This window comes from uncultured Roseibium sp. (assembly GCF_947494555.1).
GTDB lineage: Bacteria > Pseudomonadota > Alphaproteobacteria > Rhizobiales > Stappiaceae > Roseibium.
Genome location: NZ_CANLVF010000001.1, coordinates 403,572 through 632,626 on the forward strand (window position 1 = coordinate 403,572; position 229,055 = coordinate 632,626).

Here is a 229,055-nt window from a genome sequence, read left to right on the forward strand (position 1 = left end):
TCATCCAGGTCTTCAACACGGATATCTTTCGCTCCGTACCAGCGCGCGGCTTTCATGATGTGCTCCTAAGTTGAGTTGGGTGTCGCTCCCAAGCACGGCCAAGTCCGGGAACCTGACCGCGCCTGGGGAGGTGGGGTTGATCAGATATTCCTGGCGCTCATCTCCTGGGCGATGTACTCCGCCTGACGGATCGCCAGCGCGACAATCGTCAAGGTCGGATTGCAGGCTGCCGATGAGGTGAACTGGCTGCCGTCCGAGACGAAAAGGTTCGAGATATCATGCGACTGGCCATAGGCATTGACGACGCCTTTGGACGGATCCGCGTGCATTCGGTTGGTGCCCATGTTGTGCGATGCCGGATAGGCGGGAAGCTCGTAGACATCCGTGGCACCGACCGCTTCATAGATCTGGGCCGAGGTCTCGAACATGTAGTTGGTCATGTTGACGTCGTTGATATGCGGCGTCTTTGCCACGATGGGCACTGGCAGACCATATTGATCGACCTCGCTGTCATGCAGCGTCACGCCGTTTTGCTCTTGCGCGAGATCTTCGCCGAGTACCCAGACACCCGACATGTGGTCGTACTTCTCCAGACCCTGCGCGACGCTCTTGCCCCAGCCTGTGTTGCCAGGCTCCATGAAGGCGGCCATGAAGGGAAGCCCGAGGGACAGGAATTCCAGATAGAATCCGCCTGAAAATCCGCGTGATGGATCGTGATAGACATCGTCGCCGACGATGCCTGCGACCGACGTGCCCCGGAACATATGAACAGGCTCGGGCATCGCGGCGTAAACACCACCAGTGGTATGCACCATGTAGTTCTTGCCGACCTGGCCCGAGGAGTTTGCCAGTCCGTCCGGGAACAATTTGGAGGCGGAGTTCAGCAAGAGCCGGGGACTTTCGATGGAGTTGCCGGCGACGCAGACAATACGCGCTTTTTGAAGTTTCTGGTTGCCATCGGCATCGGCGTAGAGCACGCCAGTCACCTTGCCACTGGCATCATGTTCGATTTTCAGCGCCATAGCGCCTGTGCGAATTTCGCAATACTCGGTGTCTTCGGCTTGCGGCAGCTCAGTGACCATGGTGGACCATTTTGCGCCGACTGCGCAGCCCTGCATGCAAAAGCCGATTTGCTGACAGGCAGGCCGTCCGTCGCGATCGAGCGAGTTGATGGCCATTGGCCCGGAATCGTAATCCGTGCGCCCGGTCCGCCTGCATCCTTCCGCCAAAACCCGAAAGCCATTGTTCCAGGGCAGGTGCGGCATGCCGGTGGTTTTCCCAGTGACCCCCATCTTGAGCTCGGCCTGCTCGTAGTAAGGCGTCAGCTCCTCCAGGGAGATCGGCCAATCCTCGATATTGGCGTCTTCGATATCGCCATAGGTCGAGCGGGTCTTGAACTCGTAGTCTTTGAAACGCAGAGCGACGCCAGCCCAGTGAACCGTTGAGCCTCCATAGCCCTTTACAATCCAGGCCGGCAGGTTTGCGTGGTTGACGGAGCCGTGCCAGCCGCCAGCGGAGTAGCGTTTGTCGAGCCAGGAGAGCTTCTGGAAGGCTCCCCATTCGTCATTGACCATATCACTGGAGTCAAACCGCGGCCCGGCTTCGAGCACCACCGATTTGATGCCCTTCTTGGCGAGTTCATTGGCAACGGTACCGCCCCCTGCGCCAGAGCCAATAATAACAACGACACCTTCATCATTCAGTTCGAATGTAGCCATTTTTTCGTCCCCCTATTTTGCAACCTTGGCCATGCGCTCTTCGAGGCTTGGGCCCTGGGGAACGAAGGTGATGTCGGAAAACCCTCGCTCGATGTAGCCGCCATGCTCCACCGAAGAGCCCTGGTAGCCGAATTTCGGCCAGACATCGGGATTGTTGTAGATGCCGAAATAAGCCGCCCACCGAACACCCTGGAAGAAGCCCTCGTTCTGGAACTTGCGCAGAAGGCCCTCGCGTGCATCAGCATCTTCAATGTCGACATAACTGACGCCAAAGAGCGCTTGGGACTGTTCTTCGATCTGTGCAAGTCCGGCCTTGAGCGCCTTGGCGTTTGCCTCGTCTCCATCCGCCGTCGCAATCACGCCGTCGGCAATGGCCTGGTAGACTTCGATATCCAGAAGATCGGGGTGCGGGTAGATGTCTTGCGTCATGCGCAGCACCATGGCCGATTGATCGGCGTCCAAAGCGGATGCAAACGCCGGTCGCGCCCCGGCCAGCATCGCGCTTGTTGTGACCCCCGCCACGGCCGACGTCATCAGGAACAGACGGCGGCTCACGCCGGCATGGTCCTCTTTCGGTGCCACATACTTGTGGAAGTTGATTGTCATTCTCTCCTCCTAGCTACGATCTTTTGGCTTGGTTTTTTTCAGCGTCGCAGTCCCTCGTGAGGGCAAAAGAACCCCTGCTTCGCAGATGACATCAGCGAAGTGCGTGGCTTACCGGTGCCCGAATGTCAGTCAGTTCCGCTTTTCAACAGCCGTTTTGGCTTATCCGCGAGGTAGGTTCTAGAACCGGTTGAACCCTCCCTTGCGTGTTATGTAGATGGGTGAGATTCCCGCAAGTACCTCCCGGATATACGGGGTTGCGTTGTCGCTTACGGTGCCGGTGCAACTGCTCACCAGTTCGAAGAAACGTCCGGCGTAGTTTTCGGCAAAACCCTTGACATGCAAGTCACCGTTCTCCGCATCTGCATAGACCTCGTGAATGTGCCACTTGCCGGTATCCCCGACCTCTGACCATTCATAGGTCAGGGTGCCTGGTTCCTTCTGGGTTCGCTCCACAAGCTCGCTCATGAGATCTTTGAAGCCGGCAGCTTTGTCAGCCGGCACATCGACTTGAAGATGTATGTGGATTGTTGCTTCAGACATGTTTCCTCCCAAATTAACTTGTCCGCTTGGCTCAGGCGGCAGCGAGTGCAGGCGCCCTTATTCGAAGACGTTTCCAACTGGCGTGATAAAGCTGTCGCGCAATCTCCGCCTTGTCGGGCATCTCTGTTCCTTTCAATGCTCGCAAGGTCACGTGTTTCTTCGGGTCGACAGGTGGCAAACCGAGGTGTCGGTGGAGATCTGCAATCATCTCAGCGTTCGCCTGCACGTTGCCCTCCACAAAAATCAGGGCATGCGCGAGGACCCGGTACCCACCGCCCGGCAGGGGTTTCCAACGTTGCGCCGTACCGGCCAATTTCTTGCCACTGATGCCCAGGTTCCAGCTGCCGTCGCAAAAGCTCGCCGGTATGTCTCTGATTTCGAGATCCAGCTTCAGACCGGCTAGGGCATCGCAAAAGATCGCTGCAAGATCTGCGTAGGTCTCTTCAATCGTTGCTCCACTCTCAACTTTGTAAGCGAGCGCCAGATTGAGCATGCCAGGACCTTGCGGCACAGGACCGCCGCCTGTTGGGCGCATGGTGATCGGCCAGCCTTGAAAGGCGGTAGAGCCCTCAAGTCCGTGTTTGCGGATCAGGGCCGCCGGGTAAACGATACCGCGCGATTGAGGGCTCCAGACCAGAACACCCGGACCGGTCTTGGAAAAAAGCGCAGATTCAAGGGCCAGACCTTCTGCAGCATCCCGTACCAGGCGCAACTCCGCCGTCATGCGCTCATCCCTTCGATTTCTTCGCAAATCGATGTCAGCAATTCTCCGGCAGGAGCGCCGTCTATGGCACGGTGGTCGAAGGTCAGCGACAAACCCACATGCGGGCGCAGTTCTATGCCGCCGTCCGCTGCGCGCACGGCCCGGTCGGTCAACTTGCCTATGCCAAGAATGCAAATCTGCGGAGCATTGATGATCGGGGTGAAGTGCTCCACCCTGGTCAGGCCAAGATTGGACACCGTGAAGGTACCTCCGGTCATTTCGGTGACGGAGAGCTTGTTGGCCTTCGCCCGCGCCGCCAGATCCTGGCGGGCTGCCCTCAGTTCGGCGACGTTCATGTCTCCCGCACCAAAAATCGCCGGAGCGACAAGCAAGTTGCCAGGCAGGGCAATGGCAACCGAAAGATCAATCGCCTCAGACAAGTGAATTTCCTTGCCTTCAACGCGTCCGTTGCCTCCCGGGTTTTTCTTTAACGCCCGGACCACGGCAAGCATCAGCAAGTCCTCGACGGAAGCCTTGGTTCCGGCCTGCGCCAGGCGCGCTTTTTCCGCCATGAGGGCAGTGGCATCCGCGCTACCGTGGTGGGTCAGCTGCGCTGCGGTTGCAAGGCTTTTCACCATTGCATCTGCGATCATGCCACGCACGCCCTTCAGTGGAACGATGCGAACGCCCTCACTCATGAGATCGTACCGATGACACCGCCTTTCGGCACAACGGCGTCTGCCTCCTTCGTGATACTGATCGTACCCGCGGCGGGCGAATGGATCTCGTACTGAACCTTTGCGGTCATGATTTCCGCGATCAGTGCACCTTCTTCAACGGCTGCTCCATCGTTTACGAGCCATGACGTGATGACGGTGTCCTCGTCTTCCTCCCACAAATCGGTCGGGATGATGATATCTGTCATTGTGAATTTCCTGTGTTTGGTGAGGCCACCGGTGGTGGCCCCCTGCATCCTTTTGCGTCAGGCGGCGTTCATGCCGTCAAATGCAGCAACAATCTTGTCGGGATTGGGTAGGCAGTACTGCTCCATGACGCGCGCAAACGGGATCGGCACATCGGGATAGGCAACGCGTTTGGGCGCAGCTTTCAGGACGGATATGTCATGCTCTGTGACGGAGGCAATCACCTCACCGGAAACGCCGTAGGACATGTAATCCTCGTCCACGACGATCAGCCGTCCGGTCTTGGCGACTGACTTGCGGATCGTGTCACGATCGAGCGGCACAAGGCTTACAAGGTCGACGACCTCCGCACTGGTACCTTTTTCTTCCAGTTGCGCGGCTGCCTTGAGCGCGTGATGAACACCCATGCCGACACTGACGATGGTCACATCGCTGCCTTCGCGCGCAACTTTGGCCTTGCCGATCTCCAGCGTGTAGCTTTCTTCAGGGGTATGCACAGTTGCACCCGGCTCGGTCGCGAGCCAGCCCATGCCCTGCAGGCTCTTGTGATACATGTAGACAACAGGGCTATCGTCACGCATGGCGGCCGTCATGAGGCCCTTGGCGTCATAGGCATTTGAAGGACAAACAACCTTCATTCCCGGCAGGTGAGCGAATGTTCCGTAAAGACACTGCGAGTGTTGCCCCGCGTCGGAATAACCGCCCCCGGTAGAGGTCATCAACACCATCGGCACCTTGAAGTTGCCACCCGAGAAATAGATGTTTTTGGCCATCAGGTTGTAAATCGCGTCGAAACAGACGCCGAAGAAATCGACAAACATCAACTCCACAACAGGACGCATTCCGTCCTGGGCCGCACCTACGGCTGCGCCGATAAAGGCCGTTTCGGAGATCGGTGTATCCCGGATGCGTTCAGCTCCGAACTCTTCGAGGAGGCCGCGTGTGTTGCCGTATACGCCGCCAAGCTTGCCAATATCCTCACCCATCACAAAGACCGATGGGTCGACGCGCATTTCCTGGGCAACGGCTTCCGCCATTGCGCGTGCGATCGTCAGTTTTCTTTCGTTTGGTTTGTTCATGATGTCCTCCCTGGCCTTATGCGAAGACCGATGTCAGCGCGTCTTCCGGCGCAGGGTCCGCACTTTCGCGGGCAAATTTGATCGCAGTTTCAACGCGGGCTGCGGCCTCGGCCTCGATGGTATCGAGCTCGGCCACGCTTGCCATTCCGTCCGCCAGCATATTTGCCCGCATCTTCGGGATCGGGTCTTTTTCAAAAAGCGCGTCTTTCTCGCCCTCAGGCCGGTAGCCTTCAGCATCCCCCATAAAGTGCCCGGCAAGGCGATAGGTTTCGACTTCGATGAGTGATGGGCCCTTGCCTTCGCGTGCCCGCGAAATGGCTTCTCCGGCAGCTTCAAAAATGGCGTAGGGGTCATTGTCGGCGATGCGAACACCCGGCATTCCATAGGCGGACGCACGCTCGGCATTGTTGGAAATCGCGGTCGAGTCTTCTTTGGAGACCGAAATGCCCCAGGCATTGTCTTCGATCACACAGACGAAAGGCAGGTTCCAGGTGGCTGCAAGGTTCATCGCCTCGTGCCAGCCGCCCTGGTTGACCGCTCCTTCGCCTACAAAGGCCACCGCAACACCGGGTTTGTTCTGCATCTTGCGGCTAAGCGCGGCGCCGACTGCGGGACCCATGCCCTGTGCAATAATCCCCGAACAGGCAAAGTTTACATCCGCATCGAAAAGATGCATGTGCCCGCCGCGTCCGCCAGACAGACCGGATTTCTTACCGAAGATTTCGGCGGCCATCTTGTCCAGGTCAACACCCTTTGCGATCGCCTGGTGATGGGGGCGGTGCGTGGCCGTGACCACATCGCCGGCATTCAGATGCGCGCAGACGCCAACCGCGACCGGTTCCTGACCGTCGCTCAGGTGCATCTCGCCTGGAATTGGTCCATCCGCCATGCTGAAGACCGGCGTCTTACCCTCGAAATAGATGCCCGCAATGGCCTCTTCGAACTTCCGGCTCGTGACCATGTTGCGATACATCCAATGCTGTTGTTCACGCGTTGGTGCCAATTTCTTGTCCTCCCTTGGGCCGGCTCACATTGGTCCGACACTTCCAAAGGGTGTGGCGGGCCGGCCGTTTTCGGCAAGAACTGAATCAGGGGGACCGAGATGTGCGTCTTGACCTGTCTCTGCGTGAGACCGTTTGGGACAGTTTGAGACAGTTTTGGATTTACCGAGACGGAAATGCGCCTGGAAGTGCACCTCAAATATCAATGGCGTCTTGCGAGAGGTTGGAAATTTTCTGAATAGAAGTCGGGTGAATATGGGAGCAGGAACTGCTGGTCCGGGAGTTTCGTGAATGAGGACTGCCCCCTGAAGCTTGGGAACTTGCAACCGCCAGCGCGCCTGTCATGAAAGTCCAGGAAACAGCTGATCGGCACATGCAGGGCATCGCACGGTTTCGTGTGCGATTTCGCTGATCTTATTATATAGAAAATCTAAATTCTGATTCTGTATTTTGTCCGTTTATTCCAAAATGAAGAGATTGTACCACTCCTGCAAATACAGAACGCAGGAGTAATCCCATGAAATCAATGTCTCTGGGCAACTATGGTGCAGACTCGGTTTTTAAACTGACGGAGATCGAAAAACCTGTAGCGAAACCGGGCCATGTCCTCGTCAGAATTGCCGCCACCAGCGTCAATACTATCGACACCATGATCCGCAACATTGGTACAGATCTTCCCCTTTCGCCAGCTCTGCCGGCCGTCCTGGGCATGGATTTTGCCGGCACAGTTGAAGCTGTGGGCGAGGGCGTCACAGAGTTTGAGGCGGGCGATGAGGTCTATGGATGCGCCGGTGGTCTGATGGAGCTTCAGGGAACTCTTGCGGAATACATCTGTGCCGACGCACGCCTCATTGCACATAAGCCAAAGGCGTTGTCGATGCGTGAGGCGGCGGCGCTGCCTCTTGTCGGGATCACCGCCTATGAGGGTTTGACCCGGGCCAATGTGACAAAGGGCCAGAAGGTTCTGATCCAGGGCGGTGCAGGCGGTGTCGGACATATCGCTGTGCAACTGGCCCATCACCTGGGTGCGGACGTGACCGCCACGGGGACAGGAGCTGCGCAAATGGCGCTGATCTCCGATCTGGGAGCGCATCCGGTTGACTTCATGACCGCGAAAACCGCTGATGTCGTGGCAGACAATACCGGCGGCGCCGGCTTTGATGTGGTCTTTGACACCGTGGGCGGTGCCAATATGGCCAATTCCTTCGAAGCAGCGAAACTCAACGGTCATGTATCGTCAACCGTTGCGCTTCTGGAGATCGACCTGACGCCGGCGCATTTCAAGGGGCTTTCGCTGCATGTGATTTTCATGCTTTTGCCGATGATCCACGATGTGGACCGCGAAGTTCATGGCAACATCCTCAAATCCCTCGCTGAAGTTGTGGATGCCGGCGCGTTGAAACCCGTGCTCGACGAAAAGAGGTTCAGGCTTACCGATGTCAACGAGGCCTATGCACGTCTCGCGAGCGGCCAGGCAATCGGCAAAGTTGTCATCGATCTTTAGGATCCTGACAAGGCATCAGGGCACGTGGCGCGTCTGCTACCTGATTTCCGAAAAATTTGAGAAAATTCAAAAACTTACAGGCATTTCAGGACATCTGCCTGCCAACGACATAACAGGAAGGTGTTTTCGATGGCAAAAATCATCGTCTATTACGCGCATCCTGGCCAGACCTTCAGCCGGGCAAACCGCGCAATGGCCAGGCGGGCCAGTGACATCGAAGGCATCACCTTTGTAGATCTTTACGCGGAATATCCGCGTCATGATATCGATGTGCGCAAGGAACAGGTGCGTCTTTTGGAGCACGATGTGATCGTGTTCCAGTTTCCGCTTTATTGGTATTCCACCCCAAGTCTCTTGAAGGAATGGCAGGATCTCGTGCTGCAGCACGGTTTTGCATATGGACATGGCGGTGACAAGCTTGCGGGCAAGGCCTTGCTTCTTGCTATCACGGCCGGTGGCTCTGATGAGGCCTACACGCAAGAGGGTTATCAGCAGCATACCATGCGCACGTTCCTGACCCCGCTCGAACAGACCGCCGGGCTGTGCCAGATGCGTTTTCTGCCGCCTTACGTGCTGTTCGGTGCGCTGAAGGCGGACGAGGCCACTGAACTGAAACATCACATCGATGGGTATGTCGAGCTCCTGACCCGGATCCGGGATGGCAAATTCGAGCTGAAGGATGCAACCGCTGACGAGCTTACAAGCGCCAGCGACATTCTTAGCCTCAGCAAGGACTGATTCATGACCGATTTTCTGCTTCTGGCCTTTGTTTTTCTGGTCGCCGGTGTGATTGCTGTGCCAATCGCTTCGCGGCTGGGTCTGGGATCCGTTCTCGGCTACCTGATCGCCGGTATTGTCATCAGCCCGCTGTTGGCCACTCTCGGCGTTGACGTGATCTCCATCCAGCACTTCGCTGAATTCGGCGTTGTTATGATGCTGTTTCTGGTGGGCCTGGAGCTGGAGCCCAAAATGCTCTGGAACATGCGTGCGAAGCTGCTTGGCCTTGGCGGCTTGCAGGTTGGGGGCACAACAGTTTTGGTCATGGGGGTGGCCATGATGCTGGGGCAGCCCTGGACCATCTCGCTTGCGATTGGCCTTGTGCTTGCGCTCTCCTCGACGGCAATCGTGCTGCAGACTTTGAACGAAAAGGGTTTGATGCGTTCCAACGGCGGACAATCAAGCTTTTCGGTTCTGCTGTTTCAGGATATCGCGGTGATTCCCATGCTGGCGTTTGTCCCGCTGCTCGCCATGCCTGAGCTGATGGATTTGGCGACCGATACGGGCCACGGAGCTGGCGCGCATGGAGCCGAAGCGCACGGTGGCAGTCACGCGAGCGACCATGGGACAGGGGACCACGGCGCATCCCTAAGTCTGGTGGATGGTTTACCGGGTTGGCAGGCCGCGCTGATAACCATTGGCGCGATCGGAGCCGTAATCCTCGGAGGTGTTTATCTGACGCGTCCGCTATTCCGCTTTATTGCCATGGCGGGTCTGCGGGAATTGTTTGTTGCCGCAGCCCTGATGTTCGTTATCGGCATCGCGCTTCTGATGACACTTGTAGGCCTTTCGCCAGCCCTGGGCACCTTTCTTGCGGGTGTGGTGTTGGCCAACAGCGAATATCGCCATGAACTGGAATCCGATATCGATCCGTTCCGTGGACTGCTTCTCGGCTTGTTCTTCATCACGGTAGGTGCAGCGATCGATTTCGAGCTACTCCTTGGGAATTTAGCCTCGATCCTAGGCATGACTTTTGGGCTCATTGCACTCAAGTCTCTTGTTCTTTTGGCGCTTGCGTGGGTGTTTCAGCTGCAAGGGGCTGACAAATGGCTCTTTGGGCTGGGGCTTGCTCAAGCCGGTGAATTTGGTTTCGTGCTCCTTTCCTTCACGGTTGCCAATGATGTTATCCCTCAGAACCTGGCGGATCAGCTGTTGTTGATTGTGGCCCTGTCCATGCTGCTGACGCCGGGACTGTTCATCCTCTATGAAAAGGTCATCGCACCACGCTTTGTGAAAACGCAGGAACGCGATGCGGACGAGATCGTTGAAGTGGGGGAGGTGATCATTGCAGGTCACGGCCGTTTCGGAGGGATCGTCAACCGGATGCTGCGCGCAACGGGTTACGCCACCACTGTTGTCGACTACAATGCCAGTCATCTGGACATGTTGCGCAGCTTTGGTTTCAAAGTGTTTTTCGGTGATGCAACGCGCCCCGATTTGATCCACGCAGCGGGTATCGAGAAGGCGAAGCTTCTGATCGTTGCCATCGACGGCAAGGAGCAGATCAACGCACTGGTCCATTATGTTCGCGAAAACTACCCCCATGTGCCTGTCATCGCGCGGGCGGTTGATCGGCAGCATGTTTATGATCTTTTTGCCATGGGATGTGTCGAGATCATTCGTGAAACGTTTGATTCCAGTGTGCGTACAGGGCGCTCCGCGTTGGAGCGGCTCGGCATGCACCCCTTCGATGCCGAACTGGCGGCACGGAAGTTTGCAGAAGACGACCGGCATATCCTTAAGGAGATGGCACTAGTTCATGATCCCAAGATCCCGACCAGTCAAAACACTGCTTACATCGAAAAATCCAAAACTCTCATGAAGGAGCGTGAGGAGCAGATTTTCGGGAAACGCGATGTGTTTGATCTCAGTACAGATCGTGGCTGGCACCCGCCGAGCGAAGAGGATCTGGATGCGATACTCGCGGACCACGAGGCGAAGGCACCGTAAGGTGCACTTCGCAAACTGCGCAAAGGTGCATTCCGTGAGTATTCCGGAACAGTCTGCAAATCCGCAGTGGCAGAAATGATCGGCATATTATCAGAAAAACCAGAATTATGAAATCAGTTTTGGATCGTTTAATTCTGATTTCGATAAAATAGATATGTGATCAGGCACAATAACCGCATACTGATAAGGACTATCTGCCATGTCACAGACTTCCCTACACCACGCCCGCACCATTGAGCGGCCTTCGCGCGAGGCGATGTTGCAGCGCGCGCCTTCCGTTCAGCGTTTCTGGACCGAGAACAAAGAACTTTTCGCCGAAGCCTGGTCAGAGTGGGACAGCGGCCGCAGCGGCGGTTCTCCTGCGCTGGACAGCTCGGTCTTCGACCCGCGTCTGCGCGATGCAGTCGAGGCTGCATGGGTCGATCCGACCAAGGAAAGCAATGTCAAAGAGCTTTGGAAAGAAGTTTTCCCCGGCGTCTATCGCACGCAGTTTTTCAACGTGGACCAACTCCACGCTCTGCGTTCTTACATGGATGCAGTGGCGGAGGCCGAAATACCCTTGCGTCCACCCTATGGCATCGTCCTCAATCGTGGTGGAGCGATGCTCGATCCGCGCTCGGAGGGCTATCTTGCCGCACCAACATTCCAAGCGTTCTATCAAGAACTGATGAACCGTTACATGCGTCCCGTATCTCGTCTGTTGTTTCCAGATGTCGCAGGCTTCGACACACAGACATTCGGATTTTCAATCCAATGGCAGGAGAACAAAGACACGTCTTTGCGGCCGCACTCGGATGCTTCGGCGGTAACGTTGAACATCAACCTGAACCTGCCAGGTGAAGACTATTCCGGATCCGCCGTCAGTTTCATTGATCCTGCCACTCGCCGTATTGAAAAACTCACCTTTGAGCCTGGAACAGCGTTGATCCACCACGGCAGCGTGCCCCATGCATCGGAGCCTATTACCAGCGGTGAACGCTTCAACTTTGTTCTTTGGCTTTACGGAGAGCATGGGCAGTTGCCGATCGAAGGTGCACCTGTGCCTAATATTGATCCTGCAGAACGTTGGAGCCTTCCAGAGACCAAAAACGATGGTTTTGCGCCGTTCTAAAGTTTGAAGCTCGGAAAATCGCGAAGCAGCCCAAGTTGCTTCGCGACTTTTCGCCTGAGACTCTCGGTGTTCCCATCTAGACGACCTCAGGACATCACGTCACGCATGGCCTGTAAAACGCTATTTAGGTCAGATACTTCGATCGGCGCTACTGTCAGCGGCTGCCATGGTCACTGGACACTTCGGGTAATTGACTTTCCCAGGGTGGGTTTTTGCCGATCTTGGCGATGAGGAAGTCCATGAACACCCGCACCTTCGGGGAAAGCACGTTGGATTTCGGATAGATCATCCACAATACGTTTTCTTCCGCGGCTTCATAATCGGGCAAAACGCGTTTGAGTAGTCCTGAAGACAGTTCCTCGTGAACGCTCCAGAGCGCGTTCATCGAAATACCAGCTCCTGATATTGTGGCCTGCTTTTGGCTTAGTCCGTCATCCATGATCAGCTGGTTCTTGTTGTCACCATATTCGAACATCGCAATATCGCCCTGAGTGGATTTGAGCGGTCTGGGATCCAGATGCCCGAATGCAATGAGTTTGTGGTGCGCCAGATCAGATGGGGTGACGGGTGTCCCATAGGCCTCAAGATAAGACGGAGACGCACAGAGAATGCGCTTGCCATCCGCCAGCTTGCGCCTTTTGAGGCTCGTTTCAGACAATGGAGCAAAGCGAAGCGCAAGATCGAAGCTGCCTTCGGTAAGATTGAACGGCAGGTCCGAGAGGCGTAAATCAAGCGAAACCTCGGGGTGCTGGTCCAGGAACTCGTGCAAGATGGGGGCGATATACATCTGGGCAAATGTGCTCGGTGCCGTAAAGCGCAGCGTGCCGGTCGCATTCGCCGACCCATGACCCAGGGCCGCCAGGGCCGCTTCTTCCTGGGCAACCATTTCCTTTGCAAATGGAAGGAAATCCGCTCCCTCGACGGACAAAGTTACCTTGCGCGTTGTTCGATGGAGCAGTTCTGAACCCACTCTGTGTTCAAGTTTGGAAAGCTTTGCGCTTGAGACAGCAGGTGCCATTCCCAGCTTTCGACCTGCAGCGCTGATGTTCAGTAATTCGGCTGCGAGGATAAACAATCGCAGCTCATCTGTATCTATGCCCATTATGTTCGATTTCCGAATTCTGAATACTTTAATAGCCACTTTATTTGTTAAATACCAGAAGTCATAACAGAAACATACCCGCGTCACGCTCGACACCGACAGCCCCAAATCGTTTCAACCGTCCCTGCATCCCTGGTGCAGGACAACTAAAGAAGGACTTCCCCATGAAGTACGAGAATTTCCAGACGTTCACAGTTGACGTTCAGGACGCGATAGCGACCGTGACATTTGACTTTGGTACCGTGAATGTGCAGGGGCAGGAGATGCTGTCGGATCTCAACAGCCTTGCCATGCGCCTTGAACGCGACAGGTCGGTTAAGGTTGTGATCTTCCAGTCGGCCAATCCCGAAGTCTGGGTATGTCACTATGACACCGAGCTGTTGAAGGACATGTCGACTGAAGCGGTATCACGCGATGAAGCTCAGCTCTTGGATCTACAAGCCGTGTGTGAGCGCATCAGCAAAGTCCCACAGGCCACGATTGCAAAGATCGAAGGATTTGCGCGAGGCGGCGGCCATGAGCTGGCACTTGCCCTCGACATGCGCTTCGTTGCGCGCGGCAAATACAAGTTCATGCAGATGGAAGTGGGGATGGGCATCCTGCCTTGCGGTGGGGGCGCGTCACGCATGGCCCGCCAGACCGGGTTGGGCAAGGCACTTGAGATCATCCTCAGTGCGCAGGACTATGATGCGGACGATGCGGAACGTTTGGGCACGATCAACAAGGCACTCGATCCCGATGAGATCGGTCCTTATGTAGATGCGTTGGCAAAGCGCATTGCGCAATTCCCGGCGGAGTCGATCAATGCCTGCAAACAGATGGTATATGAATCCATCGACCAGCCGATCCAGGATGCGCTTAAGGCCGAGGCTTATTGGCTCTATCAGGCGACCAGCAAAACACCTGCGGTCAAGCGCTTCGGCATTGCTGATGAACAGGGCCTGGAACATGACATCGAAAACCAGCGCAAGTGGGGTGAACTTGTCATGAAAGTTCAGGAAATCAACTGAGCTGGAACGGAAGCGTCCTGGCCACCACGTTTCGTGGTGGCCAGTGATTGATTGCTGCCTTGGAATTACCTTTGGCGAACAAAACCCAAACCTGATTGAATTGTTTGTGCTTTGAGCCGAACAGGCACAAACAATTGGAGGCCGAGATGTTGGACAGGGTTTTATTCCAGATTTCGTGTGTTGCCGTGGCGGCCTTTTTGAACCCGGTCAGTTTGCACGCCCAGGCTTGCGGAGATCTTCAGACACCCTGCAGCGTCGAAGGGGGAAGCTATCATGTAATCTATCCCGAGGCGTCCGAGCCGCTGGGAATTGTGATGCATTTGCATGGTGGTGGCAGCAATGGCGCGAGCGCACTCAAGTCTGGTCTTGCAGGAGAGGCGCATTCGCGCGGCTATGTCTTCGTTGCTCCAAATGGAGAGCATCCGGAAGCGCGATGGACGAAGGACTGGTCGGTCCGTGCAGACAACATGGAATTTGAGCGCGACGACGCAGAGTTTCTAGATAGGGTCCTGGCCGATGTCCGATCCAACACAGATCTCGCCGAAGTACCGGTTCTGCTGTCGGGTTTTTCCCGTGGGGGATCCATGGTTTGGAACATGGCATGCTGGCAACCAGATTTCGCCGATGCCTATGCACCCTTGGCAGGCGCTTTTTGGGAGCGGCTGCCAACGCGTTGTGCGCAGCCGGTCTATCTCTTTCACACGCATGGCTGGACAGACAGGGTTGTTCCCCTGGAGGGCCGATCATTCTTTGACGACACGGTTGTTCAGGGAGACGTATGGGCATCCCTCAAAGTTCTGCGAGAGACCAACGGTTGCGGCAAACGCCAACCGGAAACCAGTACCTTTGATGGCGAACTCTGGCTGAGACACTGGACCGATTGCGATGCCGGACGCATTGATTTGATGTTGCACAAAGGAGGTCATAGTGCGCCTGAGGGGTGGGGACCACGCATGATGAACTGGTTTGAAGAACTCGAGCTTCGCTGACGCTTCCTGACAAGCTCAGGCCGTTTGACGGAATGTCAAATTGATCCTCGGATCTTTGACGCTTTTCATTGCCGGTACACGATGAAGCCAATGATCCTGGGTTTCACCTTCCATGACCAGAAGATCGCCATGCGAGAGGCGGATCTCCAGAGTTTCCTTGTCGGTCTTGTTCTTGAACACAAACCGCCGCGTCGCACCAAGCGACAAGGATGCGACGGGTGTTTTCTCCCCATCGCTGTGCCAACCCAGGCCTTCCTCGCCTGAATGGTAAAGGTTCAACAGGCAGCTTTGGAATTTGTGGCCGCAGGTCCGTTCCACAAGTTCTTTCAGATCGAGCAATAGGGGCGCCCAGGGCAAAACGCGTCGTTTGCTTGATTGACTGGGTATATCGCCATACCAGGCAATTTTTCGTGCGGTGACAATATGTTTGCCGGCGAAATGATATTCATCGTTGTGCCACTCAATATCAGACATGAGATCGGCCAGAGCCTTGTCAGCACCTTCGCGCGAGAGAATAGCGCCAAAGAAATTTGCGATGCCGTTATGAGGCAGAATATTCCGTGGTCCAAAGTCTTCGTGCGCGAACAGATCCATCGTCTTTCAAGTGTCCCTAAGCAGTGTAGTCACGAGACAGGATAGCGCTGGGCGGATCAAAGGACCGCCGCGCTATCCTGCTGAAGTTTTTTGAACTTCATGCTTTGGTTTGCATGCACCAAGTTCGACTGTGTCTGCGTCGGAGCAAACGGCCCGGTGCGCCTATCTTATTGCTTCAATAGACTTTCGGGCTGTGGCCACCGCCAAAATCGCCTCGGGGTGAGACTGATACGCGGCGTTCAGACCATCGCGAAACGAACCGGACTTCGCGTCCAGCAAACTGCGACACTGGTTGGCGAAAGCTTTCGTTTCTTCTTCTGATATTGGCTGCTCGTCCGTGAGACGCTGGTCAATTTCAACGATTGTCTCCCGCAGTGGTTTCAGCCAGGCGAAAGCGCCATCCTTCGTGACGCGCTCGAACAATTGTAGCGGGCTTCCATTGAAGCCGGTTTGTTCCGTTTGAAACGTCAAGAGATGCTTGTGCACCGCTTGCAGGGCTTTCGACACGTGGTCCAGCCCGGTTGGTTTTGATACCTTGATAGTCATCAATTGAACCTCCGATTAAGGGCTGAGTGTGGTGACAGATCTTTGGGCTGTCTCCACGGTTTCACCTTAGATGGGATCACTGCTGACCGAGTACCATTGCAGGGAGCGCATACCACATATTCGCGCCATATCCCGGCGATGCTCCTGTCTTTGGCAAAAGCCTCTTGTGTTTAAGGAGCTACAAGCCTCGTGACAAAGAGATGGAACCTCAGTTTTTCACTACGAAAAATCAATGCGAAAACACGTGTCTTTGCAGATGAGGAACCAGCTGGGATCGACGATGTGCGCAAGGTCCCGAACGTTCACCTGATTGTGCAGATTGAGGGTCCTGGAGGCGAGGCCACGGGAGAAAAGCAGCCAACGAACCGCATCACTCGACAAGCGTGCTTCACCACGCGATTTTGCTTGGCTAACTTCCTGTTGCTTGCCAGGGCGGGTTGCGGCCGACGTGCTTTAGAAGGAAGTCCATGAAGACTTTCACCTTCGCGGAAAGGACGTTGGTGTGAGGATACATGAGCCATAGGACGGTTTCCTCAGCCATGCGATAGTCCGGCAACACTCTGACGAGGTTGCCTTCGGCGAGGTCGCGGGCCACGCTCCAAAGAGAGTTTGAAGAAATACCGCTTCCAGCCAGAGTGGTGAGTTTCAGAGCCATGCCGTCGTCGACAACGAGGCGGTTGGACGAGCTTTGCGGTTCAAAAATACCTTTTTCACCCGATTGCGACACAAGCTCACGAGGCGATGCGTCCTGGAACCCTATCAGATGATGTTTCTTTAAATCATCAGGTGTTGCTGGTGTGCCAAAGACTTCAAGATAAGCCGGCGATGCACACAGTATCCGTATGTCATCCGCCAGCTTGCGGCCTTTCATGCTGCTGTCACACAAAACCGCATTGCGGAGTGCGAGATCAAAACTGCCCTCGATTAGATTGAGCCGGATATCGGACAATCTCAGATCGAGTTTGACGTTCGGATGAGCTTTGAAAAACTCCGGCAGGATTGGTGCTATGTAGAGCTGGGAGAAAGTGCTGGGCGCCGTAAAGCGAAGCGTCCCTGTTGCTTCAGCATCTCGCTGACCCAGAACGGCGCGAGCTGCATCTTCCTGGGCAATAATCTCGCGCGCATAGGGAAGAAACTCAGATCCCTCGAGCGAGAGAGAAACTTTCCGTGTCGATCGGTGAAGAAGATCTGCTCCGATAGACTGTTCCAACTTGGCAAGTTTCGCACTTGAGACAGCTGGGGCGAACCCAAGATCACGCCCGGCCGCGCTGATATTCAGTTTTTCGGCAGCCAGAATGAAAAGACGCAGGCCGTCTGTTTCCAAACCCATTATATTCAAATCCCGAATTCTGAAATGGGATCTTCGCAATTAATTTTGCAAATGACAATGGTTATGTTCCCTGTAGTGAAAAAGGAAGCAAGGGCGCAGCAAGCAAAGCGAGATGGCGATGACCCAGACAGCCACAGTCAATTACCACGTACATAAACCGGAACAACAAGCCTTTCACCTGGATGCGGAAGGCATCAAGGGAAATCTGATCTCGCCTGAGCTGCGGTCTACGGACATTACTGTCCTGGATGCCCGAGGAGACGGTATTTCGGTGTCATTTGATGTGGATTCGGTGACCTTCGCCAACGCACCGACCAAGGTGAACTTTTCCGCAGAAAGAGCGCACTGGGAAAAAAACTATGACACCGAGCTGACCGAACTTCTCAGAAAGAAACTCGGCGCGAAAGAAGTCATCATATTTGACCACACGATACGAGTTGACGACCCAAATGCCGTCCGTCCCCCGGCACGTAATGTTCACAGCGATTACAGCGAAGTCGGTGCAAAACAGCGTCTGATCGATATCCTGGGTGAAGATCAGGCTGCCCAATGGAGCAAAGGTCACTACGCCTTCATCAATGTCTGGCGCCCGGTCGATAATCCGATCAACAGCGCACCCCTTGGTTTCGTCCGTCCTTCCAGCCTCAATGAGAGCGACTGGGTGTTGCTTGATCTCATCTACCCGGACAGGAAAGGTCAGATACTCGGGCTTGTTGCCAATCCGGATCATGAGTGGGTTTATCAATCCAGGATGACACCGGATGAAGTCGCGATCTTCAACATCTACGACAACGATGGTTTGCCTTCGATTGCCCATAGCGCGCTCGATATGGTTGAAGACGAGAGCATTCACACAATCAGGAAGAGCATCGAAAGCCGAACGCTCATTCGATACTGAGTGCGAGACACGAGACATGCCGGACGGAAATGATCTCTCAGATTTTCCGATTATCAATCGGGGATACAACTCGGTTTTTTTGCTAAACCGGCTGAGTATCGGGCTTGTTATGCCACTCGAAAGCTATTCGATTGGCGCCAAGCCGACCATGGCGAAGCATATTGAGATGGCACAACTGGCGGAGGCCCTCGGGTTCTCCGCGCTTTGGCTGCGAGACGTCCCGTTCGACGTGCCGTCGTTTGGAGATGTGGGGCAGATATTTGATCCGTTTGTCTATCTCGGCACGCTTGCGGCACTTACCAACGATATCGCTCTAGGGACTGCCAGCATCATCTTGCCGCTTCGTCATCCGGCTCATGTTGCGAAAGCAGCAGCAACAGCAGATGTGTTGTCCGATGGTCGTTTGATCCTGGGTGTCGCCTCGGGAGATCGACCAGAGGAGTATCCGGCTCTCAATATGAGCTTTCCTGACCGCGGAGCCCGGTTCCGCGATAGCTTTCACTACATTCGCGCGCTTGAAAATGATCGCCCGCGCCATGAGGGTCACCAGGGTGTCTTGCGCGGAACCATGGACATGTTGCCCAAACCTGTCGGAGGGCGCATTCCCATGCTGATCACGGGCGGCAGCCAGCAATCACCCGACTGGGTTGCCGAGCACGGAGATGGATGGGTGACCTATCCGCGTGACGTCGCCTCTCAACACCGTGTCATCAGCGAGTATCGAAACCGTCTTGCGAAAGGTGAGGCGGAAAACAGACCCGTGATGCAGTCACTCTATGTGGATCTTTTAGACGACCCCGATGCCAAACCGCGTCCCATTCATCTGGGCTTTCAGTCCGGCACAGAATTCCTGAAAAACTACCTGTCTGATCTCCAGGACATAGGCGTCAATCATGTGGCGCTGAACCTTCGTTTGAATGCGCAAGACACAGAAACAACACTCAAACTATTGGCAGATGAGCTTCTGCCCGACTTTGGACACAGAGGAAATCTTCCATGAATAAAACCATCCTCATCACGGGCTCGACGGACGGTATTGGGCTTCTCACAGCCAAAAAACTCGCAGCCATGGGCCACAAGGTTCTCCTGCATGGCCGCAGCAAACAAAAGCTGGAAGCTGCTCTGGCCGACATAGGCGGGGCCACGGAAGCCTTCGTCGCCGACCTGTCCAAAATGGAAGATGTCGAGGCGCTGGCCAAAGCCGTCATTGCGAGCAACGAAACTCTCGATGTGCTGATCAACAACGCGGGTGTCTTCAAGGTTCCCGATGCCGTAACGGAAAACGGGTTCGATCTCAGGATCATCGTCAATACCGTTGCGCCCTATCTCCTGACCAAGTTGCTGTTGCCGATCATTCCCAGCGAAGGACGCGTTGTTAATCTGTCATCCGCTGCACAGGCCTCTGTTGATCCCGATGTTTTTACAGGCAAAGCATTTTTGGGCGATAGCGAAGCCTACGCACAAAGCAAACTGGGCTTGACCATGTGGTCCATGCATCTGGCGGAAACACTCAGCAAGAACGGACCTGCTATTATCGCCGTGAACCCTTCCTCTTTCCTGGCCAGCAAAATGGTGAAGGAGGCCTATGGGGTGAAAGGCAATGATCTGAACGTTGGTGCCGATATTCTGATCAGCGCTGCATTGAGCGAAGAATTCGCTGACGCTTCCGGCCGTTATTTCGACAACGACCAAGGCCGGTTTGCCAATCCGCATCACGATGCATTGGATGCACGCAAGAACGAGCGCGTCGTGGCTTCCATTGAGGCGATGCTAACCAGGTTACTCGCTTAGCCAGGTTCCTACTTTTCGGCGAAGGAATTGTTCTCTTCCGAAAATCAACGGAACGCTAAATTTGCCTGATTGACCATCAGCCGTCGCAACTAATCAGCGATCGCGACGGCTGATCCTTGCAGCGAATTGGGTCGTCGCACGAGCGCAATTTATGCCATTGCAAATTCGTCGAGACTGAAGGCCAGGCTTCCGCTTTCCAAGATGTCGCCTTTGCCGTTTTTGTCTGCGTACACCGTATAGGCGAGGTCATATTCGTCTTTGACCATAATCTCACCTTTCAGGTAGTCGCCGTTCTTGTCGCCGAACAAGGCATAAGGCGTCACATTTTCGATACGACTATGTCCGTTCAGCTCGAGCAGAACGCTCTCAATCTCTTCTTCAAGGGCATCGTTCGCAGCCCTGGCTGAAATTGACAGGCTCCGTCCTTCAATCAGCGCAAAGTCTATCACTTGATTGTCGGTTAGCTGGGCGATCACCTGGTCCGTATCCGTGTCGACCAAGGCGAAGTTCAAAAAGATATCATCCGCCCCGGGCTCTGCCGGTTTGGTTTCGGTTGCCTTTGCTCCGGTGCCAGCGTCATCGGCTTCCGGTTTGCCGCCCGATACGGTGGACGATGTATCGTCGAGCATCGCAGCATCATTTGAGCCGGGCAATTCATCCGCGTTCTCGTGCGACGTCAGCGTATCAACCGCATGAACAATGTTTGGATCCTTGGACGCGCGAAGAGCCGCTATATCCACGTCGTTTCCGGGATCATCACCTTCCAGGGTCAACGTGAATTCGTGTTGGAAGGGTTTGTCCTCGGTTCCGACCTGAAACAGGCCGCCATTGATGACAAGTATCCAGTCAGCGGCAAGTTCCAGATCCTGCTCATCCTCGGCAATCAGCTCGCCACCGTCCACGAGTATGGCTTTTACCTGGGTGCTGCGATCAAGAACGACGCGTTCGCCCTTGCTCACAACGACGATATCGTCAGAGCCAGGTTCACGGCCATTGCTCCAAATACTGCTTTGAGACCAGCGCGCATCGCCTGGCTCATAGTCAACGGTTTGGGCGTTTTTCGGGGTGAAAGCATCCGGATCATGAGTTGCTCTTGCCGCATCCGGCGTCGGTGTCGGCGCTGCTTTCGTCGGGGCAAATTCTGCCAGCTGTGCAGGCGTATACTTGATCGGTTTGTAAGGAACGTCCGGCACCTCAACTATGGGCTGAGGGGCTTTGTTCAGCTCATAGTTGATGACACTTGGTCCGGCGACGTCTTTTGAACTGCCGCCCCCGAAGAGCTTCACGTAGATACTGCCGTCTTCGTAGTAGTAGGCCTTTTGGGGCGCCGCCTTGAGTTGGTCAAATGAGCCTACACGGATCGCTCCATCAACAGAGTGCCTTGAAGTTGCATTGGGCGACTCGATGAAGACATATTCTTCGCTCGTGGCAGCCGACAGGCGGATGCGGTTCTGATTGTCCTCCAGCGGGCGCTCGCCGAAATCATAGACATAAACGTAGTCGTTCCCATCACCAATGATGGCAAGCTGCGTCCGCCCGGCAACGCCAACGTCTCCATCGGTTCTCGAACCGTCGACGGCATCATGGCGGGTCATCCATTTTGGGCCGACATTGCCAGTGCCACCGCTTTCAAAAATTTCCGCTATGCGCGCATCAGTGATAACGAATACGTCAAAGTCCGGATGAACATAGGACCCGGCGCTGCTGTTTGCAGCGTTTGCGGCCTGTGTAAGCCAGGCACCCGGAACACCGGAAAGCGCGCCGTCCTCGTCGTAAATGGCACGTCCGGCCCGGCCGGCATTGCCCCCGGTTGGAAAAGAGAAGCTTTCAGCCGGATCGAAACCTTCTTCAAATGTGATGTCACGGACATAGTTCGCTTGACCAGCGCCGTGTTTGCTGGAAAGCGCGTAATGCTGCGCGTTGTCGAAAAAAGCAAAATGGCTGTCTTCGAAGAAGAACTCGCCGGAGTAAAAGGCAAGTCCTTCAAGCCGGTCGCTTGGCGAAGCATCATCTGCAAAGGAATGGCCCGCTTCTATTTCGGCCTCGGAATTCGGATTACCGGTATTTCTGGACACACCGTAAGACAATGAATTTTGGATCGAGGTGTTGTCATTGAAATTCAGGCCATCGGGTGCTGCGCCGATCACTGAATTGTAGAAATCCGCACCACCGACAGCGGTCTTGAAATTGGCACTCCACTCCCTGTTGCGGAACGTATTGAAATCGTGAATTTCCAGATCGTTTTTCGCCCAGGACTTGCCGCCCTCATCCGGATTGAAGGTCTTGAAAAGTCCGGCTTCATTGGAGTGTGCGACATTGTCATCAAACAAACCGGCTTTTTGACGGGCGGGTGACACATCTCCCTCGAACAGCGGACTGCCTTTTGAAAGACCCGTGAAATCTCTGCCGATTGCGTACCAAAATCCTCCGTTCTCACTGCCACCCGCGATGTTTCCGACAAAATCGTTGTGAGGATTGGTGATCCAATAGGTTGCGGCCTCCAGAATGTCGGACCGCAAGATCGCCTCATCCTCGTCAGCGGCCCTGGTGCCGAACCCGATGTTGCCTTGAAACAGATTGCCGGTTTCCGAGCCGTCCTCAATGAAGAAACTGTGCCCAACCGTGTCGTAGACAACATTGTCCTTCAGAAGAGCCTGGTTGGTCCCGTGGACCGTAATGCCCTTGTTGTTGGTGTTGTGAAACGAGCTGTTTTGGATGTATTGACCGGCCCCGGCGTCTCCGAGCATGTGCCAGTGTGCGGGATAGCGGCCGACAATCCCTTCCTGGCCCATCTTGGTGAATTCCGCACCCGAGACATGCATTTCAGCGCCGTTCATGACCATCGTATGGCCACCAAAACGATCAGCCTCCGCATCGCTGTCACCGGTGATTTTGACGTTCCGCGACAGCAGGGCGACCTGTGCCCGCTCGTCAATTGTCCACGCTTGCCGTTCTGCACCTTCCAGACCATTTTCAACAGTCTGCGTTTCGCCGTAATGCATGTATTTGAGAGGCTTATCGAGCGTAAAGCTAAGTCCGCCGGCTGATACCGCTGAAATTGTAAATGTCTCAGCCTGGTCTGCTTCATAATCTGTTGAGGTGATGGCGATTTTGTCGCCGACTTCCCAGCCGGTTTTCTCGGTTACCGTGATCGAGCCAGACCCCTTTTCCGCCGTACCATTCAGCAAAGTCCAGCTGTCTTTGGCGGCATCCGCTGCGTGAAGCTCAATTCTGCTGTCCGCGCCCATAGCCATCAGGAAAGCATCGTTGTTCTTCACCAGCATGGGATTGCCGCCGCCGTCTCTTTCAGCGTCCGGTTCCAGGATCGACTGTTCATGAATTTGCTTCAGATCGGCCCGCACCCGGGCGATACTTCCTGATGGATCCTCGGCGGATTTGACAACACCAAAATAAAACGACTCTTGTCCGAACTCTTTGTTGTCGGCGTTTGCCTTTAGCGTGAGCCGGTAGATGCCTTCATCCAGCTCGTTATCATCTTCGAAGCGATCAAACGTGATGCTCTTGTTGAAGAGGTAATCTTTCGATTCCGTGACAATTCCATTCTTGTTCACGCGGTCCAACGTATAGATGAAGCGCTCGACCTCATCTTTTTTTTCTCCATCAACGTTGACCCGTAAGCGGAACCCTTTCCAGTCGAAAGACGATGTATCGATGATGGAATAATCCGTTACTGTGTCCAGGGTTTCACCAGTCCTGCTGTCGACCGCTTCCACTTTCATGGCGACGCCATCGCCGTCCGGATCACTTGTCGTCGCCGGAGAATTCTGACCATTCGAGACGACATCCTTGAGAACCGCCTGCATAGCTTTACCCCTTGAATTGGGCTCAAAACCCGGAATTGAATTTTGGAGAGTTCAGAACAGATCCTGGATGCTCGGCGGCAGCGCCGAATGCTCGAAGAGCAGACCCATGTCCAGGAGATCCTGCTTGGTGTTCGCACCATGAAAGTTTGTCAGCACCACTTCGGCAACCCCGTCAATCTTGATCGTAAGATCGATGCCGGAGCGCTCCGCCGTCAGCTTGCTGATGTCTTCGAAGTAGAGTTTTCCGCCGCCTCTGAAGCCTTGTAACTCGTCAAGCTTGCCGTCGGATACAAAGACAAAACGATCCGCTGATGGATCCCAGTCGATGATCGTATCCTTGCCGGCTCCATCGATATTTGTGTCGGCGCCGGAGCCCCCTTGAAGCGTGTCGTTGCCGCTTCCACCCACGAGTACGTCATCACCTCTGCCACCATTCAAGGTGTCGTCGTGACTTCCGCCATCTAGCAGGTCATTGCCATCCTGGCCTTGCAGTTGGTCTTTGTTGGAACCGCCGAAAAGGCGGTCATTCTGTTCGCCGCCGAAGAGTTCGTCGTTGCCCGTGCCGCCGTAGACCTGGTCGCTTCCCTTGCCCCCGTTCAGCCAGTCATCACCCCACGAACCGCGGATCGTATCGTTACCGTCACCGCCCGAAGCCCGGTCAACGCCTCCGCCTCCATAAATCTTGTCATTGCCGCTACCGCCGAGAAGCTCGTTCTTGCCTTTCCCGCCATAGAGGACATCGGCTCCGTCCCCGCCATTGAGCGTATCGTCATCCCATCCGCCGCGCAGGGTGTCGTTGCCGTCCTGGCCGTAAAGCTGGTCGGCTCCTCCGGCGCCATAAATCGTATCGGCGTCATTCCCGCCGTAGAACTGATCGTTACCCTTTCCGCCATAGAGTCTGTCGTCCCCGTCGTCGCCTTGCAGGGTGTCGTTGCCATCCCCGCCACGAAGGATGTCGTCACCCTTACCTCCCTGCAAACGGTCGGCATCGTTCCCGCCGTAGAGCCTGTCCTGCCCATCACCGCCGTTGAGGTAGTTCTCACCGGCATTTCCCCTCAGGAGATCGTCTCCGTCTTTTCCGTAGAGCTGATCATTACCTCCACCTCCGAGGAGCATGTCGTTGTAATCAGTGCCCTGGAACACATCATCCCGGTCACCGCCGAATTGGCGATCGCCTGTGATCTTCAGTCCGTTCAGATCCTGATCGCGCTCAGTGCCCGCGAAAGCTTCACCGTCATTGTTGTCGACGGAATGCACGACACCGGCCGTGCCGGGCTTCAGCAGATTTGCGACATGCACGTCGTTCTTTGGGTCATCGCCCGTCAGAGTCAGTGTGAATTCATGCCTGTGAGGCTTGTCTTCAGTGCCCACCTGAAACAGACCGCCATTGATGACGAGAATCCAATCGGCGGTCAGCGACAGGTCCTTGACGTCTTCGACAAGTAGTTCGCCGCCATCGACGATAATGCCTTTTACCTGCGCGTTCTCATTCAGAACCAGCCGGTCATCCTTGCCGATGACGACGATGTCGTCTGTGTCCGGTTTGCCGCCCTGCCAACTGGCGCTGGTGGACCAGCGGTCATCTGCGCTGGTGATGTCCGACGTGACAGAGGTTGATTTTGGTTTTTCTGGAATTGGGAGGATGTAAGGGTCGAAGTCTGTTGTTTCAGCGTCCTGCGGCGCGTTGTTACCGCTCGCCTTGTAAGCCCCGTAGTTCTTTATATGCACCTGGAATTCGTCGCTGTAATTGTCCTTCACGACCCGCGCATCCTGAACATTCGGCACAGATGCGCCAACATCAGCGACGGCTTTGACGTATAAAACACTGCCCTTTTTGAAATAGGCTGTTCCGTCGGCGGATTTCAGCGCGCCCAGACCACCAACCTGATCCGCTCCCCGGACCGTCAATCCGGCTGGCAGGTCGACAAACTTGTAATAGACCGCGCTGCCCTCTTTCATGTCGCGCAGTTCTACGTCGATCACATTCGGCAAACCGTCAGGATAGCGCACGGTATAGAAGTCGAAACCCGTGCCGGTGGTCTGTCCACGGTCTTCTATGGCGACAAGGTCGAGGTAGACATTGTTGCCACCGGTATCTTCGTTCAGAAGAAGCTTCGCACCGTTGTCTGAGCGTTCGATTTCCAGCTTGACGCGTTTTCCGGCACTCGTATCGAACCGCTGGATGCCAAAATCAACGTTGCCGCTGTTGACCCACAAGTTCTGCCGGCTGTCGAAACGGGCACTTCCCAGTGCGTTGAAACCGGTTGTGCCCTGTTCCGGAATGTCGATCCGGTCACCTGGAAAACGATCGATGATTTTCTGGGTGATCGACGCACCCCAGGTTCCGGCAAGGCTTCCGTCGAGATCAACCACTGCAAAAGTCGCGGCATTTGTGTCTTCCGGCGACCTGTTTCCGGGGCCAAGATACCGGTCCATTCGATTATGCCCTGGCATGTCGTCATCGAAGGTCAGGTCTTTGGTGGAATTGTTTGTCCGTCTGTGGAACCCGCTCCCGGCCAGCAGCGCGCTGTCCTTGTCCTCGGTGAAGCCAGCAAAGTGCACGCTTTCGAGGGCAACCGGCGAATCGTAAAACTGATGCCCGCGCACTCCTTCGCCTGAAGCAGCGCCAAACTGACTTGAGCCCGGATCGTCCGCGTCACCGTCATTCGTAACATTTTTGGAGCGGCCAACGAACAGACTGTCCTTTACCAGGTGCCGGCCCGCCAGGAAGGATCCGGATTTGTTGTCGGCAAACATGGAATTGTCGATGATCACGCCACTCGTAGATCGCGTCCAGATGCCCTGATCGCCCGACTTATAGGTCGTGAAATTCTCGATCAGAAAATCGCCCTTGTAGTGGGAATCGGAGAAAACACCGTTCGCCTCGTTGATCGATTGTGCGTGGGCGAGACCGTTCACGCGGTTGCTATGGGATGCGTTGTCATCAAAGACGCCGTGCATCCTGTGCTTGGGCGCATATCCCTTATAGTCGTCAACGGTTGCGGACGTGCCCATCACCTTGTCCTGATGGGTGAACCAGATCCCGGAATTGTCCGACCCGGCAGCGTGATTGCCCGCCATATGGTTCTGCGGGTTTGTCAGCCAGAATGTGGAAACACCTGTGAAGTCAGACTTGTGCGACGCTTCGGCAGCACTCGCGGTCTGCCGTGTCACAAAGCCCAGATTATCCTTCAGGACATTTCCGAATTCGGACCCATCTTCCAGAAAATAACCATGCCCGATGGTGTCAAAGACGACATTGTCTTCTATCCAGGCGTTCTGGATACCGTGCAGGGTTATGCCCTTGTTGAAGGAGTGGTGAATTGAGCTGTTCTCGACATATTCGCCTTCGACATTGCCGTTCATATGCCAGTGAAGCGGATAGCGCCCCATCTCGCCCTTCTGTCCCATTTGGAAGAATTCAGCGCCTGAGATATGCATCTCCGCACCGTTCATCACCATGGTGTGGCCACCATAACCGTCAGACGGACTGTCCTCGTCGCCCTGAATTTTGACATTCCGGCTCAGAAGGCCAACTTCCGCGCGCGTATCGACTGTCCACGCCCTATATTCGCTGCCCGACTTGCCGTTATCATAGGTCTGCTTTTCACCGAAGTGGGTGTATGTGAGTGGTGTCTCAAGCTCTAGCGTTGTCGTGCCGTTCGCATTGACGGTAACTTTCTTGATGACCGCCTCTTCGGCTTCATGCGCATCCTGGCTCGTTGATGCCAGCGCGATCCTGTCCCCCTCCTGCCATTTGGTCTTGCTGTCAAGCGTGAGAACCGAAGACCCGGCTTCCGCCGTTTTCGCAAGCTGAACCCAACTCTCCTTCTCGGCATCCCGAGCGTGGATTTCTATCCGGCTGCCCTGACCCATGGCCATGAGAAAGGCGTTGTTATCCTTGATTGTCGGCATCATTTTTCTGGAAATCCCCACGGAAGGCGGCACCAAAGAAACTCGGAAACACTCAGCCGATACGCCGCTCTTTGGTGCTTGCGTAAGTCCTTAACCGATCAGAACAAAAGCTCTGACCCAGCCTGCATCTCAGCGATAACGCTCTATAAATGAGGGGATTTTTCGAACTTTTCTTGTTCATATTGTGCAGCCTAAGAAAGCAACTTTAAATAGAAATTGTAGGTATTTCGTACCGAAAATTCTCGTGAATCGTTCCCAGAATATTTGGAAAATGAGTTGTCGTATTTTTTATAAATTAGTCGGCTAAGTTTCTGCGGGCGCACACACAAAACGATTGTTATCGAGATCATCTCCTGTTGGGAGTGGTGCCCATTTCTGACTAGTATCCTGAACCCGGAAAATGGTGTTGTGCGGCTACATGGCCTGAAAATCGGCAAAGGGGTAACCGGCTTTGTTCGTTTCGATTACGCGCACTCAAAACGGACAAGTTTGCCTGGGTATTGTTTCAAAGCCCTGGAGACATTTGCCCTTCTGATCCTTGGTTTGGGTAAATGGTGGCACGTATGTGCAATCGAAATGAGTTCAATCACCGCAAAGCTCGGGGATCTTGTTGAGTTTGGATTCCAGAAAGTCGGTGAATGCGCGCACGCGCGCCGAGGGCAATCTCGAGGGTGGGCGGACAGCAAAGACTTTCCAAAAGGGTGAGACGGAATAGCTGCCGAGCATCGGCCTCAACGCTCCGGAAGACAGCTGGTCAGCAATTTCCCAGGTGCATTTGCGTGCAATACCGAGGCCGGACAATGCGGCTTCGGTAATCGCTTCTGCGCTTGAGCTTGAGAAATTGCCAGTGGTTTTTATGTCGTGAACCGTTCCGTCAGGCGCTGCAAGCGACCAGGTTCGCATGTCTTCCCTTGCAAGACAGTTGTGGATTTTGAGTTCGTCCAACGTAGAAGGAGTGCCATACCTTTCAAGATAGCTCGGTGCTGCAACGAGACGCCTCGGGCTTACGGCCAGCTTGCGCGCCTTGAGTGTGGAGGGAGCTAACGCACCGATGCGGATCGCAATATCAAATCCCTGTTCGACGATGTCTATGACAGAGTCGCTCATGGCGAGCTGTAGCGAAACACCAGGATGCCTGTCGAGGAATTCGGTCACGTGTGGCGCAATGTGTAGGCGCCCAAAAGAAGCGGAACAAGCGATCCGGATTTCTCCCTTGATATCTCGCGGATCAGGCTGAATGTCCGCAAGAGCTTCTTCAACGTCTCCCAAAATGCGCTTTGCATGCGCCAGGAAAATTTCACCATCGGTCGACAGGGACACTGCGCGGGTGGTCCGGTGAAACAGCTGTGTTCCAACCGTTGCCTCAAGGGCTTGCAGACGCTGTGTCGCGGCCGTCGCAGACAGGCCGAATTCTGTCCCTGCCTTGCCGATTGCTCCCAGCGCTGCCACGCGAACGAACAATTCAAGCGATTTGAGATCGATGGACATTATTTGTTTTTTCCAAATAGTAATTTTTATTTTCGGCGGATTATTAATAGATTCTAGAGCTTATTTAAAGGAGGAGACATCAAGACGGCGCCTGCGCCGCACAAATTCGGGATTTTCACGATGCGCCTCTCCATCCTGTCTGTCGCCTTGGCCGTATTCTTTGCGCTTGGCGCGCCTCTGACCGTTGCACAAGACACTCAATCGTCTGGGATGGTCGAGGTGGTGCCACACGAAGCCGTCGCTTTCCAACCCTTGAATCCAGCTCGCGGCGATGCCGGCCCGCAAGCTGGTGTCTTGTGGGGCGACATACGAGAAGACGTTCCAACCGGAGCCATTATCCGGTTCCAGCCAGGCTTCAGTTCTCCGCCTCACATTCACAACATCACCTATAGAGCCGTCGTCATCAGCGGCGCAGTTCACAATGACGATCCCTCTGCAGAACTCATGTGGATGGGCCCGGGGTCGTTCTGGACCCAGCCCGCTGGAGCGACACACATAACCGCCGCGCGCGACGACGCGGGACTTTCCACCGCCTTTCTGGAGATTCAACAAGGGCCTTACCTCGTTCAACCAAAGGATCGAGCGTTTGCCAATGGCGAATTCCCGGTCAACGTTGAGGCAGATAATATTGTCTGGATTGATGCAGCGGATGTGTCTTGGGTCGACGCTCCAGGGGCGTCAGCGGGATCGGATGAACCCAAGATCGCGTTTTTATGGGGAGATCTTTCGGAAGGCGGTAAAAATGGAACTTTCCTAAAGCTGCCGGCTGGGTTCGAAGGAACAGTCACCGGTGAGGATGCTTGGCTTCGCGCCGTCGTTATTGAGGGATCCGCGACACATCAGGCAGCCGCTGCAACCGAGGCCACGCTACTCAATCCGGGCAGTTATTTTGGCTCTCAAGCAGCTGCGGTTCATGGCGTAACGTGCACCGGAAACGACGCTTGCATTTTCTACTTGAGCGTCACGGGCAAGTACTTTGTTTCGCGCTCCTGAAGGAAACTGAGATTATTCCGACACCGCTAAGACAAAGAAGCGTTTCTTTTGCCGACATGCCAGCGGAGGGAGAGGGGAAGAGACGGTTGACGTTTTGACCTCGAGTGCCGTGAAATGAATTGTTTGCAGCTCGACAATTCAGCAGCAAGTCAGCTCACGTGGCTATTTGGGGCAAATTGGTGCGTGGTATTGAGAACATGAAAAATTGTTTTAGCGCCAAATCTACAAGTGACGATCCCAAGGAGACAAACTGATGCCGCGCACGGCTGGTGGGGGAGTCTACAGTCCTACTGGCGAAGTAAACCCCATGTGACTCCGGCGTCATTCCCGCCGTTTGGCGTTTTCGCCGATAGGTCTGGCGTCTCTCATACCGAGCAGCATTCCAGCAATTTTGCGCGTTGGACGGATGTCTTTGGCAGCAGTAGGCAATTGGCTGCACTCGCAAAGAGACACCGCAATCGATCGCGTCTTTCGCTCAGTGCAGAAGCCGAATGACTTGCATTTTGAAACCGGAACGTAGCCTGAGCATATCTCTGGAGAGATCGTAGATTATGGACTCACTGACGCAATTTACGTTCGGCGCGGCAATTTCCGCTGCTTGCCTTGGATCGAAACTTGGACCCAGAAAAGCTGTTTTGATTGGGGGGCTACTGGGAACCTTGCCCGACCTAGATGTCTTGATCCCATTTGAGACGAAGATTGATCAATTCGTCTATCATCGCGGCTGGTCGCATTCGTTCTTCATTCACGCGGTTGCAGCTCCGGTGATTGGTGAATTGATCCTCCGTTTGTTCAAATCTCTCAAGGGCCAACGGACGCTTGTTTGGACGACCGTTTTTCTGTGTCTGACGACCCATGCGATTCTTGATTCAATGAATGCCTATGGTGCCCGGGTATTCTGGCCGTTCTATCCGGATCCGGTCGGGACGGGGTCCATCTTCATAATTGATCCTGTTTTCACCGTGCCATTGCTTGTTGCCGTCGCGTGGGCAATCGCTAGTGCAAAATGGTCAGCTGGCTTGAAAAAGATACTCGTGGCGTCACTCGTATTCAGCACCGGCTATCTGGTCTGGGGCTTGATCGCCCAACAACATATCCACGCGCGGGGAAAGTCCATTTTCGCCAAGCAAGGTATCGACGTAACCAACGTGAAGACGGTGGTCACACCGTTCAACACATTTCTCTGGCGTGTGATTGGGCAGGCGAACGGCGAATACCACAATCTATATGTGTCGCTCTTCGATGATGATGAAAACGCCGTTGTCTATAAGCATGAATTTGATTCTGCTCTTGTTTCGTGTGTTCTCGATGATCCTGAGTATCAGAAGATGGTCTGGTTCAGTGATGGCTTTGTCAGGACCGATCTGATGGACGGCAGAATTGTTGCGTCTGACTATCGCCTGGGCCTGACACCAAGCTACATCTTCCGGTTTGCAATCGCCGAATACGAGGATGGTCAAATCAAGAAGATATCGCCTGAACCCATCTTGCCAAGCATATCGAATGCAGGCACCGAATTTGACTGGTTGGGTAAGCGAATGTCAGGTCAGCGATCTATCAGAGCATCTGAGCAAGATTTTCTGGAAAGCTATGAAATAAAAGATATCGCCGAATGCTAGAAAATCTCTGAGCGACCAAAATTTTGTGCTGATATTGACATGAGCAGAAGCGAGATTAACGTCTGCTTGCCCAGTAATGTGCAACGTCCCATGGCTGGATAAATTGGCATCTTATGTCGGCGGGTCGTAAGGCGTGCGAGAATTCAGATACCCCATTACGGTTGCCCAGACGGTTTCTGCCGTCAAGAAGTGGCCTCTCCAATAGCGAGCCCAGGGCACGCACCATGGCGGCCCCCCGTCATTAAGACGAGATCCGGAATTCCAAGCAGAACGCGCGAACGTCATTTACGAGGTCTGCGAGCTGCCTCCACAGCCCGTCTCAGAGAGAAGTTTTTGCGCCTGGGTTCACCACTTCAAAGAATGGGCAGTTGTCAGCGACTATGATCTGGTTTGCCTCGTGCTCTTTGCGCTTCCAACGATCTTGAGCAAAGATTTTCCGCTCAAACGCTATTCTCGCTTTCTCTTGCTTGGCATGGTTGCCATGGCATTGGACATGTCTTAGGGCTAAGCGTTGAACGGTTTGAAAATTTGGTTTTCTGCGATCCGCATGAGCTGATTTCGAGCTCCATTCCTTCATGCTGGCTCGCTTAAAGGATGAGCTTTTGGACTGCGTTATTTGGACTTTGCACGAATTGGATTGTTTTAGCTAAAATTGGTAGCGGAGGAGGGACTTGAACCCCCGACACGCGGATTATGATTCCGCTGCTCTAACCGGCTGAGCTACTCCGCCATCCAAGCGCCGACAATGAAAGCGCCCGCGCGATGTGGGGGTGCTTATAGTGAGGCGGCGGACAGGCGTCAAGCGCAGATTTTGCCCGCCGCCTGCAATCTCTTTTTCCTGCCGTCAGGCCAAGGAAACCGGCGCATGCGCGTGTGGAAAATCAACCTGCCACGTTCCCGATCTTTCCGTTTTGTCGATCCAGCCGCCGCCCAGCACACGCGCGTTTTCGTCGTCACTGTCGAAGAACACGCAGGCCTGGCCCGGCGCGACGCCGGTTTCACCGCTTGCGAGATCCACGAAGCCTTTGCCGTTCAGCATGCGCAGTGTTGCCGGTGCCGGTGGGCGCGTCGAGCGCACCTTGGCAAATAGCTCGACCTCATCGCCCTCATCGAGGGGATGATCGCCGATCCAGTTCATCTCGCGAAGCAGGATTGTCCTTGTTGCAAGGGCCTCGCGGGGCCCGACAATCACGCGGCGCTCGTCAGCATCAAGGCGCACGACGTAGAGCGGCTCACCTGTCGCAACGCCGATGCCGCGTCGCTGTCCGATCGTGAAATGGATAATGCCCTCATGCTCGCCAAGGACGCGGCCATCCATGTGCACGATCTCGCCGGGCTCGGCGGCGTTCGGGCGCAGTTTGCGGATCACCGCCGCATAATCGCCGTTGGGCACAAAGCAGATGTCCTGGCTGTCCGGCTTGTTTGCAACGGACAGGCCGAATTCGGCTGCGAGTTCACGGACCTGCGCCTTGGGCATTCCGCCAAGGGGAAAGCGAATGAAATCGAGCTGCTCTTGCGTGGTGGCAAAGAGAAAGTAGCTTTGATCCCGATCAAGGTCCGCCGGGCGGAAGAGCGCCCGTTTGTTGCCGTTTGGCGCTGAGCGAACGTAGTGGCCGGTGGCGAGCGCGTCCGCACCAAGATCCCTGGCGGTCTTCAAAAGATCGGTAAACTTGACCGTCTGGTTGCACGAGACACAGGGGATCGGTGTTTCGCCGGCGATGTAGCTGTCGGCAAACCGGTCCATGACCTGTTCCTTGAACCGGCTCTCGTAGTCCAGAACGTAGTGAGGTATGCCGATTTTCTCCGCCGCGCGGCGGGCATCGTGGATGTCGACGCCGGCACAGCAGGATTTCGCCTTGGCAACGGCCGCACCGTGGTCGTAGAGCTGCAGCGTCACGCCGATGACATCATAACCTTCCGCCTTCATCAGGGCCGCGACGACAGAACTGTCGACGCCGCCAGACATGGCAACAACAACGCGCGTGTCCTCCGGGCGACCGGGCAGATCAAGACTGTTTCCCATTCTCAACACTTCCAGAAATCAGTGCAGGGCGGCGCCGGATCTCGTGTTCGATCAACCGGTTGCGCCGTTTTCAGTAAGGCGCGCCAATCCCCTGCCTTTTCAAAGTCGCGGCACTATACAGATATGTCCCCTGGATGCCAATTGCTATCCATGGGTGGCAGGCATGCTTTGCCTGACCGGCAATCCTTGCCGCCCCGTCGCGCTGGCTCAGGAGAAGTCGATTTCAAAAAAATAAATAAAAACAATAATTTATGGTTATTTTCGAAACTGGCCTGATGCTTGCTTTCCTGGTTGCGACGGAATGTGCCTGATCTCCAGGCTATGATCTCGGGGGCGATTTTGCTGCCATTTGGATTTTTGACGGATGTATCGGCCAGTGCTTTGGCTGCGGGGGCTGGCGGTCTTAAGGGCTTTGCGGCACCTGCAAATGGTGGGGAAACGCAGACCGGTTTTGAGGCTGAACTGACGGAGCTCATGGAAGCGTTCCCAAGCACAGAGCTTGCGAGCGTTCAAGGTGCGGAAGATGCTTCGGGCATCTTCGCGATCCCGTCGGACATAATCGCGCCTCTAGCGGGGCCGGTGCCGGTTCTTTCCGGCAATAGCCAAGAACAAGCAAGTGAGCCTGCGGAAGCCGTGGAGCCGCTGCTCGGCGCCCTTGGTGGTGGACAGGATGCGCCTGCGGGCGCGCCGGTGCCGCAGGCGCCGGCGTCCGGTCAGGCAAACGCGCCGGGTGTTCTGCCGAATGCCGGGGCCGCGCCACTGACGAGTACCCCGGCTGCGAGCGCCCCGGTTCCGCGTGCGCCTGAAATGCCCTTGCCGTTTGTTCCTAGCAAAGCCATCTCGGGTGTCGAAGCCGTGCCGGATATTCAGGCCAAAGGGCCGGTGGTGGTGACTTCATCTCAGCCGGTGCCTGCGAAGTCCGGTGGTGAGGAGGTTGCCGTAGCACAGCTCCGGCCAGAACCCGGTGTTGTTCAGGCGGCGGCAGCCGATGCGCACGCATTATCTTCTTCCGGTGCGGCGGCGACACCTGATGTTCCCCAGTTGGTCGAAACGAAAGGGGCAGAAGAACTCGTAACAGCGAAAGCGCCCCTCAGTAATCAGCCCGCCCCGGAAAGCGGCATACGCACGGGACGCAGATGGCAGAATGAATTGCCCGAGGATTTACGGGCCCCGATCAAAAACTTGAGCCGTCAGGTTCCCCCTGCGCAGGATCAGGAAACAACGTCTCTTAAGGCGACACCTGAAGGTGCTGGAGTTACAGCTGCCGGCCCGCTTGATGATGATGCGCCGCTCGCTTTGCGGACAGAGCCACAGCCAAGCGGCACCGGCGTTGATGCCAAGAAACCAATTGCGGCACCCGTTCCTCCCCAAGGTAATGGCAGTGCTGAGCCCGTTGTGCGCAATGCTGTCGCCGGTGTTGAACCCGAAGCCACCGAAGCGGCCGTAAAGACTGTTTCCGCTGCTGTTCTTGCGCGAGCCGCTGCCCAGTCATCTGCCGGCGCGCCATCCGATGGAAGCGTCACGTCGCTGACGCCGGAAACCGTTGTTTCCGCTGAAGGGGATACGTTTGATCCGGAGCCTTTAGTGCAGACCACGAAAGATCAGGCGATCAAGGCTTCCGCGTCCAGCCTAACGGGTGAAAAGGTGTCTGATGGCGCGCAAGCAGCCAAAGCGCCCGACCCAGCGGCCCGCGGCACTGCAGCCGTGCCGGAAATCAGGCCTGCGGCTAGTGTCGAACCCGCCCCCGCCGCGAACGCATTCCTTGCCGCTCAAATCAGTGCCGAAGAGCTTGCCCTGATCCAACAACCCTGGGATGGAAGCGCATCCGGTGAGTTTGCGGCGACCATTCGTGGAGGCGACATCTCGGGGGCGATCAGAACCGAGAGCCTGCAGGTGCCAGGACAGGCCCAGTCCGGACAGGTTTCCATGCAGGTCGCGGCAGAAATTGCTCGAAACCTCAAGAACGGCCAGACCCGTTTCCAGATGCGTTTCGATCCGCCTGAACTCGGGCGTGTCGACGTGAACATGCGTGTTGGTGCCGATGGCGGCGTTCATGCCCACCTGATCGTGGAAAGACCCGAAACACTGGACATGTTCCTGCGAGACCAGCGCGGTCTCGAGCGCGCACTCGAGGCGGCCGGTCTAAGCGCGGATTCGGAGAACCTGCAATTCTCGCTGAAACAGGAGGGCGGTCGTGAGTTCGCCTCCGGTGACGGCCAGTCCGACCAGTCCACCGACGCAGCACAGCCGCAGGACAGTGGCGAGCCGGATGAGAGTGGCACAGATACGGAAAACATCGTTCAGATGACGCTGGCCGGCCGGCCGGGCGGTCTGGATCTGAAGATTTGACAAGCGGGATGGGGACCCATCCGGGGAGTATGACGTGAACACTGTTTCTTCGAGCACGAGCGCGACGGCACAGAGTAGCAGTTCGGCCAGCCAGTCCGGGCTTATTGCCAACTACGAGCTGTTCCTGAGTATATTGACCACGCAGATCCAGAACCAGGATCCGCTCGATCCGATGGATTCTGCCGAGTATACCAATCAGTTGGTTCAATACTCGAACGTCGAGCAATCAATTCAGCAAAACAAGAACCTGGAAGAAATTATTGCTTCGCTCAGCAGCAACATGAGCATGAGCTATGTTGGCTACATCGGCAATGAAGTGACCGCGGACGCATCGACGACAACGCTTTCCGGGAGCCAGGCAAGCTGGAATTACGAGCTGAGCGACAGTGCAACCGGCACCTATGAAATCAGGAACTCCAGCGGCTCGCTTGTTTATACAGGAGAGGCTGACCTGAAAGCGGGCAGCGGAACAATTACCTGGAACGGGCAACTGTCCGCCGGAGGCGAAGCGCCGGACGGTCTTTATACTATTTCTTTCGACGTGAAAGACGCCTCAAGCAACCGCGAAACTGTCCGAACAGAGACGAAAGGCATCGTGGACAGTGTCGATCTGTCGGGCAGCGAGGTCATCTTGAATGTTGGTGGCCAGAAAATTCCGGTATCCAGCGTCACCTCCGTTTCCGCACCTGCCTAAGTCCCGTTGAAAATCGTTGGCGGAACCACGCCTGCGTCAGGCTTTACTGCCAGCGACCGGCCTTTTCCGCGCGGCTTAAGGCTGGTTTTTTAGTGTCACATGCAAATTTTCTTCTGAATCGGCAAACGGTCACGTGCAGCTTTGTCTGCTGCAGCGTCGAATTGCGTTGCAAAATGCGCGACAGGGAAACTATGGTTAACAAGATTATGTATTAATGTTAATACTCTTACGCTTTTTCTTTGTTACTTCCTAAATATCATTCATTAAATTCGGATTTTATAGTTAACAAAAACACAATTTTGCTTTAGTCGTTTGTTAAGCGTCGTCTTGTAGTCTCAGCTCACCTTGGTCATGGTTAGTGTGAGAGTACAATGACCGAACAGATTCGTTCGCGTGTAAAATATGTCATCGGCCCGGATGGTAGTCCGCTTACTATTGCAGACCTGCCACCGACATCCACGAAGCGGTGGGTGATCCGTCGCAAGGCAGAAGTTGTCGCCGCAGTTCGCGGTGGCCTGCTGTCGCTGGAAGAGGCCTGCCAGAGATATACCCTGACAGTAGAGGAGTTCCTCTCCTGGCAGAGTTCTATCGAAAAGCATGGACTTGCCGGCCTCAGGGCGACGCGCATTCAGCAATACAGAGGCTGAGCGTTCAAATTATTAACTTCATGTGCGCAACGCGCTCTACAAGGTCGGCTATGCCGGCCTTTTTATTTTGCGATTTGTCGTTCCAGGTTATCCAAAAATTAATGAACTAGGCAGTTTTTCCCCACTTCAGTTGCGTTTTGCAATCTCAAAAAGCCCGGAAATTCGCCATTCCGTGTAATTCGAAACCGGTGCGTTAACCAGTTGTTAACCGTCCGGGCGGCAAATTTTGCCCATCGAGGGTGTGGCGTGTCAGGCCGACTCCAACAATAACGGCTTAGACATGTTTCAGATGCGGGCGGGCATTCGTGAACGGCATAATTGAATTCATAAAGACTCTTGGTGCGGCACGTATCGCCGCCATGGGCGCGGTCGCGGCGATCCTCGTCGGCGTTTTCGCGTTCATTATTCTGCGCGTCACCGCCCCGCAGCTGACGACGCTCTACAACGAACTCACGCTTGAAGACTCTGCAGCAATCGTCACCCAGCTTGAGAGCCAGGGTGTTCAGTTCCAGCTCTCGCGCCAGGGGGCGACCATTCTCGTGTCCAAAGATCAGGTCGCCCGTCTTCGGATGCAACTCGCCGCTGAAGGACTGCCGACCGGTGGCTCGATAGGCTACGAGATCTTCGACCGCAGCGATACGCTTGGCGCAACCAGTTTTGTTCAGAACATCAACCATCTGCGGGCCATGGAAGGCGAGCTTTCGCGCACAATAGGGTCACTTGATCGCATTCGGGCCGCGCGCGTGCACCTCGTGATCCCTGAACGGCAATTGTTTCAGCGCGACCGGCGCCCGCCCTCCGCGTCGATTGTCCTGAATGTCAGGGGCGCACTTGGTCCCGGTGAAATTCGTGCGGTCCAACACCTTGTGGCAACGGCCGTGGAAGGGCTGGATCCAGATCGCGTCTCAATCGTCGACGAAAGCGGCCGGCTGCTCGCCTCGGGTGCGGGCGCCAGTGATGAGGACATGGTTTCAACGTCGCTCCAGGAGCGGACGGTTGCCATTGAAAGCCGACTGCGCAATCAGATCGAGGAAATTCTCAACTCAGTCGTCGGGCCGGGCCGGGCTCGGGTGCGCGTCAATGCGGAAGTCGATTTCAATCGTTTGACGGAAACGACCGAAACATTCGATCCGGAAGGGCAGGTCGTCCGTTCAACTCAGACAAAGGAAGAGGCGACCTCGTCAGTGAGCCGAAACGGTCAGGTCACAGCCGCAAACGAGCTTCCGAACGCCCAGGCGCAGCAGGATCAGGACGGACGCGACACGGCCTCGCTGACAGAAGAAGTCGTCAATTATGAAATTTCCCGGTCGACGCGTACCGAGGTCGTGGAGGCCGGGCAGGTCCGTCGCCTTTCCGTTGCCGTTCTCGTGGACGGAACCTATGAACCCGACGGAAACGGAAACACCGTCTACGCACCGCGTGCCCAGGAAACGCTCGACCGTATCGCGGTGCTGGTGCGCTCGGCAGTCGGTTTCGACGAGAACCGCGGTGATCTCGTCGAGGTCGTCAATCTGCAGTTCGCGCTTCCGCCCCAGGACGATCTTCTGGCCGAAGGCGATGGTTTGTTCGAGTTCACACGGGACGACATCATCCGCTTCGCAGAACTCGGGGTTCTGTTCCTGATCGCGATCCTGCTTCTGCTCTTCGTGGTACGGCCGCTGCTTCGCCGGATCGTCACGCCGGAGGAAAAACAGCCGCAGGAGCTCATGATCGGCCCGGACGGCACGCTGGTCGTCGAGACGGATGTTCCGCAGGACGAGGATATGGAAGACGAGTTCGTGATCGAATGGCTCGAGCAGGCAAAGCAGGAAGGGGCTATGCAGGCGAGCTCGATCGCGAAAGTGGGCGACATGATCAAGGATCATCCGACCGAAGCCGTCACCATCGTGCGCGGCTGGCTGGATGAGCAGGCGGCCTGATGGTGAGCGATCAACTTCAACAACACCTAACGATCAGCGCGGATGAGGAAGACCGTGAACTGAAAGGTGCCGAGCGGGCGGCGGTTCTGCTGCTTGCTCTGGGGGAATCGCATGGTTCACCAATCTGGGAAAAGCTCGACGAAATCGAGGTTCGTCAGGTCTCGGCCGCGATGGCAAATCTTGGACCGGTGACACCGAACATGCTTGAGAACCTCTTCAAGGATTTTGTTCGCCGGGTCAGCTCAAGAGGCTCGTTGACGGGCAATGTGGATGCAACCGAGCGCCTGCTGGCGAACTTTCTTCCTGGAGACAAGGTGTCGGTCATCATGGAGGAAATCCGGGGACCGGCCGGACGGAACATGTGGGAGAAACTCTCCAATGTTCAGGAGAATGTTCTCGCGAACTATCTGAAGAACGAATACCCGCAGACCGTCGCCGTGGTCCTGTCGAAAATCAATTCCGACCACGCGGCGCGCGTGCTGGGTATCCTGCCGGAGGAACTTGCGCTTGAGGTGGTCAGCCGCATGCTGCGCATGGATGCCGTCCAGAAGGAAGTTCTTGAAAAGGTGGAGCAAACACTCCGGGTTGAATTCATGTCCAACCTGACGAACACGTCGCGCCGGGACAGTCACGAGATGATGGCGGACATCTTCAACAATTTTGACCGGCAGACCGAGGCGAGGTTCCTGGCGGCGCTCGAAGAGGATAACCGCGAGGCGGCCGACCGGATCAAGACATTGATGTTCACCTTCGACGATCTCCTCAAGCTGGATGCGGCCAGCTGTCAGACGCTGCTGCGTCACGTGGAAAAGGACAAGCTGGCCATCGCGCTCAAGGGATCGACGGACACGGCGCGCAGCTTCTTCTTCGGCAATATGTCGTCGCGTGCGGCAAAACTACTGGAAGACGACATGGATGCCCTCGGACCGGTCCGCTTGCGTGACGTTGACGAGGTGCAGACAGGAATGGTGAACAAAGCCAAAGACTTGGCGGCGAAAGGCGAAATCATGATCTCCAAGTCCAAGGGTGACGAGGAAATCATCTACTGATGGTTCAACCGGCAGATACCGACCGCAGAATGGGCAGCATGAACAACCCGTCGAAATTTCTGTTCAATACGGACTTCTCCGCGCCGGAGGAGCCGGAAGAGGTTTTGCCTCCTGAACCGGAAACTCCGATGATCCCGGTTGCCGACCATGAAAAATTGCTGGCGGACGCCAAGGCCAAGGCCTTTGAAGAAGGGCGCAAACAGGCGCAGCAGGATCATCAGACAAAGCAAGAGACACTCTTGACCACGGAAGTCGACCGGCTGGTGGATGTGGTCGGGCAGGTGGTCGAAACGCTGGATGAACAGTTGGCAAAGCAGGAAAACGACGCGGTCAGCCTCGCCTTTCTGGTCGCCAGACGCTTGTGTGCTCACTTGATTGCGCGTCAGCCGCTGGCGGAGACAGTTGCCTTGGTTTCCGAATGCCTTGGGCCACTTAGAAAAGCACCGCACCTGGTGATCAGGATTGCTGAAAAGGACGTCGAGGCGTTGAAGGCAAGAGTAGATCCTATTGTCCTTGAAAAAGGTTTTGATGGCCGGCTCGTCATTCTGGGCGAGCCTGACATCGGGCGGGGAGACTGCCATATCGAGTGGGCAGACGGCGGCATCAAGCGCGACCGCAAGGCCCTTGAAAACGAAATAGACACGAGCATTCGCACGTATCTGCGCGCACGCCGCGAAGAAACGCGCAGCAACGTGTCCGACGCGTCGGCGGAGAAGGAAACTGACGTATGAGTGACGAACAAGACACAAACATTCCTCTCGATGAGCTGGAGGCGCCGCAGCGCAGCCTGGAGGAAGAAGATACACATTCGCCCGATTCCGCGGCGGATCTCGAGGCGGTATTCGATGTACCGGTCAGGATCTCCGCTGTGCTCGGACACTCCAGGATGCACGTTTCGGAACTGTTGAAACTCGCTTCCGGCACGGTTCTGGAACTCGACCGCAAGGTCGGTGAAGCGATTGATATCTACGTGAATGACCGGCTCGTGGCGCGCGGCGAAGTCGTCCTGGTGGAGGACAAGCTGGGTGTGACCATGACTGAAATTATCAAGACGGACCGGTAAGGAAGGGATCAGATGCGCCTTTTAATTGTCGGAACACTTGGCGGTCAGCTCACGACAGCATCGAAGATCGCCATGCAAGGCGGCGCTCAGGTCACTCATGCGGACGATGTCGAAGGGGCGCTGAAAGTCCTGCGGTCCGGTCGCGGTGCCGATCTTCTGATGGTGGAAGTTCACCTGGACATTGCCGGTCTTATCGGCAAGCTCCAGAACGAGCGGGTTCATGTTCCGGTTGTCGCCTGCGGTGTGGAAACCGACGCCCAGGCGGCAGTTTCCGCGATCAGGGCAGGCGCCAAGGAATACATCCCGCTGCCACCCGATCCTGAAATGATCGCGGCGGTGCTTCAGGCCGTTGCCCAGGAACGGGGCGACCTGATCTACCGCGACGAGGCGATGGCCACGGTCGTCAAGCTTGCCGAACAAGTCGCGCCGTCCGAGGCATCGGTCCTGATTACGGGTGAATCCGGAACCGGTAAGGAAGTGATCGCACGGCACGTGCACAAGTGTTCCAACCGCGCATCGAAGCCGTTTATCTCGATCAACTGTGCAGCGATCCCGGAGCATCTCCTTGAATCGGAACTTTTCGGACACGAGAAAGGCGCGTTTACCGGCGCCGTCGCGCGCAGGATCGGCAAGTTCGAGGAGGCAGACGGGGGTACGTTGCTGCTCGACGAGATCTCCGAAATGGATGTCAGGCTGCAGGCCAAGCTATTGCGTGCGATCCAGGAGCGCGTGATCGACAGGGTCGGTGGCACACGCCCTGTCGCCGTGAATATCAGGATCCTGGCGACATCAAATCGCGATCTTGCAGAAAGTGTCCGGCAGGGACAGTTCCGGGAGGACCTTCTGTTCCGCCTGAATGTCGTCAATCTCAAGCTGCCGGCGCTGCGTGAACGTCCTGCAGACATCATGGAACTCGCCCAGTTCTTCATCAAGCACTACTCCGAGGCCAATGGCGTCCCGGAGCGCCCGCTGGCACCGGATGCCCGTCAGGCGCTGATGTCCAATCCCTGGCAGGGCAATGTCCGTGAACTTGAAAACACCATGCACCGGGCGATCCTGCTCGCCTCCGGCCCGGAGATTGGTGTTGAGGCGATCCGGATGCCTGACGGGTCGCCGCTTGCCATTTCCGGCGGACCCGCCGAGCGCGCCGCCCAAACGGCAGAAGCGGTGACGCGCTCATTCGTCGGGCGCACGGTTGCCGATGTTGAGCGGGATCTCATTCTGGACACCCTGGACCATTGCCTTGGGAACAGAACGCATGCGGCAAAAATTCTGGGAATTTCCATCCGCACGCTACGCAACAAGCTGAATCAGTATACCGATGAAGGGATTAGCGTTCCCGGACCGGGAGAAGCCCGCGCTTGAACAAGCGCAAAATCAGTCAGAGCCGGGTGCGAGTTTAAGGCTGTAAAGCGCCCTTTAGGAACCGGAACGAAGAATGTCGGATACGGCAGCAGGCGGAGAGAACGGATCACCGGATCCGGCACCGAAACAACCGGCGCCGGCTGCAGCTGGTGAACAGCCGGGTGTAAGCCTTTCAGGCCTGCCGGGCCTTCAGGAGGTCATCGATACGCTGCGCAAGGGTGATATCGGTCTGGCCACCGGCATACTCGTAATCCTGACGCTGCTCATTCTCCCGATGCCGCCGATGATGCTGGACATGTTTCTGGCTGTGTCGATCATCTTTTCCGTCATGATCCTCATGACGGGCCTGTTCATTCAAAAACCTCTTGAATTCTCGTCCTTTCCGACAGTGCTTCTGATCGCAACGATGTTGCGGCTAGGGCTCAACATCGCATCGACGCGCCTGATCCTGTCCAACGGTCATGAAGGCACTGCAGCGGCTGGAAATGTCATCCAGTCGTTCGGCAATCTTGTCATGGGCGGCAATTTCGTCATCGGGATCATCGTTTTTGCAATCCTGGTGATCGTGAATTTCATCGTGATCACCAAGGGTTCCGGACGTATCGCCGAGGTTGCCGCGCGCTTTACCCTCGATGCGATGCCGGGCAAGCAGATGGCGATTGACGCCGATCTATCAGCCGGGCTTATCGATGAGGCGGAAGCCAAGTCGCGGCGCAAGGCACTCGAGGATGAAAGTTCGTTTTTCGGGGCCATGGACGGTGCTTCGAAGTTCGTGCGCGGCGATGCGATTGCCGGGCTTCTCATCACTTTCATCAATATTCTCGGCGGGATCTTCATTGGCGTCGCCCAGATGGATCTCAGTTTTTCGGAAGCTGCGAACAACTACACGCTCCTGACCATCGGTGACGGGCTGGTGTCCCAGATTCCGGCACTCATTGTCTCGACTGCGGCCGGTCTTCTGGTGTCCAAGGCCGGCGTTCACGGTGCAGCCGACAAGGCACTTGCAAGCCAGTTCACCGGCTATCCGAAAGCACTCGGCATGTCGGCTGCCGTAATGGTTATCCTGGCGCTGTTGCCCGGCATGCCGATGGTGCCGTTTCTCGGACTGGCCGGGATTGCGGGCTATCTCGCCTACAGGGTCAGTGCCGGCAAGAAGCAGGAGGCCGCCAAGGCGGAGCAGAAAAAGGCGGTTGAGGCGGCACCGAAACCGCCACCCGAACCGCCGATCACAGATGCGCTCAAGATGGACGAGTTGCGCATTGAACTCGGGTATGCGCTGCTGCCGTTGATCAACGGCAAGGCCCAGGGCGATGGTGACATTCTGACTGAGCAGATCAAGGCGCTCCGCCGGCAGGTGGCGGGCGACATGGGCGTCATCATGCCGCCAGTGCGCATCCTCGATAATATTCAGCTTGGCGCCAACGACTACGTCATCAAGGTCAAGGAAGTCGAAGCGGGCAGGGGTATTCTCTTTCCGAACCATTTCATGGTGATGGATCCGGCTGGTGGCCAGGTGAAGCTTCCCGGCACCCACACGACGGAACCGACCTTCGGGCTACCGGCCACCTGGGTCGAGGCACAGTACCGCGAGGATGCGTCGCTGCGCGGGTATACGGTGGTCGATCCGGCCACGGTTCTTTCCACGCACCTGACGGAAACGATCAAGACCAACATCTCCGAACTTCTGACCTACGGCGATGTGCAGAAACTGCTCAAGGAACTGCAGGGCGAGCAGGCCAAGCTGGTGGAGGATCTTGTTCCCTCGCAGATCACCGTTTCGGGCCTTCAGCGGGTCCTGCAGGCGCTGCTCGACGAGCGCATATCCATCCGAGATCTCGGCACCATACTGGAAGGCGTTTCGGAGGCGACCGGCATGACCCGGAACACGGACACGATTGCCGAGCATGTGCGCTCACGGCTTGGGCGCCAGATCTGCGCGGCCAACCTTGCGCCCGGTGGGTATCTGCCGCTGATCGCACTGTCGCCGCAATGGGAACAGGCATTCCTTGAATCGATTGTCGGTGAAGGGGATGACCGCCAGCTTGCCATGCAGCCGAGCAAGCTACAGGACTTCGTGGCCAAGGTGCGCGATTCCTTCGAGGCCGCCGCCCAGCAGGGCGAGGTGCCGGTGCTCCTGACCTCTCCGCAGACCCGCCCGTTCGTACGCTCCATAGTCGAGCGTTTCCGTGCGCACACGACCATCATGAGCCAAGCGGAAGTTCATCCGCGTATCAAGCTGAAGACGGTCGGGTCGGTTTGAGAGGGAACGAAGTAAGCTCAGTCTCGAACGTCATAAAAGAATTTCATATATGCGAAGCTCCACGCGGAAAAAACAAACAATAGACTGAAATAGGTAAAATACGGATCTGGTACAAGGATCCAAATAGGCAGGCAGCCAATAACCGAAGCAACAATAAGAAATCCGCCATAGCAGGCTTTCACCAGCTCCGCCTTTTCTTTGTCATCCATGGCGCAGTTCCTTTTTTCAGCAGGCTTTGTTTAAATACTTGTTTCCCCTGCCCACTCTTCAGCCTGCATCAACTCCACCACATTCTGGTGAATGAGTACCCAGTGTGGCATCCCTGTTGGTCCTTCCGTGATCGGCGGTGGATGTGTGATCACGTCCCACTGACTTCTTGGCGACGTACAACGATATCAGCATGAAAACGAAAAGCGGAAAGATGACGGCCCCGGCAAGGTGTTTGTACGGCGCTGGCGACACGTTCGCTAGGACAAGCGCCAAAACCAGCGCGGCGAGCGCGGTCAAAAAAATCTTGAGTGCGTTCATCCGTGGATTTTAGGTGAGATATTTGCTTGTGACAATCTGCATTAGAACTTGCGGCGAAGAGCACGTTAAGCGTTTACCAGTAGGCTCACGTGACGTCTTTTGCGGAAAGTTGCTCGTTCTGGCACGAGGTGATTGGTGTCGCAGCCGCTAAATCAGTCCTTTTGTCTGCTCCATCGTTGAGCTTTTCGGTGCCACGACCATCGTGAGCCAGTCGGAAGTTCATCCGCGTATTAAGCTGAAGACCGTCGGGTCGGTTTGAAGCGCTGTTGTGGATCAAGATTGTTCTTTGGAAACCTAAGCGCACTTAAGGTCGCCAGTTGAGCGCAAACAGCAGTTATTGCGCACTTTTTCGAAAGTTCTTCTCAAGCGTCTTTCGAGGGTTTGTAATTTCCTGGAACATCTCTTCGAGTTTCGCCTTTCCGTGTTCATCGGCACTCAGATAAGCGTAGGTAACGAATGCAGAAGCTAAGATTAGCCATATGCCCACCAAAGCTAACCAATACTTCATGAAGGTCAAAGACCAGCGAAAGTAGTTGACCAGGTATGGTTTAATGCCGCCGTGTTTTCTCGTGCCAAAATAGAATTCTGCAGTTACAACAACAACAAACAGGGACACGATCACATAGAAAAACCAATATTCCATTGCGAATGCGTTCAAATTTCTGACTTAATAATGTCCGTTCTTGTGCGTTATTTTCTGCGCCATGTCTTTCTGTCGGAGGTTGGTGTCCATCTGGCCTTAAGTGCATTGCGGCCGGTCCACTTGCAGGTAGACCACGAAGACGCTCTGACGCAGGCAATGCCCGAGAACTGCCCGTTTTTCTCGACGAGAATTGTATTGCCTGGAATTTTTCGACACGCAAAAGTCTGTTTTGCTGGTCTTGTTGGCCGGAATTCCCGCATGGCCTTTTTCATGTCACGCTCGAATTCTTTGCTCTGCATTCTCTGTTTTGACGACAAGTGTTTGTACTTTTGCTTAAGTTCCTTTCGAAGGTGAGCAATCATTTGATCCGAAGGATCTTGTTTGCTTTTAATATAATTCGTCAGTTTCTTGTATTCTGATGCTGTATCGCACGCGTAATAAGCGCTTTGCGCCGCACTTGTTTGTTCAGTTATCAAGAACACAAGCAAAAAAATACATGTTTTTAGAACACTTCTCATAGGCTAATTTTCCTAACGTAAGTCTTACTGTCCAAATGCTCCGAATTAAACGTTTTAGAGATTTTACTATCTAATTTAACTTTTAGTTGCAATGGTAAGTGTCCTGATGGGCACCATATGAGACCTCAGCGAGCGTATTTCTGTGTGCGGTTGCCACGAATGGCCCTTTGCAGCGGATTACATGAAACACATGGACCTTGGTAGGCTGAGCCCCTTTTTGGTCATCGCGATGAAGATGCCGGTGAGATGCGTTGCCGTTGCATTTCGGGATCTGGCGTAAGACGAGTGGGTCAGCTTCAGGTGAAGCGTAGTGAGGGCCTAATTTATTTTGATCTCAGCCGGGACCTCTTCAGGCAGACCAGAAGGAATCGCTTTCGGCAGGCAGTGCTTCGACCATCCAGATCTGTTGCATCTTTTGGTGTTGTACAGTGACGAGATAGGCGGCGAAATTGTGTAGTTTTCGGCCTTTGCGCGAGGCCCTGACCTCGATCATGAGCATGACCTGTTCCGCGCTTATCTCCGCAATCTGGGTTATCGTGAGCTTGGGCTGCACTTTTGGAATGTCCAGCTGCTTGATGAGGCCCATGTAGGCATCGCGGCCGTTGACCTGCTGCGTACTGCCGTCGCTCTGCGTGACATCTGCCACCAGATCCTCCGCAAGGCATTCCGCCATGGCCGGAAGATCACCGTCATTGAATGCTTCGATGAACGACCTGACGATCTCAATATTTGACTGACTGGCTTTTGTCATCAGAACCTCTCACGGCATGCCGATTACCATACCCGATTTCAGTCTGCTCCCGTGCCGGTTTGGCCTCCCTGCGTACACGGTAGTCTACATGCAAAATCCGTTGAAATAGTAATCAGTCAAAAGGCATCGAGTGATTATTTAGAGTTGATACCTTGAAAATTACGCTAACTTATGATTAACGTAGAGTTGAATTTTGTTATGATTCAATTTCGTTGTATTTTCTTCGCATTTTAGACCGTATCTAGCAAAATTCGATTTTTTATGACTTGTAATCAAGAGGTTACGATATGTTGAGAACTTTCCTTACCGGCTTTTCCTTTGGGGCAATTTTGTTGGTGTCTGTCTCATCGCAAGCCGCATCCGTCATGCCAACCTTTACCGATCAGGGTATTGATACTTCCGGAACAGCGACGTCGACGCGCATGTACCGGGCGGATCTGACGGGTCTGGGTTTGACCGAAATCAGCGCGATAAAGCTTACGGATTCCAACTCGGGTGTCGGAGGCTCCACCGGGATTTATTCCGGATTCGACCTTGATGCCATTTTCCTTGATGTCGACGGCTTGCTGACGACGGATGGCGATCGCTTTTTCGCCGACAGTTTTCAGTTCAGCGCGGGAACGACGCGCCCCGGAGGATTCCAGGGGCCGTCGCCTTCAGGCGGGCCCACAAATGGTTCCATTGATGCGACGACAGTTGATGAAGCCGCAGCAACTTTGAACGACATTGACGGGATCTTCTTCGGGCCAGGCAGTCTTACGCTTGGTGACGGAGGCATCCTGACCGCCATCTTCAGCCCCAAAATTACAGTTGGTTCGTCACTTTATCTGTTCGCCGGCGAGGTGAGTGGCGACCCGGGAGAGACACTGACCGGTTTGGTGGAAATATCCGATACACCGCCAACGGTGGTGCCTTTGCCTGCGGCGTTGCCGCTTCTGGCCGGCGGGCTCGGGCTTCTCGGGCTGGCTGGATTCCGGCGCCGGGCAACGAGCTGACTCCGGTTAAAGCACAGACCAAGGAAAGCGGCTTACGAGCCGCTTTTTTCATTTTCGGTTCCTTATGGGCTACGGGTTCTTCATAGCCTTTCGGAGGGGCAAGGGTTTCCAAAGTTTGGACCGATAGAGTTTACATTTTCAGGCACCCCAACAGATCCTGCTCGAAATAGGGAGATTGATTGCGCCAGAACATGTAGTCGACTTTCAGGAAATGTTTCGCGAATGCATGAAGGACGGGCACAATATTCTTGCGATTGGTCATGACTTCCAGATCATTTGTTTTTCCGATGTAATTCCCGTCCTGAACTGCGATCCCAAGAGGGACCGTGAAGGTGTTTTCATGCATCATCGCAAGAGCATGGTTAAGTTGTCCCTTGCGCTTGTACATGAGGTCCGGCGCGCCGAGACCTACACCAATCTCTTCGCCGTAGCTGTAAAGACCGCGCAAGTGACCCTCGTCTTCCCACGGAAGCCACTCTCCCGGCACGAAATTCGCGTAGAGCATTGCCTTTGAGGACGGGAACGCTGTTTTCAGGGCCCGCATGTTCGCTTTCAGGCCGTCGACATAGAGGTCCGGTGAAAAGGACGCGTCCGAGCGTTCTGTTATGCCAATTGAGGTTTCCTGCAAATTGAGGCCTTCGATTTCTCCATCAAATTCGTCGCCGAGTGCGTTGAGCAAAGCCGCGAAGCGGGCACGAACGGCTGGGTTCCAGCGTTTTGCCACCCAGCCTTCCAGTTCGCCGCTATCGGTATATTGCGGCGATACCCCGCCGTCGAAATGACTGTGCAAGAGGTATTCAGGCACAGGTTTGTAGTCCGGAGAGAAAGACGCGTCCTGAAGCTGGATAAACAACTTCTTGCCGTGCGAGGAGAGATAGACGAGGTCGGCTTCGATTGCCGAGAAATCATAACGCCCTTCGGCAGGTTCCAGTTGACGCCAGGAATACATGATCTGTGCGCCGGCGAGCCGCTCGGTTTCTAACAGTGCATGATTGTGTATCGCGTCGCGATCACGCGCGAAATATACGAAGTGATCAATCGCATCCGTCTCAAGCGGACAGGAGGCATCAAGATACTTCTTGTATTCAGTCAGGTACCGTTCGCTCGGATTGCCGAAGGATTGAGAAGGGGAAAGTGTCAGCAAAATGCTGGCCGCGAACGTGGCCGCGGTAAAACGGGTGAAGGTCATTTGATCTGCCGGTCGGTTGGGTGCACTGCGTCAGTGCGTTGAAGACAGGCTGGAAATTATCGTCTCAAATCAACCATCTCTATTTCGATGTGGTGCAGGTGTTGTGCACGATTGGTGCAGGCGTTTGTCCACTCCAAAGGACTTCAACGGCTTTGCGGAAACTCGATGCGAAATTTCGCGCCACCTTGCGCATTTATCGGGACAAACCGCGCGTCATAGAGCTGCAGAATAGCGTCGACGATCGATAGTCCCAATCCCGTTCCACCCCGATCCCGACGGGAGGTGAAAAAGGGTTCTGTCAAGCGGTCCGTGTCTTTGTCAGCGAAACCTTCGCCGTCATCGCTGACGTGTAAAACTTTTCCATCCCACTCGATCCAGATGTGTTTTGCACCGTGGCAGACGGCGTTTTGCGCCATTTGCACCAGAACAGTCTCGCCATGCCGCGTGGACAATGGCAGCGGTGTGCCGTTTGAACGGGCTATCACCTGAAGGCTTGGTTCAGCTGGCAGCATTTCTTCGAGGAAGGTTGGCCTCCCGGGCCCTTGCTGGCGCAGCCGCGTGACTTCCCGAAGTCGGTTGAGAAGGTGATCCATTCGCCGTCCCTGCATATTCAACGTTGCCAGGAGCTCGCCTTGTGCACGTTCGTCCAGCGTGTCGTCTTGCAACAATTCGGAAGCGGAAATGATGGCAGTGATCGGCGTCTTGAGTTCATGGGTCACGTGCGTTGTGTAAATGTTGATTTCTTTCGACCTTGCAGACAATCGCCGGGCCATGGCGATGACCGCCTCTCCAAGCTGGGCGAGTTCGTGCACGCCGTAGCGTTTGAGGGTCGTCAAGTCTTCAAGGTTGCCGGCAGCGATTGCTCTTGCCTGTTCTCGAAGTCCCTTGATCGGACCGGTGACAAGGCGTGACAACAGGGCACCGAGCGCGAGCGTTCCGCAAATCGTAATCCCCGCCAAAACGAGAATTGTTGTTCGTTCGCCTGACAGGTAAGCCACCAATTCATCAGGTGTCCGTGAAAGATAGACAGCACCAATTACCCGGTTTTCACTGATCACAGGAAAGGCAATGAAAACTCTGAAGCCAGTGCCCCTGCTGAGCGAGAGGTAGGTCGCGGCGTCCTGCGTTTCTTCCCGCCAACGCAGCGCTGCGCCGATGCCGCCGGTCAGTGCCTTTTGTACTTCTGAAACCTCAGCAAAACCTGCGGCTTCAGACGCATGCAGGTCAACACCGGTGTGATCCAGAAAAACAACATTTGAAAGGGTTGTTCGTCCCGACCTAGAAGACACCGTCTCAAGCGTGCGGGCTACTGCCTTGTGACGGTCTCCAAGGCTTGTGCTGACAGCGACAGGTTCCGGACGCGCGGGCAGGATCTGGTCACGTTGAAGGTTCAGAAGCGGCGCGAAGGTTCTTGCTCTGGCGTTCCAGAAGACACGTTTTTGTGGTGGAAGATAGTATCCCGGCATCTTCGCACCGCCACGTGCGCGCGTAGCCGCCTCAAAAGCAGTGGCATAGATGCCCGCATAAATCGATGCCTGCTGAATAAGAGATTGTTCCGTCTCATGAATAAAGCGGTTGACCCCCAATTTCAGAAAGAGCACAGCGGCAAGGGGGAGAATGAGCACTGTGCAACAGACAGCTGTCACCACAAGCGCCAGCGACGGACGCCACCGTGAGAAAAGGCTGTTCACTGGTTGGGTGACCTGAGCAGACAGTCTCCCAATCGCAAGCCGACACCGTGAACTGTCCTGATCACGTCGGTGCAACCGAGCTTGGAAGCTTTTGCCCTTATGTTGCGGACGTGACTGTCGATCGTGCGCCCGGAAAGACTGTTGTTTTGCCCATACACGCCGGCGATCAGGGTGTTCCTGTCCATCAATGTGCCCGGATGGCGCGCCAGCAGCGCCAGCAGCGCGAACTCGGTGGATGTTACCGCGAGTTCGTGCGACCCGAGCATGCACGCGTGCCGCCGTCCGTTTAGTTGAAGATCGCCGTAACGGAGCAACTCTTCGGTTTGCTGACCGCCACGGGAAAGGATCGCCTTGATACGCAGCATCAGCTCGCGCGGAGAAAAAGGCTTGGCGACAAAGTCGTCTCCGCCCAGCTCAAATCCCAGTATTCGATCGACCTCATCATCATGCGCCGTAAGGAACAGGATCGGGACACGCGAGTGGTTGCGGATCTGCTTGCAACAGTCAAAGCCGTTCATGCCCGGCATGCCAACATCCAGAACCACGAGATCGGGTTTGTGCCGGTGCACCAATGTGAGAGCATCAAGACCGTTTGCCGCCTCATTTGTCTGCATGCCGGCTGTCTCAGCCGCAATCCGGACAACACCCCGGATGTGAAAATCATCGTCTACGATCAGGATCCGGGACGTCATGAGAGCACTTTTGAATCGATGGAGAGCGGATTGTACAGAGCTTCATTGAGCTATGATCTTGGCCATAATCGGACGCTCATTGTTCAATTTTTAATTGCGGTTCTTGTTGAGGGCAACTTTATCTCAAGCGCGACAATTCCTGATCGATATTGGGTGTCTTTGAACCGTAGATCATGGAAAACCAAATGCGAGTTCGCCGCTCATCGCACGCGACGCCAACGAGAATTGTTTTGCAGGGTGACGGCTTCTACAAGTCAGACCAGAACGTTGATCCGTGCCGCGACAGCGGTCGCGTTGGCATAAGGTCCGGCCTGGCTCCGATTTTGGAAGATAAATGCGGTGTTTGCCTGTGAGGCCTGGGTGCCGATTGTTGCGAAGTTGTTAGCTATCGCACGCAGTTGCTGCATCCTTTCAGCGGAGGCCTGACGTTTTTGGGCCCATGCCTGATTGTAGTCCGACCAGGTAGACTTGCCCTGGGACCGGTACTTGCTGTGATAGTCTCTTTGGATGTAGTTCCCGACCTTGGGCATCAGCGCATCTTTCCTGGATACAGATGCAGTGTCCCAAGTTGTGGTTAACAGGGTGTTAAAGCGGTGCAATACGCAAAACGCGCCCTTGTGCTTTTCAAGGCAACTGCTAAGCCGGAGCTGAACTGCGAACTATCCCTGGATTTGAGATGACCGACCGCGTGCTTGATCTGAACGGCTATACGGATGTTCCGGATGGGAAAATTGCGTTCGTGGTCACGTTTCTGGAAATGCTGGCGCCGCCGCAATCTCCGCTGGCTCCAGCGCGGGACGATGTTGATCTGCTCAAATGGAACGCGCCGGACCTTGCCGCCTATCGCAGTCTCTTCCGGCAGGTGGGCGAGGACTGGATGTGGTTCGGCCGACTGATCCATGACGATGAAACTCTCAAAGCAATGCTGAACGATCCGGCACGGGAAAACTATCTGCCCATGATGGGCAGGAAACCGATTGGAACGCTTGAGCTCGACTTTACCGACCCGCAGGAGCCCGAGGTCTCTTATTTCGGCCTTGTACCGGATGCCATCGGTGGCGGCCTCGGGCGCTGGCTGATGGCGCAGGCCGTCGAGATGGCCTGGTCCCGCCCGCAAACCAAGCGCCTTTGGCTGCACACCTGCACGGGCGACAGTCCGCAGGCAATCCGGTTCTATATGTCTTGCGGGTTCAAACCCTATAAACGCTCCATCGAAATTGCCGACGATCCGCGCCTTTTGGGCCTTCACACCCACGAAAGCGCACCCCATGTACCGGTGATTGACTAAATTGGTACACAGAGAAATTACGTGATGCTGGATCAACGCGCCTTTGAAAAGCTGGAAAATTATCTAAAACGCGTCCCTGCGGTATTCCCAAACATTCAGAGCGGTTCGAATTCGCACGAGTGGTGGGTCACGTTTGACATTGATATCCATCACGACATTGCATGGCACGTTGTTCAGGAATTTGCCTATGTGGCAAATAATCTCTCTCTTCAAGAGCGTCTGCCGACACGTTTTTACCCGAGTTCGCCACCACCTTACCTGAATGGCGGGCCGGAGGAGTTTCTGTCCTGGTGGATTACTTGCAGCAGTTTGGAGTTTAGACCAGGAACGCTGGCAGACTGGCTCGAGGGCCGTCTCCCCCGTCCGGTTGAAGATATCTCGCAATGGGATCTGCAGGATAGTGACGACTAGAATAGCGGCATGACAGGCGCTCGGTCATTATCTGAGATCATAAACTCCTTCTCACAGGTTTCGTTCATGCCCCAGAAGCAGGAACCTATGTCTTTTCTTCCAGTACACAAGATTCCAGAGAGCCATCCCTGACCTCGTTAGGGATGACCGTCAGCGGATTTGATGTTCGTTTTTTTGCAGATCAAATCCTTAAGGATGCTTCTGATCTGTTGTGGGCGGTTCAACGGTGAAACGGTGACATGTACCTGTCCTGCGCATGAACTTTCGCACCTAATCTCCGATCTAGCCCGGGATCACCAATTGCGAGATCCAGATCGCTTTGTCCAATACTCAGATCCTAAGCACTCATTTTGACCCGTTCCGGGAAGGCTCCCGCGATGGATTGGCGGTTTGGCTCCAGGACGCCGCGTTCGGTGATAAGACCCGTCACGAGGCGCGCCGGGGTCACGTCGAACGCCGGATTGGCGACTGGCGAACCCTCGGCGACGATATTGATCGTGTGAATGTCGCCGCGGTCGGTCCTGCCTGTCATCTGGCTGACTTCCTTGCCGTCCCGCTCTTCGATAGGTACTTCGCGAACACCGTCCGAGAGCGAGAAATCGATGGTCGGTGAGGGCAGGGCGACATAGAAGGGCACGTTGTTGTCTCTCGCCGCGAGAGCTTTCAAATACGTTCCGATCTTGTTGCAGACATCACCGGTTGCCGTCGTCCGGTCGGTGCCTGTGATGACGATATCGACTTCGCCGTGCTGCATCAGGTGCCCGCCTGCATTGTCGACGATCACAGTATGCGGCACACCGTGGTGGCCGAGTTCCCAGGCGGTCAGGAAAGCGCCCTGGTTCCGGGGCCGGGTCTCGTCTACCCACACATGCACCGGAATGCCGCCGTCATGGGACATATAGACGGGCGCGGTCGCCGTTCCCCAGTCCACGGTTGCAAGCCAGCCGGCATTGCAGTGGGTCAGGATATTGACGGGCTCGCCTTTTCGCTTCGTTTCGGAAATGGCGGCGATCAGCTCCATGCCATGCATGCCGATTGCCATGTTGATCCCGATGTCCTCATCGCAGATGTCGTTGGCGAGCGTGAATGCGGCGGTAGCGCGCAGCGCTGGTTCCACCTGGATCAGGACTTTGCGCGCACGGTCGAGCGCCCAGTGAAGATTGACGGCGGTCGGCCGTGTTTCAAGAAGTGCCGAGCAGGCATGGTGTAGCGCTTCGTCCGAAGAATCCGCGCGCATTGCGAGCGCGACCCCATAGGCTGCCGTTGCCCCGATTAGTGGCGCGCCGCGTACTTGCATGACCCGGATTGCGTGCGCGGCATCTTCCATCGTGCGAAGCTTTGCAATCTCGAAGGCATAGGGAAACTTGGTCTGGTCGATGATTTCGACGCTTTCGCCATCCTTTGCGAGCCAGATCGTGCGATATTTTTTGCCATCGACATTCATGAGGTGATCTCCCAGACAGGGCGGACACGGGTGTTCTAACTTTGCATAACCCATGATTTGGGGTGTGGCCAGCGCTGCCTTGCTGGCGTCACGGTTAAAAATCTCTTAATGTTCGTTAACCAAATTCGGATCATTGCCGGTGGAAAGGCGAGGACTAGGGCCGTGTGGCCGTTTCACGCCAGCGGGAGTCAGTTAAGACTTCGTTCACGAACGGCAGAATAAGGAGCCAGACAACACATGTCTGAAATGCAGGATAACGTCGTCCCCCACACGCGCATTCGCTCCCTGCGCGATGCTATCCGCAAGGTGCAGCTTGGTGAAGTCGAACGCTCCGATGTCGTGGTCGAGCTTCAAGATACGGAGCGGGCGCGGCTCGACATGCTGGCGGACGAACTCAAGGATGTCTTCAAGGAAATCCCGGAGGATGACGACCAGTTTTCGTTGCAGATCATTTCCGGCTCGACACCACGTTTGTGGATTGACGCAACCAGCCATGTTGCTGTCGGCGGTGACCGCAAGACCTACCGGTTCTTGAAAGACACCCGCCTTGGGCGGGTTGTCATTCTGGAGACGGCAAACATCGATGACATGGCCGACTGCCTGACCGAGTATATTGCAGAACGGGTGATCGAACGCGAAAAAGCGCTGGAAGGCGACTGGCTCAACAACCGGCTGAAGCAGGTTGCCAATGAATCAAAGGTCGTTCGGGTGCGGGAAAGCAGAACATCCTGGCTGGCGGTTCTGGGTGCATTCGGCATCGGGATTGCGGCCGGTGTCGTCGGTCTCGTCGCGTTTGCCTGGTTCGCCAATCCGCTTTGAAACGATCATTGACTAAGATGTCAGTCGCTTGCCGCTTGTAATCCCGGTTTGGCGGAGACAACACCGGGATACAGCATGTTGCCGGTCTGAAATGTGCGCGCTGATGACCTGGCGGCGTGCCTTTGCAGGCATGACAAGGTTGCTGAGAGAACTCTCAAGATCGCATTGATCTCGATGTGTCAACTCCCATCCGGTATCACGATTTCCCGCTCTCGAAGCAGTACGACAGGCGTGTTCGGGGCCTCAAATCCATGTTCTTCCATTCGGCAAATCCAGCCGGCATTGGTCTTGTCGATTTTGAAGAGATTGTAGCAGGCGGCCGGGCCATGGCCGCCCGGGGCACTTGTTGCTGAGGGAACACCAATCACGTGGACAGGGCCGTTCGGACCTTCGATTTTCTCAAAACTGTCAATATGTGTATGACCATGCAGGATCAGTTCGGCACCTGCGCGCTTGACCACCGCGCGAACGCGTGAGGCGTCCGACAGGCGCTTGTGCCACTTGGTGGCCTGCCTGAACGGTGGGTGATGGAGCATCACGACCCTGAAGAGCCCTTCTTTTCCAAGCTCTTCCAAAACGGTGCGCAGGCGTTTTGCCTGCTCGCTCCCGACCCGGCCGGTGGCAAACCAGGGCGCGGTAGCGCGGCCGGTTGTCACTCCTATAAGCGCGACGTTGTCGCGTTTTCGCACGTAAGGAAAGGTCGCTTCGGATCTTACGTCTTCAGGCGGGGTGGTGCTTGCATCATCGGCGCACATGTAAGGCCACCAGGCCGTGCGCGCGCGCCGGATAGCACCAGGCACATAGGCATCGTGGTTTCCGGGCACAACCGAAACATCACGCGGGTCACCGATTTCCTCAAGCCAGGTACGTGCTCCCGCGATTTCAATCGGAAGCGCAATGTTCACAAGGTCGCCAGTGACGGCGATGTGGTCCGGTGCCTTTTCCTTCATGTCATCGACGAGCTGATCCAGATAGCTCGCGCCCATGATCTTGGACCGGTTCCGGTGCCAGTTGAGGTAGCCGAGAATGCGTTTTGAAACGAGCTGGAGAAGCTTTGGGTCAGGCAGGGGACCGAGATGCGGGTCCGAAAGATGCGCGAGCGTGAACATGAGGGCGCATCTTCAAATCAAAACGCGCCGCGTCAAGAAAATAACGCGGCGCGTCCAAGGCTGTTATGACTTTTGTATCCGTCAGGCTTTCGCTTTGACTGGTCGGGTTTTTGCATCCGCAGCCAGAACGGGTTTACCGGTGCTTGATCCAGCGGTGCGCGTCGTCTCGCGCAGCGTCGCGTTCACAACATTTACGAAACCGATCATGTGCTGCTCCGTATGCGGTTTGCTGAAGCCCGTGTCGACGGTTGTCAGTTTGTCGGGAACGTGGTCAGTGCGGCGACAATGCGCGGGTTGCTGAGATCAACAGCCGGTTTCCACTGGTAGTGGGACGGACGTTTGCGGCCTTTGCCGAAGAGTGCGTTCAACATTGTCGTTATCCTTTTTTGCGGTCGGGCAGCGATTGCTCTGCCTTCGAATTCATCACTGTGCACTTTATATAGGCATCTGCGCCCTGCGTTACGAGCGATATTCCGTCGCATCTGCCCTGCAGAAAATGCATGGGTTAATAAGGTTTTACTTCAGGATTTAGGCGTGCAATCTGCCGGTATGTTGAAACTTCTGTCGTTCCTGCCAACACCGTGGACCAAGCGCATTGTCCAGAGCGCGGTCCTGATCCGGAACCCTTACATTCTGGGCGTCCGAGTCCTTGTCGAGGACGACCAGCGCCGCATCCTGCTTGTGCGACATACCTACCTGGAAGGCTGGTATCTTCCAGGTGGTGCCGTCGATGGCGGTGAAACGCTCGCCGAGGCTGCGGTCCGGGAAGTTCGCGAAGAGGCGGGTGTTGCGGCTGCGGGCGCTCCCGATTTGCTCGGCATGTACCTCAATCGCGAGGCGACGGGCCGCGATCATGTGGGGCTTTTCCACCTGACGGACTGGAACAGGACCGAAGCTTATCTTGAACCCAACTCCGAGATTGCGGAAGCGGGTTTTTTCGCACTGGATGCGCTGCCGGACGGTTTGAGCCCGGCAACGGAACGTCGTCTGACGGAGTTCAGGAACGGGGACTTTCCGTCCGGCGCTTATTGGTGATCTTGCAGTTCCTTCAGGACCTCACGCAGCTGCCGGAAGCCGATCGCGGTTATGAGGCTTCAGGAAATCGAGCTCCGGTCCTACCGGAACGATCCGGGTCGGATTGACGCTTTCATGAGAGCCGTAATAGTGCTGCTTGATTGTCGCCATATCGACAGTCTCCGCGACGCCCGGCACCTGATAGAGCTCCAGAAGGTAGTTCTGCAGGTTCGGGTAGTCGAGGATCCGTCTGATGTTGCACTTGAAGTGACCGACATAGACGGCATCGAACCGCACCAGTGTCGTAAACAGCCGCCAGTCTGCCTCGGTCAGGCGGTCTCCTGTCAGATAACGGTTTGAGGCAAGCAGATCCTCCAGGTAATCAAGCGTTTCAAAAAGGGCTGTGACCGCTTCCTCGTAAGCATCCTGTGACGTTGCAAAGCCGGATTTGTAAACGCCGTTGTTGAGTGTGTGATAGATCCGCTCGTTGACCGCATCGATATCCGCGCGCAGGTTTTCGGGATAGAAATCCAGATTGGAGCCTGTCAGCCCGTCGAATTCGGAGTTGAACATCCTGATGATTTCAGACGACTCGTTGCTGACGATTGTTTCCTGGTGTTTGTCCCACAGGATCGGCACGGTTGCGCGGCCGGTATAGGTCGGATCGGCCTTGGCGTAGATGTTCCAGGCGTATTTTGCTCCCGTCAAAGCTTCTTGTTCTGCGAACTCCCAGCCGTTTTCGAGCATGAGCGGCTGAACTGCTGAAAGACCGATTGCGTCTTCCAGGCCCTTCAGCTTGCGGAAGATCATCGCGCGGTGCGCCCAGGGACAGGCGTAGGAAACAAACAAGTGGTAGCGGCCGGCTTCCGCCTTGAAACCGCCTTTCCCGCTTGGGCCGGCGGATCCGTCCGCGGTGATCCAGTTGCGGAACGCGGCATCCTTGCGGACGAACCGGCCTCCACTGGATTTCGTATCGTACCATTGGTCTTTCCAGACACCGTCTACCAGCAATCCCATAGTGCGCTCCTTGAATTTCCTTTAGCTGAAAGTTGTGCGCCGAAGCTGAAAATCAATCAATTGAATGCTGTGTTCGGGATGGGTGAACAATAGCTTGTGCCGTGAACCTTGCAAAAAGCGCTGGACCGGACGGTTCTTGCGTGCTAACCGCTTTGCCTCACGAATAAACCGCCGGACAGTCTTCAATTTCCGGCGAAACCGAAAGACTGGGATTAATGACCGCAGGTCTGATGCTCCGACGACGAACCGACCGACGAGAAAGCTCTCGTTCGCTCCGTCGCGGCTGACCTGATCCCGGATCAACAAAACCACTTCTCTGGGCTATTGGCAGGCGCGCTTTCCGATAAAGATCGCTTGTTCAGGAACAGCCTCATGAAACAGACCACGTGGGTCATCCGGCTCGAAGACGCCGCAGACAACACCGCCATCGAAGACCTCCAGGCAGAAGCCTTCGGACCGGGACGGTTCGCAAGGACGGCGTTCCGTATCCGCGAGAACGTACCGCACCGGACGGATCTGTCTTTTGTCGGATTGGTGGGGTCGCACATCGCCGGGTCCATCCGGCTTTCCCCGGTCCTGATCGGAGATGCAGAGGGTCTGTTGCTGGGACCACTAACAGTCTCTCCTGATTTCAAGAATCGGGGTCTGGGCAAGGCGCTCATGCGTACGGCAATGGACGCTGCAGCGTTGGCAGGGGACAAGGTTGTTCTTCTCGTTGGCGATGCACCCTATTACGGACCCTTCGGGTTTCAGCAAGTGCCTCTAGGACATATCGCTCTACCCGGGCCGGTCGATCCGGCGCGGTTGCTGGTCGCTCTGATGAACGGGGCGGAGATGCCTGCAGGCGCGGTACGCGGTGGATTGTGAAACCGTTGCGGTTGTTCGTTGCGCCCCTCGCGTACCGAAGTGCAGGTACGAAGACCGAGTTCCCACTCAGGAATGATCGCCTTATGACCTTGAACCGAGAGGCCAGGGCAAGGTTAAAGACAGCTGCCTTCCCGGACGCAGCATAGCGAAGATCCGGGAACCCGCTGCCCTTGCAGCAATAAAGGTCCCGGCTCAAGGCCGGGACGGCAACAGATTTAATCGGGCGCACGGTCTGCGAAAAAGCAGATCGAATAGACCCACAGTTCACGTAAATTCTACGGAACTGGTTACATCTCAAAAAGTTCAGTTCGCTTCGAATTAAGATATGCGCAGTATAGATGCCAGGGCAGGCATTGCTTGAGGCACATTGATTTATGAAGCTCAGATATTTTCTACTGACACTCTTTCTCTTCCTGTCGGTAACCCCGCTGTTGCTGTTTCAGGCCTGGCCGCATTCCGAGGTGCTTGAAGGCGAACTCGACGAAGTCCATGAACGTCATCTCCTGCTTGCAAGAAATCTTGCGGCAGCCCTGGAGCGATATTACCGCGATCTTGTAACGACCTTCGACCTGTTGCTCGACACACCGGAGACCTGGTCCGACGCGAAAACAATGCTGCGCGTACTTGATAATCTCAGTTTCAGGCATGTTTGCATTGCCGATTGGGAAACGGGGCGGGTGACACTCACGCTTGCATCAGCCTCCGCACCCTGTCCCAAAGTCATCCCGCAAGCCGAGTTTGAGCGCCTCAAGTCCTTGGTGACACCGGAAGGGGTTGCCTTTGGCCCGGTCGTGGAAACTCCCGACGGTGAAAACGTGCTTCACATGGTCAAACGGTCGGGTGACTCACTGGCCGTCGGTGCGGTGAAAACCACTTATTTCAGGGAATTGGGCGAGGCTATTTCCTTCGGTGTGCGCGGTCATGCTGCAATCGTCGACAATCACGGGCGGGCGCTCTCGCACCCTTTGGCTGACTGGGTCGCCACGCGCAAGGATATGTCCATGATTTCGGCGGTGCAAAGGATGCTCGCCCGTGAAACCGGTGTCGAGATTTTCTACTCACCGGCGCTCAAGGGCGACATGATTGCCGGCTTCACTTATGTGCATCCAGTCGGCTGGGGCGTCATGATTCCGCAGCCAATCGCCGAGCTGCAGCAAAAGGCCGATGACGCCCGCCGGTCGGCTGTCATCGTCCTCGTGATTGGTGTTGCCTCCGCGCTTGCGCTGGCTTTACTGGTTTCCTTGCGTGTGGTCCGGCCAATCGAGCAAATCACCCGCGCTTCGTCCAGGATTGCCGGAGGTGAAATGAGCCTGCCGGAGGTACAGGGCTCCAGCCGTTTTCTGCCGATCGAATTCAATGAATTGAGCAAGCGCTTCAGAGAAATGGTTCTGCGCCTTCGCGAGAACATGTCTACGATCAATGCGTTGGCGTATCAGGACCTTGTCACCGGACTGGGCAACCGGACCTATCTGCACCAGCAACTGAGCGGGGCCATATCGGAAGGTCAGCGCGGAACGCTGCTGCTCATCGATCTCGACGGTTTCAAGTCCGTCAACGACATGTATGGTCACGACGTCGGCGACAAGGTCCTGGAAGCTGTTGGCGAGCGTCTATGCACCGTTCTGGGTGTCAGAAAACTTGCCGATTATGAAAATGATGAGCTCAAGCAGGGGCCGTCAACAGCCTTTTTGCATCCGCTCGTCACACGCCTTGGTGGCGACGAGTTTGCGATTTGGCTCCCATCCGAAGACCATGCCCAAATATCCGGGCTGGCAGCGGACATCGTGGAGCGGATCAGAGAGCCGATCATTGTTTACGGTACACAGACCGTCATTGGCGCTAGCGTTGGCCTTGCCCAGTATCCCGAACACGGAAGTGACCGTTCTAGCCTCATGAAGGCGGCCGACCTTGCAATGTATGACGCCAAGAAGGCCGGCAAGGACCGGTTTGTTGCCTATTCGCCGGCGCTGATGACTGCGATCCTTGATGAGCGGAAGCTCGGAGGAGAAATCAAGGCAGGACTTCAAAGTGGGCAGTTCATTCCCCATTTCCAACCGCAATTTCGCCTGCCGGACAGAACCGTGACCGGGGTTGAAGCGCTGGTCCGGTGGAACCACCCCGAACGTGGTCTGCTTGCGCCACCGGACTTTCTGGAAACGGTGAAGGAGCTTAATCTGCTTGCCGACATCGACGCTTTGATGCTGGACCGGTCCGTCGCGCAATTGCGCGAGCTTTGTGAAAATGGGGTCAGCGTCCCGGCGCTCGCCGTCAATCTGTCCGAAGAACGGCTGTCGTCGCCTGAATTTCTGGAAAGTCTGCGGACACTCGGCGATCTGCCCTTTGACTTGCGTTTTGAACTTGTGGAGACCATGGCTCTCGACACTGTGGACGAGCAGCTCGCGAACATTCTCGAAGAGGTCAGGCAAGCCGGTTGCAGTCTGGATCTGGACGATTTCGGAGTGGCGAATGCGTCGGTGCTGGGGTTAATGAATATTCAGCCTGCACACATCAAAATCGACCGCAACCTGATCTGCGGTATCCAGGAAGGCAATATCTTCGAGCGGATGGTTGGATCAATCATCGGCATGGGGCACTCTCTCGGCATACCCCTGATTGCCGAAGGCGCGGATCGGCTGGAGCAGGTCGAAAGGCTTGCGGCGCTGAACTGCGATTTTGCCCAGGGTTATGCACTCGCAATGCCGATGGGCATCGAGGAACTTGGCGTATTCCTGAAAAATCAGCCGCAGCCGGACTAGGCGCCGCCACATCACGACAGCATCCGAAATTTTCGGTCTTGCGTGAACTGCGGCATGGTCTCGTTCCAAGGCCGCAGCTCACCGGATGGGCGCGAGTGCGATCGCCGAAACTTGAAACCACTCTAGCGGCCTTCGCGGTACCAGGTCAGCGACAGCATGCCGAGCAGCAGGGCGAGGCCGAGAAGGCCGATCATGAGTGGATAGCGGTCGACACCATTGAGCACGCTTGCTTCGGTTGCCTTGAGGCCGATCCAGCCGTTCCCGGCGTAACTGGCCGATGTGCGCATGGATACCACGCGGGGAACATCCATGTCGCCACCGACATCTCTCAGCCGCTGAGTGCTGCCTCCAGTTGCCTCGCTGATCGGCGACAGCACCTCCGTTGTCGATAGAACATCTGTATATTCCCGCGGATTTTGCGGGCCGACATGGATCAACGCGCTCAAGACGCCGTCGGTTACGGAAAACAGGCCGGTCTGTTCAACAGGCATGTCTCCGCGCCAGAGGCCCGGATCACGTTCCTCCATGGTGACTTGCGTTGCGTCGCCCGCAGGTGCGGTAACGGTGACTTCGCCGACGGAGTCGCCAAGTGTCTGACGTTCAACGACCAGGTCGCCACCGAGTATTGAAACGTTGAGCGCTTCTTCCTCAAGATCGGGCTCCTGCATCAGCCAATGGGCGAGGCGGCGCAGAAGCGGCACATGCGGGCCGCCGCCTTCAAAGCCGCGCGCCCAGAGCCAGACATGGTCGGACAGGAGCATCGCGACACGGCCTTCGCCTTCGCGGTTAAGCACCAGCAGCGGGGAGTCGCTCGGACCGGACATGAGCTGGTGACCGGCATCAAGCTGCGTGTCGACGGCGCGAAACCAGCGGCTCCAGGCCGGAGGGTCCTGCTCGGACCCCGGGAGGCCGCGTGTAACCGGGTGCCGCTCACCAAGGCTGGCAAGGGTTGCGTAAAACGGTTCTTCCAGAATGCCGCCGGTCGGGCTGGCGGGCAGGATGGGTGCGAGTGGTGTCCGGTAAAGGCTGCCTGCCTCGGCATAATCGGGACCGCCCGCAAGGAGCACGGCGCCGCCGTCACGCACGTAACGGGCGATGTTGTCGAAATAGAGCATCGGCAGAACACCGCGGCGCACATAGCGGTCAAAAATGATCAGGTCGAACTCATCGATCTTGACGGAGAACAGCTCACGGGTCGGGAATGCGATCAGTGAAAGCTGGTTGATCGGTGTTCCGTCCTGTTTTTCCGGTGGACGCAGGATCGTGAAATGAACGAGGTCGACGGACGCGTCGGACTTCAACAGGTTGCGCCATGTGCGTTCGCCTGAATGCGGCGAGCCGGAAACCAGAAGCACACGCAGGTTCTCGCGGATACCATCAATGGTGACCACCGCGCGGTTGTTCAGGGTCGTAAGTTCGTCCCGAAGCGGCTCTGCCTCGAATTCGAAAATGTTGTCACCACCATGGGCAATCTCAACAGGGATGTCGATCTTTTCGCCGGTGCGGGCGGTTCGTTCACTGACAACGGAGCCATCGCGCTTTACCGTCAGGCGAACCTGATCTCCGGGGCCGGTGCCCTGGCCCTGGTCGACCACGGTCAGGCTGACTGTCTGCTCCGATCCGACGAGTCCGAACCTGGGCGCCTTTTCGAGCACGATGCGGCGGTCGCGTTCTTCGGGCGTTCCCGTGATCACGCCGTGCACGGGCGCGTCAAACCCGAGCGCACCGGCATTTTCCGGAACGTCATGGATCTGTCCGTCGGTCACGATGATTGCGCCTCCGACCCGTTCCGGCGGAACATCGGCCAGTCCGTTTGTCAGGGCCTGAAACAGTTCGGTCCCGTTGCCTGAGCCCGAATTGCGCGCTTCAAGGACACGCAGGTCAAAGCCCTTGAGTGCTTCCACGCGGCGCCGGATTTCTGCTGCAGCTTCATCGGTGGTTGCCTCGCGTTCGGCGAGCCGCTGGCTCTGACTTTTATCAACGACGAGTGCAACAACGCTGGACAGCGGCTCGCGATCTTCCCGTTCAACGGCCGGATTGGCGAGCGCGAACAGCAAGAGCGCCATAGTCAGCGTCCGCAGGACCCAACCGCGCAAACTGAGATACCCTGAAAAGCCCGCAATCAAAAACACGACAATGCCGCCGGCGATCAGTGCCCAGAGGGGAAGCAGCGGGTCGAAGGAGAGTGACCAGACCATGTGCGCTCCTATTGTCCCAGCCGCTCGAGCAGTGCGGGAATGTGTACCTGATCGGCCTTGTAGTTGCCGGTCAGGCTGTACATGACGATATTGACGCCGGACCTGAATGCGTAGTCCCGCTGTACAGGATTGTTCGGAACTGTCGGATACATGAAATCACCATCTTCGGTGATTGCCCACGCCGACGCGAAATCGTTGCCGGTTATCATGATCGGAGACACACCGTCGCCGGCGCGGACCGGCCGGTCGCCGCGCGCTGCTATTTCCTCAAGACTCTCCACCCAGAGCGGGCTTCCTGCATATCGTCCAGGGAAGGAATCGAGCAGATAGAAAGCCTTTGTCAGAACATGATCCGGGGGCACCGGCTGCAGTGGCGGCACATCCAGATCTTCCAGGATTTCTCGCAGTTTCAGCGTCGCAGGCGTCGATGAAAATCCGGAGGCGGAGGCATTGATGTGGTCACGCGTGTCGAACAGGATCGTGCCGCCGTTGCGCATGAACGTATCGATGCGCGCAATTGTCTGGTCGCCAGGCTTGTCCGCAGCGGGATCTATGGGCCAGTAGAGCAGGGAGTAAAAGGCAAGTTCATCCCCGGCGATGTCGATTGCAACGGGTGCTCCCGGTTCCAGCGCGGTGCGCTCGGCCAGGAAGCGCGTCAGGCCAGAGAGACCTGCAGCGCTTGCGTCGTCAATTTCAGGATTTCCCGTCAACACATAGGCAAGTCTTGTTTCCAGTGTCGATTCAAGAGCCTGTAGTTCATCTGACGTCGATTGCGCGTGGGAACGGTCTGGCGCGATTGTCATTGCGCCTGCAATTGAAATTGCCATCAAGGCAGCAATGCTGGCCGTGCGGCCGCGCAATCCTATCCGGCTTAGGCCGCCCGCAAGCAGGAAGACGGCAATCGCATCGGCAACGAGCAGCAGGAAGGCAACCGTAAAGAAGAATGCTCTGAGGTCGACGGGATCGGATGCCGGGTAGGCCGTCAGGGTCGCGCGAGACCCAAGGGCTGTCAGGTCGAGCGGTAACAATGCGTCGTCAGCATGCATCAAATTCAAAGCCCGGAAACCGTCTTCGGTGCCGTAGAGGCCCGGCGGTGTTCTCCGGCTTGCTTCAGCGTCTCGGAATTCAGCCGCGTTTACAGGCGTAACTTCAACTGGCGGCGCACCGAAGCGCCCGTATCCGTCCAGAAGCCGCAGTGGCGGCAGAACACTCTGGGTCTGGGTGCTGTCCGCTGCGGTCTCAGAAGCAGCCGCGACATTGGAAACGGCGAGAATCCTGCGAAGCATGTTCAAGAACACGCCGGATAGCGGCAAGTTCGACCATGCGCTGTCAGCGGTAACGTGGAACAGAACAAGGCTTCCTGCCCCAAGCGGTGCCGCGGTCACCAGTGGCGTGCCGTCTTCCAGCATGGCCCAGGTCCGCTCAGGAAGATCCGAAGTCGGCTCGGCCAGGACCTGGCGATTTACGGTGACCTCTTCGGGAATCCTGAGGCCGGAAAATGGCGAGTCATCCGGGAAGGCAGCGAGATGCTGAGGCTGTTTCCAGGACAGCGACCCGCCAAGCGAGCGATCTCCCTCTCGCAGACGCACCGGTATCAGCTCATCGCTGCCTCCCGCCGTGCGCGGCCCGGCAAAGCGTACCAGGGTGCCACCGTTTTCGACCCATTCGCGCAGTTCTTCGGCTGTTGTGTCCGGCAACCGGCCGACATCCGCCAGAACAAGAACCGAGATGCCCTGGTCGATCAATGCCGGAACCGCCAGCGCGATATCGCCATCCTTGGGTTGGCGGATATCGGAAAACGGCAAAAGCGCGCGCTCGAGATAGTAGACAGGTGAAAGCAGGGGTTGGTCGAGATCGCCCGATTGGCCACTGATCAAACCGACGATCCTGCGGCGCCAACTGTCGTCCACAAGCTGCACTGCTCCGGCTGCGGCCTCGCCCGATATTTCGACCCGGGCAATGTCGTTGCGCAATTCGCTGGGCAATTCAAAGCGTGCAGTTGTTTCTGACGTGCCCGCGTCGAAACGTGTCTGCACTTCACCCAAAACCAGTCCCTTCAGATCCAGAGCCTGGACGCTGGCCGTGCTCTGCTGCTGATCGGGATGCCTGACGACGGTCAGTGAAAGCGCATCCGTGTCGTTCTTGAGATCCTTAAGACCAAGTGGCGTATCCAGGCCTGCGAGAACAGTGACTGGAACATCACCGGTCATCGAAGACAGATCCGCCAGAAATGCGTCATCGGTATGCGTGCTGTCGGACAGCCAGACGATCGAACCTGGAGGAGCCTCCTGCGCAGCCTTGCGAAGACCGATGCTGAGTTCGCTGCGCCGTGGCGCGTAAGGACGTGGCTCGAGCGCGCGCAGTTTCTCAAGCGCGCCGGATGCGGCCTCGGGAACAAAACTCTGGGAAGGGCCCTCCGCCGTTGCTGCAAACAACACCGGTTGGCCGGATTGTTCGGCCGTGGTCAGCAACTGTTCGGCGGCGCCGACCTGCACGTCCCAGCTTTTCGCCGAAGTCCAGCCATTGTCGACAAGCAGCCAGAGGACACCTTCACCCGTGTCTACTGGTTCCGCCGTGCGCCACACGGGGCCTGCAAGCGCGATGATCAGGATGGCGGCAAGCAGCAGACGCAAGAGCGTCAGCCACCAGGGACTGCGCTGCGGTGTTTCTTCGTGCTGATCGATATCCAAAAGCAGGCGCGTCGGCGGAAACGCGATTTCGCGGGGACGGGGCGGCGTCAGGCGCAGAAGCCACCAGATCACCGGCAGAAGGGCAAGAGCCGCAAGTATCCACGGTGCTGTAAACGTCAGGGGAAGGCCTGCAAACATTTGACTACATGCCTCCCTTGTTCATGACGTCGAGAGCGCCTGAAAGAGCGCTGTGGAGCACCAGAAGCGGTTCGGCCGCCGGCCGGTCGGTATGATGCAGCACATAGGTCCATCCGGCGCGCCGGGCCATGTCCCTTATCTCCGCCCGGTGAGCCTGAAGCTTGTTCTGATAGTCTTCGCGCCAGTTTTCTGCGCGTCCCGCCGTGAGGCGCGTTCCGCGTTCAGGATCAGTGAACTCAATACGTCCGTCGAACGGAAATGTTTCCTCTATCGGATCCAGAACCTGGACCAGGTGACCCTTTGCGCCGGTACTGGCAACGCGTGCGACCCAGGCGGCGATGTCGTCCAGCGGGTCCAGGAAATCGGACACCAGCACGACATCGGCAAAACGTTTGATCGAGATGGTGTCCGGCAGCGCGACCGGTTTCGACAGATGCGTGAGGGCGTCGGCCAGGCGTTCGGCGGCGCGACGATCTGAAAAGGGGCGTGTGAGGCCCGGCAAACCAATGCGTTCACCGGTTTCGGCGAGCATGTCTGCAAGGGCGAGCATCAAGACAATGGATCGGTCCCGTTTGGTGACCCCTGCCAGCCGCGACTGGAATACCATGGAGGATGACAGGTCCGCCCAGAGCCAGACTGTGTGCGCCGCTTCCCATTCCCGCTCGCGCACATAGAGATGGTCGTCGCGGGCGGAGCGCCTCCAGTCGATGCGCTTTGCCGGCTCGCCCATGTTGAACGGCCGGAACTGCCAGAAACTTTCGCCGGGACCCGCCCTGCGGCGTCCGTGCCAGCCGGCGATGATCGAGCTGGCGACATGGCTTGCCTCGACAAGAAGGTCCGGCAGCGCATCGGCAACGGATCTTGCTTCGCCGATAACGTTCGGCCATGTGTCCTGATCTATGCCTGCCTTTGGTGTCCGGGGATCCATATGGTGCGGGGCTCCTGCGAAAGACTTGAACTCAGGCGATTGTCTCTTTGACGCGCTGAATGACGTCTCTCACAGTATGGCCATCCGCTCTTGCTGCAAATGTCAGTGCCATCCGGTGCTGCAGGACGGGTTCTGCCAGAGCGAGTACATCGTCCACGGACGGAGCAAGCCGACCATCGACCAAAGCCCTCGCGCGAACCGTCAGCATCAAGGCCTGGCTGGCACGCGGACCCGGACCCCAGGCGATAAGCTTTGTTACGTCACTGTCCGCCGACGCTTCGTCCGGCCGCGCCGAGCGGACAAGCTTCAATATGGCTTCAACCACGGATTCCCCGACTGGCATGCGGCGGACGAGCTGCTGATATTCCGTCAACTCCTCAGCGTTCATCGCAGTCTGGGCCTCGGCCTGCTCGGCTCCGGTCGTTTCCATGAGAATGCGCCGTTCAGCTTCCAGATCCGGGTAATGAACGTCGATCTGCATCAAAAACCGGTCGAGCTGCGCTTCGGGCAGGGGATAGGTTCCTTCCTGCTCAAGCGGGTTCTGTGTAGCCAGAACATGGAACGGGCGGGGCAGGTTATGAGGGTGGCCGGCGACGGTCACGTGATACTCCTGCATGGCCTGCAAAAGGGCAGACTGCGTACGCGGGCTGGCGCGGTTGATTTCGTCAGCCATCAGCAGCTGTGAAAAGACGGGGCCCGGGATAAAGCGGAACGACCTGCCGCCATCGGTTGCCTGTTCCATCACTTCCGCACCCAGAATGTCGGATGGCATCAAGTCAGGAGTGAACTGAATGCGTCGCGCGTCAAGGCCCAGTACGGTGCCGAGGGTTTCGACAAGCTTGGTCTTTGCAAGCCCGGGAACACCCACCAGAAGGCCATGGCCGCCGGCCAGGATCGTTACAAGCGATTGTTCAACGACCGTTTCCTGGCCGAAAATGATTCTCGCGATATCAACTTTCGCGTCGCTGATCCGCGCCACCGCACGCTCTGCGTTTTCGGCTACGGCCGCGAGATCTTCATCGCTGGGGCTGGAGGGAGAAACAACGCTCATGAATCACCTTTCCCGAATCTTATTCCCGAACCGTGAGGCTGGCCGGGGCATTGTCTTTAGTTGCTGCGACTCATGCAGTCTGACACCATATAATTCTCTAGATAAGGCGCAATTGTGCGCCATACAGTGGAAAGGTCCAAGATTCTTTCCACGTGCAGGGGAAAAGAGGGAACCTGCCGGGAATGTTTTCAGGCTGCATTCGGTGCTGTGAGGCACGTACTTGGCAAAAATCCGGATGTTCGGATTTTTCTGATCAGGATGGTAAATTGGATGTCAGATAACACCGCACCTGCCCCGACCTCCATGCCCGAGGGTTTGAAAGCGCTGATGAGCCGGGCGGATGCAGCGGACAAGTCGCCGCCACCCGTGGAGAAGTGGAATCCGCCGTTTTGCGGGGATCTCGACATTCGTGTCGCCCGTGACGGAACCTGGTTTTACCTGGGGTCACCGATTGGGAGGCAACCCCTTGTCAGGTTGTTTGCGTCCGTTTTGCGCAAGGACGAAGATGGCAAGCACTATCTCGTTACGCCGGTCGAAAAAATCGGAATTACAGTCGATGATGCTCCTTTTCTGGCTGTGGAGATGGTGGCTTCCGGCGAGGGCGAAGATCAGCAGCTAACGCTTCGGACAAATCTCGGTGAGCTTGTGAAAGTGACTGATAAACACCCGCTGCGATTTGAAAAGGAACCGGACAGCGGAGGACTGAAACCCTATGTTCTGGTGAGAGGACGGCTGGAAGCACTGTTTACGCGTGCCTTGATGTATCAGCTTGCGGATCTGATCGTGGACCGGAGCGGATCCGGCGGAACTGAAACCGGCATATGGGGCGGAGGACAGTTTTTTGAGATCGGTCCCGATTTGCTTAAATGAGCGGAGTAACCATTTGAGAGAGCGACGACTAACCCAGACTGAGCAGCAGGCCTGATGAACGCTACACTGACGCAGAACCCGCTTGCCGAGGGAGCGTGGCCGGAGACCATGCGTTCTCTCCTGCGAACGGCGGAACATTCAAACAACCGCGCGGAGACGGGAGACCATATTCTCAATCCCGACCTTCCGCCGTATGCCAGATGGGAAGGTCCTCCCAGAGAGGCGGCGGTGCTCATCGGTATTGTTGAGCGAAGTGATGGGCCAAGTGTCGTCCTGACCCAGCGGACGGGCCATTTGAAGTCCCATGCCGGTCAAGTCGCGTTTCCAGGAGGCAAAATAGATGCGACGGACAATGGTCCTGTCGAAGCAGCGCTCAGGGAGGCGGACGAGGAAATCGGGCTGGCGCCTAAGCAAGTTGAACCGCTTGGGAACCTGGCACCCTATCTGACCGGTTCGGGATATCGCGTCATCCCCGTCGTCGGTGCCATTCGCGACCCCATCGCCTTCCGTCCCAATCCCGATGAAGTCGACGATGTTTTTGAAGTGCCACTCAGTTTCCTCATGAATCCCGCCAACCATCAGAAATTGAGCAGGGAGTGGCAGGGCAAGCGTCGATATTTTTATGCAATGCCATTTGGCGAGCGCTATATCTGGGGTGTTACTGCCGGAATCATCCGATCCTTCTACGAGACGGTCTATCGCTAATGCTGCGTGTCGCACTGACCCATCTGGTCCTCTTTTTATTGCCCTTTTTCTGCTATGCAATCTGGCTTTGGCTCACAAAGCGGAGCAAGCACCCGGATCGCTGGGCAAAAGGGCCGCTTGCGTGGCTAACGGTAACGGGGCTGGCATTCGTGATTGTCGGTTTCCTCGTCATGTCGACGCTTAATCGTGGTCCCGAAGGCTCAAACTATCGGCCCACGCAAATGAAAGACGGCGTCTTCGTTCCAGGCGGATTCGAATAGGTCATGCCTCCGGGACCCGACGATATGCTTCGTGCAGCCGATTGGCTGCGCGCGCCTGGTCTTCAGGCCGTCTTTTCCGCCGTGGAACAGGATGGCGACACGGCGCGGGCCGTCGGTGGCGCCGTTCGAAACACGCTGCTTGGGCAACCCGTCTCGGATGTGGATATTGCAACAACCGCGCGGCCTGAAGAGGTCATGCGGCGCGCGAGCGAGGCAGGGCTGAAGCCGATCGGCACCGGGCTCGACCACGGAACGATCACGATTGTGAGCGACGACATCCCGTACGAAGTGACGACGTTGCGTCAGGATGTGGAGACATTCGGCAGAAAGGCGCGCGTCGTTTTTGGCCGTGACTGGGAGCAGGATGCCAAGCGCCGGGATTTCACAATGAACGCGCTTTACGTTGACCGGCACGGCTCTCTGCATGATCCGTTAGGGGGACTGGAAGATTGCCTTGCCCGGCATGTCAGGTTTATCGGGGATCCGGACAGTCGCATCCGCGAGGACTACCTTAGAATTCTGCGGTTTTTCCGGATTTATGCCGCGTACGGCCGGGGCGATCTTGACCGGGAAGGTCTTGGTGCATGTTTGAGGCAGCGCGACGGCTTGCGCAGGTTGTCGGCCGAGCGGATCGGACATGAAATGCGGCGTTTGCTGCGGGCTCCCCTGGCAGCGCATGCTTTGAAACTGATGAACGATTGCGGTCTTTGGGAAATCGCGACCGGTGGACTGGCACGCGTCGCCGACTACATTGCGCTCCGACAGTTGGACGAGACAGCAGCCGAAACGCGCGATCCGGAACTTGGTCTTGTGGTGATTGCCGGGTTCGTCCGTGAGGATCTGGAGCGGATAAGCGAACGGTTCCGGCTTTCGAATGCCGAACATAAACGCATGCAGACGGCCTGGTCAGCCAAGAAACGTGTCAAGAAAACGGATGACGTCTCGAGTGCACCTTCGCTGGTCTATGATTTCGGCAGACAAGGAGCGATTGACGGTGCGCTGGCGGTCTGGGCGACGCGGATTGCCCGTCAGTCCGTGGACACTTCCCGGCTCGAAAAATTGCTGATCTCTTTGCGCGCGCAGGATGTTCCCGAATTTCCATTGAAGGGCGCCGATCTTATCGCCGCCGGCCACGCGCCCGGACCTGCACTCGGCATGGCATTGAAACGACTTGAAGTCGAATGGAAAGAAAGCGGGTTCGCTTTGTCAAAACAGCAATTGATCGATCGATCAGGCGATGCATCTTAGCGTTTTTTTAAAGGAAATACCGGCAAGATATCTGATGGTTTTCCCTTGCGTAAGCCGGGGATGAAAGTCTCAAAACTGGTTTGGGCGCGTAAACGAGACATTAGATGGAACTGGTACTTATTTCAGACGGACAACTGTCCTTGGACTCACCGGTCCGGAAGCTCCCGTTTTTCTTCCCGGCCCGCCTGATCGAAATGGACAAGGTTTCGCCGGATACTGTCGCCGAAGGCAAAATCGCGGTCATTGAGTTACTGGGTTCATCCGATGCCGGGCTTACGGCCCTCAAGACATCTTGGGACAGCATTGCCGAGATCCCTGTCATCTGCCTTGTCTCCCAGAAAAACCGCCGTGAAGTCATTCAGGCAGCTGCGCTGGGCAAGACGGAAATACTCGAGCGCGATGCGCCGTTTCCGCTGCTTTTGAAACGTGTCAACGCGCATATGGGAGGAGACATCCTCGAAGCGCTTCCAAGAAAAACGCCTGCTTCTACGGCCGCAGCCTACAAAAAGAGCAACACGTTCCTGGAGAGCCTTTGTTTGTCAACGGTTGAAGGTGCGAAGGTTCGCATCAACCTGATGAATGAGAGCGCTGAGGACATGTTGGGTGCCCTGAAACAGGACGGCCTCTCGTGCTGGCTCAACGCCGTTGAAACGCATCACAGCGCCACATATTGCCATTCGCTTCAGGTTGCCGGTCTTGCAGGCATGCTTGCCAAGCACCTGGGTTGGCCCGACGAGGACTGCAAGGAAGTTATCGCAGGTGGCCTTGTGCATGATATCGGCAAAATGCGCATACCGCTCACGATCCTGGACAAGGCGGGGAAACTGACCAGTGAGGAGCGCGCCATGGTCGACAAGCACCCGCAATTCGGGCGCGATATCCTGAAAACGAGACTGGAAGTGGCGCCGAACATCAAACGGATGGCGATCCAGCACCATGAATATGTTGACGGCACCGGGTATCCGAACCGGCTGAAAGGCGACCAGATTATACCCAAAGTTCGTCTCATCACAGTTTGCGACATCTTTGCCGCTCTGACGGAAGAGCGTCCCTACCGGCAGAGCGTTCCCGCACGGACCGCGCTCGACATGATGAGAAACATGGGGCCAAAACTCGATCAGAAGATCGTGTCGAAACTGGACGACATGTTGTTCGGCCGGGCATTCGGCGCGGTCACGCGTGAGGCACCTGCCGCCTGAATACGATTTGCAGCCCGGCTCAGGGCCACTTCACGACCGGTGGCATCGACGACAGGATCGACGCAACGTTGCCGCCTGTCTTGAGGCCGAAAATGGTGCCCCTGTCGTAAAGAAGATTGTATTCAACGTAACGGCCGCGCCGCACAAGCTGTTCCTCTCGCTCGGCTTGCGACCAGCTTCGCTCAAAGTTCCTGCGAACCAGCTCGGGATAGATCCCCAGAAAAGCTTCTCCGACCGACTTGGTGAACGCGAAATCGGCGTCCCAGGAGCCACTGTGAAGGTAGTCGTAGAAAATACCTCCAATGCCGCGCGCCTCGTTCCTGTGCTTTAGGAAGAAATAGTCGTCGCACCAGGCCTTGTAGGCATCGTAGTCGGCGACCTCGTGCTGTTCGCAGGCTTTGCGCATAGCAAGGTGAAAGGCCTGTGTATCCGGATCTTCCTGCGTTCGGCGGGCATCGAGCACCGGCGTCAGATCGGCACCGCCGCCAAACCACTGGCGGGTCGTCACGACCATTCGGGTGTTCATGTGAACCGCCGGCACATGCGGATTATGCAGGTGCGCGATCAGGCTGATGCCCGAGGCCCAAAACCTTGGATCATCGGATGCTCCCGGAATTTGTCCGCGAAACTCGGGCGAAAATTCGCCATGCACGGTGGACACATGAACGCCCACCTTTTCAAAGACGCGTCCATGCATCATGGACATGACGCCGCCGCCACCCTTTGCGCCCGTGCTGTCCGTGCGTTCCCAGGGGGTGCGCTCGAACCGGCCTGCAGGCTGGTCCGACAGTGGTCCCGACAACGAGCCAATCTCGTCTTCCAGGTCTTCGAAGGACTTGCAGATCCGGTCGCGGAGCGCTTCGAACCAGGCAGGCGCAATCCGCTTCTTTTCTTCAATGTCGTCCGGGATGGGACCGCCGCGATTTTGCATGGAAGGTGCATTCATGAGACTGGCTTTCGACGATTTGCCAAGCGGCAGCGTGCAATGGGATTTCAATCTGGGCTTTTAGGGAAAGTACCGGTTTGCCGCAAGACTTCGCCGAGCGCCATGCCCGCGGAGACGGCGACATTGATCGAACGCATGCCCTCCATCATCGGGATGGTCAATCGCGCATCGACAAGATCGTGAATACTTTCCGGAACCCCGGTGCTTTCGCGGCCCATCAGCAAAACATCGTCGGGCCGGTAGTCGAACTCGGTGTATCTGACTTCAGCTTTTGTTGTCAGCAGAATAAGCCTTTTGTTCTGCGTCAGCCGGAACAATTCGAAATCGGCAAAACTTCGATGCCTGCGCATCGATGCGCGTTCCAGATAATCCATGCCCGCACGTTTCAGGGCGCTGTCGGAAATTGGAAATCCCGCCGGTTCGATCAGATGGACCGTGACACCCATGCACGCCGCCAGGCGCAAGATAGTTCCGGTGTTCTGCGGTATGTCGGGTTGGTAGAGAGCTATGTCTGGCATCGCATCAACTGTCTTGGCTTACGGGCGGCGCTGGATAACAGTTTGACCGGCAGTTGTCATGCCTGCGGCCATATTTGATGTGTTTATTTGATAGCCCGGTTTGAAAGGGCAAGCATAGAATAGTGATCAGATTCGCTCCCATCCATCAGGAGATCCCCCGTGTCCGCGCTTTTTCGCCTGTTCGAAAGCTGGATTGATCCGTTTCGAAACCCACCGGATATGGAAATGCCACGCGGCGGTATCCGCTTCCTGCTTTTTTTCATTTCACAGGTCCGCTGGCCCTTTGTGGCGATGCTTGTTCTTGGCTGCCTGTCCGCGTTTGTCGAGGTCACGATTTTCAATTTCCTTGGAAGGATTGTGGATCTGCTTGAAAGCGGAGACCGGGCGACCTTCTTCAGCGATCATGCCTCGACGCTCCTGTCGATGGGACTGGTGGTCCTTGTTTTACGAACCTTAGTCGCTGCGCTGATGGCACTTGTTGAAGAGCAGACGGTCGTTCCCGGATTTTTCAATCTGGTCAGGTGGCAATGCCACCAGCGAATCATGCGTCAGAGCCTGAGTTACTTCCAGGACGACCTAGCGGGCAGGCTTGTGCAGAAGGTCATGCAGGCGGGAATGTCGGCGGGCGATTTCATGATCAACCTGTTACAGGTCGCCTGGTTTATCATCGTCTACGCCGTGACAACGCTGATACTCGTCTCCGAGCTTGACGGCCGTCTCGGAGCGCTCGTTGCGCTATGGCTCGTCTGTTTCGCGGTAACCGCATGGTATTTCGTTCCACGGATCAGGATAGCATCCAAGGAAACCGCACATAGCTATTCCGGCGTGACCGGGCGGTTCGTCGATACATACACCAATATTCAATCCGTGAAATTGTTCGGCTCAACCCGGGAAGAAAACCGGGGCGCCAGACAGTCCCTTGAGGGCTTTATTGCAAAGCTGCAGCGTTTCACGCGGTATCTGACGTCCATCAGAATGATTATGACGTCGATAAATGGCGTGATGATCGTTTCGATTACCGCGATGGCCCTTTTTGTCTGGCAACACGATGGCATGAGTACCGGACATGTTGCATTTGCGCTCAGCCTGATCTTGCGTTTGAATATTCTGCTCAACCGGCTCTTCAATCAGCTCAACGGCCTGTTCCGGCATTTCGGATCGCTGCAGGACAGCATGGAAACAATTGTAAAGCCGGTCGCCCTGACAGATTTTCCGCAGGCAAAGGAGCTCGACGTCAAGCAAGGCGGCATACGGTTTGAAAATATCCGGTTTCACTACGGCAAGGACGGCGGCGTGATCGACCATCTGGATCTTTCCATCAAGCCGGGTGAGCGCGTTGGTCTGGTCGGTCCCTCCGGTGCGGGCAAGACGACGTTGGTCAGCCTGCTGCTCAGGTTCTTTGACCTGGAAGCCGGTCAGATCCTGATTGACGGGCAGGACGTTAAATATGTGGCACAGGAGTCTCTTCGCCGATCAATCGGAATGGTGACACAAGACACCTCCCTCCTGCACCGGTCCATCCGCGAAAACATCCGCTATGGACGCAGCTCGGCCCGGGAGGAAGATCTGATCGAGGCGGCGCGCAAGGCACATGCGCTCGACTTCATCGAACAGCTGGAAGACATGAAGGGCCGGACAGGGTTTGATGCCTTTGTCGGTGAGCGTGGCGTCAAGCTTTCGGGTGGACAGCGTCAGCGGATCGCAATCGCGCGCGTTCTTTTGAAGGACGCGCCCATTCTGGTTCTTGACGAGGCAACCTCTGCGCTGGATTCGGAGGTCGAGGCGGCGATCCAGGACAATCTGCAAAGCCTGATGACTGGAAAAACGGTGATTGCCATCGCACACCGTTTGTCGACGATTGCGGCAATGGACCGATTGATTGTCATGGATGAGGGAAAAATCGTGCAGCAGGGTACGCATGACATTCTTCTCAAAGACAAAAGCGGACTTTACGCGCAGCTGTGGCGTCGGCAATCCGGCGGGTTTCTCAAGGCAGATGCATTGCCGGTCTGAGTGAAAAGATGCATCTGCTTGCGGCGCGATTTTGCTGATCCGAACGCTCAAGGCAAACGTAATGATTGCGTCTAACCGCTGAGGGTCCCATGGTTCAGTACACCACCGCCTACGTCGCGACAGCGCTGGTTTTTCTTGCAGTCGATTATGTCTGGTTGTCACAAGTGGCAACGCGGTTCTATTTCGACAGGATCGGTCACCTGTTGATGGACAAGCCAAACATGGCGGCCGCTGGCGCCTTCTATATAATCTATGTCGTCGGCATCGTCGTCTTTGCGGTCGCGCCGGCATTGAAATCCGAAAGCATGGCGATAGCAATCGTCTACGGAGCCATGTTCGGGTTCTTCACCTATGCAACCTACGACGTAACGAATTACGCAACACTGAGAAACTGGCCTGTCATCGTGACAATCGTTGACGTCGCATGGGGAACCGTCCTGTCTGCATTTTCGGCCGGCATGGGCTATGTTCTTACCCGCCTTGTGACGGCACACTAGTGGGGACGGGCAGACTTTACGGTCTCCTTTGATCCAACAGGCAAGCGGAGCCGATTGCCTGTGGTTTTCGACATCGCCAGCTTGCCAGTACTTTTATTCTTGAGCTTTTTTCTATGAAAACTGTTAGATTTGCGTAATTTTTTCTCGTTTTCGGGCACTTTTAATTGTCAAAAATCTCGATAACTATACGCCTGAGCAGGCGTTTAGTATTTTTTTCAATGTATTTTGGGACCCTAGTCTTGGATGCTTGGAACAATCGACGAAAATGAATGGAAGACTACACGGCTGACCTGTCCGCACTGGACCTGATTTTTATTGTCGGGGTGACAGCGCTGCTTCTGTCTGCCGTGTTTCTTGCCGGCCGCCTGGTAGGCAAACGATCCTCTCGTGATGTGGATTCAGAATTCGGAAACGACGCAGCCGTCCTGAAGACTGTGGTCGAACATGCTCATGAAGGCTTGGTGATGCAGGACATTTACGGCCGGATCGAGTGGTCGAATCCTGCCTATACGCGTATCACCGGGTTTAGCGCAGAAGAAATTCGGGGGCGCCGTCCACAGGAATTCATCCTCCCTCCCAATAATCAGCTGACTGCTGAAGACTTGAACAACTTCAAATTCGACCTGGGGAAATTCTCGTCCGGATTCAAGGAGTTGATCCAGAACCAGCGCAAGAACGGCGAACTTTTCTGGAATCAGCTCACTTTCGCGCAAGTTGAAGGCGATACCGACGACAAGACGCGCATGATCATCCTGTGCCAGGACGTGACCCGCGAGGTCGAGCGATTTGCCGAACTTGAAGAAACGCGAAAGCGGTTGAAGTATCAGGCCGAGCACGACGAACTGACCGGTCTTGCAACCCGGGCGAAGATCACAGCCTTCCTGCAGGAGCGACTATCGACGGGCGGCGGCGATGCGCGCCCGGTTGGCGTCATTCATTTCGATCTGGATCATTTCAAGGATATCAATGACAGCCATGGTCACAGCGCCGGTGACACGGTGCTCCGTCATGTGGCCGGCGTGCTCAAGTCGGTTGTCGCCGACAAAGGAGTTGTTGCCAGGGTCGGCGGCGACGAGTTTCTGGCCGCAATATCCGATCCAACCGGACCCGATCAAATGGAGCAGCTCGGACAACAGATGCTCGATGATCTGACCAGACCGGTCACGATCGAGCGGGAAAGACTGAAAGTCGCCGGGAGTGTCGGTCTGGTTCTTGCCGACACGGGCAAAACCAGCCTTGCTGAACTCATCAACCGGGCTGACATTGCACTTTATGCGGCAAAGAAATCCGGGCGCGGGCGCTATTCCTGGTACACTGACGCACTTGGAGCCGCCCACCGGCACAAGCGCATGAGCATGGCGCAACTGGACCAGGATCTTGAAAGCGGCAACCTGACTTTATTGATGCAGCCGCAATATGATCTCCAGGAAAAACGTGTGATGGGCTATGAAGTGTCCACTCATTGGCTGCACCCGTCCGAAGGCCTTGTCGATCCGGCCAAAATGCTCTCCGAGCAGGAAGACACCAAGCGTATCGCACGCATTGAACAGTTTGGCCTGAAGCAGGGTCTTGCCGAGGTCAGGCGGATGCGCGAAGCGACGGGCAGTTCTTATTCGCTGACGGTCGACCTGACAGGCGCAAGCGTCGGCCCCCCGGATTTCGAAGAGAAACTGTGCCAGTTGTGTGAAGACGCGGACTTTCCGTTGGAAGGCCTGATCGTTCAACTCACGCCGCAGGCGATCCACTTCGACGAACCCGGCTGCCTTCAACATGCGATCGACAAAATCTCAAAACTCGGCTGCCGGATTGCGCTCGACAATGTCGGTAGTGTTCACGGCGGTGTAGCCCAACTCATTCAGGTCAGCGCGCATGTCATGAAAATCAGTCCCTGGCTGGTGCGTGACCTGGAAACGGACGCGAAAAAGCGACACCTGACCCAGGCGGTCATCGAACTTGCCGACAAGTTCGGGTGCCAGGTTATGGCGGTAGGTGTGGCCACCGAAGCTCAGCGCGAGATCCTGCGGGACTATGGGTGCCGATTCATTCAGGGTGACCTGATTGCCGCGCCCATGTCGGCCAGAGAAGCCGAAATTCACTTGCAAGAATTTACGACCGGGAACGTATTGGACTGAATCTGTTGCAGATCCGCCGACCCGATGTGTCCGAATGGCAACAGGTGTCAGTTTCGTCCCATCTATATTCGTGTTGCCTCTTTCCATTTTCACCAAAAACGGTTAGGACATTTTCCGGTCAACTCATGAGTGTTGACACTTTTCCCTGCGACATACAGGTCGCGCAGCCAGGAGGGCATACATGATAGATCTTTGCATGATCCACCCGTGCTTCGCCCACGCCGGTTGCAGCAAGGTCGCCCCACGGCAGCGTTAGGCGCCGTCGCACCTTCTCTTTCTCAATAATTTTGCGGTGAACGGCTCAAGCCGCTGTGCGTGCTGCACGCCTTCGAAGGCGTGTCTGCCATCACCATCAATCCAGATCCCTTTTCGGAGCTGTTCCGATGAATTCGTTTTTTGTGCAGGACCCGTCTGTGCGTGCAGACCGTCCGGATATCGAGATGCCTCCGGCTCGGCAACCGAGACCGGGGCGCAGACTTGCCCGCTATTTGACCGCGACCGCCATGTTTTTCGGAACGACGCTCGCGGTGGCAGTGCTCTTGTTCGTGCCGGTGCTGGCTTTCAACTTAAGCCGCGTCGAAGCTCTTGAAGTCGCCGGAGAATACATGCCGGTGACCGTCTTCATGGACGAGCTGGGTGCGCTGTTCTGGGGCACGGCAATCATCGCCCTTGCATTCACAAGTTTTATGACCGGCCTCCTGTTCATGTCTGCCGGCGCAACCATTCGTCCGCGCTCGACGCCGATCGGCAGGGAGGATGCCCTGATGCATCTGACCGTGCTACGGTTGAGCCGCTCTGAGAGGTAGTCATGTTTGACCGTTTCGAAAAGCTCGTTGATCCATTTGAGAAAACCGAGCTTGACGTTCCACCGAAAGGGTTTTGGGCCTTCTGTTGGTACTATACCAAGCCAGTCTGGCCGATCCTTCTTGCCGTCTCGATTCTCGGCGCTCTGATTGCAGTCCTGGAAGTCTTGATTTTCACGTTCTTGGGCGAGCTGGTCACCTGGCTCAGCACGGAAAACACCGAAACATTCTTCCAGGACAACTGGGGTCAGCTGGTCTGGATGGCAGTTGTCGTTCTTGTCCTGCTGCCGGGCTTTGCAGCTGTCTGGGAAATGGCTTTTCACCAGGGCCTTATGGGGACTTACCCCATGTCGGTGCGGTGGCGGGTTCATCGCTATCTGTTGCGGCAAAGCATCTCGTTTTATCAAAACGACTTTGCCGGCAGGATTGCCAACAAGCTGATGCAGACGGCACTGGCAGTCAGGGAAGTCGTTACCCGGATTGCCGATATCCTCGTCTACGTAATCGTCTATTTCGTTGCGGCTTTGTTTGTGGTGGCCGAGGCAAGTCCATACTTCGCCATTCCCTTTCTCGCGTGGCTCGGGTGCTATCTCGTGACGATGCGGGTATTCATTCCGCGCCTGAAAAACGTCTCCAGAGACCAGGCGGATGCGCGTTCCCTCATGACGGGACACGTCGTGGATGCCTACACGAACATCTCGACCGTGAAACTTTTTTCTCACGCTGAGCGTGAGGAGGAGTATGCCAAGTCATCCATGAAGTCGTTCCTCAAGACGGTGTTTTTGCAGATGAGGCTGGTGACGGGGATGAACATCACCCTGACGACGCTCAACATGTTCCTGCTTTTCGCCGTTGCTGGAATGTCGATCGGTCTTTGGCAGGCGGGCCGCGTCACGACAGGGGAGATCGCGGTCGCGGTGGCTCTTGTCCTGCGGTTTCAGGGTATGTCTCAATGGATCTTGTGGGAAGTGTCCGGACTGTTTGAAAACGTCGGCACGGTCCAGGACGGCATCAACACGATTTCCAGAGAACGGGATGTCGTTGATACGCCGGATGCCAAAGCACTTTCCGTCCCGAAAGGCGAAATCCGGTTCGATGGTATAGGTTTTCACTACGGCAAGAAAACCGGTGTCATCGAAGAGCTGAATCTGACGATTGCTCCTGGCGAGAAGATCGGACTGATCGGCAGATCCGGGGCCGGTAAATCCACGCTCGTCAATCTGCTGCTGCGCTTTTACGATCTGGAGCGCGGCCGCATTATGATAGACGGCCAGGATATCGCAGGTGTTCGACAGGACGACATCCGGGCCAATGTGGGCGTCGTCACCCAGGACACCTCGCTCCTGCACCGTTCGATCTTCGAGAACGTGGCCTATGGCAAGTCGGATGTCGCGCGGACCGATGTCGAAGCGGCGCTGGAAAAAGCGCACGCCATCGAGTTCGTGGCCGGTCTGACCGATCTCAACGGACGCAATGGGCTTGACGCGCATGTCGGCGAACGTGGCGTCAAACTCTCCGGCGGCCAGCGCCAGCGTGTTGCCATTGCGCGCGTGCTGTTGAAGGACGCTCCGATCCTGGTTCTGGATGAAGCGACATCCGCGCTCGATTCAGAAGTGGAACTTGCGATCCAGGAGAGCCTGTTCGAGTTGATGAAGGGCAAGACCGTGATTGCGATCGCGCACCGATTGTCAACGATCGCGGCCATGGACAGGCTTATTGTCATGGACCAGGGACGAATCATCGAACAGGGCTCACATCAGGAGCTTCTGGACAAAAACGGATTGTATGCGCAGCTTTGGCGGCACCAGTCCGGCGGGTTTCTGGCACCCGTCCAGGCGGCATAATTGCCTGCACAAAACAGCAAGAGCGGGATTCCTTTGAAATCCGCTCTTGCGCTCGTTCCCCAAAAAAGGGCAGAAAAGCGGCGTGGTGTTTTTTTTGCCTGCGACATATGCGTTTTGTGGCGTTTGTTGATCTGGACAAGCGTTTCGAAGGGTGCAAAAAGACAAGCCGCTTGGCCGATGCGGAAAACTGCCGCACCCGGCCACCGTTGAGCCCGGCATGGTTCCGGCTATCCTTTCTGGCAAGGGACGGCCCGGACATGATGCGGGCTTTCGGTACAGGTAGAATTTTGAAGGGGACGCGACCTTGGCACACAACACGGATGCGGAAGAACCGAACCGCCGTGACTTTCTCTACATCGCGACCGGTGCAATGGGCGTTGTGGGCGCCGGCGCTTTGGCATGGCCGTTCATTGATCAGATGAACCCGGATGCCTCCGCACTTGCACTGGCGTCTATTGAGGTTGATGTGTCTGCCGTCGAAGAGGGGCAGTCAATCACAGTTAAATGGCGCGGCAAGCCGGTCTTCATCCGCAACCGCACCGAAACGGAAGTCACCGAGGCCACAGACGTGCCGATGTCGGATCTTCCGGACAAACTGGCGCGTAATGCGAACCTGCCAGCGGATGCGGAAGCAACCGACCCGAACCGGGGTGTCAAGGACAAGGAAAACTGGCTCGTCCAAATCGGCATCTGCACGCACCTTGGTTGCGTTCCTATCGGCGATGCAGGCGAATTCGGTGGCTGGTTCTGCCCGTGCCACGGTTCGCACTACGACACGGCCGGCCGCATTCGCAAAGGCCCGGCTCCCGAGAATTTGCTGATTCCGCCGCTCGAGTTCGTCACCGACTCGACGATCAAGATCGGCTAACGGCATAAATTTTTAGGAGACAGCCATGGCTGGACATTCAAACTACGTACCGCAAAGCGCTGCGGCCAAGTGGCTGGAAAGCCGCCTGCCGGTGATATCGCTCATGCGTGGTTCTTTCGTCGACTTCCCGACTCCGAAAAACCTCAACTACTGGTGGACCTTCGGCGGGATTCTGTTTTTCGTGCTGATCGCCCAGATCCTCACGGGCATCGTTCTTGTGATGCATTATACACCCAGCACAGGCGCGGCCTTCGACAGTGTCGAGCACATCATGCGCGACGTGAATTTCGGCTGGATGCTGCGGTACCTGCATTCCAACGGCGCGTCGATGTTCTTTATCGCCGTCTATATTCATATCTTCCGGGGGCTTTATTACGGTTCCTACAAGGCGCCGCGCGAGATCTCGTGGATCCTTGGCGTGATCATCTTCCTGATCATGATGGGCACGGCGTTCATGGGTTACGTCCTGCCTTGGGGTCAGATGTCCTTCTGGGGCGCGACGGTTATCACCAACCTGTTCTCGGCTATCCCGCTTGTCGGTGAAAGCATCGTGACCTGGCTCTGGGGCGGCTTTGCGGTCGACAATCCGACGCTGAACCGGTTCTTCTCGCTGCACTATCTGCTGCCGTTCATGATTTTCGGTGTTGTCATCCTGCACGTGTGGGCCTTCCATACGACAGGCAACAACAACCCGACAGGCGTTCAGCCGAAGACCAAACAGGACACGCTGCCGTTCCATCCGTACTACACGGTCAAGGATCTGTTCGCGATCGTCGTGTTCATGATCTTCTTCGCCTGGTTCGCTTTCTACCTGCCGAACTATCTTGGGCACGCGGACAACTACATCGAAGCGAACCCGCTGGTTACGCCGTCTCACATCGTTCCGGAGTGGTACTTCCTGCCGTTCTACGCGATCTTGCGTGCGGTTCCGGACAAGCTCGGCGGCGTTGTTCTGATGTTCGGTGCCATCGCCGTTCTGTTCATCCTGCCCTGGCTTGACACATCCAAGGTCCGCTCTGGTGCCTACCGTCCGCTGTTCAAGCAGTTCTTCTGGATTTTTGCGGCTGTTTGCGTGGCACTCGGATACCTGGGCGCAATGCCTGCCGAGGGCATCTTCGTGACGCTGTCGCGGATCTTTACCGCCTACTATTTCGCGCATTTCCTGATCATTCTGCCGATGCTCGGTTTCCTTGAAAAACCGAAGCCGCTCCCGGCATCGATCTCGGAAGCTGTGCTGAAGGGTGGATCGGGCCAACCGGCCGGCGCCGCAGCCGCGCCGGAAATGAAATAACGCGAACCGGATCAGGAGTTATTTGAGACAATGAGCACCATGATCAAAATGGTTCGGGCCTTCGCAGCGGTGGCGTCTCTCGCCATCGCGACACCGGCGATCGCTGCTGGCGCCAATGTGGAAATCGATTATCAGAACTGGTCCTTTGCCGGCCCATTCGGTTTCTTTGACAGGGCGCAGTTGCAGCGCGGCTTCAAGGTCTATCGTGAAAACTGTTCCGCCTGCCACGGTTTGCGACTGGTCGCATTCCGCAATCTTGCTGAAAACGGCGGTCCGAGCTTCACGGAAGACCAGGCAAAGGCCGTTGCGGCCGAATACACCGTCATCGACGGTCCGGACGACTTCGGCGAAATGTTCGAGCGCCCGGCGATCCTGGCAGACCGTTTCCCGTCTCCGTTCCCGAACGAGCAGGCGGCCCGTGCGGCCAACAACGGCGCCTATCCGCCGGACTTCTCCCTGCTTGCAAAAGCGCGCGCGGCACAGCGTGGCTTCCCGGGCTTCGTGTTCGATATCTTCACGCAGTACCAGGAGAACGGTCCTGACTACATCTACTCGCTTCTGACGGGTTATGTAGATGCGCCCGAAGGCGTCACGGTGCCGGACGGTCAGTACTATAACCACTCGTTCCTGGCCGGTGAGTTCATCTCGATGGCGCCGCCGCTTTATGACGAGGCGGTAGAGTACACCGACGGAACTCCGATGACGGTCGAGCAATACGCAAAAGACGTTTCAGCGTTCATGATGTGGGCCGCAGAACCCCATCTTGAAGACCGCAAGAAGATCGGCTTCCGCGTGATGATCTTCCTGATCGTGTTCGCAGGATTGCTCTACTTCACCAAGAAGCAGCTGTGGCGCAACGTCGAACACTGACCGGGTCCAATATGGACAGATCTCGAAAGGCGGGCCTTGGGCCCGCCTTTTTTTCTTTTTGATCTGTTCAACATGCATGCCGCTTGTTAATCAGCAGGTCGGACTGTTGCATGACTGGAGACTTGGAAATGGCTGACGCGGTTCTTGGGATAATCGGCGGGTCCGGCATCTACGACCTTCCCGGACTTCAAAATTCCGAATGGATAACCGTCGAAAGCCCGTGGGGCACGCCTTCCGACCAGGTTCGCATTGGTGAAATCGACGGTTTGAAGATCGTGTTTTTGCCCCGGCATGGCAGGGGGCATGTCTATTCGCCAACCACGATAAATTACCGTGCCAATATTGATGTCATGAAACGTTGCGGCGTGACGGATCTCCTTTCGGTTTCCGCATGCGGCTCGCTCAAGGAAGAACATGCGCCGGGGACTTTCGTTCTTGTCGATCAGTTCATCGACCGGACAATCGCGCGTGAAAAGAGCTTCTTCGGGACCGGCTGTGTCGCGCATGTCTCCATGGCAACACCGGTGAGCCCAAAGCTGATCGATGCCGTTGCAGCCGCCGCAGAAGCGGAAAGCCTCGCCTATGCCCGTGGCGGGACATACCTTGCGATGGAAGGACCGCAATTCTCCTCGCTCGCCGAGAGCCATCTCTACCGGTCGTGGGGTTGCGACGTGATCGGGATGACAAACATGCCGGAAGCAAAGCTCGCCCGCGAAGCGGAAATCTGCTACGCAACCGTCGCCATGGTGACTGACTACGACAGCTGGCATCCGGACCACGGGGAAGTCGACATTCAGGCGATCATCAAGGTCCTGCATGACAATGCGGAGAACGCTCAGCGTCTTGTGGCACGCGTTGCGCGCGATTTGCCTCGCGAACATCAGTCTTGCCCGGCAGGGTCGGATACGGCGCTCGAATTCGCCTTTATAACCGCGCCGGAAAAACGGGATCCAGTGCTTGTCGCAAAGCTGGATGCTATCGCCGGTCGCGTTTTGAACAAAGCTGGCTAGCTCTTTCCGGACGGCCACAACATTCATTGAATACTAGCGAATTCGCTTCGATCAAACGCGCAAACTTGGTATAAGCGTCGGTCGGGGCATGTGCCGGAACGATCAGCCGAAGAAAGAGAGCTCGATGACCGAACAGACAATCCAGGATGAATTGATCCACGCGATCCGCACGATCAAGGACTATCCGAAAGAGGGCATTCTGTTTCGCGATATCACGACGCTTCTCGGCAACGCACGCGCCTTCCGGCGCGCCGTGGACGCGCTCGTTCAGCCCTGGGCCGGCTCGAAGGTAGACCAGATCGCGGGCATCGAGGCGCGGGGTTTCATTCTGGGTGGCGCCGTAGCGCATCAGGTTTCCGCTGGGTTTGTTCCGATACGCAAAAAAGGAAAGCTGCCGCACGAGACCGTGCGGATTGCGTATTCGCTCGAGTACGGGCTGGATGAGATGGAAATGCACAAGGATGCGATCCAGCCTGGCGACCGCGTTATTCTCGTTGACGATCTGATTGCGACCGGCGGCACGGCAGAAGCGGCCTGCAAGCTGCTCAGATCGATGGGTGCGAATATTGAGGCAGCCTGTTTCATTGTCGATCTGCCGGATCTGGGTGGACGCAAGAAGCTGGAGGAGCTGAGCGTTCCCGTCCGCACGCTGGTGGAATTCCCCGGGCACTGACAGCCGATGGCAGACGAAGCCGATAGTCCGGTCGACCGGCCCCAGTTCACAGACGACTTTCGGTGCGATTTCGAAACACTCTTGAAATGGCGCAGAGACGTGCGCCGTTTCAAGAGAGATCCGCTGCCTGTGGGCAAGCTCGACAACTTGCTCCGTCTCGCCGATCTTGCGCCATCTGTCGGGAACAGCCAGCCATGGCGCATTGTGGTTGTCGGCAGTGAGGAGAAACGGGACAAAGTAATCGCGTGCTTTGAAACGCAGAACGAGCTTGCGTCCCAAAAGTACGACCGGGACCAGGCGCTTCGGTACAAGCAACTTAAACTTGCCGGGCTCCGGGAAGCGCCTGTTCACTTGGCCGTTTACTGCGACACGGATCCGGTGCAGGGCGCAGGGCTTGGCAGGGCCACGATGCCTGAAACGCTTGCCTACTCGGCCGTCGGCATGATCCACACATTCTGGCTGGCCGCGCGGAGCGAAGGAATCGGCGTTGGTTGGGTATCAATTCTTGAACCTGAGACTGTCTCAACGATCCTTCAGGTTGACGCCAACTGGCAGCTCGTGGCTTATCTATGTGTTGGTTATCCCGAAGAAGAACACGTCGACCCGGAACTTGAACGCGCGCGCTGGCAGGCGCGCAGTCCCTTGAAAAGCCGGATATTCACCCGCTAGGAGCCCCTAAATGCCTGTGATCATTCGACCTACGGAAGAAAGCGACTATGACGCCGTGCGTCAGCTTCTGACGGACCGCTGGACTGCCCCTGAAATCATGCTCGACAATGAAGTGTTCGATGCGCCACGGTTACCGGGCTATGTCGCCTTTGACGGCGACACTCTGGTCGGACTGGTGACGCTGATCAAGCGCGACGGCGAGTGGGAAATCCTGACGCTGGATTCGATCAATCGCTGGGGGGGCGTCGGTAGCCAATTGCTGGACGCGGTCGTGACTGAAGCGCGCTCGCAAAACGTACCCCGTCTTACGGTCAGAACGTCCAACGACAATCTCGATGCGTTCCGGTTCTACCAGCGGCGCGGTTTCCGTTTCGAACGGATCGGGCAGGGTGTGATTGACCAGGAACGTGAACAGAAGCCTGGCATCCCGCTGCGCGGCGACTATGGTATCGAGATCCGTGACGAGGTGCTATTCGCAAGAGCCCTCTAACCAACGCTCGGGACCCGGCCTGAACGACTATCAAAGCCAGGTGCCGAGCTTATGTCCGCTGCGATCCCTTTCTCAGAACACTTCTTGCCGCCGTCGCGACAGGAAGAAACCGTGACCGTCAAGGTTTTCGCACCGAAGGCCCTTCGTTGACGAGAAGCAGGTGAATCCGCCGAATTCGCCCGTAACGCCATATTCGGCCCGGTCGAAGCCACCTTTGTCCCGGCTTGTCCGCTCGCACAGAATTTCGGCAGGGCCTCTGTCGGCCATGTAAAACGTATGTCCCCAGTCCGACGCGCAGGTCGCCGGTTTGGGAAGGGGCGGGGCCCCACCCCGCTCAATAATCGTGCAGGTGAGGTCGGACGACTCGGCGCCTTCCCCAACTACGCATTGAATATTCTCAGACGGTGTCTCAAAGGTCCACACATCGGCATGCGCTGCCGATGCTCCGAACGTGATGGCACAAATGGCGTATCGTATGAACATGGGGAGCACTCAATTCCTTGATCTCAAAATTCGACCTGAACATTCGCCACACGGCACGCGCTCGTCGTCCCAATTGGCGCTGATCCTTTGGGCCACGCAACGGTACATTGAAACTATTGTGTTTTTCTCTCAACGAACACCGTTGCCTTGAAGGAAAACACCAGCGTCCCATCCTGATTGTGCGCCAGCATGTCCGAGTGGATCAGGCCCCATTCGGGGCGGCTGCGGCTCTCCGTTTTGCCGGTGACTATGCGCGTGTAGCGGAGCGTGTCGCCGGGATAGACAGGCCTGATCCACTTCAGATCCTGAAACCCCGGTGAGGGGCCGATCTGTGCAATCGGAGTGTCCGATTTCCGGGCTTCGTCCTGGAGCTCCCGCATCTTTGAAACGAACAGCTTCATGAATATCGATGCGGTGTGCCAACCGGATGCACACAGACGTCCGAAATGGGTTTTTGAAGCCTCTTCTTCGCTCAAATGAAAAGGCTGCGGATCGTACTTCTCGGCAAAGCGGATAATCTCGTCCTTGTCGAAAGTGTAGTTGCCGAGTTCAAGGGTTTCGCCGACAGTGACGTCCTCAAAAAACGAAATCATTCGCCGGCCTCCTGCTTTTCAAACAAGACCGGGTTTTCCCATTCGATAACCTCTGTGTCGTTCTGGTTGACCGCTGTGATCTTTATAAAGACCATCCCAAGAAGCGGCTTGGAACGCAGATCCTTTGTATCCAGGATCTGGGCACTGGCGGACAGGACATCTCCCGGAAATACGGGATGTTTCCACTTCAGCCTGCTGACGCCTGGCGACCCGCGGCCCGAACTCTTGTTGAAGAGGTTCGTGGCCAGAAGGCGCATGACGATGCTGGCTGTATGCCAGCCCGAGGCGGCCAGACCTCCGAGCATTGACGCCTTTCCGCCCTCGTCGCTGACGTGAAAATCCTGCGGGTCGAACTCTGTTGCGAACTCGATGATGTCGTCTCTGGAGACTTCGATCGAGCCAAGGTCAAGTTCCTGCCCTGCCGTGAAGTCTTCGAAATATCGTGGTGTTGTCATGAAAGCGGGCTGTTCGGTTGCCTTTGAAGGTGACACAAGAAGCTTTAGATGAAGTGCTGTTGCCAATGTTTCGTAACACGAACCTGCCGGCGCCCGAAAGACAGATGCCAAGTCGATCCGTCCTGGTCACCTAGTTTGTCTGCTTCAACCGCTGACATAGTTGCGCCAATTGTGCTCCTCACGAAAACCGAGCACTTCACGGATCTTGCGATTTGAAAACAGGGCCTCGTGTGTTCCCAGGCCGCGGCTTAGCGGCACGTCCGGGAAGAAGCGCGCCAGGATTTCCGCGTTCGGCATGTTGACCGAATTGGTATCGTTTCCCGCATTGAAGACCTGGAAACCCAGGCTATCCTTTTCAAGGCACAAATCGACGATCTGTCCGAGATCCCTTGCGTCGATATAGCAGAAAATGTTCCGCCGCCGCTGCGCCGGGTTTTCAAAGAAGTCCGGAAAGCGATCATATTCATGCGGCTCGATGACGTTGCCGATGCGCAGCGCATAGATATCGGCCCCCGAGCGGCGCTGAAAGGACCGCGCGGTCTGTTCGTTGACGACTTTGGAGAGGCCGTAGCTGTCCATCGGATTGACGTCGTAGTCTTCTTCCACCGGAAGGATATCCGGGTCGACGGTTCCGTCGGCAAAACAGACGCCATAGGTCGTTTCGGACGAGGCGATCACGATCTTGCGGATGCCGAGTTTCACGGCCGCTTCGATCACATTGTAGGTCCCGACCGTGTTGACCTCGAATGTCTTGTTGTCCGGGTGAATCAGGATGCGCGGAACGGCCGCAAAATGCACGACGGCATCGAATGCGGGCACTCCGGTGCCGGGTTCCAGCTCGTCGAAATTGGCGTAGCTGGTCATGACGTTGAACATCTCACCCGACTGCGTAATGTCCGCTGTCAGGTTGTCGACACCCGGATGGTCGAGTGGGGTCAGATCGACATTTACCACCCTGTGCCCCTTACCCAGCAAATAGGGCACGACGTGCCGCCCCGCCTTGCCGGAACCGCCGGTGAAGAGAATTCGTTTGGTGCTACTCATTTTTCCGATCCCGGTTGGTTTGGCTGCGGTGCGACCATAGGGGAGGCGTGTCACAAGACAAAGTGCCTGGCGGTCACAAGTCCGCAAGATTTGTCAGATGGGCCGGTGCTAGGTTGACCTCAATCGAGCAAGGACGGTTCCGAATGACAAATCACGAAAAGCGGTCGATCTCCCCGAAAGACGATGGTTATTTGCGGCGTTTCACGCGCGTCATCGAGTACATCTATGCGCATCTCGACGAAGATCCGGATCTGACCGTCCTGGCGGAGGTTGCCGCGCTGTCTCCCTGGCACTGGCATCGCGTTTGGCATTCTGCCTACGGCGAATCGGTCGTTGCGACCGTCAAGCGATTGAGACTGCACAGAGCGTCAGCGGATCTTACCTATTCCCGGATGCCGATTGCCGAGATCGCCGCCAGAGCCGGTTACGGCAGCCAGGAAGCGTTCAGCCGAAGTTTCAAGAAAGTCTATGGGCAATCTCCCTCGAGCTATCGCGAGGGAGGTGTCGAAGGCCGACTCGAGCCCGCCAATGGCGGTGCTCCCATTCCCCGAACCAGAGGATCACTTCTCATGCATAAAGTTGAAATCAAAGCCATTCCGACAGACACGCTCGCGGTCATTTCTCACAAAGGTCCCTATATGGAAATCGGCAAAGCCTTTGAAAAAGCCATCGGCGTGCTGGTCAGTCGAAATCTCATGGGACAGGCCGGCGCGATGAAGGGACTTTACTATTCCGATCCGACGCATGTGCCGGAAGATGAGCTTCTCTCGGCCGCAGGCGTGTCGGTCTCAAAAGGGTTCCCCATCGAGGCCCCTCTTGAAGCGATCGAAACCTATGGCGGCGACTATGCTGTCCTGCACTACAAGGGTCCCTATGCCGATATGAAATTGGCGTATGAGTGGCTCTATGGCGAATGGCTGACCCAGTCGGGTCGGGAGCCGGCAGATGCGCCCTGCATGGAAGTCTATCTCAACAATCCGCGAGACACGGCCCCTGCAGACCTCCTTACCGACATCTGCCTGCCGCTGAAGCCTGCCGCCTGACGGTTCTCGGTTACTGCGTCCACTCAAAGCGGCCAGAAAACCAGGATTGCGGGTATGGAAACTGCCAGGACGAGGATCTCGAGCGGCAGACCAATGCGCCAGTAATCGCCGAACCTGTAGCCTCCGGGCCCCATGATGATGGTGTTGTTCTTGTGTCCGATCGGCGTGAGGAAGGCGCAGGACGCGGCGACGGCCACAGCCATCAAAAACGGGTCCGGATTGACGTTGAGGGTCCCGGCAATCTGGACGGATATGGGAGCCGCGATCAGGCATGTCGCCACATTGTTCAAAAAATCCGAAAGGGTCATTGTCACGATCATCAATACGGTGAGGGTGACCCATGCGGGCGCTCCCGCAGTGACTGCAACAATACCGTCGGCAATCAACTGCGCATTGCCGGCGTTTTCAAAGGCCTGACCGAGCGGGATCAACGAGCCGAGAAGGACAATGACCTTCCACTCGACCGCGTTGTAGACTTCCGAACCGCTGACAAGACCTGTCGCCGCGTAGAGCACCACGCAAGCAGCAAGGGCCACCGGGAGATAGGCGAACCCGGCGACCGCCACCGCAATTGCCAGAATGAAGCCTGCAATCGCGAGCCAGGCCTTGTTGCGCTGGATCATGCCCGTCTGGCGCCCTTCCAAAGGAAGAACTCCCAACCATGTGAACGCGTTCTCCAGCCGTTCGGGTGTTCCGATCAGCAACAGAACATCGCCGGGACGGATGATCTCGTGCCGCACGCGTTTCTGGATGCGCCGGCCTTCGCGCGAGATACCCAGCAACGTGACGCCGTGGCCATAGAGCAGCCTCAGATTGAATGCGTTGGTTCCTGTTATGCGGGCACTGTCCGGTGCGATGGCTTCGGCGAGCGACAATGCGGATCCACCAAGGCCGCCCTTGTGCCTTTCGGATCCTGCAAAGCCGAGTTTGGCGGCGCCCATGAAGCTCTCGATCGCTTTCGGGTCACCCTCAACAACGAGGAAATCACCGCTTTTGATCGGCTCACGCCTCGCAAACCCTTTGATGCGGCGCCCGTTTCTGATCAGGCCGATGATCGTGACATCCTTGTCTTCGGCCACGGGATATAGGTCGCCGACCGAAACCGGGTTTTCCTCCGAGACCTTGCTGACTTTCAGCTCCGCGGAATAGAGGCTGTCGGCAAAGCCTTCGTCCTTCGGTTTTTCGCGAAAATGGGCCGGAAGAAGCCGCCAGCCGAACAGGGCAACAAATGCAATTCCGAATGTTGCCACTGTCAGACCGACCGGCGCAAAATCGAACATGGAAAACGGATTGCCGAGCGCATCGGACCGATACTCGGCAATAACGATGTTTGGAGGTGTTCCGATGAGCGTGATCATGCCGCCGAGGATCGTCGCGAACGAGAGTGGCATCAGCGACAGGCCTGGGGATCTTCCGGCCTTTTTGGCTGCTTCCAGATCAAGAGGCATCAGCAGCGCCAGGGCGGCAACATTGTTGATGATGCCGGACAGACCCGCTCCGACAACCGACATCAGTGTGATGTGCCGGGCCAACCCCCTGGAGGCCGACAGCAGGCGGTTCGCAATCAATTCGACCGCGCCGGAATTCATAAGTCCCTTGGAGACGATGAGGACGAGCGCGATGATGATGACAGCGGAATGGCCGAAGCCTGCAAAAATCTGATTTGAGGGAACAAGTCCCAGCAAGGCTCCGACGATCAATGCCGCGAAAGCAACGAGATCGAACCGGATACGGCCCCAGACAAGAAGCGCGAAGACAATCCCGAAAAGTGCAAACAATGCGATCTGGTCAAAGGTCACGAATAAATTCCCCGGAATACAAATCAGTGCAAATCAGGTGAAGCTGAACATGACGGATCGTTAATCTCAAGGCCACGTAGCGAACATCCGCCGTCACCACATTCTTTTCAGCAGCAAGGCAATGATGCACTTGCATAGAAGGGAGTGAGTTAGATGAAGTTTAAGAACAGCCCGCTTGACACTGTCGATATCATGGCGCGTGCATCGCACGACCAACAGGCACGTCTGAGTTCCCTGTTTGGTTTCGGCAAACAAATCAGCAAGTGGAAGAACCATAAAGGTCCGAACCCGCTGACGATGCTGGGCCTGGACCGCAGCTAAGAAAACCCCTGCTGGCTTGCCAGCGGGGTTTTTTAGTGCGGTCTATTCAAAACAGCACCCGGCCCGCTGGAGAAGTACCTTGTTTGCAACCCCGCCGGTTCCATTGAACAGAGCCGGGCGCATTTTCCAGTCGCCCTTATGGGATTGTGGACGGTTTGTAATCCTCCATACAGACACCGGACACAGGCGCGCACCATATCCTCGTCAGGCACAAGGCTTTGAAGCCTTTGCAACAGAAGAGGAGAAAAATGATGGAATACAACAATCGCTCATACTACGAAATGAGCCGCTTGCTTCGCGAATATGGTGCTCCGGTCACAAACTCGAGCACACGCACGGATCTCAAGAAGAACCGCAAGTGGTTAGACCAGAGAGGTCCCAACCCTTTGATGATGATGGGTCTGGATCGTAGCTAAGAAAAACCCCGTTGGAAGCGCCAACGGGGTTTTCTTTTGTCTTTTGTCCGGATCATGTCCCATCTCGACCGCGTGTGCGGCGTAATTGCGCCCGATGCAATGGACACGGCGGACAGGAAAGACGTCTTCGGCCCCTTGCATTGGAAGAGAAGGAATGGACGTGCGCGTGATTGCGTAAGTCTTTGAGGGTCCGTGCGTTATTGGAGCGCCGCTTGATAGGCTTTTTTCAGGGAAGACAGAAGCCTCGTCCGGTCATACCCGCGATACCAGTCGAAGTCTTCATCGCGGCGTGTCTCTGCGAGATCGGCGTCAACGACCGCGCGAAACTTACCCGAGGCATTCACCACAAACACAAAAGGGATTCCGTCCCCCAGATGATCCAGGGCACCCGAATTTTCCAGTACCCGGTCTCCGTTCGGGGCGAAGAAATAGTCAATATGCAAGACGATGAAATGATCCCGAACGAAGGTGTTCAGCTCAGCGGCTTCGGCGCTCACATCCCGGTTTTCACGCTCGTACAAGGTAGCTTCATAGATCTCGTCCGGCTCACCTGGATCAGCATAGACGTAGTCGAACTTTGTCTTTTCTCCGCCAAGATAGGCGTTCAACACATGACACCAGATGCACCACTCCGCACCGTAAGAGACCAGCACCACTTTGCCCTCTTTCGCGGCTCTCTGCATTGCGATTTCAAAGAGCAAAAGCTGATCGGTGCATTCGTCGTAGATCCTGGCACTCCCGTGACGGCAGTCGGGATCGATTTGCTCGGGAACTTTGGTGAAACCCGCTGCGTGGCCGCAAATCAGTGCGGACAGGTAGATGCAAATTGCCAACAGAACTCTCATCGGGATCAGCCTCTTTCATGCGCAGGCAGACCAAAGGTGCAGATCCGGTCCGCGGACCTGACATGCACCTTCGGGCAAATTGCTTTAAATTCATGAAAGAGGGGGGAAGTCCCGCGTTCTCAGTATCTATGTGTTGAACTTGAAGAGCAGAACGTCGCCGTCCTTGACGATGTATTCCTTGCCTTCGTCGCGTGCCTTGCCAGCCTCCTTGGCCGGGTTTTCGCCACCGAGTGTCACGTAGTCATCATAGGCGATTGTCTGGGCACGGATGAAGCCGCGCTCAAAATCGGTATGAATGACCCCTGCAGCCCCTGGCGCCTTGGTGCCCTCTGTAATGGTCCAGGCGCGGGTTTCCTTCGGACCGGCGGTGAAGTAGGTGATCAGACCAAGGAGGTCGTAGCCGGCGCGGATCATCCGGTCGAGGCCGGGCTCATCCAGGCCGATTGTTTCCAGGAATTCGTCCTGCTCGTCCTTGTCGAGCTGTGAGATTTCCGCCTCGATGGCCGCGGAAATGACGACCGCGACCGCACCTTCTTGCTTGGCTCTTTCAGCAACCTTTTGCGACAGTTCGTTGCCGTCCGCCGCTGAGGCTTCGTCGACGTTGCAGACGTAAAGCACGGGCTTGGAGGTCAGCAGATTCAACCCCTTCAGCATCTTGGCTTCTTCAGCATCGGCTGTCTCAAGCGCACGGGCCGGTTTGCCGTCCTGGAGGAGAACAAGAGCAGCTTCCATGATCGGCAGAACAGCCTTGGCTTCCTTGTCGCCGCCATTTGCCTTCTTTTTCAAGGGGGCGATGCGGCGCTCCAGACTTTCCATGTCCGCAACCATGAGTTCGGTCTCGACCGTTTCGGCATCGGCGAGCGGGTCAATGGCACCGTCGACATGGGTGATGTCGTCGTCTTCGAAGCAGCGCAGCACGTGGGCAATGGCATCGACTTCACGGATGTTGGCCAGGAACTGGTTGCCGAGACCTTCCCCCTTCGACGCTCCGCGAACAAGACCTGCAATGTCGACAAAGGTGATCCGTGTCGGAATGACCTCTTTCGACTGCGCAATTTCACGGATCGCATAGAGGCGCGAATCCGGGACCGCAACTTCACCGGTATTCGGTTCGATTGTGCAAAACGGATAATTGGCGGCCTGGGCCGCTGCGGTTTTGGTAAGCGCATTGAAAAGCGTGGACTTGCCGACATTCGGCAGCCCGACAATGCCGCACTGGAATCCCATGGGAGATCGCTTTCGGTTCGTGTCTGAAACTGTTGCCGCGCTACATGCCCGAGCACGCCCAGCAGGTCAAGGCTTGGCCTGCGCGGGAGCGCAAAACAAGCCTTGCTTCCTATGATCTGTGCCTGGATACCGGTCGGCCTACTGTAGCCCGGCGGGATCGACGATACCGCGTTTGCATCCCATGCCTGTGGTGTCAGCTGAACGCATCAGGTCGCCTAGATCGGAGGTCTGCGAAATCGTACCCTGCAGGCTTATCCAGATTTCGTTGATCAAGGTGCGGCCGGAATCCGATTTGCATTTGATGAGGACTCGTTCCCCGCTACCGTTTCCGAAACTTGTATCGAAGGCGGCCCTGATTTCCGCGCCCGTGATCTCGTTGCCAACGTTGTTGAAGAAGAGGTCGCCGACGGCGGAGTCGTTGACGAGCCCCGTCAGGTAAAGCGTGTCGTCATAGTATTCGTCAGCACCACCTTCACCGAAGTAGCAGGTGCCGTGCTTGATCCATTCATGATGGTGCAGGAAGCTCGCAAATCCCGGCATTGCAGCTTCCAGTGCATCAGCGGTTTCGGTGTCTATTTCCGGTGTGGGCAGACGGTGCCAGTTGTCAGGATTGTCCAGGTTTCTGATCGTGGCGGGAACGCCGCAATAGTCGTTGCCCTTTGGCTGCGGCCAGAGGCCGTGTATCGACAGTTGCCGCGTGGTGTGCGGAAGGTGGCCGTCGTTGAGATCCCGGCACTCCTTTTTGCCCGGACGGGTTTCGCAAAACGCAGGTTGCCAGCTCAGCGTCAGCAGATTGTCGGTCGATTCCGTTCCGGTCTGGTCAATGACGACGTCGTCCGTGTCTTCAATCTTTCCGCTGGTGCGGGTATCGGCTTCAACGACGTGGAGGCCGCAGGAGGTGCTGACCCAACGCGACGGAGTGACAGGTGCGCCGTCGACCTGCACCTGGAAGAAATCTCCACCTTCCTTGTTGATGCCGAGCATCTTGTAAGCCATGTCCGGGTGCGTGACGATGTTGCCCGGATTTGTCTGCTTGTTCTTGCTCTGATACGCCTCGCAAGCCTTTTCGGCTATGAAATACCCTTCAAGCTTGACGAAGGCGGAAGCGGAAGTTGTGAAAGTTATTGAAATTGCTGCAATTATTAGAGATCTAAGCATGGTCCATCTCCCAAATTACAATGAAAAACATTGTACCATTGCGGAGTCGCCATGTCGATTTTGTGACGCGAATCACACTTTTTATTCTCGTTAAAGTAGTAATTCGAGGCTGATTTTTCGAGCGTGGACGGGTCTTATTTTCCACCCAGAAGTTTTTTTAGCATTTCGGCCATCGGTCCGGATTTGGGCAGGTCGACCGGTTTCTTCTGACGCGCCTGGCGGACGTGACTTTGCCCCTTGGGTTTTTGCGTTCCGCTCTTGTCCGTACGGGGCGTGCCGCCTTTTTCAGTCCGCTGCGCTTTTTCAGGAGCCAGCGCAAGCGTCAGTTTGTTCGCGAACTGGCTGTCCTTGCCTTCGGCCAGCAAATCCGCGTGATCCGCGATATTTAGAAGCAGCGGTTCAAGCCAGTCGCGGTCCGACTTCGCAAAGTCGCCGAGCACATGGTTCGAAACAAGTTTCTTGTCGCCTGGATGCCCGATACCAAGACGAAGTCTGCGGTAGTCGGCGCCAATATGGGCCGTAAGCGATCTCAGCCCGTTGTGGCCTCCGTGCCCGCCCCCGTTTTTCATCCTGAATTTGGCGGGCGGCAGGTCGAGTTCATCGTAGAGAACAACGATGTCTTCGGGTTCGACCTTGTAAAACCGGGCTGCTTCCCCGACCGAGCGGCCCGATTCATTCATGTAGGTGGAAGGTTTCAGCAAAAGGACTTTTTCGCTGCCAAGCCTGCCTTCCGATACCTGTCCCTGAAAGCGGGCGCGCCAGGGCTGGAAGCCGGAATGGCGGCGATGAATTTCGTCAACGGCCATGAAACCGATGTTGTGCCGGTGCCCCTCGTATTTGGAGCCGGGATTGCCAAGTCCGACGATCAGTTTCATCTCGCACCTTCAACATCATGGCTGAAACGAAAAGGCAGCCGAAAACGGCTGCCCCGATACAGAAGGCGGTGGCCGCCTTCTGTGAAAATCCGGTCGAAGCGGAAGCTTACTCGCTGGGAGCTTCTTCTTCGGTTGCTTCTTCTTCGGAAGCCTCGCCTTCTTCTTCTTCCTTCATGCCGGCCGGTGCAGCGATCGTCGCGATGGTGAAGTCGCGATCGGTGATCGTCGGCTGGCAGCCTTCCGGAAGAGTCACAGCGGAAATGTGCAGGCTGTCGCCCGGTTCCGCATTCGCCAGGTCAATCTCGAGGGATTCCGGAATCGAGTCGGCCGGAACGGTCATTTCAACAGTGTGGCGAACAATGTTCAAAACGCCACCCTTCTTGAGGCCCGGGCAATCTTCTTCGTTCAGGAACTGAACCTGAATTTCAACGGTAAGGGTCGCACCCTTTGCAACGCGCAGAAAGTCGACATGCAGGACATCGTCACGCACCGGGTGCAGCTGAAAGTCCTTAGCGATAACCTGATGCTTTTCGCCGTCAACGTCGATGATGCCGATCTGTGCGGTGAAGCCACCCTTGTGCAAGGTAAGCGTGGTTTCCTTCACCGGGATGGTGATCGGCATTGCCGGTTTTTTGTCACCGTAGATCACGGCAGGTAGAAGGCCTTCGCGACGCAGTGCCCGTGCGGCCCCCTTGCCCACCCGGTCCCGTGCCGACGCCTTCAGCTCATAGCTGGCAGCCATGGCAAACTCCTTGAGTGTATGGTAACGGACCGGCGAACCACCTTATCATGCTGACTTGAGTTGTCCGGGATCGGTCCAGGTGCGCCTCCTCCAGGGGTGCAGGCGCGAGCGCGCGTATAGCGGAAAAGCTTAGAAGATGCAAGCGCCGCGGCAGATTCTGAAGGGCGTCATCGTTTCCGTCCTGACTATCCCTGCAGTCTCCGGGTGGTGTCTTCAACAAATTTCGGATCTGCCTTTTTGGCAAAGGATGCACGCCAGGGCTCTGCGAGCTGCTCAAGGTCTGAGAGAGCTTTCGCGATCCCGGGATCCAGACGGGGATTGAACCTTGCCAGGATGACGTCGCGCAGGTTCCATTCAGGGCAAGGGCGTTCCACAAGCGACAAGCTGTCTCCTTCCTGCAGAACCCCGGTCTCCAGCACCCGCACGTACCAGCCGGTCTTGCCGGTTTTCTGGAACGATGCTGCCATTGCCGGGTTGCCCGTATGAAGGTTCAGTTTCCAGCAAGGCTGGCGGCCCTGTGAAATCTGAAGACGCACCTGACCGGCTGCCAGAACGTCGCCAATACAAAGGTTTTCTTCAGTGAAGCCGGCGCTCGAGATGTTTTCACCGAAGCCGCCGGATTTGAAGGTTTGAGAGGTTTGCGGAAAAGCCTCGAGCCAGTCTGCGTAATGTTCCAAGGGATAGATGTGCAAGGCTTTGTCAGGACCTCCGTGCGCTTCCAGATCCGCTTGCCGGTCTCCGGCGAGACCCGTGGGCGTCACCTCCCGTGGTCCTTGGCGGCGGCTTTTGCGTATGGCGGAAGACGCTTTTCCTTCCCAGCGATTTTCGGGGCTTCCTTCGTAAAGACCGAGAATTTTGGCAGTTGCTTCCATGGTCGTATGGTTCCTAGGCGGCTTCATGTTCGTGGCAGATTTCTTCAGAGTCGGATTTATTGAGTGGAACTTCGAGAAGGCTGCAATAGCCACCTCCTGCTTGTGGCGCAAAATGCCTGCAGGAGCGACAGATGCCGAAAGATCTGCCGCTTCGTTTCCGGAGAATTGCCAGCACCAGCGTTTTCAGGGATCCGGCGAGGCACTCGACAGTTTCCGAGGGCAGCTCATCAATGACATCGCTCAGGTCTGAAGCAGGCTCATCCAGCAATGCTCTCCCGTCGCCCGTCACGTCATATCGGATACTGCGCTTGTCGGCTTCGGATCTGGTCTCATTGATCAGTTTTTTGCGTGCAAGGGCCTTCAGCGTCTGGGACGCCGTTCCGCGGGTGGTCGCGAGATAGTCGGCAACGTGTGACGGTGAACGCGAGAACCTGTTGGCGCGAGCGAGATAGGCAAGCGCTGCAAATTGTGACGGGTTCAGCGGACCGTTCCAGTCTTCAGCAGCGTTCAGCCTTGAAAGCCGATCGATGAGTTCCCGGATCGCCAGGGCGTGAGTCGTGTCGTTCATGCTCAATATGTAGCGAGTCGAAATTAAACTTGCAATAGTTTCGACTCGCTACTATTAAATCTCCATCGTCAAATCAGGAGTTTTGCAAATGTTGAAATCGATCCTTGGAACTTTGGTGATTGCGAGCGTTCCGGCGCTTGCGCTTGCAGATGGTGAGCATAACCATCAAGCGCTGCATCAGGAGGGGGCGGTTCTGTCGCCTGAGAACACCGCTCTCGACCCGAACTACGATATTCTGGCGGCACATGTTCACCGTGAAGGCCGTGTCGTCACATTCCACATGACGCTCAAGGGTACAGCCGGCGAGACAATCCCGGAGCCCGCCGGAGAGCTCGCGGGGGCACCGGTTCAGGCTTATGTCTGGCCAACCTCACTTCCGCCGGAAAGCGTCGGGTTTGAGGGAGGTGAGGGAATACTCGCCCTTGTCGCAACCAGCCATCCCGACTTCGACGACACACCGCTCTTTGATGAAGATGGCGATGGGGATGTCGCCAATGACGGTGCAAAATGGCATTCGCACTGGGTGGTGCTTGCACCAAGTGACGCGTGTGGCGCCGGGGCGCTTTCCGTTCAGGACATACCGGACGGTGCGACGCCGAAGATGCCTGCGACCTGGCCGGGTTTGCCCCTATATCTCGACAGTCCGGGATTCACTCCCATTCTCGAGGGCCCGGAAATCACCATCAACGTTTCGTTCGCCGACGAAGCGACTGCGGCGGGCCTGTCCTATGACGGTGTCACGTCGGCACTGCGGGTCAACCAGAACGTCCATGCGCCTCTGCTTTGCGTCACGGACGTCTTCGATGTCGCGTCCGGTGATCTGAGCCTGCCGGGAAAACTGAACTGAGCAGCACCCGAGGTGTTGGCGCGTGTGCTCTTGGGATGAGTGCGTGAACCACGGTTGTGCCGGTCCAGTCTGGCACAATCGATTTCGGTCAGGCCTCGTTCGGAGCGTAGCTGCTCGGATCGACTGATTGCGGACGCCCTTCGAGTGCCAGCCGGGTTTGCCGCGCCGGTGTTGTTGCGATCACGCGGCCACTTTTGACAACCTTGAGGCGGGTGGCTTTCAACCGGATTGCCTCGATCGTATCGCGCGCCTGGAGAAGAACGAAATCGGCTTTGCAGCCTTTCTCAAGGCCATAGTCTTCAAGGTTCATTGCCTTGGCGGGATGCGAGGTAACGCACTCGTAGCAGTAGCGGATGTCTTCCCGGCTGGTCATCTGGGCCACATGCAGACCCATCGACGCGACTTCGAGCATGTCGGCAGACCCCATGGAGTACCATGGATCCATGACGCAATCATGCCCGAAGGAGACATTGACTCCATAAGATCGCAATTCCGGCACACGGGTTTGACCGCGCCGTTTGGGATACGTGTCGTGCCGTCCCTGTAGTGTGATGTTGATCAGCGGATTGGCGATCGCGTGCACCTCGGCTTCTGCAATGAGCGGAAGCAGCTTGGAAACGTAGTAGTTGTCCATCGAGTGCATGGAGGTCAGGTGAGACCCAGCGACGCGGCTCTGAAGTCCCAGCCGCTGTGTCTCATATGCGAGCGTTTCGATGTGACGCGACATCGGGTCGTCGGTTTCGTCGCAATGCATGTCGACCATCAGCCCGCGTTCGGCTGCGATTTCACAGAGCCGCTTCACGGACTTTGCACCATCTTCCATGGTGCGTTCGAAATGCGGGATGCCGCCGACGATATCGACCCCCATGTCGAGTGCTTTCAGGAGGTTCTTTTCGGCGTTGGGAGATCGGTAGAGCCCGTCCTGCGGGAAGGCCACCAGCTGCAGGTCAATATAGTCCCTAACCCTGTCCCGCACTTCCAAAAGGCCCTCAACGCCGGTCAGGCGGTCGTCGCAAACATCGACATGTGTGCGGATCGCCAGAAGGCCCTGAGAGACCGCGAGATCGCAATATTTCAATGCCCGCTCGACAACCGCATCAACCGTCAGGATCTCCTTCAATTCCCCCCAAAGGGCAATGCCCTCCAGGAGGGTTCCGCTCTGATTCATGCGTGGCAGACCAAGCGAAAGCGTTGCGTCCATATGGAAGTGGCTGTCGACAAAAGGCGGAGAAACGAGGTTCCCGTCCGCCTCGATCACATCGCCGGCCTGCGCGGAAATACCGGGTTCCACCGTTTCGATCCGGCCATTTCGGCAGGCAATGTCAACACCGGTCCGACCATCGGGCAGGTTTGCGTTTTTGACAATCAGATCAAAGCTCATCGGACTTGACCTCAGCGTTGGCCACGGAAATAGGGAACGAGCAGCGCTCTGGGATAATCAGCGCGGCGCGCTACAACAATCAGTGCGGCGATTGACAGAATGTACGGCATCATCAGGAAGATCTGGCCTGGAATGAAGCTTCCCACTTCGGTCTGAAGGCGCACCTGAAAGGCGTCGAATGCGCCGAAAAGAAGAGCCCCGAGCAAGGCTTTCCCGGGTCGCCAGGAGGCAAAGACCGTCAGCGCGATACAGATCCAGCCGCGGCCATTGACCATGCCGAAGAAAAACGCGTCGAAAGCGGACATGGTCAGAAAGGCGCCGCCAAGCGCCATGATCGAAGAGCCGGCAACGACCGCACCGATGCGTATCGCATATACAGACAGCCCTTGGGATTCCACGGCAGAGGGATTGTCGCCCACGGCCTGAATCGCCAGGCCGAGCGGGGTGCGGTAGAGAAGGTATCCGGTCGCCACAACGAGCAACAGCGCCAGAAATGTCAGCGAAGTCTGCTGGAAAAGGGCAGGGCCGAGGAACGGCAAATCGCTCAATACGGGAATATCCAGCGGTTGGAAGGCCTCGATCCGTGGAGGTGAAGACACGTCAGGCAGCGCAGTCCGGTAGATAAAATAACTGAGCGATGTGGCGAACAGTGTGACACCGATACCGGAGACATGCTGGGACAGACCCAGCGGAACCGTCAGGATTGCATGGATCAGTCCGAAGACCGCGCCGGCAAATGCCGCAACAAGAACGCCGCCCCACAGTCCCGCCCCAAGCCAGACCGCCATCCAGCCGGCCATCGCTCCGGCAGTGAATATGCCTTCAATACCCAGATTGAGGACGCCCGCACGCTCGCATATCAGGGCACCGATCACGCCGAAGATCAAAGGTGTTGCGATACGCAGCGCGGCGGCCCAGAAGTTGGGCGAAATGAGTATCTCGAGAATTTCAATCATCCGGCAGACCCCTTTGCTGCTGGAGCGCTGATAAATCTCACCTTGAACCGCAGAAACAGACCGGAAACCAAAACACACAAGAGCGCCATCGCAACGATCAGGTCTGCGAGATAGTTGGAAACTCCGGTCGCGCGGGACATTGAGTCTGCGCCGACAAAGATGCTGGCAATGAAGAGTGCTGCAAAAACCACGCCGATGGGAGACAAGCCCGCGAGCATGGCAACGACGATCCCCGAGTAGCCGAAACCGGGCGACAGGTCGGCGGTCAGATACCCCTTGAGACCGGCAACTTCTCCTACGCCCGCGAGACCTGCAAGTGCACCGGACAGAAGACCGACCCGGATGAATGTCGCGGTCACGGGTATTCCGGCGTGCCGAGCTGCGGCCGCGTTCTCACCGACCGCTCTGATCTCGAATCCCCAGACGGTTCGCTTCAGCAGGAAATAGACGCCCAACGATGCGGCCAGAGCCACAATCAGGCCCCAGTGGATGCGCGTCCGCTCCAAAAGTTTGGGCAGCGCCGCTTCATCCAAAATGGGTTCTGACTGGGGCCAGCCCATCCCCATCGGATCCTGCATCGGTCCTTCCAGCATCATCTGGACGAAGAGCAGGATGATGAAGTTCAAAAGGAGCGTGGTGACGACCTCGTCAACTCCCAGCTTGCTTTTCAAAAGTGTCGGGCCGAGCATGACTAGCCCGCCCGCGAGCGCACCGGCCAGGGCAACTGCCGGAATAAGGATGTAACCCGGCCCGGAAACAGCTCCTGTCCCCACGGCCACAGCTGCCAGCGCACCGGCATAGAGTTGGCCTTCTGCCCCAATGTTCCAGAGCTTGGCACGGAATGCGACGGCTGCCGCCAGCCCGGTGAGGATGAGCGGTGTTGCGCGCGTCAGCATTTCGGTGAAAGCAAAGACCGAGCCAAAGGCGCCTTTAACGATCAGGCCATAGGCCTCGAATACAGAAAGACCGGCAAAACTCATCGGAATGGCCGCAAGCACCAGAGCGGCAGCACCTGCGGCAAGGGAAACTGCCAGCATGCGGGAAACTGATGCCGGGGGGCGGGGTTCAAGACGTATCATGCAGCTTCTTCCCCGCCATGTCCTGCCATTCGCAGGCCAAGCGTTCCGCGATCGAGGGTTTCAGTCTCCTCTGCCTCAGACAGGTGCCCGCGGTGGATCACCGCGATCCTGTCGGAAAGGCGCATCAGTTCATCAAGGTCTTCGGATATCAGGATCACGCCTGCGCCTCTTTCACGCGCCGCCAAAAGGCGTTTGTGGACGTCTGAAGTCGCGCCGACATCGAGACCTCGGGAGGGCTGAGCGGCAAGAACGACTGTCGGTTCGGGCTCAAGCGTACGTGCCAGAACGATCTTCTGGATATTGCCGCCCGACAACAGACGCGCCTGACTGTCCTCTCCCTGGCACCGGATATCGTAAGCTTCAATCAACTGCCGTGCCTTTTCGAGCATTGCCCGGAAGCGCAACAGACCAAAGCGCTGGTTTTCCGGATGGCGGATGGTCTCGATTGCCAGGTTCTCCGAAACGCTCATTGCGCCGACGATGCCATCACGGTGGCGGTCCTCAGGGATGCGCGCCAGACCGCTCTCAATCATTTTCCTGGCGTTTGCGTGCGTTTCGTTTTGCCCGGCCAGGGAGATTGAGCCTGAGACGGGCGTCACCAATCCGGATATGACGCGCGCGAGCATCGTTTGACCATTGCCGGACACGCCCGCAATTCCAAGGATCTCGCCCGCCCTCAGGGTCAGATCGATCTCGTGAAGGGCATCGCGTCCATGCCCTGCGGAGACTTTGTCGAGCACATAAAGCGGAGCACCCGGAGATCCCGCGTCCCGGACGGTTTCAACGATTTCGTGACCGACCATAAGCTCTGCAAGCTTTCTCAGGTCGCATTCCGCGGTGGGCAGGTCCGCGACCTTGCGTCCAGCACGCAGGACCGCTACCCGGTGGGACGACGCCATGACTTCCGCAAGTTTGTGCGAAATGAAGATGATGCCGAGCCCGTCCTTGGCCAGCTTGTTCAAGGTTCCAAAAAGTGTGTCTGATTCCTGCGGGGTCAGGACGGCGGTCGGTTCATCAAGAACCAACACCCTGGCATCGCGGTAAAGTGCCTTCAGGATCTCAACACGTTGCTTTTCGCCGACCGAAAGCTGCGAAATCCGGGCATCCAACGGGACGTTCAGCCCCGAACGCTCGATCAGGTCCTTCAGTTTTTTGCGGGCGGCTGCGTGCGCGGATGTCAGCGATGACAACTTTTCGGTGCCCAGAACGATGTTGTCGAGGGCGCTGAGGTTTTCCGCAAGCGTAAAATGCTGGTGCACCATGCCGATACCGGCTTCAAGTGCTGCGTGAGGCGATCCTGGTTCCAATTCGTGCAGGCCCGTTCTGCCGGTTCCAACGAGAACCTGCCCTTCATCGGCAACATAATGGCCGAACAGGATGTTCATCAGTGTGGTCTTGCCGGCGCCGTTTTCGCCCAGAAGCGCAAGGATTTCGCCGCGCTTGAGATCCAGCGAAACCTCGCCGTTCGCCGTCAGCGCCCCAAAGCGCTTGGTAATACCGTCCAACCTGAGAACGGTTTCCGCCTCGTTTGTGGGTCCCGTCATGCAGACCTCCGCGATTGTTTCCTGAGGCCGCAGCGGCGGCGTGGGGCGGGACAGAACCGGCGGCAGATGGTCGCCGGTTCTGTCGGATTTTTCGACTTACATTGTCGATTTAGGTTCGCTGTCGTTCACGTTGACGCGGAACAGGCCGTCCAGAATTTCCTGCTCCTTGGCTTTTGCTGCGGCAACGGCGTCAGCGTCTGCCAGGTTCTCATCGACGATGAAACTTCCTCCGCCATAGGACATGAAGCTGTACGGGCCGTAATCGGCCGGTTCGAAGCTTCCGCCAACAACAGCCGAAACGGCCCGATCGATGGTCGGCTCCATGTGCCACAGTGCAGAGGAAAGAATGGTGCCGGGATAATCGCCGGACGTGTCGATCACATTCCCGATCGCGAGGATTTCCTTTTCCTTGGCCGCATCGGATACGCCAAAGCGCTCGGCGTAAAGAATATCTGCGCCCTTATCGATCATCGCAAACGCAGCTTCCTTGGCCTTGGGCGGGTCGTACCAGGAGTTGATGAAGGTAACCAGGAACTTGACGTCCGGATTGACCGCCGTTGCCCCTTCCATGAAGGCATTCATCAGGCGATTCACTTCCGGAATGGCATATCCGCCCACCATGCCGATGACATTGGATTTGGTCGCAGACCCGGCGATCATGCCGGAGAGATAGCTTGGCTCATGGATCCAGTTGTCGAAGACGGCGAAGTTCGGTTTGGCAGGCCCGAATGACGATCCCATAAGAAAGGCAGTGTCGGGGTATTCCGCTGCAACCTTGCGCGCAGCGCGTTCCACCGCGAAGGCTTCACCAACGACAAGGTCCATGCCCTGTTCAGCGTATTCGCGCATCACGCGTTCGTAATCGGTGTTGGCGACGTTTTCGGAGAAGGTGTAGGTGATTTCGCCGCGCTCCTGGGCAGCCTTCAACGCCTTGTCGATTCGGCTTACCCATTGTTGCTCAACCGGAACAGTGTAGATTGCAGCGACCTTGATAGGATCGGCTGCAACGGCGGAAACATGTGACAGTCCAACAGTCGCGGCGACCGCCAAGGCGGCCGACATCAGGGTCCTGCGGACCCTGGAAAAAGGCTTTGAAACGAGCATCTGAATCCCCTGGAAAGTATTTTTACGGGAAAATTTGATCACATAATATGCGTGCCTACAAGCTATGCAGATGTGCTTGAGGGCAATTTTTTGCCCAAATGGGAAAAAATTTGAGATTTCTGGCTTAACCCAACACGCGTTCCTGTCAGGGGCGGCACGGTACAAACAAAAAAAGCGCCGGATGTACCGGCGCTTCGCTTTTCACGGGGCTTCGGATCAGCTGAAAAGGCTGGATACCGATTTTTCCAGGGCCGTCCGATTGATTGCTTCGCCGATCAGCGGTGCGATCGAGACCGCTCGGATGTTGGTGGCTGCCGTGATCGCCGCAGTCGGTTCTATTGAATTGGTGATCACGAGTTCCTTCAGCTTGGAAGACGTTACGCGAGCCACCGCGCCACCGGACAGAACACCATGGGTAATATAGGCGGTCACCGATTCCGCACCCTTGGAGAGAAGTGCTTCGGCGGCATTGCAAAGGGTGCCGCCACTGTCGACGATATCGTCCACCAGAATGCAATCGTAGCCGTTCACCTCACCGATGATGTTCATGACTTCCGATTCTCCAGGCTTGTCGCGGCGTTTGTCGACAATGGAGAGCGGTGCATCTATGCGTTTTGCAAGGGCGCGGGCACGGACCACACCGCCGACGTCGGGAGACACCACCATAACGTTGTCAGTGGCGTAACGTTCCTTGATGTCGCGGGTCATGACCGGCGCGGCAAAAAGGTTGTCGGTCGGGATATCGAAAAAACCCTGGATCTGTCCAGCGTGGAGATCCAGGGTCAAAACGCGGTCTGCGCCGGCTTCGGTAATCAGATTGGCCACCAGTTTGGCCGAGATCGGAGTTCGGCCGGACGCGCGGCGATCCTGACGGGCATATCCGAAATAGGGGATCACTGCCGTAATCCGGCGGGCCGAAGACCGCCGCAGCGCATCTATGATGATGAGCAATTCCATCAGGTGGTCGTTGGCAGGATAACTGGTCGGCTGAACGACAAAAACGTCCTCGCCGCGCACATTTTCCTGAATTTCAACGAAGATTTCCTGGTCGGCAAACCGCCTGACCTGGCATTTGGCCAGGGGAACGTCCAGATAGTTGGAGATTTCCTCCGCCAGGGCTCGGTTGGAATTGCCCGCGACGATCTTCATGAGCCGCAAGTCCTTCTGGTGCGACAGCGGGAGTGCGGGTCGAATGCCTCGCAAACACGCGGAAAAAGCCTAGGTCGTGTCTAGTGCCGGAACCGAAGGTCGAGACAGGCTACCCCCGGCAGGCGGCGGCGTTGTAACAACCATGCAACCGGACCACAACAGTGGATACGCTTTGACACCTGCTTTTTTTGAATTTTTATAACGTAATTCGGTATTTACCCGGCGAACAAATTATTATCGGTTGAGCCAGGCCTCGATTTCCACCATCGAGCGAGTGGCGATTCGCGACAATGTGGACGAGTTGACCGCCTGCCAGGGATCTCCTGACGCACCGCCGGTCGATTCCGTACCGGATATGCGTTTCAGGCGGCTGCCGTTGCTGTCGACGATATCGAAAACATAAAACACCGTTCCATTGGACCGCTGACCCGTTGCGGCGAGATATCCGTTCACGCGGTAGGTTGCTGCGGCGCCGACCCTGCGGACCAAGGTGATGTCCTGCTTGCGCGCCTCACGCCCGATATACTCAGATAATTCATCAGCGATGTTTCCCGGTGCACCTGTGAAAGGTTCGAAGGCAAAGGTAACGCCGCTTTCGGCGTCGGCCTGGCCTGCAATCGACGGCGCGGAAACAGGACCGGAAACAGGGGTTGGCGGCTGACCAGACTGACATGCCGCAACGACGCCCAAAAGCAGCAGTCCTGCAAAATTGCGCAGGACTGAAAGTGTTTTCTGGCTGGAGAATGAGAGCATGAATTGGTCCGGCTTAAGTGTGTTCGTCATTCACAAACGGCTTATCTTTCCAAAAAAGCTCAGGCCGATTCATGATTGCACTTGGTTTAGCCTGACTTGACCGGCAGGTCGAGAGGCAGCTTGGATAAGCTCTCCGGAGCACCTTCGGTGGTGAGGTAGGTCTGTCCGAGCGTCATTGCCGTGTCGGTGATTGAATCCATCAATATCATGTGCATGAAAATCACCATGTTGGGCTTCACGACCGCCGGGTTGGCTTTGTAGGCCATTGGCGTATCCATCCAGCTGGGGGTGAACCGCGCGCCAAGCGAATAGCCGCATGCATTCAATCGGTGCTGCATCATGCCGTGTGCATCCAGCCTTTCTGCATGGGCGTCGAAAATGTCGCCAAAGGTCTTGCCCGGAACCAGTTGCGTCTCAACGGCTGAAAGCGCCTCGCGCGTTGCGAGGTACATTTCCTGATGGCGGTCTGTGGGGGTGCCGACAATAACGGTTCTCATTGCCGCTGCGTGATAGTGCCGATAACTCCCCGCCCACTCCAGCGTCAGCTGATCGCGGTCTCCCAAAATGCGCCGCCCGGCCTTGTATCGGCACAGAAGCGCATCGTGGCCTGAGCCGATAATGAATTCGTTGCCAGGATAGTCTCCGCCACCTTCAAAAACCGCCCCCTGCATGGCTGCCAGGATCTTGCCCTCATCCGCACCCGGGCGGGTTTCATCCATTGCGGCGTGAAACGCCTTGTCTGTCAGTTCCGAGGCCTTTCGCACATAAGCGATCTCCTCTTCGCTTTTGATGGACCGGAGCTCGGACACCAGGGCAGACGCATCCCGAATATCGGCAAAACTCGTCAGTTCGGCGTTGATCTGCAGTGCGATTTTGCCGGTCATGCCATGCGTGTCGTATTCAATGCCGATTCTGCTGCCCAGCAGATCCATATCGAACAGCATGTCCTTGAGCTGCAGCACGGGACTGGCGGAACCACGATCGATCCAGACGCGTATGTCGGAAATATTCGATGTGTGGCGGGCCTGACGCTGGTCGGCGGACCGCGTCAGAAGCACCTTTTCTCCCTCTTTCGTCACCACAAGGCATTGGAAGAAACAGAAACCGAACGTGTCGTATCCCGTCAGCCAGTACATGCTTTCCTGCGCAAACAGCAGCATGGCATCGAGCTTGTCCGCTTCCATGGCGACTTTCAATTCGTCAAAGCGGCGCTCAAATTCAGCGTCTGAAAAATGAAGTGCCATTTTTGTCCTCACTTTGCTCGATGACTCATCAGTAGCCCAAAGAAATGGCGCTGATCTGACGGCCATAGTCAGGTTCGTTGCGATGTGTTGTGCGCCGATAGGAAAAGAACCGCTCCTCATCGGCATAAGTGCAAAGGCTCAGATCTGCAACTTTACCGAGATTCATGCTCTTCAGACAATCGGTGATGAAGGCGGGCAGGTCAAACATGTGATGCGTCGGCTTTTGTGATGGCTTGAAATACCGCTCGTGATCTGCAGCTGTATCGACAAAGCGTTCGAAAAACTCCGGTCCGACTTCATAGGCTTTCTGTGAAATTGTCGGGCCCAGGACGGCCACGATGCTTTGCCTCTTGGCTCCCAGTGCTTCCATCGCCGTGACCGTGTTCTGCAGGACGCCGGAATGGGCTCCTTTCCAGCCGGAATGAGCGGCACCGACAACGCCGCTATCGGTATCGGCGAAGAGGATCGGTCCGCAATCGGCCGTCGCGACACCGATCGCAAGGTGCGGGACATCGGTCACAAGCGCATCCGCTTTCCGGTTGCTGCCATCTTCCCAGGGCCCGGTAATAGTGATCACGTCGGGTGAATGGATCTGGTAAGGCGAAACAAGCCTTTCCGACGAGATCTGGAATTCATCGGCGATACGCTGGCGATTTTCCAGCACCATGCTGCGCTCGTCGTCGGATCCCAATCCGATATTGAGGCTTTCGTAGATGCCCTTTGAGACACCACCTTTCCGCGTGAAAAAGCCGTGGCGTATCCCATCCAGTTTCAACGCATCTGCTTCAATCTTCATCGATTGCCCTTTTGAAGCTCCGGAGCGCGCACCCTGCTGGCCTGCCGGCTGTCAGGACCGATTCGCGCACGACTTTTGATCCTTGAGGACTTCAGACCGCGCTGTCAAACGGATGGAAGGAACGCTTTGTACCCGTGAGTGCCAAAACCTTGAAAAGGCTGCCCATCTGGTCCGGCCCGGCAAGACGTTCGACGGCATCGCGGATGCTTTCCTGCTCAGCGTGCGACTTTCCGGCTCCGAGCGATCCCGCCCGCTCAAGGAGGCCCGATCGCAACAGAAACTCGCCTTGTGTCAAAACCGGCAAGACGCCGGCGCCTCCCTTTGCTGCGGCGATGGCGAGGGCCTCGAAGTTGACGTGCGCCGTCAGGTCTGCGTCACCGGGGTGGGCCAGAACGTCGTCATGCGTATGGCGGAAAAGAGCCTGCAGCGTGTCTCCCGGTGCGGTTTTGCGATATCCGTAATCGATAACGATTGCGGCTCCACCGCTCTTGGCGAGCCTTTCGCCGATTTCCTCAGCCACCGCGTTGGCCGCCGGCTGAGTTTCGAAAATGGTGCCTTCGGGACTGTCCTTGAAGGCGGCGGGGATGTCCCGGTCTGAAAGTTTTGCCGCGCCGGCGCCGAGTGCCAGGTTGTCGTCCTGATCCAGGCCGACGACACGTTCGCACCAACCGTCGGCGGTTCTGACAAACTGGTGTATCGGAAGGGCGTCGAAGAATTCGTTCGCAATCAAAATGACCGGACCGTCGGGGACTTCGCGGAAAGCATTGTGAAATGCGGGCTCAAGTGGTGCGGCAGCAAGCTTTTCCAATTGCAGGCTTCTGAGATGCGGGCTCGTTTCGACAAGATTGAGACGGGTTGCCTTGATAAATTCCGGTCTTAAGCGCGCAACACGCAACAGGTCTGCCATGAGCGTTCCGCGACCGGGTCCCAGTTCCACCAGATTGAACTGCTCTGGAGCGCCGAGCGCTTCATAAGCCGACACACATGCGGCACCGACGAGTTCGCCAAACATCTGGCTGATTTCCGGCGCTGTTGTGAAATCTCCGTCACGGCCAAACGGGTCCCGGGTAGTGTAATATCCGGCCTCGGGATCTCCGAGACAAATTGCCATGTACTGGGCAACCGACAGGGGCCCCTCGTTGGCAATTCTCGCCTTGATCCTCTCCGTCAGGTCGCTCAAGCCGTTGCATCCCTGGCAGGTCGTGTGCCGGACCAGATCATGAGCGCGAGACCGGCCAGGATCATTGGCAGCGACAGCAAGATACCCATCGTGAGAAAGCCCGAGAGATATCCGATATGCGCATCCGGCACCCGGTAAAGTTCGGCAATCGACCGCCCGATGCCGTAGCCGAAGGCAAAGGCGCCCGCAAGGAAACCGGGCCGTTGCAACAGCGCAAAGCGATGGCTGAGAAGACGCAGTACGAGAAACAGCAAAATGCCCTCCAGAGCAGCCTCATAAAGCTGGCTTGGATGACGCGGTTCGGGGCCTGCGCCAGGGAAGACGAAAGCCCATGGGACGTCGGCCGGACGTCCCCAAAGCTCGGCATTGATGAAATTGGCAATTCGGCCGAAAAACAAACCGATCGGGGCGGCGCAGCCGGCGAGGTCGAACAATGTCCAGATGTTGAGACCACGACGCCACGCAAACAGCACCATGGCAATCACAGTGCCGGCGAAGCCGCCATGAAACGACATACCGCCACTCCAGATGGCCAGGGCGTCAGCCGGATTTGCGAGGTAATAGGCGGGATTATAAAACAGCACGTAGCCGAGACGACCGCCGATGATTATTCCGAGCGTGCCCCAAAGAACGAAGTCGTCGAGATCGACCGGTGACGGGCGCTGAAGACCGTTCCAGAGCCGATCGTTCAAGGAAAGTGTACGCATGTACCGCCATGCGAGAATAATTCCAACGATATAGGCAAGCGCATACCAGCGAAGTGCAAAGGGACCGAATTCAATGATGACCGGGTCAATTGCCGGAAACGGCAATACGAGAACAGAAGGCACGTTGCGTCCTTTATGGCTGGTCAGGGCACGGGTGGATTCCCGCGGAACGCTTGCGCGATCTTATCCCCGCCGTCAAGCATGAAGGAATTTGGAAACGGCGCGCCATGCGACCGATTTGGTTCTTGAAGTCTCCGCAATTCCCTCATACCTGATAGGCACTGAACATTTTCGTGAACAAGGAGGGTCAGATGACCCAGGGTCCCAACCGTCTCCTCGACGATTTCGCCAAACTGATGACCGATGCTGCAGGCGTAGCTCAAGGTGCCCGCCGCGAAGTGGAAACCGCATTCCGCGCACAGGCCGAGCGGTTCCTGTCCGATATGGACATGGTTTCGCGCGAAGAACATGAAGCGGTGAAGGATATGGCCGTGCGCGCACTCGACAGGATTGAAGAACTCGAATCGCGCCTTGCGAAGCTCGAAAATGGCGATTCACCCGAGAACGGAGACGCTTAGACCGTCGCGGTGACGATGATGTGAGTACTTTCTGTTAATTGTTGATGACAGAATTGCGACGGATCAAGACGGCGGAAATGCAATGATTTTGAGCAGTCTGAGGAGAATTGCGGCTGAGTCGTCCACAAGTTTAGGCTTTTTCCTCAGGGATAGTATGTATCCATTAAATCATTCCTGATCCTATACTCATGACAACAGGGATTCGTCGGAGCAAGACGGAACCGGTTCGCTTCGAAAGAGCCACCAAAGGACGCGTTTTGCTCCTCCGGCATGGGACATATCCCGGCGGCCCGCCCGGTTATCCTGATCGGGTATTCGGCCCCGGCTCGAAAGGGGAGAAGGCATCATGAGCCTCATCGAGATCGAATTCGAGCGACCTGGCAATCCCGTTGACACAATCGAGACTGTTGCCGCGTTGAACGACTGGGCGTTTGAACGCTCAGACGAGGACGAAATCACAATCTCCCTGGGAGGCAGCTGGTGCGACTACCACGTCTCCTTCTCCTGGATGGAGGAAGTGGAAGCGCTGCATCTTGCCTGTGCCTTCGATCTGAAGGTGACGGAACCCCGCAAGACCGAAGTGATCCGCCTGCTTGCGCTGGTCAATGAGCAGCTCTGGATGGGGCATTTCGATCTCTGGCACAAAGAGAACGTGATCATGTTCCGCCAATCTCTTCTTCTTGCCGGCGGTGCGGAGGCTTCCTCCGCGCAAATCGAAGCCATGCTGACAAATGCTCTTGAAAACTGCGAGCGTTTCTATCAAGCCTTCCAGTTCGTTGTCTGGGCCGGTCATTCGGCTGCAGAGGCAATGAACACAGCCTTGTTCGAGACCGCAGGGGAAGCATGAATTTTTCAAAAGAGCGTCCCTTTCTTCTTGTCGGAGCCGGCAAGATGGGAGGGGCGATGCTGTCAGGGTGGATGGCCGAGGGGATCGATCCCTCGACTGTTGTTGTCTGTGACCCGCACCTATCCGGCGAAATGGACGCGCTCTTAAAAGAGCATGGAATCCGTCACGTCGCGTCTGTTCCTGCGGATCTTCGCGCAGGCATGGTTCTTGTTGCAGTCAAGCCGCAAATGATGGACCAGGTTCTTCCTGGCGTAAGCTCAGCGGTCGCCGAGGATACGCTACTTCTGTCTGTTGCGGCGGGAACACCGGTTTCGAAGTTTCAAGGCATATTTGGAAACATTCCCACATGCAGGTGCATGCCCAACACGCCGGCGATGGTGAAACGCGGCATCACTGCTGTGTATCCTACCAACAAGGTGACGGAAGTTCACAAGCAAGACGTTGCCAAGCTGCTTTCTGCCGTCGGCAAGGTGGTCTGGCTGGAGACGGAAGACCAGATCGACCTGGTCACTGGCGTCAGTGGCTCCGGGCCCGCTTATGTGTTTTATCTCGCAGAAGCTCTGAGTGAAGCGGGCAAGGCGGCGGGATTGCCGGACGCGATTGCGCACGAGCTGGCCGTCGCCACCGTTTGCGGGGCGGGGGAACTTCTCCATCAATCGGGTGAACATCCTTCGATCCTGCGCCAGAATGTGACCAGTCCGAATGGAACGACAGCGGCGGCACTGGACGTTCTGATGCACGAAAACGGTTTGCAGCCGGTCATGACAGAAGCTGTTGCCGCTGCCATCAAGAGGGCTCGCGAACTTGCGGAGTGAGCCTCAGGTTCTCCCAGCATAAAACAGACGGTGCGCACAGGATCGGGAGCCGCACTGTCCGATTTGCACGAAATTTCAGGAACTGCGGCGCTGCGCCACCCTTTTCGCCTGCGTCCAGGTCTCCTATCTTTGAGTTGAAAGAGCCAACGGAGACCATTCCATGACGACGGCAAAAACGAAGCAGAAAATCCTGCAGACATTCCTGAGCCTTCTGGCTGAGCATTCCTATGACGACGTCTCCCTGCCGCTCATTGCTGAAACGGCCAAGGTGAAATTGTCCGACATGCGCGGTGCCTACGCTAGCAAGCTGGAGCTTGTAGCCGCGTTTGCGAAGATGATCGATACCAAGGTCCTGGATGAACGCGATGAGGATATGGGCGATCAACCGCCCCGGGACCGTCTGTTCGATATTCTGATGTCGCGCATTGATGCGCTTGCCGAACATAAGGATGCGATTCAAGCCCTGCATAAGGCGGCTCGGCGAGACCCGGCGCTTGCGCTGGATTTCAACCGGATTGAAGTGCGGTCTCAGAATTGGATGCTGATCGCTGCCGGCATCGAAGTTTCGGGCATGAAAGGCGGTGTCGTCGCACAAGGCCTCGCCATTGCGTTTTCCCGGGTTGTCGGTACATGGCTCGACGAGGCGGACGAGGGCATGCCACGGACAATGGCGAAACTGGACAAGGAATTGGATAACGGATCTTCGTTCATGAAGCGTCTCGACGGCATAGGAAGCGTTGCGAAGGGTGTGCGGTCGTTCCTGAAGAAAGCGTCGAAAGGCCGCCGCAGACGAAACCGCCAGACCGAAGACGATTTCGATCACGACGGCGATTTTGGCGGCGAAGAGCCGGCAGGCGCCTGAACCGCGTTCGGGCTTGCACCAATAACCGACAGCGTACATGTTCGCTCCTGAAACAAAAGGGTGCTTCATGAGCGACGAAATTAGTTTTGATGATTTTCTGAAAGTGGATGTCAGGGTGGGACGGATCGTGGAAGCGGAAGAGTTTCCCGAAGCCCGCAAACCCGCCTACAAGATGCGGATCGATTTTGGTCCTGACATAGGCATTAGGAAGACGTCGGCACAAATCACCAAGCACTACAAACCGGAGAGCCTCGTTGGCAAGCTCGTGATGGCCGTCGTCAATTTTCCACCACGGCAGATCGGTCCGGTCAGGTCTGAAGTGCTGACGCTTGGTGTTCCGGACGAGGACGGTGAAGTTGTGCTTTTAACGCCCGACAAAGACGTTCCCATCGGCGGCCGGCTTTACTGACGGAATTCTGAGCGTCAGGCGGGTACCCTGAGCCGGGCACGCAATCCTCCCAAAGGGCTGTCTTCAAGGTAAAGATCGCCACCATGGGCGCGGGCCACATCGCGCGCGATTGCAAGCCCGAGACCGCTGCCGGTTTCATCCTGATTGCGCGCAATGTCGAGACGGTGGAAGGCGCGGAACGCGAGTTCGCGCTCATCTTCGGGAATACCCGGACCGTCGTCGTCAACCATGATCGTCAGCCAGCCGCGCTCAATGGTGCCGGACACCTCGACGCGATTACCGTACTTGCAGCCATTGGTCACAAGGTTCGAGAGACACCGTTTCATTGACAACCGCTTGACCTGTGCCTCCGAAACGCCGTCGAAGCGGGTGGTGACCATAAGGCCGGATATCTCGGCTTCTTCTTCGAGTTCTTCCAGAAGCAGGCTGATATCGGTTGTTTTGGTTTCTTCATCCGCATCACCGCTGGCGAATGCGAGGTAGTCCTCCAGCATGTGGCTCATTTCATCGACGTCCTTGCGCATCGCTTCGCTTTCGGGCGTTTCCTCCAGGAAGGCGATCTGTAACTTCAGGCGTGTCAGAATGGTCCTCAGGTCATGGCTGACACCTGCCAGCATCGTTGTGCGTTGTTCGATCTGGCGCTCGATGCGCCTGCGCATATCGATGAAGGCGAGACTTGCGCGCCGCACCTCGCGCGCGCCGCTGGCACGGAAATTTTCAACCGACCGACCTTTCCCGAACGCTTCCGCCGCATCGGCAAGCCGCACAATGGGCCTGATCTGGTTCCTGAGAAACAGGAGCGCTATGATCAGAAGAACCACCGAGGTGGAGAACATCCAGACAAGAAAGATATGGGAGTTGGAGGCATAGGTCTGACTGCGCCGCGTGAATATGCGCAGGATGGAGTCCTTCAGCTGGATGCGGATTTCCACGAAACGGGAGCGTCCAACCGTATCAATCCAGAAGGGCTTGCCGATCTTTCGGCTGATCGCGAGGCTGAGTTCCTGGTCGATCACATCGAAAAACGGTTTTGGCGCCGGTGGCGGCAGAGGCTCAAGCGGCAGAATTGTTGTCGACATGCCAAGTGCGCTCGATGCAAGCTGCTCGATCTTTGCGTGGTCGGGATCCTGCGGATAATTTTCAAGAACGTAGACGATCGCGGCGATCTCGCGCACAACCGCCTCGGACATGCGCCTTGAGACGAGCTGGTAGTGGCGTTCCATGAACACGAAAACCAGCACGGACTGTAGGATGACGATCGGAGCGATGATTATGAGAAAGGTTCTGGTGTAAAGACCCTTCGGCATGATGCGGTACATGAACCGCGAAACCGACCGGTATCCGCGCAAAAACGGTAAGAACAGCGACGAGCGCGAAAGTTTCCGGAACAGGATTTCAGTATTCGCCATAAGCCGCCGCTTCAATCACACGCCAACCGGTAGCCGATGCCCCGAACTGTCTGCAGATAGATCGGATTGCCGGGATCGGTTTCAATCTTTCTTCGGAGCCGGTTGATCTGGACATCGACGGTGCGTTCGCCGAGCCCGCTTTCGCCGCCGACGATCTTATGCCTCGGAACCGTTGCTCCTGGCTGTTCTGCAAAAATGGAAAGGATCTGCTTTTCCCTGTCCGTCAGGCGCACGAGGCTGTCGCCGTTCTTGAGCTCGCCTCTGGAGCTGTTGAACGAGAACGGCCCGAATCTGATCTCCTCGGTGACGATCGCCGGCTGGCTGTTTCCACGCCGGAGAATGGCGGCCATACGCAGCATCAGTTCGCGTGGCTCGAACGGTTTGGGAAGGTAGTCGTCGACACCGGCTTCCAGGCCGGCAATGCGGTCGGTCGCTTCCGACCTGGCGGTCAGCATCAGGATCGGAACCTCGGAGTCCTCGCGCAGCGACTTGGCGAGTTCGAGACCAGTTTCTCCCGGCATCATCACGTCGAGGATGATCAGGTCGAATTCCAAACCGGACAGGCACCTGCGCGCATCTAACGAATTGGCAGCGGTGGACACCCGATAGCCGTTTTCCTTCAAAAGCCTTGAAAGAAGGTCCCTGATCCGCTTGTCGTCATCTACAAGTAGGATGTGATTGGCGTTGTCGTCGGGCACCTGAACTTTCATGTGGACAGCTGTTTCCTGGTTCGTTCGGCGTGGATCAGTCCTTCAGAGGAAATGGGCTTCTGACAAGTTTCAGTATGTCCACGCGGGCTTCGGGATCGATCATTTGCAGCAGAAATTGCCGCACGATGTCCTCGCTGCCATCTGGCAATCCAATTAGGGCGCGTTCAAGGCGCTTTTGCTGCAAGTGTGCCAGGTTTTCCGCAAGAGTGTGACCACGGTCGGTCGTATAGAGCAGACGCTGACGCCGGTCGTTCATTCCCTCGCGCTGCTCAATGATGCCGGCGTCGACAAGCTGTTTCAAAACCCGCCCAAGGCTTTGTTTCGTGATGCGCAAAATGCCGAGCAGGTCCGTGACCATGATGCCGGGATTGCGCTCCACAAAATGAAGAACCCGGTGGTGCGCCCGCCCGAACTCGAATTTCGCGAGTACTTCATCAGGGTCGCCGGTGAAATCCTTGTAGGCAAAAAACAAGAGCTCAATAAGATCGTAGGGCACGGGTCCCTCGTCGTTTCGGGCTTGGCCGCCTTGCGCAATATCGCTGTCCCGAGGAACGGGTGAAATTGCAGGTTTGAAATTTACGTCAGTCATATTGACTTAATTCTGGTCGATTGTTACTTGTCAGCAGCCGCGCACGAAATGATCGGTCTCAATGATGCATTATTAAGCATCGGATGATAAACGAATCCATTCAACGCTGCTGTGGTCATCAGGATACCGGTAGTTGGCTTGCTGTGCAAAAGATACAGCAGCGAAACAGGCGCAAGTCTTTGGCGTTATTCGCGTCTGTTGCAAGAATTCAATAATCGCTCAAAGAGCGGGCGGGAGACGGAACATGGCAGGAGTGCCTTTTGATCAGCTTAGCGGTGACATCTGGTATGACGGCGAATTCGTGCCTTGGTCGGATGCGAAACTTCATATTCTGAGCCACGGGCTGCATTACGGCAGCAGCGTGTTTGAAGGTGAGCGCGCCTATGGCGGGCGGATTTTCAAGTCTGAAGAGCACACCGAACGGCTGCTTGAATCCGCTCGCACACTTGGATTTGAAATTCCGTGGACTGCGGAACAGATCAATGCCGCCAAGGACGAGACGCTGGCGCGCATGAAGCTGACCGATGCCTATATCCGTCCGGTCGCGTGGCGCGGCAGCGAAATGATGGGCATTTCGGCTCAACACAATACCATTCATCTGGCCATCGCCGCCTGGGAATGGCCGAGTTACTTCAAACCCGAAGAACGGCTCAAGGGTATCCGTCTGGATATGGCCGAATATCGCCGGCCGGATCCGAAAACCGCGCCATTCAAGGCCAAGGCCGCCGGGCTGTACATGATCTGCACCATTTCCAAGCACACGGCGGAATCCAAAGGCTACACGGATGCGCTGATGCTCGATTGGCGTGGGCAGGTGGCGGAATGCACCGGCGCCAACATATTCTTCGTCAAGGACGGTCAGATCCATACGCCGACACCGGATTGTTTCCTGGACGGGATTACACGCCGCACAGTCATCGGTCTGGCAAGGGATCGCGGGATCGAGGTCATTGAGCGGGTGATCATGCCGGAAGAACTTGGCGGGTTCGAGCAGTGCTTTGTCACGGGAACCGCAGCCGAAGTGACGCCGGTGTCCGAAATCGCAGGCACCAATTTCAAGGTCGGCGACATCATCGAAACCCTCATGAAGGATTATGATGCCGCGGTCCGTCCGGAAGCGCCTGCATTGAAAGCAGCCGCCGGCTGATTAGCGGTCAAGCGTACTACAAGAAGCGAGGCGGGCCTGTGCCCGCCTTTTTCGTGTCCGGATTTAGTGCCCGGACGCCGGGCCCTCGTGCAGGGCATGGAACATGCGCCCGCGTTCTGCAAAAAGAACGCAGCCGATGGCGGCAAGGCCGTAGAGCGCAAAGGCAAGTCCCAGCGGCTCCGTGGTGCCGTCGAAAAACTGTCCCATCAAATGTCCCAGCAGAGCGCCGCCCAGAGTGGTGATGAACCCGATCACAGATGCTGCGGTTCCGGCGATCTTTCCCAGTGGTTCCATCGCCATGGCGTTGAAATTCGCACCGACGAAGCCGAAACACATCATGACGATCGTCGTCAGAATGAAGAAGGACGCCAGGCTTTCGTGGCCCAGAGCGGAGACGGCGAAGATCGCGAAACCGAACAGCGTGTAGACCAGGAGAGCGGCGTGCGACAGGCGCCGCATACCCATCGCTTCCACCAGCTGTGCGTTGGTGAAAGAGGAGACTGCCATCGCAATTGCAATAGATGCAAAGAAAACGGGAAACAGGTTTCCAAGACCGAATATGTCCACAAAGATCTGCTGCGACATGGCAAGAAACGCAAAAAGCCCGGCAAAGACGAACGCGGTGGCCATCGCGTAGCCGACACACACACGGGTCGTCAGGGCGGTTCCATAAGCGTCGGAAATTTCTGAAATCTGGATTGGACGGCGCCGTTCGGGCGTCAGCGTCTCGGGCATGCGCAGCATCGACCAGACCATGACCGCCACTCCGGAAAACAGCAAAAACGCAAAGATCCAGTGCCAGCCGGCGACGAGGAGAACGACCTGGCCGACGGAAGGGGCAATCACCGGTACTGCCATGAAGACCATCATGACCAGCGACATAACCTTGCCCATACTCCGGCCGGTGTAGCAGTCGCGAACAACGGACAACGCCGCGACACGAGCCCCGGCGCAGCCAACTCCTTGAAGAACACGCGCGATCAGCAGCGTTTCCAGATCTGTCGCAAAGATGGCGCCTATGCTCGCAAGGCTGTAGAGCACCAGGCCGCCAATGAGTACCTTGCGCCGGCCAAATGCATCAGTTAGCGGCCCAAAGAACAATTGCGCACCGCCAAATCCGGCCAGATACGATGTCAGTATCAGCTGGCGATTGTTTTCCTCGATGATGTTCAGCGCATCGCCGATCGCGGGCAGCGCCGGAAGCATGACGTCGATCGCCATTGCGTTGAGCGCCATGATCATTGCGATGATGGCAACAAATTCGGCAAATGGGATGCCTGGTTCCCGCAGGACCTCGTCGCCTGCGCGGAACGGGCCGGCAGGCGAGTCGGCTATGTCAGCATCGGAAGAATCGATGTCGTGTTTCACGGGACCGGGACCAGTTCATTGATGTGAGCCACCGATGAGCCGCGGCGGGGAAAGGGAAATACGGCACGGCAACCGGGGAAGGAGACGCTCAGTCTATGCGCTCGACAGGCTCAGGTCCAGCGTGCCGCGTCCTTGTCGTCTCCGGCCTTGGCTTCCACCCATGCGCCTGTTCCGCCTTCGACAAGGTGTTCTTTTTTCCAGAACGGTGCGCGTGTCTTCAGGTAGTCCATGAGAAAGTCGGCGGCTTCGAATGCGGCCCGGCGATGGGAAGAGGCTGCAACAACAAGCACAATGTTGTCGCCAGGCGGGATTTTTCCGTATCGGTGAATGACGGTGAGCCCGGTAAGCGGCCAACGTTCGATCGCCTCTCCGGCAATGCGCGACAACTCCGCTTCCGCCATGCCCGGATAATGTTCCAGCTCCAATGCAGTAAGCGTGCCCGCTTCGTCACGGCACAGGCCGGTGAAGCTCACCAGCGCGCCAACATCGCGGCGGCCCGACGTCAATCGGTGGGACTCCGCCTGAACGTCGAAGTCCTCCAGTTGTACCTTGACCTTCGCTACTACCGGCATTTTCAGCCGCCTGTCATTGGAGGAAAGAAGGCTGCTTCGCGTGCGTCACCAATTTCCTCATCCGTTTCAACATGCACCTGATCAAGCGCAACTCTTATTGCGTCTTCTTCTTCAAATGCAGCGGCATGATAGTCGTCGATCCCCTTCAGATGCGTGATCAGATCGGCAACGGTCTTTACGTTGCCCGGAAGATCGATGGTTTCTTCTTCAACACCAACCCGTTCACGGACCCAGGCAAAATAGCGAATATTCATGATACCTCTCGATAACGCGGCTGCACGGGCACCCGACCCCGCGCGTTTATTCGGTGATGAGATGACCTATCCCGGCGCGGAAGTAATCATAGCCTGTATATAGAGTAAGTATCGCCGCAAGCCAAAGCGCGACCAATCCGGTCAAGGTCGTGTATTCAAAGACGGTGTCGCCCGCCGGACCGGCAAGCAGAAAGGCAATCGCGACGAGTTGAACCGTCGTCTTCCATTTTGCCAGCTTGGTCACCGGGACGCTGACCTGAAGCTCGGCCAGGAACTCTCGCAGTCCCGACACCAGGATCTCGCGGCACAGGATAATGATGGCTGCAACCAGGGACCATCCGCCGATGGTGCCTACAGCCGCCAGCATGAGCAGGCTTACGGACACGAGCAATTTGTCGGCGATCGGATCGAGCATGCGGCCGAGTGCGGATTGCTGCTGCCACGCACGCGCCAGATAGCCGTCGAAAAAGTCGGTGATCGCCGCAATGATGAACAGACCCAGCGCGATCCAGCGCGGCGTATTGCCTTCGAAATAGAAGCAGACCGCAACAGCGGGCACTGCCAAAATTCGCGCGTACGTGAGGAGGTTGGGCAGGCTCAGAGCAACGTTTCGTTTCATATTGGCTTTCAGATTTCAGCGTTGCGCACAATTACGCCAGACGCACTGGAAGCCCGGCAGGCAGGCCGTCCCAAGTCCCATAGTGTGTCGCACGCATTCCCCGACTAGCATTCGGGCGCTGCTTGTCTCAATCGAATATTGCATCGCCTTGCTGATCAATCATCATTTTGGCCTTGCGGATCATCTCGTTGGCCGCCTCGGCTTCGCCCGGCATGACGTCGGCGCGGATGAACCGGTGAACCTTGGTCTCTTCGCCGATCTGCTTTTCGATCCGGCCCGCGACCTGCCACTGCCCACCCGACGACAGCGGTTCGGCGATAATCTGATAGCCCTCGTGCTCGACCGCTGTGGTCTTCGACGCGGCCTTTGCCTGTCCATCCGCGGAACCGCCGAAGAGGGACTTGAACATCTTGCCGAGCATGACGCTCACTCCTTGCCTGTTTTCTTCCTTTTACGGGGCGCCGAGGAGGGCTTCAAGGGGGGCAGGAGAAATCGGTTCAGCTTAACGCCAGGCGCCAGAAGATGACCGCAAGGCCAATCGAACCGGTAAGCAGACGCGTTGCCGGGTTCTTGAAACCGATGATTGCGTAGGAGACAAGGCCCAGACCGAGCCCGGTTTGCAGCGCTGCGATGACAGCACTGATTGGAGCGTTTTCCAGCATGATCAATTGGGGATTGGCGATCATGGCGAGCGGAATGATGTAGAGACCGATCCCCAGAGCCATGGCGGTAACGGCGACTTTCAGCCAGTTTTCGTTGATCATGCCCGCCGCAATGAACACTGCACCGCATACCGGCGGTGTGATCGTCGACAACAGCGCAAACCAGAAAACGAAGAGGTGCGCCTGCAGGGGCTCCAGTCCCAGTTGAATGAGCGCCGGACCGGCGACTGACACGCAAATGACGTAGGCGGCAGTCGTGGGGACTTCCATTCCCAGGACGAGGCAGGCGAGGGCGGTAAGAAAAAGTGACGGCCACAGCAGCCCCCCGGAACCTGACAAAATCAGCGATGTGATCTTGACGCCGAGCCCGGTGATCGACAGGACGCCGATGATGATGGAGGCGCAAACGATAATCGCGGCAATGATCGAGACCTGCCGCGCAGCCGTGAGGAGCGCTCGCTCGATGCGCGACAGCGCTTCCGGCAAAGTGCAAATGCCCCTTGCGTTGAAGAACAGCAGCAGGAAACCGGCAAGAATGGCCATGGATGCCGAATATTGCGGCGTGAACTTTATCCAGAACATTCCGATCAGCAGAACCGTGAAAGGTACCAAGAAGAAGCACGAGGTTATCAGGACGTCCCGGCCCGTTGGCCGGTCCTTTTCATCGATCCCGGCAAGATCGTGATGAGCTGCATAGGCATTGACACCGATCCAGACGGCTAGAAAGTACAGGATCGCGGGCAGAACCGCGGCAGCCATGATGGAGGTGTACGGAACACCTGTCAGTTCCACCATCACGAAGGCACCGGCGCCCATGAGCGGCGGCATGATCTGGCCACCTGACGAGGCGACGGCCTCGACAGCGGCGGCAAGGCGCTTGGGATAGCCGAGCCGGGTCATGGCGGGAAGCGTGATGGCGCCCGTTGAGGCCACGTTGGCGGAAGCCGATCCGGATATGGAACCGAAAAGCGCCGACGACAGGACGGAAACCTTGGCCGCTCCACCCTTCAGCCTGCCGGCAGCGGCTGACGCTATGTTCATGAAGCCCTGGCCTGCTTCGCCGGCATTGAGGACGGCACCGAAAATCACAAAAATGGCGACCACATTGACCGAGACACCCGTCAAACTGCCCCAGATGCCGCCCTCGGCGATCGTGAGCGTGCCGAGGAAGCTCGCAAGCGGTGTGCCCGAATGGCCGAACTCTCCGGGAATGTGCTGACCGAACAACCCATAGAGCAATGCCAGCAATGCGACGAGCGGCAACGGGACACCAATAGCGCGCCTGGCTGCTTCCAGAACAACAACAAGAAGTATCACTGCGATGACGAGTTGATAGGATCCTTCGAGGAAACCGTATTGGTCGGAGAGCTGATTGTGCGAAACCGCCACCCAAACGCAGGCGCTGACACCAAGAACCGTCAGGATGATGCCACTGGTGCGCGCGAGCATGCCTTGCTGTGCGGCAATCATGATCCAGGGAAGCGCGAGCGCAAGGTGCAGGGGCCGGCTGACGAGATTGGGCACAAGACCCGAGAAGATCAACGCGAGATGAAACGCCACAAGGCACAAGGCCGCTGTAATGATCAGGGGTCTCAAGACATCGTCCTTCGTGTGCGGAACGGGCGTATGAAATGGGGAGCCGCATCACCGCTGATGCGGTGATGCGTGATTTTGGGAAAAGTCGGGATCGCCGCGTGTACGGCGACCGGCAAGTTTCGAAAGCCAGATTACTGCTGCTCGGGTGTCAGCTCGTAACCCGCTTCCTGGTAATAGCGGATTGCGCCAGGATGGATCTTACCCGTGATGTTGCTCATGAGGCCCTTGTCGACACCATTCCACCAGGGTGCTGCGTCGCCCATTGCAGCTTTCTGTTCCCAATAGGTTTTGGTGAGTTCATAGGCCGCGTCGTCGCTCATTGCGGTGGTCGTAAAGGCGACGACCGGAAGCGATGTTGTCACGATATCTTCCGTCTGACCGGCGTAAGTCCCGCCAGGAATGACAAGCCGCGTGCGTTTGGTCTCGGCGATCTGATCATCATTAAGTGAGATAACCTTCACGCCCGTTGAGGCAGCGGCCTCAATCACGTTGGGTGCCGGGAAAGATCCGGCTGTAACAAAACCGTCGATCTGTCCGTTCTTCAGTGCTGCGACCGCGTTGGAAAGCTCGACTTCCGCCAATTCAACCTTACCTTCCAGGCCAAACAGTTTGAGATATTTTTCACCCTCTCTTGCCCCGAACGAGCCCTTGCCCAACAAAATGGTCTTGCCTTCCATTCCGGCAAAATCGGTAACACCGCTATCTTCCGACATCACAAAGTGCATCGTCAGCGAAGGGATCGGGAAAAGTGCTCTGATTTCATTGAATTTGGGGTCGGACTTTCCCTCGAACATCGCCTTGCCGCCCTGGGCGAGCTTGACCAGCACCGGCGGTGTCGTGAAAACATAGTCGCCGCCACGAGCTCTTGCTTCCATGACGTTTTGAACGGAGCCCTGGCTTTCTTCCACGGTGACGATGATGTCACCATCGGATCCGGCCTTCATGGCCTCTGCGATCTGAACCGCCATCTGATAGTAGGACGATGTCGATTTGGCGGATTTGTAGGTGATGCGGGTTTCCGCTGCCGCGAGACCGGAACTGAGCCCGGCTGCTACCGCGAGGGCTAGTGTAAGGACAGTTCTTTTCATCATTTCCTCCCTAAGATTTTGTTTGTCCGTCGACCTTTCGGCCATCCGGTATTTCGAAACTTGCCGCACAGGAACGGCGCGGCTTGAGAATCTTTGTAGGCGGCAGTGGGAGCCGCATCAAGGGAAGACTGGTTGCGGGATCAGAAAGCTGTCGGGCGAAACAGCTGCAGCCATGTCAGGCGAGCTCGCGGCGGCTCCAGTGTTTGCGGCACAGGGATACGTAGGTTTCGTTGCCGCCGATGACGACCTGATCACCTTCTTCCAGAATACGCCCGTTGGCGTCGAGACGGGCGACCATGGTGGCCTTGCGGCCGCACCAGCAGATCGTCTTGATTTCTTTCAGGTTGTCGGCGACTGCAAGCAGAGTGGCACTGCCGGGAAAGAGCTTTCCCTGAAAGTCGGTTCGCAAGCCGAAGCACATCACCGGGATACGCAACTGGTCGGCGACGTTCGCCAGTTGCCAGGCCTGTTCCTCGGTGAGGAACTGGGCCTCGTCGACCAGTACCGCATCGACTGGTGTCTGTTCGTGCGCGGATTTTATGTGATCGAAGACATTGTCTTCAGCGGTGAAGATATCGGCATCGGCGGCCAACCCGATCCGGGATGCGATCCGGCCCTTGCCGCCCCTATCGTCGAACGCGGCGATGAGCAAAAGCGCATTCATTCCACGTTCCTGGTAGTTATAGGCCGCCTGCAAAAGCACAGTCGACTTGCCGGCATTCATTGAGGAGTAGTTGAAATAGAGTTTGGCCATTCTGACAGTCGAAGAATCGGTGTTTGATTGCGAGCAGTTTTTCGAATAGCAGCGCCGGGCTCAAACACTTTTGAAGCTAAGTCACAGGCAATACTCAATTCCCTGTCTGAACAGGCAGCTGAAGATCGACGATCAGAGGCAAATGATCCGAACCTATGTCCGACCCAGTCCTGACATCGAGGATCCTGATGTCATCGGAAACCGCAAACTGATCAACGGGGGAACCGAGGATCCAGTGGAGACGGTAGTCGAAGAAAAAGCGCGTCGTCCTCGGCCATCCACCGGGATATGCTGTTTTGAGATCGTTTTCTGCAAGCGTTCGCTGGAAGCGCGCCGACCACGGAGCACTGTTCCAGTCGCCGATCACCAGCAGCGGATCGTTGCCGCCGTTCTTCAAATTTTGAATGATCCCATCCGCTTCATCGAAGTACCGTCTTTTGTTGAGCCAGCGGACGTGATTCCGGGGGCTGTCAGGGTGGACCGCAAGAAGATTGAGTGGTTTGGCACCGGTGTCCAGCTGAACCTGCAGCAGTTCCCGGTCCGGGTCGTGAATAACGCTTGCAGTATCGTGGAGTTCGCCTGGGACGATTGTCGAACGCTCCATTTTTACGGGGAACCTCGAATAGACGACGAGGCTCTCGGAAGCTCCGACTTCGACGTGATCCGGGTAACCGTCTTCGCCGAGCCCCCCGACCGGGCGCCCCAACCGCTCCCATCGGCGCACCTGCAGTCCCCACAGGGCTTCCTGGATCACGATAATGTCGGGCTGCTCCTTTTCGAGAAAGCTGGTCAACCGTCTGTCGCCAAGAAACATACGTTCGATATTGATCGAAGCGACCTTGATCGTTTTGGCGCCGGTTACAGGCGTCCCGATCGCCGCCGTGTTCTCCAGCGTCCGGGCGGCCGTCAGACCGGCAAGCGAAAGAAAGGCTAACAGTGCGAAGAACCAGGATCTCCTGTAGATCAGGCGCAGCCTGTGCGGCATCAGAAGACCGAGCGCTCCGGCAAGGCAGCCAAGTAGACCTGCGACAAGGAACTGCCGCAAAAAGAAGCTCATGTTGTCGGTGAACCAAAAGTCCGGCGCAATGAAAGCCGAGATGCCGAGAGCGCAGAACACCAAAGCACCCAGCGATCCGCACCAGCACACAAGCGAGGCAAGCGTTGGAAAAAGTTGCCGGATTGGACGGGTGACAAAAGCGAACATGCAACAATTCAGGTAAGAGCTAGTGCACCTGCCATAGCATAGATTTTCCAAGCCGTGTGGAGCTGAAACCGATCTTGTCCGCCACGCGCGCTATTCATGAAAATGATCGTAAACCAGTTTCGCGATGGCTTCCGAGATCCCGGGGACCGCTGCCAGATCTTCAACGCCTGCCTTGGAAACGGCTTTTGCGGTTCCGAAGTGGCGTAGGAGCGCCTTTTTGCGTGTCGGACCGACCCCCGCGATTTCGTCCAGCGGGTTCTTGACGATGTCTTTCTTGCGCCGCGCCCTGTGGCTGCCGATTGCGAATCTGTGGGCCTCGTCGCGCAGACGCTGAACGAAATAAAGCACCGGATCGCGCTCCGGCAGCATGAAGGACTGCCTTCCGGGGATAAAGAACTTCTCACGTCCCGCATCCCGGTCAGGACCCTTCGCGATTCCAACCAGCGGCACATCGGTTATGCCGAGTGTTTCAAGCGTTTCTCTTGCTGCTGTGAGTTGGCCCTGTCCGCCGTCGATCAGAACGAGATCCGGCCAGGCAGGCATGTCGGAAGATACGGCCGTGGACGTATCTTCGTCTGCACTGACTTCTGCATCCGCCTGCTCTTCGGCAACCGCCCCGGGTTTTACGTCGCGTGCATTTTCTTTCAAAAGGCGCGAGAAGCGCCGCGACAGTACTTCGCGCATCATGCCGTAGTCGTCGCCGGGGACGAGATCTTCCGACTTGATGTTGAACTTGCGGTATTGGCCCTTTGCGAAGCCCTCAATTCCCGCAACGATCATGCCTCCTACAGCATTGGTGCCCATGATGTGGGAGTTGTCGTAGACCTCGATACGGCGTGGCACCGCAGGCAAATCGAAGGCCTCTCCGACGCCTTTCAAGAGGCGGGCCTGGCTTGAGGTTTCGGCAAGACGGCGTCCGAGCGCTTCCCGCGCATTGGTCAGCGCGTGTTCGACCAGCTCTTTCTTTTCCCCGCGCTTCGGTACGCTTACGTCAACCTTGCGGCCGGTCCGCTCGCTCAGCGCTTCGGACAAAAGATCCTGTTCCGCCAGAGGATGCGTCAACAGGATCTGTTTCGGGGCGGGTTTGTCGTCATAAAACTGCGCAAGGAAACTTTCCAGAACTTCCGCCTCGTCCAGCGACTTGTCGGCTTTCGGAAAGTAAGCGCGGTTGCCCCAGTTCTGGCCGGTCCGGAAAAAGAAGACCTGGACACAGGTCTGACCGCCCTCCTGGTGTACGGCAAATACGTCGGCTTCTTGCACGGATTGAGGGTTGATGCCCTGATGGGCCTGCACGTGCGACAAGGCCGACAATCTGTCCCGGTAAATGGCGGCGCGCTCAAACTCCATGTCGGCTGATGCGGCCTCCATCTGCTGCGCAAGCTGTTTCTTGATCAGCTGGCTGCGTCCCGACAGGAAGGCCTTGGCTTCGGATACGAGGCCGCCATAATCCTTCGGATCGATTTCACCGGTGCACGGGCCCGCGCATCTCTTGATCTGATACTGGAGGCAGGGCCGCGTGCGATTTTCATAGTAGCTGTCCGAACAGGTCCGGATCAGAAAGGCCTTCTGGAGAGCGTTGATCGTCCTGTCGACGGCACCTGCCGAGGCGAACGGACCGAAATATTCCCCTTTGCGTTTCCGCGCGCCGCGGTGCTTTACAATTGCCGGGGACTCGTGATCGCCGGTCACGAGTATGTACGGAAACGACTTGTCGTCTCTGAGCAGAACGTTGAAACGCGGTCGGAGGCGCTTGATCAGATTGGCTTCGAGCAGCAGCGCTTCCGGCTCTGTCTTCGTGACGACAAACTCCATTGCTGCCGTCGCCAGGATCATGCGCATGATCCGGTTCGATTGGCCCTGGAGCCGGGTGTAGCTCGTGACCCGTTTCTTCAGGCTTCTGGCCTTGCCGACATAAAGGACCTCGCCGTTTTCATCCAACATCCGGTAAACGCCCGGGCCGTTGGGCAAACGCTTGACTTCGTTGGCGATAACGTCGACGCCCTTCGGCGCGGGCGTGGTTGTTTCCGCGCCGACGTCTTCAGCTGCTTTTCGGGAATCGGAGGGTTCCTGCATGACAGGTATTTAAGCGCAATTGCCTGTTTGGGGAAGGGGCTCTCAAGAAGGCCTTCGTGGCATCGCGTTCAAGGAGCCGTCAGCTGACATTCCCGAGCAGGTAGACTGTGGAAATATAGAGACAATAGGCTGCGGTCATTGCCAGTCCCGAGATCTTGCCGAGGCAGATCCGGCAGGCTGCAAGGATTGTCAGAAGGATCGCGCACGCGAGCATCACCCAGATGTCGAGTTTCAGGACCTCGGGCGGAACGTCAATCGGCACGACGACGGCCGTGATTCCGATAATCGCGAGCAGGTTGAAGATATTTGAACCGATGACGTTGCCGATGGCGACCGCGCCGTGCTGGCGGATTGCGGCCATAACCGTCGTCGCAAGTTCCGGGAGTGAGGTGCCGAGGGCAATGACGGTGAGGCCGATGACGGCTTCGCTTACACCCCAATGGGAGGCGATATCGGTTGCGCCGGTAATGGTGAAATGCGCGCCAAGCGGGAGCCCGACCAGGCCGAGTGCAATATAGACAAGCGCGATCCAGACGGAATCGGGAACGTCCTCGACATCGTCCAGTGTATCGTCGGTGTCGATTTCCGCGTCGGCGACCGCGGCACCTGCGGCCGATGCGGTAATTGCTTTTTGCGCATTGCGGTGGCGGCGTGCGGTGATCGTGGACGCGCCAAGAAAAATGGCAAGCAGCACCAGCAGCACCAGTCCGGCGTAGAGACCGATCGGCGTGAAGAAGCAAAGTCCGATGAATACAAAGGTGACGGCGACCATGAACACCGCGTTGCGTGTTGCACCGTCTTCCCCGCAGGGCGTAGCCGCAATCAGCGCCGGCAGGCCGAGAACCAGAAGAACGTTGGCAATGTTGGAACCGATGACATTACCGATCGCAATCCCGCCTGCATCTTCCAGGGCGGCCTTGAGCGAAATCACAAGCTCTGGCGCGGAAGTGCCGAATGCCACGATCGTGAGCCCGATCACCAGATTGGGAATTCCAAGCCGCTGCGCAACCCCAACAGAGCCCCTGACCAAGACATCGCCGGCAATAATCAGCACAACCAATCCGCCCGCGAGGCTAATATAGTCAAACAGCATCTATGAGTTCCGGTTCGGGTTTTTTGCGGTTTGCACGCACGAAGTTCGGGGGGAGCACGCAAATCAGTTGGGCGCCTTATACGCAATAGATTGGTACGGTGCTACCCGGGGACAAGCATCTTTGTTCGAAGGTTATTGCAAAATGCGATTCCCTTAACGGCAGGTTCACCTTGACAGAAAGTTGCCCCGTTTCGTCACCAAAACACCCAGATCTGACGCCTGATCCGCCACAAACGCTCCCCATATGTCCTAAACGGGGGAGTGAGGACGCGACTTAACCGTCGGTCCCGGCTGACCAAATACCTTGGCCAGCTCAGAATGAATATTGTGGATCTGGAGTATCATTCATGAAACGTCTTATGCTTGCGGGCCTCGCAGTGACTGCCGCAACAGCAGGTGCCGCTCCGGTACTGGCTGCGGATTTGCCCCAGTCGCCGGCGCCGGCCTTCGAAGCCGTTCCGGCTCAGCAACAGAGCATCGACTGGACCGGTCTTTATGTCGGTGGCAACCTCGGTTGGGCATTCGGCAACTTTGACAATCGTGCCGGAGGCACCAATCTCGACACGGACGCCAATGGTGTCGCAGGCGGTCTTTATACCGGCTATAACTTTCAGGTGACACCGAATGTTGTTCTCGGTGCGGAGGCGGACTTCACGCTGTCCGACCTGGAAGACACCAAGTCTGCCGGCGGGCAGACAATCACGTCCAAATCGGACTGGAACTCCAACATCCGGGCACGGATCGGTTACAGCTTCGACCGGTATCTGGTTTACGGTGCCGGCGGTCTTGCTCTGGCAGACCTTGAGGTTTCCGGAAACGGCGATTCCGACAGCAAGACCGCGGTCGGCTGGACGCTCGGCGTTGGCGGCGAGGCACTTGTCACCAACAATGTCACCGCGCGTCTCGACTATGCCTATCAGGATTTCGGAGACCAGGACTTCAATCTGAATGGAACTGGTGTGACGTCCGATTTCAGCAATCAACTTGTCCGCTTCGGTGTCGGCTACAAGTTCTGACGTTTCACACGCGGCATTTCAAAAGACCGGTCCCGAGAGGGGCCGGTTTTTTGTTACATGTGGATACAAGCTTTTCTGAAAATTGCCGCACATCCATGGTAAAACATGATGTTAGCGCTACATGCGGTGTCAAAAGCGGGCGCATTGGCATAGTTGCGCGACAATGTGATTGGAGAGGTGAATGCGGTTTTTGATGCGCGGACTGGTCGGTCTGGCATTGATGGCAATCATGATCGGTTTCGCCGGTTTCGGCGCCTACAGGTTTTACGGCGCGATGTCAGTGGAAGAAACCGCACGCCAGCGGCCTGCGCGCGAACGCAGCTATACAGTCAATGTTGCCGAGCTGATACCGCAATCGATTGCGCCGGTGACAACGGCATACGGGCAGGTTGAAAGCTGGCGAACCCTGCAGCTCAGGGCAAGTTCGGAAGGCCGGCTCGTCGACGTTGCAAGCAAATTCCGGGACGGTGCAGCTGTTGCCGAAGGCGAGCTTCTCCTTCGGATCGATCCGGCGAATGCTGAGTTCCAGTATCTCGATGCAGAAGCGGCGCTGGCGGATGCGGAAGCGCAGAAAACCGAGGCAGAAGAAGCCGTCGTTGTTGCGGAACAGGAGCTGGTGGCGGCTCAACGCCAGTTGAGCCTGCGCCGTCAGGCGCTTGAGCGTCAACTGCAACTGAAAGACAAGGGCTACTCCACAGCGGTGCAGGTCGAGGGCGAAGAGCTTGCAGTCGCTTCACTCGAACAGGCCCTAAACAACCGGCTGCAATCCGTGATCACCGCGCGCAAACGCATTGAGCGGATGGATCTCAGTGTTCAGCGCGCCCAGCTTGCGCTTGAAGATGCCGAACGCGTTCTGGATGAGACGACACTCACTGCCCCGTTTTATGGTTATCTGGCCGAAGTTGACGCTACGCTCGGGCGCCGCGTCAGCCCTTCGGAAACGCTCGCCCTTCTCATCGATCCGTCGGCGCTGGAGGTGAAGTTCGCGCTGTCTACAGCCGAGTTTTCAAGACTGCTGGATGCGAGTGGCAAGCTGATAAAGGCACCCGTTGCCGTTACGCTTCAGCTCGGTGGACGTTCCGTGGAAGTTCCGGGCCGCATCGACCGGGCTGCTGCGATCGTGAGCGAGGGGGAGGCCGGAAGAACGCTATTCGCGACGCTCGAGATTGAAACCGGAACGGTTCTGCGTCCAGGAGATTTTGTCAGGGTTGACGTGGAAGAACCGGAACTGTCCGAGATCGCGGTCGTCCCCGCAGCCGCGGTGACTGAAAACGGACGTCTTCTGATCGTTGCCGAAGGCGACCGCATTGACGAAATCACGGCACGTGTCCTCAGGCGTGTGGGCAATGATGTTTTGCTTGCCGATGTTCCCTTCGGCACTGACTACATCAGGGAGCGACTGCCGCAGCTCGGCAAGGGATTGAAGATCACGCCGCGCCGGAGCGATGGCGCCGGTGAAGAAGAGGCAGCGCCGCAGACCGCGCGTGCTCCTGACGCGGTTGCAGGACCCGCAAGCGATCTTGTTGCCCTTGAGCCCGAGCGGCGCGCGGCACTTATCGAACAGCTGAACAGTTCCAATATGCCTGAAAACCGTAAAGCCCGACTTCTGGCGCTTTTGAACGAGCCGATGGTGCCGAAGGAACTGATCGAAAGGCTTGAACAGCGGCAGGGCCGCAAGGGCTAACCGACGCGCTACCTGGCAACTGGAGTGAAAGAATGCGCTCTCCCGGCGGACCCAAGTTTGCCTCTTTCCTCGACTACATGGTGCGCCATCGGACGGCTGCCAACCTCCTCCTTGCCTTGATGCTGCTGGCGGGCATTGCAGCGAGTACGCAGATCCGAACGCAGTTTTTTCCAGACTTTGTCCGCGAAGAAGTGGATGTTGACGTTTCGTGGCCGGGCGCTGGGCCTGATGATCTCGATCGATCCGTTGTCGAAATTCTCGGGCCTCAACTGCTGGCGACCAATGGTGTCGATGAGGCGACGTCCGTTTCGCGCGAGGGCAAGGCGTCCATCAATCTCGAATTCGAAGACGGCTGGGATATGGGTCAGGCCACCGACGAGGTGAAGGCCGCTGTTGACCAGGCGCGCTCGAGCCTGCCGGACGGAATTGAAGAACCTGTCGTCAGCCGGGGCATTTACCGGGACCGGGTCACCGACGTCGTCATCTATGGTCCCGTCGATATCGATCAACTTGCAAGATTTGCAGAAGACCTGCAAACCGTTCTGTTTCGCGATGGTGTGACTCGCGTCTCGATCCAGGGTCTCGCGAACCCGATCATCCGGATCAATATCGGCGAAAGCATGCTTGTGCGCCACGATCTGACGCTGAGCGAGGTTGCCGACGTTGTTTCCGCCGAGATGGAGACGACCCCCGCTGGCGACGTCAGCGGAAGCGGCGCCCGGCTTCGGACAGGTCAGACCCGGCGGTCCGAACAGGAGCTTGGCGAAATCGTTCTGAAAGCTCCAAGCCAGGGTGAGAAGCTTCAGCTGCGTTCCGTCGCCGACATCGTCACCGAAGGCGTGGAGAGCGGCAGAGCCTATTACCACAAGGGCATGCCTGCCGTTGTCCTGAGGGTCGACCGCAGCGCTCAGGGCGACACGATATCCATTCAAAGAGACGTTGAGCGCATAACGGCGGAATTTCAGAGGACGCTGCCCGACGGTGTCGTCGTGCAACTGACCCGGACGCGGTCTCAGAACATTATCGACCGGATGAATATCCTGATCGAGAACGGGCTCTTTGGGCTAAGTCTGGTGCTTGCGTTCCTGTTCCTGTTCTTGTCGGCGCGCACTGCCTTCTGGGTCGCCGCGGGAATTCCCGTTGCCATGATGGCCACCATCGGTCTCATGTATGCCTTCGGGTTGACCCTCAACATGGTGTCGGTCTTTGCCCTGATCATCTGCCTCGGCATTGTCGTCGATGACGCGATAGTGGTTGGAGAACACGCGGACTTCCTGCACCGGCGCGGTTACCCTCCAGCCGAAGCGGCAAGCCTTGCGGCGCGTCGGATGACGGCGCCGGTTTTCAGCGCGTCGATCACAACCCTGATCGCCTTCGTCGGACTGATCGCCATCGGAGGGCGCTTCGGTACGCTGATTGCGGACATTCCGTTCACCGTGGCGGTCGTTCTCATCGCAAGTCTCGTGGAATCGTTCCTGATCCTGCCCGCACACATGAACCACGCCCTGTCGGCCAGTAAGAAGCCGCGCTGGTACGATATGCCCAACAGGGTCTTCAATCGAGGCTTTGTCTGGTTCCGGGAAACGGTCTTCCGGCGCTTCATCCAGTGGCTCCTGACGGTTCGCTATCCGGCCGTCGGGTTCGGTTTCATGGTCCTGCTGCTTTCGCTGACACTGTTTGTTGACGGCAGCGTCCGCTGGCGTTTTTTCAATGCGCCGGAGCGCTCGGTCGTTTCCGCCAGCATTGCCATGATGCCCGGTGCCGAAAGGGATGACACAAAGGCGATGATCGCGGAAATGGAACGCGCCCTCGACGTCGTCAATGCGCGTTACGGTGAGCAATACGGCGAGGAGCCCGTCCAGTTCGCATTGTCAACGGTTGGAGGCACGGCGGGTCGGGGCCTCAGCGGTGCAGACAGCAAGGATGTCGATCAGCTTGGCGGGATTTCCATCGAATTGATCGATCCGGATCTCAGACCCTATTCCGCCTTCCAGTTCATCGGCGAATGGCGCAAGGAGATCAACCGGCCACCGCTCCTGGAGACACTGGCTCTGCGGGGAGAGCGATCAGGCCCTGGCGGTGATGCGATTGACGTAAGGCTCTATGGGACTTCGACGGAAAACCTCAAGGCAGCCGCCGAAAGCCTGAAGCAGGCGCTTGCGCCGCTCGAAGGTGTCAGCGCCCTGGAAGACACGCTCGCCTACGACAAGCCGGAACTCAGCCTCACCCTGACGCCCAAAGGCGAAGCACTCGGCTTCACCACCGATGATATCGCGCGGATCCTGCGTAATCGTCTTGAGGGCATCGAGGTGGCCGAATTTCCGGTCGGGCGGCGGACGGCAAAAGTGAAAGTGCTCATGCCGGATGAAGAGACGGATTCTTCGTTCCTCTACACGACGCGTATTCGAACCGATGCCGGTACCTATGTTTCGCTCAGTGAGATTGTGCAGGTCGACAGCAGCTACGGCTTTGCATCCGTCAGGCGCAGCGACGGATTGCGCACCTTGCAGGTCAGTGGAGATGTATCGGAAGACAATCCGGAAGCAGCTGTCCGCGTCATGACGCTCCTGCAAGACGAACTGCTTCCTCAGCTTGCCGCTGAATTTGACGTTGAAAGTGAATTGGGCGGACTGGCGGAACAAGAAAAGTCCTTCCTTTCCGACGCCATGATCGGATTCGCGCTGTGCCTTGCTGGCATTTACCTCACGCTATGCTGGATATTTGAATCCTGGACCCGCCCGCTGATGATCATGATCATCATCCCGTTCGGCGCGATCGGGATGCTGTGGGGGCACTATTTTCACGGCGTTCCCCTGTCGATGTTCTCCGTTGTCGGCTTTATCGGAATGTCGGGGATCATCATCAATGACAGCATCGTTCTGGTCACGACCATTGACGAATATGCCCGCAACCATCCGTTCCGGCAGGCTCTCATCAACGGTGTCTGCGATCGATTGCGTGCGGTGATCCTGACGACGGCGACCACGGTTTTCGGCCTGGCCCCGCTGCTGTTTGAAACCAGCCGTCAGGCGCAGTTCCTGAAACCGACCGTCATTACCCTGTCGTATGGATTGGGGGTCGGCCTGTTCCTGGTCATACTTCTGGTGCCGGCGTTGCTGGCGATCCAGCGGGATTTCGGTCAGTCTGTTCTGAGCGGACGCCGCCTGTTGAGGGCGCGCGGGCGCCGGCCCTTACCAGGTGGTCCCGCGCAGACACCAGACGCGTGATGAGCTTCAGCCGGCAAACGGCTACCCAAGGGTTCGCCTCGGCACGATCTCGCGGCAACAGCTCTGCTGTGTGTTGATTATTTCAGGTCAACAGCCGCGTCATCGGGAACCGGCGCTGCCGGTTGTTTCGTATCGGCAAAGGCCGGGACCGCAGCTTCGAACGCCTGCAGCCACGCCGCCAGCTTCGGGCAATTCTCGCGCCAGCCGTCGCCGAACCGCATGTCGAGATATCCGAGTGTACAGGCGAGCGTCAGCGAGGCGGCGTCGACATCGGCAGCCGAGCCCGGGGTAGCTGGCGTGTGCTGCTCGAAGTAAGCGAGACCTCGGGCTACCTTTTCACCCTGATAGGCATCCCACGCCGGGTCCCGGAAATTTGGCTGCTTGAAGCGCTTTTCATAAACGCGCAAAAGGGCCGCATCCATGATGCCGTCAGCGAGCGCCAGGTCGCGCAACACCGCAAACTTCGCTTCACCCTCGGGAAACAAATTGCTGCCGCCCGCCAGATGATCCAGGTATTCGAGAATGACGGCGCTGTCATAGAGGACGTCACCATTTTCCAGGACAAGCGCCGGGATCTTCCCGAGCGGATTTTGTCCGCGCAGGCTGTCGGCCGGGTCGGCCGTGTTGGCGTCCACAACTTCAATTCTGTCCTTGAGGCCGAGCATCGCCATGGCGATCTTGACTTTGCGCCCGAAGGGCGAGGGCGGAGACGAGCGAAGTTTCATCATGGTCATTCCTCCTGAATCAGAGACGACGTAGCCGGGTCGTAGAGATTATCCGCCGGGGGTCAGCGGGCTGGAGCCGGAATGGCCAGACTGCTGGCCTTGCAACCGGATCGGTCGACATTGCGACAAGCCCGGAACTGCAGATCCTTGGTAAGGCAGATGCGAATTTCGTCGAATTCGCCACTTGAGCAGGTAACCGCCATGGCGTCATCCTTCAGGCCGGGATTGGCCAGCCGAAAGGCCTTCTCCACGGTCTGCGGGGATGCTTTGCCACGCTTGTCCAATCTGGAGAAAGCTCCGGGGATCGTGATTTTTTCATATGCCTGGCGGGTCAGCTCAAAGTAGTCGTCCGGGGACAATCCCGAGCAGGTTCCATGCTTGCGCCACTGATGGAAAACCAATCCGTGACTGGGCATGATATCTTCCATATCCACCGCGATGCGTTTTTCTATGCGGCGCGGGCCGCTGCACGATTCAGGATAGCCGCGTTCATATTGCGGCCACAGCCCGTGTACAACGAACCTGAAGGGATCACGCACATCACATTGGTGCGGGTTCGCGCCGTCGCCTTCCTGTTTGCAGTAAGTTGGCGACCAAGACAACGAGAGGACGTAGAAATCGAACTCACCCGGTTGATCCGCCACAGAGAGCGGAGCAACCAGAAAACTCAGGAAGAATGCCGCCAGTGGCCAGATGCGTCTTGAAAGCGTCATCTGCCTATAGCGGTCAGTGCGGCCGTGCTGTGCTGCAATGAGACCCATAGACGCGCCACTTGTCGAGTGGTGACAGGCAGGCCTCCACATTCCAGCTTATGCCGACGAACCCGGCATTTTCCTCAATCAGATAGTGAAGGTGCTGATGCGAACCGTCGGACATGCTTGCTTCACCGGTGCAGTACCGCCGGGCAAGAGGGCTGACCCCGTTCACGCGGAAGGCCAATTCGTTGATTTCCTGGATCCCGACAATCTTTCTGCCGTCATAGTAGTTGGCATAGGCGCGAGCGACGGATTTGCGCACAGCTTTTTGCACCGAATTGGCAGTGCAGTCCGGCAAACGGTTCTTGCCGCTCAGCGAGAGGTAGGCGCGATTCTCCTCCGCTCCAGATGGCACGGTGAAAAACGTGCAAAGGGCAAGCGCAGAGAGGATCAATCGAGCAAAGCGGGCAGTGTTCACAGCAAAGTCTCCGAGAGGCAGATTGTGGAAGAGACGATGGGGGAGGGATGCATTCAGGTCAAGCACCCGGCGCTTCAAAAGTGGCAAGAAAATGCAGTTATTCGCCAATCAGTTGTGTCACGTCCCACCCGGCGCCGGGTCCCTGATGCAAAACATCGCAGAACCAGGGCAGGATCTCGCGCATTTCGGCTGCAAGCGTATAAGGCGGATTGATGAGCGTCATGCCCGACCCCAGCATGCGCGTGTCAGGACCGCTCTTGCCGACTTTCAGTTCAATCGACAAGACGTCACGCAGCCCGGCTTCGCCGAACTGGTCGTGCATGCGGCGGATGGCGCGCGCGTCCTTCAAAGGATACCACATCGCATAGGTTCCACCGGTCCACTTTTTCCAGGATCTCACGACGGCATTCGTCATCTGTTCGAATTCATCGGTGACTTCGAATGCCGGGTCAATCAGCACCAGGCCGCGTTTTTCCTTGGGCGGCAGAAAACTTCCCATGGCGAGCCAACCGTCCAGATGAATGGTCTTGACCTGGTGGTCCCCTGAAAACCGCTCGGACAGTGTCTTGAAGTCTTCCGGATGCAGCTCAGTGAGTGTCATTCGGTCGTTTTTGCGCAGCAGATGGCGCGCAAGAGAAGGGGACCCTGGATAAACCCGCAGATCGCCGCCAGGGTTCATCGCGTTGACCACGCTGATCCAAGGATCAAGAAGCTCCGAAATGGGTTCGGGCATGCCGGCAGCGAGAATCCTGGCAACTCCGTCACGCCACTCTCCGGTTTTTTGCATTTCTTCAGAGGCGAGATCGTACTGCCCGATGCCGGCATGGGTATCGAGAAGCCGGAAGGCCTTGTCTTTTCGCTGCAGATAGACAATCAACCTGGCAAGGACGGTATGCTTGAGCACGTCGCCTATGTTGCCTGCGTGATAGGCATGCCGGTAGTTCATCTTGAGTTTCTCACGATCCAGGAATGTCGGCGACGGTTTCTGCCGAACGCCTCATATAGACAACGGACTTGTCACCGTTTTCCGCCCTGCCGATCTCATCAAACCCGAGCCTGGAATGAAACCGTAAAGACCCCGGGTTGGGAGGACGTTCGTTGACTTCGCACAGAAAACAACGGCCACGCGTTGCTCGATGCGAAAAGAGGGCGGCGTAGAGCGCATCGCCTATTTTCTGCCCCCGTAGCCGGTCGTCGACGACAATCCGATCCGTATACGCAAAATTCTGATGTCGTTCGCTGAGCCAGCGATAGTTCTGGCTCTCATAACGGGCACCGTCTGCGAAACAGACGAGCAGGCCTGCGGGTTCACCGTCGACGACGGCGACAAGGCATATCAGAGCACTCTGGATGAGATCGAGCATTTCTTCGGCGGTCAGCTCGTTCACCGCCGGAACTGCTGAATTGTTCAAACCCAGGAGGGTACTCAGATCACCGGGTTCGAATGGGCGAATGCTTGGAGGCGTTTTTGTATTCGGCATAGAGCAGGCTGTTAAGCTGGTTGGTCAGGCTTATAGGTGGACCCGAGAAGCTTGGGAAGACCGAACAATAAAGAACGGGCGCAGACAAGCTGCGCCCGGGTGTTTTCGGTAATCAGCCGAATGCCAGTGGCATTCTTATTCTTCCTCGTGAGCACCCTCTTCTGGAGCGCTTTCTTCCGGAGCGCTCTCTTCGGGCGCGGCTTCGCCGCCTTCCTCGATCACCTGAAGGTTTACTGCCTTGGGTCCTTTGCCCCGGCGATCGGGTTCGGTTTCGAACGAGATGCGCTGACCGCTGTCCAGTGTCGTAAGACCCGACCGTTCAACAGCCGAGATATGGACGAAAACGTCGGCATCGCCTTCTTCCGGTGTGATGAACCCGAAACCCTTGTCTGTCTTGAAGAATTTCACGGTTCCGCTCTGGCGCGGACCGCGTTCGACCGGCGGTCCGTCCCGGCGTGGCGGACGACCCTGACGAAAACCGTCTCCTTCGCCGCCGTCTCTGCCGCCGTATCCGCCGCGGCCACCGCCGCCATAACCACCATCGCGGCCACCGCCGCCGCCTCCATATCCACCGTCGCGGCCGCCGCCGCCATATCCGCCGCGGCCACCGCCGCCGCCTCCATATCCGCCGTCGCGGCCACCGCCGCCGCCGCCGTATCCACCGTCGCGGCCACCACCGCCGTATCCGCCGCGACCACCGCCGCCGCCGTATCCGCCGTCGCGACCACCGCCGCCGCCGTATCCGCCGTCGCGACCACCGCCGCCGCCGTATCCGCCGTCGCGGCCACCGCCGCCGCCGTCACGGTCGCCATATCCGCCGCGGCCACCGCCTCCATAACCGCCGGCTCTGTCGTCGCGGCCGTGGCCGCCACCAAAATCATTGTCGCGTCCGCCCCGGTAGCCACCATCCCGGCCACCGCCAAAATCGCCACCGTAATCGCTTCCGCCAAAATCACTGCCGAAGTCTTGCGGACCGCCAAACTCGCGCTTGCCGCCGCGCCGACCACGCGACCGCCGGTCCGAATCGCCATCGTGCATTACTCAATCACCCTAATTTCCGTGCCCCCGTCGGCACATATCCGCCAATCTCACCCGTCTTCTCAGCCGAGTCTCCTCAGGCAGACGCACCCTGTACGCCTGTTCAACACTCTGGGATCGGGTTGAAACATACCTGCCACATCCCTAACCAGCCGCTGCGGCACCATCATAAGGGCGTGAGGCATGAAATCGCAAGAAATTCCTTGGTCACGCCATCAATCGGTCGCATTTTTTAGCGGCCAGGTACTTGACCAATTGGACAAGTCCGGCTCGGTTCCATCGCACGTCTTGCGCGTTGCTTCTTCCAGCAGCACGAGGCCTGTTCCGTTCCAGACCCACCGGTTCCAGAGACCGCATTCTCCGACGCCGGAACCCTTGAAGTAGCTGACCAGCTGCTGATCGGCAGGAACCCATCGTGCATTGTAAATCAGGTCGGATGCAATTGGTCCTTTGTCGGACATTCTTGCGACATGGATCTGCCGGGCCGCACCGTCCTTGCCCGAGAGGATCGAGACGTAAGGGCTGTTGTAGGCGGTCGGTGCACCGCAGGGCACGATATAGAGGGAGTCGTTTTCGGCAAGCGGAACGCGAACGGCGTTCAAACTGGCGAAAATGGCGGGATCAATCGCGGAGCAAAGACGGTTGGCGGACCAGATTGCGGCGACTTCGGGAGGAAGCTGATCAGAGCTCAGAATTGGCAGTGCATGCGGTGCGTCTTTGGCGGGTTCGGTTCCCGGCGATACGATGGCAGCGACGGTGCCGGTTCGGTCCTGACGGTTGTCGAGCCACAATAGGCTGGCTTTGAGACCCTGTAGCGAGACAGGCACGGATGTCGGGTCGGTCGCTGTTCCTGCCGGCAGGTGAACCGTCAGAACTTTGCCTTTCTGCATCGCTTCCAGAAGCGTTATTGCTGCGGCACCTGCAGGGTACCAGAAGCCCTCGCCACCCAGAGGACGAAAGCCGGCGGGCGGTGTGACGGACGCCTGGGTTTCGCGCAACTGTTCAATCGGAAGTTCTTCGATCGTCTTGCCGTCGACGTCGAAACGCAGCGTGCCTTCCTGAGGGAGTTCCGTGTTGGTTGTGAGGCGGATCAAGGGCTGGGCCTCGGCCTGCCAGTCCCGAACGATCCGCAGATCCACCCACACAGACTGACTGCGCGTGAATGAAGACGCAAAACAGGCTCCCGTGTTGCCGCAATCGACTGTCCAACCGTCAAAATTCGGTGCGGCGCGGCCGGGTTGTGCCATGCTCATGTTTGCGGCCAGAAGCGCTGTCGCGGCAGTTATCAGGAAAGTCAGCAGTCTTAGCGTCATTATGTCCGGTTACCCGATTTTGATTGCCGTCTTCTCAGAGGCTTATACTTCTTGTACGAAATGCACGCGGCAAGGTGAAGCCGCTAAGATACAGAAAGACGACACCGGCCCGCTTTGTCCCGCATTTGTTGCCGTGTCACGCAAGGTTGTTTGAAAGGGAGACAGGTGTGTCGCAGGAAACCTCTAACTCAAATATCGATGAGACGCCGCCGATCCAGGTCATGGTCGTCCCAGTTACGCCATTCCAGCAAAACTGTTCCATCATCTGGGACCCTCAGACAATGCGCGGAACGGTGATCGATCCGGGCGGAGATGTCGAGCATATCCAGGAAGCGATCCGCAAACACGACGTGATTGTCGAGAAGATCGTGCTCACGCATGGCCACATCGACCACATTGGCGGCGCTGCCGACCTTGCGGCCGTACTCAACGTTCCAGTCGAAGGGCCACATGAGGCCGACAAGCCGCTCATAGAACGTGTCGCTGACCAGGCCGCGCAGTTCGGTGTGCCCGCAGCCAAACCCGTCTCCCCGGATCGTTGGATGGATGACGGGGACCAGGTTGAAATCGCCGGCCGTACGTTCGAGGTGTTGCACTGCCCTGGCCATTCTCCCGGTCATCTCGTTTTCTTCGACAAGGAGTTGAGGTTCGCGATTTCCGGAGATGTCCTGTTTGCCGGTTCCATTGGAAGAACAGACCTGCCGCTTGCCGATCATGCGACACTGATCAAGTCCATCCATGAAAAGCTGCTTCCACTCGGTGACGATGTGTCATTCCTGCCCGGGCACGGCCAGGCCTCCACGCTTGGCCAAGAACGTCAGACAAACCCGTTTCTCACCTGACGCAGGTCGATCAGGCGCCTGGTCCCGTTTATGAAGCGATTGCGGGACTGAAACGGCTCAAAGCAGGGTGCGCAAGTCGTCGATCCGGTCGTTGACCAGCCAGCCATAGTAGTTTTCGCGAGGCCAACTCCGACCCGTACGGCGAAATTTTGCCGCGCGGCTCCAGGGATCGCCCAGATTGTAGAGCGTTGCCGTCAATCCGGGGTTTTTGGAAATGTCGACCTTGCCTACCGACTTGTAAGCGGCAATGGAGTCCTGAATGATAGCCGCCATGTAGTGCAGCGAGATGTTCGGATCCATCGTTGCTTTGTAGACTGCCTCCGAATTGGACGCTTTCAGCTTCCGGAAGTTGGACTGACGCGATACGCGATCCGTCATTTTCAGGACCGTCAAGGGGCTGAGCTGACCGAGACCGAAGCTCTGCCCTGCGTAGAGCGGCTGAAAAAAAGCTTCATTGAAGTTCTTTTTCGGATAACGGACGCCATCAACGCGTTTGCCGCGGAACTTGCTGTTCCAGACGTTTTCATAACACGACCAGCGCCGGTCGCTGCTCTTTTGAATGTGGTCCTTCCGGCATCTCTCGAATTGAGGGCGCTCCACGAAGGTGTCGACGTGCTCGCCATTGAGCTCGAAGTCGATATTGATACCGGCATAGGCCAGCGCCTTGACATAGTATGACTGAGCGCTGTCGAGAGTGTCGTAGTTGTAGGTGTGTTCGCCGACAATCGCTCCAACGATGTGGATCGGATCGATGCCGTATCTGCTGGAAACGCGCTTGATGGACGACATCAGGCGCCGGTCACGTTTCAGGACGGCAAGCACCTTGTTGAATTTCGCGTCATAGCTCGATTTGGAAGATGCAGTGCGCCGGGCCGAAGCGTAGGGGATCTTCGGCTGGTTCTTGTACCGATTGCCCTCAGGAACGGATCGAACGGACTGTGCCTGCGCGGACTGCGTGAAACCGAGTGTCGGAACTGGGGGATTGAACAATAATCCCAAGGCCAAACAGCTGACGGTTAGTTTGGGTATAAATCTCAAGGGGCCTGTCTTCATGCACATCATTTTTTGCTCTACGCTCGGCATTATTGTTTAACCGGGTACCGGGCAAGGTCCCTTGCACCTGTCAACCTAAGCGGATTCACATAGTTCACTGAATGCGACAGTAAATAACACATACTTTGATAACCCCCCGTAAAAAGCATCGCTGTCACCGAGATGCAACTGCTTCCTTTCGCTACGGCATTCCCATCAACAAAGAAGTGATTGCGGTCACACAGATCCGTTTCCGAAATCCGGAGGGAAAATTTTCAGCGGCCGGATCGTTTTTTGGTAAGGCTTGCCGGTCCCATGCTCAGCCTCACGGCGCTCGGAACTCCCAGGTGATCGTTGAATTCCCGATGCCTGCGCAAGCCGCACAACTCCCTTTGAATGGTCACATTCCAAAGGGCTTCGCCGGCTTCGGCAAATCTGTCAAGGCGGCGCTCTTCAGATGCGTCAGGATCGTTTTCGGCTTCATTCAAAAGTTCGAGAGCCTTTTCCAATCTCTTGGTCAGTCTGGAAAGGGTAGACGCTTTTTCGCTGAATATTTCCTGTTCCAAAGCCGCCGCCAGCGGGTCCTTGTCGGCGGGATTCGTAAATTGTGGCGGTCTGACCGTCATGTATTTGATCCGCAATTGGCTTTCATAGGCTGGCGGGGCAGTTGTCTTGCCGCCTTTTCAGGTCACGCAGTGACCCTTTGAGTTGCCAGGTCCTTTTCAAAAATGAGCAACCCGCCCAGTGCGGCGAGCTTGAAGACGCACGGAAGGCCCGCATACGTGACGCTTAGCACGAAATTCAACTCCGGTGTCATGGCAACGTTCGGCGCATAACCGAACAGACCCAACATCGGCAGCGCAAGGCCGGTCGCGACTGCAAGGGCTGATTTGGACAGAAACGCCATGATCGAAAACAGGCGGGACGCGTCGTTCTGCCTGTCGTCAGCTTCAATATGGTCAGCCAGAATGGCCGGCGGCAGCGCAAGGTCCGCTCCAAGCGCAAGGCCGGAGAGCGCGCAGACGACGCCGTAGGCAACCAGATCGCCCTGCTGAAGCAAAGCTGCCCAGCAGAACGTGAAAATGGCGGCGGCTAGAGAGAATTGCCATGCGCGGATTTTCCCGAATTTTCGGGCAAGGGCGGTCCAGAGTGGCATCGACAATGCGCCGGCAAGGAAATAAGTGAGCAAAAACAGCCCGGTGTAAGCCTCGGCGCCAAGGCGGTCGCGAATGAAAAATAGGACGAGAACAGCAGGGATCGCGCTTGCGAACGTGTTGAGAAACATTAGCCCGAAGAACAACACACGCCACTTGTTGCGTAGAAGCGATAGCCACCCTTCCTGGCCGGATGTCTTCTCCGGAACGTCCAGCGGAGCGTCTTTCATCCAGCGTATCAGCAACCAAAGGGCGATGCACAGTACGGGCAGATAAATGAGCGCAAGCCAGTGAAACGCCTCCGCCGGACCGACAATCTGCGTCAGAACAGGCGGTGTCACCGCAGCGACCAGCAGGCCGACCAGACCAATGGCTTCCCGGCTTGCGGTGATCCTGGTGCGTTCAGTTGTTGTCGTGCGCCACAAGCCGCCCAAAGTCTGGAAATTGATCGAAACGACGGAAAATCCTGTCGTGCAGATCAGCACCGAGGCTGCGAACCACAAGACAGGATAAGACGCTTGCGGATGGAACAGCATCCAAAAGCCTGCTCCCAGCAATACGACCCCGAAAACCAGGATCGCAGAACGGGCATGGTGAAACCGGTCGCTGAGGTCACCGATCAGCGGATCCTGAATCGCGTCAAAGAGACGGAGTGCAAGCAGGACAGTCCCGAGCGTTGCCAAAGGCAATTGCAGTGTTACCGCATAAAAATCCGGTGCGTGCAGATAAATTGGCAGACCGACGAACGAGAGCGGAAACGCCATTGCGCCATAGACTGCCAGGCTTGAGGGTGTAAGCCTTTGTAGTACTGCAGGGTGCCCGGGCGCTTCACCAGCAGTAATCTCATCGCCACCTGGACCTTGATGTTCAATTCGCTCTGACACGACGTGTGCCGGATGCTGGTCTCCGGTCACGAACCGGCCCCGACCAGCTTGGCTCTAAGGCCCGGGTTCCGCGTGTTGTTTCCGAGCCAGATCGAGAAGAACCTCTTACTGAAGGCGGACCCGCTGATCGTGCCGATTTTGCGGCCGCCGTAGTAGAAAACAGTGTTCCCGTTTGCTGTTCGAACACCTGTTATCGACTGGCCCGGGGAGACATTAGGAAAGATCGCGAGCATCTGTTTTTCCCAGGAGGTTAGCTGCGCAGCGGACACACCGCCCTGGCGCTTGATTTCCTTCACCGTACTCTCGGTAATGGCTTTGCCCTTGAAATTTCGCAGATACGTCAGCTTCAGCGCAAACGGTCCTGAAGACTTGTAAACGCCGTTTGGTGCGTAGAGCTGGGCGTCGAACACCTTGAAGCCCAGATATGTCATGCGACCCTTGCCGACCAACTGGGCCGAAGGCACCGAGCTTGCGGCAGGACCGATATCAGCATGTGCGCTGACCGGTGCAAGATACGCAAAAGCAAGGATAAAACAGAAAAGGGAAAGCGAAGGCCAGTTCAAGGTAATTGATTTGGTACGCGAAATCACGGGACAACCCTCCGGTTGGTTCATGCGTTTGCCACATGCTGTCCTACGCAGGGCGCGGGAGGCCGGATCGCTGAAGATGCACTCATTTTGCTTCTTCGTTGCCGTGAACGCGATTGCGCCGGCGCGCGGTAAAAGACGGCTCTGCTTATTTGCACGTCCATCGTGTTTTCTTTGATATTGCGATGCATTATAATGGTAAGCTAATGACGAGAACGGCAGACCAGGCAAAGGTGCCAAGGCATCCGAGCGGGCAAACAGGTCTGATATTCCGGGACATACCCGGCTCAGCTTCCGCAATATCGGTGCGTATACCCGGTGTACCGGGAACCGTTGCCGTGTTCGCGTGGCGAGCCTTATGCCCGGAAGTTATGAGCTTTTGGAATTCAATGGGATGCATGGCGCTCGCTGGCGATTGAGAGCGCAAGTATGGACAAGTGTTATGAGCGATTCCGATCTGAAACCGAAATTGAAGCAAAAGACCAAAGTCCAGAAGCCGAAGCTGTACAAGGTCATCCTGCTGAATGACGACTTCACGCCGCGCGAGTTTGTCGTCCTGATCCTGAAAGCGGAATTCCGCCTCGACCTTGCGCAGGCAGAGGTCGTGATGATGACAGCGCACCAGAAAGGCGTATGCGTCGTATCCGTCTATCCCAAGGACGTAGCTGAGACGAAGGCAACACGGGCGATCGATGCGGCGAGCCAGCTGGGTTACCCGCTGCAATTCACCGTCGAGCCGGAGTGAAAGGCCCGCGTTTTCAATGTGACCGGAGAAATTACAGGACTGCAGGTTTCAAAAAAATCCCGGGCACGCGCCGTGCCCGGGATTTTTTGGTGTTGCATTCCTGGCCAGTGGTCAGTCGCGCAGCTTGACGATCTTGTCGTCGCCGCCACCCGGGGCGTCGTCGTCCGGACCATCTGAACCCGGCGACGTGATCTCGACATCGACACTTTCGGAGCTATCGGCGTCCGAGGCGTGAATATCTGTTTCGAGTGGCTCGGTGATCCCAAGTTCCGCGGCCGGATCATAGGCTCCTGTCAGTCCCAGCTCTTCGGCCGGTCCTTTGCCTTCAACAGCCATCTGATAATTGGCGATGACAGATTTCAGCTGAACGATCTGATCATTGGCGGTGTCGACCTGGATTTTGTAACGCTGCAGCCGTTTGTTCTCGTCGACGAGGTCTTCCAGATTGTCGGCGAATTTCTGGTTCTGGTTGCGCTGATGATTGAGGTCGGTCAGCGCTGAGTTGTACCGCAGGTTCACTTCACGAAGCTTGGCGGTCGTCGCCATCAGCTCGTTGCGATCCTTCTCGTGGTTCTTCTGCGCACTGTCTAGAAGATGCTCGATCTCCTGCATGCGCTTCAGGACGTCACGGCTGCGTTCTTTCAGTGTGGAGTTCTCGCGCGCCATTTCCTGAAGCGATTGCGCGCCGATGCGGCGCTGCGACGACAGGTTCTCGATTTCCGCGTTGAGCGCATAGACCTCGTTGTCGTGTTTGCGCTGTTCTTCTTCCAGTCGGGACTTGGCGTAGACCAGTTCCTGGTTGGCGACATCCAGGTGCGACTTCAGGTCGATATTGTCGTTCCGGAACTCGATAAGTTCGCGCTTGGCCGATTCGAGCTCGCTGCTTGTCTGGTTGTTCTTGCGGATCTCGTCTTCCAGAAGCTTGGCGCTTTCGGCCAGATTCTGTTGAAGCTCTTTCTCGCGGTGCTTGACCGCTTCAAGGTCCTCTTTCAACCCTTCCGAATGCCGTTCAAGCGTTTCGTGCTTGGCGGACAGGTCGTTGAATTTACCGGTGAGTTCGGCGATCTGAGAATTGGCTTCCACGAGCTTGGAACTCTGGAGGCGGTATTCCTCGTTCACTTTCTTGTTGTTGTCGCGGATCGACACGATGTCATTGCGCGCGGTCTCGAGCGCGGTGCGTGTTTCCGTTGCCCGCTTGCGCAGTGAATGGACTTCCGCCTGGGCGTCTTCCAACTGTGTGGTCAGCGACCTGACCTTGTGTTCCGCATCCAGCAGATCGGTCGAGATCTTCGCATTTTCCGACTTGAGCCGGACCTCGGTCTCAACGGAGTGACGCGAGGCCTCGACATATTCCGACATCATCCGGATACTGGTCTGGCTTTCGGACGCGAAGGCAGCCATCTGTTCAAACATCTGGTTCAAGCCGCCGACGCGCGACTTCAAACCATCCAGATGGTTCATCTTTTCCTGCATTTTGAGTGCGAAGGGCGAGAGTTTTTCAACGTTTCCGCTTGGCCCCGGCGCGTTAGGTGCCTCATGCGCGCCGTCTGACTCGGTCTGCGTCTCGGTCCGCTGCTCCTGGTCGCCTCCCGGGCGCGGGGACTTCGAGAAAATGCCCATTCCTGTCTCCTGAATTTCTCGCCGGTGCCGCTCCGGCGAAATCTGCTCGATCTTAACTCTTTATTAACCCAACTGTCTCGGGCGTTTCAACGACTCACACAGATCGACAAACAGAATATATCGGGATTTGTTACCCCAAAAAGTGAAATGTCCCCAGCTGAAGGCCGGGTTTAAACCTATGGTTAATAAATCAGCGAGCGCTGGTTGTGCAGAGCGCTGGATACATCGGGAAAACTGCCGATGAGGGGTTCCCGGACGCGGCGCGCTGATATCAGCGGCCTTCGAGACCGCGCTTGAGATCATCCAGATTGAGGACGGGCATGATGTCGATCTGTGCTCCCAGACTGTCCATCAAGGGTTCGTTGTAGCGGGTTAGATTGGCCTGGTCTGCTTCCTCGAAGAATATCGTGCCCGCACGCATGCCGTCTTTCATGTAGAAGTAGGCATCGTATGCTCCCGTGTCTTCGATCAGTTTTTCGATCGCAGCGCCGATAGCGTGTTGCGAGCCGGCCTTATTTCCGGCTTCGGTCGGGATCTTGAAGGTCATCATGAGGCGCATGTGCTTTCTCCTCTGCTGTCACGCGTCAGGCTGGTCGTTGGTGACGCAGTGGATGCCGCCACCACTGTCGGCGATCGCCCAGGCATCAATCAGATAAATCCTGCGGCCGGGAAAATAGAGCTGCAAATGCTCCCTCAGTTCCCGGTCGGCCGCTGCGTCCAGCTCGCTCATTGCAACAACGTAGCCATCGCCCACCAGCCAGTTCACGTCACCTGGATACCATTCCACCTTGAACCCTGCGGTCCTGAGATCTTCGGCAAGGCGCAACTCACTGTCTGCGCCGGTATCGGCGATGGCAACCGTTGTTGCGTTGACAAACCGGGCTGCGCCGTCGATGTGGCCGGTCGTCAGGTCGTCTGGATCGTGACCATAGGACCAGATGATGGTGTGCAGCCCTAGGGCGTTTTTCAGAATATCCTCGTGTTCGGCTTTTGACAGGCCGGGATTGCGTTGATCCTGACAGTCCCAGTTCAGCATGGCGATCCCGGCGCCATTGACTTCCAGATTGCCCTTTTCCAGGACATAGCCCGAACGGTCCTCTATCTCCATGTCGAGCAACCCGGCGACCTGCCCGGGCACCTTGTCGTCACGGCTGTAGTCAGCTCCGGTCGTTCCGTCCCAGCCGGTGAAATCCCAGTTCTGGATCAGGACTGTGGTGCCATTCGTCAGGTAAATCGGGCCGTTGTCACGCATCCAGGCATTGTCGACCGGTACCTGGTGCCAGGTGATATTTGTGTCCGAGACACCACGCTTTGCCAGAAAGGCTTGCGCTGCCTCCTGTTCCCTGGAGGTGCTTGCCAGGAGGTGGAGGCTCTCATGTTTTTGAACGGAACGAATGATATCGGCAAAGGCGGGTCTGAGCGCCGCCTCATATTTCCCGGGCCATTGCATCCATACCGCCGCCTGGGATTCCCACTCCGCAGGCACCCTGAAATCCGCGGCTTCACTCATCGAAGGGACCAGCAGGACGGCCCAAAGAATGCCGAGCAAATGCAATCTGGTCGTTGCCATCTTTCACTCTCACCATGTTCCAGGTCGCGCCAGGCTCGGACCCGCAGACTTGCGTCGAATCTTCGCCGCCGGAGCTCGCTCAACCGCCCATCTCGTCGATGGTCCAGCTGAGCGGCCAGCCTTCAGGCGGGCCGAAGACGCCGTCGCAGTCTGATTTTTCCAGGTATTCGACAAGTTCATAATCACCGCTCTCCGCCATAACCTCGTGGCGTTCGTATGCACCGCAGTCGAAATTCGGAGAATAGTAGGTCGTTCCCGTCACCTGACCGGTGTCCGGATCGTAGAATAGGTTGTTGACCAGCGCGTGGTTGGGCTGGTTGAAGTCCGGGGGCGTCTCGAACTCCTTCCACTCGTCGAGCGACGGATTGAACGGGATATGGACCGCCATGTAGTAGGGCACGTTGGCGTCCGCCACGGTGCAGGGAACGATCCAGGTCTCCACGTCGCCCTCGGCGTAGAACTGAGCGCCGTAGGCGGGAAGGGTTTCCGCCAATTGGCAATCCAGCGTGCGATATCCCATCATCTGAATGCTATCCGGCAATTCGTCGACCGTGTAGACCAGCCCCCTTGGCCCGGATGACGCATCCTGAGAGGGCATGACGGGCGTCGGCAGATCGTTCGCCGGAGGTGCGGACGCTGCTGCTGTGTTACGCTGCGGCGCTGGTTCAGCAGTCGATGTATCCTTCGGTGCAGTTGCAGACTTGGTGGTGGCCGGGGCGATGGCGACGGTACCGTCGGCCGGCAGACCGCCCCAGGCAACGGCTGCATCCAGGCGCCCGATGCGGTTCTGCTCTTCGTCCATTTTCAAGAGCGCATGGGTCAGGCCCGAAAGTTTTACCCAATATGTGAGCGTGCCGGTTGAGCCGCCATAATCGATCTGGATGCGCGCATCCTCGCCAAGACGCAGTTTTTCGATGAGATCCCGGTCGGCATCGCCGCCGAAGGTCATCTCGTTGCCGGTGTAGATCTTCGAAGCCGTGCCGAAGTACCCGTAGTTCTCTTCTTCCAGGCTTTCGATCTCGAAGCGGGCACGCATGCCGACGCCGAGCACCGTCGTCGGGCGGAGGGTGACGAAGACATCGCTGCCGGGTTTGGCTCCGCGCTCGATCTTCAGGCGGAAAGCCTCGTCGTTCGAGCTTTCCCCTTCGGTTTCGGCAATGCAGTAATTGTTTTCGTCGCAGCGGATCGACCAGTCGCCATAGGTCGTTCGAGCGAGTTCGGCGCTGGCGGGTCCACCCAGTGCAACTGATAGGAAGGCGGTTGTCAGCAGTTTCTTCACGAAGTCCCCCCAAAGGCCGAAGCGAGTCGTCATGCAAGACTGGCCCCCGCACAGCATGGCGCCGGAATTGCCGGTGTCAAATGAGATTTCCATCGCCTGGGCCGAGAATTCGAGACGTGGCACCTTCCGGGACCTATATGCTGTTCCTGACCTGATGCCGTGACCCTGGACGTTTGCGCTTGAGCCTGACCGACACCAATTTGCCCGACGGAAGAATAGCAGCAGACGCGGACCGGCTCGGTCAGGCCGAGCATCAGGGGCTTCGCCTGGCAATCATCTGCCGGACGGTGGCCGTCGGGGCGGCTTTTCTTTGGGTTGGCGGGACTTGGGCCTTTACCGGCTTTTACCCGAACCCCTGGATCTTTGTCGGGCTCGGCGCGTTTACCGCAATCGGGATCGTCCACGCGAGCGTTATCGGCACGCGGTTCGACAGGTGGTGGATGAAATATGCGATCTATCTGGTCGATGCGATCGGGATCTGCATGACGTTTGCATTCTTCCCGATCAGCCGAAGCGGCGACGTTCCCCAGATCTTCGCCTTCCGTGCCTATGGCATCTATTACCTCTTCCCGCTGGTTGCGATGGCAACACTGTCTCTGTCGCCGCGTCTGGTCCTTTGGACCGGGACCGCGGTGGTCTTGGGCTGGTGGGTGGCCTTTCTGATCGTTGTTGCCGGCATGGAGCGCACGCTTTCGTGGGGAGACCTTACTCCGGGAGCCGGGTTTGACGCCTATGTCGGTGTGTTCCTGTCGCCCGATTTCATCGGCAGTGGCAACCGGGTGGAAGAAACCGGCTTTTTGTTTATCGCCACTGCCATCCTTGCACTTGCTGTCGTCAGGGCGCGGCGCGTGTTCCGCGCCCAGGTGAAAGCCCAGGCAGAGCGCGAAAGAGTGGCGGCAACACTCGGACGTTATGTACCTGAGGCGATCGCCAAACGCCTGATCGATGATCCCGCGGCGCTTGCTCCGCAGGAGCGACATGCGGCGATCCTGGTGATGGATATAGCCGGCTTCACCGTCTATTCCGCCAGCAGGTCCCCAAGCGAGGTGATCGATCAGCTCAACACGTTCCTGGCGGGTTGCGCCGATGTCATCGCCCGTCATGACGGCGTTGTCATCCAATTTACCGGCGATGGTCTGATGGCATCGTTCGGCACGCCCATCGACAGTGCTACCCCCGAACAAGCGGCAATTAGCGCAAGCCGGAGCCTGCTCGGTGAGGCGGAACGCGCCGGCTTTGCCATCCGCGTCGGTCTTGCCGCCGGTGCAGTTGCCTCCGGCAGCATCGGCTCTTCCAACCGCCAGGCGTTCACGGTCTATGGCGACACGGTCAACCGCGCTGCGCGGCTCGAAGCCCATGGCAAGGTTCTCGGAAAAGCAGTCCTGTTGGATGAGGCCGTGGCTGCACACGCGGGTGAGGAGCCGGTACGGTTCAGTGGTCAGGAGCTGAGAGGCATCACCGGCAAAGTGGATGTATTCGCACTTGGTTGAGCAAATCCACCCAGCTCGACCCCGGTCCTGGACCGGGGCCAGATCACCTGTTTGAAATAGTTTCCGTGTTGGTTCTGAACGCCAGTGCGTTCTCTGCAGCCGCGCCTTCTTTGGACGAGCTAATTCGCGCGACGATCAGTGACCGAAGGATCGTCAGCCCGGCCTGATCTCGTAGTCCTCGAGCACATGACCCGTGTCATATCGCTTCGTCCCGGTGCAGAGGAAGCTGGACCGGCTTTCCGCGCCTGCGAACAACCGGACGCCACTGCCGATCACCACCGGCGATCGTTTGAGACGGAGGCGATCGATAAGGCCCAGTTCAAGCACGGCTCCGGCGAACGACCCGCCGCCGCAAAGATAGACCGGACCTTGAGATGTCTCCTTCACCGTTTTGAGACCCTCGGGCGTCAGCGCACGTTCAATTTCGATTTCGGTGTCTTCCGGGCATTGCAGTGACTCGGAAAAGACGATTGTTCGCATGTGCTTATAGGGATTTTGGCCCGGTTTCAGACCGAACCTGTATCCGAATTCATATGTTGCGCGACCCATGATGGCCGTCGTGTAGTCACCCAGGCGTGCAAAGTAGTCGTCGACCACCTCTCCCTCGTGCGCAAATTTGGATATGTCGCCACCAGGGCCCGAGATAAACCCGTCCAGCGACACGGCAACGTCGTAGATGATTGGATGCATAAGATGTGCTCCGCATGTAAGTACCCAATGCCCGGCAGGGCGATTTGCTGAATGGCACTTACTTGATCATTGACGGAGCACTCCTGTGTTGAGCCGGACCCTAAAGCAGCGAAGGTTTTGCGTCAAATGCGCGCGAACGACATCCGCAATGCCGTGTCCGAGCCCGCAGCATCAAACCGCAAGCCGCTGCTTTCTCCGACGTTTGGTTTTGCTCCCGTTCCGAGGATGGCGCCGAGCCTGACACCGCGCCGGCCTTGAGACGGGGCCTGTCAGCGGTGAACCAAAGAGGTCCCGGATCGGGTCCGGGACGGCGCTGAATGATTGGTGAGAGGCGTGAACTCCCACAAATGGCGTGCAATGCTTTCGCCGTTGCTGCGGATTTGAGTGTATCCCCGATCAAGCCGGGGATGCCCAAAATTGTTTGAGGCAACAAGGCAGCACCTGAACGTTGCCGCCCCGGCCTCGAGCCGGGGACTAACGGCGTCGAACGAGAGAGGTCCCGGATCAAGTCCGGGACGGCGTATCGTTTACGGGCAAGGCATAGGAGCCGCCAGTCAGTCAGCTACGAACAAGTCGAAGATGCCCAACAAAGATTGCGGCAACGAAGTCCCACAGAAATGTCGCCGCCCCGGCCTTGAGCCGGGGCCTGCCGGCGGCGAACGAGAAACTCCCCGGATCAGGTCCGGGACGGCCTGGCGGCTCGGTACAGACTTTTTCCACTCCCGAAAGGTGCAAGGAACACATCCTTCGAGACGCCGCTTGCACGGCTCCTCAGGATGAGGCTTTGTTTGCGGCGTCTCCGTTTTGGGGTTTCAATCACAGGGCCCTCATCCTGACGAAGCGCGTAAGCGCTGTCTAGAAGGATTGGCCAGTCCTACGAATGACCGTCAACGTCACAATTGCCGCCATGTAGACGAAGAACTTGATACAGCTGATCGTGCTGCAGAATAGTCTTTCGACCTCTCAGATTGACAATTTGACCAATGCTTTTCACTCAAAGTTTATTTTCTCCAAGTAATTCAATCTCAGATTGAAATTTCTGGAGCAACCTATGTCTCTCAAAAATTACTTTGCAATTGGTTTTATGGGTGTGATCGTCTGGATTGCGTATGGCGTTTTCGAGAAAAGGCAGGCTGAAATCGCACAGGTTATCGAAGAGCATAATCTTGATGAGGTTCAACTTGCCGCCTACAAGGCCTGCGACAGTCAGATGTCCGGCAAACAGCTCAATCCGCAGAACCCGAATATCAAAGTGTTCAACGGGTCTGTGCCGATTTCCATCTGTGCCTGTCAGGCAAAGGAAATGGTCAAGGTCATGCTGCCCGGGAACTATTCGAGCCACAGGCGGATTGTGAAGTCGATCACCAACGGCGAAAAAGATACGCCCACAGAACTGATTGAAACCCAGGTGGTTGCCCGCTATTCGCCTTCGGTCGCCTTTACAAAGCTGCAGCGGTCACTTCTGGGTTGTATTTCCGACTATCGTGTAGAGCGTGAGGCGCAGCAACGGGAGACGATCCGGAAGATCTGCAATTCTCCCAGTTCACGGGATACCCATCTGTGCCAGTCTTGAGATGTTGGCTGGCTGCCGTGCAGATGTGCACTGACCTGATCTAGACCGCCCATTTGGCGCTAGGTCACCGGTCTTGTCTGCAAGAGGCCCCGAAACCAGTCCGGGACCGGGCGGTTCTCGAGCGGCGAGAACAGCTGATGCACGATCGCACCGGAGACCACGGAAAAGGCCGGGTCTTGCAAGTCTAAGATCCCATGTTGGAGTTTCGGAGATAGTCATGCCCCTCAAAGGCTTTTTCGCTTTGGGTTTTGTTGCAGTGATCCTCTGGTTCGCCTTTGGCGTTTATCAGGACAGGCAGGCTGACATCGCCAGGATCATGAAGGACTACGATCTTGATGAGGCACAGTTCGCCGCTTACACGGCCTGCGATGAGCATGTGTCGGGCATGCGCCTCAAGATCACCGACAAGTCCGTGCCTGTTTCCATTTGCGCCTGTCAGGCAAAAGCGATGGCAACAGTCATGCTGTCCGGGAAATTTTCGAGCCACCAACGGGTCGTGACGTCAATGACCGACGGCGAGGAGAAGAGCGTTCCTTTTGAATTGAAGGGTGCACACCTGCGCGCCGGTTACTCGCCGGCATCAGGCTTCAAGAAGCTGTACCTGTCGCTAACAGCGTGTATTTCCGACTACCGGGAAGACGTGTAGGCGCTGCAGTTGGGGCAGGCCTGGCAAATTTGCGACGCCCCAAGCACACGAGATGTGAACCTGTGTCACTCGTAAGGGGAGGCCTTTTCGGGCATGTATCTCTTTTCATTGGATTTTCTCTGGTATCTCTTTGTTTTCTTGCACTCAAGACCTCTCCTATTGCCGCTCCGGTCTTGAGCCGGGGTCTAACGGCAGCGAACCAAAGAGGTCCCGGATCGGGTCCGGGAAGGCGTTTTCATTGGGGCAGGGCATTGAAATCTATACTAAATGTCATCCCCGACTTGATCGGGGATCCAATCCACCTGCCCGCATATTCAAGTCAGCGGTTCAGGTCTTCATAAAGCTCCCGCCACTCCCGATTAAACTTCTCAATTGTCTGCACCTTCCACGCCCTTGGCCAGCGTTTGAGACGCTTCTCGCGGGCGATGGCTGTATCCGGCGTGTCGAAGGTTTCGTAGTAAACCAAGTGGGTCACGCCATATCGTCGGGTAAACGCGCTACCAGCCTTTTCCCGGTGTTCATGCACCCGTCTTGCCAGGTCATTGGTGACACCCGTGTAAAGGGTCCCGTGCTGGCGGCTGGCGAGGATGTAGACGAAAAACGCCATACCCGGTTGTTGCGTGGATTGGATCCCCGATCAAGTCGGGGATGACCAACAATGCTTCAGGCAAAGCAGTCACTTCAAAAATGTTTCCGCCCCGGCCTTGAGCCGGGGCCTAACGGCAGCGAACCAGAGAGGTCCCGGATCAAGTCCGGGACGGCGCATCGATTGCGGCAAGGCATTTGAGCCACTCAGTCAGTCTTCCTGGACAAAATTAGGGATGACCAATGTGTTTGCGGAAATGAGACCGCCCAAAACGTTGCCGCCCCGGCCTTGAGCCGGGGCCTGCCAGCGGCGAACGAGAAAGGTCCGGGATAAAGTCCGGGACGGCGCAAGAGTGAAGGTTTGGAGCCCGTGCGCTCGCGTTTCGGGTCGTTCAGAAACAGCCGCGTTCCTATTGTGCCGGGCAAACTTAAGGAGTTTGCCCTTGTCCACCATTCACCGCCTGACAGGTGCGGCCTACGGGATGCACTTTGCTGATCAGATTGCGCTCGTTTCCGTTCCGCTCGTCGCTGTCCTGGCCTTTGGGGCATCGCCTGAAGTCATAGGTGTTCTCGTCGCCTGCCAGTCAGCGGCTCATCTGATCGGCTCGATGCCCTTCGGTGTCCTTATCGACCGAAAACAGTTGCGTTCCCTTGCCATTACATCAGCTTTGACGTCCGTGGCAGGTTTTGGCGGGGCTGTTGCAAGCATTTTGTCCGGGACTGTTTACTGGTTTGGCGTTGCGATTACCTTGGCCGGGTTTGGTGTGGTCCTGTTCGGCCTGACGGCTCTTTCCATAGTGCCTCGAGCAGTCTCTCCTCTACATTTGGCCAGGGCAAACGCCAGTATCGAGATCCCGCGTGCCATCAGCTCCTTCGCTGTCCCGCTGGCCGTTGGCCTCGCCATCGACAAAGCGCCTGCCTCATTTATATTCGCCGTTGCCTGCGCCGCATCAGCTGTTGCCGTGGTGGCATCGGTGTCTCTGCCGAAGTTCGATATTGTGCAAAAGCCGGCGTCAAGAGTTCTCCCGCAGATCGTGGAGGGTGCTCGGTATGTTGTCCGGCATCGGCTGCTGCTGCCTATCTCGCTTTGTGCGGTTTTCTGGAATCTCGCCTTCGCGGCGCTGCTGGTCATCATGGTCCCCGCGATAAAGGAGATTTATCGCCTTGATCCGGGAGCATTTGGCATCTGTCTCGCTGCATTTGGATTGGCTGCCATTTTGGGGAGTTGGCTGGCGGGCCGTTTTTCAAATCGGATCTCGCCTTCAGTCATCCTGCTGTTCGGGCCGGGGAGTTCGGTGCTTGCGGCTTGCGGTCTGCTTGCGATCCAACCGGGGACGCAGGAATTCTGGCTTTACGCCGCTTTCTTCCTCCTCGGCTTTGGGCCGTCGATGTGGCTCGTCGTCCAGAACTCGGTTCGTCAGCTCGTCACGCCGCCTGCGATGCTCGGACGGGTGAATGCGGTCATCCAGACGGCCATCTATGGCATAAGGCCACTGGGCGCGCTTCTTGGAGGTCTTGTGGCAGGTTCCGCCGGCCCACAGGCCGGGCTTGTTTTCGTGGCAATTGCCTATCTTGCGTCATTTGCCGTTTCGGTCTTCAGCGGTCTCCGGTCGGTCACCAGCTTCGGGTCCCTGGGGTTGCCCTCTAGCGACTGAGCCGGCCGTTCGAGAAAACGCTGTTGTCAGTCTTCCTGAGTCGAGATCCACCAGACGATGCCGTTCGGGTCGGCGATCCCGCCGCGATAGTCGCCATCGCTGGAGCGGCTCATCTCCTGGACGATCTGACCGCCCGCCTCAACGGCCTTTGCAAATGCGGTGTCGGCATCTGCGACATAGACATGCACATGAGCAGCGACGGTTTCCGGCATTTCGCCGAGCATGATGACGGTATCGTCGAGACGCGCCTCGGCATGCTTGATCCCGGCACCGCCTTCCCGGGTGTGAATGCGCAGCCGGGTGGCCAAGAACGCATGCTCCAGAAACCGAAGCGTCGCTTCGGCATCGCGCACGATCAGATAAGGGCTGGCGGACGTATAGCCGTCGGGTTTCCAGGACATGGGGAGAAGTTAGCACGCTGTGTCGATGGGTAAAAAGGGACTTTGCAGCGCGGTCGTTTTTTTACGGTGTTCTTGAAAACCTCGTTCATTTGCATTTGTATGTTTTACAAAGGCTTATGCATCGTCATTCCATTTGCACCGTAAAGTCTTGTGTAGAATTCAATTGCATATCTATCAGTCATGCCGGCTATGAAGTCACAAGCAGTTCGGTACCGATTTAGCTCATCGCCACCGCAATAAGTCTCTCTGAAGTCATCCGGCAGTAACCTTTCACCACCATCCTTTATAATTGCTTCGAATATCTTTTTTACGATGTCTCGCCCTCTATACTCTACAACTTGTAGTGCGGGAGCGCGAATTATAGTTTCAAATGTTATGTTTTTCAGCACTTCCACTATGATAAATGTATATACGTCGAGCCGCGCTTGGTGCAATTGCGGGTATTTCTTATGCTTTTTTACTTCAATGCCGTTGAGGGCCATTTCAACCAATTTGGAAGTAAATCTTGTCCGATAGTATCCGTTTTCAGCCAAAGTTTGCGCTGCCTGTTGCGACTGTGCAGCATAGTACATTTTCTTTGCTTCTGCGGACATCTTTCTTTTTTTAAGTAACTTGTACTCGTTTTTTCCAAATTCAAATAATTCTTCAACGAAAACGTAGTGCAGTATTTCTTGAACGTCGCTTGTGTTAACTTTCATGTTTGGGTGGTCTGGATACTGTTTCTTCAGTCTTTTGTTGATTGTTTTGACAACGTTCTCATAGATATTTGATGGAAGTACAAATAGGTCCAAAGGTTTCTTGAATCCGCTTTTGAATACATCTTCGAGGTCATACGTCGAATATGCAATATCATCTGCAATATCCATAATGCTGCATTCAATTGTTTTAAACTTCCCTCTGAAATATTTTCCTAGTACGGCTCTCTTTATTTCTTTGACGAGTTCGAAGTCGCCTCTGTAGTACCCCTTTACTACTTCTTCTTTGTTCTCTCTGTCTCGGCTTCGTTCTGGAATAGGGTTGTCATATTTCAACACAGAGGCGAGTGATCTGTAGGTAAGCCCAAGACCACGCCGCTGATCAGAGCCATCTTGGTCGAATACTATGTACTCGCTGGTTGCTGGCAGAGCATTTTCTTTCTTTTCAAGCCGAGAGAGTATTCTAAGTGTCTGTGCATTCCCTTCAAATCCACCATGGTCGCGCATGCATTCATCCAACGCTTCCTCGCCGTTGTGACCAAATGGAGGGTGTCCTAAATCGTGTGCTAGGCCGGCAAATTCAACTAAATCAGGTTCAATTTTTTTGTTTTTGTTTTTAAAGAGTTTATGAGTTTCATTTAGCTTAATGGCAATTGATTTGGCAATTTGTGCAACTTCTAAAGAGTGCGTAAGTCGATTTCTGAAAAAATCGCTTTCGACTCCAGGAAATACCTGAGTTTTACCTTGAAGTCGCCTGAAAGAAGCAGAATGTAACAACCTAGCATAATCTCTACGCCAAGCGCTACGATAGGGTTCCGTACTGGCAATTTTACTTGCGACGGCGTGGCGCTTAGAATCTGTCTTGCGATAGAGACCCGGCATTGGGTTATTTTGCCCTTACTTTTTTGCGTTTGCGAACTTTCCCGTAGCTATAGATCTTCTAATCGATATCCATTTGTCGTTCGTTGTATTTTCAGCTGCATGCTGCAGTGATTGAATATCTCGGCGCACCGTCTGATAAAGCCCACTGTCACGGTTTTCGCTACCCTTGATTGAAGGTGCTGCCTGCTTTTTAACGTTGCGATCTTTCATGTCAGATCTCCCCAAGACACTTGTTCACACTAAAGCGAGTCAGTTTTGTTTGGTATCATATTCACTCTTTGTCGTCGGAATAAGTTGATTTCGAGTGAAAAAAATAGATGCCCTTGTATTGTACACAGCCAAAATGGGGCCTCTGTACCGATTAATCACTGCCCCGGCCGCCCGCTCTTCTTCGGTCGTCCGCGTCGTTTCTTCTCGTCCACCGGATCTTCATAAGACCCCGCGCCGATCTTGCCGCGTCGTACAGGCTGCACCGGATCGTCGTTGCCGAGGGGCACTTCCGTTCGGCCGACCGTCATTTCGTCAAGCGTGTTCTTGCGCACCTTGGCGCTGGGGGCGGGGAGGGCGGATTTCTGTTTGGCAGCGCGGGCGCGGTCTTTTGCGGTTTCCTTTTTCTTGCCGCTGGCACCTGCCTTGGTACCGCCGGCGCCGAATTTCTTGGCGCCTCTGAAGCCGCCGGTCTTGGCGTCGACGTCGGACTGCCGGGCCATGGCGTCGTCGGCGACGGCGAGTTCGGTTTCCTGGAGGCGTTTGATCTCGTCGCGCAGGCGTGCCGCGGTCTCGAAGTCGAGATCGGCGGCGGCGTCGCGCATCTGTTTTTCCAGGTCCTCGATATGGGCGGCGAGGTTGTGGCCCACGAGAGAGCCTTCCTCGGCAAAGCCCGCATCCACCGTGACGTGGTCCTGCTCGTAAACGCTGTCGAGAATGTCGGCGATGTTGCGCTTGACGCTTTCCGGGGTGATGCCGTGCTCTTCGTTGTAGCTTAGCTGCTTTTCCCTGCGGCGGTTGGTTTCGGCAATGGCCCGCTCCATGGAGCCGGTCATGTTATCCGCGTATAGAATGACCTTGCCTTCGACGTTACGCGCCGCGCGGCCGATGGTCTGGATCAGTGAGGTTTCCGAGCGCAGGAAACCTTCCTTGTCGGCATCCAGGATCGCGACCAGCGCACATTCCGGAATGTCGAGTCCCTCGCGCAACAGGTTGATGCCGACCAGTACGTCGAAGGCACCGAGGCGCAGGTCACGAAGGATTTCAATGCGTTCCAGCGTGTCGATGTCCGAGTGCATGTAGCGCACCCGCACGCCGTTTTCGTGGAGATATTCCGTCAGGTCCTCCGCCATGCGCTTGGTCAGCGTGGTCACCAGCGTTCGATAGCCTTTTTGGGCGACCTCGCGCACTTCACCCAGCAGATCGTCCACCTGGCTTGAGGCCGGGCGGATTTCTACCGGTGGGTCGATCAGGCCCGTCGGGCGGATGACCTGTTCGGCGAAGACGCCGCCGGACTGTTCCATCTCCCAGGAGCCGGGGGTCGCCGAAACGGCGACGGATTGCGGCCGCATGGCGTTCCATTCCTCGAAGCGCAGCGGGCGGTTGTCCATGCAGGAGGGCAGGCGGAAGCCGTATTCGGCCAGTGTCGCCTTGCGGCGGAAGTCGCCCCTGTACATGGCGCCGATCTGCGGAATGGTGACATGGCTCTCGTCGGTAAAGACGATGGCGTTGTCCGGCAGATACTCGAACAGGGTGGGGGGCGGTTCGCCGGGCTTGCGGCCCGTCAGGTAGCGCGAATAGTTCTCGATGCCGGCGCAGGAACCGGTCGCCTCCAGCATTTCCAGATCGAACATTGTGCGCTGTTCAAGCCGCTGTGCTTCCAGCAGGCGGCCATGCGTGTTCAGTTCCTCCAGCCGGTGCTTCAGCTCTTCCTTTATCGACTTGATCGCCTGGTTGAGCGTCGGTTTGGGCGTGACATAGTGCGAGTTGGCGTAGATCTTGACGCTTTTCAACTCGCCCGACTTCTTGCCGGTGAGCGGATCGAACTCGGTGATTGTCTCGATCTCGTCGCCGAACAGGGAAATGCGCCACGCCCGGTCTTCATAGTGGGCCGGGAACAGTTCGATTGTATCGCCGCGCACGCGGAAGGCGCCGCGCTGGAAGGCGGCATCGTTGCGCTTGTATTGTAGGGCGACCAGATCGGCGATCAACTGGCGCTGGTCGATGCGTTCGCCGACCTCGATGGCGAAGGTCATTGCCGTATAGGTCTCGACCGAGCCGATACCGTAGATGCAGGAGACCGAGGCGACGATGATGACGTCGTCGCGTTCCAGCAGCGAGCGCGTGGCCGAGTGGCGCATGCGGTCGATCTGCTCGTTGATCGAGCTTTCCTTCTCGATATAGGTGTCCGTGCGCGGGACGTAGGCTTCCGGCTGGTAGTAGTCGTAGTAGGAAACGAAATACTCGACCGCGTTGTCCGGGAAGAAGGATTTGAACTCGCCGTAAAGCTGAGCTGCGAGGGTCTTGTTGGGGGCCAGGATCAGCGCAGGGCGCTGGGTGCGCGAGATCACCTGGGCCATCGTGTAGGTTTTGCCCGAGCCGGTGACACCGAGCAACACCTGGGTCTGCTCGCCGGTTTCCATGCCTTCCACCAGCTCGGCAATCGCGGTCGGCTGGTCGCCCTTGGGTTCATATTCGGACTTCAGGTCGATCTCGACCCCGCCCTCCGATTTTGCCGGACGGTCCGGCCGGTGGGGCACCCACATTTCACCGTTCTTGTGCAGCGGATTGCCGGATTCGATCAGCGCTGACAGGGCTTCTACCGTGGCGGTCGCGCCCTGATTGCCGCCGAGATCACCGTAGCGGCCATCCGCCGCCGATTTCTTCTTGTTGTCCTTCTTGTGCTGCTTGAGCTTTTCCTCGAGCTGTTCGGCCTCCTCCAGAGACATGTCGAGGCCCGCCACCGGGTTCAGGCCACCTGCCGCCCTTTCCCGAGCACTTTCGGCTTTGCCGATGGAGGTTCCCCGCGCCGATTTTGTCGGCTTTTCGACCTTGCCTTTCGCCTTCGCTCCTTTTGGTGAGAGCTTCGCCTTGCGGCCTTCCTGAACATCCTTGGCGACCGCGCCGTCGCCGCCTGCGCGTTCGCGCTCACGCGACGAGGTGCGCGCGGTGCGGCTGATCGTTCCGGGTGCGCCGGGGGCAAGATCAAGATCCTTCGCTGCGGCCGGATCCTTGATCTTTGATTTGGGGGCCGGCTTTTCAGCCTCGTCGGCGATTTCGGCGGCCCAGTCGCTGATGGAGCCGGAGAGCGGCGCACCGGACAGCGGTTTTTGCGGGGTTTCGCCGAACCCTTCGGGCGCGGTTGTGTCTTCGGATCGGGATTTGGAGGAACGCTTCTGCATGGGGGCAATATGGTCCTGTTCCGCGCGCGAGGAAAGGGGGATCGGACCAGTTCCGGAGGCTTTTCAGGACTTCCTGTCAGTCTCCTGACATAAGGGTGTCAGGAGAGAGCGAATTCCGCCTGTCTTATGGCGTCTCGTTTGGCGCGAAGACCGCGTGCCAAAGGTCATTTCGGGGAACTAGATGTGGGTAGGTGCCCGTAACGGCACTTCTTTAGGTTGCTAATGCGCGCATTGGCCCGTTAGGCTTGGAAAGTCGGTGATTCCGCTCCTGCGGGCCCGGCCCGTCGGGGGATACAAGTTGGCTGGATTCGCTGGAGCGCGGGGGGCGTTTTTGGGTGAGCGTGCGGCGCTTGCAGCGCTTTTTTTGCCGCTGTTGTCCTTTGTCGCCGGTTGTTCTGGCATTCCGGTCGAAACACTCACGACCTATGCCGATGCATTCACGCAGGCCCGGGATGCCGGCGATCTGCTTCTGGACGAGATATCGCCAATCGTGTCGGGCAGAACGACGTCCTCCGGCAACGCCAAGTGTGGCACGTCGCGCCTGGGGTATCCGCAGTGCTTCGATCCAAGTGTCGCACGAAGTGGAAATGGGACCCGTATCAACGAGGACCCGGCGATCGTGGCCCGTCGCGATGCCTTGTCTGTCGTTTCGATCTATAACGGTATGCTGGTTGATATTGCCGAGGGCAAGAACACAGCCGCCTTCAACAATCGGGTTGACGAACTCACGACGCTCGCCAATTCCGTGTCTGCTATCGGCGTTGTGCCAAGCGGTGGGCTGTCCGCGCTGGTACCGCCGAGTGCGACATATGCCAGAGACATCGCCCAGAGGTTTGGGCAGGCGCGGGCCAATGCCGCAGTTCGACAGTCAATCCTGCAAAGCAAGGGCGATATTCAGGAGCTTTTGCAGGCACTTGGTGACGACACCAGCCAGATCTACACCATTTTCCTGCGAGCCCGTGAAATCGATCTCGTGAACATCAGGGCAGAGCGGCGTATCGCAGAACTTTCCGGCAACACGCAGGCGGTCGGGCTCGCGAACAAGAAGTTCAGCGCGACCTCAAGAAGCATCGCTGAATTTCATGAAAGCCTGACAGCCTATGTCGAATTGCTTGAACAGACCTCCACAGCGCTCGACGTGCTCGTGGCGGCGGCCGAAACACCGCAGGTGACAGTTGCCAACCTGACAAAGGTGGCCGTTGAAGCCGAGGAAGTTCGCCGCCGGTCGGACGAGTTCTGGGTGGCAATCCGGAAGGTCCGTCTTACCGCGATGGGCAGTCGCTAAACGGCGCCCTTTTGTCGATAGGCCAGACGCAATTCGCAGCTTTTGAATTTTCAAACACTTGTATTGCTTGCGCCACTTCGCGTTTACTTTAGGTCAGCTCCGGGAGAGACGTCTCAAAGTGTCCGCCCGAGGCGTTTTTCAGAGGGGGTTGCCATGGATTCACCAGAAGAAGTGCTTGCAAAACTCAATAATGAATTGTCGGCGGCCAATCTGATTGATCTGATTGATCAGGCGCAGTCAATTGAAGAAGTTGTCGCGATACAGAAGTTTGCCAATGAACTGCTCGGAAAGCGGCTGCTTGAGAGTGTGGCGGGATTTCGGGCCGGAACGCGCCGCTTTTTGAACGTGACCGAGAACATTCTCAAGTCGATCGACGATCTGGACACGAGTTTTTTTAAAATCACTGCGGACAGGGATCCTGACGCGGCACCGGCGCTGGCCGCTCTCAACAACCGGCTTTCCGAAGCGCTGCGCCTGTTCCACGACGACGAGGGTCTGCGCAAAACCCATAACTCGGAAGAGCAGGCCGAGGACCTGGAGGACGACGAAAAGAAACTGGCGCCGGTGATCGATCCGGTATCCATTCCCGACGACATTGTGCCGGACAAGATCCTGGTTGCACCAAAGACCTCGACCAGCCGGGAATTTGCCGAAATCGCGGATGAATATGTCAGGTTCTTCGTCTCGGCGGGCTACAAGAACGACCGCGAGGCCCTCATCAAGAAGTTTGCGCTTAAGGCCGTTGGCAACCAGTCGCGCTATGAAGCCGTGGGCACGCCGCTCGGCATTCCGTGGTGGTTCATCGCCGGGATCCACCTTCTGGAATCGACTTATAATTTTTCGACGCACCTCCACAACGGCGATCCACTGAAAAAGCGGACGTTTCGTGTTCCTTCGGGCAAGCCGAAGAAATGGAACCCGCCGAATTCCTGGGAAGCAAGTGCGCAGGATGCCTTGCGCCACCAGAAACTCGCCGGGTTGAAGGATTGGTCCTTACCCAGGGCACTCTGGCGCTGGGAGCGCTACAACGGTTGGGGATACCGGAAAAAACGCTTGCCGACACCCTATCTGTGGAGCTTTTCGTCGATCTACGACAAAGGCAAATACGTCGGAGACGGTGTTTTCAGCAAGACGGCTGTCTCCAAGCAGTGCGGGTGTGCGACCTTTCTGAAATTCCTGCATGAAAACGGCCATGTCGACCTGAAGCTGGACCTCACCAGCGAGGACGAGCAAAACCAGCCTGACTCCGATGCGGATGTCAGTGCCGTCGTCGACAATAATCAGCCGAACATTGATGACAACGTCCCGCCGGAACATCTTTTTCAGGCTTTCTTTGACGAAAACCTTCCCGATATCAGGCATTTCAAGTGGCACGAATTTCTGATCAAGGGCGGTTCGCATTCAAGCAATGGTCTGAATACGGATCCACCCGAGCATCTGTGGGAGAATGTGTTGCCGCTGGCCCGGGCCCTGGATGAATTCAGAGACCAGATTGGTCTGCCGGTCGTCCTCACCAGCGTATATCGAAGCCCGGCCTATAACGCCAAGATCGGAGGGGCGACGCGCAGTCAGCACATGGCGTTTACCGCGGCCGACTTCAAAGTTGCCGGCGGCGGTGCAGGCGGAACGTCCGATTGGGCAAGCCGTATGAAGGCGATACGTGCATCCGGTCTGTTTGAAGGCGGGATCGGTGTCTACAACACATTTGTGCATGTCGACGTGCGCGGCACCCGGGCCAACTGGTAAACCGGAACGATGTTATTTGCCGGGATAGTATGACCCCGTTCTCGCCTTAAGCCGACCGTTGGCCCTGCTGGCGTCTGTCGGCAACCACGGTTGGTTGCTGCCGTCTATAGAGATCCTCGATGCAGACCGCCATGTTGCGTCCGTTTTCCTTGGCGCAGTAAAGCGCCTGGTCGGCGAGAGCAAGCAGGTGTGAGGCCGTGTCGGCGTGTTTTGGCGCGGTTGCCCAGCCTATGCTGACGCCAATCTGCGCGAGGCCGCCTGAGACAGGAATGGGCTGTGCAATTGCCTCGATCAGCATGTCGCATAGCCAGCGCATGCGGTTCTCATCAACAGGGCCGGTCAGGAGCGCCATGAACTCGTCGCCGCCGGTTCTGGCAATCAGGGCGTGCTTTGACAAAACGGTACGCAGGCGATGGGCTGCCTGTCGGATCACCATGTCACCGGCCTCGTGCCCGAACGTGTCGTTGACCGCCTTGAAGCGATCGAGATCGATCGCCATGACGGCGCAGGGAGTGGTGTGGCACTGGGCGATGGCTCGCTCGAAGGCATTGTGAAAGTGCGGACGGTTGGCGAGCCCCGTCATCAGGTCATGGGTTGCCATGCGCCGGTTAAGGGACTCGCTGTCCTCCAGTGCCCGCGATTTCTGTGCCAGCTTACGCGCGAAAAACACGCCAATCGCGACAAACACCAGCACGAGCACGGCTGCAATGGGTCCGATGGCGTTACGGATCTTGCTGCCAGGCGCTTCGCTCGTCCACTCAAAATATCCGATCGGCTTGTGGCCGTGGACCGCGACGGGAACGCTTGCAGCGTGATGGTCCTCGCCCGCGACATAGATGAAATCCTGCAAGAGCAAGGTCTCGCCGATTTCGGACAGAAAAGCTTCTTCGATCAGGGCAACGGACACGATGACACCCGGAGGTCCGTCCGGCAGCGACAGATCATCGGATTCAGGCACAATGGCCATGGCGCTGACGAGAGCCGGTTTTCCGGCGACGTCGCGGACATCGGTCGCGTAGATCGGGGCGAGTTCGCCTTTTTCGACGTATTTGACCTTGTAACCTTCCGCGGCCGGGCGGCGCACGGCCTGGTAGCCGATCCTGGCCTTGGCGACGAGGTCACGGGTTGCATCGAGGATCTCCTGGCCAGCAGCGGGCGGAACAATCTCGTCTTCAGCGGCAACCAAGATGGCCTTGTTGTGACCGTCCACGATCAACGTCCAGTCATGATGGAAGTCGAGCCACATCTGCCGGGCGATTTCATGGGCAAATGCATCGTCGATCCGGTCGTCAATCTGCACTTCACGCGCTGTCTTGTCGTTGACCGCGATGAAGGTCTGATGCCGCGCTTCCAGCTCGAGACTGTGCTCCAGAGCCTCGGTAACCAGGGCGCGCTCGTGACGCAAGGCAAGCTGATCTGCGCGGTGTGTGGTGCTGATGAAGAGATAGACCATGGCAAAGACGCCGCCGGCCAGAAGCATTGAAATCGATGCGTATGCGAGGTGACGCAGGCGAACCTTTTGCACCGTCTCCTCACCCTGCTTCATCGATGTATTCCTGGTTTGCCTGTCCCGTTTCACGCCCCGGCTCCTTGTTCACAGAAGTCCCTTACCCTGGAGAGTGATGACATGCCGACGGTGAAAACGAGGTTTGCAACTGGCGTGAATGGCCGTGTTTTGCGAGTCTGGGTTAATGCGCGGTTAGGCCGCGCATGCAAGTTTTAGGAAGACCGTGAGACCTTTTTTCAGAAGTTGCTGCGGCGAAGCTGCGAGGAGGTTTTACAAGCTCCTTGCCGCGCGGATAAGGTTGGCCTGTTCCTGTCGAAGCGAAGGAGACAATGATGGAACTCGACCGAAGACGTCTGATGAGCCTTGCAGCTGCCGGCAGTTTGGGAATGATGCTGCCCGGACCTTCGGCAAACGCGGCAGCCACCTCTTCGACGGGTTTTATTCAGCACTTCTCAAACCAGGGTGTGCAAGTCCTCGACCCGCTCCCCTTGATAACAGGCGTTGGGTTTAATGGAGGGCTCAGATATGACGACACGCGACCGTCCTATCCCGACGCTTCCTCCATGTGCGTTCAGCCGGCCTGCCGCATTGAGGACGGCGGAAAGTCATCGGAGCCCGGCGTCCTCGCGCTGTTTCACATCATGGTTCTCAATTTGCCGGGCGGGGCGGGACCGGGAGACGCGCTCGGCCAGCTCCTCGGCTATCTCATGGATAGTGTGAAAATCGACCCGGATAAGCTGGTGTTCGTATCCACGCAGGTGTTCGATCCGTATTTCAATGCGGAGCCGCTTCTTCAAAAGGGTCGGTTTGTAAAAAGGGATCTTTCCGAGGCCCAGGCGGCTGGTGACGGGTCAGGCTTTTTCGCGCCTGCGGGCCATCCTGATACGAAGGGCTTTGCGACCGTCAGCATTCATTACCCGATCGGAGCGGGGACAACAGGCGAGCTGTCCTATCCGCTCCCCGGTTACCTGGAGATCGGTGAGATCAGTCTGGCTGAACCGTCGTCAGGTGGAGGCGTCGGTGGTGGCCTCGGTCTGGAACGGCTTGCCATGGCTATGGGCGCGGCGGCACCGACTTTTTCGGAAAGTCGCGTGACACTCTTCGAAAAGGTTGGCCAGGAAGCATCGAAAACCGGTGCTGAGTTTCCGATCGGTCTCGAGGCATTTGCCGAATAGGCGAATACGTCACTCCCCCCTCGGAAACCGCTGTCCTTCCTCGACCTCATTGAGATCCATATGGTTGCGCATGTAGCGTTCGGAGGCTTTCTGGAGGGGCTGGTAGTCCCACGGAAAAAAGGCGCCGTTGCGAAGGGCTTCGTAGACGATCCAGCGGCGGGCCTGGGACTGACGGACCTCCGCGTCGAAGGCGCTCATGTCCCAACGTGCCCGGACAGCGTCGGCAAACCGCTCGCAGGCGTCGGTATAGGCCGGATCGCCAGCGAGATTTTCAAGCTCGTAAGGATCGTCGGCAAGATTGAAGAGTTGCGGCGGATCCAGCTCGCAGTGAATGTATTTCCAGTCTCCCTCGCGGATGCCCACCAGCGGGGCGTAGGAAGCTTCGGCGGCGTATTCCATAAGGACCGGTGATATCCGCTCTTCTCCGTTTGCGAGTGGCAACAGGCTGTCACCATCAGTCCATGGCATGATTTCGCTCATGTCGATGCCGACAAGATCGCAGGCGGTCGGCAATACGTCGAGCGTGCTGACAGGTGTGCTGATATGCTTCGGGGAAAGGTCCTTGTCGCAGATCATCAGTGGCACGCGCGAAGATCCTTCAAAGAAGGTCATCTTGAACCAGAGACCTCTCTCTCCCAGCATGTCACCGTGGTCGGAGACGAACAGGATTGTCGTGTCGTCTGCCAGCTGCATTGCCTCGAGCGCGTGAAGGATTTCGCCGATCTTGTCGTCGAGATACGAGATATTGGCGAAGTAAGCACGGCGAGAGCGACGGATATCTTCTCCGGTTATGTTGAAACTGCGCCAGTCGTTGGCATCGAAAATACGCTTGGAATGAGGGTCGTGATCCTCGTAGTCCATTGCCGGGATTTCCGGCAGCAGGTGTTCACAGCCCTCGTAGAGATCCCAGTACTTCTTCCGCGCGACATAGGGATCATGAGGGTGTGTGAAGCTGGCGGTGAGGCAGAAGGGACGGTCATACTTGCCGCGGCCATAGTCATAGATCTTCCGAACAGCCTGGAAGGCGACGTCGTCGTCATATTCCATCTGGTTCGAGATTTCAGCGACACCGGCGCCTGTCACCGAGCCCATGTTGTGGTACCACCAGTCGATGCGCTCTCCCGGTTTGCGATAGTCGGGAGTCCAGCCGAAATCGGCTGGATAGATGTCCGTGGTCAGCCGCTCCTCGAAGCCATGCATCTGGTCCGGTCCGACGAAATGCATCTTGCCGGAAAGGCAAGTTGTGTAGCCGGCCCGGCGAAGGTGATGGGCATAGGTCGGAATATCCGAGGCGAATTCCGCCGCGTTGTCATAGACGCCCGTGCGGCGCGGCAATTGACCCGACATGAAACTGGCCCGGCCCGGAGCGCAAAGCGGCGAGGCTGTGTAGGTGTTCTGGAACCGTACCGACCGCGCGGCAAGGTTCTTCAGGTTCGGCGCGTGCAGAAAGTCGGCAGGGCCATCCGGAAACAGGGTGCCGTTCAGCTGATCCACCATCAGGATCAGGATATTCTTGCGAGAGGTCATGGCATTCCCCGTGGCTGGATCTGAGTTTCTGAAAGCGTAGCTGGTTTTTGATTGGTCAATCAATCAAAAACGCGGACATCTGTTGCCGATTTCCGACATCCGGGTCTTGTCCAATGCTGTCCGGTTCAGGAAGTGCAATCGGGTTCGTCTTTGACAGAGCCATAAAACTTCGTGCGCCGCCAATCGGGACGGTGATTTTTTCCCGGAATTGTCGTCCCGGTTTGACGCGCAAACGGCAAGACCGGGATCCAGTCCCCTGTGTGGCCGAGGGAAGAATAGGGCTGCAAAACAAGAGTTTACTGGGTTCCGGCATTCCGCTGCACTTCAGCCGGAATGACAAGTCTGCTGACCTGGGATCAGCTCAAAAACCGGTATAGGGGTAAACCGGACAGGAAAGGCTCTTGACCTGGAGTGCGCTCCAACGTGTATGTGAAGCAGATCGTTCTGTTCGGAGACAGTCATGCGGATTGGTGATCTTGCTGAAAAGTCGGGACTTTCAACCGACACGCTGCGTTACTACGAGAAGATCGGTCTCTTGCCGAAACCGCCTCGCGACGGTGGCGGACGCCGTGTCTATGACGAGACGGTTCTGCGCTGGATCGATTTTCTTGCCAGGCTCAAATCGACCGGGATGGGGATCAAAAACCGCTTGCGGTACGCGGATCTGCGTACAAAAGGCGCAGCTTCCCTGACCGAGCGCAGAAAGATGCTCGAGAGCCATCGGGTAAAGATGTCGGACGACTTGGCGCGTCTGACCGAGATGCTAACGGTGCTGGACGAAAAAATCGAACTCTACAAAAGGATGGAGGCCGGCGAAGCTGTCGACCCAGCCTTTGAAAACTGTGCCCGGACCGAACACGGCGCGCAAACATGTTCGAAAGGCAAGACCGATGAGCGAAGCACTGAAACGCGGGCGGGAAATAGCGCACCGCCTCAATCCTGATCTGGAAACAACCCTCCGGTCCCGATACGACGATTTGCTGCCAGGCTTCACGGAGAGTCTCGTGGAGTGGGGCTACGGGCGACATTATGCGCGGCCGGGGCTCGATCTGAAGACGCGGCAGCTCTGCACGATTGCAGCACTCACGGTGCTGGGCGGGCAGACGGCGCCGCAACTGAAGGTCAACATCGAACACACGCTTGCTGCGGGCGCGAGCCGTGTGGAAATCGTCGAGGCGATTTGGCAGATGGCGGTCTACGGCGGACTGCCGGCTGCGATCAATGGACTGAACGCAGCGCGTGAGGTTTTTGCTGACCGGGACCAGACGTCTCAATCTGTTGATGCCTGAGAATGATCGATTGAATCGTGAAGGTTGATTTTTTGAGATGCTTGATCAACGCCCGGTCTCGGGCGTTGAAGTCTGAACCGCGGCAGCCTTCAAGAGACGATGAACGCTATTTGATATCAAAGGAAAAGCCCAACAGTTTCCAACCCGTTCCTTCGTAGACATATTTGACGCCGAACCAGAAACGGTCTGGTTGGGTCGGGTAGTAACCCTTGATTTCCATGACACCTTCGCCGGAAAGAGACGCGGGTTCGCTGAAGACCGGCGCGAGCTGCTTGAGGGTTTGTACCCCGGGGCCCAACGTGAAAATACTGGCATAGGCCTCATCCAGTTGAGCGACGCTGAACTGCCCGGCCCATAGGCGGGAAATATGGTCGTGAAAACCGGTCATGTCTTTTGCAACGGCTGAATCGACGAAAGCTGCAATGGATGCATTGACAAGAGCCACTTGCTGTCCTTCTGAGGGCAAGTCCCCAGCCGTCTCGCTCGGACCGGAGGCCTCGGTGTGGATCGCGTATATCTTCCACTGGCCGTTTTCCTTGACGAGATCGACCTCGATGGGGATACGCCTGCCGTCATTCGACGTCAGCGTGCCGACGAGCGTTCCGGTGCTGACGGTAACGGAACGGTTGCTCCAGCTCGTTTCACTCGCATCATCCATATTGGTCGAGGCAAGAAAGGCGACGAGCTGGGACATGTCTGTTCCGGCCTGGAAGTCCTTCGCCAGATAGCCGTAGGCTTCATCAATGTCTCCGGAAGCCACCGCAGCGAAGAAGTCGTCTCCTACTTTCGTGATGCCAGAGGTCAAATAGAAAACGACTGCAACAACCAAAACCACAACGCAGGCAACGCCAGCCAATATTTTCAGAAATAACGCCAATCGCATAATATGGAAAATCCTTTGGAAATTGTAGAAGTATTACAATTCTCCGGTAAATAAGAACGCATTATTACAGCACCTAATTTCCTCAAAGTGTACAACTAAAACCTGTCACCATGTCCAAGTGCACAGAAACACGATTGTATGTATCATTCCTCTAGGTAGAATTTTAAGGCGAGCGGCAGGCATCTGCTTCCGGAGGATCAGATTTCGGAAACCTGCTTCGGCCTGACCGTCCAAGTTTTGATCAAACCAAATTGTTGCGGAGACAATACGGTCTGTCTTGTTGCTGGCGTAAATCGAGTGTCTTCGATTGAAGGTGGATGCTATTGACTACCCCTTCAGCTTTCTTCCTGACATTCGTCGTCATGCTTTTTGGTCGCCTTGAGCAGCTTTACGAGAAGGGATCGCAAGGTTTCGAGATCGTCCTTGCCCATTGCTGTTTCCAGTTCTCCTTCCAGTTCGCGCAGCAAGGCCCCTGCCTTTTGCCTGGCCTGGTTGCCGATCTCGGTCGGTACCGGCAATTTGTCCCTTTTGTTGCCGGGAACAGGCTCCAGTCTGAGAGCACCAAGGTCGACAAGTCTTGAAACGGCGGCGTGCACCGCCTGACGGCTGACACCCTTGTCCCGGGCGAGCTCTGAGATTGTGCGCGGATGACGGCTGATCATCATGAATATGTTGGCGTCGGCAGGCCTTGCAGCATCGAGGCCGGTCCCTTTGCGCAGCTCAACCATGCGCTGATCGAGGTATTCATTAGCGTCAGAAACCAATCCACGAATGTTGGTGAATGCGGGGTGAGTCGGTTTTTTGTCATCCATGCTTGACAGTCTCCGAGCGGTCCATCACATTGTCAATTGTCAATCAAGGTTGACAATAAGGAGGATGTGATGCGTTTTGACTATGGAGTCGGTGGTGCTGCTCTGTTTGCGGCGATGTATCTCGGCGTTATGCCGCTTGGGGCACAGGAGATTGACGGCACACGCTTTCGGGCTCCCGAAGAAGGAACCTGGTACCATCCGGTCGAGCCGGACAGCTGGGTGCACATCGGTGGAGAACGAGCAGACATCGAAGCGGTCCTGACACGGATCGCGACGACAGGGTCTGCAAGAAGCCTGCCCGATGATCCGTCCTATCAGGGCGAAGGCAGCTGGATTGCAGAGTGGGTCGCCGCTGGTGAAAAGGCGCTGTCAGAAGGCCGTGCTTTGGCCGAGGCGGGTGACAGCTTGAATGCTGTCGGCAAGTTCAAGGCAGCGGTTGCCTATTTCCTGAGGGCGTCTTCTCCCCATACCGACGATCCTACGCAGAGGTCAGCGCTGCAACAGGCGCAGATTGCCTACGGGTTGATGGCGCAGCACCACCCTCTTTCAATCAGGAAAATTGAGGTGCCCTTCGAAGACGGTTCTTTCAAGGCCTGGTTGCACATGCCGAAGTCCGAAAGCCCGTCCCCGGTCGTGGTCGTCTCCATGGGGTCGGATGTGGCCAAAGAGGAGCTGCTCCCTTATTTCGAGAAGCAACTGTCGATCAGGGGGATCGGGATGCTGTCGCTCGATATGCCCGGTCTGGGAGCATCGTCTGAATGGCGCTTCTCGCCAGATCTGGACAAGTTGCATGTTGCCGCACTTCAGCATCTGAAAACGCTTCCGGAGGTCGATCCGGACAATCTTTTCGTTCAAGGCGCAAGTTTTGGGGGCAATCCCGTCGCCAGGGCCTGGCTTGCGCGGCCAGGTATTAATCTTGCCGGCGCAATATTCATGTGCGGACCGATACACAGCTCTCTGGTCGCGCCGCCGCAGGCCTATGCGCACTTCCCGGAATACACCATGGATGGTGTGCGTGCGCGGTTCGGTTTGCGACCGGAAGCGGGCTTTGAAGAGATTTCGGCGGTTGCCGAGACACTCTCCCTGAAGCGGCAAGGACTGTTCGAGGGACCAAAAATTGAAACACCAATATTTGCGATCCTGACCAACGACGATCCCGTTATTCCGCTCAAGGATGCGGACGAAATGCTGGCGCGGGGGAACAGTGTCAAAAGGGTGGTCTATGACACGCCCGGACATTGCCCGGAGCGGGACAGCCGGGAAGCGATGGCGGCAAGCTGGATTGTTGATCAGCTCCGTTGAAAGCCGCCCGAACTCATGATGGAAGAAACACTTCCTCGATGAGACTGGTCTGGGCGGCGCTGCGTTATCGATCCGCCGCCTTGCCACCGGAATGCCCCAGATCCTTGTCTGGCCAGAGCAGATCTCGCAAGCGTTGCTTGAGTACCTTTGCTTCGGGAAAACCGCCGTCGACAGTTCTGTCCCAAACGGCTGTGCCGTTACACGAAATAACGAAGATGCCGCCGGTGCCGGGGACAAGCGTCACGGCGCCGGTTTCCTCGGAAAAGGTGCTGAGGATTTCCTGTGCCATCCAGGCGGATCTCAGCAGCCAATTGCATTGGCGGCAATAGGTAATGATGATATGGGGCGAGGGGACGTCGATCATGGCGTCTGGCCTTCACTTTCAGCAAGAGCAAACGAACGTCAGCGCTTGTGACACATTCCACCGCCGTACCGCCAGATATTCGTGACGCGTTTCAAACGCACGCCGAGCTTTATGAGATCTGCGGCGCGGTCCAGGCAGCGATGCGACAGGCGGGCTTGAGCAACCGCGTTTATCGACTGGAGGCCGACAAAGGGTACTTTTTCCTGCGTCTTCCGAGGCCGGAAACCGCCGGAATGGTGGACCGCTTTTCAGAAGCGTGGAACATCAACATTGCTGCCAGGCTCTCGATTGGATTGCCGCCAGTCTTCTGCGAACCGGAGAGCGGAGTGCTGCTGACACGTGCGGTGGAGCCTGCCGCACTTGCACCCGATGACCTGCCTGTGCACCTCGGGCAGGCCATCGGACGGCTTCACGCATCCGGTGCCAATTTCAAAGGCCGGTTGAGCGCTGATCAGGTTATTGACGCACAGAAGAAGGCCGTGTCATCGCGGTCTGATCTCTTACGCGAAGTAGGGGCGCTTGACGAAGCGCTTGTCGAGTTGGCGTCGCTTGAAACCGGATCGTTGCAAAATGTTCTGGTGCCAAGCCATGGCGACCTTTCGCCGGGCAACTGTCTCGCGACATCAGAAAAGTTCTGGCTCATTGACTGGGAATATTCGGCAATGGCGGAACCTGAATGGGATATTGCTTACACGGTGCTTGAGCACGAATTTTCCAGTGCACAGGAGCACTTGCTGCTTGAAGCTTATCGCGCCAACGGCTCCGCGCAACGCTGTCCCACGCCCAGGCAACTTGAGATCATGAAAGTCAAATGCGACACTGTTTCCGCGCTTTGGGCGCTCGAACAACTCCGCCAGGAAAGCGACCGCACGGATTTTCTTGGCTTTGCGCGTGAAAGGCGTGATCGGGCCCTTTCCAGGGCCGCAAACATTATTCGATGACTGGCGGACGTCTGTCCGGATTGGCCAGACAGAGCTTGTAGTGCTCATTCATGCGCTCGCGCAGCGACTGATCGTCAGGTTCGACGACGAGCATGGTCCAGGTTCCGTCGGACTTCAGATGATCGAGCGTGCAGCTGCAGGCCGCTTCGCACAGGTCCGGCTCCCCAAGCGTTTGTGAACAGGCGGCTGAACAATTGCCGACGAACGCATTTCCTTCCCGATCGATTTCCGGGCTGACCATCACGGCGGCCCAGACCAAGCCATAGAGGATGGGCTGGTGCAGCAGGTAAATGAGCAGGGAATGCCGGCCCATCAGTCTTGTGAGAGCGCCAGCGCGACCGGAAAATGACAACACTGACAGGCGTTGCCAGATTTCCAGTCTCCGAAACACCTTTGAAAGGGTCAGTCCGGCAAGAGCGATACCAGCCCAGGGCGCAATGGGCACATAGTCAACGCTGCCGAAACCGGGGGTCCCCAAACCTGTCCAAAGCCACAGAGAACCGTCAAACGCAGCGGAGCTTGCCCAGAGTGGGAGAGTGAGCAGAAACAGGGCCGCGGCACCTGAAGCCCAGAACGATGATCGCAGAAATGGCAGTGAAATCAAACTCGAAGCCGCAATGCAGTGGAGGATCCCGAACCGCACGAAATTCTCACCGAACGTTAAAAACGTCACCAGGGAGACGGTTGCCGCGGCGGCGGCAATGACAGCAAATCGCTGCCAGAAGGACTGCCAACGGATGCCGGTATAATGCGCAAGATCCAGGCTGACCCCGGCCAGAAACAGAAAGCTTCCGGCAATCGTCGCTGCGAAGGCACGCCAGCCAGCACCCTGAGCCACGGGCCAGTCGACAAAAGCGAACCAATAGAGATCCCAGGAAAAATGGTAGATCGCCATGGCGACGACCGCCATGCCACGGGCGAGGTCCAGCACCGCCAAACGACCGGGCGATGATCCGGGACTTTTTGAAGAAACACGCATCTTCCGATCGCTATCGGATCAGGGACGGTTTCTCAAGTGATCTGTATTTCTAGCTGCTGAAAGCAACAACCAATGTTGTGATCAAAGCTGTTGCGGCGAGCATAGCGCCAACAAACGGCCACGGAGACGGACGATGAACGGTAAACGCATCGCGGTTCGCCGGGTCTTGCAGCATTGCCCTCAACTCCCTAGTCCCACCATGAACTTTGGCGAGAGTGGGGCAATTCGCGTGATGCGAAAAGCCCGGAATTGATATCCAGCTCTGTTTTCCCAAGAAAAACATCAAGGTGTGGAGCATCCGGCAAAGCAGTGTGTCGCCTCTTGACGTCGATAACGACCTGAAAAGCTGTGTGTTTCTCCCGATTTTCGCTCTTGAGAGGGTTCTCTCGCGGATCAGCGCGAAAGCATCAGGCAGCCCCGGACAAAGAGAGTTCCTCGACAGTATTACGGATGATGCGGCTGATATGCACGCAATCCTCAAGCGTGAAACTCAGCGGAATACGCATATCGAAAAGGCCCGCGAGGATCTGGTCTGTTTCCGATAGATTTTGTGGATCAACATATTTCCAGCTGTGGTGGTTGGATGTGAACCCCACCGGGTTGTCGTCGCCGAACCACTTCAGTTCAACGCCAAGGTTCTTGTTGGCGGCAAGGAAACCGCGAGCCTGAGCCGGTGTAACGGATGGCAGCCGGAACTGAATGGAACTTCCCACGTAGCGTTCTTCCGCTGGGCGGTGAGGCAACTGAATGGCGTCCAAACCGCTTAACTGGCGGGCGATGAGATCATACCGTTCATTCCAGCGGCGAATGCTGTCTTCCAGTGCCGCAAGCTGCGGTAACAAAACGGCGGCGCCCAGATTGTCCATGCGTCCGGACATATTTGCCGTTTCAAGCCGTATGTCCTCAAACTCCTCGCTTGCCGGAACCGCGCCATGTCGATCGTAGAGCATGTAGGAGCCGGACAGCATTGTTGCGCGCGCCATAAACTCCGGGACGTTGGACGTGAGCAATCCGCCTTCGCCGGAATTGAGATGCTTGTAGGTCTGCGTTGAAAAACACCCAGCAAGTCCGAAGTTCCCGCTGAGCCGGCCTTTCCATTTGGCGCCCATCGTATGGGCACAGTCCTCGAGCAGCAAAATACGGTGTGCCTCCAAGATTGAGACGAGCGCATCCATGTCGCACAGATGTCCGCGCATGCTTGAGAGCAGCAGAACTTTGGTATCCGTTTCGCTGATTTTCGCTTGCAGATCCGCAAGATCCAGGATCAGATTTTCGGTTATCTCGACAAAGACGGGTCTGGCTCCAACACTTGCGATAGCACCGGGCACCGGCGCGAGCGTGAAACTGTTCGTCAGAACACGGTCTCCCGGTTGAACACCCGCTGCCCTGAGGGCGATCGACATCGCATAGCCGCCAGAGGCACAGGCAAGGCAATAGCGGCTTCCCTGATAGCCAGCGAATGCGCGCTCAAGTTCCGATGCCGGGCTCAACTCGTCGCCGACTGTGTTGTACCGGTGCAGCCGGCCACTGCGCATGACGTCGACCGCCGCGGCGATGGCCTCGTCCGGTATTGCCTCTTGCTGGGTAAACACTCCGCGAAAGGGGGCCAAGGCTCTCTCCGTTTTCCTGGCAGGCTAAACTTCGCGACATGCTGCCAAATTCACGCGGACTTTCGAAGAACTATCTCCGCGGTGCGTGAAGGACACATCTTTTCAGCCGAAAGCGTTGTCAGGCCGGTGAGAGCCGAGGCAATGATCAAAGGTCGAGCGCGTCGAGACCGGCTTCCAGGTAGTCAGCCAAAAGCGGCATGCCGATAAGATATTTGGCTGTCGACCCGAGTGCGCGCTCGCGCGCTTCATCGACGACCTGATCAAAATCGTCGGCTTCAAAATCCCCACGGCCGATCCAGGTTATAGCGACGAGTTCCGCTGCTTCATCCACGTTCAGATCTTCAATCAGCTCGCGCAGTTCTTCATCGGACAGGTCGTCGCTTTCTTCCTCGGCAAGGCCATCATGGTTGTGGCCTTCTTCCAGGGAATCCGCGTCGAATTCCACCTCGCCGTCATGGCCGTCTTCGAATGTGTCCTGCAGAGCGGATGCGACCGCACGCGCCTTCTGCGCGAACATGCGGATCGTGTCGGCCGAAAGTGTGAGGTTGATGTCCATGGCTGCCTCCGACAAACCTGTCTTTTCTTTATCGATCCACTTTTCTTCGTTGGCAATGGTCATGTCGCGAATTCCTCGTTCCCCACAGTCCGTGCAATGCATCGTTTCCAACAGGTTTATCCACTAAAGCCGCTCAAATCATAACTTGGATTCAGTTAAATGACCCGATGCACCTTCCTAGAGTTGTAAACTGCCTTGCAGAGGTTTTTCTCAGTTGCTTTACTTGCACCAGGCGCAAGAACCTGTCCTTGACCCGGATCAACGTGCGCGCGGCAAAAGACGCGGTGCCGCACTCCGGCGGGAAGACGGGTAGAGCCGGCGATATTTCGGTTTCCGGGGCGGACCGGGCACTCAGGCCTGGCATTCATGCAAATTGCATAGTGCCGGGCCTTTGTTTTTTGGGTTTGATCACGTCTCGTTAAATCGCGGTGGCCGTTTTTCAAGGAACGCGGACATCCCCTCGCGCTGCGCCGGCAAACCGTAAAGGGCATGATAGGTCTGGCGCTCATAGCGCATTCCGGCATCCAGCGTGCTGTTTTCGGCGTAGTTGACGCAAGCCCGCGCCATCTGAACGATTTCTCTTGGGGCTGCCGCCACGCTCTGCGCAACGTCCCGGACTTCACGTTCCAGATCTTCCGGTGAAATCACGCGGCTGACGAGACCTATTTCCAGTGCTTCCCTTGCGTCAATCATGCGTCCGGTCAGGATCATGTCCATTGCCCGGGTTCTGCCTATCAGCCTTGTCAGCCGCTGCGTGCCGCCAATGCCCGGTATGCAGCCGATCTTGATTTCCGGTTGACCGAACTGTGCCTTTTCACCTGCCAGAATGAGATCGCACATCATGGCAAGTTCGCAGCCACCGCCAAGAGCATAACCCTCGACGAGGGCGATTTTGGCGATACGAAGCGCGGCGAACCGATCCCAGTCAGCAAAGTAATCGCTTGCCTGCATGCTCGCATAATCCTGGACGGCGAGCTCCTTGATGTCAGCGCCCGCCGCAAACGCCCGTTCGTTTCCCCTGAGCAACAGGCAGCCGATCTGAGGATCTGCGTCGAACGCTTGCGCAGCAGCGAGGACTTCCACCATGACCAGGGAATTTAGGGCGTTGAGTTGCTTCGGCCGGTTCAACCGGATCGTCGCGACCCGGCCATCGACGGATGTTTCGATTGTTTCGAACATGTCAACTGTCCCAGATCGCGCCGTAGGCGGGTATGCCGAGCGCTTCCATGTCGTAGACCACCTTGCGGGTCAGTTTCTGGTTCGAAATCACGATGACCGCTTCTGCCCCGCTTTCACGCACGGCCTGAAGTGCCAGAGCGGAGAGATCCGGCTTTCCGTGGGTAACTGTGTCCCAGATCAGTGGATTTTCCGTATGGGCCTCTATTTCGTCGATCAGGTCATTTCCGTAGGTCTTTCGCGGCGAACGGGTCGACCAGATGAGCCGGTTTGGAACCTTTCCTTTTAGAAGATGCGGCAGAATGGGGCCGATGCCGGACCCTGTACCCACGTAGACCACCTTCCTGAACAGATCCTCGATGCGGGCAACTCCGCTCGTGGTGATGCCCTTGACCCAAACCTTGGACGGCGGATTGTCTATGAAGGCGCCAGTCCAGTCTCCCGCACGGGAGATCGCGAGGCGATAGCCCGGTTCGTTCGGTGCGGGAATGTTGGCAAAGGAGTGATACTCACCGAAGGGCGTGTGACTGATTGCGTTCGAGCTGCCTGCAAACGGCGTGTCGCCGTAGTTGAAACGCGCCAGAACGACGTGGTTCGACGGTTTGACGATTTCGACAGTCACCCGCTTCAGGGTGAGCCAGGGCGAGGCAATGGAAAGGGTTATCAGGCACAGCATCCAGAAGGCCGGTGTGCTCGTCAGAACAACGCCCATGTCGCCGGAAATCGAGACTATCTGCGCCCAGAAGAGCGCCAGCACCGTCCAGCCTGCAAAACGATGAATCTTTTCAAACGCATTGTGGAACCTTGTACGGAAACGGCTGAGCGCGGTCAGGATCATCAGTGTCATGAGCGCCACCATGAGACTACTCAAACCCAAGGTGATTCCTGAAACCTGAGCATTGCCGGACAGCCAGCCGTCGGTCATGGCGAAGAGCAAAAACGCGAACCAAAGCGTGCCAATAACCGTGCCGCCATAGTGCAGTCCGCCAAAATGAAAGACTTTGCCGGCTCCCCAGCGGATCCACAAAGGCCAGGAAACGGGGATACGGGTTGCCAGCCAGAAAAGGACATTCACGACCCGCTGCTGGCGGATCAAGATGCCCAAGGAGAGATTGATGAGCGCCATGTCGGCGATCTTGTCCAGGCGAAAGGTCTGGCCATCATGCCAATAGCCATTTTGGAGGCCGGCCGCGAGCACGGTCAGATTGGCAAGCGCGACGATCGCGAAGAGCCGCCGGTATTCCATCAACGCTGGATGTCGTGTCACCCGTCGCCAGTTCGGCGCGGCGTAGGCAAGATCTGTTGTTTGCGTGGTCATCAGTTCAACTCCACACTTTTACCCGCGATATGGGTCTGGGCGAGTTTGTGAAGCAGGTGCTTGTCCAGTTTGCCGCGCGGCGTGCGCGGAAGTTCGGGCAGGGGCAGCACGACCGTCGGCATGCAGTAATAAGGCAAGCTGTCGCTGACCTGTTCCCTTGCTTTTTCGGGACAGGCGCTTGCCGGCGAGATGAAGCTCACGAGGTTGCGGTCATCGAGTTTGAGCGTGACCGCGCGAATGCAGCAATCCGCTCGTTCCAGCGCGCTCGATACGCCATCGAGTTCTACCCGGAACCCCCGGATTTTGACCAGGTCGTCGACCCTGCCGAAATGTTCAAGTTCACCGGTTTCGTTCCAGCGCCCGAGGTCCCGGGTGCGGAACATCATTTGTCCGGGCTGGAACGGGTCAGGGCGATACCGCTCGTCGGTGAGTTTCCTGTTGGCGAGGTACCCGGCGGTTACACAGTCACCTCCGGCCCACATCTCGCCCTTTTCGCCGATCGGGAGGGGCTGCAGATCGTCATCCAAAATATAAACGGTGTTGTTGGGTGTCGGGCGACCGATCGACAGCACCTCCTTTTCCGGAATATGTGTCTCTGCAGTGTTGATAATCGTTGTTTCGGTCGGTCCGCAGGAATTGTAAAAAATGCAAAATGATGACCACGTATCTGCCAGCGAACGCGGGCAAGGCTCGCCGGCGACCGCTGCGACCTTCACCCCTTGGCAGCGCTCGTGGTCGAGAGATGCGAGTATGGACGGCGTCGCGATAAGGATGTCGACCTCCTCAGCTGTTTCCTGAATGGATTTGCCTCGGATCACGAGCGTTGCGCCGTTGGAAAGGGCACCAAGGATTTCCCATGCGGCCATGTCGAACGCAATGGAGAGGATCTGGCCGACCTTCAGCCCCGGGCGCATGCCAAGACCTCCCGGTGCCGTCAGCAGAATGTTGGCGAGATTTCGATGCGTGACCTGCACACCATTCGGGACGCCTGTTGTACCCGATGTGAACAGGATCATCGCCAGATCGTCCGGTTCAACCTGCTGCAGGAAAAGATCCGCTGCTTCAGGGCTCGAGGTGTCGCTGGCGAGCACATCATCGATCGCAATCAGTGTCTGCCGTGGCTGAACCGGAACCTGACCGGCCATTTCGCCAAGGGTGAGAACCACTTTGGCGTTGGTGACCTTGGCAATGTGACGCAGACCCTGTTCAGGAGCGACACCGACATGTTGCGGCACGTAAGCTGCGCCAAGTTTCATTGCAGCCACGATGCCGACAACCATTTCGAGCGACCGGCGAAGATAAAGACATATGGTGTCACCGCGCCTGACACCGTGCTCAAACAAGACCGCAACCAGCTTGTTCGAGGCTTGATCCAGTTCCTGATAACTCATGGTTTCACTACCGCATTCAACAGCGATCGTGTCGGGCTGTGCGCGAAGCCAGTATGCGATTGCCGCTGAAATCGTTGCATGACGCGGCACAACATCAGCTCCCCAACCGAATTCGTGGAATTTCTCGCGGTCCTCCGGCGTCAGGCAGGCAAGCGGGTTTGAAAGCAGCTTGGGGAAAACTGGGTCGACTGGCTGTGCTCCGTTCAAGGCATGAAGCGAAAATTCCGGCATGGCACCCTCCCATATTTGTGAAGCGGATTCATTATTAATGGGAAATTTTCCCATTTTGTGTCACGTTCGTTAAACTCCCTTTCACGAAAATGTTGAATCCCTTGGGGGCGTAAGATTTGGATTGAGTGCTAGATACTTAGGCTGACAGAGCTTCGTGGATTAATATGTCGACTGGACCGAAGGACCCGTTTGAGATCGCGCTTGCCGATTTGCTAATACCCCTGGCAAAGGCAATGGTGGCGCGTGGCGTCACGGTCGCGACAGCAACGGAGGCATTGAAGAAAGCGCTGGTCACAGCTGCAGAGGAGAGCTCTGAAGACGGATTGAGCGACAGCAAAGTCAGCGCGCTGACCGGTATTCACCGCAAGGACGTAAAGCGGTTACGCAACGATGATGAGACCGTCCCGGCCAAGCGCAGCAGCAGCGCGGCAGCGCTCGTGATCAGCTACTGGTCGACATCGCCGGAATTTCAAAAGCAAGACAACGGTCCACGCGATCTCACCCGAAAGGGCCAGGACGACCAGCCGGGGTTTGACGATCTGGTGCGTCTTGCCAGGATCGACATGGCCCCGGGAACCGTTCTGCAGACCTTGCTTGACCAGAAGCTTGTCGCCGTCCTGGAAGACGGCGGCTATCGGCTCTTGAGCGATGCGTTTGTGCCGACCGCCGGGAGCGCCGAGCAGGTCGCTGCCTATCGGGCAACCTTGTCCGCACACCTTGCGGCAGCGACACACAACCTGATTGCCGACGAGGAAACGCCCCGGCATTTCGATCGTGCCGTACGATATTCACATTTGTCTGCTGCATCGGTTGAGGAGTTGCGCGTCCTATCGTCCGAAAGGGCGCAGCAACTCCTGCAGACCATCAACACAAGGGCGCGTCAATTGCAGGATCAGGACGGGGATGACAATCAGACAGGCCGGTTCGTTGCCGGCTCGTACATCCTGCCGACATTTCCAGAAGACAAGGAAGGGTGACAGTGCTCCTCCGTTTCATCGCAGTTGCTGCAGTTTTTCTCGGCGTGCACCCGGCATTTGCTGAAGAAAAAGAAGAACGCGAAGGTGGCATCGTCGGCACGGGCATTGTCGGTGAGATCACCGAACTCGGCAGCATCCTTGTGAATGGTCAGAAAATCGAAATCATCAACGACTTGCCCGTGACGGGGTCGGTTCCGGATATCACCGCTGGCGCTCTCAAGCCCGGACAGACGGTGGCGGTGGTGGCAGCTCTGGAAGGCGAGACCTGGAAGGCGCTCGGTATCCGGCAGGTGCTTCCTCTTGTCGGGCCCGTCGAAGCGGTTGGCGACGGATCGCTGAGCGTCCTGGGGACGACCATCGACCTCGGAGCACTGGCAATTGCGGTGGATGAAGGGGATTGGGTCGCGGTCAGCGGTTTCTGGCGCTCGGAGCGCATACTCGCAACGGCAATCGAGCACTTGCCGGACTGGCAAGGACCTGCCCAGGTAAGCGGAACATTCTTCGAAACAGACGGGGTTTTGCCTGCGAGAATAGGGGCCAGCGAAATTGCAGGGATAGATCCTCAACACATTTCTTCAGGTGCATTCGCCCACGTTACCGGCGCACCAATTCCCGGTGGGATTGATGCTAGCCGGCTTGAAACGACGCTTTTTGATGCTCCGGTCGGTATCATCCAGGCCGAGGGGTTCTTCTCCGACCCGGAGCCGGATGGACTCTACACCGTCCTTGGATCCGGACTGATTTCCTACACGGATCGCCCCGAGATGGTTCAATCCGGGACGCGGACAATTCAATGTGGTGCCAACGGCAGGCTGGGTGTTTTTACCGCCAATGATCTGTCGCCTGAAGAGATCGAGACAATCCGCAGAAAACTGGATTGCCTGTAAAAGCACAGCCTGGATGACTGGGAAAACAATCCTAAAACCTAATTCGGTTTTTGCGCATTCACTGTCGTGCACTTCCGATGAGGTCTGCGAGAATTTCAAAACACATCGGGTCCTGCATCTGGCTGACGTTGAACCGCATGAACGTTTCCTTGTCCAGCGCCACGGAAAAGACGTTTCCCGGCGCAAGCACCAGGCCTTTTTGAAGAGCCGTGCGGGCAACTTCCGTCGCGCTGCGTCCTTCGGGAAGTTCGCACCAGACAAGGAAACCACCCCGAGGCATGACCCACGGCGAGATACCGAGCGCACCGAGCCGGCCGATGACCTCATCGCGACTGCTGACCAGCCGGGTTTTCAGGGACTCCATATGCTTGCGGTAACTGCCATCGGTCAGAACAGCGTGAAGAAGGCCGGCTACCATCGGGCTGGGGCCGCTGAAGTTGGTGGCAACCTGCATGTCGGTAAGTGCCTCGATCCAGTCAGTCCGGGCGGCGATGTAACCGCACCTGCAGGCGGCCGAAAGTGTCTTTGAGAAACTGCCGACCCTCAGAACACGATCCAATCCGTCCAGTGCAGCAAGACGCGGAGAGAACTCCGGTTCAAACTCGGTGAAAATATCATCCTCGACCACCACAAGATCGTGCGCTTCGGCAAGCGACAACACGCGGTGCGCGACGGGAGCGGAAATCGTCGCTCCGGTCGGATTGTGAAGGGCCGAGTTGGTCAGATAGAGACGCGGGCGATGCTCTTGCAGAGTTTGTTCGAACTTTGCCAGATCGGGTCCGGTGCGCGTATAGGGTACGCTTCTTATCGATATCTGGTGTGCGCGCAGCAAGGCCTGGAAATTGAAGTAACAAGGATCATCGACAAGAACCGTGTCCCCGGGCCTAAGCAGCATGCGGCAGACAAGGTCCAACGCCTGTGAGCCGGAGCCCGTCAGAAGAACCTGGTCCGGGCCGACGGCGACGCCCTGATCGTGTAGCCGGTGAGACAGAAGGCTGCGCAACTTCGCGTCTCCCCTCGCACTGCCGTAGTTTGTCAGGATGTCGATATCTGCTGCTGCCATGGAGCGCATCGCCTTGCGCAAACTGGCAACAGGCATCCAGTCGGCAGGAAGCCAGCCGCATCCCGGCTTCGGCACATCTTCGCCTGTGTCGAGCGACTGCCGCGCCACCCACAGCGGGTCAATCTCTCGTTCCAGCTGGGGACCTGTTTCCGCGACTGCAAAAGGTTGCGGCTTGTCGGCAACGAAAAAACCGGCGCCGCGCCGCGCATGGATCAGGCCTTCCGCCGCCAGAAGATCGTAAGCCTCGACAACAGTTGAGGGTGAAACGTTCAGTTTTGCGGCGCAACTGCGAATGGAGGGCAATTTGTCTCCGGCGGCAATCGTGCGGGAAATGATCCGGCGTCTTACGTCGTCCATGACTAAATTGCGCCGCTCGGCCAGCTTCATCAAGAGTCCTCTGTATGGATAGAATAATCAGTACAGTTTCTTCATATTGTACTGGTTTGTATCTGTTAGTGCCATCCTGTGGGCGTTAAAAAGCACACATGAAATTGAACGTGATAGACACTTCGTTCGCCGGATGGGGAAGCGGTTTCCTGGGCGTACTGATCTTCAGCGGTTCGCTGCCGGCAACACGTGTTGCAGTCAGCGAGCTTGACCCGATGTTTCTGACGTCGGTGAGGGCGGTGATTGCTGCTTTGCTGGCATCTGCGATCCTGATGGTGTTCCGGCAACCCAGACCGGAAAGATCCGATCTTTTGTCCCTTGTGGTCGTTGCGGCTGGTGTGGTCGTCGGATTTCCTCTGCTGACTGCAACTGCCCTTCAACACATCACTGCGGCCCATTCGGTTGTTTTCATCGGTCTGCTTCCACTGGCAACGGGTGTTTTCGGTGTCCTTCGCGGTGACAAAAGGCCAAAACCGCTGTTCTGGGTTTTCTCGGTTTTGGGCAGTTTGGCCGTTGTAGCGTTCGCGCTCCGGCAAAACAGCGACGTGTCGCTTTTAGGGGATTCCCTCATGATTGCCGCGATACTTGCCTGCGGTCTTGGCTACGCGGAAGGTGCAATGCTTTCCCGGCGCCTCGGCGGCTGGCAGGTGATCTGCTGGGCACTCGTCTTGTCTCTGCCCCTGATGCTGGTCTTTGCACTCTTCTTCCGGCCGGACACCCTGGCGGGACTATCGGTGCCCGTCTGGATCAGCGTTGGATATGTCTCGCTGTTTTCCATGTTGATCGGCTTTTTCTTCTGGTACCGGGGGCTCGCACTGGGTGGGACGGCCGGGGTAGGTCAGCTGCAACTGCTCCAACCTTTCTTCGGCCTGATCCTCTCAGCCCTCCTGTTGTCGGAACCGACGCCTCCGCTCATGATTGCGGTGACCGTTTTCGTCGTCCTTTGTGTTGCCGGCGCGAAACGGTTCTCGTGAAACCAGTGGCTTGCGTGTTGTTAGGCCACTGGCCTCACGCCGCCTTGGCCTTGCTGCGGCAGTAGCAGGAGGCGTGGATCGGGACGGTTGCGCGGGCGGCAGCCTTGTCTAGAAGCAGTTTGACATGACGGGCTTCCGTCAGTTCGCCGCGTCTGACAAGGCACTCATGCAGACCGTGGAGGCTCCAGATATTCTGGGGGTGCTGACAGGCGCGCGCCAGCGTGTCGTCCAGTCCGAGATCGGCACGGTAAACCGCTTCGGCTTCCTCGAAACGGCTGTCTTCCAGAAGCAGAGCACCTAGGGCGTGCCGTGTCGGCTGCATCCAGCCCCAGGGTTCGTCGTAGAGCAGCGCGTCGTCGAGTTCCACCGACCGCCTCAAATGCGCCAGGCCTTCGTCGCGCTTTCCGGATTTGAAGGCGATTTCGCCGTCCATCATCGCCTCACCAATGGCCAGAACCGCGTCCGCAGTATTGTTGAAGACCATTCGGCTTTCCGGCACCGCTTTTCTTGCCGCAACTGCGCGTTCACGCTCCTGTGCCGCATCGTCAAGGCGGCCCAGATTCGCCAGGGCGACCGCGCGTGCCTGATGGATCGCCGCGGTGGTGTAGCAGTAGAGTTCTCTGTCGTCGGGGAAAGGCTCGTTCAGAATTTCGCTCCACTGGCCGAAACGAACCATGACGTGGATCTTCTTGCCATAAAAGGATTCAAACAGATCAGGCATGAAGCGAACGACTTCATCGGGCAGCATCCGCATCAGTTCTTCAGATGCCGCAAGCGCCTTTTCCGGCTGGCCGAGAAACATTGCGCCATAGGCCTCGAAGTGGACGTTATGGATGCGGTAGAGCGTGTAGAAGTTCTGCGGACCGGCGATTTCCTCGTATTTGCGGTCGACTTGTGCAGCCCGGTGGTTGCGCCAGACAACATTTTGATATTCGCCGCAAAGGACATCGATGTGGGTCGCCATATGGCAAAGATGCCCGCTGTCCGGCACCAGGTCGACGAGACGATCGCCATGTTTCAGGGCCTTTTCAGGGGTCGGTGACATTTCCATGAGGTGGATATACATATGCAAGAGACCCGGATGGTCCCATGCAGCAGAATTCGCTTCGAAGGCGGTTTCGAGCGCCGCTTGCGCTTCCAGCGTTGACGCTCCTTCCGCCGGACAGCCATTCGGGAGATCCCAGAGCTGCCAGGGCGAGCGGTTCATCAGCGCTTCCGCAAAGACCGTTACGACATCGAGGTCGCTTCGGTGGGTTGAATAGACCTGGCGCATCGCGTCGGCAAACGCATCATGCCAGGGCAGGTAGTCCTCAACGGTCGGGTCCTCCGGAAAGCGTTTGCCGATGGCCTCGATCAAAGCAATTTCAACGGGCTGCAGCTTGCCGGAGCAGGCAAGGCCTTTCTCGACGATCTCCGCGGCTTGCTTCAACACGGCAACGCGCTCGTCCGGTTCAAAGAACTCCCACGGCTTGTTGTAGTTCGGGCCGATGGCATAGGCGAGGCCCCAATGCGCCATGCCGCATTCCGGGTCGATTTGAAGGGCTTTTTCAAAACACTCTGCGGCGGCCTCGTGATTGTATCCGTAGAGCCAGACCAGACCCTGATCGAAAAGGCGCTGTGCATCCGCAGAGGTCGTCGATACCTTCCGGGAATAGGTTCCAAGGTCGAATTCCATGTCGGCGCCTCCCACAGTGTGTCGGGACCCACCAAAGACCCGCAGTCTCCGAAATTGTCCCTGTGCTTATTCAGACGCTTGATTGCCCCAACGTCAAGTTACGATTTGATCCCGTCTTCCTACCCGGTTCCCGGCACGGGTTCGATGAATTTGGTTTGGCTTTGAACGGAAATCTCAACGTTCGCAACAACATGTTTGCCAGCGCTTGTGTGGCAAACATTGTATTCGTATCTTGTGTTCATCTATCTGAAAAATATGGAATAATTCTAAACTTGAACTTTTTGTTCAGGCTTTACCGAATGTCGATTGACATCTCATGCCTTGAGAAATAATTGGACCTGAACCACCCAGCAGGCTCGCCAGGCAAATGTGTTTAATCAGTTTGGGAGCCTCTCATGGCACGCCTTATTTCGCGCGTTCAAAACGGCATTCTGGTCGGAGACCAGCGCCTGGATCAACTCTTGCTTCTTCAGGATCTCGACGGCGACGGCGTTGCGTCCGGCGCAGGCGAGACGACGGTCTTCTTCGATGAGACCAATGTGTCCGGACTGTCTCTGCCAACCAACAATGTCTTCACGGTTCATCAGTCCGTAGACAAGTCCGTCTACATGGGTGACGGCACTGCCGATGCGGTCTTCAAACTGAATGATTTGAACAATGACGGCGACGCGCAAGACGCTGGCGAAGCCAAGGTCTGGTTTTCGGCCGAAAACGCCGCCGGGTTCTCCACAATTACACCGAACGGTATCTACGAAGGCGCAGACGGTGCCATCTATGTCACAAACGCCGGCACTTCGTCGACACCCCAGGACGCGATTTACCGCACAGTCGATCTGAATGGAGACGGTGACGCAAACGACGAGGGTGAGGCAACCCTCTGGCTGGACCTACAGACCGTTATCGACACGGCAGTACCGTTCGACATCAGCTTTGACGGCAATGTTGCGTATCTGAACGACCTGACCGGAGCCGCGACTGATGCGATCTACCGGATCGAGGACAAAAACGGCGACGGAACGATCCAGCGCGACGAGGTCACGACGTTTATTTCCGACGACATGAATTTTGGCGCACCGGTCGATATTGCCAATGCCACCTCCGTTGACGGTTCGCTTTATACGCTCACCTGGTTCCCCGAGTTCGGTGAAGAGCTGAAGCTCTACCGATTGACCGATCTGGACGGCTCAGGCCAGATCGACGATCAGTCCGAGGCAGTTGAGGTCTGGAATGCCTCGGCGATGCCGGAGGGCTTCGGCGCTGAGATCGGCTTTTCCGTTGCTGCCGACGAGGATGGCAACCTTTCGCTTACCGCCAACACGTTCCGTGCGGCGAACAACGTCGTCCGCCTCAGCGACTTGAACGGAGACGGCGACTATCTCGATGAGGGTGAAACCAGCGTATTCGGCTCATCCGACTTTGACGGGCAACTCAACAGGCCGCGTGCGGTCGAGTTTTATGAAGGCAAGGCTGAAGTCACCGTGGCAACAGCCGGGGCTGGAAACCATTTCTCCGTCTTCCTGGATACGGAAACAAACACCCTTTACACGTCCGGTGAGAATGTCGTCGGCCAACTCGGTATCGGGACGACAGGTTTTGACGTGAAAACACCTGTCGAAGTCTCGATGCCGGAGGGTTTTGACAGCAAGATTGTGTCCGTTTCGGCAGGTTTGCTGCACACCACTTTCCTGACCGAGGATGGCGACGTTTACGCCTTCGGCTTCAACAATCGCGGGCCGCTTGGAACCGGTGATGAAGAGACACGTACGACGGCGACATTGGTCGAGGGGCTCGACGATGTGAACATCGTCACAATCGAAAACGGCAATAGCGTTTCCTACGCGATTTCCGATACCGGAACTCTTTATGCGTGGGGAACGAATTCCAACGGGCAGCTGGGGTTGGGCGATCAGGAAGAACGCCTTGAGCCGACCGTTGTCGAAGCATTGTCGAATGAAACCGTCGTCCTCGTGTCGTCCGGAACCGCGTTCACGCTCGCGCTGACCGCCGATGGCCAGGTCTGGGCCTTCGGCAGCAACACTGACGGACAGCTTGGATCACCGGATGCCCTGGAAGATGACGGCACACCTGCGCGCCGGTCCATTGAGCCGGTCCTGGTCGAGGGGCTACCAAGCAACATCATTTTCGTTACCGCGGATACGAAAACCTCCTACGCCGTAACAGCCGACGGTCGCGTCTTTGGTTGGGGTGAGAGCCGCTATGGGCAGTTGCTACAGGGCACGGACAATGGTGATGGCACATTCACAGCCGATACCACCGACGTGCTCGCACCGGTCGAACTCGTCGGGCTTCCGGGCAATGTCGTTGAGGTCAAGGGCGGGGCCCGCTGGGGAGCGGCGTTGACCGAAGACGGCGATGTCTACATGTGGGGCCCGAATGACGAAGGTCCGAGCGGCGGCCTCGACGGGGACCCTGCACTTGAGTCCGATGTCTTCTTTTATCCGACGCTGATCCCGCAGCTCGACGACGTCAACATCGTCGAACTCCATACCGGACCGAACTCGCTGATCGCGGTTGCTGACGACGGATCGGTCTTTACCTGGGGATCGAATTCGGATGGCCGTCTCGGGTTCTCGTCCGACGGTTCTGTCTATTTCCCGGTTGAAATCTCTCTTACCGGAGACGCAGAGCCCTTCCTGGTATCGGCATCGCCCGCCGACAACGAAGGGGACGTGTCGAACGATGCGGCTCTGATGCTCACATTCACCGAGGAAGTTGAGGCAGGTGAGGGTTTCCTCACGCTCGTCAATCGGGATACGGGTGAGAGGACGCAAATCGACGTCACAGATGAACGTCTCGTTCAATTCAACGGAACGGAAGTGATCGTGACCCCGCCCGAACATCTTCAGGCGGACGCCCGCTACGCCGTTGAAATCTCGGATGGTGCCTTCGTGGACCTGGATGGAAACAGTTTTGAGGGCATTGCCGAAGGCGATACGTCGACCTTCAATTTCACAGTCTCGGAAACGGCGGTTGCCTCCGAACAGGTCAAAGGAACACGCGAGGATGATCTTCTACGCGGCGGTGCCGACGATGACCGCATCAATGGCCGTGATGGCGATGACATCATCTCCGGTGCAGGCTGCAACGACAAACTGAATGGTGGCTGGGGCGACGACGATCTTCTTGGCGGTGAAGGCAACGACAAGCTGAATGGCGGCTGGGGAGACGACAATCTCTTCGGTGGTGAGGGTAACGACAGGCTGACCGGTGGCTGGGGTGAAGACATGCTGTTTGGCGGTGCCGGCAACGACCGGCTCTCGGGCGGCTGGGGTAACGATGTTCTCGACGGCGGCGCCGACGACGATCATCTCAGCGGAGGTACCGGCAAGGACGATATTTTTGGCGGTGAGGGTGATGACCGGTTGAAGGGGGACAGTGGCAACGATCTGCTTTCCGGCGGCGAGGGTAATGACCGACTTGAAGGCGGCAGCGGTAACGATATCCTCAATGGCGATACGGGCGACGATCTCCTGATCGGGGGCTGGGGTCAGGACACCTTCATTTTTGATGGCGGCAATGACGTCATCAAGGATTTTGATCCCGGTTTCAGCTGGTGGTTCTGGTCCCGGCAAGGCGACAAGGTGTCGATTTCAATCGAAGGCGTCGACAGTTTCAACGATTTGCTTGCGACAGCTTCGCAGCTGGGGCGCGATACAGTGTTTGAATTCAGCGAAACCGACAGCCTGACCCTGAAAGACACATTCGTGTTCTTTCTTGATGGCGACGATTTCCAGTTCGTCTGAATCGAGTGAAAATCGAGGCGCGGTTGACCTGCGCCTCGACATCAGCAGATCCCACACGTTGGCCAGTACCAAAACTCAAGCGAATTTGTTTCAGGATTCAGGCGGGTTTCAAAGCGTCCGCGAGCGATGAGCTCGGCTCTTTCTTCTCTCTCAGGTCCAGCCCGGAATGGAGGTCGATGATGTGGCTTTTCTGGATTTCCTCAGCGCCCGGGCCGTCCTTTTCAGAAAAGGCTTTCATGAGCGCATGGTGCGCATGGCTTTCGCAGGTCGTGTCTGCTCGTCGCCAGTAAAGAGCGATAATCAGCGACGATCTGGAAATCAGGGACCGGACCATCTGAGACAGGACCTGTTGGTCGGCGATATCCGCAATAGCGATGTGAAATGCGCCGGACAATGACAGCGCTTTGCCCATGTCCCCGGAATCGAGCGCGGCGTGTTCGGCGTCCAGATGCTTTTTCAATTTCTTGAGGTCCGCCGCCTTCATGACCTCGGCAGCAAGGCGGGCAATTCGAGGTTCGATGAGCGCGCGCGCTTCGAAGACTTCCTGCGCTTCGCGGATGCTGGGACGCGAAACGAATGCGCCGCGATTGCGGGCAATTGTGACAAGTCCCGAATGGGCGAGCGCCTGGAGAGCTGCGCGAACGACTGTACGGCTTGCGCCATAGATCTCGCCAACCTCGTCTTCCGACAATTTCATCCCCGGTGCCAGGCGGTGCTCGAGGATCGCCGAATGCAGTTCAAGGCATATGTCGTGTGTCCGTCCGGGTGGGAGCGGAAAGGTCTCGTGCGTGGCAGCGGCGCCAAACCCGTCTTGAACCGTCATCGATCTGGCCATGGAAACGTCATCATGCATCTGCTGTTCGTACTCAAATTATAGCGCTCGGTGTGTCCGATCGCAAATCCGATCGTATACAATTTTTCATCAGTTCGTATTTAAAATGATTAATTTTTGTGCGCGTTTGCTCGAGGCGTAGCGACAGTTTTGTCGGTAAATGGCAGAAAACTGCGGTTCTTTTCGATTGGCACGCGAAATGCAGATCTGTGCGTGACTTCGCGAGATGCAAAGGTGTGCCTGATGAAAAATACCGAAGACCTCGAACTGGTCGCAACGACCAAGCGTTATGGGGAAACGGTTGCCGTCAACGCGATCAGTCATCGGTTCAAGGCCGCAACATACTCCTGCCTCCTGGGTCCGTCCGGATGTGGCAAGTCCTCCACCTTGCGGATGATAGCAGGTCATGAGCATGTCAGCAGCGGCGACATTCTGCTGGGCTCCACCAATATTACCGATCTTCAGCCTGCCAAACGCGGTACGGCGATGATGTTCCAGAACTATGCGCTGTTTCCTCATCTGAGCGTTGTCGACAACGTTGCCTTTTCGCTCAAGATGCGCGGCGTCGACAAGGCGACGCGCCGGGCGCAGGCGCACGAGCGTCTCGAGCTTGTCGACATGGCAGCTTACGCCGACCGGTTGCCGTCGCAGCTTTCTGGCGGTCAGCAGCAGCGTGTTGCCCTTGCGCGCGCGCTCATCACGGAGCCATCGGTTCTATTGCTTGATGAGCCTCTGTCGGCTCTTGATCCGTTTCTTCGTATCCGCATGCGGCTGGAGCTCAAGCGGCTTCAAAGGGAACTCGGAATTTCCTTCATACATGTGACCCACTCGCAGGACGAAGCGCTGGCACTGGCCGATGAGATTATCGTCATGAATGACGGCGTGATCGAGCAGGCGGGCGCCCCCCGTGATGTCTTCAACACGCCGGTCACGGAGTTCGTTGCCCGGTTTATCGGCGGACACAACGTTCTTCATGTCGACGGGGCGCCGGTCGCCGTCAGGGCCGATCGTTTGCACGTCGCAAAGACCGCCGGCGAGGGCTCGGGCGTCGAAGCCAGCGTAAGAGACGTCGAATACCAGGGGGCCTCGGTCAACCTGGCTCTCGCGGTCAACGGTTTTGGTGACCTGACCGCGGCCCTCCCAGACCAGACTTTCTTCAATGATCCGATCGAAATTGGCGCGACCGTCTTCCTGTCCTGGAAGCCTGAGGATGCGCATTACCTGGCGGCTTAGAACGCCGCCGAAAAGCCCGGAGTGAAGGGCCAAGACCTCCAAGGGGAAGAGGAGTAGAGCAATGAGCAGCAAAGTAGACAGGAAAGGCGTCAGCCGCCGAAGCATTCTCAAGGGCGGTGCAGCTGCCGCGGGTGCCGCGCTCGGTTCAGGAGCCGTCACCGGTTTTCCGACAATCTGGGCTCAGAACATCAAGGATGTGACGCTCCGCCAGTTCGGTACTGGCGTGTCAAACCTGAATGAAGTTGCCGCCAAGGTGAAGGAAGATCTCGGTTTCACGCTTGAGATGACCGCACTGGACAGCGACAGCGTGACCCAGAGAGCGGCGACCCAGCCGAAATCCTTTGACATTGCGGACATCGAATACTGGATCTGCAAGAAGGTCTGGGGCGCCGGCAATCTGCAGCCGATGGAAACGTCCAAGATCAAGAATTACGACAAGATCGTGGGTATCTTCAAAAGCGGCAAACTGACGCCTGAATCCACGATCGCGCAAGGCACTGCGCCGCACACCGTCGGTTTCGTCGACGGCCCTGACGGCAAGACCTTCATGCCGGAAGAAACGGGCTGGATGACCCTGATCCCGACAATCTACAATGCCGACACGCTCGGTATCCGGCCCGACCTGATTGGCCGCCCGATCGAAAGCTGGACTGAATTGCTGAATCCGGAATTCAAGGGCAAGGCCTCCATTCTGGATATTTCCTCCATTGGCATCATGGATGCGGCAATGGTGTGTGAAGCCATGGGTGAAATCAACTACGGCGACAAGGGCAACATGACCAAGGAAGAGATCGACCAGACCATGGCGATCTTCACCGAGGCCAAAAAGAACGGACAGTTCCGCGCCTTCTGGAAATCCTTCGACGAGAGCGTCAACCTGATGGCGTCGGGCGAAGTTGTTATTCAGTCCATGTGGTCGCCGGCCATCACGGCGGTCCGTTCCAAGGGTATCCCTTGCGTCTATCAGCCACTGAAAGAAGGCTACCGCTCCTGGGGCGGCGGCATCGGCCTGTCCAAGAACCTGTCCGGCCTCGAGCTGGATGCGGCTTATGAATACATCAACTGGTATCTCGACGGCTGGGTCGGCGGCTTCCTGATGCGCCAGGGCTATTACTCCGCGGTTCCGGAAACGTCGAAGAACTATATGTCCGAAAACGAGTGGGGCTTCTGGTTCGAAGGCAAACCGGCAACGGAAGACATCGTCAATCCGTACGGTGATGTCATGGAAAAAGCCGGTTCCGTACGCGATGGTGGTGCGTTCCTGGAGCGCATGGGTGCCGTTGCCTGCTGGAACGCAGTCATGGACGAAAACCAGTACATGGTGCGCAAGTGGAACGAGTTCATCGCAGCATGATGAATTCACGAGCAGCTTCCTGCCCGGCGGATGGCCGGGCAGGGGGCGATCAGAAATCCTCTTCAAGTTCTGCAAGACCACGACGCCTGGACCCGTCCAGGCTGGCGGAGCGTGTCAGTTGGCTGCTGGCAACGCCGCTGGTCTGCATCCTCGGTTTCTTTTTGCTGTTGCCGATCGCGATCATCGTTGTTGTCAGTTTCTGGAACTACAACGAGTGGTCCTTCTTTCCGGATTTCATATTCGACAATTACATTTATCATCTGACCTCACCGGTGACCCTGGCGACCTATCTGAAGACGCTCAAGTTCATGGCCCTGACCTGGGTCTTCTGCGCCGCGATCGGATTCACTATTGCCTATTTTCTTGCGTTTCACGTTCAAACCCTGCCGATGCAGGTCGCACTCTTTCTGCTGTGCACGATCCCGTTCTGGACATCCAACATCATCCGCATGATTTCGTGGATACCGTTCCTCGGACGAAACGGAATTGCCAACTCGACGCTGATACAGCTAGGCGTGATCGACGCGCCACTTGAATGGCTTCTTTACTCGGACTTCGCGGTCGTGCTTGCGTTTGTCCACCTTTATGCGCTGTTCATGGTTGTTCCGATTTTCAACACCATGATGCGCATCGACAAATCGCTGATTGAAGCTGCACGCGATGCCGGGGCCAGCGGTGTTCAGATCCTTTTCAATGTCATCCTGCCGCTGTCCAAGCCGGGCATCATGATCGGGTCGATCTTCGTTGTAACGCTTGTGATGGGTGACTTCATCACGGTCCGGCACATGTCCGGTGGCCAGAGCGCCTCCGTCGGGCGGATCATCTCAAACGAAATATCCCTGCTGCAGTACCCGGCAGCTGCGGCATCCTCCGTGGTGCTTCTGTGCACGGTTCTCCTGATGATCGGCATCATGATGCGTTTCGTCGACATCAGAAAGGAGCTTTGATCATGGAACCAAGAAGCCGCTCCTTCTACGCTCTTGCCGCTTTCTTTGTGCTGTTCCTGCTGTTTCTCTACGGACCCGTCGTCACGATCGGGATACTCTCGTTCCAGGGTCCGCAAGGGGGGCTGACCTTCCCGATGAATGGTGTTTCCGTCCACTGGTTCTACGATCTGTTCGAAGAACAGGCTGTCGGCGATATCTGGGGCTCGTTTCGAAGGTCGCTTCTTCTGGGCCTGATGGTGATGAGCGTAACGGTGGTGGTGTCGGTCATGGGCGGGCTTGCCTTCCGGAACCGGTTTCGCGGCTCGAGCCTGCTGTTCTACGTGATCGTCGCCAGTCTGATCATTCCGTCCATTCTCGTGTCGCTCGGCGTTGGGCTGATCTTCAACATTCTCGACTGGGAAGTGCACTGGTCGACCTCGGGATTTGGCGCGCAGCTCACCTGGACGCTTCCGTTCGGTCTTCTGATCATGTTTGCCGTGTTCAACCGGTTCGACAAGTCCTATGAGGAAGCAGCGCGGGATCTGGGTGCCACGTCGTGGCAAACGATCCGGTTCGTGGTTCTTCCGATCATTGCGCCCATGCTGATCGGTGTCGCGCTGTTCGGCTTCACGCTGTCCTACGATGAGTTTGCACGAACGCTTCTGACCAGCGGTTCCTACAACACGCTGCCGTTGGAGATTTTCGGCATGACCACCAATGTCACGTCGCCCGTTCTTTATGCCTTGGGGACCCTGACAACCGTGTTTTCGCTGATCATCATCGGATCCTTCCTGGGAGGATTCGCCCTGTTGCGCCGCAGGCAGGCACGTCACGGGTCAGATGCCGGACGTGGTCTGGTATGAGGTCCGCATGACATCGGCCCCAAAGCACATTCTGGTCATCAATCCCAACACGACGGTTTCGATGACAGAGAAAATCGGCACTTGCGCCCGGTCCGCGTCGGCAGCGGAGACCCGAATAACGGCCATCAACCCCGTGTCCGGGCCTGCTGCCATCCAAGGCCCAATTGATGGAGAGGCGGCGCTGCCGGGGCTTTATGCGCTCGTCGATGAGGCTATGGCATCCGGCGTCGGATATGATGCCCTCATCATTGCCTGCTTTGACGACACCGGATTGTGGCCCCTCAAGAGGCGATTGAAAATTCCCGTGCTTGGTATCGGCGAAGCCGCCTATTATCTGGCAGCTCTGAGAGCCGAGATGTTTTCCGTCGTCACCACATTGCCTGTTTCAGTTCCGGTTCTGGAAGAAAACCTGAAGCGGCAGGGCCTTGCGCATCGGTGCGGCAGGGTTCGCGCCTCGAGCGTGCCCGTACTGGAGCTTGAAGAGGCGGGCTTGGAGGCGAAACGCAAAATCCGCAGCGAGATCGCCAAGGCGCTTGCCGAGGACGAAGCCGGCGCCATTGCGCTCGGGTGCGCAGGAATGGCGGATCTTGCACGCGAATTGGCCGATGAGTTCAAAGTGCCGGTTATCGATGGTGTCGCGGCTGCGACCCGGCTGGCAGAGGCCGCTATCGATCTCAGCCGTATGGAGACGGTGTCCGGCCTCGAAACCTCGCTTGAATTCGGACCGTGAATGGCAGTGGCGCATGCGCCAGCGAGCTCTCCGCGGAGATCAAATGCTCTCGTGCTCCTCACAATAGTGTGAAGCTGCGTGTCTAGGTTTCGTTAACCCGCTTCGGTAAATTGTTGTTCATGTTTCGGATTTTACTCATTGTCGGCCTTTTGATAGCCGGCGTGCAACAGGGTTTTGCACGCGGTGCCGTCGATGTGTCTGAAACTGAAGCACAGGTGATCATGTCGATGGACCAGGCGGATTCGCAATTGTCGGAAGACGAGTGTTGCGATGAACAGCCGGTCGCCGAAACCAAGCCCTCTTTCTGCAAGAATTCCGAATGCAAGGCGGTGATGGCATCGGTCATGTCTGTCTCTCTCAAGGGACAGGATCATCCCGACTGGGCATTACACCGTCAACAGGCCTCCGCGCAGAAACGGCTGGAACCCAAGCCACCCAATTCCTGACATTCCGAATGAAGCGGCGGACCTGAGCGTCCGCCCATAAAGCATTGGAATTTCAGGAGATATTATCGTGTTAAATAAACGGGATTTGCTGCTCGGTGGAGCCGCAGCGCTTTTGGTGGCGCAGCCAGGCCTTGCGCGGGCGCACCACACCAAGAAATACAAGAACTTCAAACTCGCTCCGCAATATGTGCCGCAGCGCGTGTTCTTTTCGATGAATTACGCGCCTGGAACAATCGTGGTCGATCCTCGGAATCATTATCTGTACCTGATGGAACGCTGGGGACGTGCGCGCCGCTACGGCGTCGGTGTCGGCAAAGCAGGTCTGGCATTCCGGGGGCAGGCGACCGTCGAACGCAAGGCAGAATGGCCGCGCTGGACGCCGACTAAAAACATGATCCGCCGCGAGCCGCAAAAATATGCGCGCTATGCCGGTGGTGTTCCAGGTGGGATCAACAATCCGCTGGGTGCGCGCGCGCTCTATCTCTATAAGAACGGGCGCGATACCTATTACCGCATTCACGGCACCACTCAGCCCTGGTCGATCGGACGTTCGGTTTCGAACGGATGTATCCGCATGATCAATGACCATGTCATCGATCTGTACACGCGCGTTCCCCTTGGAACGCAGGTTGTGGTTCTTTAGCGCGATCCGGATACATCATCGATGAGTAACTTCGTGACACGGCGTCGCGTGCTTCGTGGCGGGTTTGCATTGGCCGGCCTGACACTTGCGGGCTGTTCAACAACGACAACCAGTCGTGCTCCGGTTGGAGCACCTGAGCAGCCGCGTGTGGATGCCAGTTTCCTGCAGAACTACGGTCCCAGATCGCAGGAGCAGTTTCCGCTTCCGGCAATCGATCCGAGGGTGCTTGCGCCTAAATTCAGGCGTCAGCGCATTTCTTATCGCAGCAGCGAGGCCCCCGGGACGGTCATCGTCGATACCAGGGATTTCTATCTCTATCTTGTCGAGCCAAGTGGAACAGCGATGCGATACGGCGTCGGTCTTGGCCGTCAGGGGTTTGAGTGGTCCGGACGGGCGCGAATTGCCTGGAAACGGCCCTGGCCCACCTGGACACCGCCGGATGAAATGATCGCGCGTGAGCCTGAACTGGAAAAGTACAGTGCTCGCAATGGCGGCATGCAGCCGGGGCTCGGGAACCCGCTCGGCGCACGTGCCCTTTACATATTTCAGGGCAATGTCGACACGCTCTACCGGCTTCATGGCACCAACGAACCTGCCTCCATCGGCAAGGCGGTGTCCTCGGGCTGCGTTCGCCTGATCAATCAGGATGTCATCGATCTATTCGACCGGGTCCGGCCAGGTGCCGCAATCGTCGTGACGTGATTATTGCGCGCGAGGGCCAGCAACCTGCACCCTGCGCCAGCCTTTCAAAAGGTGAATTATGAAAAAGCAACGCAAGTCTCCAAAAGCCCGGGACAAAAAGTCCCGGCAGACCGCCGGTACGACTTCAAAAGCGGAAACCGATCAGGGGCGGCGGAATTTTCTGCGCCTCGGCCGGAATATCGGCATAGGTGCCATCCTCGTGGGTGGCACGGGGTATGTTTTTGCAAGTAACCACGCGAACATGCGCCATGAGCACGATCTCACGCGCGTCGGTAACGGCCGCCCGACGATTGTGCAGATCCATGATCCGCAGTGTTCGCTCTGCAGATCGCTGCAGGTCGACACCCGCAAGGCGCTCGATATGTTCGAGGAAGAGAAGCTCGACTACGTCGTTGCCAATATCCGGACGGCCAAGGGCAAGACCTTCGCCAACCGGTACGGCGTCCCGCATGTCACTTTGCTCCTGTTCGACGGGAAGGGCGAATTGCAGGAAGTGCTGCAGGGACAGCGAGGTGCATACGAGCTGAGGAACCATTTCCAGAACCTTCTGGACAGCTAGCCTGCTGCGACAGTTATCGCGGCAAATGCAGCTCAATAGAGCGGTTCAAGCTTAGCTGGGACCGCTCTAGGCCTTTAGCAATCAGGTCTCAGGCATGTCGAGGGTCGTTACCAGGGAGGCGATCTTGCCGTTTGCGATGGTGAAGACGTTGGTGCCGCTGCCGCTGCCGCCCGGTATGGCCTTGGAGTAACAAGTCCATTTGACCGTGATGGTCTCGGCCTCGACTTCAACCGCGCCGAGATTGATGACGGCGTCACTGAAATCTTCGCTCCGGCTTGCCGCAAAAGCGGCCAGAATGGCGTCGCGTCCGCGATGAGGCTCTGTCAGACCGGAAAAAGGTTCGGAATAGACAGCGTCATCGGCAAAAAACGAGCCGAGCATTTCAGCGCCGGAAGGACCGGCTTGCATTGCCAGAAAGAAGTTTGCAATGTCCAGGGGCAGTTTGCTCATGAAGGAGACCTTTCGCGGATGTCGGTGGATGCTGAGGTGGTTGACGCGTTGAAAAACGCATTGGACGACCTGCGGGAAACGCCGCAAGCGCCTATTCCCGTCTCGGTCATTGAAGCACTGGCGCCGCTTGCGGCACGCGGCGCAAAACTGAAGATTGATCTTGAAGCCAGCCGGACAATCGGAGCACCGCTGATCACGATTGTCGGCCAAGGCGAGGATCCCGGCTTTCTGGCACCGCTCACGCCGCGCCAGAAGGACGTCGCCCGCTTGATCATCGCGGGCAAGTCGAACAGGGAAATTGCGAAGGAATTCGGCATTAGCATCGCCACCGTAAAAGATCACGTACATGCGGTTCTGCAACGGCTGAACCTCCGGTCGCGACGTGCGGTCATGGCGGCTGCGCGCGCAACGCAGTGACACTACCGATAGGACTTTTGGCGCACAATCCATCCGAGGATGGATAAAGGATCGGGTCTACTCGGCCGCTTTGACCCTGTAAGGAACGATGCCGCGTTGTCCGGGATCGATGAACGGCTCCTTGCCGATGGCCGGAAAGGCGCGCTGATCGCAATCGTCTCGCGGGCAGATGCGGCAGTTCACTCCGATCGGCTCAGGATCGGAAACTTCATTCACTGCCAAGCCATCGGCGTAAACAATGGCATCGGCGTAATTGACTTCACAGCCAATACCGAGCGCATACCGGCGTTCGCCAGTCTGATAGTCCGGCTGATGTTTGGTAACACTGGTCGCGATGCACAGATACTCCACACCGTCGGGCATCTGCGCGATCTGAGCGGTGAACTTGTTCGAATTCTGCTCAAAGGCCTGGTGAACGTTCCAGCGCGGACACGATCCGCCGAAGCGTGCAAACTGAAAGCGTGTTGCGCTGTGCCGCTTGACGACGTTCCCGGCGCGGTCAATTTTGACGAAATAAAACGGGAGACCGTTTGCACCGGGACGCTGAAGGGTCGACAGCCGGTGGCACACGGTTTCGATACTGGCATCCATCGTGTTCGACAGAAGCTGAATGTCATGCCGGCATTTCGTTGCCGTTCTCAGAAAATCATCGTAGGGCAATATAAGCGCGCCGGAAAAATAGTTGCGCAGCGCGAGCGTCGCAATGCTCTCAGCCGAACCGGTTCGGAAGCTCGCGCGCCTTACCTCCCCGGCAATCAGATCCTTCACGCATAGTTCCGCGATCACCGATCCCAGCAGAAAGTTTTTGGTCGACTGAGGGACTGCACGATAAATCGAGATCGTGCGCGTATATTCCTGATGGCGTATCAGCGTGCCTCCGTAGTCCTGCCGCTGGTCCACCGAAATGTCGAAACGCTGTCTAAGCCAGCCGGTCAACCGGTCGAACTTGTCCTCGCATGCGTTAAGCCCGATTTCGTGCGCGAGTTTTTCGGCGGCCCGGTCGAGACTGTCGACATAATTGTCTGTGTAATGGAAGAAGTCTCTCACCTCGTCATAGGCTGACTTGCGAATGCCGTCGGCGGCCGTTTCTTCGCCGCTCATCTGGACAAGGTCGTCTTCCAGCACATCCCTGTCATGGTAACTGCGCAAAGCGCCGTAGAGGTCCATGATCGCTTGTGTTACGGCGGGGGCGCGGGTGACAAGTTCCTGAATTTCCTGCCGGTTCACGGAAGACGTATGAAACTGCGTATCGGCGAAGACTTCCTGCAGATCCTGAACAACCCGATCGAGATCGTTCTTTTCGAATGCGGCCAGATCAACACCAAAAATGCGATTGATGGTCAGCAATACGGATGCGGTGACTGGCCGGTTGTTGTTTTCGATCTGGTTCACGTAAGCGGTTGAAAGACCGACTTTTTTGGCAAACTCGGTCTGGGAAAGTCCAAATTCCGACCTGATCTGCCGAAGCGTGTGACCTGAGTAAAGCTTCCTGTTCATCGAGGCGTCCAGTCAGTAAATTGCAAATTTTTAGCTATTTTCTATAAACACTTTAACATTTTACAATATAAGCTCTTTGGATGAAAGTGAGCTCATCAAAAAATTGGAAACGCTCTAGGTTGGAACATAGTGATGAACGCTCATTTTGCTCTCGACACACATACTGCCCGGACAGGACATGATGAGGCCTTTTCGGGTGCCACACGCGCAATGCAGTCCCTGAGCGACAAATTGACAAGCCGTCAGCTCGAAATTCTGCTGCTTTTGTGCGAAGGCAAAGTCAACAAGCAGATCGCTTACGAACTGGGTGTCTCTACTGCGACCGTGAAAGTGCATATCCGGAATGCGATTACACGCCTTGGTGCCAAGAACCGCATGAACGCAGTTGCCATCGTCGCCGCAAACAGCGCTATCTTCAGAAACGCGCACATCTTCGCGGGCTGAAACGCAATCAGGTATGTGGTCGGCTTTGCCGGTAAAGACCGGAGAGCCGCCTACTTCACTCGTAAATCTGCTTGTGTTGGGCGCATTGAACGCCAATTTCCGATCTGCCGCGACGACGCTCAACTCTCATTGAGGGCAGACCGGGCAAGTCGTTTCACTGAACATGCGCTTGCGTCCGTCGCGGGCGTGAGTATATGCAACTGACATCATGAGTGTCAGTCTGATCGGCCTTTTCAGCATATCCTTTCTCGCCGCAACCTTGCTGCCTGCACAATCGGAGCTCGGACTCTCTAGTCTGATATATCTGGAAAGTGCACCGGTTCTTGTCCTGGTGCTTGTCGCGAGCCTGGGGAATACACTGGGATCCGTCGTGAATTGGGCGATCGGGCGCGGTGCTGCCGCCTATTCGCACGCCAGATGGTTCCCCGTGAGTGTGGAGAAACTGGAAAAGGCGACGCGTTGGTATCATCGCTATGGGCGCTGGAGCCTGCTGTTGAGTTGGGTGCCAATCATCGGAGATCCGTTGACGTTGGCCGCCGGTTTGCTCAAGGAGCGCTTTTGGCCATTCCTGATCCTGGTGGCCCTTGCCAAAACGGGAAGATACGCCGTTATAGCGGTCATCACGACACGTGCGATTTGAGGCTGCCGCGTTTTAGACGCCGCGGCCGGAGTTCTGCCCCCGCCCGTCACCGGTAACCTGCCGATCAATCGCCGGGCCTTGCGCACCCGGGTTGTCTTCCGCATCCGAACTGGCCATCGCAGCAGCAGCGACCAATGCAATGGCAAGTGCCATTCCCAGAAAGATTGCCTGAAGTAGCGGCTTTGCATCGCGCAGGTCGTTACGTCCGGAAACGGATTTCCGGAGGGGGAGGTCTTCACTCTTCGCCATTGTCAGTCTTATCGGTTTCTTTTTGTTCGTGTTTCTAACCGTCTTGATCGATCGCCCCGGTGAGGTCGTTGTAAAGCCTCAGACCCAACTGGCGGGTTACGGCGACCATAGCAACGAAAGCAATCAGCGGAAGGGCCAGGAGCGGCGCGACAGCCAACGACATCAACATCAAAAACGCGATAGCGAACAGGAACAGCAATTCTGGTTGAGCCGCAGACCTTGTCTCCTGCTGAGGTGTTTCCGATGATGTCAAAAACCGCATAGGAACCTCCATCGTCTTCCTGCTGGCACTTTCGACAACAATTGGGTCTTCAGACCGACTGCAATCAGGCATTCGCTGAGAGTTTTCGTGACGATAATGCGGCGCAAACGGGGATCAGAGCGTGTTGCCAGTTGAGGCGCTAAACCCTTAATTGAGTCCCGGGCAAGATCGCCTTCATTCTGTCGTCTGCTTCAGTCTTTGTTTGCATTTTTGCGCAATAGTCATTTTCCCGGAGAACGTGCTAAACACAGGTCAGGCGTGGAATGACACTCAACGCAGCGCAGAACGCATTGCCTAAGACGTCCGAAGATTCCGCGGCATCCGCAGAGGATCAGCAGACACGTGTGCAGTCTCAGTCAAATGAAGGAGAAGCGCCCGCGCTGTCTCTCTCAGGACTGCAGTTTTTCATAGCCGACATCAACAAAAAAACCTTGCTCTGGCACGAGGTGGGGTCCCAGAACTTCAACAGCGAAGTCAAGGAACTGCAGGAAGCACCATCAAATGAGGCGCTGCGGCATCTTTCGACGGAGGACCGCAAGACGATCTTGCGGCTGGTTCAAGGAGCCATTCGCGACGGGCAGGCTGGTCCGTTTGATGTTGGTGGTGGCCCCGATCACCGTATTCCGGGAATACCAATCGTAGCGCACCGCTATGAATTGTCCGAAGGCAGAATAATCGCGATCTGCTTCCCGTCCATTGGCGAGTCGGATGACCATCCGGGCAAGATTGCACTTGGTTTGGCGCCGATCCTGCAGCATTTCGTTGCCTCGTCCTCCCGGATCGTACTGCTGGTCGATAATTTCGGTTATGTGCGCTTTGTCAGTGACGGCTTCCTGAAGAGCTTCCAGATCGAAGATAGGCGTCTGATCCTCGGCCGGAACATTGCTCATATCCAGAACCGGGTTGGACGAACCATCGTTTCGCTGTCGCTGGCGGCACTGACGCGCCGGGCAAGTGCAACAGGCCGCGGCAAGTTCCTCATAGCTCCGGGCGACAGTATCGACCTTAAGTACGAGGCCATGTATTTCCGTCTTGGTGGTACGGTCGGTGGCGTTCTGTTTTCAGCCGGCCATGTCGGTGGAGATGTCGACTTCGCCCAGGTCTTCGAAATGTGCAGCGCTCCTATTCTTGTGGTCAATACAAAGACGCGCATGATGATCGCGGCCAATCAGGCAGCCATGAAAACCTACAGTTTGACACCGGAAAGCCTGGACGAGCGACAGATTACCGATTCACTGCTGGACGCTGAGAGTTTCCAGTCGCTGCTCAATGCCGCGAAACAGGAATCGGATGTCCCGGCATCGGTATCGGTGACGACGCTGAGCGGTCAGACAAAGAAGAAGCGGTTCAAGTGCTCTCTCATTGATGAGGAGAAGGACGAGCCCAAGCTTATTCTTGAGACTCGAAGCTGATCCGGCGCAGCTCTTTCCCGTCCAAAAAAGTTGCTTAGCCAGCTTGGCCGAAGTTGATTGGGTCTTGTCTTCTGGCACACACGGTTCTACGGTCCGCGCGCTGTTGTTTCCGTTTCCCCCTGGAGGACATTATGGGCTTTCTTGCTGACGCATTGGCGCGTGTACAACCATCTGCGACCATCGCTGTCACCAACAAGGCGCGCGAGCTGAAAGCCGCAGGCCGCGACGTGATCGGTCTGGGTGCTGGCGAGCCGGATTTCGATACCCCGGAAAACATCAAGGCGGCGGCCGTGAAGGCCATCAACGATGGCAAAACGAAGTACACCGCTGTTGACGGGATTCCCGAACTCAAGGCGGCGATTGCCGAGAAATTCCAGCGGGAAAACGGACTGACCTATACCACGAACCAGATCACGGTCGGCACCGGTGGCAAGCAGGTGCTCTACAATGCGCTGATCGCTACTCTTAACCCGGGCGACGAAGTCATCATCCCGACACCCTATTGGGTGAGCTATCCGGATATGGTTCTGCTCGCGGGCGGTGAGCCGGTTATTGTGGAAGCCGACAAGACCACCTTCAAGATCACGCCCGAAGCTCTGGATGCGGCGATTACATCGCGCACAAAGTGGCTGATCTTCAACTCGCCGTCCAACCCGTCCGGGGCCGCCTACACCGAGGCGGAACTGAAGGCGTTGACCGACGTCCTGGTCAAGCATCCGCAAGTCTGGATCATGACCGACGACATGTACGAACACCTGGTCTATGACGACTTCAAGTTTACAACGCCGGCGCAGGTTGAACCTGCCCTTTATGAACGTACGCTGACGGTCAACGGTGTCTCAAAAGCCTACGCCATGACCGGCTGGAGGATCGGATATGCCGGCGGACCGGCGGACCTCATCAAGGCCATGGCCAAGGTTCAGTCCCAATCGACGTCAAACCCCTGTTCCATCGCGCAGTGGGCAGCCGTTGAAGCCCTGTCAGGAACTCAGGATTTCATTCCGGAGAACAACGAAGTGTTCAAGGGGCGCAGGGATCTTGTCGTCTCCATGCTGAACCAGGCGAACGGCATATCCTGCCCGGTTCCGGAGGGTGCGTTCTACGTGTTCCCGTCTTGCGCCGGCACGATCGGCAAAACAGCGCCGTCAGGCAAAGTCCTTGAAAATGATGCTGATTTCGTGACTGAACTTCTGGAGACGGAAGGGGTTGCCGTTGTGCATGGATCCGCTTTCGGGCTTGGACCGAACTTCCGCATATCCTATGCGACTTCAACGGAAGCACTGGAAGAAGCTTGCCAGCGCATCCAGCGGTTCTGCGGTAATCTGAAATAGGATTTCACACGCTGAATTTCGTGAATTGAAGGGCGGCGATTGCCGCCCTTTTTAGTGGCTGCTTGATGCCTCGTCCCGGGTGGCGCCGCCTGAGAATACCACCCAGCCCCCCAAAAACAGGAGCACGTCACCCAGCGTGGTCACGATGCGGAACAGGCCGGCTGCGATCAGGACGGCGTCCTCCTGGTTCAGGGACCACAAAAGAGCGACTAATGCCGCTTCGCGTGTGCCCAGTCCACCAGGTGCTCCAGGTGTGAGATAGCCGACGAGCCAGGCGATGACGGCAGCCCCGGCGAGCGGTGCAATAGAAGCGTTCGCAAGAAGGCCGAAAACGGCGGCAAAAGTCAGGCCGAGGAGGGCCATGAAAACCGTTGAAAGCGTGCCGATCACAAGCAAACCGGATGTAGACGATTGCGGGACCAGTCCTAATCTGGGAGCAAGCACGAGGGCGGCAAGAACACCGAGGGCCAGTCCTGGTGCCAGAAGCACCCATAGCCACGACGGTAACCAGGGCAGGAGAGGGGACAGCAGTCCAATGCTTCCCAGCAAGGCGATCACCGTGACAGCGCCCGCCGGGATCGCGCCAAGTTCCACAAGTGTTGCTTTCACGATCTGACCATCGCTCAAGGAACTGCTGCGCAGATAAAGGCCGCGGCCCACCAGATGCGCCACGTTTCCGGGTATGTACTTGGCGATCTGCGTCATTGAAAAGGACGGATAAGTCCGGCTTCTCGGCTCGGACGAATAAAGTGCCACGATGCGGTGCCACCCTTCGACCACGAACACCAGTGACACACCGTATGCAATCGACAAGCCGCCCAGAAGCGCGATATCGGTGCCGTCCGGGCGCCAGCTGGAAATGCTGGCCCAGTGAGATCTGACCTGAACCGCGACGAATCCCAATGCAATGAGCAGCACGACCCGGCCGCCCCAAATTGCTAGAGTTTTCAAACGCGCATTCAAGCTACAGTGTTCCCTTTGCAGGTTTCGCTATGTGCCTGGGATCTGAGATCTCAGTCTTCCCTCAGAGCCACTGGGCTGTCTATCTGGCGATCCTTGGTGGCTGGCATATCGTGTCGGTCTGTTCGGTTGAAAAGTCCCGCAGCGATGCCAGTTGGCGGCATTCCTCAAGGCTCCACACGGATGTGGCTTCGGGTGAGACGCGGAACTGGCGCAGTTGACCCGTCACGTTGGCAGACATGGCAAGACCGGCCAGAAAACAGATCCCCAGTCCCCACTTCCAGGCCGCCTTGTTGCGGGTGACGGCGATCCTTGGCATCGCGGCAGACAGTCCGGCGAGAACGAAGAGGCTGAGCGCCGGCCAAAGATCGATCCGATAGCGAAGCGTGATTGTGCCGTACGAAAGCGTCAAAAAGGCCAGAACGAGCCCGCCGGTCAGGGGAATGGCGAGTTTCGTCCAGACAGATCGTTGCGCCTTGAAGGACCAAAGCGCAAACACGAGCCAGAGTGGCCACAAAAACAGGATGCCGGCGAAAGGTTTTTCTATTCGGATGAATCCAAGGTCTCCGGCGAGCGTGTTTCTGGCGAATGTGTGGACCTGTTCGGAAAGCGGATCGACATACTCCTGGATGGTCGGCAGATCCAGTGTATAGATCGCGACATTGTGCGGGATCCGCTTCACGTTGAACTTGCCGTGTTCCTTGAAAGCTTCCGCGCGTGCGCTGTCGCGATCCTCATAGCCCCAGAAGACAAACCCGTATTGAATGCTGTCCTTGGTGTACCTGCCGTGTGTTTCCGTTGCATCGCCGAAGCGGGCAACATTCAGACCGAGAAATCCGACGCCGCTTGCGCCAAGGATCGCCAGGGCCAGCCCGGCCCGGAGCCAGCTTTGCCTGAGTGAGGTCGCTGCCAGAAACACCAGGCACAGCGTACAGGCCACATAAAGGCCGATGGCGACATTCGGACGTGCGTGAAGGGTGACCGCTGCCAGCGCAGCACAGGGGATTGCGGTTCGCCACAAAGGCCAATCGTCGAAAGCGACATTGGCCCAAATGAGAACAAACGCTCCTGTTGCCGCATAAGCCAGGGCGATAGGCTCGTGATAGAAGGATGTGTTGGCTGCCAGAAGAAGGCCGGGACTGCTGAACCAGACGGCCAGCGAAAGCAACCTGCTGAGCGCCAGTCCTTTGTCGCCAAGCTGCTCCATTTCCCGTGCAGTCGCCTTCAGGAAAGCTGCGTGATAGCAGAGCGTTCCAAGACAGGCCCAGGCCCAGATTGAAAACTGGGCCATCCCGACGCTTTCAAACGGCCAGAACCACCCGAGCGCAAACCGCGTCAGAAGGGGGCCGACACCATGATAGAGATAGGTAGTGCCGTCCGGCGCATAGTGCCCTTCCAACTGAACGACGCGTGCCGGGATATCCAGGTGGCCATCGAGAAGCGCGAGATAGTATTCGTCGTAGATGCTTTGCCCGAAGGGAACGATGCCGGGGATCTGCAGGATCCCGCTTGCAAGAACGGCATAGAACACCATCCCGATCAGGATCAGGTCGATGGCCCGCCAGATGGTCAGCGCATCATTTGGAGCTGCGAGCGCGGTAGGCTTTGTCATCTGAGCGTCTCATGATCTGCAAGGTTTCCCGCAACTCAGTCGTGTCCACCTGCGGCGGCTGCTGTTCAAGGCGACGCACCCGTTCCAGTACGGCTTCTGTCAAGCGGCGATTGGTGGCAAGAGCATCGCTCAAGAACGCGATCACGACCGTGATGTAGCCGGCAAGCAGAAACATGCTGCCCAGAACCAATGACTGGACCCTGCCGTCGCCGTCGCCGATGGCGTAGAAGAAAAGGAACCTCAGTACCGGCACCAGCCCAACGCCGATCATCAGTACGCCAGCCCACAGAAAAGCATTCAATGAGCGATACATGAAATAGCTTCTGAGGATCGTCACCATCTGTTTCTTGAGAAAACGGAAAGTGGATCCGGCAAGCCGGGACGGCCGTGTCGTCGGATTGGTTTTTACGGGGACCGAGACGACGCTTAACCCATGCTGACCCGCGTGAATGAGCGTTTCCGTCGTGTAACTGAAGCGGGTCATGACGTTAATTGTATACGCCGCTTCACGCGAATAGGCCCGAAAGCCCGATACCGCGTCTTCCACGTCCACCTGGGAAAGATTGCGTACCACGCGCGTGCCCAGTTTCTGCAGCTGCCTTTTCAGCCAGGAAAACTCCGGATTGTCGCCCGGTTTCCTGTCTCCGACCACGATATCGGCCTGTCTCTGGATAATCGGTGCAACCAAATCCGGGATACTGGACCCTGAATACTGGTTGTCGCCGTCGGTGTTCACGATGATGTCCGCACCCAGGCTTAGCGCAGACTCAATGCCGCTTTGAAAGCTCCGGGCAAGCCCCTTGTTTCGCCCGTTCTCGACAATATGGTCCACGCCGCAGGCGCGTGCCATTTCCACCGTGCCGTCGGTGGAGCCGTCGTCAATGACCTGAATTTCAACTTTGCTGATACCGGGAATGGACCGCGGGATGTCTGAAACGACGTCCGGTAGCGTCTTTTCCTCGTTGTAGCAGGGAATTTGAACGATCAGTTTCATTTAAAGCGCACAACTTCAGACCGGTTTACGTTTGTTCCGCTCATGACCAGGTAGTGAGCTTGAGGGCTGGAAGCGTTTTCGCAGGCTCCCGTTTCCGCCAAATATGTCCTGACCTTACGTTTGATAGAGTTAGGTCTTACACTTTAAAAAATTGATAATCCTGAACTCTTCCGGCCTGTTATCCGGTGTTGCGGATGTTGTCGAAAGAGGAAGATTACGGGTTGGGCCGCTGACCGCACGGAGACATTCATCAATGCGATCTCAACAAAGACTGTTGCTTCAGGACCTTTTTGAGAGCCTGCCGTCTCTCGTATTCATTCTGATCTGGCGGCAAAGCGGTGATCTGGAAATTGCAGGGTGGTCCGGCGCTGTGATTGGGGGAACCGTGTTCTTGATCTTTGGCCTGTGCAAGTTCCGGATGAGCCCGATAATGCTGGGCGTGAATTGTCACATTTTGCTGGCGACACCATTGATTGTCGGGGTATTTCGACTTGGGTTTTTTGAGTTGGGGACAGTTCTTGCCGCCTACGCTCATAGCGGCGTCTTGCTGACGGTGTTGCTGAACGGCTTTCTGCTCTCTCTATTTTCGCGAGGTGGCTTCATCGGAGACACGCAGGTCTCACGTGCGTGTCGGAGGCGGTACTCCGGTATTTTGCTCTCGCTTTGTGCGGCAGGAGCGATCTGGGCACTGTTCACGCCGGAAAGCAGTCTCATTCCTGTCATCGTTACGCTCACAATCCTGATCGGAGTGCGCAGATTCCTTCTTGCCCGTCATGCAGACAGCAAAAACCTGCCTGCAATTGCTGGAATTGCCTCGCTGCCTGAGGGAGGCTCGAACGCCGCGCCGCTTTCGACCTGACATTTTTTTAATGTCCCGAAAGGCAGGGACCGCCCAGATTTTGACGTGAAGCGGACCCATATCTTCATCGCTCCCGGCGCCTGTGATCCGCGAACGGGACCATTCAAGATGGAGAATTTCAAGATGCGCTTTTTGAGCGCGGCACTCGCTGCTGCAACACTTTCGATGATCCTTCCTGCCCACGCATCGGAAAACAGTCCGAAAGTCGAGATCGGAACCCTGAATTGCCTAGTGGAAGGCGAGCACAGCTTCATTGTCGGGTCTACCGCCAAACTCGGCTGCAGTTTCAAACCGGCCGATGGCGGGGCAATCGAGTACTACAGTGGTGAAGTCCGTGACTACGGTCTAGATATCGGAAAAACCCAAGAGGCGACGCTTGTATGGGGCGTGCTGGCACCTTCTGCCAACCGCAAGCCTGGACTGCTCGCCGGAACTTATGGTGGTCTGACGGCCGGGGCCAGCCTGGGAGCAGGTATCAAGGCGAATGCGCTACTAGGTGGATTTGACCGTTCAATCGCACTCAACCCCTTCAGCCTGGAAAGCCAGACAGGAACCAACCTTACGCTTGGTGTCAGCAAACTGACACTCGAAGCGATCAACTAGGAACATCCCGCCCGCCCGATCTGTAACATGGAACGGGCGGGCTCTTGAGATCCGGTCTCAGTCGTCTATGCGGCAGGGCGATCCGGGACCCGCGCATGGGTTTGCCGTATTCCTGCGCTCTGCATTGAGACGGTTGATCTGGTCGACACGGTTCAGTCTGTTGGCACGGTCGATCTGTTGCTGCGTCGAAAATTCGTTTCGCTGCTGATTGAGATTTTGATTGAGCTGCTGTTCGGCAGACGGCAACAGCGACGTTCCCGGCTGCGGCAATCCACGAAGCTGTACGTTCTGCGCAGCAACCGGCGATGCCATTGCGAGCAAGAGCGTGACAGTCCAAAGGCACAATCGATACGTCATTCAGGTACACCCGTAGTGCTGTGTTTCCACTATGAATAGGTGGGTATGCGCCCGGTTTATACAAACCAGATTAGCGCGAACCGTCTTGTGTCGACAAGATTGGCAAACGTCGCGTGGCGGACATCGCAAGAACCGAGACCTTTCGTGATTGCAGCCGAAACGGGCAAGGCCATGTAATTGCACCGTGTTTGCATTTCCAGGCCGTGAATTGCTGCGCTGCGACGTAAGATTCCCTTGCCTTCAGGGCCCCTTCGGCGCGACGATAATGGACCGCCCATGGTCGATGCGCCGTCTTACACAGGCGTCCAAGCGCACTGCAGCCGGATCAGGCATCGATCCCAACCGGGCGAGACGCGGCAGGCCCGCGTCCCTCGTCGGCCATGCCGCGTTGTTAAGGGGAGACCCTCAAACAAACGGGAGGCTCATTATGGCAAACTCGATAAACGGAAAAGGATCAGCTGCCGGTAGTTCGCCGCGCTGCATCGCCCTCGTCGGTCCGTTCGGAAGCGGAAAGACCAGTCTCTTGGAGGCGTTGCTTGCGCGAACGGACAAATTGGCGCGCCAGGGGACGGTGACGGACGGCAATACGGTGGGAGATGCATCGCCGGAAGCACGCGCACACGGGATGAGCGTAGAAATCAATATTGCCGAAACGGAATATCTCGGAGATCGGTTCGTTTTCGTCGACTGTCCCGGATCGGTGGAATTCCTGAGCGAAATGGACGGGGCGCTGAGTGGTATCGATCTGGCTGTTGTTGTTGCGGAAGACGATGAGCGCAAGGTCCCAGCCTTGCAGCTTATACTGAAAGCCCTTGAAGCCCGCGCCATCCCGCGGGTTTTGTTTTTGAACAAGATCGACAAGAGCAATCGACGCGTGCGCGACGTCTTGAGTGTTCTGCAGCCGGCCTCAGCCGTACCGCTTGTGTTGCGGCAAATTCCGATCTGGGAAGACGGCCAGGCGACCGGATTTATCGATCTCGCGCTGGAGCGGGCACACGTCTATCATGAGAAAGAAACGAGCACGCGTGTCGACATGTCCGATGAAGACCGGGCGCGCGAACTCGAAGCCCGGTTCACAATGCTTGAGCACCTTGCCGATCATGATGATGATCTGATGGAAGCCCTGCTTGAAGATATTGCGCCGGATCGTGATCTTGTGTTCTCAGACCTTGTGAAAGAAATGCGAGACGGACTGATATGTCCCGTATTCTTCGGGTCGGCCGATCACGGCAATGGTGTCAACCGTCTCTTAAAAGCACTTCGTCACGAAGCACCGGGCGTGGATGTCCTGAAATACCGGGCCCTGGACAATGGGCCACGGTCCGCGCTCCAGGTGGTCAAAACCCTGCATACCCAGCATGGCGGCAAACTTTCCGTCGCGCGGGTTCTCGAAGGCCAGATTTCCGACGGAGACAGCTTGTTCCGCAACGGACGGGAAGAAGTGAAGGTATCGGGCCTGTTCTCGATCTTTGGCCAACAGGCCAGCAAGATTGCGACCGCCGGAAAGGGCGATCTTGTCGCGCTCGGACGAATGGACGGTGTGGAAACCGGGGATCTGCTCAGCCATGACGAAGGCGACTTGAGCAGTGTCTTTAAAGTCGAACGGCGTAGCCCTGCGCTGGCCACGGCCGTAGCGGCCGCTCAAAGAAAAGACGAAGTCCGACTGTCGGCAGCACTTGCGAAACTTGCCGAGGAAGATCCCTCGCTATCCATAAGCCAGAACCAGACAACGGCGGAGACCCTGCTGGAAGGTCAGGGCGAGATGCATCTGCGCGTCGCACAGGAAAGGTTGTCGGGGAAATACGGACTGGAGGTGTCGATACATACCCCGCACGTGCCCTATGCGGAGACCATCCGTGGCAAGACCAAGGTCAGAGGACGCCATAAGAAACAGTCCGGAGGCCATGGTCAATTCGGTGACGTGGTGCTGGAAATCTCGCCGCTTCCGAGGGGAGAGGGCATTCAGTTTTCGGACACGATCACGGGCGGCGTGGTTCCCAAACAGTATATCGCTTCTGTGCGGGATGGCGTTCTGGACGCGCTTGGGCGTGGGAGCTTCGGCTTTCCGGTCGCCGACATAGCAATCTGCCTGACTGATGGTTCGTACCACTCGGTCGACAGTTCCGACCAGGCGTTCAAGATGGCCGGAATATTGGCGATCCGCGAGGGTTTGCCGGATTGTAAGCCCGTCCTGCTCGAACCGATCCACAAGGTTGTCATCGCCTGTCCCAACGATGCCACAGCGAAAGTCAATGCGATCGTGTCTGCAAGGAGAGGGCAGCTACTCGGCTTTGACGCACGACCGGACTGGCCCGGCTGGGACGAGGTCCAGGCCTTGATGCCGGAAGCGGAAATCGGCGACCTGATTGTCGAATTGCGCTCGGCGACAGCCGGCGTCGCGAGCTATACCTCAGAGTTCGACCATATGGCGGAACTTTCAGGCAAGGCTGCGGAACAGGCGCTTCAACGCTCCGGCAAGCAGGCCGCGTAAAGCGACACATAGCTTTCAAAGGTTCAAAGTGGGGCTTCCGAGCCCCTCTTCATAAGTTCTACAAGACAAAGCCTCGTCAATCTCACGTCCCGTATTAATACATCCACCTGGATGCGTTCGTCCCGGCGCGCATTTGCTCACATGTACCTGGTTTCCGGCCGTCGAAAGACAAGAAAGCGGTTTTTTGCGCGGAAACTCTCCGTGGAACACGTGTTTCTTGCCTACAGTCACCATTGCGTTATTTGCCTTTGAATGCCGATTCCGGTTCTGTCTTCGGCAAACAGGAGTTTGACTATGAACATCTTGAAAAAGCGCAGTTGGGAGTTACCCGAGCGCGAGGCCACACCTGAAAGCGTTTTTTTGAATCGGCGGCAGATCCTTGCCGGAATGGCTGGCGGCGGCGTCCTACTGGGTACTGGTCTTGGCATCAAGCCGGCTTTTGCGGAAGACGACCCGAGCGCAGGGCTTTATCCGGTTTCCCGCAATGCCGCCTTTGCGCTCGACCGGGATCTGACGGACGAGGACATTGCATCCAAATATAACAATTTTTACGAGTTCGGGTCGCACAAGCAGATCTGGCCGGCCGCGCAGCAGCTTCAGATCAGGCCCTGGACGGTGACGCTGGACGGGATGATCGACAATCCGCAAATCGTCGACATCGATACGCTGTTGTCGAAAATGCCTTTGGAAGAGCGGCTCTATCGTCACCGTTGCGTCGAAGCCTGGTCGATGGCGGTGCCGTGGTCTGGCTTTCCGCTGTCCGAACTGGTGAAATTGGCCGGACCGCAATCGGGTGCCAAGTATCTCCGCTTCGAAACATTCCTGGATCCGTCCATCGCCAATGGCCAGAAACAGAGCTGGTATCCCTGGCCCTATGTGGAAGGTCTCACGCTTGAAGAGGCGAACAACGAATTGGCCTTCATGGCAACCGGCATTTACGGAAAACCGCTTGCCAAGCAATTCGGAGCACCCATTCGCCTGGTGACACCCTGGAAATACGGCTTCAAGTGTATCAAGTCGGTGGTGAGAATTTCCTTTACCGATAAGCGCCCCGTCAGTTTCTGGGAAGAAATCCAGCCTAAGGAATATGGTTTCTGGGCCAACGTGAACCCGGAAGTGCCGCATCAGCGCTGGTCGCAGGCAAGTGAAAAACTTCTCGGTACGGACGAACGCCGGGATACGCTTCTATATAACGGCTATGAAGAGCAGGTTGCCGGTCTTTACCAGAACCTGAGTGGTGAGAAGCTATTCATGTGAGCAAGCGACGCGCAGTATGATTGCGCTGCAAATTGCTTTGGACAAAAAAAGAGCCGGGTCCTAAAAGACCCGGCAGTTTATTTTGATTCACTGAATACAGTGGAATCACCTTCCAGAGGGGAACAGCTGGTCTGGGCATCACTGGGAGGAGGATGTGATCCCCGTGTGACCAACAGTGCTGCTTATATGCGGTGCACAAGCTGCACAAACAAGTGGCAGGTGTGCAAGTCAGGTATGCAATTTCTGCAGAGCTTTGTCATTGCGCGAAGACAGTTTCAAAATGCTGTTTGTTTACAGCTGATTAGCGTCTGTGCTGATCCGCGACCGGCTGAAGTTATTCGGTTTTTTTTCAAAAAATACCTTAGGTTAAATCTGGATGAAGCAAATTTGCCAAAAAAAACAGCAAGAAAATCTCTGCCTAAAAACTAGGCGTTGATTATGTTTCGCGCTAGTACACCCATTTTTCGGCACTGGTTAGCAAAAACTCCCGGAACGCTTTCACGCGGGCCGTATTCTTGAGTTCGGAGGGATACACGAAATAGGTGTCGAACGAGGGAACCTTGTCTTCCTGCTCTGTAAGGACCGGCACAAGATTCGATGCGTGATCAATGATGTAGTCAGGCAATATCGCGATGCCGACGCCCGATTGAACAGCACGTTTGATCGCAACAAGGTTGTTGACTTTCAGCACGGACCGCCTCGGTTCCCCTGCGGACCTGCCTGCTGAGTCCAGCCAGTTCATGGACCGCAGATAGGCCGGGGCCTGTTCTCCGAATGTGATGACCCGGTGCTCGTCAATTTCTTCTATCGTCGATGGCGCTCCAAAACGCTGAATGTATTCCGGTGCCGCATAAACATGGAAATGAACCGTGAAAAGTTTGCGCTGGATCAGATCGGGCTGTGTTGGCTGGCGGAGCCTGATGGCAACGTCGGCCTCGCGCATGCCGAGATCCAACTCGTCGTCGTCGAAAATCAGATGCAGGTCGACTTCCGGATAAAGCTCGATGAAGCTCCGAATGCGGGATGTCAGCCAGGTCGAGCCGAGGCCCACTGTGGTCGTGACGCGCAGAATGCCGGAGGGCTTTTCCTTGCTGTCGGTCAGGCTGGACTGAACCGACTCCAGTTTCATGAGCACGTCACTTGCCGTGCGGTAGAGCAGTTCACCCTGCTCAGTCAGCAGCAATCCGCGCGCGTGGCGGTGAAAGAGGGGAACGCCCAAATCATGTTCCAGGGCGCTCACCTGACGGCTTACTGCCGATTGGCTCATGTGCAGCGTGTCGCCAGCATGCGTGAAACTGCCGGCCTGCGCGGCCGCATGAAATATGCGCAGTTTGTCCCAATCCATCCGTGCCCCTCCGCAGGACGCTCAGGCGGCTTTACTCGGCCGCCTGTTGTGTGGATGCCGTCTCATGTTCGGCCAGAAACTTTTCAGCTTCAAGAGCGGCCATGCACCCCATCCCGGCGGCGGTCACCGCCTGGCGATAAATGTCGTCCGTGACGTCTCCTGCCGCAAAGACGCCAGGTATGGACGTCCGCGTGGAATCCGGTGCCGTCTCAAGATAGCCGTTCGGCTTGAGTGTCAGCTGGTCCTTGAAAAGTTCCACCGAAGGCGCGTGGCCGATCGCGATGAATACGCCATCGGTCGAGATTTCCTTGAATTCGCCGGTCTTCGTGCTTTTCAGCCGCACACCAGTCACGGCTTTGGGAACGCCGCCGCCCAGAATTTCATCGACCTGGTGATCCCAGATGACTTCGATCTTCGGGTTCTGGAAGAGCCGGTCCTGAAGGATTTTTTCCGCCCTCAGGCTGTCGCGGCGGTGCACCAGCGTGACCTTGGAGGCCAGATTGGCGAGATAAAGCGCTTCTTCGACGGCGGTATTGCCGCCGCCGACAACGACGACTTCCCGGTTGCGGTAGAAAAAGCCGTCACAGGTGGCGCAGGCCGAAACACCGGCACCCATGTAATCCTGTTCGGACGACAGGCCGAGCCAACGGGCCTGGGCTCCGGTTGCAATGACGAGCGTGTCAGCGGTGAACACCGTTCCGCTATCGGCCTCGAGCCGGAACGGGCGCTGGGAGAGATCGGCTTTGACAATGGTGTCATAGATGATTTTCGTGCCGACGTTTTCGGCCTGCTTCTGCATCTGCTCCATGAGCCAGGGTCCCATCACGGGATCGGCAAAACCCGGATAGTTTTCCACGTCGGTGGTAATCGTGAGCTGTCCGCCCGGCTGAATGCCGGCGACCATCGTCGGTTCGATCATGGCGCGCGCGGCATAGATCGCGGCCGTATACCCTGCAGGGCCCGATCCGACGATCAAAAGCTTGCTGTGTTCCGTGCTCATGAAGACATCTTTTCCTGTGTTTCTTGTGTTTTGCCTGTCCCTGTCGGGGGCCCGATCAAGTCGCCCCTTCGGGCTTTCTTGATGCAGAGAAATCCAACTTTATGCGATCCGCGATGACGGGTGTTGCATCTATCGGCTCGTAGGTAGTTGTTTTTAACGGACCTGGAAAGGGGTGAATAACCCCCAAGCGTGCCAAACTCTCCAAAAAACCGGTGATTTTGCTGTGACCGCCACTCGGTTGAAAAACATGAACGGGTTTTCCGGTCGTTGTGGCCTCGCCGATCATGTTGGTCGAATCGGCTGTTGCAACAATCGCATCAGCCTTGGCCAAGTAGTGACCGAGAGGGTTCGGCGCCTCACCTGTCCAGTAAAGGTGGCCGCCGGACTTTGCCAGGCTCGACAGTCCATAGGCGAGTGCGGGCGGCGTTCGGCGTGATGCGGTTATCATAAAACGGGCACTTTCGTCACTGGCCAGCTGCCTGAGGCCATTCAGAAAGAGAGACTGATCGCCGTCCGTGAATGTGTGATGACGGCTGTCGCCGCCAACAAGCACTGCAACACGAGGATGGGAGAGCTTGTCGATGGTGGGTGCTTTTTCTGAGCGCAGAGCTGCAAGTTTCGCCTGGGAAAACCGATGCGGTGAGGTTGGTGTGACCAGAACATTCCGGCCCCGCAGCCTGTCGTGCTCCGGCACCCAGATCAGATCCGCCGCTCCCGGACCGGTCCTAGGATCCTTTAGAAATACCGTGAAGGTGTTGCCTTTCGACAGCCATTTCACTCTTCGCAGATAGGCGGCCGCGCGGCGTCCCGAAGCGACAGCAATGTCCGGATAGGGCGGTGCGATCGGACTTTGCGTCCGTGTTTCCCATTCACGCGGATCGGTCGGACCGAACGGCAGCCACCAGGAAAAGGGTGGTCTGGGAGCGATCTTTCGGGCTTCATAAGGTATGCCGAGCGCTTCAACGACACCAACGCATTGCGCGACGTCACCGGCCTTGCCGTCTGTCAGAACCCAGGCGGATCGCGGAAAGATCTCCGGCTCAAGATGCATTTATGGAGAACTTCCCCTATTGTTTTCTTTCGGAATCGTGCGCATTTTTGTTATAGTCTTGCACAAACGCGCAAAAAACAATAATTCGGCACCTGAAGAAAAGTTAGCGCAAGGCCCCGATGCCCTGCAAGATGCCAGATCCAGTTAAGCGAAGCCTATTCACAGGCAGGTCATTCGTCACGGCTCAAAGGAGACAGGATTGAAAGCGCGGCTTGATGCCATTGATTGGCATATCCTGAAAGAACTGCAAGATAATGGCCGGATGACCAATGTGGAGCTGGCGCGCCGCGTCGGCATTTCCGCACCGCCCTGCCTGCGCCGTGTGCGCGCACTCGAAGAGGCCGGGCTCATTCAGGGTTACAGGACGCTCCTGGACGAAAAGCAGCTTGGCTACGATGTAACGGCCTTCGCAATGGTTGGGCTTCACAGTCAAACCGAAGCCGATCTCATCGCATTCGAACAGACCGTTCAGAACTGGCCACTGGTCCGCGAAAGCTACATGCTTTCCGGCGAGGTCGATTTCCTGCTGAAATGCGTCTCGCCGGATCTACAGACATTTCAGAATTTTGTCATCCGCGACCTGACGGCGGCTCCAAATGTCGACAGCGTGAGAACGGCTCTCACGATCCGCAGAACAAAAGACGAGCCGGTCGTTCCGATCGAAGGGTAGGGTGTGTAAGCATAGACAAGCGAGCGCCTCTGACCGCTTTCGGCTGAGCCTCCGAAAGAGATCAACCGACCACGTCGGTCAGAATTGCGGACCAAGTCGCTGCGCGATGCGTTTCTCCAAAAGTCCGCTCTTGGCAAATTGGACTGTTCGCAATCAATCTGGAGCGCAATTCGTTTCGATTTCGGGCCCCGCGACGAGTCGTAGCAGTACCTTAAGCCCCGATTGAATATCTGCACTTCCCTTGGATGCCAGATCGTCCAGTCCGATAAATGCACCATAGACCAACTGAGGAAGAGCAGGATCATTCTGTCCGACATCGCGCAGCAACTTTGTCACGAATGACAATCTGATCTCATCAACTTCCTTTACCACTGCCAAGACAGCTGGGTTTGCCAATGCCCAAGAACGCATTGCGGGTTCTACCCGACGTCCTCCAAACTCAACTGGTGCTGGCTTAGCTGCACGATCCACCAACAGACGTAGTCGCGCCGACTTTTCAGGTTCAGCCAGAAACACATCCTCAATTTCTTGGACAACGCTGTTACGCCATAGGCCCAACATTGCCTCTACGAAAGACGCGATATCGTCAAAGTTCCAGTAGAATGATCCCTTGGTGGCGCCAAGGCTTCGCGCAAGCGCCTCGGCTTTGATCGCGTTCGGCCCATCTGTTGTCAGGGCACGAAAGCCCGCTGCCAACCATGCTTCTTTGCTAAATTTCGTTTTGTTCATGTGCGAAATATACGGTGGCGTATTTACAAATGGAATAGCCCAAAATATACGGTCACGTATGTGAGATAGCAAAGCGATTGAGGAAGTCTTGAAACACGCGCCAAAAATCGAGTTTGCCCGATTACCCAGTATCTCTCTGCAAGACATTGTTGCGCATATGAACGATCCTCGCGTTTCTGAACACATGCCGTTGCTCGTGTCGAAATGGACGCCAGACGATGCCAGGAGTTTTGTCGCCGCGAAGGAAGATATGTGGCGGCGCGACGGGCTGGGACATTGGGCTATTTTGAGCGATGGAGTTTATGTTGGATGGGGAGGGTTCCAAAAGGAAGGCCGCGATTGGGATTTTGGCCTTGTTCTCAAGCCGGATAGCTTCGGTCTAGGGTTGCGCATCACTCGAAAAGCCATTGCCTTCGCGACAACAGACCCGCGCATCGATTTTGTAACCTTTCTCCTTCCGCCCTCGCGCAAAAACATCGGGGCGCTTCTTCGTGGAGGCGCTGAATTTGTCGAAAACACGCAATACAACGGAGAGGTCTTCAAGAAATTCCGACTGGAAACGACGTAGTCTCGCATCCGCTTTGCAGACCTTCATGCAGGCCGCAGCGTCCGTCAATTTGGGCTCTTAGCTGTCGTTTGACCTAGCAAACCATTCCGCAATGTTTGAGGGCAAGGTAGACATTGAAGTTTGGCATCCCGGCGTAATTCAAGCTCCGGAAAGGAGCCTTGAACATGAGACATGCCCTAACTGGCGTTTAGAGGCTGTTGTCGCACTAATCCTTCGCACCACGGCGCGACCGAGAAATATCTTTCGTGAGTTTACGTGGAGGCTGGTCGAACATCCCACCCCGTCGGAACTGGCATGCTTAGATCCGCTTTAGTCCGTTATCTCTACTGTCATCTAAATCTCGTTGAGCGGTTCCTCAACCGGATGAAACACTGTCGGCGCATCGCTACGCGATATGAGAAACACGCAGCCAACTGTCTTACGCTCGTCAAGCTCGCCGCCATCCGGCTTTGGCTGTGCGTTGATGAGTCCACGGCCTAGTCTTCAGGGAATCAAGTCTGTGCAGCTGCCTGGCGATCCTTCATTCCATTCAGTTTCTTGTGAAGGCGGGACATCAGGGATATGTCCCTGAGCGCCGTTGCGACCAATGTGAATGCAACGCTTAAGAGGGCACAGGTCGTGATGATGGCGACCGGCAGAAGCTGATCATAGTGATAGGCATCCAGGGCGCGGTCTATCGGGTCGACACCGGAATACAGCCGATTGCGGATGGTTTCGCGATACGCACCCAATTGCAATGAGCCTTGCTTGAAATACCGAAGCCCCATCACGAGCAGGATCACGGCAGCTGCGAGCGCGATCAGGTAGCCGAACATCTGCAGCGCGAACGCATAGGCGTTTTCATGCCGTCTTTTTACAATGCGCGTAAAGATCCGGCGTTCAGGCGGCTCCAGCCTGGAATAGGCATACCAGCGATAAACCCAAAGCGGGACGGCCGCCGCCAAAAGCCACATGCCGATTGCATGAAAGACCATAATCCGTCCTCCGACACATACCGGAAGTTACCTTAGCGGCTGACCGGCACGCGTCAAAGGGAAAACGGCAAGCGCTGCCAATCGAGCCGACAGGCGCTATCCATTTGGAATGTAAAAGCTTCAGATGAATTTGACGTTGACGATCTCGTAGGACCGCGCCCCGCCGGGAGCAGCCACTTCAACACTGTCGCCGATCGACTTGCCGATGAGCGCACGCGCAATCGGAGACGAGATCGATACCTTGTTCTGCTTCACGTCGGATTCCACGTCCCCGACGATCATGTATCGCTTTTCTTCCTCGGTGTCCTCGTCGATGAGAGACACGGTCGCACCGAATTTGACGACATCGCCGGAGAGTTTGGTGACATCAATGATCTCGGCACGTGACAGCTTATCCTCGAGTTCCGAAATACGGCCTTCATTCAGGCTCTGGGCTTCCTTAGCCGCATGGTATTCGGCGTTTTCCGACAGATCGCCATGTGCACGCGCTTCCGCGATAGCATCGACGATGCGCGGACGCTCGACCGTGGTACGCTCCTTCAGTTCGACCTGAAGCATATTGTAACCGGCGGAGGTCATCGGAACTTTTTCCATGGGTCTCAGACCTTCAGCTTATTGGATCCTCTTCAAGCTTATTCCGCTCACTATAAGGACCGCGTATTTGCAAAAACAAACCAAGCCGGGAAAGGCACGCTTTCCCGGCCGGTCAACGAGTATAATAGCCCTAGCCGAAGTAGGATTGTAAAGGTCTTACTTCAAGGCTCCCCGCCTTGTGGGCGGCAATACCTTTGGCTGCTGCGACAGACCCTGCAAGGGTCGTGTAATACGGAACCTTGTTCAGGAGCGCCGCCCGGCGCATCGACCGGCTATCGGCAATGGCTTGCGCGCCCTCGGTCGTGTTGAAGACAAGCTGGACATCACCGTTCTTGACAGCATCGACGATATGGGGACGTCCTTCAAGCACCTTGTTGATTTTCTTCACTGTAATGCCCTTGTCCTCCAGGTATTTCTGGGTGCCGCCGGTGGCAATTATCGCAAACCCGGCAGCTTCAAGGTTTCGAACGGCTTCCACGACGCCTTCCTTGTCCGGGTCCCGCATGGACACAAAAACGGTACCGTTCTCGGGTACGCCAATACTGGCTCCGATCTGAGACTTGGCAAACGCTGTGCCAAAGGCCTGGTCCAGGCCCATCACTTCACCTGTGGACCGCATTTCGGGGCCCAGGATGGTGTCGACGCCAGGGAAGCGCGCAAACGGGAAAACGGCTTCCTTAACCGCAATGTGGTCAAGCGTCTTCTCAGTCAGTCCGAAGGAGGCAAGGCTTTCGCCCGCCATGACACGGCTAGCGATTTTTGCCACCGGGACTCCGATGGTCTTGGCAACAAATGGAACTGTCCTGGATGCACGCGGATTGACTTCAAGCACGTAGATCTCGCCGTCCTTGATGGCGTACTGAACGTTCATCAGACCGCCGACCTCCAGAGCGAGAGCAAGGGCTGTCGTCTGGCGTTTAAGTTCCGCAATGATGTCCTCAGACAAGGAGAACGGCGGCAGAGAGCATGCACTATCACCGGAGTGAATGCCTGCTTCCTCGATATGTTCCATGATGCCGCACACGAAAACATCCTTGCCGTCACACAGTGCGTCGACATCGACTTCGATGGCGCCGTCGAGATAGCGGTCGAAGAGCAGCGGGTTTGTGCCCAGGACCGTGTTGATCTGGCCTGTCTTGTCATTGGGGTACTTCGCCCGGACTTCAGCTGGCACCAGCTCGGGCAGGGTCCCGAGAAGATAGGAATTCAGCGCCTCTTCGTCGCGAATGATCTGCATGGCGCGACCGCCCAAAACGTAAGAAGGGCGCACAACAAGCGGCAGGCCAAGGCGGTTGGCGATCAGCCGGCCCTGCTCGACGGAGTATGCTATTCCATTTTCGGGCTGCTTCAGCTTGAGTTTTACCAGGAGTTTCTGGAAGCGATCCCTGTCTTCTGCGAGGTCGATCATGTCCGGCGAGGTGCCAAGGATGGGCACATCTTCCTTCACGAGCGCCTGGGCGAGTTTCAGCGGTGTCTGACCACCAAACTGCACGATGACGCCATGGAGCGTTCCATTCTCCCTTTCCTTGCGGATGATCTCCAGAACGTCTTCGGGCGTCAGCGGTTCGAAATAGAGCCGGTCGGATGTATCGTAGTCCGTTGAAACCGTTTCCGGATTGCAGTTGACCATGATGGTCTCGTATCCCGCATCGTCGAGCGCAAAGGCTGCGTGGCAGCAGCAATAGTCGAATTCGATACCCTGGCCGATCCTGTTCGGACCGCCACCCAGAATGACGACCTTTTTCCGATCCGAGGGCGCGGCTTCACAAGCAGGATTGCCCATGAACGGCGCTTCATAGGTTGAATACATATAGGCGGTTGGGGATGCGAACTCTGCCGCACATGTGTCGATGCGCTTGTAAACCGGATGAACATCCAGTTCTTCGCGCAGTTTAACGACGTCTTCGGCATCTAGGCCTGAAAGGCTTGCCAGCCGGGCATCGGAGAAGCCCA

At 56.8% G+C, this 229,055-nt stretch carries 216 protein-coding genes, 1 tRNA gene and 2 pseudogenes (2 of these 219 cut by a window edge); 95 read left to right on the forward strand and 124 right to left on the reverse strand.

Features of this window, described 5'->3' with window-relative positions:
* The 9 genes from Q0915_RS01730 to Q0915_RS01770 all read right to left on the reverse strand — a co-directional run.
* Positions 1-56, reverse strand: the 5' end (the start) of a protein-coding gene (locus Q0915_RS01730; RefSeq protein WP_299472673.1) for a 2,3-butanediol dehydrogenase. Its footprint begins 997 nt before the window's first position; the window shows 56 of its 1,053 coding nt (coding positions 1-56); it begins with the start codon at positions 54-56; its stop codon lies off the left edge, out of view.
* Positions 57-140: 84 nt separating this feature from the next.
* On the reverse strand, positions 141-1,718 hold the full coding sequence (locus Q0915_RS01735) for a GMC family oxidoreductase (protein ID WP_299472674.1): 1,578 nt from the start codon (positions 1,716-1,718) through the stop codon (positions 141-143).
* A gap of 12 nt (positions 1,719-1,730) precedes the next feature.
* Positions 1,731-2,324, reverse strand: coding sequence for a gluconate 2-dehydrogenase subunit 3 family protein (locus Q0915_RS01740; RefSeq protein WP_299472675.1), 594 nt, complete (start codon positions 2,322-2,324; stop codon positions 1,731-1,733).
* 177 nt (positions 2,325-2,501) lie between these two features.
* A complete protein-coding gene (locus tag Q0915_RS01745; protein WP_299472676.1) occupies positions 2,502-2,864 on the reverse strand; it encodes an antibiotic biosynthesis monooxygenase in 363 nt (120 codons plus the stop codon).
* 31 nt (positions 2,865-2,895) lie between these two features.
* Positions 2,896-3,588 (reverse strand): hypothetical protein, encoded by a 693-nt coding sequence (locus Q0915_RS01750; protein WP_299472677.1) that lies wholly within the window; start codon positions 3,586-3,588, stop codon positions 2,896-2,898.
* The gene (locus Q0915_RS01755; protein WP_299472678.1) at positions 3,585-4,265 is read right to left on the reverse strand and encodes a 2-oxo acid dehydrogenase subunit E2; all 681 of its coding nucleotides are present in this window, start codon (positions 4,263-4,265) and stop codon (positions 3,585-3,587) included. Before Q0915_RS01755 ends, Q0915_RS01750 begins: the two co-directional genes overlap by 4 nt.
* Entirely contained in the window at positions 4,262-4,492 is a 231-nt protein-coding gene (locus tag Q0915_RS01760) for a lipoyl domain-containing protein (protein WP_299472679.1), read from the reverse strand. The genes Q0915_RS01755 and Q0915_RS01760 overlap by 4 nt, the downstream gene beginning before the upstream one ends.
* Positions 4,493-4,549: 57 nt before the next feature.
* Positions 4,550-5,569 carry an alpha-ketoacid dehydrogenase subunit beta gene (locus Q0915_RS01765; protein WP_299472680.1) on the reverse strand — a complete coding sequence of 340 codons (1,020 nt, stop codon included), beginning with the start codon at positions 5,567-5,569 and terminating at the stop codon, positions 4,550-4,552.
* 16 nt (positions 5,570-5,585) lie between these two features.
* Positions 5,586-6,572 (reverse strand): thiamine pyrophosphate-dependent dehydrogenase E1 component subunit alpha, encoded by a 987-nt coding sequence (locus tag Q0915_RS01770; RefSeq protein WP_299472681.1) that lies wholly within the window; start codon positions 6,570-6,572, stop codon positions 5,586-5,588.
* Between the two features lie 515 nt (positions 6,573-7,087).
* On the opposite strand from Q0915_RS01770, the gene Q0915_RS01775 reads away from it, so the two are divergent.
* From Q0915_RS01775 to Q0915_RS01790, 4 genes are all read left to right on the forward strand, one after another.
* Complete coding sequence (locus Q0915_RS01775) at positions 7,088-8,074, forward strand: zinc-dependent alcohol dehydrogenase family protein (RefSeq protein WP_299472682.1); 987 nt, start codon at positions 7,088-7,090, stop codon at positions 8,072-8,074.
* Between the two features lie 129 nt (positions 8,075-8,203).
* Positions 8,204-8,812: an NAD(P)H-dependent oxidoreductase gene (locus tag Q0915_RS01780; protein ID WP_299472683.1), complete on the forward strand. Its 609-nt coding sequence runs from the start codon at positions 8,204-8,206 to the stop codon at positions 8,810-8,812.
* A 3-nt stretch (positions 8,813-8,815) separates the two neighbouring features.
* Positions 8,816-10,801, forward strand: coding sequence for a cation:proton antiporter (locus tag Q0915_RS01785; protein WP_299472684.1), 1,986 nt, complete (start codon positions 8,816-8,818; stop codon positions 10,799-10,801).
* A 199-nt stretch (positions 10,802-11,000) separates the two neighbouring features.
* Positions 11,001-11,912 carry a hypothetical protein gene (locus Q0915_RS01790; RefSeq protein WP_299472685.1) on the forward strand — a complete coding sequence of 304 codons (912 nt, stop codon included), beginning with the start codon at positions 11,001-11,003 and terminating at the stop codon, positions 11,910-11,912.
* 154 nt (positions 11,913-12,066) lie between these two features.
* Here Q0915_RS01790 and Q0915_RS01795 read toward each other — a convergent pair whose 3' ends face one another.
* The gene (locus Q0915_RS01795; RefSeq protein ID WP_299472686.1) at positions 12,067-13,014 is read right to left on the reverse strand and encodes a LysR family transcriptional regulator; all 948 of its coding nucleotides are present in this window, start codon (positions 13,012-13,014) and stop codon (positions 12,067-12,069) included.
* Positions 13,015-13,178: 164 nt separating this feature from the next.
* Between Q0915_RS01795 and Q0915_RS01800 the strand changes: the two genes are divergently transcribed.
* A complete protein-coding gene (locus Q0915_RS01800; RefSeq protein WP_299472687.1) occupies positions 13,179-14,024 on the forward strand; it encodes an enoyl-CoA hydratase/isomerase family protein in 846 nt (281 codons plus the stop codon).
* A gap of 146 nt (positions 14,025-14,170) precedes the next feature.
* Complete coding sequence (locus Q0915_RS01805) at positions 14,171-15,013, forward strand: hypothetical protein (protein WP_299472688.1); 843 nt, start codon at positions 14,171-14,173, stop codon at positions 15,011-15,013.
* Positions 15,014-15,028: 15 nt separating this feature from the next.
* On the opposite strand, the gene Q0915_RS01810 is transcribed toward Q0915_RS01805, so the two are convergent.
* From Q0915_RS01810 to Q0915_RS01820, 3 genes are all read right to left on the reverse strand, one after another.
* Positions 15,029-15,607 (reverse strand): alpha-ketoglutarate-dependent dioxygenase AlkB, encoded by a 579-nt coding sequence (locus tag Q0915_RS01810; protein WP_299472689.1) that lies wholly within the window; start codon positions 15,605-15,607, stop codon positions 15,029-15,031.
* A 162-nt stretch (positions 15,608-15,769) separates the two neighbouring features.
* The gene (locus Q0915_RS01815; protein WP_299472690.1) at positions 15,770-16,153 is read right to left on the reverse strand and encodes a hypothetical protein; all 384 of its coding nucleotides are present in this window, start codon (positions 16,151-16,153) and stop codon (positions 15,770-15,772) included.
* A 409-nt stretch (positions 16,154-16,562) separates the two neighbouring features.
* Positions 16,563-17,483 (reverse strand): LysR family transcriptional regulator, encoded by a 921-nt coding sequence (locus Q0915_RS01820; protein WP_299472691.1) that lies wholly within the window; start codon positions 17,481-17,483, stop codon positions 16,563-16,565.
* 118 nt (positions 17,484-17,601) lie between these two features.
* Here Q0915_RS01820 and Q0915_RS01825 point away from each other — a divergent pair, with 118 nt between their 5' ends.
* From Q0915_RS01825 to Q0915_RS01835, 3 genes are read left to right on the forward strand one after another with little or no spacing between them, the layout of a single operon-like run.
* Complete coding sequence (locus Q0915_RS01825) at positions 17,602-18,381, forward strand: CmcJ/NvfI family oxidoreductase (RefSeq protein ID WP_299472692.1); 780 nt, start codon at positions 17,602-17,604, stop codon at positions 18,379-18,381.
* 16 nt (positions 18,382-18,397) lie between these two features.
* Positions 18,398-19,381 carry an LLM class oxidoreductase gene (locus Q0915_RS01830; protein WP_299472693.1) on the forward strand — a complete coding sequence of 328 codons (984 nt, stop codon included), beginning with the start codon at positions 18,398-18,400 and terminating at the stop codon, positions 19,379-19,381.
* Complete coding sequence (locus Q0915_RS01835) at positions 19,378-20,172, forward strand: SDR family NAD(P)-dependent oxidoreductase (protein WP_299472694.1); 795 nt, start codon at positions 19,378-19,380, stop codon at positions 20,170-20,172. Before Q0915_RS01830 ends, Q0915_RS01835 begins: the two co-directional genes overlap by 4 nt.
* A 149-nt stretch (positions 20,173-20,321) precedes the next feature.
* Here Q0915_RS01835 and Q0915_RS01840 read toward each other — a convergent pair whose 3' ends face one another.
* From Q0915_RS01840 to Q0915_RS01850, 3 genes are all read right to left on the reverse strand, one after another.
* A complete protein-coding gene (locus Q0915_RS01840; RefSeq protein ID WP_299472695.1) occupies positions 20,322-23,996 on the reverse strand; it encodes a G8 domain-containing protein in 3,675 nt (1,224 codons plus the stop codon).
* A 51-nt stretch (positions 23,997-24,047) separates the two neighbouring features.
* Positions 24,048-27,914: a G8 domain-containing protein gene (locus Q0915_RS01845; RefSeq protein ID WP_299472696.1), complete on the reverse strand. Its 3,867-nt coding sequence runs from the start codon at positions 27,912-27,914 to the stop codon at positions 24,048-24,050.
* 579 nt (positions 27,915-28,493) lie between these two features.
* A complete protein-coding gene (locus Q0915_RS01850) occupies positions 28,494-29,399 on the reverse strand; it encodes a LysR family transcriptional regulator (RefSeq protein ID WP_299472697.1) in 906 nt (301 codons plus the stop codon).
* A gap of 120 nt (positions 29,400-29,519) precedes the next feature.
* Between Q0915_RS01850 and Q0915_RS01855 the strand changes: the two genes are divergently transcribed.
* On the forward strand, positions 29,520-30,392 hold the full coding sequence (locus tag Q0915_RS01855; protein WP_299472698.1) for a DUF4437 domain-containing protein: 873 nt from the start codon (positions 29,520-29,522) through the stop codon (positions 30,390-30,392).
* A 551-nt stretch (positions 30,393-30,943) separates the two neighbouring features.
* On the forward strand, positions 30,944-32,011 hold the full coding sequence (locus tag Q0915_RS01860; RefSeq protein ID WP_299472699.1) for a metal-dependent hydrolase: 1,068 nt from the start codon (positions 30,944-30,946) through the stop codon (positions 32,009-32,011).
* A gap of 653 nt (positions 32,012-32,664) precedes the next feature.
* On the opposite strand, the gene Q0915_RS01865 is transcribed toward Q0915_RS01860, so the two are convergent.
* Together Q0915_RS01865 and mnmA are read right to left on the reverse strand one after the other, a co-directional pair.
* Positions 32,665-32,741: transfer RNA gene (locus Q0915_RS01865), tRNA-Met, on the reverse strand.
* A 114-nt stretch (positions 32,742-32,855) separates the two neighbouring features.
* A complete protein-coding gene (gene mnmA, locus Q0915_RS01870) occupies positions 32,856-34,034 on the reverse strand; it encodes a tRNA 2-thiouridine(34) synthase MnmA (protein WP_299472700.1) in 1,179 nt (392 codons plus the stop codon).
* A gap of 303 nt (positions 34,035-34,337) precedes the next feature.
* On the opposite strand from mnmA, the gene Q0915_RS01875 reads away from it, so the two are divergent.
* The 9 genes from Q0915_RS01875 to flhA all read left to right on the forward strand — a co-directional run bounded on the left by Q0915_RS01875 (position 34,338) and on the right by flhA (position 45,380).
* Positions 34,338-36,383 carry a flagellar hook-length control protein FliK gene (locus tag Q0915_RS01875; RefSeq protein WP_299472701.1) on the forward strand — a complete coding sequence of 682 codons (2,046 nt, stop codon included), beginning with the start codon at positions 34,338-34,340 and terminating at the stop codon, positions 36,381-36,383.
* 34 nt (positions 36,384-36,417) lie between these two features.
* The gene (locus Q0915_RS01880; protein WP_299472702.1) at positions 36,418-37,077 is read left to right on the forward strand and encodes a flagellar hook capping FlgD N-terminal domain-containing protein; all 660 of its coding nucleotides are present in this window, start codon (positions 36,418-36,420) and stop codon (positions 37,075-37,077) included.
* Between the two features lie 371 nt (positions 37,078-37,448).
* Entirely contained in the window at positions 37,449-37,724 is a 276-nt protein-coding gene (locus tag Q0915_RS01885) for a DUF1153 domain-containing protein (RefSeq protein ID WP_029065927.1), read from the forward strand.
* A gap of 305 nt (positions 37,725-38,029) precedes the next feature.
* Entirely contained in the window at positions 38,030-39,643 is a 1,614-nt protein-coding gene (gene fliF, locus Q0915_RS01890; RefSeq protein ID WP_299472704.1) for a flagellar basal-body MS-ring/collar protein FliF, read from the forward strand.
* On the forward strand, positions 39,643-40,692 hold the full coding sequence (fliG, locus tag Q0915_RS01895) for a flagellar motor switch protein FliG (RefSeq protein ID WP_299472706.1): 1,050 nt from the start codon (positions 39,643-39,645) through the stop codon (positions 40,690-40,692). Before fliF ends, fliG begins: the two co-directional genes overlap by 1 nt.
* Complete coding sequence (locus Q0915_RS01900) at positions 40,692-41,423, forward strand: FliH/SctL family protein (RefSeq protein ID WP_299472708.1); 732 nt, start codon at positions 40,692-40,694, stop codon at positions 41,421-41,423. Before fliG ends, Q0915_RS01900 begins: the two co-directional genes overlap by 1 nt.
* Positions 41,420-41,755, forward strand: coding sequence for a flagellar motor switch protein FliN (fliN, locus tag Q0915_RS01905; protein ID WP_299472710.1), 336 nt, complete (start codon positions 41,420-41,422; stop codon positions 41,753-41,755). The genes Q0915_RS01900 and fliN overlap by 4 nt, the downstream gene beginning before the upstream one ends.
* A gap of 12 nt (positions 41,756-41,767) precedes the next feature.
* Complete coding sequence (locus Q0915_RS01910) at positions 41,768-43,120, forward strand: sigma-54 dependent transcriptional regulator (RefSeq protein ID WP_299472712.1); 1,353 nt, start codon at positions 41,768-41,770, stop codon at positions 43,118-43,120.
* Between the two features lie 73 nt (positions 43,121-43,193).
* A complete protein-coding gene (gene flhA / locus Q0915_RS01915; RefSeq protein WP_299472714.1) occupies positions 43,194-45,380 on the forward strand; it encodes a flagellar biosynthesis protein FlhA in 2,187 nt (728 codons plus the stop codon).
* Positions 45,381-45,397: 17 nt separating this feature from the next.
* Here flhA and Q0915_RS01920 read toward each other — a convergent pair whose 3' ends face one another.
* From Q0915_RS01920 to Q0915_RS01935, 4 genes are all read right to left on the reverse strand, one after another.
* The gene (locus Q0915_RS01920; protein ID WP_299472716.1) at positions 45,398-45,589 is read right to left on the reverse strand and encodes a hypothetical protein; all 192 of its coding nucleotides are present in this window, start codon (positions 45,587-45,589) and stop codon (positions 45,398-45,400) included.
* A gap of 653 nt (positions 45,590-46,242) precedes the next feature.
* Entirely contained in the window at positions 46,243-46,551 is a 309-nt protein-coding gene (locus Q0915_RS01925; RefSeq protein WP_299472718.1) for a hypothetical protein, read from the reverse strand.
* Between the two features lie 47 nt (positions 46,552-46,598).
* The gene (locus tag Q0915_RS01930; RefSeq protein ID WP_299472720.1) at positions 46,599-47,069 is read right to left on the reverse strand and encodes a hypothetical protein; all 471 of its coding nucleotides are present in this window, start codon (positions 47,067-47,069) and stop codon (positions 46,599-46,601) included.
* A 349-nt stretch (positions 47,070-47,418) separates the two neighbouring features.
* Positions 47,419-47,820 (reverse strand): nuclear transport factor 2 family protein, encoded by a 402-nt coding sequence (locus Q0915_RS01935; RefSeq protein ID WP_299472722.1) that lies wholly within the window; start codon positions 47,818-47,820, stop codon positions 47,419-47,421.
* Between the two features lie 287 nt (positions 47,821-48,107).
* On the opposite strand from Q0915_RS01935, the gene Q0915_RS01940 reads away from it, so the two are divergent.
* Positions 48,108-48,815, forward strand: a complete 708-nt coding sequence (locus Q0915_RS01940) for a hypothetical protein (protein WP_299472724.1) — start codon at positions 48,108-48,110, stop codon at positions 48,813-48,815.
* Positions 48,816-48,945: 130 nt separating this feature from the next.
* Here Q0915_RS01940 and Q0915_RS01945 read toward each other — a convergent pair whose 3' ends face one another.
* From Q0915_RS01945 to Q0915_RS01960, 4 genes are all read right to left on the reverse strand, one after another.
* Positions 48,946-50,004 carry a hypothetical protein gene (locus tag Q0915_RS01945; RefSeq protein ID WP_299472726.1) on the reverse strand — a complete coding sequence of 353 codons (1,059 nt, stop codon included), beginning with the start codon at positions 50,002-50,004 and terminating at the stop codon, positions 48,946-48,948.
* A gap of 143 nt (positions 50,005-50,147) precedes the next feature.
* Positions 50,148-51,695, reverse strand: a complete 1,548-nt coding sequence (locus tag Q0915_RS01950) for an ATP-binding protein (protein ID WP_299544155.1) — start codon at positions 51,693-51,695, stop codon at positions 50,148-50,150.
* Positions 51,692-52,387, reverse strand: a complete 696-nt coding sequence (locus Q0915_RS01955) for a response regulator transcription factor (RefSeq protein WP_299472730.1) — start codon at positions 52,385-52,387, stop codon at positions 51,692-51,694. Before Q0915_RS01955 ends, Q0915_RS01950 begins: the two co-directional genes overlap by 4 nt.
* Before the next feature lie 254 nt (positions 52,388-52,641).
* The gene (locus tag Q0915_RS01960) at positions 52,642-52,917 is read right to left on the reverse strand and encodes a flagellar biosynthesis protein (protein WP_299472732.1); all 276 of its coding nucleotides are present in this window, start codon (positions 52,915-52,917) and stop codon (positions 52,642-52,644) included.
* A 146-nt stretch (positions 52,918-53,063) separates the two neighbouring features.
* Between Q0915_RS01960 and Q0915_RS01965 the strand changes: the two genes are divergently transcribed.
* Complete coding sequence (locus Q0915_RS01965) at positions 53,064-53,675, forward strand: GNAT family N-acetyltransferase (protein WP_299472734.1); 612 nt, start codon at positions 53,064-53,066, stop codon at positions 53,673-53,675.
* Between the two features lie 24 nt (positions 53,676-53,699).
* Positions 53,700-54,086: a hypothetical protein gene (locus Q0915_RS01970; RefSeq protein WP_299472736.1), complete on the forward strand. Its 387-nt coding sequence runs from the start codon at positions 53,700-53,702 to the stop codon at positions 54,084-54,086.
* 337 nt (positions 54,087-54,423) lie between these two features.
* On the opposite strand, the gene mtnA is transcribed toward Q0915_RS01970, so the two are convergent.
* Complete coding sequence (mtnA, locus tag Q0915_RS01975) at positions 54,424-55,530, reverse strand: S-methyl-5-thioribose-1-phosphate isomerase (protein ID WP_299472738.1); 1,107 nt, start codon at positions 55,528-55,530, stop codon at positions 54,424-54,426.
* 237 nt (positions 55,531-55,767) lie between these two features.
* Between mtnA and Q0915_RS01980 the strand changes: the two genes are divergently transcribed.
* Positions 55,768-56,349 carry a hypothetical protein gene (locus Q0915_RS01980; protein WP_299472740.1) on the forward strand — a complete coding sequence of 194 codons (582 nt, stop codon included), beginning with the start codon at positions 55,768-55,770 and terminating at the stop codon, positions 56,347-56,349.
* A gap of 179 nt (positions 56,350-56,528) precedes the next feature.
* Here Q0915_RS01980 and Q0915_RS01985 read toward each other — a convergent pair whose 3' ends face one another.
* A complete protein-coding gene (locus tag Q0915_RS01985) occupies positions 56,529-57,458 on the reverse strand; it encodes a metallophosphoesterase (RefSeq protein ID WP_299472742.1) in 930 nt (309 codons plus the stop codon).
* A gap of 81 nt (positions 57,459-57,539) precedes the next feature.
* On the reverse strand, positions 57,540-57,665 hold the full coding sequence (locus Q0915_RS01990; protein ID WP_299472744.1) for a hypothetical protein: 126 nt from the start codon (positions 57,663-57,665) through the stop codon (positions 57,540-57,542).
* Positions 57,666-57,992: 327 nt separating this feature from the next.
* On the opposite strand from Q0915_RS01990, the gene Q0915_RS01995 reads away from it, so the two are divergent.
* Positions 57,993-58,493, forward strand: a complete 501-nt coding sequence (locus Q0915_RS01995; RefSeq protein WP_299472747.1) for an NUDIX domain-containing protein — start codon at positions 57,993-57,995, stop codon at positions 58,491-58,493.
* Between the two features lie 21 nt (positions 58,494-58,514).
* Here Q0915_RS01995 and Q0915_RS02000 read toward each other — a convergent pair whose 3' ends face one another.
* Positions 58,515-59,489 carry a glutathione S-transferase family protein gene (locus Q0915_RS02000; RefSeq protein ID WP_299472749.1) on the reverse strand — a complete coding sequence of 325 codons (975 nt, stop codon included), beginning with the start codon at positions 59,487-59,489 and terminating at the stop codon, positions 58,515-58,517.
* A gap of 372 nt (positions 59,490-59,861) precedes the next feature.
* Here Q0915_RS02000 and Q0915_RS02005 point away from each other — a divergent pair, with 372 nt between their 5' ends.
* Together Q0915_RS02005 and Q0915_RS02010 are read left to right on the forward strand one after the other, a co-directional pair.
* The gene (locus tag Q0915_RS02005) at positions 59,862-60,356 is read left to right on the forward strand and encodes an N-acetyltransferase (RefSeq protein ID WP_299472751.1); all 495 of its coding nucleotides are present in this window, start codon (positions 59,862-59,864) and stop codon (positions 60,354-60,356) included.
* Between the two features lie 374 nt (positions 60,357-60,730).
* Positions 60,731-63,112 (forward strand): EAL domain-containing protein, encoded by a 2,382-nt coding sequence (locus tag Q0915_RS02010; protein WP_299472753.1) that lies wholly within the window; start codon positions 60,731-60,733, stop codon positions 63,110-63,112.
* Between the two features lie 122 nt (positions 63,113-63,234).
* Here Q0915_RS02010 and Q0915_RS02015 read toward each other — a convergent pair whose 3' ends face one another.
* Genes Q0915_RS02015 through Q0915_RS02030 form a run of 4 tightly spaced genes read right to left on the reverse strand, consistent with a single transcriptional unit; the run spans position 63,235 to position 70,117 of the window.
* On the reverse strand, positions 63,235-65,310 hold the full coding sequence (locus Q0915_RS02015; RefSeq protein WP_299472755.1) for a hypothetical protein: 2,076 nt from the start codon (positions 65,308-65,310) through the stop codon (positions 63,235-63,237).
* An 8-nt stretch (positions 65,311-65,318) separates the two neighbouring features.
* The gene (locus tag Q0915_RS02020; RefSeq protein ID WP_299472757.1) at positions 65,319-68,138 is read right to left on the reverse strand and encodes a DUF4159 domain-containing protein; all 2,820 of its coding nucleotides are present in this window, start codon (positions 68,136-68,138) and stop codon (positions 65,319-65,321) included.
* Positions 68,139-68,142: 4 nt separating this feature from the next.
* Positions 68,143-69,066, reverse strand: coding sequence for a DUF58 domain-containing protein (locus tag Q0915_RS02025; RefSeq protein ID WP_299472759.1), 924 nt, complete (start codon positions 69,064-69,066; stop codon positions 68,143-68,145).
* A gap of 31 nt (positions 69,067-69,097) precedes the next feature.
* Entirely contained in the window at positions 69,098-70,117 is a 1,020-nt protein-coding gene (locus Q0915_RS02030; protein ID WP_299472761.1) for a MoxR family ATPase, read from the reverse strand.
* 270 nt (positions 70,118-70,387) lie between these two features.
* Between Q0915_RS02030 and Q0915_RS02035 the strand changes: the two genes are divergently transcribed.
* The 5 genes from Q0915_RS02035 (at position 70,388) to Q0915_RS02055 (ending at position 74,399) form a co-directional block, all read left to right on the forward strand.
* The gene (locus Q0915_RS02035; RefSeq protein ID WP_299472763.1) at positions 70,388-70,987 is read left to right on the forward strand and encodes a DUF1285 domain-containing protein; all 600 of its coding nucleotides are present in this window, start codon (positions 70,388-70,390) and stop codon (positions 70,985-70,987) included.
* Positions 70,988-71,095: 108 nt separating this feature from the next.
* Positions 71,096-71,692 (forward strand): CoA pyrophosphatase, encoded by a 597-nt coding sequence (locus Q0915_RS02040; RefSeq protein ID WP_299474644.1) that lies wholly within the window; start codon positions 71,096-71,098, stop codon positions 71,690-71,692.
* A complete protein-coding gene (locus Q0915_RS02045) occupies positions 71,692-71,952 on the forward strand; it encodes a DUF6111 family protein (RefSeq protein WP_299472765.1) in 261 nt (86 codons plus the stop codon). The genes Q0915_RS02040 and Q0915_RS02045 overlap by 1 nt, the downstream gene beginning before the upstream one ends.
* Before the next feature lie 24 nt (positions 71,953-71,976).
* Entirely contained in the window at positions 71,977-73,200 is a 1,224-nt protein-coding gene (locus Q0915_RS02050; RefSeq protein ID WP_299472767.1) for a CCA tRNA nucleotidyltransferase, read from the forward strand.
* A 104-nt stretch (positions 73,201-73,304) separates the two neighbouring features.
* On the forward strand, positions 73,305-74,399 hold the full coding sequence (locus tag Q0915_RS02055; protein ID WP_299472769.1) for an HD domain-containing phosphohydrolase: 1,095 nt from the start codon (positions 73,305-73,307) through the stop codon (positions 74,397-74,399).
* 19 nt (positions 74,400-74,418) lie between these two features.
* Here Q0915_RS02055 and hemF read toward each other — a convergent pair whose 3' ends face one another.
* Positions 74,419-75,330, reverse strand: a complete 912-nt coding sequence (gene hemF, locus Q0915_RS02060; RefSeq protein ID WP_299474647.1) for an oxygen-dependent coproporphyrinogen oxidase — start codon at positions 75,328-75,330, stop codon at positions 74,419-74,421.
* 62 nt (positions 75,331-75,392) lie between these two features.
* The gene (locus Q0915_RS02065; protein WP_299472771.1) at positions 75,393-75,863 is read right to left on the reverse strand and encodes a tRNA (cytidine(34)-2'-O)-methyltransferase; all 471 of its coding nucleotides are present in this window, start codon (positions 75,861-75,863) and stop codon (positions 75,393-75,395) included.
* A gap of 159 nt (positions 75,864-76,022) precedes the next feature.
* Between Q0915_RS02065 and Q0915_RS02070 the strand changes: the two genes are divergently transcribed.
* The 12 genes from Q0915_RS02070 to Q0915_RS02125 all read left to right on the forward strand — a co-directional run bounded on the left by Q0915_RS02070 (position 76,023) and on the right by Q0915_RS02125 (position 89,023).
* Positions 76,023-77,876: an ABC transporter ATP-binding protein gene (locus tag Q0915_RS02070; protein WP_366525215.1), complete on the forward strand. Its 1,854-nt coding sequence runs from the start codon at positions 76,023-76,025 to the stop codon at positions 77,874-77,876.
* An 89-nt stretch (positions 77,877-77,965) separates the two neighbouring features.
* Positions 77,966-78,373, forward strand: a complete 408-nt coding sequence (locus Q0915_RS02075; protein WP_299472773.1) for a DUF2177 family protein — start codon at positions 77,966-77,968, stop codon at positions 78,371-78,373.
* 269 nt (positions 78,374-78,642) lie between these two features.
* Positions 78,643-80,505, forward strand: coding sequence for an EAL domain-containing protein (locus tag Q0915_RS02080; protein WP_299472775.1), 1,863 nt, complete (start codon positions 78,643-78,645; stop codon positions 80,503-80,505).
* A gap of 383 nt (positions 80,506-80,888) precedes the next feature.
* Complete coding sequence (locus tag Q0915_RS02085; RefSeq protein WP_299472777.1) at positions 80,889-81,311, forward strand: hypothetical protein; 423 nt, start codon at positions 80,889-80,891, stop codon at positions 81,309-81,311.
* 2 nt (positions 81,312-81,313) lie between these two features.
* Entirely contained in the window at positions 81,314-83,152 is a 1,839-nt protein-coding gene (locus Q0915_RS02090; RefSeq protein WP_299472779.1) for an ABC transporter ATP-binding protein, read from the forward strand.
* 304 nt (positions 83,153-83,456) lie between these two features.
* Positions 83,457-84,020: a ubiquinol-cytochrome c reductase iron-sulfur subunit gene (petA, locus tag Q0915_RS02095; protein ID WP_299472781.1), complete on the forward strand. Its 564-nt coding sequence runs from the start codon at positions 83,457-83,459 to the stop codon at positions 84,018-84,020.
* 25 nt (positions 84,021-84,045) lie between these two features.
* Positions 84,046-85,311 carry a cytochrome b/b6 gene (locus tag Q0915_RS02100; RefSeq protein ID WP_299472783.1) on the forward strand — a complete coding sequence of 422 codons (1,266 nt, stop codon included), beginning with the start codon at positions 84,046-84,048 and terminating at the stop codon, positions 85,309-85,311.
* A gap of 30 nt (positions 85,312-85,341) precedes the next feature.
* Complete coding sequence (locus tag Q0915_RS02105) at positions 85,342-86,181, forward strand: cytochrome c1 (protein ID WP_299472785.1); 840 nt, start codon at positions 85,342-85,344, stop codon at positions 86,179-86,181.
* A 128-nt stretch (positions 86,182-86,309) separates the two neighbouring features.
* Positions 86,310-87,191: an S-methyl-5'-thioadenosine phosphorylase gene (locus Q0915_RS02110; RefSeq protein ID WP_299472787.1), complete on the forward strand. Its 882-nt coding sequence runs from the start codon at positions 86,310-86,312 to the stop codon at positions 87,189-87,191.
* Between the two features lie 124 nt (positions 87,192-87,315).
* Entirely contained in the window at positions 87,316-87,864 is a 549-nt protein-coding gene (locus Q0915_RS02115) for an adenine phosphoribosyltransferase (RefSeq protein ID WP_299472789.1), read from the forward strand.
* Between the two features lie 6 nt (positions 87,865-87,870).
* Complete coding sequence (bluB, locus tag Q0915_RS02120) at positions 87,871-88,533, forward strand: 5,6-dimethylbenzimidazole synthase (protein WP_299472791.1); 663 nt, start codon at positions 87,871-87,873, stop codon at positions 88,531-88,533.
* Between the two features lie 10 nt (positions 88,534-88,543).
* Positions 88,544-89,023 carry a GNAT family N-acetyltransferase gene (locus tag Q0915_RS02125; RefSeq protein WP_299472793.1) on the forward strand — a complete coding sequence of 160 codons (480 nt, stop codon included), beginning with the start codon at positions 88,544-88,546 and terminating at the stop codon, positions 89,021-89,023.
* 72 nt (positions 89,024-89,095) lie between these two features.
* Here the strand turns inward: Q0915_RS02125 and Q0915_RS02130 are convergent, their stop codons facing one another.
* The 4 genes from Q0915_RS02130 to Q0915_RS02145 form a co-directional block, all read right to left on the reverse strand.
* Positions 89,096-89,506, reverse strand: coding sequence for a DUF6636 domain-containing protein (locus Q0915_RS02130; RefSeq protein ID WP_299472795.1), 411 nt, complete (start codon positions 89,504-89,506; stop codon positions 89,096-89,098).
* Positions 89,507-89,619: 113 nt separating this feature from the next.
* Entirely contained in the window at positions 89,620-90,099 is a 480-nt protein-coding gene (locus Q0915_RS02135) for a MaoC family dehydratase (protein ID WP_299472797.1), read from the reverse strand.
* Positions 90,096-90,554 carry a MaoC family dehydratase gene (locus tag Q0915_RS02140; RefSeq protein ID WP_299472799.1) on the reverse strand — a complete coding sequence of 153 codons (459 nt, stop codon included), beginning with the start codon at positions 90,552-90,554 and terminating at the stop codon, positions 90,096-90,098. The genes Q0915_RS02135 and Q0915_RS02140 overlap by 4 nt, the downstream gene beginning before the upstream one ends.
* Positions 90,555-90,698: 144 nt before the next feature.
* Complete coding sequence (locus Q0915_RS02145; protein WP_299472801.1) at positions 90,699-91,598, reverse strand: NAD(P)-dependent oxidoreductase; 900 nt, start codon at positions 91,596-91,598, stop codon at positions 90,699-90,701.
* Between the two features lie 143 nt (positions 91,599-91,741).
* Between Q0915_RS02145 and Q0915_RS02150 the strand changes: the two genes are divergently transcribed.
* Positions 91,742-92,641 carry an AraC family transcriptional regulator gene (locus Q0915_RS02150; RefSeq protein WP_299472803.1) on the forward strand — a complete coding sequence of 300 codons (900 nt, stop codon included), beginning with the start codon at positions 91,742-91,744 and terminating at the stop codon, positions 92,639-92,641.
* A gap of 23 nt (positions 92,642-92,664) precedes the next feature.
* On the opposite strand, the gene Q0915_RS02155 is transcribed toward Q0915_RS02150, so the two are convergent.
* Positions 92,665-94,440, reverse strand: coding sequence for an SLC13 family permease (locus Q0915_RS02155; RefSeq protein WP_299472805.1), 1,776 nt, complete (start codon positions 94,438-94,440; stop codon positions 92,665-92,667).
* Between the two features lie 153 nt (positions 94,441-94,593).
* On the opposite strand from Q0915_RS02155, the gene Q0915_RS02160 reads away from it, so the two are divergent.
* Positions 94,594-94,761: a hypothetical protein gene (locus Q0915_RS02160; protein WP_299472807.1), complete on the forward strand. Its 168-nt coding sequence runs from the start codon at positions 94,594-94,596 to the stop codon at positions 94,759-94,761.
* Positions 94,762-95,012: 251 nt separating this feature from the next.
* Complete coding sequence (locus tag Q0915_RS02165) at positions 95,013-95,177, forward strand: hypothetical protein (protein WP_299474722.1); 165 nt, start codon at positions 95,013-95,015, stop codon at positions 95,175-95,177.
* Between the two features lie 42 nt (positions 95,178-95,219).
* Here Q0915_RS02165 and Q0915_RS02170 read toward each other — a convergent pair.
* The 8 genes and pseudogenes from Q0915_RS02170 to Q0915_RS02205 all read right to left on the reverse strand — a co-directional run.
* Positions 95,220-95,318, reverse strand: a pseudogene (locus tag Q0915_RS02170) (FAA hydrolase family protein); the annotation flags it as partial.
* 56 nt (positions 95,319-95,374) lie between these two features.
* A complete protein-coding gene (locus tag Q0915_RS02175) occupies positions 95,375-96,022 on the reverse strand; it encodes a DUF255 domain-containing protein (protein ID WP_299472809.1) in 648 nt (215 codons plus the stop codon).
* A 126-nt stretch (positions 96,023-96,148) separates the two neighbouring features.
* A complete protein-coding gene (gene ychF / locus Q0915_RS02180) occupies positions 96,149-97,249 on the reverse strand; it encodes a redox-regulated ATPase YchF (protein WP_299472811.1) in 1,101 nt (366 codons plus the stop codon).
* 138 nt (positions 97,250-97,387) lie between these two features.
* A complete protein-coding gene (locus Q0915_RS02185; RefSeq protein ID WP_299472813.1) occupies positions 97,388-98,407 on the reverse strand; it encodes a ribonuclease T in 1,020 nt (339 codons plus the stop codon).
* Between the two features lie 134 nt (positions 98,408-98,541).
* Positions 98,542-99,282 carry an aminoacyl-tRNA hydrolase gene (pth, locus tag Q0915_RS02190; protein WP_299472815.1) on the reverse strand — a complete coding sequence of 247 codons (741 nt, stop codon included), beginning with the start codon at positions 99,280-99,282 and terminating at the stop codon, positions 98,542-98,544.
* 106 nt (positions 99,283-99,388) lie between these two features.
* The gene (locus Q0915_RS02195) at positions 99,389-100,024 is read right to left on the reverse strand and encodes a 50S ribosomal protein L25/general stress protein Ctc (RefSeq protein ID WP_299472817.1); all 636 of its coding nucleotides are present in this window, start codon (positions 100,022-100,024) and stop codon (positions 99,389-99,391) included.
* 185 nt (positions 100,025-100,209) lie between these two features.
* Positions 100,210-100,896, reverse strand: a complete 687-nt coding sequence (locus Q0915_RS02200; protein WP_299472819.1) for an MOSC domain-containing protein — start codon at positions 100,894-100,896, stop codon at positions 100,210-100,212.
* Between the two features lie 13 nt (positions 100,897-100,909).
* The gene (locus tag Q0915_RS02205) at positions 100,910-101,464 is read right to left on the reverse strand and encodes a MarR family winged helix-turn-helix transcriptional regulator (RefSeq protein ID WP_299472821.1); all 555 of its coding nucleotides are present in this window, start codon (positions 101,462-101,464) and stop codon (positions 100,910-100,912) included.
* 88 nt (positions 101,465-101,552) lie between these two features.
* On the opposite strand from Q0915_RS02205, the gene Q0915_RS02210 reads away from it, so the two are divergent.
* Entirely contained in the window at positions 101,553-102,311 is a 759-nt protein-coding gene (locus Q0915_RS02210; protein ID WP_299472823.1) for a hypothetical protein, read from the forward strand.
* An 88-nt stretch (positions 102,312-102,399) separates the two neighbouring features.
* Here Q0915_RS02210 and Q0915_RS02215 read toward each other — a convergent pair whose 3' ends face one another.
* From Q0915_RS02215 to lgt, 11 genes are all read right to left on the reverse strand, one after another.
* Positions 102,400-103,692, reverse strand: coding sequence for an amidohydrolase family protein (locus Q0915_RS02215; protein ID WP_299472825.1), 1,293 nt, complete (start codon positions 103,690-103,692; stop codon positions 102,400-102,402).
* An 11-nt stretch (positions 103,693-103,703) separates the two neighbouring features.
* A complete protein-coding gene (locus tag Q0915_RS02220; RefSeq protein ID WP_299472827.1) occupies positions 103,704-104,648 on the reverse strand; it encodes an ABC transporter permease in 945 nt (314 codons plus the stop codon).
* Entirely contained in the window at positions 104,645-105,727 is a 1,083-nt protein-coding gene (locus Q0915_RS02225; RefSeq protein WP_299472829.1) for an ABC transporter permease, read from the reverse strand. Before Q0915_RS02225 ends, Q0915_RS02220 begins: the two co-directional genes overlap by 4 nt.
* Positions 105,724-107,271: an ABC transporter ATP-binding protein gene (locus tag Q0915_RS02230; protein WP_299472831.1), complete on the reverse strand. Its 1,548-nt coding sequence runs from the start codon at positions 107,269-107,271 to the stop codon at positions 105,724-105,726. Before Q0915_RS02230 ends, Q0915_RS02225 begins: the two co-directional genes overlap by 4 nt.
* Before the next feature lie 96 nt (positions 107,272-107,367).
* Positions 107,368-108,375 (reverse strand): BMP family protein, encoded by a 1,008-nt coding sequence (locus tag Q0915_RS02235; protein ID WP_299472833.1) that lies wholly within the window; start codon positions 108,373-108,375, stop codon positions 107,368-107,370.
* Between the two features lie 216 nt (positions 108,376-108,591).
* A complete protein-coding gene (locus tag Q0915_RS02240) occupies positions 108,592-109,524 on the reverse strand; it encodes a ribose-phosphate pyrophosphokinase (RefSeq protein ID WP_299472835.1) in 933 nt (310 codons plus the stop codon).
* A 234-nt stretch (positions 109,525-109,758) separates the two neighbouring features.
* Positions 109,759-110,307: a hypothetical protein gene (locus tag Q0915_RS02245; protein ID WP_299472837.1), complete on the reverse strand. Its 549-nt coding sequence runs from the start codon at positions 110,305-110,307 to the stop codon at positions 109,759-109,761.
* Between the two features lie 56 nt (positions 110,308-110,363).
* Complete coding sequence (locus Q0915_RS02250) at positions 110,364-111,521, reverse strand: Xaa-Pro peptidase family protein (RefSeq protein WP_299472839.1); 1,158 nt, start codon at positions 111,519-111,521, stop codon at positions 110,364-110,366.
* 28 nt (positions 111,522-111,549) lie between these two features.
* Entirely contained in the window at positions 111,550-112,317 is a 768-nt protein-coding gene (gene pgeF, locus Q0915_RS02255; protein ID WP_299472841.1) for a peptidoglycan editing factor PgeF, read from the reverse strand.
* A 91-nt stretch (positions 112,318-112,408) separates the two neighbouring features.
* On the reverse strand, positions 112,409-113,497 hold the full coding sequence (locus Q0915_RS02260) for a class I SAM-dependent methyltransferase (protein WP_299472843.1): 1,089 nt from the start codon (positions 113,495-113,497) through the stop codon (positions 112,409-112,411).
* Entirely contained in the window at positions 113,494-114,327 is an 834-nt protein-coding gene (gene lgt / locus Q0915_RS02265; protein WP_299472845.1) for a prolipoprotein diacylglyceryl transferase, read from the reverse strand. The genes Q0915_RS02260 and lgt overlap by 4 nt, the downstream gene beginning before the upstream one ends.
* A 188-nt stretch (positions 114,328-114,515) precedes the next feature.
* Between lgt and Q0915_RS02270 the strand changes: the two genes are divergently transcribed.
* The 5 genes from Q0915_RS02270 (at position 114,516) to Q0915_RS02290 (ending at position 117,715) form a co-directional block, all read left to right on the forward strand.
* On the forward strand, positions 114,516-114,782 hold the full coding sequence (locus tag Q0915_RS02270; protein WP_299472847.1) for an accessory factor UbiK family protein: 267 nt from the start codon (positions 114,516-114,518) through the stop codon (positions 114,780-114,782).
* 346 nt (positions 114,783-115,128) lie between these two features.
* Positions 115,129-115,629: a YbjN domain-containing protein gene (locus Q0915_RS02275; RefSeq protein ID WP_299472850.1), complete on the forward strand. Its 501-nt coding sequence runs from the start codon at positions 115,129-115,131 to the stop codon at positions 115,627-115,629.
* Positions 115,626-116,444: a pyrroline-5-carboxylate reductase gene (proC, locus tag Q0915_RS02280; RefSeq protein ID WP_299472852.1), complete on the forward strand. Its 819-nt coding sequence runs from the start codon at positions 115,626-115,628 to the stop codon at positions 116,442-116,444. The genes Q0915_RS02275 and proC overlap by 4 nt, the downstream gene beginning before the upstream one ends.
* A gap of 160 nt (positions 116,445-116,604) precedes the next feature.
* Positions 116,605-117,306: a TetR/AcrR family transcriptional regulator gene (locus tag Q0915_RS02285; RefSeq protein WP_299472853.1), complete on the forward strand. Its 702-nt coding sequence runs from the start codon at positions 116,605-116,607 to the stop codon at positions 117,304-117,306.
* Between the two features lie 67 nt (positions 117,307-117,373).
* The gene (locus tag Q0915_RS02290) at positions 117,374-117,715 is read left to right on the forward strand and encodes a tRNA-binding protein (RefSeq protein ID WP_299472854.1); all 342 of its coding nucleotides are present in this window, start codon (positions 117,374-117,376) and stop codon (positions 117,713-117,715) included.
* A 14-nt stretch (positions 117,716-117,729) separates the two neighbouring features.
* Here Q0915_RS02290 and Q0915_RS02295 read toward each other — a convergent pair whose 3' ends face one another.
* The 3 genes from Q0915_RS02295 to Q0915_RS02305 form a co-directional block, all read right to left on the reverse strand.
* Positions 117,730-119,034: an ATP-binding protein gene (locus Q0915_RS02295; protein ID WP_299474653.1), complete on the reverse strand. Its 1,305-nt coding sequence runs from the start codon at positions 119,032-119,034 to the stop codon at positions 117,730-117,732.
* A 101-nt stretch (positions 119,035-119,135) separates the two neighbouring features.
* Positions 119,136-119,834, reverse strand: coding sequence for a response regulator transcription factor (locus Q0915_RS02300; RefSeq protein WP_299472856.1), 699 nt, complete (start codon positions 119,832-119,834; stop codon positions 119,136-119,138).
* Positions 119,835-119,868: 34 nt separating this feature from the next.
* Positions 119,869-120,423 carry a MarR family winged helix-turn-helix transcriptional regulator gene (locus tag Q0915_RS02305; RefSeq protein ID WP_299472858.1) on the reverse strand — a complete coding sequence of 185 codons (555 nt, stop codon included), beginning with the start codon at positions 120,421-120,423 and terminating at the stop codon, positions 119,869-119,871.
* Between the two features lie 244 nt (positions 120,424-120,667).
* On the opposite strand from Q0915_RS02305, the gene Q0915_RS02310 reads away from it, so the two are divergent.
* A complete protein-coding gene (locus Q0915_RS02310) occupies positions 120,668-121,570 on the forward strand; it encodes a branched-chain amino acid aminotransferase (RefSeq protein WP_299472860.1) in 903 nt (300 codons plus the stop codon).
* 63 nt (positions 121,571-121,633) lie between these two features.
* Here the strand turns inward: Q0915_RS02310 and Q0915_RS02315 are convergent, their stop codons facing one another.
* The 11 genes from Q0915_RS02315 to Q0915_RS02365 all read right to left on the reverse strand — a co-directional run bounded on the left by Q0915_RS02315 (position 121,634) and on the right by Q0915_RS02365 (position 132,853).
* The gene (locus Q0915_RS02315; RefSeq protein ID WP_366525218.1) at positions 121,634-122,938 is read right to left on the reverse strand and encodes a multidrug effflux MFS transporter; all 1,305 of its coding nucleotides are present in this window, start codon (positions 122,936-122,938) and stop codon (positions 121,634-121,636) included.
* A 110-nt stretch (positions 122,939-123,048) separates the two neighbouring features.
* Positions 123,049-123,510, reverse strand: a complete 462-nt coding sequence (locus Q0915_RS02320; RefSeq protein WP_299472861.1) for a molybdenum cofactor biosynthesis protein MoaE — start codon at positions 123,508-123,510, stop codon at positions 123,049-123,051.
* Positions 123,511-123,512: 2 nt separating this feature from the next.
* On the reverse strand, positions 123,513-123,764 hold the full coding sequence (gene moaD, locus Q0915_RS02325; protein WP_299472863.1) for a molybdopterin converting factor subunit 1: 252 nt from the start codon (positions 123,762-123,764) through the stop codon (positions 123,513-123,515).
* 46 nt (positions 123,765-123,810) lie between these two features.
* Positions 123,811-124,383 (reverse strand): CDP-diacylglycerol--glycerol-3-phosphate 3-phosphatidyltransferase, encoded by a 573-nt coding sequence (pgsA, locus tag Q0915_RS02330; RefSeq protein ID WP_299472865.1) that lies wholly within the window; start codon positions 124,381-124,383, stop codon positions 123,811-123,813.
* A gap of 127 nt (positions 124,384-124,510) precedes the next feature.
* Entirely contained in the window at positions 124,511-124,804 is a 294-nt protein-coding gene (locus Q0915_RS02335; protein WP_299472867.1) for an HlyU family transcriptional regulator, read from the reverse strand.
* 76 nt (positions 124,805-124,880) lie between these two features.
* Entirely contained in the window at positions 124,881-126,641 is a 1,761-nt protein-coding gene (locus Q0915_RS02340) for a TRAP transporter fused permease subunit (protein WP_299472869.1), read from the reverse strand.
* 131 nt (positions 126,642-126,772) lie between these two features.
* A complete protein-coding gene (locus Q0915_RS02345) occupies positions 126,773-127,729 on the reverse strand; it encodes a TAXI family TRAP transporter solute-binding subunit (protein ID WP_299472871.1) in 957 nt (318 codons plus the stop codon).
* 175 nt (positions 127,730-127,904) lie between these two features.
* On the reverse strand, positions 127,905-128,483 hold the full coding sequence (locus Q0915_RS02350) for a thymidine kinase (RefSeq protein ID WP_299472873.1): 579 nt from the start codon (positions 128,481-128,483) through the stop codon (positions 127,905-127,907).
* A 94-nt stretch (positions 128,484-128,577) separates the two neighbouring features.
* Entirely contained in the window at positions 128,578-129,687 is a 1,110-nt protein-coding gene (locus tag Q0915_RS02355; RefSeq protein ID WP_299472876.1) for an endonuclease/exonuclease/phosphatase family protein, read from the reverse strand.
* Between the two features lie 90 nt (positions 129,688-129,777).
* Positions 129,778-131,760: an excinuclease ABC subunit UvrC gene (uvrC, locus tag Q0915_RS02360; RefSeq protein ID WP_299472878.1), complete on the reverse strand. Its 1,983-nt coding sequence runs from the start codon at positions 131,758-131,760 to the stop codon at positions 129,778-129,780.
* Between the two features lie 79 nt (positions 131,761-131,839).
* On the reverse strand, positions 131,840-132,853 hold the full coding sequence (locus Q0915_RS02365; RefSeq protein ID WP_299472880.1) for a calcium/sodium antiporter: 1,014 nt from the start codon (positions 132,851-132,853) through the stop codon (positions 131,840-131,842).
* 347 nt (positions 132,854-133,200) lie between these two features.
* On the opposite strand from Q0915_RS02365, the gene Q0915_RS02370 reads away from it, so the two are divergent.
* The 3 genes from Q0915_RS02370 to Q0915_RS02380 all read left to right on the forward strand — a co-directional run bounded on the left by Q0915_RS02370 (position 133,201) and on the right by Q0915_RS02380 (position 138,780).
* Entirely contained in the window at positions 133,201-133,869 is a 669-nt protein-coding gene (locus tag Q0915_RS02370; RefSeq protein ID WP_299472882.1) for an outer membrane protein, read from the forward strand.
* A gap of 181 nt (positions 133,870-134,050) precedes the next feature.
* Positions 134,051-135,553, forward strand: coding sequence for an HlyD family efflux transporter periplasmic adaptor subunit (locus Q0915_RS02375; RefSeq protein ID WP_299472884.1), 1,503 nt, complete (start codon positions 134,051-134,053; stop codon positions 135,551-135,553).
* Between the two features lie 32 nt (positions 135,554-135,585).
* Positions 135,586-138,780 carry an efflux RND transporter permease subunit gene (locus tag Q0915_RS02380; RefSeq protein ID WP_299472885.1) on the forward strand — a complete coding sequence of 1,065 codons (3,195 nt, stop codon included), beginning with the start codon at positions 135,586-135,588 and terminating at the stop codon, positions 138,778-138,780.
* Positions 138,781-138,857: 77 nt separating this feature from the next.
* Here the strand turns inward: Q0915_RS02380 and Q0915_RS02385 are convergent, their stop codons facing one another.
* The 7 genes from Q0915_RS02385 to Q0915_RS02415 form a co-directional block, all read right to left on the reverse strand.
* Entirely contained in the window at positions 138,858-139,508 is a 651-nt protein-coding gene (locus Q0915_RS02385; RefSeq protein ID WP_299472886.1) for a glutathione S-transferase N-terminal domain-containing protein, read from the reverse strand.
* Between the two features lie 59 nt (positions 139,509-139,567).
* Complete coding sequence (locus Q0915_RS02390; protein WP_299472887.1) at positions 139,568-140,149, reverse strand: ribonuclease T; 582 nt, start codon at positions 140,147-140,149, stop codon at positions 139,568-139,570.
* A gap of 82 nt (positions 140,150-140,231) precedes the next feature.
* Positions 140,232-140,744 (reverse strand): cytoplasmic protein, encoded by a 513-nt coding sequence (locus Q0915_RS02395; protein ID WP_299472888.1) that lies wholly within the window; start codon positions 140,742-140,744, stop codon positions 140,232-140,234.
* Between the two features lie 31 nt (positions 140,745-140,775).
* Complete coding sequence (gene rlmJ / locus Q0915_RS02400) at positions 140,776-141,624, reverse strand: 23S rRNA (adenine(2030)-N(6))-methyltransferase RlmJ (RefSeq protein ID WP_299472889.1); 849 nt, start codon at positions 141,622-141,624, stop codon at positions 140,776-140,778.
* Positions 141,625-141,634: 10 nt separating this feature from the next.
* Positions 141,635-142,159 (reverse strand): GNAT family N-acetyltransferase, encoded by a 525-nt coding sequence (locus tag Q0915_RS02405; protein WP_299472891.1) that lies wholly within the window; start codon positions 142,157-142,159, stop codon positions 141,635-141,637.
* A 135-nt stretch (positions 142,160-142,294) separates the two neighbouring features.
* Complete coding sequence (locus Q0915_RS02410) at positions 142,295-143,197, reverse strand: cold-shock protein (RefSeq protein ID WP_299472892.1); 903 nt, start codon at positions 143,195-143,197, stop codon at positions 142,295-142,297.
* 215 nt (positions 143,198-143,412) lie between these two features.
* Positions 143,413-144,510 carry a DUF1176 domain-containing protein gene (locus Q0915_RS02415; protein ID WP_299472893.1) on the reverse strand — a complete coding sequence of 366 codons (1,098 nt, stop codon included), beginning with the start codon at positions 144,508-144,510 and terminating at the stop codon, positions 143,413-143,415.
* A 221-nt stretch (positions 144,511-144,731) separates the two neighbouring features.
* On the opposite strand from Q0915_RS02415, the gene Q0915_RS02420 reads away from it, so the two are divergent.
* Positions 144,732-145,352 (forward strand): MBL fold metallo-hydrolase, encoded by a 621-nt coding sequence (locus Q0915_RS02420; RefSeq protein ID WP_299474659.1) that lies wholly within the window; start codon positions 144,732-144,734, stop codon positions 145,350-145,352.
* Positions 145,353-145,409: 57 nt separating this feature from the next.
* On the opposite strand, the gene Q0915_RS02425 is transcribed toward Q0915_RS02420, so the two are convergent.
* The 4 genes from Q0915_RS02425 to Q0915_RS02440 all read right to left on the reverse strand — a co-directional run bounded on the left by Q0915_RS02425 (position 145,410) and on the right by Q0915_RS02440 (position 149,012).
* Positions 145,410-146,342 (reverse strand): DUF1402 family protein, encoded by a 933-nt coding sequence (locus Q0915_RS02425; RefSeq protein WP_299472894.1) that lies wholly within the window; start codon positions 146,340-146,342, stop codon positions 145,410-145,412.
* Between the two features lie 317 nt (positions 146,343-146,659).
* The gene (locus tag Q0915_RS02430) at positions 146,660-147,010 is read right to left on the reverse strand and encodes a DUF6665 family protein (protein WP_299472895.1); all 351 of its coding nucleotides are present in this window, start codon (positions 147,008-147,010) and stop codon (positions 146,660-146,662) included.
* A 62-nt stretch (positions 147,011-147,072) separates the two neighbouring features.
* On the reverse strand, positions 147,073-148,452 hold the full coding sequence (locus Q0915_RS02435) for an MFS transporter (RefSeq protein WP_299472896.1): 1,380 nt from the start codon (positions 148,450-148,452) through the stop codon (positions 147,073-147,075).
* Positions 148,449-149,012 carry a chalcone isomerase family protein gene (locus tag Q0915_RS02440; protein WP_299472897.1) on the reverse strand — a complete coding sequence of 188 codons (564 nt, stop codon included), beginning with the start codon at positions 149,010-149,012 and terminating at the stop codon, positions 148,449-148,451. Before Q0915_RS02440 ends, Q0915_RS02435 begins: the two co-directional genes overlap by 4 nt.
* Before the next feature lie 439 nt (positions 149,013-149,451).
* On the opposite strand from Q0915_RS02440, the gene clpS reads away from it, so the two are divergent.
* Positions 149,452-149,754, forward strand: coding sequence for an ATP-dependent Clp protease adapter ClpS (gene clpS / locus Q0915_RS02445; protein ID WP_299472899.1), 303 nt, complete (start codon positions 149,452-149,454; stop codon positions 149,752-149,754).
* A 111-nt stretch (positions 149,755-149,865) separates the two neighbouring features.
* On the opposite strand, the gene Q0915_RS02450 is transcribed toward clpS, so the two are convergent.
* The 4 genes from Q0915_RS02450 to Q0915_RS02465 all read right to left on the reverse strand — a co-directional run bounded on the left by Q0915_RS02450 (position 149,866) and on the right by Q0915_RS02465 (position 154,256).
* On the reverse strand, positions 149,866-151,374 hold the full coding sequence (locus Q0915_RS02450) for a hypothetical protein (RefSeq protein ID WP_299472901.1): 1,509 nt from the start codon (positions 151,372-151,374) through the stop codon (positions 149,866-149,868).
* A 271-nt stretch (positions 151,375-151,645) separates the two neighbouring features.
* Positions 151,646-151,933, reverse strand: coding sequence for a hypothetical protein (locus Q0915_RS02455; RefSeq protein ID WP_299472903.1), 288 nt, complete (start codon positions 151,931-151,933; stop codon positions 151,646-151,648).
* An 18-nt stretch (positions 151,934-151,951) separates the two neighbouring features.
* Positions 151,952-152,944 carry an agmatine/peptidylarginine deiminase gene (locus Q0915_RS02460; RefSeq protein ID WP_299472905.1) on the reverse strand — a complete coding sequence of 331 codons (993 nt, stop codon included), beginning with the start codon at positions 152,942-152,944 and terminating at the stop codon, positions 151,952-151,954.
* A 79-nt stretch (positions 152,945-153,023) separates the two neighbouring features.
* Complete coding sequence (locus Q0915_RS02465) at positions 153,024-154,256, reverse strand: DUF1176 domain-containing protein (protein WP_299472907.1); 1,233 nt, start codon at positions 154,254-154,256, stop codon at positions 153,024-153,026.
* A gap of 146 nt (positions 154,257-154,402) precedes the next feature.
* Here Q0915_RS02465 and Q0915_RS02470 point away from each other — a divergent pair, with 146 nt between their 5' ends.
* Positions 154,403-155,713 carry an adenylate/guanylate cyclase domain-containing protein gene (locus Q0915_RS02470; RefSeq protein WP_299472909.1) on the forward strand — a complete coding sequence of 437 codons (1,311 nt, stop codon included), beginning with the start codon at positions 154,403-154,405 and terminating at the stop codon, positions 155,711-155,713.
* Positions 155,714-155,866: 153 nt separating this feature from the next.
* On the opposite strand, the gene Q0915_RS02475 is transcribed toward Q0915_RS02470, so the two are convergent.
* On the reverse strand, positions 155,867-156,403 hold the full coding sequence (locus Q0915_RS02475) for a dihydrofolate reductase family protein (protein WP_299472911.1): 537 nt from the start codon (positions 156,401-156,403) through the stop codon (positions 155,867-155,869).
* A gap of 1,051 nt (positions 156,404-157,454) precedes the next feature.
* On the opposite strand from Q0915_RS02475, the gene Q0915_RS02480 reads away from it, so the two are divergent.
* Positions 157,455-157,976, forward strand: a complete 522-nt coding sequence (locus Q0915_RS02480; RefSeq protein ID WP_299472913.1) for a hypothetical protein — start codon at positions 157,455-157,457, stop codon at positions 157,974-157,976.
* A gap of 217 nt (positions 157,977-158,193) precedes the next feature.
* Entirely contained in the window at positions 158,194-158,622 is a 429-nt protein-coding gene (locus Q0915_RS02485) for a hypothetical protein (RefSeq protein ID WP_299472915.1), read from the forward strand.
* A gap of 319 nt (positions 158,623-158,941) precedes the next feature.
* Here the strand turns inward: Q0915_RS02485 and Q0915_RS02490 are convergent, their stop codons facing one another.
* Positions 158,942-159,229, reverse strand: coding sequence for a GIY-YIG nuclease family protein (locus tag Q0915_RS02490; RefSeq protein WP_299472917.1), 288 nt, complete (start codon positions 159,227-159,229; stop codon positions 158,942-158,944).
* Positions 159,230-159,650: 421 nt separating this feature from the next.
* Here Q0915_RS02490 and Q0915_RS02495 point away from each other — a divergent pair, with 421 nt between their 5' ends.
* Positions 159,651-160,862 carry an MFS transporter gene (locus Q0915_RS02495; protein WP_299472919.1) on the forward strand — a complete coding sequence of 404 codons (1,212 nt, stop codon included), beginning with the start codon at positions 159,651-159,653 and terminating at the stop codon, positions 160,860-160,862.
* 26 nt (positions 160,863-160,888) lie between these two features.
* On the opposite strand, the gene Q0915_RS02500 is transcribed toward Q0915_RS02495, so the two are convergent.
* The 4 genes from Q0915_RS02500 to uvrB all read right to left on the reverse strand — a co-directional run bounded on the left by Q0915_RS02500 (position 160,889) and on the right by uvrB (position 166,229).
* Entirely contained in the window at positions 160,889-161,263 is a 375-nt protein-coding gene (locus Q0915_RS02500) for a VOC family protein (RefSeq protein ID WP_299472921.1), read from the reverse strand.
* Between the two features lie 104 nt (positions 161,264-161,367).
* Positions 161,368-162,840, reverse strand: coding sequence for a dGTP triphosphohydrolase (dgt, locus tag Q0915_RS02505; RefSeq protein ID WP_299472922.1), 1,473 nt, complete (start codon positions 162,838-162,840; stop codon positions 161,368-161,370).
* Positions 162,841-162,855: 15 nt separating this feature from the next.
* Positions 162,856-163,050, reverse strand: a complete 195-nt coding sequence (locus tag Q0915_RS02510) for a hypothetical protein (protein WP_299472923.1) — start codon at positions 163,048-163,050, stop codon at positions 162,856-162,858.
* A 155-nt stretch (positions 163,051-163,205) separates the two neighbouring features.
* On the reverse strand, positions 163,206-166,229 hold the full coding sequence (gene uvrB, locus Q0915_RS02515; protein WP_299472924.1) for an excinuclease ABC subunit UvrB: 3,024 nt from the start codon (positions 166,227-166,229) through the stop codon (positions 163,206-163,208).
* A 298-nt stretch (positions 166,230-166,527) separates the two neighbouring features.
* On the opposite strand from uvrB, the gene Q0915_RS02520 reads away from it, so the two are divergent.
* Entirely contained in the window at positions 166,528-167,514 is a 987-nt protein-coding gene (locus Q0915_RS02520; protein ID WP_299472926.1) for a hypothetical protein, read from the forward strand.
* Positions 167,515-167,667: 153 nt separating this feature from the next.
* On the forward strand, positions 167,668-169,260 hold the full coding sequence (locus Q0915_RS02525; protein ID WP_299472928.1) for a D-Ala-D-Ala carboxypeptidase family metallohydrolase: 1,593 nt from the start codon (positions 167,668-167,670) through the stop codon (positions 169,258-169,260).
* A 46-nt stretch (positions 169,261-169,306) separates the two neighbouring features.
* On the opposite strand, the gene Q0915_RS02530 is transcribed toward Q0915_RS02525, so the two are convergent.
* A complete protein-coding gene (locus Q0915_RS02530; protein ID WP_299472930.1) occupies positions 169,307-170,806 on the reverse strand; it encodes a diguanylate cyclase in 1,500 nt (499 codons plus the stop codon).
* Positions 170,807-171,099: 293 nt separating this feature from the next.
* On the opposite strand from Q0915_RS02530, the gene Q0915_RS02535 reads away from it, so the two are divergent.
* Positions 171,100-171,942 (forward strand): hypothetical protein, encoded by an 843-nt coding sequence (locus tag Q0915_RS02535; RefSeq protein ID WP_299472932.1) that lies wholly within the window; start codon positions 171,100-171,102, stop codon positions 171,940-171,942.
* Positions 171,943-171,951: 9 nt separating this feature from the next.
* On the opposite strand, the gene betC is transcribed toward Q0915_RS02535, so the two are convergent.
* Positions 171,952-173,469 (reverse strand): choline-sulfatase, encoded by a 1,518-nt coding sequence (gene betC, locus Q0915_RS02540; protein WP_299472934.1) that lies wholly within the window; start codon positions 173,467-173,469, stop codon positions 171,952-171,954.
* A 460-nt stretch (positions 173,470-173,929) separates the two neighbouring features.
* Here betC and Q0915_RS02545 point away from each other — a divergent pair, with 460 nt between their 5' ends.
* Both Q0915_RS02545 and Q0915_RS02550 read left to right on the forward strand, forming a co-directional pair.
* The gene (locus Q0915_RS02545) at positions 173,930-174,412 is read left to right on the forward strand and encodes a MerR family transcriptional regulator (protein WP_299472936.1); all 483 of its coding nucleotides are present in this window, start codon (positions 173,930-173,932) and stop codon (positions 174,410-174,412) included.
* The gene (locus tag Q0915_RS02550) at positions 174,360-174,758 is read left to right on the forward strand and encodes a carboxymuconolactone decarboxylase family protein (protein WP_299472938.1); all 399 of its coding nucleotides are present in this window, start codon (positions 174,360-174,362) and stop codon (positions 174,756-174,758) included. Before Q0915_RS02545 ends, Q0915_RS02550 begins: the two co-directional genes overlap by 53 nt.
* Positions 174,759-174,864: 106 nt before the next feature.
* Here the strand turns inward: Q0915_RS02550 and Q0915_RS02555 are convergent, their stop codons facing one another.
* Both Q0915_RS02555 and Q0915_RS02560 read right to left on the reverse strand, forming a co-directional pair.
* Positions 174,865-175,641, reverse strand: a complete 777-nt coding sequence (locus Q0915_RS02555) for a hypothetical protein (protein WP_299472940.1) — start codon at positions 175,639-175,641, stop codon at positions 174,865-174,867.
* 335 nt (positions 175,642-175,976) lie between these two features.
* The gene (locus tag Q0915_RS02560; protein ID WP_299472942.1) at positions 175,977-176,453 is read right to left on the reverse strand and encodes a helix-turn-helix domain-containing protein; all 477 of its coding nucleotides are present in this window, start codon (positions 176,451-176,453) and stop codon (positions 175,977-175,979) included.
* 69 nt (positions 176,454-176,522) lie between these two features.
* Here Q0915_RS02560 and Q0915_RS02565 point away from each other — a divergent pair, with 69 nt between their 5' ends.
* Positions 176,523-177,755, forward strand: coding sequence for an alpha/beta hydrolase (locus Q0915_RS02565; protein WP_299472944.1), 1,233 nt, complete (start codon positions 176,523-176,525; stop codon positions 177,753-177,755).
* A gap of 64 nt (positions 177,756-177,819) precedes the next feature.
* On the opposite strand, the gene Q0915_RS02570 is transcribed toward Q0915_RS02565, so the two are convergent.
* Positions 177,820-178,119 carry a SelT/SelW/SelH family protein gene (locus Q0915_RS02570; protein ID WP_299472946.1) on the reverse strand — a complete coding sequence of 100 codons (300 nt, stop codon included), beginning with the start codon at positions 178,117-178,119 and terminating at the stop codon, positions 177,820-177,822.
* 47 nt (positions 178,120-178,166) lie between these two features.
* On the opposite strand from Q0915_RS02570, the gene Q0915_RS02575 reads away from it, so the two are divergent.
* The gene (locus Q0915_RS02575; RefSeq protein ID WP_299472948.1) at positions 178,167-179,060 is read left to right on the forward strand and encodes a choline/ethanolamine kinase family protein; all 894 of its coding nucleotides are present in this window, start codon (positions 178,167-178,169) and stop codon (positions 179,058-179,060) included.
* Here the strand turns inward: Q0915_RS02575 and Q0915_RS02580 are convergent.
* From Q0915_RS02580 to Q0915_RS02605, 6 genes are all read right to left on the reverse strand, one after another.
* Positions 179,050-180,039, reverse strand: a complete 990-nt coding sequence (locus tag Q0915_RS02580; protein WP_299472950.1) for a heparan-alpha-glucosaminide N-acetyltransferase — start codon at positions 180,037-180,039, stop codon at positions 179,050-179,052. The genes Q0915_RS02575 and Q0915_RS02580 overlap by 11 nt on opposite strands.
* Positions 180,040-180,446: 407 nt before the next feature.
* Entirely contained in the window at positions 180,447-181,649 is a 1,203-nt protein-coding gene (locus tag Q0915_RS02585) for an aminotransferase class I/II-fold pyridoxal phosphate-dependent enzyme (RefSeq protein WP_299472952.1), read from the reverse strand.
* 145 nt (positions 181,650-181,794) lie between these two features.
* The gene (locus Q0915_RS02590) at positions 181,795-182,268 is read right to left on the reverse strand and encodes a DUF3775 domain-containing protein (RefSeq protein ID WP_299472954.1); all 474 of its coding nucleotides are present in this window, start codon (positions 182,266-182,268) and stop codon (positions 181,795-181,797) included.
* A 345-nt stretch (positions 182,269-182,613) separates the two neighbouring features.
* Positions 182,614-183,384, reverse strand: coding sequence for an enoyl-CoA hydratase-related protein (locus Q0915_RS02595; RefSeq protein WP_299472956.1), 771 nt, complete (start codon positions 183,382-183,384; stop codon positions 182,614-182,616).
* Between the two features lies 1 nt (position 183,385).
* Positions 183,386-184,699: a hypothetical protein gene (locus tag Q0915_RS02600; RefSeq protein WP_299472958.1), complete on the reverse strand. Its 1,314-nt coding sequence runs from the start codon at positions 184,697-184,699 to the stop codon at positions 183,386-183,388.
* Positions 184,699-186,321, reverse strand: a complete 1,623-nt coding sequence (locus tag Q0915_RS02605) for an AMP-binding protein (RefSeq protein WP_299472960.1) — start codon at positions 186,319-186,321, stop codon at positions 184,699-184,701. The genes Q0915_RS02600 and Q0915_RS02605 overlap by 1 nt, the downstream gene beginning before the upstream one ends.
* A gap of 164 nt (positions 186,322-186,485) precedes the next feature.
* On the opposite strand from Q0915_RS02605, the gene Q0915_RS02610 reads away from it, so the two are divergent.
* Together Q0915_RS02610 and Q0915_RS02615 are read left to right on the forward strand one after the other, a co-directional pair.
* Complete coding sequence (locus Q0915_RS02610) at positions 186,486-187,298, forward strand: DUF6502 family protein (protein ID WP_299472962.1); 813 nt, start codon at positions 186,486-186,488, stop codon at positions 187,296-187,298.
* 2 nt (positions 187,299-187,300) lie between these two features.
* Positions 187,301-188,185, forward strand: a complete 885-nt coding sequence (locus Q0915_RS02615) for a DUF5666 domain-containing protein (protein ID WP_299472964.1) — start codon at positions 187,301-187,303, stop codon at positions 188,183-188,185.
* 58 nt (positions 188,186-188,243) lie between these two features.
* Here Q0915_RS02615 and Q0915_RS02620 read toward each other — a convergent pair whose 3' ends face one another.
* Positions 188,244-189,605, reverse strand: coding sequence for a PLP-dependent aminotransferase family protein (locus tag Q0915_RS02620; RefSeq protein WP_299472966.1), 1,362 nt, complete (start codon positions 189,603-189,605; stop codon positions 188,244-188,246).
* Between the two features lie 128 nt (positions 189,606-189,733).
* On the opposite strand from Q0915_RS02620, the gene Q0915_RS02625 reads away from it, so the two are divergent.
* Positions 189,734-190,609, forward strand: coding sequence for a DMT family transporter (locus Q0915_RS02625; RefSeq protein ID WP_299472968.1), 876 nt, complete (start codon positions 189,734-189,736; stop codon positions 190,607-190,609).
* A 34-nt stretch (positions 190,610-190,643) separates the two neighbouring features.
* Here Q0915_RS02625 and Q0915_RS02630 read toward each other — a convergent pair whose 3' ends face one another.
* Positions 190,644-192,284, reverse strand: coding sequence for a hypothetical protein (locus tag Q0915_RS02630; RefSeq protein WP_299472970.1), 1,641 nt, complete (start codon positions 192,282-192,284; stop codon positions 190,644-190,646).
* A gap of 395 nt (positions 192,285-192,679) precedes the next feature.
* Between Q0915_RS02630 and Q0915_RS02635 the strand changes: the two genes are divergently transcribed.
* Positions 192,680-196,048 (forward strand): Ig-like domain-containing protein, encoded by a 3,369-nt coding sequence (locus tag Q0915_RS02635; RefSeq protein ID WP_299472972.1) that lies wholly within the window; start codon positions 192,680-192,682, stop codon positions 196,046-196,048.
* A 97-nt stretch (positions 196,049-196,145) separates the two neighbouring features.
* Here Q0915_RS02635 and Q0915_RS02640 read toward each other — a convergent pair whose 3' ends face one another.
* Positions 196,146-196,901 (reverse strand): GntR family transcriptional regulator, encoded by a 756-nt coding sequence (locus Q0915_RS02640; protein WP_299472974.1) that lies wholly within the window; start codon positions 196,899-196,901, stop codon positions 196,146-196,148.
* 222 nt (positions 196,902-197,123) lie between these two features.
* On the opposite strand from Q0915_RS02640, the gene Q0915_RS02645 reads away from it, so the two are divergent.
* From Q0915_RS02645 to Q0915_RS02685, 9 genes are all read left to right on the forward strand, one after another.
* Positions 197,124-198,113 (forward strand): ABC transporter ATP-binding protein, encoded by a 990-nt coding sequence (locus tag Q0915_RS02645; protein WP_299472976.1) that lies wholly within the window; start codon positions 197,124-197,126, stop codon positions 198,111-198,113.
* 61 nt (positions 198,114-198,174) lie between these two features.
* Positions 198,175-199,467: an extracellular solute-binding protein gene (locus Q0915_RS02650; protein WP_299472978.1), complete on the forward strand. Its 1,293-nt coding sequence runs from the start codon at positions 198,175-198,177 to the stop codon at positions 199,465-199,467.
* On the forward strand, positions 199,464-200,414 hold the full coding sequence (locus Q0915_RS02655; RefSeq protein ID WP_299472980.1) for an ABC transporter permease: 951 nt from the start codon (positions 199,464-199,466) through the stop codon (positions 200,412-200,414). Before Q0915_RS02650 ends, Q0915_RS02655 begins: the two co-directional genes overlap by 4 nt.
* Positions 200,415-200,416: 2 nt before the next feature.
* Positions 200,417-201,256 (forward strand): ABC transporter permease, encoded by an 840-nt coding sequence (locus Q0915_RS02660; RefSeq protein ID WP_299472982.1) that lies wholly within the window; start codon positions 200,417-200,419, stop codon positions 201,254-201,256.
* 7 nt (positions 201,257-201,263) lie between these two features.
* Positions 201,264-201,986: an aspartate/glutamate racemase family protein gene (locus Q0915_RS02665; RefSeq protein ID WP_299472984.1), complete on the forward strand. Its 723-nt coding sequence runs from the start codon at positions 201,264-201,266 to the stop codon at positions 201,984-201,986.
* Between the two features lie 119 nt (positions 201,987-202,105).
* Positions 202,106-202,432 carry a hypothetical protein gene (locus Q0915_RS02670; protein ID WP_299472987.1) on the forward strand — a complete coding sequence of 109 codons (327 nt, stop codon included), beginning with the start codon at positions 202,106-202,108 and terminating at the stop codon, positions 202,430-202,432.
* 112 nt (positions 202,433-202,544) lie between these two features.
* Positions 202,545-203,075, forward strand: coding sequence for a L,D-transpeptidase (locus tag Q0915_RS02675; protein ID WP_299474662.1), 531 nt, complete (start codon positions 202,545-202,547; stop codon positions 203,073-203,075).
* 21 nt (positions 203,076-203,096) lie between these two features.
* Positions 203,097-203,777 carry a L,D-transpeptidase gene (locus tag Q0915_RS02680; RefSeq protein ID WP_299472988.1) on the forward strand — a complete coding sequence of 227 codons (681 nt, stop codon included), beginning with the start codon at positions 203,097-203,099 and terminating at the stop codon, positions 203,775-203,777.
* Positions 203,778-203,835: 58 nt separating this feature from the next.
* Positions 203,836-204,336 (forward strand): thioredoxin family protein, encoded by a 501-nt coding sequence (locus Q0915_RS02685; protein ID WP_299472990.1) that lies wholly within the window; start codon positions 203,836-203,838, stop codon positions 204,334-204,336.
* An 81-nt stretch (positions 204,337-204,417) separates the two neighbouring features.
* On the opposite strand, the gene Q0915_RS02690 is transcribed toward Q0915_RS02685, so the two are convergent.
* Entirely contained in the window at positions 204,418-204,786 is a 369-nt protein-coding gene (locus Q0915_RS02690; RefSeq protein ID WP_299472992.1) for a nuclear transport factor 2 family protein, read from the reverse strand.
* A gap of 18 nt (positions 204,787-204,804) precedes the next feature.
* On the opposite strand from Q0915_RS02690, the gene Q0915_RS02695 reads away from it, so the two are divergent.
* Positions 204,805-205,203, forward strand: coding sequence for a helix-turn-helix transcriptional regulator (locus tag Q0915_RS02695; RefSeq protein ID WP_299472994.1), 399 nt, complete (start codon positions 204,805-204,807; stop codon positions 205,201-205,203).
* A gap of 57 nt (positions 205,204-205,260) precedes the next feature.
* Here the strand turns inward: Q0915_RS02695 and Q0915_RS02700 are convergent, their stop codons facing one another.
* A complete protein-coding gene (locus Q0915_RS02700) occupies positions 205,261-206,700 on the reverse strand; it encodes a helix-turn-helix transcriptional regulator (protein ID WP_299472996.1) in 1,440 nt (479 codons plus the stop codon).
* A gap of 132 nt (positions 206,701-206,832) precedes the next feature.
* Here Q0915_RS02700 and Q0915_RS02705 point away from each other — a divergent pair, with 132 nt between their 5' ends.
* Together Q0915_RS02705 and Q0915_RS02710 are read left to right on the forward strand one after the other, a co-directional pair.
* Positions 206,833-207,144, forward strand: coding sequence for a LuxR C-terminal-related transcriptional regulator (locus Q0915_RS02705; RefSeq protein ID WP_299472998.1), 312 nt, complete (start codon positions 206,833-206,835; stop codon positions 207,142-207,144).
* A gap of 208 nt (positions 207,145-207,352) precedes the next feature.
* Complete coding sequence (locus tag Q0915_RS02710; protein ID WP_299472999.1) at positions 207,353-207,784, forward strand: YqaA family protein; 432 nt, start codon at positions 207,353-207,355, stop codon at positions 207,782-207,784.
* Between the two features lie 12 nt (positions 207,785-207,796).
* Here Q0915_RS02710 and Q0915_RS02715 read toward each other — a convergent pair whose 3' ends face one another.
* Together Q0915_RS02715 and Q0915_RS02720 are read right to left on the reverse strand one after the other, a co-directional pair.
* Positions 207,797-208,033: a hypothetical protein gene (locus tag Q0915_RS02715; RefSeq protein WP_299473000.1), complete on the reverse strand. Its 237-nt coding sequence runs from the start codon at positions 208,031-208,033 to the stop codon at positions 207,797-207,799.
* A gap of 34 nt (positions 208,034-208,067) precedes the next feature.
* Positions 208,068-208,295, reverse strand: a complete 228-nt coding sequence (locus tag Q0915_RS02720; RefSeq protein WP_299473002.1) for a hypothetical protein — start codon at positions 208,293-208,295, stop codon at positions 208,068-208,070.
* A 263-nt stretch (positions 208,296-208,558) separates the two neighbouring features.
* Here Q0915_RS02720 and Q0915_RS02725 point away from each other — a divergent pair, with 263 nt between their 5' ends.
* Complete coding sequence (locus Q0915_RS02725) at positions 208,559-209,707, forward strand: hypothetical protein (protein WP_299473004.1); 1,149 nt, start codon at positions 208,559-208,561, stop codon at positions 209,705-209,707.
* A 131-nt stretch (positions 209,708-209,838) separates the two neighbouring features.
* Positions 209,839-211,038, forward strand: coding sequence for a pyridoxal phosphate-dependent aminotransferase (locus Q0915_RS02730; protein WP_299473006.1), 1,200 nt, complete (start codon positions 209,839-209,841; stop codon positions 211,036-211,038).
* Positions 211,039-211,089: 51 nt separating this feature from the next.
* On the opposite strand, the gene Q0915_RS02735 is transcribed toward Q0915_RS02730, so the two are convergent.
* The 3 genes from Q0915_RS02735 to Q0915_RS02745 form a co-directional block, all read right to left on the reverse strand.
* Positions 211,090-211,989 carry a hypothetical protein gene (locus Q0915_RS02735; protein WP_299473008.1) on the reverse strand — a complete coding sequence of 300 codons (900 nt, stop codon included), beginning with the start codon at positions 211,987-211,989 and terminating at the stop codon, positions 211,090-211,092.
* A 91-nt stretch (positions 211,990-212,080) separates the two neighbouring features.
* Positions 212,081-213,610, reverse strand: coding sequence for a hypothetical protein (locus tag Q0915_RS02740; protein ID WP_299473010.1), 1,530 nt, complete (start codon positions 213,608-213,610; stop codon positions 212,081-212,083).
* Complete coding sequence (locus Q0915_RS02745) at positions 213,576-214,604, reverse strand: glycosyltransferase family 2 protein (protein ID WP_299473011.1); 1,029 nt, start codon at positions 214,602-214,604, stop codon at positions 213,576-213,578. The genes Q0915_RS02740 and Q0915_RS02745 overlap by 35 nt, the downstream gene beginning before the upstream one ends.
* A 253-nt stretch (positions 214,605-214,857) precedes the next feature.
* On the opposite strand from Q0915_RS02745, the gene Q0915_RS02750 reads away from it, so the two are divergent.
* The gene (locus Q0915_RS02750) at positions 214,858-215,463 is read left to right on the forward strand and encodes a hypothetical protein (RefSeq protein ID WP_299473014.1); all 606 of its coding nucleotides are present in this window, start codon (positions 214,858-214,860) and stop codon (positions 215,461-215,463) included.
* A 123-nt stretch (positions 215,464-215,586) separates the two neighbouring features.
* Positions 215,587-216,066 carry a DUF992 domain-containing protein gene (locus tag Q0915_RS02755; protein WP_299473016.1) on the forward strand — a complete coding sequence of 160 codons (480 nt, stop codon included), beginning with the start codon at positions 215,587-215,589 and terminating at the stop codon, positions 216,064-216,066.
* Positions 216,067-216,123: 57 nt separating this feature from the next.
* Here the strand turns inward: Q0915_RS02755 and Q0915_RS02760 are convergent, their stop codons facing one another.
* Positions 216,124-216,423 (reverse strand): hypothetical protein, encoded by a 300-nt coding sequence (locus tag Q0915_RS02760; protein ID WP_299473018.1) that lies wholly within the window; start codon positions 216,421-216,423, stop codon positions 216,124-216,126.
* Positions 216,424-216,850: 427 nt separating this feature from the next.
* Here Q0915_RS02760 and Q0915_RS02765 point away from each other — a divergent pair, with 427 nt between their 5' ends.
* A complete protein-coding gene (locus Q0915_RS02765) occupies positions 216,851-218,914 on the forward strand; it encodes an elongation factor G (RefSeq protein ID WP_299473020.1) in 2,064 nt (687 codons plus the stop codon).
* Positions 218,915-219,208: 294 nt separating this feature from the next.
* A complete protein-coding gene (msrP, locus tag Q0915_RS02770) occupies positions 219,209-220,171 on the forward strand; it encodes a protein-methionine-sulfoxide reductase catalytic subunit MsrP (RefSeq protein WP_299473022.1) in 963 nt (320 codons plus the stop codon).
* Positions 220,172-220,619: 448 nt separating this feature from the next.
* Here msrP and Q0915_RS02775 read toward each other — a convergent pair whose 3' ends face one another.
* The 3 genes from Q0915_RS02775 to Q0915_RS02785 are packed head-to-tail and all read right to left on the reverse strand — an operon-like array spanning position 220,620 to position 223,567.
* Positions 220,620-221,516: a LysR family transcriptional regulator gene (locus Q0915_RS02775; protein WP_299473024.1), complete on the reverse strand. Its 897-nt coding sequence runs from the start codon at positions 221,514-221,516 to the stop codon at positions 220,620-220,622.
* Between the two features lie 31 nt (positions 221,517-221,547).
* The gene (gene trxB, locus Q0915_RS02780) at positions 221,548-222,516 is read right to left on the reverse strand and encodes a thioredoxin-disulfide reductase (protein ID WP_299473026.1); all 969 of its coding nucleotides are present in this window, start codon (positions 222,514-222,516) and stop codon (positions 221,548-221,550) included.
* A 55-nt stretch (positions 222,517-222,571) separates the two neighbouring features.
* Positions 222,572-223,567: a mitochondrial fission ELM1 family protein gene (locus tag Q0915_RS02785; protein ID WP_299473028.1), complete on the reverse strand. Its 996-nt coding sequence runs from the start codon at positions 223,565-223,567 to the stop codon at positions 222,572-222,574.
* A 199-nt stretch (positions 223,568-223,766) separates the two neighbouring features.
* On the opposite strand from Q0915_RS02785, the gene Q0915_RS02790 reads away from it, so the two are divergent.
* The gene (locus Q0915_RS02790; protein WP_299473030.1) at positions 223,767-224,237 is read left to right on the forward strand and encodes an Lrp/AsnC family transcriptional regulator; all 471 of its coding nucleotides are present in this window, start codon (positions 223,767-223,769) and stop codon (positions 224,235-224,237) included.
* A 153-nt stretch (positions 224,238-224,390) separates the two neighbouring features.
* Here Q0915_RS02790 and Q0915_RS02795 read toward each other — a convergent pair whose 3' ends face one another.
* Complete coding sequence (locus Q0915_RS02795; RefSeq protein WP_299473032.1) at positions 224,391-224,966, reverse strand: TetR/AcrR family transcriptional regulator; 576 nt, start codon at positions 224,964-224,966, stop codon at positions 224,391-224,393.
* A gap of 88 nt (positions 224,967-225,054) precedes the next feature.
* Here Q0915_RS02795 and Q0915_RS02800 point away from each other — a divergent pair, with 88 nt between their 5' ends.
* Together Q0915_RS02800 and Q0915_RS02805 are read left to right on the forward strand one after the other, a co-directional pair.
* On the forward strand, positions 225,055-225,534 hold the full coding sequence (locus tag Q0915_RS02800; protein WP_299473034.1) for a GNAT family N-acetyltransferase: 480 nt from the start codon (positions 225,055-225,057) through the stop codon (positions 225,532-225,534).
* Positions 225,535-225,870: 336 nt separating this feature from the next.
* Positions 225,871-226,014: pseudogene (locus Q0915_RS02805) on the forward strand (IS5/IS1182 family transposase); the annotation flags it as partial.
* A gap of 11 nt (positions 226,015-226,025) precedes the next feature.
* Here Q0915_RS02805 and Q0915_RS02810 read toward each other — a convergent pair.
* The 3 genes from Q0915_RS02810 to carB all read right to left on the reverse strand — a co-directional run.
* On the reverse strand, positions 226,026-226,508 hold the full coding sequence (locus Q0915_RS02810; protein WP_299473036.1) for a hypothetical protein: 483 nt from the start codon (positions 226,506-226,508) through the stop codon (positions 226,026-226,028).
* A 120-nt stretch (positions 226,509-226,628) separates the two neighbouring features.
* Positions 226,629-227,102: a transcription elongation factor GreA gene (greA, locus tag Q0915_RS02815; protein ID WP_299473038.1), complete on the reverse strand. Its 474-nt coding sequence runs from the start codon at positions 227,100-227,102 to the stop codon at positions 226,629-226,631.
* A gap of 130 nt (positions 227,103-227,232) precedes the next feature.
* On the reverse strand, positions 227,233-229,055 hold the 3' portion of the coding sequence (gene carB / locus Q0915_RS02820) for a carbamoyl-phosphate synthase large subunit (protein ID WP_299473040.1). The gene runs 1,540 nt beyond the window's last position; only the last 1,823 of its 3,363 coding nucleotides appear in the window; the start codon falls outside the window, past its right edge; it ends in the stop codon at positions 227,233-227,235.

Bases quoted from the DNA above. Each gene is read 5' to 3' on its own strand.
- Q0915_RS01735 (WP_299472674.1), bottom strand. From the start codon at position 1,718: ATGGCTACATTCGAACTGAATGATGAAGGTGTCGTTGTTATTATTGGC.
- Q0915_RS01740 (WP_299472675.1), bottom strand. From the start codon at position 2,324: ATGACAATCAACTTCCACAAGTATGTGGCACCGAAAGAGGACCATGCC.
- Q0915_RS01745 (WP_299472676.1), bottom strand. From the start codon at position 2,864: ATGTCTGAAGCAACAATCCACATACATCTTCAAGTCGATGTGCCGGCT.
- Q0915_RS01750 (WP_299472677.1), bottom strand. From the start codon at position 3,588: ATGACGGCGGAGTTGCGCCTGGTACGGGATGCTGCAGAAGGTCTGGCC.
- Q0915_RS01755 (WP_299472678.1), bottom strand. From the start codon at position 4,265: ATGAGTGAGGGCGTTCGCATCGTTCCACTGAAGGGCGTGCGTGGCATG.
- Q0915_RS01760 (WP_299472679.1), bottom strand. From the start codon at position 4,492: ATGACAGATATCATCATCCCGACCGATTTGTGGGAGGAAGACGAGGAC.
- Q0915_RS01765 (WP_299472680.1), bottom strand. From the start codon at position 5,569: ATGAACAAACCAAACGAAAGAAAACTGACGATCGCACGCGCAATGGCG.
- Q0915_RS01775 (WP_299472682.1), top strand. From the start codon at position 7,088: ATGAAATCAATGTCTCTGGGCAACTATGGTGCAGACTCGGTTTTTAAA.
- Q0915_RS01780 (WP_299472683.1), top strand. From the start codon at position 8,204: ATGGCAAAAATCATCGTCTATTACGCGCATCCTGGCCAGACCTTCAGC.
- Q0915_RS01785 (WP_299472684.1), top strand. From the start codon at position 8,816: ATGACCGATTTTCTGCTTCTGGCCTTTGTTTTTCTGGTCGCCGGTGTG.
- Q0915_RS01790 (WP_299472685.1), top strand. From the start codon at position 11,001: ATGTCACAGACTTCCCTACACCACGCCCGCACCATTGAGCGGCCTTCG.
- Q0915_RS01795 (WP_299472686.1), bottom strand. From the start codon at position 13,014: ATGGGCATAGATACAGATGAGCTGCGATTGTTTATCCTCGCAGCCGAA.
- Q0915_RS01800 (WP_299472687.1), top strand. From the start codon at position 13,179: ATGAAGTACGAGAATTTCCAGACGTTCACAGTTGACGTTCAGGACGCG.
- Q0915_RS01805 (WP_299472688.1), top strand. From the start codon at position 14,171: ATGTTGGACAGGGTTTTATTCCAGATTTCGTGTGTTGCCGTGGCGGCC.
- Q0915_RS01810 (WP_299472689.1), bottom strand. From the start codon at position 15,607: ATGGATCTGTTCGCGCACGAAGACTTTGGACCACGGAATATTCTGCCT.
- Q0915_RS01815 (WP_299472690.1), bottom strand. From the start codon at position 16,153: ATGACTATCAAGGTATCAAAACCAACCGGGCTGGACCACGTGTCGAAA.
- Q0915_RS01820 (WP_299472691.1), bottom strand. From the start codon at position 17,483: ATGGGTTTGGAAACAGACGGCCTGCGTCTTTTCATTCTGGCTGCCGAA.
- Q0915_RS01825 (WP_299472692.1), top strand. From the start codon at position 17,602: ATGACCCAGACAGCCACAGTCAATTACCACGTACATAAACCGGAACAA.
- Q0915_RS01830 (WP_299472693.1), top strand. From the start codon at position 18,398: ATGCCGGACGGAAATGATCTCTCAGATTTTCCGATTATCAATCGGGGA.
- Q0915_RS01835 (WP_299472694.1), top strand. From the start codon at position 19,378: ATGAATAAAACCATCCTCATCACGGGCTCGACGGACGGTATTGGGCTT.
- Q0915_RS01840 (WP_299472695.1), bottom strand. From the start codon at position 23,996: ATGCAGGCGGTTCTCAAGGATGTCGTCTCGAATGGTCAGAATTCTCCG.
- Q0915_RS01845 (WP_299472696.1), bottom strand. From the start codon at position 27,914: ATGATGCCGACAATCAAGGATAACAACGCCTTTCTCATGGCCATGGGT.
- Q0915_RS01850 (WP_299472697.1), bottom strand. From the start codon at position 29,399: ATGTCCATCGATCTCAAATCGCTTGAATTGTTCGTTCGCGTGGCAGCG.
- Q0915_RS01855 (WP_299472698.1), top strand. From the start codon at position 29,520: ATGCGCCTCTCCATCCTGTCTGTCGCCTTGGCCGTATTCTTTGCGCTT.
- Q0915_RS01860 (WP_299472699.1), top strand. From the start codon at position 30,944: ATGGACTCACTGACGCAATTTACGTTCGGCGCGGCAATTTCCGCTGCT.
- mnmA (WP_299472700.1), bottom strand. From the start codon at position 34,034: ATGGGAAACAGTCTTGATCTGCCCGGTCGCCCGGAGGACACGCGCGTT.
- Q0915_RS01885 (WP_029065927.1), top strand. From the start codon at position 37,449: ATGACCGAACAGATTCGTTCGCGTGTAAAATATGTCATCGGCCCGGAT.
- fliG (WP_299472706.1), top strand. From the start codon at position 39,643: ATGGTGAGCGATCAACTTCAACAACACCTAACGATCAGCGCGGATGAG.
- Q0915_RS01900 (WP_299472708.1), top strand. From the start codon at position 40,692: ATGGTTCAACCGGCAGATACCGACCGCAGAATGGGCAGCATGAACAAC.
- fliN (WP_299472710.1), top strand. From the start codon at position 41,420: ATGAGTGACGAACAAGACACAAACATTCCTCTCGATGAGCTGGAGGCG.
- Q0915_RS01910 (WP_299472712.1), top strand. From the start codon at position 41,768: ATGCGCCTTTTAATTGTCGGAACACTTGGCGGTCAGCTCACGACAGCA.
- flhA (WP_299472714.1), top strand. From the start codon at position 43,194: ATGTCGGATACGGCAGCAGGCGGAGAGAACGGATCACCGGATCCGGCA.
- Q0915_RS01920 (WP_299472716.1), bottom strand. From the start codon at position 45,589: ATGGATGACAAAGAAAAGGCGGAGCTGGTGAAAGCCTGCTATGGCGGA.
- Q0915_RS01925 (WP_299472718.1), bottom strand. From the start codon at position 46,551: ATGGAATATTGGTTTTTCTATGTGATCGTGTCCCTGTTTGTTGTTGTT.
- Q0915_RS01930 (WP_299472720.1), bottom strand. From the start codon at position 47,069: ATGAGAAGTGTTCTAAAAACATGTATTTTTTTGCTTGTGTTCTTGATA.
- Q0915_RS01935 (WP_299472722.1), bottom strand. From the start codon at position 47,820: ATGACAAAAGCCAGTCAGTCAAATATTGAGATCGTCAGGTCGTTCATC.
- Q0915_RS01940 (WP_299472724.1), top strand. From the start codon at position 48,108: ATGTTGAGAACTTTCCTTACCGGCTTTTCCTTTGGGGCAATTTTGTTG.
- Q0915_RS01945 (WP_299472726.1), bottom strand. From the start codon at position 50,004: ATGACCTTCACCCGTTTTACCGCGGCCACGTTCGCGGCCAGCATTTTG.
- Q0915_RS01955 (WP_299472730.1), bottom strand. From the start codon at position 52,387: ATGACGTCCCGGATCCTGATCGTAGACGATGATTTTCACATCCGGGGT.
- Q0915_RS01960 (WP_299472732.1), bottom strand. From the start codon at position 52,917: ATGCCCAAGGTCGGGAACTACATCCAAAGAGACTATCACAGCAAGTAC.
- Q0915_RS01965 (WP_299472734.1), top strand. From the start codon at position 53,064: ATGACCGACCGCGTGCTTGATCTGAACGGCTATACGGATGTTCCGGAT.
- Q0915_RS01970 (WP_299472736.1), top strand. From the start codon at position 53,700: ATGCTGGATCAACGCGCCTTTGAAAAGCTGGAAAATTATCTAAAACGC.
- mtnA (WP_299472738.1), bottom strand. From the start codon at position 55,530: ATGAATGTCGATGGCAAAAAATATCGCACGATCTGGCTCGCAAAGGAT.
- Q0915_RS01980 (WP_299472740.1), top strand. From the start codon at position 55,768: ATGTCTGAAATGCAGGATAACGTCGTCCCCCACACGCGCATTCGCTCC.
- Q0915_RS01985 (WP_299472742.1), bottom strand. From the start codon at position 57,458: ATGTTCACGCTCGCGCATCTTTCGGACCCGCATCTCGGTCCCCTGCCT.
- Q0915_RS01990 (WP_299472744.1), bottom strand. From the start codon at position 57,665: ATGATCGGTTTCGTAAATGTTGTGAACGCGACGCTGCGCGAGACGACG.
- Q0915_RS02000 (WP_299472749.1), bottom strand. From the start codon at position 59,489: ATGGGATTGCTGGTAGACGGTGTCTGGAAAGACCAATGGTACGATACG.
- Q0915_RS02005 (WP_299472751.1), top strand. From the start codon at position 59,862: ATGAAACAGACCACGTGGGTCATCCGGCTCGAAGACGCCGCAGACAAC.
- Q0915_RS02010 (WP_299472753.1), top strand. From the start codon at position 60,731: ATGAAGCTCAGATATTTTCTACTGACACTCTTTCTCTTCCTGTCGGTA.
- Q0915_RS02015 (WP_299472755.1), bottom strand. From the start codon at position 65,310: ATGGTCTGGTCACTCTCCTTCGACCCGCTGCTTCCCCTCTGGGCACTG.
- Q0915_RS02020 (WP_299472757.1), bottom strand. From the start codon at position 68,138: ATGTTTGCAGGCCTTCCCCTGACGTTTACAGCACCGTGGATACTTGCG.
- Q0915_RS02025 (WP_299472759.1), bottom strand. From the start codon at position 69,066: ATGGATCCCCGGACACCAAAGGCAGGCATAGATCAGGACACATGGCCG.
- Q0915_RS02030 (WP_299472761.1), bottom strand. From the start codon at position 70,117: ATGAGCGTTGTTTCTCCCTCCAGCCCCAGCGATGAAGATCTCGCGGCC.
- Q0915_RS02035 (WP_299472763.1), top strand. From the start codon at position 70,388: ATGTCAGATAACACCGCACCTGCCCCGACCTCCATGCCCGAGGGTTTG.
- Q0915_RS02040 (WP_299474644.1), top strand. From the start codon at position 71,096: ATGCGTTCTCTCCTGCGAACGGCGGAACATTCAAACAACCGCGCGGAG.
- Q0915_RS02045 (WP_299472765.1), top strand. From the start codon at position 71,692: ATGCTGCGTGTCGCACTGACCCATCTGGTCCTCTTTTTATTGCCCTTT.
- Q0915_RS02050 (WP_299472767.1), top strand. From the start codon at position 71,977: ATGCTTCGTGCAGCCGATTGGCTGCGCGCGCCTGGTCTTCAGGCCGTC.
- Q0915_RS02055 (WP_299472769.1), top strand. From the start codon at position 73,305: ATGGAACTGGTACTTATTTCAGACGGACAACTGTCCTTGGACTCACCG.
- hemF (WP_299474647.1), bottom strand. From the start codon at position 75,330: ATGCAAAATCGCGGCGGTCCCATCCCGGACGACATTGAAGAAAAGAAG.
- Q0915_RS02065 (WP_299472771.1), bottom strand. From the start codon at position 75,863: ATGCCAGACATAGCTCTCTACCAACCCGACATACCGCAGAACACCGGA.
- Q0915_RS02075 (WP_299472773.1), top strand. From the start codon at position 77,966: ATGGTTCAGTACACCACCGCCTACGTCGCGACAGCGCTGGTTTTTCTT.
- Q0915_RS02080 (WP_299472775.1), top strand. From the start codon at position 78,643: ATGGAAGACTACACGGCTGACCTGTCCGCACTGGACCTGATTTTTATT.
- Q0915_RS02085 (WP_299472777.1), top strand. From the start codon at position 80,889: ATGAATTCGTTTTTTGTGCAGGACCCGTCTGTGCGTGCAGACCGTCCG.
- Q0915_RS02090 (WP_299472779.1), top strand. From the start codon at position 81,314: ATGTTTGACCGTTTCGAAAAGCTCGTTGATCCATTTGAGAAAACCGAG.
- Q0915_RS02100 (WP_299472783.1), top strand. From the start codon at position 84,046: ATGGCTGGACATTCAAACTACGTACCGCAAAGCGCTGCGGCCAAGTGG.
- Q0915_RS02105 (WP_299472785.1), top strand. From the start codon at position 85,342: ATGAGCACCATGATCAAAATGGTTCGGGCCTTCGCAGCGGTGGCGTCT.
- Q0915_RS02110 (WP_299472787.1), top strand. From the start codon at position 86,310: ATGGCTGACGCGGTTCTTGGGATAATCGGCGGGTCCGGCATCTACGAC.
- Q0915_RS02115 (WP_299472789.1), top strand. From the start codon at position 87,316: ATGACCGAACAGACAATCCAGGATGAATTGATCCACGCGATCCGCACG.
- bluB (WP_299472791.1), top strand. From the start codon at position 87,871: ATGGCAGACGAAGCCGATAGTCCGGTCGACCGGCCCCAGTTCACAGAC.
- Q0915_RS02125 (WP_299472793.1), top strand. From the start codon at position 88,544: ATGCCTGTGATCATTCGACCTACGGAAGAAAGCGACTATGACGCCGTG.
- Q0915_RS02130 (WP_299472795.1), bottom strand. From the start codon at position 89,506: ATGTTCATACGATACGCCATTTGTGCCATCACGTTCGGAGCATCGGCA.
- Q0915_RS02135 (WP_299472797.1), bottom strand. From the start codon at position 90,099: ATGATTTCGTTTTTTGAGGACGTCACTGTCGGCGAAACCCTTGAACTC.
- Q0915_RS02140 (WP_299472799.1), bottom strand. From the start codon at position 90,554: ATGACAACACCACGATATTTCGAAGACTTCACGGCAGGGCAGGAACTT.
- Q0915_RS02145 (WP_299472801.1), bottom strand. From the start codon at position 91,598: ATGAGTAGCACCAAACGAATTCTCTTCACCGGCGGTTCCGGCAAGGCG.
- Q0915_RS02150 (WP_299472803.1), top strand. From the start codon at position 91,742: ATGACAAATCACGAAAAGCGGTCGATCTCCCCGAAAGACGATGGTTAT.
- Q0915_RS02160 (WP_299472807.1), top strand. From the start codon at position 94,594: ATGAAGTTTAAGAACAGCCCGCTTGACACTGTCGATATCATGGCGCGT.
- Q0915_RS02165 (WP_299474722.1), top strand. From the start codon at position 95,013: ATGGAATACAACAATCGCTCATACTACGAAATGAGCCGCTTGCTTCGC.
- Q0915_RS02175 (WP_299472809.1), bottom strand. From the start codon at position 96,022: ATGAGAGTTCTGTTGGCAATTTGCATCTACCTGTCCGCACTGATTTGC.
- ychF (WP_299472811.1), bottom strand. From the start codon at position 97,249: ATGGGATTCCAGTGCGGCATTGTCGGGCTGCCGAATGTCGGCAAGTCC.
- Q0915_RS02185 (WP_299472813.1), bottom strand. From the start codon at position 98,407: ATGCTTAGATCTCTAATAATTGCAGCAATTTCAATAACTTTCACAACT.
- pth (WP_299472815.1), bottom strand. From the start codon at position 99,282: ATGAAACTGATCGTCGGACTTGGCAATCCCGGCTCCAAATACGAGGGG.
- Q0915_RS02195 (WP_299472817.1), bottom strand. From the start codon at position 100,024: ATGGCTGCCAGCTATGAGCTGAAGGCGTCGGCACGGGACCGGGTGGGC.
- Q0915_RS02200 (WP_299472819.1), bottom strand. From the start codon at position 100,896: ATGGAAGCAACTGCCAAAATTCTCGGTCTTTACGAAGGAAGCCCCGAA.
- Q0915_RS02205 (WP_299472821.1), bottom strand. From the start codon at position 101,464: ATGAACGACACGACTCACGCCCTGGCGATCCGGGAACTCATCGATCGG.
- Q0915_RS02210 (WP_299472823.1), top strand. From the start codon at position 101,553: ATGTTGAAATCGATCCTTGGAACTTTGGTGATTGCGAGCGTTCCGGCG.
- Q0915_RS02215 (WP_299472825.1), bottom strand. From the start codon at position 103,692: ATGAGCTTTGATCTGATTGTCAAAAACGCAAACCTGCCCGATGGTCGG.
- Q0915_RS02220 (WP_299472827.1), bottom strand. From the start codon at position 104,648: ATGATTGAAATTCTCGAGATACTCATTTCGCCCAACTTCTGGGCCGCC.
- Q0915_RS02225 (WP_299472829.1), bottom strand. From the start codon at position 105,727: ATGATACGTCTTGAACCCCGCCCCCCGGCATCAGTTTCCCGCATGCTG.
- Q0915_RS02230 (WP_299472831.1), bottom strand. From the start codon at position 107,271: ATGACGGGACCCACAAACGAGGCGGAAACCGTTCTCAGGTTGGACGGT.
- Q0915_RS02235 (WP_299472833.1), bottom strand. From the start codon at position 108,375: ATGCTCGTTTCAAAGCCTTTTTCCAGGGTCCGCAGGACCCTGATGTCG.
- Q0915_RS02240 (WP_299472835.1), bottom strand. From the start codon at position 109,524: ATGAAGATCGTCGCGGGCAATTCCAACCGAGCCCTGGCGGAGGAAATC.
- Q0915_RS02245 (WP_299472837.1), bottom strand. From the start codon at position 110,307: ATGACGAACACACTTAAGCCGGACCAATTCATGCTCTCATTCTCCAGC.
- Q0915_RS02250 (WP_299472839.1), bottom strand. From the start codon at position 111,521: ATGGCACTTCATTTTTCAGACGCTGAATTTGAGCGCCGCTTTGACGAA.
- pgeF (WP_299472841.1), bottom strand. From the start codon at position 112,317: ATGAAGATTGAAGCAGATGCGTTGAAACTGGATGGGATACGCCACGGC.
- Q0915_RS02270 (WP_299472847.1), top strand. From the start codon at position 114,516: ATGACCCAGGGTCCCAACCGTCTCCTCGACGATTTCGCCAAACTGATG.
- Q0915_RS02275 (WP_299472850.1), top strand. From the start codon at position 115,129: ATGAGCCTCATCGAGATCGAATTCGAGCGACCTGGCAATCCCGTTGAC.
- proC (WP_299472852.1), top strand. From the start codon at position 115,626: ATGAATTTTTCAAAAGAGCGTCCCTTTCTTCTTGTCGGAGCCGGCAAG.
- Q0915_RS02285 (WP_299472853.1), top strand. From the start codon at position 116,605: ATGACGACGGCAAAAACGAAGCAGAAAATCCTGCAGACATTCCTGAGC.
- Q0915_RS02290 (WP_299472854.1), top strand. From the start codon at position 117,374: ATGAGCGACGAAATTAGTTTTGATGATTTTCTGAAAGTGGATGTCAGG.
- Q0915_RS02295 (WP_299474653.1), bottom strand. From the start codon at position 119,034: ATGTACCGCATCATGCCGAAGGGTCTTTACACCAGAACCTTTCTCATA.
- Q0915_RS02300 (WP_299472856.1), bottom strand. From the start codon at position 119,834: ATGAAAGTTCAGGTGCCCGACGACAACGCCAATCACATCCTACTTGTA.
- Q0915_RS02305 (WP_299472858.1), bottom strand. From the start codon at position 120,423: ATGACTGACGTAAATTTCAAACCTGCAATTTCACCCGTTCCTCGGGAC.
- Q0915_RS02310 (WP_299472860.1), top strand. From the start codon at position 120,668: ATGGCAGGAGTGCCTTTTGATCAGCTTAGCGGTGACATCTGGTATGAC.
- Q0915_RS02320 (WP_299472861.1), bottom strand. From the start codon at position 123,510: ATGCCGGTAGTAGCGAAGGTCAAGGTACAACTGGAGGACTTCGACGTT.
- moaD (WP_299472863.1), bottom strand. From the start codon at position 123,764: ATGAATATTCGCTATTTTGCCTGGGTCCGTGAACGGGTTGGTGTTGAA.
- pgsA (WP_299472865.1), bottom strand. From the start codon at position 124,383: ATGAAACGAAACGTTGCTCTGAGCCTGCCCAACCTCCTCACGTACGCG.
- Q0915_RS02335 (WP_299472867.1), bottom strand. From the start codon at position 124,804: ATGCTCGGCAAGATGTTCAAGTCCCTCTTCGGCGGTTCCGCGGATGGA.
- Q0915_RS02345 (WP_299472871.1), bottom strand. From the start codon at position 127,729: ATGAAAAGAACTGTCCTTACACTAGCCCTCGCGGTAGCAGCCGGGCTC.
- Q0915_RS02350 (WP_299472873.1), bottom strand. From the start codon at position 128,483: ATGGCCAAACTCTATTTCAACTACTCCTCAATGAATGCCGGCAAGTCG.
- Q0915_RS02355 (WP_299472876.1), bottom strand. From the start codon at position 129,687: ATGTTCGCTTTTGTCACCCGTCCAATCCGGCAACTTTTTCCAACGCTT.
- uvrC (WP_299472878.1), bottom strand. From the start codon at position 131,760: ATGCAGGAACCCTCCGATTCCCGAAAAGCAGCTGAAGACGTCGGCGCG.
- Q0915_RS02365 (WP_299472880.1), bottom strand. From the start codon at position 132,853: ATGCTGTTTGACTATATTAGCCTCGCGGGCGGATTGGTTGTGCTGATT.
- Q0915_RS02370 (WP_299472882.1), top strand. From the start codon at position 133,201: ATGAAACGTCTTATGCTTGCGGGCCTCGCAGTGACTGCCGCAACAGCA.
- Q0915_RS02375 (WP_299472884.1), top strand. From the start codon at position 134,051: ATGCGGTTTTTGATGCGCGGACTGGTCGGTCTGGCATTGATGGCAATC.
- Q0915_RS02380 (WP_299472885.1), top strand. From the start codon at position 135,586: ATGCGCTCTCCCGGCGGACCCAAGTTTGCCTCTTTCCTCGACTACATG.
- Q0915_RS02385 (WP_299472886.1), bottom strand. From the start codon at position 139,508: ATGATGAAACTTCGCTCGTCTCCGCCCTCGCCCTTCGGGCGCAAAGTC.
- rlmJ (WP_299472889.1), bottom strand. From the start codon at position 141,624: ATGAACTACCGGCATGCCTATCACGCAGGCAACATAGGCGACGTGCTC.
- Q0915_RS02405 (WP_299472891.1), bottom strand. From the start codon at position 142,159: ATGCCGAATACAAAAACGCCTCCAAGCATTCGCCCATTCGAACCCGGT.
- Q0915_RS02410 (WP_299472892.1), bottom strand. From the start codon at position 143,197: ATGCACGATGGCGATTCGGACCGGCGGTCGCGTGGTCGGCGCGGCGGC.
- Q0915_RS02415 (WP_299472893.1), bottom strand. From the start codon at position 144,510: ATGACGCTAAGACTGCTGACTTTCCTGATAACTGCCGCGACAGCGCTT.
- Q0915_RS02420 (WP_299474659.1), top strand. From the start codon at position 144,732: ATGGTCGTCCCAGTTACGCCATTCCAGCAAAACTGTTCCATCATCTGG.
- Q0915_RS02430 (WP_299472895.1), bottom strand. From the start codon at position 147,010: ATGACGGTCAGACCGCCACAATTTACGAATCCCGCCGACAAGGACCCG.
- clpS (WP_299472899.1), top strand. From the start codon at position 149,452: ATGAGCGATTCCGATCTGAAACCGAAATTGAAGCAAAAGACCAAAGTC.
- Q0915_RS02450 (WP_299472901.1), bottom strand. From the start codon at position 151,374: ATGGGCATTTTCTCGAAGTCCCCGCGCCCGGGAGGCGACCAGGAGCAG.
- Q0915_RS02455 (WP_299472903.1), bottom strand. From the start codon at position 151,933: ATGCGCCTCATGATGACCTTCAAGATCCCGACCGAAGCCGGAAATAAG.
- Q0915_RS02460 (WP_299472905.1), bottom strand. From the start codon at position 152,944: ATGGCAACGACCAGATTGCATTTGCTCGGCATTCTTTGGGCCGTCCTG.
- Q0915_RS02465 (WP_299472907.1), bottom strand. From the start codon at position 154,256: ATGACGACTCGCTTCGGCCTTTGGGGGGACTTCGTGAAGAAACTGCTG.
- Q0915_RS02475 (WP_299472911.1), bottom strand. From the start codon at position 156,403: ATGCATCCAATCATCTACGACGTTGCCGTGTCGCTGGACGGGTTTATC.
- Q0915_RS02480 (WP_299472913.1), top strand. From the start codon at position 157,455: ATGTCTCTCAAAAATTACTTTGCAATTGGTTTTATGGGTGTGATCGTC.
- Q0915_RS02485 (WP_299472915.1), top strand. From the start codon at position 158,194: ATGCCCCTCAAAGGCTTTTTCGCTTTGGGTTTTGTTGCAGTGATCCTC.
- Q0915_RS02490 (WP_299472917.1), bottom strand. From the start codon at position 159,229: ATGGCGTTTTTCGTCTACATCCTCGCCAGCCGCCAGCACGGGACCCTT.
- Q0915_RS02500 (WP_299472921.1), bottom strand. From the start codon at position 161,263: ATGTCCTGGAAACCCGACGGCTATACGTCCGCCAGCCCTTATCTGATC.
- dgt (WP_299472922.1), bottom strand. From the start codon at position 162,840: ATGCCGGGTCTCTATCGCAAGACAGATTCTAAGCGCCACGCCGTCGCA.
- Q0915_RS02510 (WP_299472923.1), bottom strand. From the start codon at position 163,050: ATGAAAGATCGCAACGTTAAAAAGCAGGCAGCACCTTCAATCAAGGGT.
- uvrB (WP_299472924.1), bottom strand. From the start codon at position 166,229: ATGCAGAAGCGTTCCTCCAAATCCCGATCCGAAGACACAACCGCGCCC.
- Q0915_RS02525 (WP_299472928.1), top strand. From the start codon at position 167,668: ATGGATTCACCAGAAGAAGTGCTTGCAAAACTCAATAATGAATTGTCG.
- Q0915_RS02530 (WP_299472930.1), bottom strand. From the start codon at position 170,806: ATGAAGCAGGGTGAGGAGACGGTGCAAAAGGTTCGCCTGCGTCACCTC.
- Q0915_RS02535 (WP_299472932.1), top strand. From the start codon at position 171,100: ATGGAACTCGACCGAAGACGTCTGATGAGCCTTGCAGCTGCCGGCAGT.
- betC (WP_299472934.1), bottom strand. From the start codon at position 173,469: ATGACCTCTCGCAAGAATATCCTGATCCTGATGGTGGATCAGCTGAAC.
- Q0915_RS02545 (WP_299472936.1), top strand. From the start codon at position 173,930: ATGCGGATTGGTGATCTTGCTGAAAAGTCGGGACTTTCAACCGACACG.
- Q0915_RS02550 (WP_299472938.1), top strand. From the start codon at position 174,360: ATGAGCGAAGCACTGAAACGCGGGCGGGAAATAGCGCACCGCCTCAAT.
- Q0915_RS02555 (WP_299472940.1), bottom strand. From the start codon at position 175,641: ATGCGATTGGCGTTATTTCTGAAAATATTGGCTGGCGTTGCCTGCGTT.
- Q0915_RS02560 (WP_299472942.1), bottom strand. From the start codon at position 176,453: ATGGATGACAAAAAACCGACTCACCCCGCATTCACCAACATTCGTGGA.
- Q0915_RS02565 (WP_299472944.1), top strand. From the start codon at position 176,523: ATGCGTTTTGACTATGGAGTCGGTGGTGCTGCTCTGTTTGCGGCGATG.
- Q0915_RS02570 (WP_299472946.1), bottom strand. From the start codon at position 178,119: ATGATCGACGTCCCCTCGCCCCATATCATCATTACCTATTGCCGCCAA.
- Q0915_RS02580 (WP_299472950.1), bottom strand. From the start codon at position 180,039: ATGCGTGTTTCTTCAAAAAGTCCCGGATCATCGCCCGGTCGTTTGGCG.
- Q0915_RS02590 (WP_299472954.1), bottom strand. From the start codon at position 182,268: ATGACCATTGCCAACGAAGAAAAGTGGATCGATAAAGAAAAGACAGGT.
- Q0915_RS02595 (WP_299472956.1), bottom strand. From the start codon at position 183,384: ATGTTCGAAACAATCGAAACATCCGTCGATGGCCGGGTCGCGACGATC.
- Q0915_RS02600 (WP_299472958.1), bottom strand. From the start codon at position 184,699: ATGACCACGCAAACAACAGATCTTGCCTACGCCGCGCCGAACTGGCGA.
- Q0915_RS02605 (WP_299472960.1), bottom strand. From the start codon at position 186,321: ATGCCGGAATTTTCGCTTCATGCCTTGAACGGAGCACAGCCAGTCGAC.
- Q0915_RS02610 (WP_299472962.1), top strand. From the start codon at position 186,486: ATGTCGACTGGACCGAAGGACCCGTTTGAGATCGCGCTTGCCGATTTG.
- Q0915_RS02620 (WP_299472966.1), bottom strand. From the start codon at position 189,605: ATGGACGACGTAAGACGCCGGATCATTTCCCGCACGATTGCCGCCGGA.
- Q0915_RS02625 (WP_299472968.1), top strand. From the start codon at position 189,734: ATGAAATTGAACGTGATAGACACTTCGTTCGCCGGATGGGGAAGCGGT.
- Q0915_RS02630 (WP_299472970.1), bottom strand. From the start codon at position 192,284: ATGGAATTCGACCTTGGAACCTATTCCCGGAAGGTATCGACGACCTCT.
- Q0915_RS02635 (WP_299472972.1), top strand. From the start codon at position 192,680: ATGGCACGCCTTATTTCGCGCGTTCAAAACGGCATTCTGGTCGGAGAC.
- Q0915_RS02640 (WP_299472974.1), bottom strand. From the start codon at position 196,901: ATGCATGATGACGTTTCCATGGCCAGATCGATGACGGTTCAAGACGGG.
- Q0915_RS02645 (WP_299472976.1), top strand. From the start codon at position 197,124: ATGAAAAATACCGAAGACCTCGAACTGGTCGCAACGACCAAGCGTTAT.
- Q0915_RS02650 (WP_299472978.1), top strand. From the start codon at position 198,175: ATGAGCAGCAAAGTAGACAGGAAAGGCGTCAGCCGCCGAAGCATTCTC.
- Q0915_RS02655 (WP_299472980.1), top strand. From the start codon at position 199,464: ATGATGAATTCACGAGCAGCTTCCTGCCCGGCGGATGGCCGGGCAGGG.
- Q0915_RS02660 (WP_299472982.1), top strand. From the start codon at position 200,417: ATGGAACCAAGAAGCCGCTCCTTCTACGCTCTTGCCGCTTTCTTTGTG.
- Q0915_RS02665 (WP_299472984.1), top strand. From the start codon at position 201,264: ATGACATCGGCCCCAAAGCACATTCTGGTCATCAATCCCAACACGACG.
- Q0915_RS02670 (WP_299472987.1), top strand. From the start codon at position 202,106: ATGTTTCGGATTTTACTCATTGTCGGCCTTTTGATAGCCGGCGTGCAA.
- Q0915_RS02680 (WP_299472988.1), top strand. From the start codon at position 203,097: ATGAGTAACTTCGTGACACGGCGTCGCGTGCTTCGTGGCGGGTTTGCA.
- Q0915_RS02685 (WP_299472990.1), top strand. From the start codon at position 203,836: ATGAAAAAGCAACGCAAGTCTCCAAAAGCCCGGGACAAAAAGTCCCGG.
- Q0915_RS02690 (WP_299472992.1), bottom strand. From the start codon at position 204,786: ATGAGCAAACTGCCCCTGGACATTGCAAACTTCTTTCTGGCAATGCAA.
- Q0915_RS02695 (WP_299472994.1), top strand. From the start codon at position 204,805: ATGTCGGTGGATGCTGAGGTGGTTGACGCGTTGAAAAACGCATTGGAC.
- Q0915_RS02700 (WP_299472996.1), bottom strand. From the start codon at position 206,700: ATGAACAGGAAGCTTTACTCAGGTCACACGCTTCGGCAGATCAGGTCG.
- Q0915_RS02705 (WP_299472998.1), top strand. From the start codon at position 206,833: ATGAACGCTCATTTTGCTCTCGACACACATACTGCCCGGACAGGACAT.
- Q0915_RS02710 (WP_299472999.1), top strand. From the start codon at position 207,353: ATGAGTGTCAGTCTGATCGGCCTTTTCAGCATATCCTTTCTCGCCGCA.
- Q0915_RS02715 (WP_299473000.1), bottom strand. From the start codon at position 208,033: ATGGCGAAGAGTGAAGACCTCCCCCTCCGGAAATCCGTTTCCGGACGT.
- Q0915_RS02720 (WP_299473002.1), bottom strand. From the start codon at position 208,295: ATGCGGTTTTTGACATCATCGGAAACACCTCAGCAGGAGACAAGGTCT.
- Q0915_RS02725 (WP_299473004.1), top strand. From the start codon at position 208,559: ATGACACTCAACGCAGCGCAGAACGCATTGCCTAAGACGTCCGAAGAT.
- Q0915_RS02730 (WP_299473006.1), top strand. From the start codon at position 209,839: ATGGGCTTTCTTGCTGACGCATTGGCGCGTGTACAACCATCTGCGACC.
- Q0915_RS02740 (WP_299473010.1), bottom strand. From the start codon at position 213,610: ATGACAAAGCCTACCGCGCTCGCAGCTCCAAATGATGCGCTGACCATC.
- Q0915_RS02745 (WP_299473011.1), bottom strand. From the start codon at position 214,604: ATGAAACTGATCGTTCAAATTCCCTGCTACAACGAGGAAAAGACGCTA.
- Q0915_RS02750 (WP_299473014.1), top strand. From the start codon at position 214,858: ATGCGATCTCAACAAAGACTGTTGCTTCAGGACCTTTTTGAGAGCCTG.
- Q0915_RS02755 (WP_299473016.1), top strand. From the start codon at position 215,587: ATGCGCTTTTTGAGCGCGGCACTCGCTGCTGCAACACTTTCGATGATC.
- Q0915_RS02760 (WP_299473018.1), bottom strand. From the start codon at position 216,423: ATGACGTATCGATTGTGCCTTTGGACTGTCACGCTCTTGCTCGCAATG.
- Q0915_RS02765 (WP_299473020.1), top strand. From the start codon at position 216,851: ATGGCAAACTCGATAAACGGAAAAGGATCAGCTGCCGGTAGTTCGCCG.
- msrP (WP_299473022.1), top strand. From the start codon at position 219,209: ATGAACATCTTGAAAAAGCGCAGTTGGGAGTTACCCGAGCGCGAGGCC.
- Q0915_RS02775 (WP_299473024.1), bottom strand. From the start codon at position 221,516: ATGGATTGGGACAAACTGCGCATATTTCATGCGGCCGCGCAGGCCGGC.
- trxB (WP_299473026.1), bottom strand. From the start codon at position 222,516: ATGAGCACGGAACACAGCAAGCTTTTGATCGTCGGATCGGGCCCTGCA.
- Q0915_RS02785 (WP_299473028.1), bottom strand. From the start codon at position 223,567: ATGCATCTTGAGCCGGAGATCTTTCCGCGATCCGCCTGGGTTCTGACA.
- Q0915_RS02795 (WP_299473032.1), bottom strand. From the start codon at position 224,966: ATGAACAAAACGAAATTTAGCAAAGAAGCATGGTTGGCAGCGGGCTTT.
- Q0915_RS02810 (WP_299473036.1), bottom strand. From the start codon at position 226,508: ATGGTCTTTCATGCAATCGGCATGTGGCTTTTGGCGGCGGCCGTCCCG.
- greA (WP_299473038.1), bottom strand. From the start codon at position 227,102: ATGGAAAAAGTTCCGATGACCTCCGCCGGTTACAATATGCTTCAGGTC.